The organism is Streptomyces sp. NBC_00647 (assembly GCF_045207245.1).
In the GTDB taxonomy this organism is placed as follows: Bacteria; Actinomycetota; Actinomycetes; order Streptomycetales; family Streptomycetaceae; genus Streptomyces.
This window is the reverse complement of record NZ_CP109040.1, coordinates 6360311-6590996: the sequence shown is the minus strand read 5'-3', so window position 1 is coordinate 6590996 and position 230686 is coordinate 6360311. Positions and strand designations below refer to the sequence as shown.

At 70.4% G+C, this 230686-nt stretch carries 207 protein-coding genes and 6 pseudogenes (2 of these 213 cut by a window edge); 101 read left to right on the top strand and 112 right to left on the bottom strand.

What is annotated here, in order from left to right; translation table 11 throughout:
* The 4 genes from OG788_RS29100 to OG788_RS29085 all read left to right on the top strand — a co-directional run.
* On the top strand, positions 1-1210 hold the 3' portion of the coding sequence (locus OG788_RS29100) for an ABC transporter substrate-binding protein (RefSeq protein ID WP_406374371.1). Its footprint begins 554 nt before the window's first position; only the last 1210 of its 1764 coding nucleotides appear in the window; its start codon lies beyond the left edge, outside the window; it ends in the stop codon at positions 1208-1210.
* A gap of 135 nt (positions 1211-1345) precedes the next feature.
* A complete protein-coding gene (locus OG788_RS29095; RefSeq protein WP_356750585.1) occupies positions 1346-2326 on the top strand; it encodes an ABC transporter permease in 981 nt (326 codons plus the stop codon).
* 72 nt (positions 2327-2398) lie between these two features.
* Complete coding sequence (locus OG788_RS29090) at positions 2399-3436, top strand: ABC transporter ATP-binding protein (RefSeq protein WP_406374370.1); 1038 nt, start codon at positions 2399-2401, stop codon at positions 3434-3436.
* Positions 3437-3462: 26 nt separating this feature from the next.
* Complete coding sequence (locus OG788_RS29085; protein WP_406374369.1) at positions 3463-4509, top strand: ABC transporter ATP-binding protein; 1047 nt, start codon at positions 3463-3465, stop codon at positions 4507-4509.
* Positions 4510-4680: 171 nt separating this feature from the next.
* Here the strand turns inward: OG788_RS29085 and OG788_RS29080 are convergent, their stop codons facing one another.
* Entirely contained in the window at positions 4681-5058 is a 378-nt protein-coding gene (locus OG788_RS29080; protein WP_406374368.1) for a VOC family protein, read from the bottom strand.
* 18 nt (positions 5059-5076) lie between these two features.
* Positions 5077-5589, bottom strand: a complete 513-nt coding sequence (locus tag OG788_RS29075; protein ID WP_406374367.1) for a DinB family protein — start codon at positions 5587-5589, stop codon at positions 5077-5079.
* 66 nt (positions 5590-5655) lie between these two features.
* Here OG788_RS29075 and OG788_RS29070 point away from each other — a divergent pair, with 66 nt between their 5' ends.
* On the top strand, positions 5656-5925 hold the full coding sequence (locus tag OG788_RS29070) for a hypothetical protein (RefSeq protein ID WP_406374366.1): 270 nt from the start codon (positions 5656-5658) through the stop codon (positions 5923-5925).
* Here OG788_RS29070 and OG788_RS29065 read toward each other — a convergent pair.
* Positions 5915-6307: a VOC family protein gene (locus OG788_RS29065; protein WP_406374365.1), complete on the bottom strand. Its 393-nt coding sequence runs from the start codon at positions 6305-6307 to the stop codon at positions 5915-5917. The two genes, OG788_RS29070 and OG788_RS29065, sit on opposite strands and share 11 nt — an antisense overlap.
* A 149-nt stretch (positions 6308-6456) precedes the next feature.
* Here OG788_RS29065 and OG788_RS29060 point away from each other — a divergent pair, with 149 nt between their 5' ends.
* Entirely contained in the window at positions 6457-7191 is a 735-nt protein-coding gene (locus tag OG788_RS29060) for a class I SAM-dependent methyltransferase (protein ID WP_406374364.1), read from the top strand.
* A 170-nt stretch (positions 7192-7361) separates the two neighbouring features.
* Here the strand turns inward: OG788_RS29060 and OG788_RS29055 are convergent, their stop codons facing one another.
* The 7 genes from OG788_RS29055 to OG788_RS29025 form a co-directional block, all read right to left on the bottom strand.
* The gene (locus OG788_RS29055; RefSeq protein WP_406376877.1) at positions 7362-8456 is read right to left on the bottom strand and encodes an ABC transporter ATP-binding protein; all 1095 of its coding nucleotides are present in this window, start codon (positions 8454-8456) and stop codon (positions 7362-7364) included.
* Between the two features lie 35 nt (positions 8457-8491).
* Positions 8492-9556, bottom strand: coding sequence for an ABC transporter ATP-binding protein (locus OG788_RS29050; protein ID WP_356750570.1), 1065 nt, complete (start codon positions 9554-9556; stop codon positions 8492-8494).
* A 28-nt stretch (positions 9557-9584) separates the two neighbouring features.
* Positions 9585-10562, bottom strand: a complete 978-nt coding sequence (locus OG788_RS29045) for an ABC transporter permease (RefSeq protein WP_351548832.1) — start codon at positions 10560-10562, stop codon at positions 9585-9587.
* A gap of 81 nt (positions 10563-10643) precedes the next feature.
* Positions 10644-12440, bottom strand: a complete 1797-nt coding sequence (locus tag OG788_RS29040; RefSeq protein WP_351548835.1) for an ABC transporter substrate-binding protein — start codon at positions 12438-12440, stop codon at positions 10644-10646.
* A gap of 111 nt (positions 12441-12551) precedes the next feature.
* Positions 12552-13580 (bottom strand): ABC transporter permease, encoded by a 1029-nt coding sequence (locus tag OG788_RS29035; protein ID WP_351548838.1) that lies wholly within the window; start codon positions 13578-13580, stop codon positions 12552-12554.
* A 572-nt stretch (positions 13581-14152) separates the two neighbouring features.
* Positions 14153-16060 carry a translational GTPase TypA gene (typA, locus tag OG788_RS29030; protein WP_351548841.1) on the bottom strand — a complete coding sequence of 636 codons (1908 nt, stop codon included), beginning with the start codon at positions 16058-16060 and terminating at the stop codon, positions 14153-14155.
* A 180-nt stretch (positions 16061-16240) separates the two neighbouring features.
* Entirely contained in the window at positions 16241-18586 is a 2346-nt protein-coding gene (locus OG788_RS29025) for an ABC transporter family substrate-binding protein (protein ID WP_406374363.1), read from the bottom strand.
* A 489-nt stretch (positions 18587-19075) separates the two neighbouring features.
* Here OG788_RS29025 and OG788_RS29020 point away from each other — a divergent pair, with 489 nt between their 5' ends.
* Genes OG788_RS29020 through OG788_RS29005 form a run of 4 tightly spaced genes read left to right on the top strand, consistent with a single transcriptional unit; the run spans position 19076 to position 23085 of the window.
* The gene (locus OG788_RS29020) at positions 19076-19399 is read left to right on the top strand and encodes a hypothetical protein (protein WP_406374362.1); all 324 of its coding nucleotides are present in this window, start codon (positions 19076-19078) and stop codon (positions 19397-19399) included.
* Positions 19400-19445: 46 nt separating this feature from the next.
* Positions 19446-20267: a hypothetical protein gene (locus tag OG788_RS29015; RefSeq protein ID WP_356750561.1), complete on the top strand. Its 822-nt coding sequence runs from the start codon at positions 19446-19448 to the stop codon at positions 20265-20267.
* 18 nt (positions 20268-20285) lie between these two features.
* Complete coding sequence (locus OG788_RS29010) at positions 20286-22262, top strand: fumarate reductase/succinate dehydrogenase flavoprotein subunit (RefSeq protein ID WP_406374361.1); 1977 nt, start codon at positions 20286-20288, stop codon at positions 22260-22262.
* A gap of 52 nt (positions 22263-22314) precedes the next feature.
* Positions 22315-23085 carry a succinate dehydrogenase/fumarate reductase iron-sulfur subunit gene (locus OG788_RS29005; RefSeq protein ID WP_406374360.1) on the top strand — a complete coding sequence of 257 codons (771 nt, stop codon included), beginning with the start codon at positions 22315-22317 and terminating at the stop codon, positions 23083-23085.
* A gap of 156 nt (positions 23086-23241) precedes the next feature.
* Here the strand turns inward: OG788_RS29005 and OG788_RS29000 are convergent, their stop codons facing one another.
* Both OG788_RS29000 and OG788_RS28995 read right to left on the bottom strand, forming a co-directional pair.
* Positions 23242-23562: a hypothetical protein gene (locus tag OG788_RS29000; protein WP_406374359.1), complete on the bottom strand. Its 321-nt coding sequence runs from the start codon at positions 23560-23562 to the stop codon at positions 23242-23244.
* 70 nt (positions 23563-23632) lie between these two features.
* A complete protein-coding gene (locus tag OG788_RS28995) occupies positions 23633-24955 on the bottom strand; it encodes a hypothetical protein (RefSeq protein WP_406374358.1) in 1323 nt (440 codons plus the stop codon).
* A 105-nt stretch (positions 24956-25060) separates the two neighbouring features.
* Here OG788_RS28995 and OG788_RS28990 point away from each other — a divergent pair, with 105 nt between their 5' ends.
* Positions 25061-26857, top strand: coding sequence for a hypothetical protein (locus OG788_RS28990; RefSeq protein WP_406374357.1), 1797 nt, complete (start codon positions 25061-25063; stop codon positions 26855-26857).
* Positions 26858-26911: 54 nt separating this feature from the next.
* Here OG788_RS28990 and OG788_RS28985 read toward each other — a convergent pair whose 3' ends face one another.
* The 6 genes from OG788_RS28985 to OG788_RS28960 all read right to left on the bottom strand — a co-directional run bounded on the left by OG788_RS28985 (position 26912) and on the right by OG788_RS28960 (position 33435).
* Positions 26912-29614 (bottom strand): SpoIIE family protein phosphatase, encoded by a 2703-nt coding sequence (locus tag OG788_RS28985; protein ID WP_406374356.1) that lies wholly within the window; start codon positions 29612-29614, stop codon positions 26912-26914.
* 248 nt (positions 29615-29862) lie between these two features.
* Positions 29863-30321 carry an ATP-binding protein gene (locus tag OG788_RS28980; protein WP_351548874.1) on the bottom strand — a complete coding sequence of 153 codons (459 nt, stop codon included), beginning with the start codon at positions 30319-30321 and terminating at the stop codon, positions 29863-29865.
* An 80-nt stretch (positions 30322-30401) separates the two neighbouring features.
* A complete protein-coding gene (locus OG788_RS28975) occupies positions 30402-30809 on the bottom strand; it encodes a (deoxy)nucleoside triphosphate pyrophosphohydrolase (protein ID WP_406374355.1) in 408 nt (135 codons plus the stop codon).
* 45 nt (positions 30810-30854) lie between these two features.
* A complete protein-coding gene (locus OG788_RS28970) occupies positions 30855-31037 on the bottom strand; it encodes an SPOR domain-containing protein (RefSeq protein ID WP_266454873.1) in 183 nt (60 codons plus the stop codon).
* A gap of 447 nt (positions 31038-31484) precedes the next feature.
* Entirely contained in the window at positions 31485-32237 is a 753-nt protein-coding gene (locus OG788_RS28965) for a GntR family transcriptional regulator (protein WP_351548880.1), read from the bottom strand.
* Between the two features lie 148 nt (positions 32238-32385).
* Positions 32386-33435, bottom strand: a complete 1050-nt coding sequence (locus OG788_RS28960) for a DUF4190 domain-containing protein (protein ID WP_406374354.1) — start codon at positions 33433-33435, stop codon at positions 32386-32388.
* Positions 33436-33992: 557 nt separating this feature from the next.
* Here OG788_RS28960 and OG788_RS28955 point away from each other — a divergent pair.
* The gene (locus OG788_RS28955) at positions 33993-35099 is read left to right on the top strand and encodes a threonine synthase (RefSeq protein ID WP_406374353.1); all 1107 of its coding nucleotides are present in this window, start codon (positions 33993-33995) and stop codon (positions 35097-35099) included.
* Between the two features lie 119 nt (positions 35100-35218).
* Here OG788_RS28955 and OG788_RS28950 read toward each other — a convergent pair whose 3' ends face one another.
* Positions 35219-35659: a MarR family winged helix-turn-helix transcriptional regulator gene (locus tag OG788_RS28950; protein ID WP_266762338.1), complete on the bottom strand. Its 441-nt coding sequence runs from the start codon at positions 35657-35659 to the stop codon at positions 35219-35221.
* 226 nt (positions 35660-35885) lie between these two features.
* On the opposite strand from OG788_RS28950, the gene OG788_RS28945 reads away from it, so the two are divergent.
* Positions 35886-36908 (top strand): SMP-30/gluconolactonase/LRE family protein, encoded by a 1023-nt coding sequence (locus OG788_RS28945; protein WP_406374352.1) that lies wholly within the window; start codon positions 35886-35888, stop codon positions 36906-36908.
* A 139-nt stretch (positions 36909-37047) separates the two neighbouring features.
* On the opposite strand, the gene OG788_RS28940 is transcribed toward OG788_RS28945, so the two are convergent.
* A complete protein-coding gene (locus OG788_RS28940) occupies positions 37048-38487 on the bottom strand; it encodes an ATP-binding protein (protein ID WP_406374351.1) in 1440 nt (479 codons plus the stop codon).
* 164 nt (positions 38488-38651) lie between these two features.
* Positions 38652-39740, bottom strand: a complete 1089-nt coding sequence (ychF, locus tag OG788_RS28935; RefSeq protein WP_351548895.1) for a redox-regulated ATPase YchF — start codon at positions 39738-39740, stop codon at positions 38652-38654.
* Positions 39741-40089: 349 nt separating this feature from the next.
* Between ychF and OG788_RS28930 the strand changes: the two genes are divergently transcribed.
* Positions 40090-40518 carry a DUF6542 domain-containing protein gene (locus OG788_RS28930; RefSeq protein WP_356750516.1) on the top strand — a complete coding sequence of 143 codons (429 nt, stop codon included), beginning with the start codon at positions 40090-40092 and terminating at the stop codon, positions 40516-40518.
* An 89-nt stretch (positions 40519-40607) separates the two neighbouring features.
* Here OG788_RS28930 and ppgK read toward each other — a convergent pair whose 3' ends face one another.
* Positions 40608-41357 carry a polyphosphate--glucose phosphotransferase gene (ppgK, locus tag OG788_RS28925; protein ID WP_406374350.1) on the bottom strand — a complete coding sequence of 250 codons (750 nt, stop codon included), beginning with the start codon at positions 41355-41357 and terminating at the stop codon, positions 40608-40610.
* A 29-nt stretch (positions 41358-41386) separates the two neighbouring features.
* Positions 41387-42391 (bottom strand): 4-hydroxy-3-methylbut-2-enyl diphosphate reductase, encoded by a 1005-nt coding sequence (locus OG788_RS28920; RefSeq protein ID WP_356750512.1) that lies wholly within the window; start codon positions 42389-42391, stop codon positions 41387-41389.
* Positions 42392-42493: 102 nt separating this feature from the next.
* Here OG788_RS28920 and OG788_RS28915 point away from each other — a divergent pair, with 102 nt between their 5' ends.
* The 4 genes from OG788_RS28915 to OG788_RS28900 all read left to right on the top strand — a co-directional run bounded on the left by OG788_RS28915 (position 42494) and on the right by OG788_RS28900 (position 46320).
* On the top strand, positions 42494-43867 hold the full coding sequence (locus OG788_RS28915; protein ID WP_406374349.1) for an APC family permease: 1374 nt from the start codon (positions 42494-42496) through the stop codon (positions 43865-43867).
* A gap of 184 nt (positions 43868-44051) precedes the next feature.
* Positions 44052-45260, top strand: coding sequence for an exodeoxyribonuclease VII large subunit (gene xseA, locus OG788_RS28910; protein WP_351541035.1), 1209 nt, complete (start codon positions 44052-44054; stop codon positions 45258-45260).
* A gap of 9 nt (positions 45261-45269) precedes the next feature.
* Positions 45270-45521 carry an exodeoxyribonuclease VII small subunit gene (locus OG788_RS28905; protein WP_351541038.1) on the top strand — a complete coding sequence of 84 codons (252 nt, stop codon included), beginning with the start codon at positions 45270-45272 and terminating at the stop codon, positions 45519-45521.
* A 208-nt stretch (positions 45522-45729) separates the two neighbouring features.
* A complete protein-coding gene (locus OG788_RS28900; protein ID WP_406374348.1) occupies positions 45730-46320 on the top strand; it encodes a malonic semialdehyde reductase in 591 nt (196 codons plus the stop codon).
* 114 nt (positions 46321-46434) lie between these two features.
* Here the strand turns inward: OG788_RS28900 and OG788_RS28895 are convergent, their stop codons facing one another.
* Positions 46435-46953: a DUF4245 domain-containing protein gene (locus OG788_RS28895; RefSeq protein WP_351541044.1), complete on the bottom strand. Its 519-nt coding sequence runs from the start codon at positions 46951-46953 to the stop codon at positions 46435-46437.
* Between the two features lie 127 nt (positions 46954-47080).
* Between OG788_RS28895 and glpX the strand changes: the two genes are divergently transcribed.
* Positions 47081-48112, top strand: a complete 1032-nt coding sequence (gene glpX / locus OG788_RS28890; protein ID WP_266762314.1) for a class II fructose-bisphosphatase — start codon at positions 47081-47083, stop codon at positions 48110-48112.
* A gap of 88 nt (positions 48113-48200) precedes the next feature.
* On the opposite strand, the gene OG788_RS28885 is transcribed toward glpX, so the two are convergent.
* Together OG788_RS28885 and OG788_RS28880 are read right to left on the bottom strand one after the other, a co-directional pair.
* Positions 48201-48569 carry a WhiB family transcriptional regulator gene (locus OG788_RS28885; protein WP_266762312.1) on the bottom strand — a complete coding sequence of 123 codons (369 nt, stop codon included), beginning with the start codon at positions 48567-48569 and terminating at the stop codon, positions 48201-48203.
* A gap of 198 nt (positions 48570-48767) precedes the next feature.
* A complete protein-coding gene (locus OG788_RS28880) occupies positions 48768-49496 on the bottom strand; it encodes a DUF1707 domain-containing protein (RefSeq protein WP_351541048.1) in 729 nt (242 codons plus the stop codon).
* A gap of 247 nt (positions 49497-49743) precedes the next feature.
* Between OG788_RS28880 and OG788_RS28875 the strand changes: the two genes are divergently transcribed.
* The 5 genes from OG788_RS28875 (at position 49744) to OG788_RS28855 (ending at position 58082) form a co-directional block, all read left to right on the top strand.
* Positions 49744-51411, top strand: coding sequence for a fumarate hydratase (locus tag OG788_RS28875; protein ID WP_351541051.1), 1668 nt, complete (start codon positions 49744-49746; stop codon positions 51409-51411).
* 241 nt (positions 51412-51652) lie between these two features.
* A complete protein-coding gene (locus tag OG788_RS28870; RefSeq protein WP_406374347.1) occupies positions 51653-53056 on the top strand; it encodes a class II fumarate hydratase in 1404 nt (467 codons plus the stop codon).
* A gap of 115 nt (positions 53057-53171) precedes the next feature.
* The gene (locus OG788_RS28865) at positions 53172-53864 is read left to right on the top strand and encodes a DUF402 domain-containing protein (protein WP_356750500.1); all 693 of its coding nucleotides are present in this window, start codon (positions 53172-53174) and stop codon (positions 53862-53864) included.
* 412 nt (positions 53865-54276) lie between these two features.
* Entirely contained in the window at positions 54277-56439 is a 2163-nt protein-coding gene (locus OG788_RS28860) for a SpoIIE family protein phosphatase (protein ID WP_406374346.1), read from the top strand.
* Positions 56440-56618: 179 nt separating this feature from the next.
* On the top strand, positions 56619-58082 hold the full coding sequence (locus OG788_RS28855; RefSeq protein ID WP_406374345.1) for a catalase: 1464 nt from the start codon (positions 56619-56621) through the stop codon (positions 58080-58082).
* Positions 58083-58197: 115 nt separating this feature from the next.
* Here the strand turns inward: OG788_RS28855 and OG788_RS28850 are convergent, their stop codons facing one another.
* The gene (locus OG788_RS28850) at positions 58198-60519 is read right to left on the bottom strand and encodes a transglycosylase domain-containing protein (protein WP_406374344.1); all 2322 of its coding nucleotides are present in this window, start codon (positions 60517-60519) and stop codon (positions 58198-58200) included.
* A 326-nt stretch (positions 60520-60845) separates the two neighbouring features.
* Between OG788_RS28850 and OG788_RS28845 the strand changes: the two genes are divergently transcribed.
* The 5 genes from OG788_RS28845 (at position 60846) to OG788_RS28825 (ending at position 65768) form a co-directional block, all read left to right on the top strand.
* Positions 60846-61742: an SPFH domain-containing protein gene (locus tag OG788_RS28845; protein WP_351541068.1), complete on the top strand. Its 897-nt coding sequence runs from the start codon at positions 60846-60848 to the stop codon at positions 61740-61742.
* Positions 61739-61996: a hypothetical protein gene (locus OG788_RS28840; RefSeq protein WP_351541071.1), complete on the top strand. Its 258-nt coding sequence runs from the start codon at positions 61739-61741 to the stop codon at positions 61994-61996. Before OG788_RS28845 ends, OG788_RS28840 begins: the two co-directional genes overlap by 4 nt.
* A gap of 219 nt (positions 61997-62215) precedes the next feature.
* Positions 62216-62743, top strand: a complete 528-nt coding sequence (locus tag OG788_RS28835; protein ID WP_351541074.1) for a PadR family transcriptional regulator — start codon at positions 62216-62218, stop codon at positions 62741-62743.
* A 5-nt stretch (positions 62744-62748) separates the two neighbouring features.
* Positions 62749-63438: an ABC transporter ATP-binding protein gene (locus OG788_RS28830; protein ID WP_351541076.1), complete on the top strand. Its 690-nt coding sequence runs from the start codon at positions 62749-62751 to the stop codon at positions 63436-63438.
* The gene (locus OG788_RS28825) at positions 63435-65768 is read left to right on the top strand and encodes an ABC transporter permease (protein WP_406374343.1); all 2334 of its coding nucleotides are present in this window, start codon (positions 63435-63437) and stop codon (positions 65766-65768) included. The genes OG788_RS28830 and OG788_RS28825 overlap by 4 nt, the downstream gene beginning before the upstream one ends.
* Positions 65769-65837: 69 nt before the next feature.
* On the opposite strand, the gene OG788_RS28820 is transcribed toward OG788_RS28825, so the two are convergent.
* The 4 genes from OG788_RS28820 to OG788_RS28805 all read right to left on the bottom strand — a co-directional run bounded on the left by OG788_RS28820 (position 65838) and on the right by OG788_RS28805 (position 68892).
* Positions 65838-66266 (bottom strand): hypothetical protein, encoded by a 429-nt coding sequence (locus tag OG788_RS28820; protein WP_356750486.1) that lies wholly within the window; start codon positions 66264-66266, stop codon positions 65838-65840.
* A 4-nt stretch (positions 66267-66270) separates the two neighbouring features.
* A complete protein-coding gene (locus OG788_RS28815; RefSeq protein ID WP_351541084.1) occupies positions 66271-66693 on the bottom strand; it encodes a roadblock/LC7 domain-containing protein in 423 nt (140 codons plus the stop codon).
* A 53-nt stretch (positions 66694-66746) separates the two neighbouring features.
* Positions 66747-67706 (bottom strand): MarR family transcriptional regulator, encoded by a 960-nt coding sequence (locus tag OG788_RS28810; RefSeq protein WP_406374342.1) that lies wholly within the window; start codon positions 67704-67706, stop codon positions 66747-66749.
* Positions 67707-67983: 277 nt separating this feature from the next.
* Positions 67984-68892: a LysR substrate-binding domain-containing protein gene (locus OG788_RS28805; protein WP_406376876.1), complete on the bottom strand. Its 909-nt coding sequence runs from the start codon at positions 68890-68892 to the stop codon at positions 67984-67986.
* Between the two features lie 312 nt (positions 68893-69204).
* On the opposite strand from OG788_RS28805, the gene OG788_RS28800 reads away from it, so the two are divergent.
* Both OG788_RS28800 and OG788_RS28795 read left to right on the top strand, forming a co-directional pair.
* The gene (locus OG788_RS28800; protein ID WP_351541090.1) at positions 69205-69759 is read left to right on the top strand and encodes a peroxiredoxin; all 555 of its coding nucleotides are present in this window, start codon (positions 69205-69207) and stop codon (positions 69757-69759) included.
* Between the two features lie 6 nt (positions 69760-69765).
* Complete coding sequence (locus OG788_RS28795; protein WP_406374341.1) at positions 69766-70299, top strand: alkyl hydroperoxide reductase; 534 nt, start codon at positions 69766-69768, stop codon at positions 70297-70299.
* Between the two features lie 168 nt (positions 70300-70467).
* Here OG788_RS28795 and OG788_RS28790 read toward each other — a convergent pair whose 3' ends face one another.
* The 4 genes from OG788_RS28790 to OG788_RS28775 form a co-directional block, all read right to left on the bottom strand.
* A complete protein-coding gene (locus tag OG788_RS28790; protein ID WP_406374340.1) occupies positions 70468-71880 on the bottom strand; it encodes an AI-2E family transporter in 1413 nt (470 codons plus the stop codon).
* A 136-nt stretch (positions 71881-72016) separates the two neighbouring features.
* Positions 72017-72739, bottom strand: coding sequence for a transglycosylase SLT domain-containing protein (locus OG788_RS28785; RefSeq protein WP_351541098.1), 723 nt, complete (start codon positions 72737-72739; stop codon positions 72017-72019).
* A gap of 409 nt (positions 72740-73148) precedes the next feature.
* Positions 73149-74474 (bottom strand): PhoH family protein, encoded by a 1326-nt coding sequence (locus OG788_RS28780; RefSeq protein WP_406374339.1) that lies wholly within the window; start codon positions 74472-74474, stop codon positions 73149-73151.
* A gap of 320 nt (positions 74475-74794) precedes the next feature.
* On the bottom strand, positions 74795-75568 hold the full coding sequence (locus OG788_RS28775) for an isoprenyl transferase (protein ID WP_351126029.1): 774 nt from the start codon (positions 75566-75568) through the stop codon (positions 74795-74797).
* Between the two features lie 144 nt (positions 75569-75712).
* Between OG788_RS28775 and mgrA the strand changes: the two genes are divergently transcribed.
* The 3 genes from mgrA to OG788_RS28760 all read left to right on the top strand — a co-directional run bounded on the left by mgrA (position 75713) and on the right by OG788_RS28760 (position 79014).
* Positions 75713-76750 (top strand): L-glyceraldehyde 3-phosphate reductase, encoded by a 1038-nt coding sequence (gene mgrA / locus OG788_RS28770; protein ID WP_406374338.1) that lies wholly within the window; start codon positions 75713-75715, stop codon positions 76748-76750.
* Between the two features lie 408 nt (positions 76751-77158).
* Positions 77159-77503 carry a DUF192 domain-containing protein gene (locus tag OG788_RS28765; protein ID WP_351541107.1) on the top strand — a complete coding sequence of 115 codons (345 nt, stop codon included), beginning with the start codon at positions 77159-77161 and terminating at the stop codon, positions 77501-77503.
* A 359-nt stretch (positions 77504-77862) separates the two neighbouring features.
* Positions 77863-79014, top strand: coding sequence for a winged helix DNA-binding domain-containing protein (locus tag OG788_RS28760; protein WP_406374337.1), 1152 nt, complete (start codon positions 77863-77865; stop codon positions 79012-79014).
* A 220-nt stretch (positions 79015-79234) separates the two neighbouring features.
* On the opposite strand, the gene OG788_RS28755 is transcribed toward OG788_RS28760, so the two are convergent.
* A complete protein-coding gene (locus OG788_RS28755; protein ID WP_406374336.1) occupies positions 79235-80023 on the bottom strand; it encodes a class I SAM-dependent methyltransferase in 789 nt (262 codons plus the stop codon).
* Between the two features lie 85 nt (positions 80024-80108).
* Here OG788_RS28755 and OG788_RS28750 point away from each other — a divergent pair, with 85 nt between their 5' ends.
* On the top strand, positions 80109-80621 hold the full coding sequence (locus OG788_RS28750) for a DinB family protein (RefSeq protein ID WP_406374335.1): 513 nt from the start codon (positions 80109-80111) through the stop codon (positions 80619-80621).
* 132 nt (positions 80622-80753) lie between these two features.
* On the opposite strand, the gene OG788_RS28745 is transcribed toward OG788_RS28750, so the two are convergent.
* The 15 genes from OG788_RS28745 to OG788_RS28675 all read right to left on the bottom strand — a co-directional run bounded on the left by OG788_RS28745 (position 80754) and on the right by OG788_RS28675 (position 94302).
* Positions 80754-81647: an LLM class flavin-dependent oxidoreductase gene (locus OG788_RS28745; RefSeq protein ID WP_406374334.1), complete on the bottom strand. Its 894-nt coding sequence runs from the start codon at positions 81645-81647 to the stop codon at positions 80754-80756.
* Between the two features lie 40 nt (positions 81648-81687).
* Positions 81688-82335, bottom strand: a complete 648-nt coding sequence (locus OG788_RS28740; RefSeq protein ID WP_406374333.1) for a dihydrofolate reductase family protein — start codon at positions 82333-82335, stop codon at positions 81688-81690.
* Between the two features lie 85 nt (positions 82336-82420).
* Entirely contained in the window at positions 82421-83062 is a 642-nt protein-coding gene (locus OG788_RS28735; RefSeq protein ID WP_356750463.1) for an OmpA family protein, read from the bottom strand.
* A 3-nt stretch (positions 83063-83065) separates the two neighbouring features.
* Positions 83066-83662: a hypothetical protein gene (locus OG788_RS28730; protein ID WP_406374332.1), complete on the bottom strand. Its 597-nt coding sequence runs from the start codon at positions 83660-83662 to the stop codon at positions 83066-83068.
* 15 nt (positions 83663-83677) lie between these two features.
* The gene (locus OG788_RS28725) at positions 83678-84286 is read right to left on the bottom strand and encodes a pilus assembly protein TadG-related protein (protein ID WP_406376875.1); all 609 of its coding nucleotides are present in this window, start codon (positions 84284-84286) and stop codon (positions 83678-83680) included.
* Positions 84283-84483 (bottom strand): hypothetical protein, encoded by a 201-nt coding sequence (locus tag OG788_RS28720; protein ID WP_266848279.1) that lies wholly within the window; start codon positions 84481-84483, stop codon positions 84283-84285. Before OG788_RS28720 ends, OG788_RS28725 begins: the two co-directional genes overlap by 4 nt.
* 102 nt (positions 84484-84585) lie before the next feature.
* The gene (locus OG788_RS28715; RefSeq protein WP_406374331.1) at positions 84586-85317 is read right to left on the bottom strand and encodes a response regulator; all 732 of its coding nucleotides are present in this window, start codon (positions 85315-85317) and stop codon (positions 84586-84588) included.
* On the bottom strand, positions 85310-86686 hold the full coding sequence (locus OG788_RS28710) for a sensor histidine kinase (protein WP_406374330.1): 1377 nt from the start codon (positions 86684-86686) through the stop codon (positions 85310-85312). The genes OG788_RS28715 and OG788_RS28710 overlap by 8 nt, the downstream gene beginning before the upstream one ends.
* A complete protein-coding gene (locus tag OG788_RS28705) occupies positions 86686-87576 on the bottom strand; it encodes a DUF5936 domain-containing protein (RefSeq protein ID WP_406374329.1) in 891 nt (296 codons plus the stop codon). The genes OG788_RS28710 and OG788_RS28705 overlap by 1 nt, the downstream gene beginning before the upstream one ends.
* 13 nt (positions 87577-87589) lie before the next feature.
* Positions 87590-88531: a type II secretion system F family protein gene (locus OG788_RS28700; protein ID WP_406374328.1), complete on the bottom strand. Its 942-nt coding sequence runs from the start codon at positions 88529-88531 to the stop codon at positions 87590-87592.
* A gap of 58 nt (positions 88532-88589) precedes the next feature.
* Positions 88590-89930: a CpaF family protein gene (locus OG788_RS28695; RefSeq protein WP_351541141.1), complete on the bottom strand. Its 1341-nt coding sequence runs from the start codon at positions 89928-89930 to the stop codon at positions 88590-88592.
* Positions 89931-89948: 18 nt separating this feature from the next.
* On the bottom strand, positions 89949-90347 hold the full coding sequence (locus OG788_RS28690; protein WP_406376874.1) for a TadE/TadG family type IV pilus assembly protein: 399 nt from the start codon (positions 90345-90347) through the stop codon (positions 89949-89951).
* A 191-nt stretch (positions 90348-90538) separates the two neighbouring features.
* On the bottom strand, positions 90539-92158 hold the full coding sequence (locus tag OG788_RS28685; protein ID WP_406374327.1) for a CpaE family protein: 1620 nt from the start codon (positions 92156-92158) through the stop codon (positions 90539-90541).
* Between the two features lie 378 nt (positions 92159-92536).
* Positions 92537-93250 (bottom strand): Flp pilus assembly protein CpaB, encoded by a 714-nt coding sequence (gene cpaB, locus OG788_RS28680; RefSeq protein ID WP_351541146.1) that lies wholly within the window; start codon positions 93248-93250, stop codon positions 92537-92539.
* Between the two features lie 170 nt (positions 93251-93420).
* Positions 93421-94302 (bottom strand): hypothetical protein, encoded by an 882-nt coding sequence (locus tag OG788_RS28675; RefSeq protein WP_406374326.1) that lies wholly within the window; start codon positions 94300-94302, stop codon positions 93421-93423.
* A gap of 377 nt (positions 94303-94679) precedes the next feature.
* Here OG788_RS28675 and OG788_RS28670 point away from each other — a divergent pair, with 377 nt between their 5' ends.
* Positions 94680-96368, top strand: a complete 1689-nt coding sequence (locus tag OG788_RS28670) for a glycosyl hydrolase family 18 protein (protein WP_351541153.1) — start codon at positions 94680-94682, stop codon at positions 96366-96368.
* 157 nt (positions 96369-96525) lie between these two features.
* On the opposite strand, the gene OG788_RS28665 is transcribed toward OG788_RS28670, so the two are convergent.
* Positions 96526-97842 carry an Nramp family divalent metal transporter gene (locus OG788_RS28665; RefSeq protein ID WP_351541156.1) on the bottom strand — a complete coding sequence of 439 codons (1317 nt, stop codon included), beginning with the start codon at positions 97840-97842 and terminating at the stop codon, positions 96526-96528.
* Positions 97843-98183: 341 nt separating this feature from the next.
* On the opposite strand from OG788_RS28665, the gene OG788_RS28660 reads away from it, so the two are divergent.
* Positions 98184-99560, top strand: a complete 1377-nt coding sequence (locus tag OG788_RS28660; protein ID WP_406374325.1) for a M14 family metallopeptidase — start codon at positions 98184-98186, stop codon at positions 99558-99560.
* Between the two features lie 69 nt (positions 99561-99629).
* On the opposite strand, the gene OG788_RS28655 is transcribed toward OG788_RS28660, so the two are convergent.
* The 5 genes from OG788_RS28655 to OG788_RS28635 all read right to left on the bottom strand — a co-directional run bounded on the left by OG788_RS28655 (position 99630) and on the right by OG788_RS28635 (position 104457).
* A complete protein-coding gene (locus tag OG788_RS28655; RefSeq protein WP_406374324.1) occupies positions 99630-100415 on the bottom strand; it encodes a hypothetical protein in 786 nt (261 codons plus the stop codon).
* A 64-nt stretch (positions 100416-100479) separates the two neighbouring features.
* Positions 100480-102003: a GntP family permease gene (locus OG788_RS28650; protein WP_406374323.1), complete on the bottom strand. Its 1524-nt coding sequence runs from the start codon at positions 102001-102003 to the stop codon at positions 100480-100482.
* Between the two features lie 180 nt (positions 102004-102183).
* Positions 102184-102594 carry a RidA family protein gene (locus OG788_RS28645; RefSeq protein ID WP_406374322.1) on the bottom strand — a complete coding sequence of 137 codons (411 nt, stop codon included), beginning with the start codon at positions 102592-102594 and terminating at the stop codon, positions 102184-102186.
* 7 nt (positions 102595-102601) lie between these two features.
* Positions 102602-103369 (bottom strand): IclR family transcriptional regulator, encoded by a 768-nt coding sequence (locus OG788_RS28640; RefSeq protein WP_356750433.1) that lies wholly within the window; start codon positions 103367-103369, stop codon positions 102602-102604.
* Positions 103366-104457, bottom strand: coding sequence for a sugar kinase (locus OG788_RS28635; RefSeq protein ID WP_406374321.1), 1092 nt, complete (start codon positions 104455-104457; stop codon positions 103366-103368). Before OG788_RS28635 ends, OG788_RS28640 begins: the two co-directional genes overlap by 4 nt.
* A gap of 147 nt (positions 104458-104604) precedes the next feature.
* Between OG788_RS28635 and OG788_RS28630 the strand changes: the two genes are divergently transcribed.
* Complete coding sequence (locus OG788_RS28630) at positions 104605-105882, top strand: amino acid deaminase (protein WP_406374320.1); 1278 nt, start codon at positions 104605-104607, stop codon at positions 105880-105882.
* 16 nt (positions 105883-105898) lie between these two features.
* The gene (locus OG788_RS28625; RefSeq protein ID WP_406374319.1) at positions 105899-107527 is read left to right on the top strand and encodes an amidohydrolase family protein; all 1629 of its coding nucleotides are present in this window, start codon (positions 105899-105901) and stop codon (positions 107525-107527) included.
* A 20-nt stretch (positions 107528-107547) separates the two neighbouring features.
* On the opposite strand, the gene OG788_RS28620 is transcribed toward OG788_RS28625, so the two are convergent.
* Both OG788_RS28620 and OG788_RS28615 read right to left on the bottom strand, forming a co-directional pair.
* Positions 107548-108432, bottom strand: a complete 885-nt coding sequence (locus tag OG788_RS28620; protein WP_406374318.1) for a serine protease — start codon at positions 108430-108432, stop codon at positions 107548-107550.
* Positions 108433-109041: 609 nt separating this feature from the next.
* Positions 109042-109698 carry a hypothetical protein gene (locus tag OG788_RS28615; RefSeq protein ID WP_406374317.1) on the bottom strand — a complete coding sequence of 219 codons (657 nt, stop codon included), beginning with the start codon at positions 109696-109698 and terminating at the stop codon, positions 109042-109044.
* 126 nt (positions 109699-109824) lie between these two features.
* On the opposite strand from OG788_RS28615, the gene OG788_RS28610 reads away from it, so the two are divergent.
* The 6 genes from OG788_RS28610 to OG788_RS28585 all read left to right on the top strand — a co-directional run bounded on the left by OG788_RS28610 (position 109825) and on the right by OG788_RS28585 (position 116200).
* The gene (locus OG788_RS28610; RefSeq protein WP_266762220.1) at positions 109825-111036 is read left to right on the top strand and encodes a pyridoxal phosphate-dependent aminotransferase; all 1212 of its coding nucleotides are present in this window, start codon (positions 109825-109827) and stop codon (positions 111034-111036) included.
* Between the two features lie 124 nt (positions 111037-111160).
* Entirely contained in the window at positions 111161-111583 is a 423-nt protein-coding gene (locus OG788_RS28605) for a hypothetical protein (protein ID WP_406374316.1), read from the top strand.
* A gap of 222 nt (positions 111584-111805) precedes the next feature.
* Positions 111806-112879, top strand: coding sequence for a hypothetical protein (locus tag OG788_RS28600; RefSeq protein ID WP_406374315.1), 1074 nt, complete (start codon positions 111806-111808; stop codon positions 112877-112879).
* 12 nt (positions 112880-112891) lie between these two features.
* Positions 112892-114064, top strand: coding sequence for a toxic anion resistance protein (locus tag OG788_RS28595; RefSeq protein WP_406374314.1), 1173 nt, complete (start codon positions 112892-112894; stop codon positions 114062-114064).
* On the top strand, positions 114061-115605 hold the full coding sequence (locus tag OG788_RS28590) for a substrate-binding and vWA domain-containing protein (RefSeq protein WP_406374313.1): 1545 nt from the start codon (positions 114061-114063) through the stop codon (positions 115603-115605). Before OG788_RS28595 ends, OG788_RS28590 begins: the two co-directional genes overlap by 4 nt.
* Positions 115592-116200, top strand: coding sequence for a hypothetical protein (locus OG788_RS28585; protein ID WP_406374312.1), 609 nt, complete (start codon positions 115592-115594; stop codon positions 116198-116200). Before OG788_RS28590 ends, OG788_RS28585 begins: the two co-directional genes overlap by 14 nt.
* Positions 116201-116279: 79 nt before the next feature.
* On the opposite strand, the gene OG788_RS28580 is transcribed toward OG788_RS28585, so the two are convergent.
* The 7 genes from OG788_RS28580 to OG788_RS28550 all read right to left on the bottom strand — a co-directional run bounded on the left by OG788_RS28580 (position 116280) and on the right by OG788_RS28550 (position 123770).
* Positions 116280-117440, bottom strand: coding sequence for a hypothetical protein (locus OG788_RS28580; RefSeq protein ID WP_406374311.1), 1161 nt, complete (start codon positions 117438-117440; stop codon positions 116280-116282).
* Positions 117437-118243 (bottom strand): PP2C family serine/threonine-protein phosphatase, encoded by an 807-nt coding sequence (locus tag OG788_RS28575; protein ID WP_356750409.1) that lies wholly within the window; start codon positions 118241-118243, stop codon positions 117437-117439. Before OG788_RS28575 ends, OG788_RS28580 begins: the two co-directional genes overlap by 4 nt.
* A gap of 27 nt (positions 118244-118270) precedes the next feature.
* On the bottom strand, positions 118271-119032 hold the full coding sequence (locus tag OG788_RS28570) for a hypothetical protein (RefSeq protein WP_351541205.1): 762 nt from the start codon (positions 119030-119032) through the stop codon (positions 118271-118273).
* A 17-nt stretch (positions 119033-119049) separates the two neighbouring features.
* Complete coding sequence (locus OG788_RS28565; RefSeq protein WP_406374310.1) at positions 119050-120144, bottom strand: hypothetical protein; 1095 nt, start codon at positions 120142-120144, stop codon at positions 119050-119052.
* A 139-nt stretch (positions 120145-120283) separates the two neighbouring features.
* Complete coding sequence (locus OG788_RS28560) at positions 120284-120748, bottom strand: hypothetical protein (protein ID WP_351541211.1); 465 nt, start codon at positions 120746-120748, stop codon at positions 120284-120286.
* The gene (locus tag OG788_RS28555; protein ID WP_351541214.1) at positions 120735-121697 is read right to left on the bottom strand and encodes a serine/threonine-protein kinase; all 963 of its coding nucleotides are present in this window, start codon (positions 121695-121697) and stop codon (positions 120735-120737) included. Before OG788_RS28555 ends, OG788_RS28560 begins: the two co-directional genes overlap by 14 nt.
* A 246-nt stretch (positions 121698-121943) precedes the next feature.
* On the bottom strand, positions 121944-123770 hold the full coding sequence (locus OG788_RS28550; RefSeq protein ID WP_406374309.1) for a phosphoenolpyruvate carboxykinase (GTP): 1827 nt from the start codon (positions 123768-123770) through the stop codon (positions 121944-121946).
* A gap of 323 nt (positions 123771-124093) precedes the next feature.
* Here OG788_RS28550 and OG788_RS28545 point away from each other — a divergent pair, with 323 nt between their 5' ends.
* The 4 genes from OG788_RS28545 (at position 124094) to OG788_RS28530 (ending at position 127953) form a co-directional block, all read left to right on the top strand.
* Complete coding sequence (locus OG788_RS28545) at positions 124094-124807, top strand: hemolysin III family protein (RefSeq protein ID WP_406374308.1); 714 nt, start codon at positions 124094-124096, stop codon at positions 124805-124807.
* Positions 124808-124953: 146 nt separating this feature from the next.
* Positions 124954-126555: an MFS transporter gene (locus tag OG788_RS28540; RefSeq protein WP_406374307.1), complete on the top strand. Its 1602-nt coding sequence runs from the start codon at positions 124954-124956 to the stop codon at positions 126553-126555.
* Entirely contained in the window at positions 126552-127223 is a 672-nt protein-coding gene (locus OG788_RS28535) for a TetR/AcrR family transcriptional regulator (RefSeq protein WP_406374306.1), read from the top strand. Before OG788_RS28540 ends, OG788_RS28535 begins: the two co-directional genes overlap by 4 nt.
* Positions 127224-127227: 4 nt before the next feature.
* Complete coding sequence (locus tag OG788_RS28530; protein ID WP_351541226.1) at positions 127228-127953, top strand: Mut7-C RNAse domain-containing protein; 726 nt, start codon at positions 127228-127230, stop codon at positions 127951-127953.
* A gap of 48 nt (positions 127954-128001) precedes the next feature.
* Here the strand turns inward: OG788_RS28530 and OG788_RS28525 are convergent, their stop codons facing one another.
* The 6 genes from OG788_RS28525 to OG788_RS28500 form a co-directional block, all read right to left on the bottom strand.
* Complete coding sequence (locus tag OG788_RS28525) at positions 128002-130266, bottom strand: galactose oxidase-like domain-containing protein (RefSeq protein WP_406376873.1); 2265 nt, start codon at positions 130264-130266, stop codon at positions 128002-128004.
* A gap of 143 nt (positions 130267-130409) precedes the next feature.
* On the bottom strand, positions 130410-131615 hold the full coding sequence (locus OG788_RS28520) for a glycosyltransferase (protein WP_406374305.1): 1206 nt from the start codon (positions 131613-131615) through the stop codon (positions 130410-130412).
* The gene (locus OG788_RS28515) at positions 131612-133288 is read right to left on the bottom strand and encodes a phospholipid carrier-dependent glycosyltransferase (protein WP_351541231.1); all 1677 of its coding nucleotides are present in this window, start codon (positions 133286-133288) and stop codon (positions 131612-131614) included. The genes OG788_RS28520 and OG788_RS28515 overlap by 4 nt, the downstream gene beginning before the upstream one ends.
* On the bottom strand, positions 133285-134547 hold the full coding sequence (locus OG788_RS28510; RefSeq protein ID WP_351541234.1) for a glycosyltransferase: 1263 nt from the start codon (positions 134545-134547) through the stop codon (positions 133285-133287). The genes OG788_RS28515 and OG788_RS28510 overlap by 4 nt, the downstream gene beginning before the upstream one ends.
* Positions 134548-134731: 184 nt before the next feature.
* Complete coding sequence (locus OG788_RS28505; protein WP_406374304.1) at positions 134732-136768, bottom strand: thioredoxin domain-containing protein; 2037 nt, start codon at positions 136766-136768, stop codon at positions 134732-134734.
* Complete coding sequence (locus OG788_RS28500) at positions 136749-137333, bottom strand: helix-turn-helix domain-containing protein (protein WP_356750389.1); 585 nt, start codon at positions 137331-137333, stop codon at positions 136749-136751. The genes OG788_RS28505 and OG788_RS28500 overlap by 20 nt, the downstream gene beginning before the upstream one ends.
* Positions 137334-137424: 91 nt before the next feature.
* On the opposite strand from OG788_RS28500, the gene OG788_RS28495 reads away from it, so the two are divergent.
* Positions 137425-137844: a hypothetical protein gene (locus OG788_RS28495; protein WP_406374303.1), complete on the top strand. Its 420-nt coding sequence runs from the start codon at positions 137425-137427 to the stop codon at positions 137842-137844.
* A 124-nt stretch (positions 137845-137968) separates the two neighbouring features.
* Positions 137969-141163 carry a tetratricopeptide repeat protein gene (locus OG788_RS28490; RefSeq protein ID WP_406374302.1) on the top strand — a complete coding sequence of 1065 codons (3195 nt, stop codon included), beginning with the start codon at positions 137969-137971 and terminating at the stop codon, positions 141161-141163.
* 195 nt (positions 141164-141358) lie between these two features.
* Here OG788_RS28490 and OG788_RS28485 read toward each other — a convergent pair whose 3' ends face one another.
* Positions 141359-141625 (bottom strand): hypothetical protein, encoded by a 267-nt coding sequence (locus OG788_RS28485; protein ID WP_351541248.1) that lies wholly within the window; start codon positions 141623-141625, stop codon positions 141359-141361.
* Positions 141618-142499 carry a mycothiol conjugate amidase Mca gene (gene mca, locus OG788_RS28480; RefSeq protein ID WP_356750381.1) on the bottom strand — a complete coding sequence of 294 codons (882 nt, stop codon included), beginning with the start codon at positions 142497-142499 and terminating at the stop codon, positions 141618-141620. The genes OG788_RS28485 and mca overlap by 8 nt, the downstream gene beginning before the upstream one ends.
* A gap of 152 nt (positions 142500-142651) precedes the next feature.
* Here mca and OG788_RS28475 point away from each other — a divergent pair, with 152 nt between their 5' ends.
* Positions 142652-143053 carry a DUF4307 domain-containing protein gene (locus OG788_RS28475; protein WP_406374301.1) on the top strand — a complete coding sequence of 134 codons (402 nt, stop codon included), beginning with the start codon at positions 142652-142654 and terminating at the stop codon, positions 143051-143053.
* A gap of 211 nt (positions 143054-143264) precedes the next feature.
* Positions 143265-143762 carry a transcription elongation factor GreA gene (greA, locus tag OG788_RS28470; RefSeq protein ID WP_351541254.1) on the top strand — a complete coding sequence of 166 codons (498 nt, stop codon included), beginning with the start codon at positions 143265-143267 and terminating at the stop codon, positions 143760-143762.
* A 125-nt stretch (positions 143763-143887) separates the two neighbouring features.
* Here greA and OG788_RS28465 read toward each other — a convergent pair whose 3' ends face one another.
* From OG788_RS28465 to ilvA, 3 genes are all read right to left on the bottom strand, one after another.
* Positions 143888-144745, bottom strand: coding sequence for an ABC transporter permease (locus tag OG788_RS28465; RefSeq protein WP_356750375.1), 858 nt, complete (start codon positions 144743-144745; stop codon positions 143888-143890).
* The gene (locus OG788_RS28460) at positions 144742-145752 is read right to left on the bottom strand and encodes an ATP-binding cassette domain-containing protein (RefSeq protein ID WP_351541260.1); all 1011 of its coding nucleotides are present in this window, start codon (positions 145750-145752) and stop codon (positions 144742-144744) included. The genes OG788_RS28465 and OG788_RS28460 overlap by 4 nt, the downstream gene beginning before the upstream one ends.
* 174 nt (positions 145753-145926) lie before the next feature.
* Positions 145927-147156, bottom strand: coding sequence for a threonine ammonia-lyase (gene ilvA / locus OG788_RS28455; RefSeq protein ID WP_266762166.1), 1230 nt, complete (start codon positions 147154-147156; stop codon positions 145927-145929).
* Positions 147157-147321: 165 nt separating this feature from the next.
* Between ilvA and OG788_RS28450 the strand changes: the two genes are divergently transcribed.
* From OG788_RS28450 to OG788_RS28440, 3 genes are all read left to right on the top strand, one after another.
* On the top strand, positions 147322-147828 hold the full coding sequence (locus OG788_RS28450) for a MarR family winged helix-turn-helix transcriptional regulator (protein ID WP_266848293.1): 507 nt from the start codon (positions 147322-147324) through the stop codon (positions 147826-147828).
* Between the two features lie 207 nt (positions 147829-148035).
* Positions 148036-148533 carry a sigma factor-like helix-turn-helix DNA-binding protein gene (locus OG788_RS28445; protein ID WP_406374300.1) on the top strand — a complete coding sequence of 166 codons (498 nt, stop codon included), beginning with the start codon at positions 148036-148038 and terminating at the stop codon, positions 148531-148533.
* Entirely contained in the window at positions 148530-148778 is a 249-nt protein-coding gene (locus tag OG788_RS28440) for a hypothetical protein (protein WP_351541270.1), read from the top strand. Before OG788_RS28445 ends, OG788_RS28440 begins: the two co-directional genes overlap by 4 nt.
* A gap of 25 nt (positions 148779-148803) precedes the next feature.
* On the opposite strand, the gene OG788_RS28435 is transcribed toward OG788_RS28440, so the two are convergent.
* Complete coding sequence (locus OG788_RS28435) at positions 148804-149958, bottom strand: cystathionine gamma-synthase (protein WP_351541273.1); 1155 nt, start codon at positions 149956-149958, stop codon at positions 148804-148806.
* 300 nt (positions 149959-150258) lie between these two features.
* Between OG788_RS28435 and OG788_RS28430 the strand changes: the two genes are divergently transcribed.
* Positions 150259-151377 (top strand): hypothetical protein, encoded by a 1119-nt coding sequence (locus tag OG788_RS28430; RefSeq protein ID WP_406374299.1) that lies wholly within the window; start codon positions 150259-150261, stop codon positions 151375-151377.
* Between the two features lie 228 nt (positions 151378-151605).
* Positions 151606-152280: a peptide-methionine (S)-S-oxide reductase MsrA gene (gene msrA / locus OG788_RS28425; protein WP_406374298.1), complete on the top strand. Its 675-nt coding sequence runs from the start codon at positions 151606-151608 to the stop codon at positions 152278-152280.
* Positions 152281-152635: 355 nt separating this feature from the next.
* On the opposite strand, the gene OG788_RS28420 is transcribed toward msrA, so the two are convergent.
* From OG788_RS28420 to OG788_RS28410, 3 genes are all read right to left on the bottom strand, one after another.
* On the bottom strand, positions 152636-153028 hold the full coding sequence (locus OG788_RS28420) for a hypothetical protein (protein ID WP_406374297.1): 393 nt from the start codon (positions 153026-153028) through the stop codon (positions 152636-152638).
* Between the two features lie 79 nt (positions 153029-153107).
* A protein-coding gene (locus tag OG788_RS28415) for an IS5 family transposase (RefSeq protein WP_406374296.1) occupies positions 153108-153901 on the bottom strand; the annotation gives its coding sequence in 2 pieces (ribosomal slippage) (positions 153108-153586 and positions 153586-153901; 795 coding nt in all).
* An 83-nt stretch (positions 153902-153984) separates the two neighbouring features.
* The gene (locus tag OG788_RS28410) at positions 153985-156477 is read right to left on the bottom strand and encodes a tetratricopeptide repeat protein (RefSeq protein ID WP_406374295.1); all 2493 of its coding nucleotides are present in this window, start codon (positions 156475-156477) and stop codon (positions 153985-153987) included.
* A gap of 381 nt (positions 156478-156858) precedes the next feature.
* Here OG788_RS28410 and OG788_RS28405 point away from each other — a divergent pair.
* The 3 genes and pseudogenes from OG788_RS28405 to OG788_RS28395 form a co-directional block, all read left to right on the top strand.
* Positions 156859-156968: pseudogene (locus tag OG788_RS28405) on the top strand (peptide-methionine (S)-S-oxide reductase); the annotation flags it as partial.
* Positions 156969-157109: 141 nt separating this feature from the next.
* Positions 157110-157256 (top strand): annotated as a pseudogene (locus OG788_RS28400) (DUF4291 family protein); the annotation flags it as partial.
* A gap of 244 nt (positions 157257-157500) precedes the next feature.
* Positions 157501-157785 carry a hypothetical protein gene (locus OG788_RS28395; RefSeq protein WP_406374294.1) on the top strand — a complete coding sequence of 95 codons (285 nt, stop codon included), beginning with the start codon at positions 157501-157503 and terminating at the stop codon, positions 157783-157785.
* 209 nt (positions 157786-157994) lie between these two features.
* Here OG788_RS28395 and OG788_RS28390 read toward each other — a convergent pair whose 3' ends face one another.
* Together OG788_RS28390 and OG788_RS28385 are read right to left on the bottom strand one after the other, a co-directional pair.
* A complete protein-coding gene (locus OG788_RS28390; protein WP_406374293.1) occupies positions 157995-158588 on the bottom strand; it encodes a DUF4291 domain-containing protein in 594 nt (197 codons plus the stop codon).
* A gap of 147 nt (positions 158589-158735) precedes the next feature.
* Positions 158736-159311 (bottom strand): Imm1 family immunity protein, encoded by a 576-nt coding sequence (locus tag OG788_RS28385; RefSeq protein ID WP_406374292.1) that lies wholly within the window; start codon positions 159309-159311, stop codon positions 158736-158738.
* A 188-nt stretch (positions 159312-159499) separates the two neighbouring features.
* Here OG788_RS28385 and OG788_RS28380 point away from each other — a divergent pair.
* The 11 genes and pseudogenes from OG788_RS28380 to OG788_RS28330 all read left to right on the top strand — a co-directional run.
* Positions 159500-159790 (top strand): annotated as a pseudogene (locus OG788_RS28380) (DUF4291 family protein); the annotation flags it as partial.
* 321 nt (positions 159791-160111) lie between these two features.
* A complete protein-coding gene (locus tag OG788_RS28375; RefSeq protein ID WP_406374291.1) occupies positions 160112-160525 on the top strand; it encodes a hypothetical protein in 414 nt (137 codons plus the stop codon).
* A gap of 208 nt (positions 160526-160733) precedes the next feature.
* Positions 160734-161441, top strand: a complete 708-nt coding sequence (locus OG788_RS28370) for a hypothetical protein (protein ID WP_406374290.1) — start codon at positions 160734-160736, stop codon at positions 161439-161441.
* 30 nt (positions 161442-161471) lie between these two features.
* A complete protein-coding gene (locus OG788_RS28365; RefSeq protein WP_406374289.1) occupies positions 161472-161771 on the top strand; it encodes a hypothetical protein in 300 nt (99 codons plus the stop codon).
* A gap of 309 nt (positions 161772-162080) precedes the next feature.
* Positions 162081-162569, top strand: coding sequence for a hypothetical protein (locus tag OG788_RS28360; protein ID WP_406374288.1), 489 nt, complete (start codon positions 162081-162083; stop codon positions 162567-162569).
* A 513-nt stretch (positions 162570-163082) separates the two neighbouring features.
* On the top strand, positions 163083-163982 hold the full coding sequence (locus OG788_RS28355) for a phosphotransferase family protein (protein ID WP_406374287.1): 900 nt from the start codon (positions 163083-163085) through the stop codon (positions 163980-163982).
* A 177-nt stretch (positions 163983-164159) separates the two neighbouring features.
* Complete coding sequence (locus OG788_RS28350) at positions 164160-164783, top strand: hypothetical protein (protein ID WP_406374286.1); 624 nt, start codon at positions 164160-164162, stop codon at positions 164781-164783.
* A gap of 302 nt (positions 164784-165085) precedes the next feature.
* Entirely contained in the window at positions 165086-167506 is a 2421-nt protein-coding gene (locus tag OG788_RS28345) for a SpoIIE family protein phosphatase (protein ID WP_406374285.1), read from the top strand.
* 392 nt (positions 167507-167898) lie between these two features.
* A complete protein-coding gene (locus tag OG788_RS28340) occupies positions 167899-168252 on the top strand; it encodes a DUF6247 family protein (RefSeq protein ID WP_406374284.1) in 354 nt (117 codons plus the stop codon).
* Entirely contained in the window at positions 168249-168521 is a 273-nt protein-coding gene (locus OG788_RS28335; RefSeq protein WP_406374283.1) for a hypothetical protein, read from the top strand. Before OG788_RS28340 ends, OG788_RS28335 begins: the two co-directional genes overlap by 4 nt.
* 284 nt (positions 168522-168805) lie before the next feature.
* The gene (locus OG788_RS28330) at positions 168806-170035 is read left to right on the top strand and encodes a serine hydrolase domain-containing protein (protein WP_406374282.1); all 1230 of its coding nucleotides are present in this window, start codon (positions 168806-168808) and stop codon (positions 170033-170035) included.
* Between the two features lie 154 nt (positions 170036-170189).
* Here OG788_RS28330 and OG788_RS28325 read toward each other — a convergent pair whose 3' ends face one another.
* The 3 genes from OG788_RS28325 to OG788_RS28315 form a co-directional block, all read right to left on the bottom strand.
* Complete coding sequence (locus tag OG788_RS28325; RefSeq protein WP_406374281.1) at positions 170190-170696, bottom strand: hypothetical protein; 507 nt, start codon at positions 170694-170696, stop codon at positions 170190-170192.
* A 206-nt stretch (positions 170697-170902) separates the two neighbouring features.
* Positions 170903-172978 (bottom strand): restriction endonuclease, encoded by a 2076-nt coding sequence (locus OG788_RS28320; protein WP_406374280.1) that lies wholly within the window; start codon positions 172976-172978, stop codon positions 170903-170905.
* Positions 172979-173351: 373 nt separating this feature from the next.
* Positions 173352-174392, bottom strand: coding sequence for an NAD(P)-dependent alcohol dehydrogenase (locus OG788_RS28315; RefSeq protein ID WP_266762139.1), 1041 nt, complete (start codon positions 174390-174392; stop codon positions 173352-173354).
* Between the two features lie 174 nt (positions 174393-174566).
* On the opposite strand from OG788_RS28315, the gene OG788_RS28310 reads away from it, so the two are divergent.
* Positions 174567-175481, top strand: coding sequence for a helix-turn-helix domain-containing protein (locus tag OG788_RS28310; RefSeq protein WP_406374279.1), 915 nt, complete (start codon positions 174567-174569; stop codon positions 175479-175481).
* Positions 175482-175734: 253 nt separating this feature from the next.
* On the opposite strand, the gene OG788_RS28305 is transcribed toward OG788_RS28310, so the two are convergent.
* From OG788_RS28305 to OG788_RS28285, 5 genes are all read right to left on the bottom strand, one after another.
* Entirely contained in the window at positions 175735-176505 is a 771-nt protein-coding gene (locus OG788_RS28305; RefSeq protein WP_351541313.1) for an antibiotic biosynthesis monooxygenase, read from the bottom strand.
* Between the two features lie 111 nt (positions 176506-176616).
* A complete protein-coding gene (locus OG788_RS28300) occupies positions 176617-177300 on the bottom strand; it encodes an ABC transporter ATP-binding protein (RefSeq protein WP_351541316.1) in 684 nt (227 codons plus the stop codon).
* A gap of 41 nt (positions 177301-177341) precedes the next feature.
* Positions 177342-178808, bottom strand: coding sequence for an ABC transporter permease (locus tag OG788_RS28295; protein WP_406374278.1), 1467 nt, complete (start codon positions 178806-178808; stop codon positions 177342-177344).
* A 234-nt stretch (positions 178809-179042) separates the two neighbouring features.
* A complete protein-coding gene (locus OG788_RS28290) occupies positions 179043-180311 on the bottom strand; it encodes an Ig-like domain-containing protein (protein WP_351541322.1) in 1269 nt (422 codons plus the stop codon).
* A gap of 208 nt (positions 180312-180519) precedes the next feature.
* Positions 180520-180885: a hypothetical protein gene (locus OG788_RS28285; protein WP_406374277.1), complete on the bottom strand. Its 366-nt coding sequence runs from the start codon at positions 180883-180885 to the stop codon at positions 180520-180522.
* Positions 180886-180974: 89 nt separating this feature from the next.
* Between OG788_RS28285 and OG788_RS28280 the strand changes: the two genes are divergently transcribed.
* Positions 180975-181307, top strand: coding sequence for a hypothetical protein (locus OG788_RS28280; protein WP_356750329.1), 333 nt, complete (start codon positions 180975-180977; stop codon positions 181305-181307).
* A 47-nt stretch (positions 181308-181354) separates the two neighbouring features.
* Complete coding sequence (locus tag OG788_RS28275; RefSeq protein WP_351541329.1) at positions 181355-182107, top strand: DUF2625 family protein; 753 nt, start codon at positions 181355-181357, stop codon at positions 182105-182107.
* 235 nt (positions 182108-182342) lie between these two features.
* Here OG788_RS28275 and OG788_RS28270 read toward each other — a convergent pair whose 3' ends face one another.
* The 5 genes from OG788_RS28270 to OG788_RS28250 all read right to left on the bottom strand — a co-directional run bounded on the left by OG788_RS28270 (position 182343) and on the right by OG788_RS28250 (position 188474).
* Positions 182343-184097 (bottom strand): DEAD/DEAH box helicase, encoded by a 1755-nt coding sequence (locus OG788_RS28270; protein WP_406374276.1) that lies wholly within the window; start codon positions 184095-184097, stop codon positions 182343-182345.
* Between the two features lie 135 nt (positions 184098-184232).
* Positions 184233-184436: a cold-shock protein gene (locus tag OG788_RS28265; protein WP_261702157.1), complete on the bottom strand. Its 204-nt coding sequence runs from the start codon at positions 184434-184436 to the stop codon at positions 184233-184235.
* 218 nt (positions 184437-184654) lie between these two features.
* Positions 184655-186193, bottom strand: coding sequence for a histidine ammonia-lyase (gene hutH / locus OG788_RS28260; RefSeq protein WP_266765831.1), 1539 nt, complete (start codon positions 186191-186193; stop codon positions 184655-184657).
* Positions 186194-186374: 181 nt separating this feature from the next.
* Positions 186375-187529: a diguanylate cyclase domain-containing protein gene (locus OG788_RS28255; protein WP_406374275.1), complete on the bottom strand. Its 1155-nt coding sequence runs from the start codon at positions 187527-187529 to the stop codon at positions 186375-186377.
* Positions 187530-187646: 117 nt separating this feature from the next.
* Complete coding sequence (locus tag OG788_RS28250; RefSeq protein ID WP_406374274.1) at positions 187647-188474, bottom strand: enoyl-CoA hydratase/isomerase family protein; 828 nt, start codon at positions 188472-188474, stop codon at positions 187647-187649.
* A 203-nt stretch (positions 188475-188677) separates the two neighbouring features.
* Here OG788_RS28250 and OG788_RS28245 point away from each other — a divergent pair, with 203 nt between their 5' ends.
* Entirely contained in the window at positions 188678-190618 is a 1941-nt protein-coding gene (locus OG788_RS28245; protein ID WP_406374273.1) for a hypothetical protein, read from the top strand.
* 93 nt (positions 190619-190711) lie between these two features.
* On the opposite strand, the gene OG788_RS28240 is transcribed toward OG788_RS28245, so the two are convergent.
* Together OG788_RS28240 and OG788_RS28235 are read right to left on the bottom strand one after the other, a co-directional pair.
* A complete protein-coding gene (locus OG788_RS28240) occupies positions 190712-192106 on the bottom strand; it encodes an adenylate/guanylate cyclase domain-containing protein (protein WP_406374272.1) in 1395 nt (464 codons plus the stop codon).
* A gap of 286 nt (positions 192107-192392) precedes the next feature.
* Positions 192393-193259 (bottom strand): biotin--[acetyl-CoA-carboxylase] ligase, encoded by an 867-nt coding sequence (locus tag OG788_RS28235; RefSeq protein ID WP_406374270.1) that lies wholly within the window; start codon positions 193257-193259, stop codon positions 192393-192395.
* Between the two features lie 136 nt (positions 193260-193395).
* Here OG788_RS28235 and OG788_RS28230 point away from each other — a divergent pair, with 136 nt between their 5' ends.
* On the top strand, positions 193396-194988 hold the full coding sequence (locus OG788_RS28230; protein ID WP_351541346.1) for an acyl-CoA carboxylase subunit beta: 1593 nt from the start codon (positions 193396-193398) through the stop codon (positions 194986-194988).
* Positions 194989-195018: 30 nt separating this feature from the next.
* Entirely contained in the window at positions 195019-195228 is a 210-nt protein-coding gene (locus tag OG788_RS28225) for an acyl-CoA carboxylase epsilon subunit (protein WP_406374267.1), read from the top strand.
* Here OG788_RS28225 and OG788_RS28220 read toward each other — a convergent pair.
* Entirely contained in the window at positions 195225-196391 is a 1167-nt protein-coding gene (locus OG788_RS28220) for an SGNH/GDSL hydrolase family protein (protein ID WP_406374266.1), read from the bottom strand. The two genes, OG788_RS28225 and OG788_RS28220, sit on opposite strands and share 4 nt — an antisense overlap.
* Positions 196392-196563: 172 nt before the next feature.
* On the opposite strand from OG788_RS28220, the gene mmpB reads away from it, so the two are divergent.
* A complete protein-coding gene (gene mmpB, locus OG788_RS28215; protein ID WP_351541354.1) occupies positions 196564-196692 on the top strand; it encodes a morphogenic membrane protein MmpB in 129 nt (42 codons plus the stop codon).
* Positions 196693-196850: 158 nt separating this feature from the next.
* Complete coding sequence (locus OG788_RS28210) at positions 196851-197471, top strand: Maf family protein (protein WP_406374265.1); 621 nt, start codon at positions 196851-196853, stop codon at positions 197469-197471.
* Between the two features lie 399 nt (positions 197472-197870).
* Here OG788_RS28210 and OG788_RS28205 read toward each other — a convergent pair.
* Positions 197871-198326: pseudogene (locus tag OG788_RS28205) on the bottom strand (hypothetical protein); the annotation flags it as partial.
* Between the two features lie 354 nt (positions 198327-198680).
* Between OG788_RS28205 and OG788_RS28200 the strand changes: the two are divergent.
* Together OG788_RS28200 and OG788_RS28195 are read left to right on the top strand one after the other, a co-directional pair.
* Positions 198681-200452, top strand: a pseudogene (locus OG788_RS28200) (acetyl/propionyl/methylcrotonyl-CoA carboxylase subunit alpha).
* Positions 200453-200808: 356 nt separating this feature from the next.
* The gene (locus tag OG788_RS28195; protein ID WP_406374263.1) at positions 200809-201354 is read left to right on the top strand and encodes a TetR/AcrR family transcriptional regulator; all 546 of its coding nucleotides are present in this window, start codon (positions 200809-200811) and stop codon (positions 201352-201354) included.
* Between the two features lie 56 nt (positions 201355-201410).
* Here OG788_RS28195 and OG788_RS28190 read toward each other — a convergent pair whose 3' ends face one another.
* Both OG788_RS28190 and OG788_RS28185 read right to left on the bottom strand, forming a co-directional pair.
* A complete protein-coding gene (locus OG788_RS28190) occupies positions 201411-202343 on the bottom strand; it encodes a DeoR/GlpR family DNA-binding transcription regulator (RefSeq protein ID WP_385703636.1) in 933 nt (310 codons plus the stop codon).
* A gap of 203 nt (positions 202344-202546) precedes the next feature.
* A complete protein-coding gene (locus OG788_RS28185) occupies positions 202547-203995 on the bottom strand; it encodes an NAD(P)H-quinone dehydrogenase (protein WP_351550980.1) in 1449 nt (482 codons plus the stop codon).
* Between the two features lie 106 nt (positions 203996-204101).
* Between OG788_RS28185 and OG788_RS28180 the strand changes: the two genes are divergently transcribed.
* The 4 genes from OG788_RS28180 to OG788_RS28165 all read left to right on the top strand — a co-directional run bounded on the left by OG788_RS28180 (position 204102) and on the right by OG788_RS28165 (position 209172).
* Positions 204102-204539 carry a gamma-glutamylcyclotransferase gene (locus OG788_RS28180; RefSeq protein WP_266762095.1) on the top strand — a complete coding sequence of 146 codons (438 nt, stop codon included), beginning with the start codon at positions 204102-204104 and terminating at the stop codon, positions 204537-204539.
* 297 nt (positions 204540-204836) lie between these two features.
* Positions 204837-205661: a purine-nucleoside phosphorylase gene (locus OG788_RS28175; RefSeq protein ID WP_351550977.1), complete on the top strand. Its 825-nt coding sequence runs from the start codon at positions 204837-204839 to the stop codon at positions 205659-205661.
* 84 nt (positions 205662-205745) lie between these two features.
* Entirely contained in the window at positions 205746-207377 is a 1632-nt protein-coding gene (locus OG788_RS28170) for a phospho-sugar mutase (RefSeq protein WP_406374260.1), read from the top strand.
* A 565-nt stretch (positions 207378-207942) separates the two neighbouring features.
* Entirely contained in the window at positions 207943-209172 is a 1230-nt protein-coding gene (locus OG788_RS28165; RefSeq protein ID WP_406374258.1) for a hypothetical protein, read from the top strand.
* 76 nt (positions 209173-209248) lie between these two features.
* Here the strand turns inward: OG788_RS28165 and OG788_RS28160 are convergent, their stop codons facing one another.
* Both OG788_RS28160 and OG788_RS28155 read right to left on the bottom strand, forming a co-directional pair.
* Entirely contained in the window at positions 209249-209926 is a 678-nt protein-coding gene (locus tag OG788_RS28160) for a PH domain-containing protein (protein ID WP_406374256.1), read from the bottom strand.
* A gap of 52 nt (positions 209927-209978) precedes the next feature.
* A complete protein-coding gene (locus tag OG788_RS28155; RefSeq protein ID WP_406374254.1) occupies positions 209979-210419 on the bottom strand; it encodes a helix-turn-helix domain-containing protein in 441 nt (146 codons plus the stop codon).
* Positions 210420-210492: 73 nt separating this feature from the next.
* Here OG788_RS28155 and OG788_RS28150 point away from each other — a divergent pair, with 73 nt between their 5' ends.
* From OG788_RS28150 to OG788_RS28135, 4 genes are all read left to right on the top strand, one after another.
* Positions 210493-211404, top strand: coding sequence for a class I SAM-dependent methyltransferase (locus OG788_RS28150; RefSeq protein ID WP_406374252.1), 912 nt, complete (start codon positions 210493-210495; stop codon positions 211402-211404).
* 329 nt (positions 211405-211733) lie between these two features.
* Positions 211734-212690 (top strand): deoxyribose-phosphate aldolase, encoded by a 957-nt coding sequence (gene deoC, locus OG788_RS28145; protein WP_406376871.1) that lies wholly within the window; start codon positions 211734-211736, stop codon positions 212688-212690.
* Between the two features lie 6 nt (positions 212691-212696).
* Positions 212697-214154 (top strand): aldehyde dehydrogenase family protein, encoded by a 1458-nt coding sequence (locus tag OG788_RS28140; RefSeq protein ID WP_351550963.1) that lies wholly within the window; start codon positions 212697-212699, stop codon positions 214152-214154.
* Positions 214155-215060, top strand: coding sequence for an aldehyde dehydrogenase family protein (locus OG788_RS28135; RefSeq protein ID WP_406374249.1), 906 nt, complete (start codon positions 214155-214157; stop codon positions 215058-215060).
* Between the two features lie 136 nt (positions 215061-215196).
* On the opposite strand, the gene OG788_RS28130 is transcribed toward OG788_RS28135, so the two are convergent.
* Both OG788_RS28130 and OG788_RS28125 read right to left on the bottom strand, forming a co-directional pair.
* Positions 215197-215604, bottom strand: coding sequence for a hypothetical protein (locus OG788_RS28130; RefSeq protein WP_406374247.1), 408 nt, complete (start codon positions 215602-215604; stop codon positions 215197-215199).
* A gap of 114 nt (positions 215605-215718) precedes the next feature.
* Positions 215719-215850: a hypothetical protein gene (locus OG788_RS28125; protein ID WP_406374245.1), complete on the bottom strand. Its 132-nt coding sequence runs from the start codon at positions 215848-215850 to the stop codon at positions 215719-215721.
* A 9-nt stretch (positions 215851-215859) separates the two neighbouring features.
* Between OG788_RS28125 and OG788_RS28120 the strand changes: the two genes are divergently transcribed.
* Together OG788_RS28120 and OG788_RS28115 are read left to right on the top strand one after the other, a co-directional pair.
* Positions 215860-216033, top strand: a complete 174-nt coding sequence (locus OG788_RS28120) for a hypothetical protein (RefSeq protein ID WP_406374243.1) — start codon at positions 215860-215862, stop codon at positions 216031-216033.
* 108 nt (positions 216034-216141) lie between these two features.
* The gene (locus OG788_RS28115; protein ID WP_351550913.1) at positions 216142-216780 is read left to right on the top strand and encodes a uridine kinase; all 639 of its coding nucleotides are present in this window, start codon (positions 216142-216144) and stop codon (positions 216778-216780) included.
* Between the two features lie 228 nt (positions 216781-217008).
* Here OG788_RS28115 and OG788_RS28110 read toward each other — a convergent pair whose 3' ends face one another.
* The gene (locus OG788_RS28110; protein ID WP_266762044.1) at positions 217009-217803 is read right to left on the bottom strand and encodes a SigE family RNA polymerase sigma factor; all 795 of its coding nucleotides are present in this window, start codon (positions 217801-217803) and stop codon (positions 217009-217011) included.
* 295 nt (positions 217804-218098) lie between these two features.
* On the opposite strand from OG788_RS28110, the gene afsQ1 reads away from it, so the two are divergent.
* The 5 genes from afsQ1 (at position 218099) to OG788_RS28085 (ending at position 222065) form a co-directional block, all read left to right on the top strand.
* Complete coding sequence (afsQ1, locus tag OG788_RS28105; protein WP_037625670.1) at positions 218099-218776, top strand: two-component system response regulator AfsQ1; 678 nt, start codon at positions 218099-218101, stop codon at positions 218774-218776.
* A complete protein-coding gene (locus OG788_RS28100) occupies positions 218773-220356 on the top strand; it encodes an ATP-binding protein (protein ID WP_406374240.1) in 1584 nt (527 codons plus the stop codon). Before afsQ1 ends, OG788_RS28100 begins: the two co-directional genes overlap by 4 nt.
* 179 nt (positions 220357-220535) lie before the next feature.
* Positions 220536-221132, top strand: a complete 597-nt coding sequence (locus tag OG788_RS28095) for a hypothetical protein (protein WP_406376870.1) — start codon at positions 220536-220538, stop codon at positions 221130-221132.
* Positions 221133-221195: 63 nt separating this feature from the next.
* Positions 221196-221747, top strand: a complete 552-nt coding sequence (locus tag OG788_RS28090) for a VanZ family protein (protein WP_351550904.1) — start codon at positions 221196-221198, stop codon at positions 221745-221747.
* Between the two features lie 114 nt (positions 221748-221861).
* Positions 221862-222065, top strand: a complete 204-nt coding sequence (locus OG788_RS28085) for a PspC domain-containing protein (protein WP_406374238.1) — start codon at positions 221862-221864, stop codon at positions 222063-222065.
* 155 nt (positions 222066-222220) lie between these two features.
* Here OG788_RS28085 and OG788_RS28080 read toward each other — a convergent pair whose 3' ends face one another.
* Positions 222221-222574 (bottom strand): ATP-binding protein, encoded by a 354-nt coding sequence (locus OG788_RS28080; RefSeq protein WP_351550894.1) that lies wholly within the window; start codon positions 222572-222574, stop codon positions 222221-222223.
* A gap of 142 nt (positions 222575-222716) precedes the next feature.
* Complete coding sequence (locus OG788_RS28075) at positions 222717-223871, bottom strand: adenosine deaminase (protein ID WP_406374236.1); 1155 nt, start codon at positions 223869-223871, stop codon at positions 222717-222719.
* 113 nt (positions 223872-223984) lie between these two features.
* On the opposite strand from OG788_RS28075, the gene OG788_RS28070 reads away from it, so the two are divergent.
* The gene (locus tag OG788_RS28070; RefSeq protein WP_406374234.1) at positions 223985-224746 is read left to right on the top strand and encodes an alpha/beta hydrolase; all 762 of its coding nucleotides are present in this window, start codon (positions 223985-223987) and stop codon (positions 224744-224746) included.
* 200 nt (positions 224747-224946) lie between these two features.
* On the opposite strand, the gene OG788_RS28065 is transcribed toward OG788_RS28070, so the two are convergent.
* Positions 224947-225909, bottom strand: a complete 963-nt coding sequence (locus tag OG788_RS28065) for a LysR family transcriptional regulator (RefSeq protein ID WP_406374232.1) — start codon at positions 225907-225909, stop codon at positions 224947-224949.
* Positions 225910-225971: 62 nt separating this feature from the next.
* On the opposite strand from OG788_RS28065, the gene OG788_RS28060 reads away from it, so the two are divergent.
* Together OG788_RS28060 and OG788_RS28055 are read left to right on the top strand one after the other, a co-directional pair.
* Positions 225972-227249, top strand: coding sequence for an MFS transporter (locus OG788_RS28060; RefSeq protein ID WP_406374230.1), 1278 nt, complete (start codon positions 225972-225974; stop codon positions 227247-227249).
* 139 nt (positions 227250-227388) lie between these two features.
* On the top strand, positions 227389-228477 hold the full coding sequence (locus tag OG788_RS28055; protein ID WP_406374228.1) for a sigma-70 family RNA polymerase sigma factor: 1089 nt from the start codon (positions 227389-227391) through the stop codon (positions 228475-228477).
* 39 nt (positions 228478-228516) lie between these two features.
* On the opposite strand, the pseudogene OG788_RS28050 reads toward OG788_RS28055, so the two are convergent.
* Positions 228517-228756, bottom strand: a pseudogene (locus tag OG788_RS28050) (hypothetical protein); the annotation flags it as partial.
* 122 nt (positions 228757-228878) lie between these two features.
* Here OG788_RS28050 and OG788_RS28045 point away from each other — a divergent pair.
* Complete coding sequence (locus tag OG788_RS28045; protein WP_406374226.1) at positions 228879-229799, top strand: AEC family transporter; 921 nt, start codon at positions 228879-228881, stop codon at positions 229797-229799.
* Between the two features lie 64 nt (positions 229800-229863).
* Here OG788_RS28045 and OG788_RS28040 read toward each other — a convergent pair whose 3' ends face one another.
* Positions 229864-230686: the 3' portion of a thymidine phosphorylase gene (locus OG788_RS28040; RefSeq protein ID WP_351550873.1), read on the bottom strand. The gene runs 461 nt beyond the window's last position; only the last 823 of its 1284 coding nucleotides appear in the window; the start codon falls outside the window, past its right edge — the gene reads right to left on this strand; the stop codon is at positions 229864-229866.

Below are 230686 nucleotides of genomic sequence, written 5' to 3'. Positions count from 1 at the left end.
GTACAAGGGCCCCTACGGCGGCAAGCACCTCGACTCCATCGAGGTCGACGGCAAGACCATCACGTTCAAGCTGAAGGAGGCCCACGCCGACTTCAACTTCATGCTGGCCATGCGCGGCTTCTCCATCGTGCCCAAGAAGCACGACACCAAGGAGAAGTACGACAAGCACCCGCTCTCCTGCGGCCCGTACAAGATCGCCAGCCGCAGCATCGGCAAGTCGGCGTCGCTGGTCCGCAACACGCACTGGGTGGCCGAGACGGACCCGCTGCGCAACGCGTACCCGGACAAGTTCGAGTTCCAGTTCGGCTTCCAGTCGCTGGCCTCCACGGACCGCTACATCGCCGACAAGGGCAACGACCAGTTCACGCTGTCGCTGCTCAACGAGGTCGCCCCCGAGCGCATCCAGAAGGTGCTGACGAACCCGACCTTCAAGAAGCGCGTCCTGACCCAGGTCGACACCACCTGCTACTACTTCGCGATCAACACCAAGCGCGTCACCGACGCCAAGGTGCGCCAGGCGCTCAACTTCGCGTGGCCGTCGAAGCAGCTCCAGCAGATCCGCGGTGGCTCGCTCTCCACGGCGACCGCGACCACGATCATCAGCCCCCTCACCCCGGGCCACAAGGACTTCGACCTCTACGAGAAGAAGACGAAGCCCATGGGTGACCCCGAGAAGGCCAAGTCCCTTCTCAAGGAGGCCGGCAAGTCGGGCCAGCGCATCGTCGTCGCGATGCAGCAGTCGGACAATGCCGTCAAGCAGGCCGTCGCGATCAAGACCGCGCTGACCAAGGCCGGCTTCACCCCGGTCGTGAAGCAGGTCGACAAGACCTCCTTCTACAGCCAGATCGGCCAGCTCGACAACGAGTACGACATGTTCGCCGCCGGCTGGGGCCCGGACTGGCCGGCCGGTTACGCGGTCATCCAGCCCTGCTTCGACAGCAGCCAGATCGCCGACGGTGGCGTCAACTGGCCGCAGCTGAAGGACACGAGCGTGGACAAGGCGATCGCCGCCGCCACGATCGAGCCCGACGCGAAGAAGGCCGCCACCATGTGGGGCGACATCGACGAGCAGATCATGCGCACCGCCGCGGTGGTTCCGGACTACAACCCGATCCGCAACTACTTCCACGGCTCCAAGGTCGGCGGCGTGATCTACGACTCCGGCAACACCTGCATCGCGCTGGGCAAGGTCTACGCCGCGAAGGCCTGATCCAGCATCGGGGCCGCGGCGACCACCGCGGCCCCGACGTGATCCCCCTCCGGGGCGGCGGCCACCGCCGCCCCGGCCCCCCTCATACGCTCCCCACACCCCGGCGACGGCGCCCCGTCCGGAAAGTCACGCCACATGTTCCGTTTTCTAGTCCGCCGTGTCATCGGCGCACTTGTGATTCTGCTGATCATCAGCGCCGTCACCTTCATGCTCTTCTACGCGATCCCGCGTGACCCAGCCCGTATGGCGTGCGGAAAGGTCTGCACCAAGGACCTCCTGGAGCAGGTCAGGGTGAACCTCGGGATCGCCGACCCGCTGCCGGTGCAGTACTGGCACTGGCTGGTGGGCATCTTCGCCGGCCGTGACTACGGTGGCCTGGGCAACTGCAACGCTCCCTGCCTCGGCTTCTCCTTCACCAACCGCGAGCCCGTCCTCGGCACGATCATGGACCGGATGCCGACGACGATCTCCCTCGCGCTCGGCGCCTCGGTCTTCTTCCTCATCCTCGGTGTGGGCTCCGGCATGATCGCCGCGGTCAAGCAGGGCAAGGCGGCCGACAAGATCGCCAGCTCGTTCTCGCTGATCGGCTCGTCGCTGCAGATCTACTTCGTCGGCTACATCGCGATGTACTTCCTGGTCCAGCAGCTCGGCATCCTCGAGCAGCCGTCGTACACGCCGTTCACCGACAACCCGGCCGCCTGGGCCAGTGGTCTGCTGCTGCCCTGGCTGACGCTGTCCATCATCTTCACCGCCAACTACACCCGTATGACGCGCTCCCAGCTGGTGGAGCAGCTCAGCGAGGACTACGTGCGGACGGCGCGCGCCAAGGGACTGTCCCGGCGCTCCGTGTTCTTCCGCTTCGCCTGGCGCGGAGCGATGGGCCCGATCGTCACGATCTTCGGCATCGACCTGGGCACCCTGATCGGCGGCGCCATCATCACCGAGTCGGTCTTCAGCCTCCAGGGCATCGGCAAGCTCGCCGTGAGCGCCGTCGAGGCGAACGACCTGCCGATGCTGCTGGCCGTGACCATGGTCGCGTCCGGGGCGATCGTCTTCTTCAACATCATCGTGGACGCCGTCTACGCCTTCATCGACCCGCGGATCCGGCTCGCCTGACCCCGGCGCCCCGCCGCCGTCCACCCGCCGACCCGCAAGCTACCCCTCGCATCACCCCCCAGGAGCGTCCCCGTGACGAGCACCGATCAGCAGCCCTTCCTGTCCGTCAGGGATCTGAAGGTCCACTTCTCCACCGAAGACGGCGTCGTCAAGGCCGTCGACGGTCTCACCTTCGACCTGGCCAAGGGCAAGACGCTCGGCATCGTGGGCGAGTCGGGCTCGGGCAAGTCCGTCACGAACCTGACGATCCTCGGCCTGCACGACCGCGACCGCACCGCCATCGACGGCGAGATCCTGCTCGACGGCAAGGAGCTGCTGACCGCCTCCGAGCGGGAGCTCGAGCGGCTGCGCGGCAACAAGATGGCGATGATCTTCCAGGACGCGCTGGCCTCGCTGTCGCCGTACCACACCATCGGCAAGCAGATCGGTGAGACGTACCGCAAGCACACCGGGGCCTCCAAGAAGGAGGCCCGGGCGCGGGCGATCGAGATGCTCAAGCGTGTCGGCATCCCGCAGCCGGACGTCCGCGTGGACGACTACCCGCACCAGTTCTCCGGCGGTATGCGCCAGCGCGCGATGATCGCGATGGCCCTGGTCTGCGACCCCGAGCTGCTGATCGCGGACGAGCCGACCACGGCGCTCGACGTGACCGTGCAGGCCCAGATCATGGACCTGCTCAAGGACCTCCAGCAGGAGTTCGGCACGGCGATCATCTTCATCACCCACGACCTCGGCGTCATCGCCGACATCGCGGACGACGTGCTGGTGATGTACGGCGGCCGGTGCGTGGAGCGGGGCACCAAGAAGGAGGTGCTGCGCGAGCCGCAGCACCCCTACACCTGGGGCCTGCTGGGCTCGATGCCGAGCCTGGACGGACCGGTCGACGTGCCTCTGTCGCCCATCCCCGGCTCGCCGCCCTCCCTCCTCAACCCGCCGACCGGCTGCCGCTTCCACCCGCGGTGCACCTTCACGGAGAAGATCGCGGGCGGTCTCTGCTCCACCGAGCAGCCGCCGCTCCAGGTCACGGACGGGCGCGGGGCCGCCTGCCACCTCACGGCGGACCAGCGCCGCGACTTCTTCGCCGACTACGCCGCGACCCGGTCGCACTGACGTAACTGAGACGGGACTTCACGATCATGAGCAACACGAACCCCCTCCTGGACGTCACCGGACTGACCAAGCACTTCCCGGTGATGGGCGGCTTCCCCTTCAAGCGGAAGATCGGCGCGGTCCAGGCCGTGGACGGTCTCGACTTCCAGGTCGCCGAGGGCGAGAGCCTCGGCCTGGTCGGCGAGTCCGGCTGTGGCAAGTCGACGACGGGCCGGCTGATCACGCGCCTGCTCGAGCCCACCGGCGGCAAGATCAACTATCGCGGCCAGGACATCACGCACGCCAACCGCAAGCAGCTGGCGCCGGTCCGCTCCGAGATCCAGATGATCTTCCAGGACCCGTACGCCTCGCTGAACCCGCGGCAGACGGTCGGCAAGATCATCGCGGGCCCGATGGAGATCAACGGGATCAACCCGCCCGGCGGCCAGGAGAAGCGCGTCCGCGAACTCCTGGAGACGGTCGGCCTCAACCCCGAGCACTTCAACCGCTTCCCGCACGAGTTCTCCGGCGGTCAGCGCCAGCGCATCGGCGTGGCCCGCGCGCTGGCCCTGGAGCCGAAGCTGATCGTGGCGGACGAGCCGGTCTCGGCCCTCGACGTCTCCATCCAGGCGCAGGTCGTGAACCTGCTCCAGGACCTCCAGCGGGACCTGGGCATCGCGTTCCTGTTCATCGCCCACGACCTCGCGATCGTGCGGCACTTCTCGCAGCGCGTCGCGGTGATGTACCTCGGCAAGATCGTCGAGATCGCCAACCGCGAGGACCTGTACGACAACCCGCGGCACCCGTACACGCGTGCGCTGATGTCCGCCGTTCCCGAGGCCACCGCGGACGACGTCCCGGCCCGCGAGCGCATCCTGCTCACCGGTGACGTGCCGTCCCCGCTCAACCCGCCGTCGGGCTGCCGTTTCCGCACCCGTTGCTGGAAGGCGACGGACAAGTGCGCGACCGAGGCTCCGCCGCTGGTGCAGATCTCGGGCAGCAGCGACGGCCACCTGACGGCGTGCCACTACCCGGAGACGCGGGAGACCATCCCGGCCCAGCGTCTCGCCAAGGACCCCGAGGCGGCGGTCTGACACACCCCTTTTCGTCAGCCGCCCCCTTCCGGAACCGACTTTCACCGGCCCATTGACCCGAGCCCATGAACGTCAGTTTCAGGGGAACGAAGGCCCGCACCCTCTCGGGTGCGGGCCTTCGCCGTTGCCGGTCCGGGAAAGGGGCGGCGGCGTCGGCCCCAGGATCTCCCGTTAACCCAATTCCCCGCGCTCCACACAGAATTCGTTGCCCTCGGGGTCCGTGAGGACGACCCAGCCGCCGCCGTCCGGGCGGGTGTGGTCCGCGAACCGGCGGGCGCCGAGGGCCACCGCCCGCTCGACCTCCGCGGCCCGGGTGCGGCCGTGCGGCTGCAGGTCGAGGTGGACGCGGTTCTTGGCCGTCTTGCCCTCCTCGACGCGCACGAACAGAAGGGTCGGACCACCCGACGGGTCCACGATCACCGCCTCCGGGTCACCGGGCTTGTCGTCGTCGGCGAGCGGGCGGCCCAGCAACTCGCTCCAGAACAGCCCGAGATCGTACGGGTCACCGGTGCAGTCGAAGGTGATGGTGCGGATGGTGAGGTTCGACACCCCTGCGTCTCCCATGGTCTAGTCGCCCGTCCGGCCGTCGGCCAGTTCGCGCAGGATGTCGAGGTGACCGTTGTGGCGGGACGTCTCCTCGACGAGGTGGAGGACGATCCAGCGGAGGTCGACCCGACGGCCGCCGCCGCCCGTGCGCTCGGCCTTGGTGTCGAGGTCGTTCCCGGCCACCAACTTGCGGTAACGGGCGCTCTGTTCCTCGTACTCCTCGAGGAGCTGGGGCAGCGGGACGTCGACGGCGATGCGCATCTCGCGGTCAGGGTCCTCGTCCGTCCAGGGCCCCTCGTCCTCCTCGCCCAGGAAGACCACCTGGAACCAGTAGTACTCGACCCAGCGCAGGTGGTTGATGAGCCCGCTGAGGGTCATCAGAGGGGACCCGGGCAGCGGGGCCTTGACGGCGTCCTCCGCCGAGACACCCTCGCACTTGGCGCGGGCGGTGGCGCGGGCGTAGTCGAGGAAGGTGGTCAGCTGGGTGCGCTCGTCCCACGCGGAAGGCGTGTCCGTTCGTGTCTGTGAAGTCATCGGGATGAAGCATCCCGGTCGGCCCGTCCGGTGTCGAGCGATTAACGGCGCCCCGGGCAGGGCCACTTGCCCGGGAACGCCGGCCACCGCCGGACTGTCGCGCCATGGCCTCCCACCTGCGCGGAACCGTGCTGCCCGACGGAGTCGTACGCGGCCTCCGGAACCGGGACCGCGGTCGGCGCGGCCAGTCGGACCGCCCGTGCCTTCCTCGGCCTGCCCGCGGTGGCCGAGGGCGCCCCGGCCGACATCACGGTCTACGACGCGGACCCCCGCGAGGAACCCGCCGTCCTCCGCCACCCCCGGCGCATCATGCTCCGCGGCCGGATCATCCGCTGACTCCCTTGACCACGATCTCGGCCTCGAAGCCGTCGGTGTTCTCCAGGTAGGCGGCGCAGTGCTCGGGGCCGCCCGCGTAGGGATGACGTTCCGGGAACAGGAGTGTCCAGCCGAAGCCGGGTGCCTCCTCGACCAGGGTGTCGAGCTCGGCTCGGCTCTCGATGCGGAAGGCGAGGTGGTTGAGCCCGGGGCGCAGCCGGTCGTGACGGTCCCCGGTCAGGGCCGGGGACTGCTCGAACACGAGGTAGGTGTCCCCCAGCCGCCAGCTCCGGCCGTCCGGCCAGTCCTGGTACGGCACGTACCCGAGCCGCTCCAGCAGCCAGCCCCAGGAGCGCACCGCCCGCCCCAGGTCAGGCACCCACAGCTCGATGTGATGCAGCATCTCGTCCCGATTCTCGCGAGCGGTGCCGGAGCCCTCGTCCCGGGCTCCTGTTCGGTTCGTTCAACCTGTCACCTTTTTCTCGCACTTGCTCGACCGATTCCTTACCGATCAGCGGTTCGAGCGGCGCCGCGGGCTGAGAGACTGCTGCGATGGCTGATCGTTCGTTCAGTGATGTCTCTCTCGCCGCCCTGTACGACACGCTGAATCCATGGGGTCCGAGCGACGACTTCTACCTGGACCTGGTGATGTCCGCGCGGTCCGTGCTCGACGTCGGGTGCGGGACGGGGCGGCTGCTGGCACGGGCCCGGGAGGCCGGTCACGAGGGGCGGTTGTGCGGGCTCGATCCCGCCGCGGCCATGCTGGTGCAGGCGCGCCGGCGGACCGCCGGCGAGTGGGTGCTCGGGGATCTCGGATCGGCGCGCTGGGAGCGGGAGTTCGACCTCGTCGTGATGACCGGACACGCGTTTCAGGTGCTCGTCCACGACGAGGAGGTGCGCTCCGCGCTGGCCGCCGTACGCCAGGCTCTCGCCGACGGCGGCCGGTTCGTCTTCGAGACGCGCAATCCCGCCGTCCGGCCGTGGGAGGCCTGGAGGCCCGAGCGGGCGAGGGTCGTGAGCGACGCGCACGGGGATGCCGTACGGGTCCGGCACGAGGTCGAGACGCCGGTGCTCGGGGACCGCGTGACGTTCAGCGAGACGTTCGAGCACCCGCGCTGGGAGCGGCCGCGAGTCAGTCGCAGCACTCTGAGGTTCCTGGCGGCGGAGGCCTTGGGCGGGTTCCTCGGCGAGGCCGGATTCGTCGTGCGCGAGCAGTACGGGGACTGGGGACGGGAGCCGCTCTCCCCCACCGCCCCCGAGATCATCACCGTCGCCGGCCCGGCTTGACGCGGAGTGCGGGCCCGCACCGCGGCAGCGGGCACGCACCCCGCGGCAGCGGGCCCGCCTGAACGGACAGGCCCGCGCACCGGCGGGGTGGCGGACCCGGGAGCGCGGGCCGACGCGACGGGCCCACCCGCACGGCAGACCGTGCGCGTGGGCCCGTACCGCGGGTCGTTCTAGTCGTCGCCCTTCTCCAGCGCCGCCAGCGCCGGGTCCAGCACGATGTCCTCCGCCCGCGCCTCGATGGTCGGGTCCTCCGGGAAGTGGCAGGCCGTCAAGTGGCCGTCGGCGTTGCCCGACAGCTGGACGAGCGGGGGCTCCTCCTGCGCGCACTTGTCCTGCGCCTTCCAGCAGCGGGTGCGGAAGCGGCAGCCCGACGGCGGCGAGATGGGGGACGGCACATCGCCCTGCAGGCGGATGCGTTCCTTCTTCTCGGCGTCGATGTCCGCGTCGGGGACGGCCGACATCAGGGCGTGGGTGTAGGGGTGCCGCGGCCCGGTGTACAGCGACGCGCGGTCGGCGATCTCGACGATCTTGCCGAGGTACATGACCGCGACGCGCTGCGAGAAGTGCCGCACGATCGCCAGGTCGTGGGCGATGAAGACGAACGCGATGCCCATCTCCCGCTGGACCTCCTGGAGCAGGTTCACGACCTGCGCCTGGATGGAGACGTCGAGGGCCGAGACCGGCTCGTCGGCCACGATCAGCTTCGGCGAGAGCGCCAACGCCCGCGCCACACCGATGCGCTGGCGCTGACCGCCGGAGAACTCGTGCGGGAAGCGGTTGTAGTGTTCCGGGTTGAGGCCGACCGTCTCCAGCAGCTCGCGCACCCGGGCCTCACGGCCGCCGGGCGGATTGACGCCGTTGATCTCCATCGGGGAGGAGATGATCGTGCCGACCGTCTGCCTCGGGTTCAGCGAGGCGTACGGGTCCTGGAAGATCATCTGGATCTCGGAGCGGATCGGTGCCAGCTGGCGCCGGGTGGAGCGGGTGATGTCCTTCCCGCGGTACGAGATCGTGCCCTCCGTCGGCTCCATGAGCCGGGTCAGCAGCCGTCCCGTGGTGGACTTCCCGCAGCCCGACTCGCCGACCAGGCCGAGACTCTCACCGGGGAAGACGTCGAAGGACACGCCGTCGACGGCCTGTACGGCGCCGACCGTGCGGCGGATCGGGAAGCCGCCCTTCACCGGGAAGTACTTCTTCAGGTCACGCACCCGCAGCAGCGGTTCGGCCGGGTGCCCGTCCCGCTGAGCGGGGATCGGGTCGGCCACGACCGTGGTTTTCTCGTCGCTCACAGTCAGTCCCCTCAGCCCAGCCTGGGTCGGATCGTCTCGGTGAAGATGCGGCTCTTTTGATCCAGGGTCAGATGGCAGGCCGCGCCGCGTCCCGTGGGCAGTTCGGGCCGGACGTCCACACACCGGTCGGAGCCCTCGACCTCGTTCCGGAAGGTGCACCGCGGATGGAACGGGCACCCCGAGGGCGGGTTGAGCAGCGAAGGAGGCGCGCCCGGGATGGGCGTGAGCGGCTCGTCGACGTCCGCCGTCAGGCGCGGCATGGACCCCAGGAGACCCCAGGTGTAGGGGTGTTGGGGCGCCTTGAGCACCTCGCGGACGGTGCCGCGTTCCACGGCCCGGCCGGCGTACATGACGAGCAGGTCGTCGGCCATGTTCGCGACCACACCGAGGTCATGGGTGATCATGATGATCGCGGAGCCGAACTCCTGCTGGAGGTCCTTGAGGAGGTCGAGGATCTGCGCCTGGACGGTCACGTCCAGGGCGGTGGTCGGCTCGTCGGCGATCAGCAGGTCCGGGTTGCAGACGAGGGACATCGCGATCATCGCGCGCTGCCGCATACCGCCCGAGAACTGGTGGGGGTAGTCGTCCACACGCTGTTTGGGGTGCGGGATGCCGACCTTCCCCAGCATCTCGATGGCCCGGTCCCTCGCCTCCCTCTTGGAGGCCCCGGTGTGCTTGCGGAACGGCTCGCCGATCTGCCGCCCCACGGTGTGGTACGGCGACAGGGCGGTCAGCGCGTCCTGGAAGATCATCGCCATCTTGTTGCCGCGCAGCCGTTCCAGCTCGGCCTCGGTGGCGGTGACGAGTTCCTTGCCGTCGAGGACGATCTCGCCCTCGATCTGCGTGTTCAGCGGGCTGTGCAGACCGAGGACGGTCAGGTTGGTGACGGACTTCCCGGACCCGGACTCGCCGACGATGCCGAGCGTCGTACCGCGTTCGAGGTCGAAGGAGAGGCCGTCGACCGCTTTGACGACGCCGTCCTCCGTGGAGAACCGCACATGCAGATCGCGGACCGACAGGAACGCGTCGGATCCGGTGGGAGCCGGGGCGTCCTCCGGCTTGGTGAGTGTGGTCACTGCGGTTTCTCCCAGGGCGCGACAGGCACTACGACAGACGTACGCGGGGGTCGATCACGGCGTACAGGGCGTCCACGATGACGTTGAGCAGAAGGATGAACGCGGCGCTGAAGAGCATCACGCCCATGAGCTTCGGCAGGTCCTTGCCGACGACGGATTCCACCGCCAGCCGGCCGATTCCGGCGAGTCCGAAGGTGAACTCGGTGACCACGGCACCGCCGAGGAGGGCGGAGAGGTCCATGCCGAGAATGGTGAGGATGGGAATGAGGGAGCCGCGCCAGGCGTACCGGAAGAAGACGTACCGGCCGGCCATGCCCTTCGCGCGGGCGGCGCGCACATGCTCCTCCTGGAGCTGCTCGATCATCGTCGAGCGCGCCATACGTGTGTAGTTGGCGGTGAAGATCACGGACATGACGATCCAGGGGATCAGCAGGCCCATGAACCACTGGCCCGGATTCTCCGAGATCGGCACGTACTTGGGCTTGTCGAGCCAGCCGGTGCTGTAGACGAAGATGCCGAGAACGATCGGGCCGAGGAAGTAGATCTGGAACGAGCTCAGCACGAGCGAGAGGGAGCTGAAGACCTTGTCGAGCCAGGTTCCCCGGTAGCGGGCGGCGATCATGCCGGTGCCGAGGCCGACGATGAGGAAGACGATCAGGCCACCGATCGTGAGGGACAGCGTCAGCGGGAAGCGGTCCATGATCGTGTCCCAGACCATCTGCTGGTCGCGGAAGGAGACGCCGAAACAGGGGGCCGGGCAATGGCCCACCGCGAAGTCGCGTCCGGCGAAGATGCCGACGAGGAACTTCCAGTACTGCACCGGGATCGGCTGGTCGAGCCCCAGGTTCTTGTGGATGATCGCCAGCGCGTCCGGGGTGCAGTTCTTGCCGCACGCGAGCGTGGCCGGGTCCTGGGGGATCGCGTAGTACATGAAGAACGTGAAGGCGCTGATCAGCAGAAGGATGAGCACCGCGCCGAACGTCCGGCGAAGGAGGAATCGAAGCATGGCGGAACGCTGCTCTCAGGACGGCGGCCAGGGACAGGAGCGCCCGGGGCGCACTGCGCGCAGTGCGCCCCGGGAGGGTCGTCAGCTCTTGAGGAAGACCCGGGTCGGGTCGGTGTAGCTGGTCACCGTGGAGTAGCGCAGGCCACCCACGTTGGTACCGGCGATCTGGAACGTCTTGGTGTAGTAGATCGGCGCGGCCGGGTTGATCTTCTCGCTGATGTACTGGTTGAGCGCGGTCCAGGCCTTGGTGGCCTCGGCGGTGTCGGTGATCTTCAGGATCCGCTGGATCTCGGAGTTCACGTGGTCGTCGTTGATGTGCGCGTAGTTCGACGCACCGTCCTGGATCTGCTTGCCGTCGTACAGCGGCGGGAAGACGGTGGCGGCGGAGGGCCAGTCCTGGCCCCAGCCGGTCATGTAGATGTCGAAGCCGTTCTGGACCTTGCCGACCTGCTCGTACCAGGTGGCGGCGTCGATCTCCTTCTTCTGGACGTCCAGGCCGATCTTGCCCAGGGCGTTCTCGACGAGGACGGCCTGCTGCTGGCGGACCGGGGTGTTGGCGTAGGCGTAGACGATCTTCTTGCCCTTGGCGCCGGCTTCCTCGATCAGCTTCTTGGCCTTCTCGATGTCACCGTTGGGCTTCTTGGACCGGTCGAAGGGGTCGTAGTCCTTCTGGTAGCCCGGAGTGGTGGGCGACATCAGGCTGTTGGCGACCTCGCCGCCGTACGCGCCGCCGTCCGTCTTGTACATCGCGGTGGACGGCATCGCGTAGGTGATCGCGTCGCGGAGCTTCTTGTCCTTGATGCGGTCCATGTTGAAGTTCATCTGCCACACGTACGGGGCGTAGCCCTGGATCGTGCGCTTCATGGCCGCGGGGTTGGAGACGACCTTCTGGACCTGGGTCGTGGCGACCTGGCCGGTCATCATGATGGAGTTCTTGGCGTCGCCGCGGTCGGCGAGGATCGTCTTGGTCTGGTCCTCGTCGTCGTGGTTGATCTCGATGTTGAACCCGTCGACGTACTGGTGACGCATGGCGTCCGACTTCGGGTCCCAGTTGGCGTTCTTGACCAGCTTGACGCTCTTGCCGGCCTTGAACTCCGAGATCTTGTACGGGCCGACGGCGACCGGCTTGGTGTCGTACTTCGCCTTGGTGTCCGTCTTCTCGGGGACGACGGAGTAACCGGCCATGGCCAGGGCCTGCGGCAGGTCGGGCTGCGCCTCCTTGAAGTGGAAGACGATCGTCTTGTCGTCCGGGGTCGCGAGGACGGTGTCCGGGAGGTGCTTGCCCTTGAACGGACCCGCGTAGGCCTTGCGGTAGGCGGTGCCCGTGCCGGACAGCCACTGCTGGATGAACGACGGGCCGTCCGTGATCAGCGGGTCGTAGAGCCGCTCGAAGGTGTGCCGGATGTCGGCCGAGTCGATCACATGACCGTTCTCGTCCTTGATGCCGTCCTTCAGCGTGTACGTCCAGGTCTTGCCGCCGTCCGAGAGCTTGCCCGGGTCGGTCGCGAGGTCGCCGACGACGGTGAGACCGCCCTTGTCGTCCTCCTTGTAGGTGGTCAGACCGCGGAAGATGAGCTTGGAGAGCAGGCCGGCGTCGCTGACGTAGATCTGGCCCGGGTCGAGGTGCGAGAAGTCGTCCTCCTCGTAGACCTGGATGGTGCCGCCGGGCTTGGCGCCCGTGACCTCCTCGGCGGGACCCGTCGAGTCCGCCGCGGTGCCCATCTTCACCGCCGCGGACTGGGCCGCGGCTTCCTTCTTGCCCTTGCTCTTGCCGTTGCCGTTGCCGCTGTCATTGCTGCTGCAGCCTGCCAGCGCCAGGGCGCCGGCCGCGACCGCGACGACGGCGGTCCGCCCTCTGCGGGAACTGAGGATGCTCATGGAGTCGAGTCCACCTGCCTGTGAGTTGTGATCAGTGATCCACTGGTGCTGCCTGACAGTGCACGGCCGGTCGTGCCGGCTCCCGGGTGGCAGCGGCCTACCGCGCTCGGGTCAGCGGCCCGTCTTGGGATCGAATGCGTCCCGGACCGAGTCACCGAGGAGGTTGAACGCCACGACGAAAACGACCATGGCGACACCCGGGAAGAACATGTAGACCGGGTCCAGTTCGTAGATGTCCGACCCGATGGCGAACATCCGGCCCCAGTCGGGGGTCGGTTCGGTGTAGCCGACGCCGACGAATGAGAGAAACGCGACCGACAGGATGGTGCTCGGCAGCATGTACGTGCCCTGCACCAGGATCGGTGTGACGAGGTTCGGCAGCAGTTCCTTGCGGATGATCCGCCAGGGAGAGGCGCCCGCGACCCTCGCGGCCTCGACGAACTCCCGCTCACGCAGCGAGAGGGCGACCGCCCGGATCAGCCGGGCGAGGCCCATCCAGCCGAGGAACCACAGCACTCCGATGATCGCGAGCGCGTGGATGTAGGTGGGCGTCTCCTCGTCGGGGGCGACGAACACCGCGGTGATCACGGGCATCGACGCGATCATGAACAGCTGCTGCGGGAACGCGAGCAGGAAGTCCGTGAGCCGGCCGAGCCAGTAGTCGACCTTGCCGCCGAAGTAGCCGCCGACCAGGCCGATCAGCACCCCCATGATCACCATCGCGACCGTGGCCGCGAGCGCCGTGAACAGCGAGGTGCGCATGCCGTACAGGAGCTGCATGAACACATCGCGCCCGAGGGTGGGTTCGATCCCGAACCAGTGCTCCGACGTGATGCCGCCGTTGGGGCCCGCCGGCATGTTGAAGTCGTTCAGGAGCGTGGGGTCGTCCTGCCCGTACAGGGTGTACGGGTCCTTGCCGTAGAGCTTCGAGATCAGCGGAGCGAGCGCGGCGATCAGGAAGAAGAAGATCACGATGTACGCGGAGACGACACCGCTGCGGTCGCGTTTGAACCGGCGCCACATCAGCTGGCCGGGCGATCGGCCCTCCAGCTTTCCCGACGCGTCGGAAGATTTCTTTGCGGCCGGTTCGTCGACCTGGGGGGAGGCTTCCGCGCCCTCGATCTCGATCGGACTCGTCATGATTCGTCCATTTCATGGGTGCGCCGAGTCCACGGCCGCCACAGGGTAGGGCAGCCGCGTTCGGACCATGCGGATCAGGAGAGACGTATGCCTAGCGGTCGCTGCGCGCCAGAGCGCTTATTGCGACAACTCGCAGATGAACACGCGTAGTTGGCATCTGGTGCCTCCTCATGACTCAACCGTTGCACGGACAGGAGGGGCTTCTGATTGACCTCCGACACCCCTGACGGAGGATCAAACACCCCACTGTGCTCGTGAGTCGGCACTGTCCCCACAGCGCATGACCCATTGACCCGAGCGTTACGCGGCTAACTATCTGACATGAGCCAGATAACCGACCACAGCCTTTAGGTCTCGGTTCCATCACAGCTGGCGCGTACATCTTCCAAAATCTGGACAAAATGATCTGCGGGAGAAGCCCGCGAAACGGACGTGTTACATGCCTATCGGTCGGGAGGCTCCGCATTTCGGACATGGAAGGGCGGAAAACGGGTTGCAAAAAGCCCGGGTTCCCCCATGCTTGGGGGCACCCGGGCTCGGTTGCCGGTGAATCAGCCGGCCAGGCCGGTGGATCAGCCGTGCTTGGCGCGGCTGGCGGAGCGACCGCGCTCCTTCTGGTCGAGAACGACCTTGCGGATGCGAACGGCCTCCGGGGTCACCTCGACGCACTCGTCGTCGCGGCAGAACTCGAGGGACTGCTCCAGGGAGAGCTTGCGCGGCGGGACGATCGCCTCGAACGAGTCGGCGGCGGCGGACCGCATGTTGGTGAGCTTCTTCTCCTTGGTGATGTTCACGTCCATGTCGTCGGCGCGCGAGTTCTCGCCGACGATCATGCCCTCGTACACCTCGGTGCCGGGGTCGGTGAACAGCACACCGCGCTCCTGGAGGTTCGTCATCGCAAACGCGGTGACGGCGCCCGCGCGGTCGGCGACCAGCGAACCGTTGTTACGGGTCGTCAGCGTGCCGAACCACGGCTCGTGGCCCTCGTGGATGGAGTGGGCGATGCCCGTACCGCGCGTACCGGTCAGGAACTCGGTCCGGAAGCCGATGAGGCCGCGGGACGGGACGACGAACTCCAGGCGGACCCAGCCGGAGCCGTGGTTCGACATGTTGTCCATGCGGCCCTTGCGGACGCCCATGAGCTGCGTGACCGCGCCCATGTGCTCCTCGGGGACGTCGATCGTCATGCGCTCGACCGGCTCGTGGACCTTGCCGTCGATGACCTGGGTGACGACCTGCGGCTTGCCGATGGTCAGCTCGAAGCCCTCGCGGCGCATCTGCTCGACCAGGATGGCGAGCGCGAGCTCACCACGGCCCTGGACCTCCCAGGCGTCCGGGCGCTCGGTGTCGAGCACACGGAGGGAGACGTTACCGACCAGTTCGCGGTCGAGGCGGTCCTTGACCTGGCGGGCGGTGACCTTGCGGTCCTTGACCGCGGACTTGGCCTCCGCGCCCTTGCCCGTGCCACCGCGGCCGACCAGCGGCGAGGTGTTCGTGCCGATGGTCATGGAGATCGCCGGCTCGTCGACCGTGATCAGCGGCAGCGCGATCGGGTTCTCGGGGTCGGCGAGGGTCTCGCCGATCATGATGTCCGGGATACCGGCGACGGCGCAGATGTCACCGGGGCCGGCCACCTCGGCGGGCTTACGGGTGAGCGCCTCGGTCATCAGCAGCTCGGTGATGCGCACGTTGGACATCGTGCCGTCGCGCTTGATCCACGTGACGGTCTGGCCCTTGCGCAGCTCGCCCTGCTCGACGCGGAGCAGCGCGATACGGCCGAGGAAGTTGTCGGCGTCCAGGTTGGTCACGTGGGCCTGGAGCGGCGCGGACTCGTCGAAGGACGGGGCCGGGACGGACTCCAGGATCGTGGTGAAGAACGGCTCCAGGCTGTCGCTGTCGGCCGGGACGGTGCCGTCCTCCGGCTTGGTCAGCGAGGCCACGCCGTCACGCGCACACGCGTAGACGATCGGGAACTCGATCTGCTCCTCGTCGGCGTCCAGGTCGAGGAAGAGGTCGTACGCCTCGTTCACGACCTCGTCGATGCGCGAGTCGGGGCGGTCCGTCTTGTTGATGCACAGGATGACGGGCAGGCGGGCCTGCAGCGCCTTGCGCAGCACGAAGCGCGTCTGGGGCAGCGGGCCCTCGGAGGCGTCGACGAGCAGGACGACCGCGTCCACCATCGACAGACCGCGCTCGACCTCACCACCGAAGTCGGCGTGGCCGGGGGTGTCGATGATGTTGATCGTGATGACGTCGCCGCCATCCTTCGGGTGGTACTTGACCGCCGTGTTCTTCGCCAGGATCGTGATGCCCTTCTCACGTTCCAGGTCGTTCGAATCCATCATGCGGTCGTCGAGCGACTCGGCGGCGTGCGCGGCGAAGGCACCGGCCTGCTTGAGCATGGCGTCGACCAGAGTGGTCTTGCCGTGGTCGACGTGGGCGACGATGGCGACGTTGCGGATGTCGTGGCGCGTGGCCATATTGAGGCGCTTCTCCCGGAGTGAGTGGACGGCCTCCGCAGCGCGGGGCCTGCCGGGCTGAACACGCCACGGCCTTACCCCATGGTACGTGGCCCGGACGGAGGCGGCCTCCGCAGGGCCACGCGGCCCCGAGTCGGCGGGGGCCCGCCACGAGGCGGGCCCCGGCCGTTCACCCGAGGGTCACCCGCTCTTCGACGGGCTCGCCGAGGGGTGCGCACCCTTCTTCAGGAAGCCCATGTCCTCGTACACCGGGGTCTGGAAACCGAAGGCTCCGGCGTTCACGACGTCCTTGCGCGCCGCCGTGAGCTGGGGTCGCTGGTACAGGGGGATGGAGCCGGCCGCGGCCCAGATGCGGGCGTCCGCCTTGCGGACGAGGGAGCGCTCCTCGTCCGCGTCCAGGGTGGACAGAGCCTGATCGAACAGTTGGTCGACCTGGTCGGTGCCGACGCGGGTGTAGTTCTGCTCGACACTCAGCGATCCGTCGGCCGCCGGAACGGGCTTGGCGTAGATCGGGCGGGCGTCGGTGGCCGGGAAGGCGGAGGCGGGCCACGAGTAGAGCGCCAGGTCGTACTGGCCCGAGGCGATGTGGTCCGTGAAATAGCTCTCGTCGGAGACCTTCGAGATGTCCGTACGGATACCGATGCCCCGGAGCGTCCGCGCGATCCGGTCGGCGACGGCGCGCAGCGACTCCGAGCCCGGCCCGGAGGGCAGGACGAAGCGGAGCGACAGCGGCTTGCCGTCCTTGGCGAGGGCATTGGCCGCCGCGCCCGCCGGAGCGGCCGTCCCCTTGGGCGCGTACGCCCCCGGAACCCCGCCCTGCTTGGCGTACTGCTTGCTGTCCAGCTGCCTGGCGGCCTGCTCGTCCGTGTGCGTGCCCGACCTCGCGCCGGCCTGCTGCTCCTGCTTCCCGGTGTGTTCCCTGGGGTCCTGTCGCAGCTCCCGGTCGGCCTCGGACGGCTTGTCGTCCTCACCGACGATGTACGTCCCGCCGTCGCCCGGGCTGTCGTCGGTGTCCCCCTTCCTGCCCTTGGACCCGGCCGCCTTCTCGGTCTTCTTCTGCTCCTTGACCGGCCCGCCCGGCACCCACCCGGCGTCCGCGAGCAGCGCCCGTGCCTCGGCGGTGTCCTGGTCGCCGAGGGCGCCGCTGTTGTCGGCGTACGCCTCCTGGCCGATGAGGGCGAGATGGCTGCCGACCGGCTCGGCGGGCAGGCCGAGCGGCTGGAGGACGATCCGGGCGAGTTCCTTGCGGTCCAGGGCGCGGGCCACCGCGCGACGGACGCGTTCGTCGGCGAGGGGGCCCTCGGAGCCGTTGAGGGCGAGCTGGGTGAAGGCGGGTTCGAGGGACTTGCGGACCACGAAGTCGCTCAGCGCCGACTGCCGGCGGGCCTCCTTGGCCTTTGCCTCGCTGCCCTTCGCGCCTGCCGTGTCCTTCTCGCTCTTCTCCCCCTCGTCCTCGCCCTCGCTCTCGTCCGCCCGGGCCTTCCCGTCCTCCTCCGCGGCCTTGCTCTTCTCGCTCTTCTCGCTCTTCTCGCTCTTCTCCGAGGACTTGTCCTTCGTCTCCGAGGACTTGTCCTTCTCGCCCTTGGCACCCGCCGTGTGCGTCCCCTCCGGCGCGGAGGCCCCCTGCAACGGGGCACCGTCCTTGTGCCGGGCGGCGAGGGTGATGCGCTCGGCCTCCGCGGGATCGATCTCGGCCAGATCGAGCTTGCCGTCGGCGAGCGCGGTGGCCCGCTTGTCACGGGCGACGGCCACCAGGTCGATCTCGGCGAGCTTGCCGGGGCGGCCCCACCAGCGCGGATTGCGCGTGAGGCTGACCTTGCCGGCCTTGCGGTCGACCTTCTTCACCGCGAAGGGCCCCGCGGTGACCTTGAGCTTGCGTCGCGCGCCGTCGTTGAAGGAGTCCGCGGTCCCCATGACGTCCTTCGGGTACAGCGGCGAGAACAGCGCCTTCCAGTCGGCATAGGGCCGGCGGAACGTGACGCGGACCTCCAGGTTGTTCTTGCCCCGCTCGATCTTCTCGATGCGGTCGTAGCCGGCGTTGCGGGCCGTCCAGTACGCGGAGTCCTTGCCGGACAGGGCACGCCACTGGGCGGCGAAGTCGGCGGCCCCGATCTCGCGTCCGTCGCTCCACACGGCCTGCTGGTTGAGCTTGTACAGCACGACCTGCTTGGGCTCGGTGTCGACGACCTTCGCCGATTCCAGGTAGTCGGGGTTGATCTGCGGCCGCCCGTTCGCGTCGAGCCGGTACATCGACGGCAGTACGGCGCCGGCGACACGGGAGGTCCCGGCGTCGGCGTCCGCCTGGAACGCGTTCAGCGTCTCCGGTACGGCGTCCACGGCCCAGCGCAGGGTGCCGCCGTCGGCGATCTGGTCACGGGACGCGGGCGCGAAGTCCTGCGCTGCCGCGGGCCTGTCCGCCTCGTCCTCCGCGCTGCACGCGGCCAGGGCGGGTACCGCGAGCACGCCCGCGGTGAGGAATGCGGCCGAGCGCATCACCGCGCGCAGTCCGACGCCGTCGTGGGACATCACTGCAACCTCCGGGGGACGCTCCGCTGCGTGGGGCAGGTCTGCTGCCGATCACGTTTGGCCGTATATGGAGCTGATCTGATGTATGGCCCCACTGAAGGGGAGCGCGGCCGGACGGAAGCGGCGACACGGCGACGGACATCCGGAACCCCACCCGTGCGGCGCAATCCGGGGCCTCTCACCCGGGGCCCGGCCCGCGCCGCGCCCTTGCCGGGCCTGTGATGCGGCCGCCGTGCCGCGCCCGTGGCCACGTGGGGCCCCGTCGCGCGCTTTCCCCGCGCCGCTCCGGGCGCACGGGGAGAACCGACGGCGCGCGGCGAGGACGGACGGCGCGCCGGGAAAACGGACGGCGCGCGAGGCGCGTTCTGGAGCGTGCGAGCCCTCAATCCGTGCACACGCCTTCACAGGGGTACGTGTGACGCGCAACACTCGCAGGCGCATGAACGTTGCCGCCTGGGGCCGCAGGGCCCGCGGAAGTGAGGGCAAGTCATGTCCGTGCACGACGACCTGACGTCAGTCCAGCGCTGCCTCGACGATCTGCAGCGGTCGGTGCGGCGCCTGGAACAGCAGATGGGCGCCGGTCTGGAGATGCGCCGCGTGCGCGCCGACGCCGACCACCTGCGCGAGAGCGTCGCGCTGCTGCGCGAGGCCACCGCGGGCTCCTCCCGGCTCCCGGCCGCGTCCGGACCGGCGGGACCCGCGTCCGGCCGGCGGCCGGATCTGGTGTCCATCTCCGACACCCCCTACGACAGCTCCCTGTGGACCGATTCCGACGACGAGGGTCTCGGCGCGCACCACGGTCCCTCCCACTGAGCGCCCTCGACACCGGCGCGCCCCCGAACCCGACCGGAGTGCGAAGTTGGCCACTGGTACGGAACCCCATCTGAACAGCGGCGGTGTACGAACCGGTACGCGCGCCGCGATCGCCGCCCCGCATCTGCGGACCGACCGCTGGTGGCTGGCGCCCGCCGCCACCGCGGCCGGGTTGCTGGCCTTCGTCGTGTACTCGACCTGGCGGGCCTTCTCGGACACGCACTACTACGCGGCGCCGTACGTCTCGCCGTTCTACTCGCCCTGTCTGGCGGAGCGGTGCGAAACCATGCGCGCCGGGCCGAACACGGATCTGTTCGGGAGCTGGTGGGGCATCTCCCCCGCGATCATCATCCTGATCTTCCCGCTCGGTTTCCGGCTGACCTGCTACTACTACCGCAAGGCCTACTACCGGGGCTTCTGGGCGAGCCCGCCGGCCTGCGCGGTGGCCGAGCCGCACAAGAAGTACACCGGCGAGACCCGCTTCCCGCTGATCCTGCAGAACATCCACCGGTACTTCTTCTACGCGGCCCTCGTCGTCGCGGGCATCCTCACGTACGACACCGTGCTCTCCTTCCGCGACGAGCACTACAACTGGGGCCACATGGGCCTCGGCACGCTGGTGTTCCTGGTCAACATCACGCTGATCTGGGCGTACACCCTCTCCTGCCACTCCTGCCGGCACATCGTGGGCGGGAAGCTCAAGCACTTCTCCAAACATCCCGTGCGCTACCGGATGTGGCAGTGGGTCGGGAAGCTGAACGCCCGTCACATGCTGCTGGCCTGGGCGTCGTTGGTGAGCGTGGCGCTCGCCGACTTCTACGTGTACCTGGTCGCGTCCGGCGCCTTCGACGATCCGCGCTTCTTCTAGATTGGGTGGAGCCCTCTGATGTCCGTGGTCGACCGACAGGAGTGGGACGTCGTCGTGGTCGGTGCCGGTGGCGCCGGACTGCGCGCCGCGATCGAGGCACGCGAGCGCGGCGCCCGTACGGCGGTGATCTGCAAGTCGCTGTTCGGCAAGGCCCACACGGTGATGGCCGAGGGCGGCATCGCGGCCGCCATGGGCAATGTGAACTCCGGCGACAACTGGCAGGTCCACTTCCGTGACACCATGCGCGGCGGCAAGTTCCTCAACCAGTGGCGGATGGCCGAACTGCACGCCCGGGAAGCCCCGGACCGGGTATGGGAGCTGGAGACCTGGGGCGCGCTCTTCGACCGCACGAAGGACGGGCGGATCTCTCAGCGCAACTTCGGCGGCCACGAGTACCCGCGCCTCGCCCACGTCGGCGACCGCACCGGACTCGAGCTGATCCGCACGCTCCAGCAGAAGATCGTGTCCCTCCAGCAGGAGGACATGAAGGAGACCGGTGACTACGAGTCACGCCTGAAGGTCTATCAGGAGTGCACCGTCACACGGGTGTTGAAGGACGGGCAGCGCGTCTCCGGGGCCTTCTGCTACGAACGTGAGTCCGGCCGCTTCTTCGTCCTCGAAGCGCCCTCCGTCGTGATCGCCACCGGCGGCATCGGCAAGTCCTTCAAGGTGACGTCCAACTCGTGGGAGTACACGGGCGACGGGCACGCGCTGGCGCTCCTCGCCGGGGCACCACTGCTCAACATGGAGTTCGTGCAGTTCCATCCGACGGGCATGGTCTGGCCGCCGTCGGTCAAGGGCATCCTCGTCACCGAGTCGGTGCGCGGCGACGGCGGAGTCCTCCGGAACTCCGACGGCAAGCGGTTCATGTTCGACTACATCCCCGACGTCTTCAAGGAGAAGTACGCGCAGTCGGAGGAGGAGGGCGACCGCTGGTACGAGGACCCGGACCACAACCGGCGTCCTCCGGAGCTGCTGCCGCGCGACGAGGTCGCGCGGGCGATCAACTCCGAGGTGAAAGAGGGCCGCGGATCGCCCCACGGCGGCGTCTTCCTCGACGTCTCGACCCGGATGCCCGCCGAGGTGATCAAGCGCCGACTGCCCTCCATGTACCACCAGTTCAAGGAGCTGGCCGACGTCGACATCACGGCGGAGGCCATGGAGGTCGGGCCCACCTGCCACTACGTCATGGGCGGCATCGCGGTCGAATCGGACACGGCGGCGGCTCGCGGTGTTCCCGGGCTGTTCGCGGCCGGCGAGGTCGCGGGCGGCATGCACGGCTCCAACCGGCTGGGCGGCAACTCCCTCTCCGACCTGCTGGTGTTCGGGCGCCGGGCCGGGTGGCACGCGGCGGAGTACTCGGTCGGACTCACCGGGGACGGCGCCCGCCCGCCCCTGGACGACACCCAGATCGACGCGGCCGCCGCAGAGGCGCTGCGGCCCTTCTCCGCCGAGGGACCGGAATCCGCCCCCGCCGCTTCGGCCGACGGCGCTCAGGCCACCGGTGCGCGCCCGCCGGAGAACCCGTACACCCTGCACCAGGAGCTCCAGCAGACCATGAACGACCTGGTCGGCATCATCCGCCGCGAGGCCGAGATGGAACAGGCCCTGGAGAAACTCGCCGAGCTGCGGGTGCGGGCGCGCCGGGCCGGTGTGGAGGGACATCGTCAGTTCAACCCGGGCTGGCACCTCTCCCTGGACCTGCGCAACATGCTCCTGGTCAGCGAGTGCGTGGCACGGGCGGCGCTGGAGCGCACGGAGTCGCGCGGCGGGCACACCCGCGAGGACCACCCGGCGATGGAGCGCTCCTGGCGGCGGATCAACCTCCTGTGCCGGCTGACCGACCCCACCGGCGGATTGGCGGCCACCGACCCGGTGGCCGGACAGATCGACCTGGTGAACGAGACCACCCAGCCCATCCGCCCCGACCTGCTCGCCCTCTTCGAGAAGGAGGAGCTGGTCAAGTACCTCGCCGAAGAGGAGCTGTACGAGTGAGCAGCCGCATGGAGTGGTACGAGCAGGAGCGGTACGAGGAGGCTCGGTACGCGTGAGCAGCTACGAGGCCCGCTTCAAGGTGTGGCGCGGGGATGTGAAGGGCGGCGGCCTGCTGGACTTCGACGTCGAGGTCAACGACGGCGAGGTGGTGCTGGACATCATCCACCGGCTCCAGGCGACCCAGACCCCCGATCTCGCGGTGCGCTGGAACTGCAAGGCGGGCAAGTGCGGTTCGTGCTCGGCCGAGATCAACGGCCGGCCGCGGCTGATGTGCATGACGCGGATGTCGGTGTTCACCCGCGAGGAGACGATCACCGTCACACCGCTGCGCGCGTTCCCGGTCGTACGGGATCTGGTGACCGACGTCGGCTTCAACTACGACAAGGCGCGGGAGGTTCCCGCCTTCGTGCCGCCCGCCGGTGTCGGGCCCGGTGAGTACCGGATGATGCAGGAGGACGTCGACCGGTCGCAGGAGTTCCGCAAGTGCATCGAGTGCTTCCTGTGCCAGGACACCTGCCATGTCGTCCGTGACCACGAGGAGAACAAGCCGGCGTTCGCCGGACCGCGCTTCCTGATGCGGGTGGCGGAACTGGACATGCACCCGCTGGACGCGGCGGAGGACTCCGGCCTCGACCGCAAACGCACGGCGCAGGACGAACACGGCCTCGGCTACTGCAACATCACCAAGTGCTGCACGGAGGTCTGCCCCGAGGGCATCAAGATCACGGACAACGCGCTGATCCCCTTGAAGGAACGGGCCGTCGACCGCAAGTACGACCCGGTCGTGTGGCTGGGATCGAAGATCGGCAGGCGGCGGACGTAGGCGAGGGCCGAGCGCCGTCTCCCTGTTGCCGCGCGTCCGGCCGGTGTCGCGCGTCCGGCCGGTGTCGCGCGTCCGGCCGACGTCGCGTGTCCGGCCACCGCAGCGCGTGCTGCCGTCACAGCGCGCGCTGCCGCCACGGCACGTCCTGTCCGCCTGTCAGCGCAGTCGGGTGTCCGGCGGGACGGCCTCGCGGCCCGGGCGCTGCCCCAGCGTCTGGAACACCAGGCTCGCGATGAACAGGGCGATCCCGCCCAGGGCGTAGACCGTCAGGTCGGCGTCGGGCCCGTGGAACGGTCCCAGGAACAGGAACAGGGACATGCCCACGGCCCCCGCCAGCGCTCCCCCTCCCCACAGCTTCGGCCGCAGGACCCGGAGGCGGAGCCACGGCGGCACCCATTCCAGCGTGATGGCCGCGATCCCGAGTCCGGCCTGCGCGGTGACGACCAGCACGGCGAACCCCACGAGATACCAGTGCATCGACCCCTCGTTCCCCCAGGCGCACCGGCGACAGCGCGCTTCCCGATCATGGCACGCGGGGCAGTCGCGGTCATCCCTCGCGCACCCATCCTTCGCGGTACGCCGTCCAGTCGGTCTCCGTGGCGGCGAAATCCACGTACAGGGCCACTCCGAAGCGCTCGCGGGCGCGGTCCGTCCGGGAGAGGCCGAGGCGGGTTCCGCGTACGGCCGCCTCGACCGTCTCGGCGTAGGCGTGGTGGCCGACGGTGTCATCGTGGAAGAACGGCAGGCCCATCAGCAGGTCGGTCGACTCGGGGGTGACCTCCAGGGCGAGGGAGGTCTGCTGGGCGACGTAGCCGCCGTACAGGCTCTGGAGCGGCATGCCGGTGTCGTACGACATGACGGCGATCTGGTCGACCCGGCGGGCCACCTGCCCGAAGTACGACTGGGACCACCACTTGGGGTGGCCGGTGAGGGTTCCGGCCGCCGAGTGGAGGGCCGGGAGCGGGTCGATCTGGTGGGAGGCGACGGAGAGCGGGACGTGCCGGGCACGGGTGAGCCCGTGCAGGTCGTCGAGGAGCGAGAGGTAGTGGGCGTCGCCCGAGTGGAGGGGCTCCAGGTCGAAGTGGACGCCGTCGAAGCCTGCGTCGAGGACCTGCCCGGCCGACCGCACGACGGCGTCGCGCGTCCCGGCCCGCTCCAGTCGCAGCCCGTCCGGCCCCTCGCTCGCCAGCTTGTCGCCCAGCCAGGCCTGGACCCGTACGCCGTCCAGGCGCCGGTGCACCGCCTGGACCAGCCAACCCGCGGACGGATACGCCGTCGCCGGCAGCGAGCCGTCGTGCTCCAGCGGCCCGGCGTGCACGTACAGGTCCCGGATGCCGCTCCCCCGCAGGCGCTCCGCCAGCGCGTCGATGTCCGCCTCGCCCTTCCGGCCGTCCACCCAGGCATGCCCGAGCCAGAGCGCGTCCCGGTTCCGGGTCTGCGTCCCGGGAGCCGGATCGCCCGCGTAGTTCACCCGGAGGGCGATTCCCGCGGCGAGGGCGGGAAGCAGCAGGACGAGCACCAGCCCGAGGGCGACACGCTTCGGCAGCCGCAGCCGTGGGTGCCGCCAGCCCCGCGCGAGCCGGCGCAGACCGGTACGAACAGCGGAGTCACCGACCTTCGCCGGCGCCTCCTCGGCGATGACCGCCGGCACCTCTTCGGTCGTGGCCGTCGACTGTTCTCCGGTCGTGGCCGTCGGCTGCTCTTCGGCAGTGGGCGTCGGCTGCTCTTCGGCGGTGGCCGTCGGCTGCTCTTCGGCAGTGGGCGTCGGCTGCTCTTCGGCGGTGGGCGGCTCGGGTGGTGTGTTCGCGTGCCGCGTGTCCGGTGCCGTCTCTGTCGGATTCCTCGACTCGTCCTGACGTCCCGTGTCCATCCCCCGCGCCCCTCCCGTATGCCCGCGTATCTCCCGTACCTTAGGCGCCCCCACCTCCCCGTATCCCGGTCGCGGGGGCGCCCGAGCGGCCATACGCTCCCAAATGTGACGTCGTCCCTGAGTCGAAGCCGGTCGCGCCGGGCCCCGTCGCACATAGCCGTGCGGGTCGCGCATGCCGTGCTCGGGGGGCTGGTCGCGGTGGGGTGGCTGGTGCTGCCCCTGGCATGGGCGGGAGCCGACGGTTCGGCCACCGTGGCGCGGAGTGCGGACGTGACCGCCCCTGACAACGCCGCCCCGGACGACGGAACGACGACCGGCGATCTCGTACCGCCCCTGGTCGCGGTCGGCGCCGCGGGCGCGCTGGCGGCGTACGCCTACACGCGCCGCAGACGGCGGGCCGCGACACGCACGACACCCGGCGGCGACGACCACGGGCTGATCCCCCTCCACGAACTCGACCGACAGGCACGGAAGTTGCTCGTCGACATCGACGACTGCGTCCGCACCGGCACCGAGGAACTCCGCCTCTCCGCGGCCCGCTCGGCAGCCGACGCGGTCGAACCGTACGTGGACGCGCTGACGTACGCGGAAGCCGAACTCGCCGCGGCCTTCCGGCTGCGCCAACACCTCGACGAGTCAGGCGTGGGCGACGGCGACGACAGGGGCGCTCTGGAGGAGATCGTCGCCCGGTGCCGGGACGCCGGGCGGCGGCTGGACGCGGCGGCGCCGGGCTTCGACCAGCTCCGGGCGCTGGAGCGGAACGCGGCGGCCGCCCTGGAGTCCGCCGGGACCCGCTTCCGGGAACTCGCCGCGCGCACCCCGGCCGCCGAGACCACGCTCGCCGGTCTCCACGAGCGGTACGCCCCCGCCGCGACGCTCCCGGTCGCCGGCGACGTCGAACAGGCCAAGGACCGGCTCGTGTTCACCACCCTCCATCTCAACCAGGCGCGGCAGTACGCGGACCGGGGCGACAGTGCGAGAGCGGCCGCCCATCTGCGAGCGGCGGAGGGAGCGGTGGAGCAGGCCGCCGTCCTGGTGAACGGCGTGGATCGCTTGGCGGGCGAACTGGCCTCCGCGGCAGCGAGGTTGCCCCTGGCTCTCGCGGCGGTGGAGGGCGTCCTGGAAGCGGCCCGGGGGCTCCCGCCGACCGGGAGAACCGGTGCCGCGCACGGACACCGACCGGACTCCCACCACATCCCTGACGGTGCCGCTCCCGATGCCGCTCCCGGTGCCCTTCCCAATGCCGGACCTGACTCCGGGGCTGGCCCTGGGGCCGACGCCGACGCCGACGCCGATTCCGGACCCGGAACCGGACCCGGGGCCCGCGTGGGATCACGCGAAGGCGCCGCATCCGGTGTCGGATCCGCTGCCGGTTCCGGCGCCGGTTCCGGGGACCTGGTCGGGCAGTTCGGGCGTACCGAGGCGCTGCTCTCCGGGGTGCGTCACACGATGGCGGCCGGGCCGTACGATCCGCTGGACGTGCTGCGCCGGGTGGTGGAGGCGGGTGCGGTCCTCTCCGGGGACGGGGGCGGCGACGTTCCCGACGGGCGCGCCCACGCGCTTCTCCCCGCCCGCAGCGCGCTCGCCGGAGCGGCGGACTTCATCGGCACGCACCGCGGGGCCGTCGGCAGCGAGGCCCGCACCCGGCTGGCCGAGGCGGAACGCCTGCTCGGGCCGGAGGCCACCGCTCTCTCCGAGGTGCGGCGGGCCGATGAGCTCGCACGGCAGGCGCGGCGGCTCGCCGAGCGGGACGTACGGGCGTACGGCAACCCCGCGGGCGGTCACGGGGGCGCGGGAGCGGGCGGCGCGGTGCTCGGCGGGATCCTCCTGGGCGACGGTGAGGGCCCGGTGAGCTACGGCGGCCCGCACACCCGGGGCCGCCGGGCGGCGTCGTTCACCTGACGCCGGCGACCGGCTTCCTCCTCGACCGGCCTCCCGCCCTGCGCACGGTCGCCCTCAGAACAGGCTCAGCAACGCCTCGGCCGGGTCGGCGAGCCCTGTCTCCCCGTCCGGCAGCGGGAGTTCGAACCACACGGTCTTCCCGCGCGGGGTCCGGCGGGAGCCCCACCCGGCGGAAAGGAGGCCGACGAGCTGCAGGCCCCGCCCGCCCTCGTCGGTGTCGCGGGCGCGGCGGCGGCGCGGCTGGACGAGGCCGGCGTCCCAGACCTCGCAGACGAGGGTGCGGTCGAGGAGCAGCCGCAGTCTGATCTCGCCCTCGCCGTACCGCAGGGCGTTGGTCACCAGCTCACTGACCAGCAGTTCCGTCGTGTCGACGAGCGGCTCCAGGTCCCAGGCGACGAGTTGGGTGCGCGCGTACTCGCGGGCCCGCCCCACGCTGCGCGGCTCGCGCGGCAGGGTCCAGTCACCGACGGAGTCGGCGGGCAGCCCCTGGACGCGTGCCATGAGCAGGGCGATGTCGTCCTCGCCGTGGTGGGTGTCGAGGGTGTTGAGGACGTGGTCGCAGACGTCCTCCAGCGGACTGGAGGGGTCGGTGAGGGCGCCCACGAAGGCTTGCAGTCCCTCGTCGAGGGGGTGGTCGCGCGATTCGACCAGTCCATCCGTGTAGAGCGCCAACAGCGCACCTTCGGGTAGTTCGACCTCCACCTCCTCGAAGGGCTCGCCGCCCACCCCGAGCGGCATCCCGGGCGGCACGTCGAGCATCAGCGCGGTCTCGCCGGGCTCGACCAGGACGGGGGGCAGATGGCCCGCGTTGGCGAAGGTGCAGCGGCGGGTCACGGAGTCGTAGACGGCGTACACGCAGGTCGCGAGGTACACCTCGGAGAGGTCGGCGTCGCGGGGCTGGCGGGCCGTACGGGTGGCCTGCTGGACACCTCCGGGGGTGCCGAGTCCGCGCGCGATCTCGTCCAGTGCCGAGAGGACTTCGGCGGGTTCGAGATCGAGCAGGGCCAAGGTGCGTACAGCGGTGCGGAGTTCACCCATCGCCACCGCGGCGCGCAGCCCGCGGCCCATCACGTCTCCCACCACGAGCGCCGTGCGGTGGCCGGGGAGCTCGATGACGTCGAACCAGTCGCCGCCGACCTCCGTCGCCGCGTTGCCCGGCAGATAGCGGCACGCGATGTCGAGGCCGGAGGCCTCCGGGTCGCCCGGAGGCAGCAGGGACCGTTGCAGTATCAGGGCGCGTTCGTGCTCGCGGCGGTACAGGCGCGCGTTGTCGATGCAGACGGCCGCGCGGGCGGCCAGCTCCACCGCCAGCGCGCGGTCGCGTTCCCCGAACGGCTCGCTGCCCTTCGTACGGGAGAACTGGGCGAGGCCCACCACCGTGTCGTGGGCGACCATCGGGACCGCGAGCGTGGACTGGATGAGGCCGCCCTCTTCGGCGGGGATGTGCTGCGGCCGGGCGGTGCGCAGGGCGTCCGCGCAGGGCGAGTTGAACGGGTAGTGGTGGACGGCGCCGACGGCGACGGGTGCCGGACCGCCGACGAACGGCGCGTCGGAGACGGCGCTGGCGAACGCGACCCGGCGGAGTTCGGCACTGCCGTCCGCGAGGCCCGGCGGGGTCTCGTCGCCGGCCAGCAGACCCTGGTACAGGTCGACCGTCGCGAGGTCGCAGAAGCCGGGGACCACGACGTCGAGGAGTTCGCGTGCGGTGGTCTCCAGGTCGAGGGAGTTGCCTATGCGGGCGCCCGCCTCGTTCAGAAGGGCGAGATTCCGTCGTGCGGCGGCCGCTTCACGGGCGGCGGCACGGCGGGCGGTGATGTCGGTTCCGAGCCAGGCGATACCGATGGGGCGGCCGCTTCCGCCGTGCACCCGGTAGAGGTTGACGGACCAGTGCCGGCGCTCCTCGGAACCCGGCGCATATCCGGTGACGTGCATGTCCGTGATCGAGTCGCCGGTCTCCAGGACCCGGCGCAGGATCGCCGTCACGCGCTCGGCCTCCGCGCGCGGGAGATAGTCGTGGACGCCCTTGCCGCGGTGGTCGTCGACGCTGCCGCCGAAGATCGAGGCGAACCGCTGGTTGGCGCGGCGAACCCGAAGGTCCGTGTCGATCAGCAGGAAACCGAACGGAGATTGACCGAAAATCGCCTGCGAGGCGGCGAGGTCCGTCTCCATGCTGCGCAGGGTGCGGACATCCACGACGATGCATACGGCGGCCCGCTCACCGTCCTCGGTCACGGTGGGCATCACATAGACCTCGGCGAGGCCATCGGCCACGTCGTCGACGCTCTCACCTGCCTCTTCGGAGGCGGGCGCCCGGAAGGGCACCAGACCGGTCCACTCGCGGCCGTCCAGGATCTCCGCCATCTTCCGCTGACCGAACTCCCGTCGGTCGGCGGTGACGAACGCCTCGATGGGGTCCATGCCGACGGCACGCTCAGCGGAGATGCCGAAGATCTGCTCGGCCCGCAGACTCCACTGGTCCACCAGCCCGTCGGCGCCGATGGAGAAGGAGGCGACCTTGATGTAGTCGTAGATCGAACCGGGCGGGCTGCTCTGCCACATCGCGTCACCCGGCACCTCGCCGGCCGCGTCACCCACCAGGTCGGCCGCGGTACCGCCCGTCCCCTCGCCCGACTCCTCGCCCGTGGCGTCGCCCGCGTCCTCGCCGGGAACCGTGCGCGCGACATCGCCCGCCGCATCAGCCCTCGCGCCGCCCGACGGGTCCTCGGACTCCGTGGCCTTCGCTGGTATCTCGCTCACGCGAACCGTCCCCTCCAGCTCACCGCGTCCGGCACCGGTCACCGGGGGCGGCTGCCCGCAGTATCCAGCACTACGGCGCCGCACGACACGGTGTTCACGATCACAGCACGGTCCCGATGGTTTTTGGACCGGCCGCGACATACTCCCAGTCTTCTAACCAGGTGGCGCCCCGTCGAATCAAAGAATCCGACACCCGTCGACGACCTGATCCGGCCAGGTGTCGCACGGGCATCCGAACCCTCCGCGTCTCAGCCCGGAACAGCCAGTTCGAACCAGACGGTCTTGCCGTTGTCTCCGGGCCGGGTGCCCCAGCGTCTGCACGAGCCGGCCACGAGCTGGAGTCCGCGGCCGCTCTCGTCCGAGGCGTCGGCGGCCCGTTCGCGGGGCGGGTCCGGCAGCGGGTCGGAGACCTCGACGCGGAGAGCGCCCGTCACGTCCTCAGGACGTACGAGACGGACGCCGATCGGGCCCGTCGCGTGACGCAGCGAGTTCGTCACCAGTTCACTGACCAGCAGTGCGGCGATGTCGCCGAGGGAGTCGAGTTCCCATGCGTGCAGCTGCCCCCGGACGACGGCACGGGCGGTGCGGACGGCACCCGGCTCCGCGGGAAAGGTCCACTCCGCGCAGTCGCCTTCGGTGTCGATCAAGCCGATCACTTCCCAGACCAGGAACCCACCGATGTCCGGTTTCGTGGGATTAATGGGCACATACCCGATATCCGTGATGCTTTACCGCACCGGGGGGCACACTGTGGCGCGAACGGCGTACGAACTCCCCACCCGGCTCATCACGCGCCCGCGTCGAGCCACGGCAGTGCGCCCTTGACCGCCCCCACGTCCTGGTCCAGCCAGTCCACGTCCCAGATCTCTTCGGGGGCCAGCCAGCGCAGTTCGTCGTGGTCCTCCAGGGGCCGGGGTTCGGCCGAGCCGGGGAGCAGCCGGGCTGCCCACACCACCAGGACGTATCCCCGCTTCAGGGGCCATTCGCCGGGGACGCGCTCCAGCACCTCCGCCTCGACACCGAGTTCTTCGCGCAGCTCGCGCACGAGGGCGCGCTCGGGGGTCTCGCCCTGCTCGACCTTGCCGCCCGGCAGTTCCCAGCGCCCCGCGAGGTCGGGGGGCGCGCTGCGGCGGGCGGCGAGCAGGCGCCCACCGCGCACCAGGGCAGCTCCGACCACGACGATCCGTTCCGTCATGCGCCGGAGCCTACGGGAGCGGGGCGGGGTCCCGGGCGGGGCGGATCACCGAGTTCCGTTCTGCCCGATCCGCTCGACCCAGTAGAGCTGTTTGTGCCCGCGGTCGTCGAGGCTGTCCGCGATCTTCTGAGCCTCGGCGCGGGTCGCGTACCTGCCCACGCGATAGCGATTGCCGTTGTCGTCCTGTCGTATGACGAGCCAGGGAAGAGTGATCGTGCCGTCGTTCATCCAGCCCCTCCACTTCCCGCCCCGGGCCCCCGCCGAACCCCGCACGCCAACGAAACCGCAATACGCATATGCCCGAGCCTACGCCTAACCTTCACGCAGCGAATACGGCTTTTCACAAAGAGGTACGCAACCGGCCAGTAGGCGACACCGACCCAGGGGGCGCACGCCGTCGAACACGCCGCCCATCGGTCTCCGCGCGCTCGCGAACAGGGCGAAGTCGTTTCTCGGCCCGCCACTTGAGAAAGGCCAGATTCCAACCGGGCACCCGGGCGGTCACGTTGAGGCGCGGACCCCCGTGCCGCGCCTCAACGCCCGGACCGTGCCCCAGGCCTGGACAGGCGAGCGGGACAGGCCGCCGGGACGGACGGCCGGTGGTCCGACCCGGGGCGGCCGGTCAGGGCGTCCGCCCGGAGCCCGGCCGCCGCGCCTCCCGAAGGTGACGTGCGGTCACTTCACCGGCAGGTGGTAGGCGATCCGGTACCGGTCGGCCGGGACCACCACGTCCGCCGTCTCCACAGGACGGCCCGAGGCGTAGAAGGTCCGCTGGATGACGACGACCACGTGCCCGGGCACGCCGCCCAGCGCGAGGAGTTCCTCGGCGAGGCCGGGGCGCGCGCCGACCTCCTCGGTGACGTTGTCCACGATCACGTCGATGGCCGCCATGCGCTCGACGACACCCATACCGCCGAGCGGGCCCTCCTCGGGGAGCATCACCGGCGTGCGCCCGGTGACGGCGAGCGGCTCCCAGGACGTGGAGAGCATCATCGCCTCGCCGCCGTCCCGGAAGACGTAGTTCGTGCACATCGCGCGGTCGCCCGGCTGGATGGCCAGCCGCTCGGCGATCGCGCCGCTCGCCTCGACCTGCCGGCTGTGGGACTCCCAGGTGCCGCGCACGGCGAGATCGGCCTGCTCCTGACGGAAGGGTGTGGCGCCGCTGTCCGGCCGGTATCCGGAGCGGGCCACGCGGCGCGGCACCGGCCTCTCCCGCACATAGGTGCCCGAACCGGAGCGGCCCTCGACCAGGCCCTCGGCCATCAGCACCTTGCGCGCCTCCAGGGCGACCGTGTCGGAGACGCCGTACTCCTCGCGGATTCTGGCCTGCGAGGGAAGGCGGGTGTGCGGTGGCAGCGAGCCGTCGACGATCTTCTTGCGGAGATCACCCGCGACACGCAAGTACGCCGGCTGCTCACCGAAAGTCACTTGGCCGCTCCCATCAGGTTGTACAGACAGCAACAGCGTGGCAACCGTGGGTTGTGCCATGCAAGCGAAGGCCAGAGAATCACTCGATGTGATGACGTGAGTGCCCCGAGGGCTTTACGCAGGCACTTTCTCCCCGCTATGGCCGCCGTCACACCTCGATTCCGGCGCCGTCTTCACCACCGCCACCACTGGCGTCACCCTCGTCGTACTTCGGCGGGGTGGTGGCGAGCCCCAGAGCTTTGCGGGTGGTGACCGTCTTCCTGGGGTCGATGAGTTTCACGGCCTTCTCGTAGTGCGTGTAGAAGGTGTCCGCGTCCGGCGCGTCCGCGGCCTTCGCCCACTCCTTCGCCGAGAGGGCCATGTCCTTGACCAGGGCGGCGACCGGTCCACGCGCGGCCGGCGCGAACGTGCGGACGGGCAGCCCGTCCGCCTGCCACGCCACAATCTCCGAGACACTGGCCGCCCATTTCTTGTAGCCGGGCAGATCGTCCTCGACGGACTCCGCCTCGGGCGCCCCGGCCAGCACGTTGTTGATGGCCCGCGCCGAGCTCAGATAGGAGTACTGGTCGGGGTCCAGCGTCAGCTGGTCGTTGCGCAGGGAGCCCGTCAGGCTGCCCCTCTCGTCGGTGTTCCCGAACAGACAGCTGACCTCGCGATCGCCACGGCGCCAGCTCTGCGACGTCGGCGTGAAGGAGTACACGTCGACGTTGTCCGGGACGGCCCAGGAGTCCATCGCGTAGCCGCTCTGTTCCCTGTAACACCGCCGGTCGGCCTCATCGGCGAGCGCACTGTCCCCCGGGTAGTCGCCGTCGCCCATCGCGAATTCCGCGAACACCTCGGCGTCATGCCCGCCCGAGCACGGCACCTTGTCGACATCGAACGCCAGGCCCCTCAGGGAGCCGTTGAGCGAGTCGAAGCACTCGCCCACCTCCAGCGAGAACGCGGCGCCTCCCGAGTCGTTCGCCGCGCCCCGGAAGCCGTCCCAGAAATCTCGCGCGCCCCCCGTGGCGACGACGAGCGCGAGCAGCCCGATCCCGATCGACGACATCACCATGCCGCCCACGGCCATGCCCTTGCCGCGCTCCCCGCGCTTCTTGATCTGGACGAGCGCCACGATCCCGAGCACCAGCCCGACGGCGGGCACGAAGCAGAGAATGCCGAGCACCAGCGCCGCGATCGCGAGTCCGTTGACGGGCACCGGCCGGTTGTACGGGGAGTAGCCCTGACCCCAGGTCCGGTACGGGGGCCCGTAAGGGGACTGCCGGTACGGGCCTTCCTGGTAGGGACCTCGGGGATCCGGAGCATGCGGATACGGAGGCGGGAAGGCGCCGGGCGTCCCCTGAGCGCCCGGTGGCGTCCCTGGCGGCGGGTACGGCCCCTCTGGCTGCTGCGGCCCGGGCGGCGGGGGTATGGCCACGAGTTCCCTTGCTCCTCATCCACGCGCGGTGGAACCTTCGTACGACTGCCGGATGGCTGCGCGCATCGTAAGCGCGGCACGACCCGGGGCGTGACGGAGGTCGCCTCCGGGGCTGTCGGGGCGACGGACGGGCCACCGGACGGCGGAGAGCATCGGAACAACAGGCACAGGCGGGCGGGGCGGACGCCGGTCGGGGCCGGTGCGTGCCGTGGCCGTGGAGAGTACCCGGGCGCGGCAGGCGCCTGAGGTGGCCGCGTCCAGGACGGCGGCGCCGTAACACGCCTGCCGTCGCGCGACAGTGACGCTCCGTCACCCGGCCTCGCGTCTAACCTGCGCCTATGACTCCACTGCCGGACTGCTTCTGCCCGACGGACGGCACCCGTGTCCCGGCCGGCTCGCTCGCCTGGTGCTGCCCGGTCTGCCGCGGCCCGCTCGATCTCGACTTCGCGCCGACTCCGGCTCCTCGCACCTCCCTCGCCGGGCGGGTGAACTCGCTGTGGCGGTACGCGGAGTGCCTGCCGCTGGCCGCACCCACGGTCAGCCTCGGCGAGGGCCGCACGCCTCTGGTCACCCTCCGCGAGGGCGTCTCCGCGAAGCTCGACTTCCTGATGCCGACGCTGTCGTTCAAGGACCGCGGAGCCGTACTGCTGGCCGAGCTGGCACTGCGGCTCCGGCCCCGGCAGGTACTCGCGGACAGCAGCGGCAACGCGGGCACGGCGATCGCGGCGTACTGCGCGCGGGCGGGACTGCCCTGCACGGTGTACGTCCCCGAGGGCACCTCCGCGAAGAAGCTGGAGCAGATCGAGGCGCACGGGGCGCGGCTTCGGGTGGTCGAGGGCGACCGCGAGGCGACGGCGGCCGCGGCCCGCGAAGCCGCCGACGAGGAAGGGGTCTTCTACGCCTCGCACGTCTTCAACCCGTACTTCCTGCACGGCACGAAGACGTACGTCCACGAACTCTGGGAGGACCTCGGCGGACGTCTGCCGGACGTCGTCGTGGTGCCGGTCGGCAACGGCACGCTGCTCCTCGGCGCCGCCCTCGCGGTGGCCGAACTGCACGCGGCCGGGCTGATCGACCGCCGGCCCGCCCTCTACGCCGTCCAGTCCGCCGCGGTCGCCCCGCTGGCCCGCGCCTGGTCCGAGGGCGCCGACGAACTCGTCGGCGTCACCCCCATGGCGCCCACGTTCGCGGAGGGCATCGCGATCCCGAACCCGCCCCGGGCCCGCCAGATCCTGCGCGCGGTACGCGCCTCCGGGGGCGCGTTCCTGACGGTGACGGAGGACCAGATCCGGCACGCGCAGACGGATCTGGCGGGACGGGGGCTGTATGTGGAGTCCACGGGGGTGGCCTGCTGGGCGGCGGTCCGTGAGGGCGCCCTCGGGCAACGGGAGGCCGTGGTGCCGCTGTGCGGGGCGGGCTTGAAGACGGGGATGGTCCACGACTGACCTCCGCGGGGATCCCTGTGCGGAAAGCCCTGTGCGGAAAGCCCCTGTGCGGGAAGCCTTGTGCCGGAAGCCTTGTGCGGGAATCCCAGGGTGCGAATCCCTGAGCGGGAACCTCCGGACTAGGGGCGTTCCCGCTCCAGCAGCGTGACGCACCGGCCGAGCAGGGCGGCGAGCGTCTCGCGCTCCTCGGCGGTGAACTCGGCGGCCAGGGCGCGCTCGACCCGTACGGCGCGGGCGTCGGCGTCGGCGAGCGCGGCCGTGCCCTCGTCGGTGAGCCGGGTCTCCAGGACGTTCTTGTGCCAGGCGTGCGGGGTGCGCTCGATCAGGCCGCGGTCCTGGAGGTTGTTCAGGACCGTGTTCATGGTCGGCGGCGTGACCAGGCAGAGCCGGGCCAGCGCGGCGGCCGAGATGCCGGGGTTCTCGCTGAGGTGGAGCAGCGCCGCGTACTGGGCGACGGTCACGCCCGCCGGTTTGAGCACCGCGGCCTTCGTCGCGCCGAGGGCCTGCTCGGCCCGCTTGAGATGGGAGCCGAGGCGCTCGGACACGGGCATGGACGTCATCTCCGCATCGTAGTCGCGGATCGTACGGGCGATACGACGATGAGCCCTCACTCTCTCATAAAGACATTGACGAGCATTAGAGCTCTAACTTAGATTCGCACTCATCGCCTTGTGCCGGGCTCAGCCCGGCACGGCTGAGCCCTGCACAGCTGAGCCCGGCATGGCTCGGCTCAGCTCCGCCCTTCCCGCTCGTCGACGCCCCAGCAGCAGACCGAGAGGTTCCGTCGTGTCCCGTTCGATCCAGCGCCGCACCTTCCTGAGCGCCACCGCCGCGACCGTCGCCGCCCTCGCGACGACCACCGCGGGCACACCGTCCGCGAGCGCCACACCTCGCGTCTCCCCTCCCCATGAGCCCACTCCTCGTATCTCCACCGCCTTCGAACTCCCCGACGACCGCGCCTATCCCGAGGGCCTCGCCGCCGACCCGCGCACGGGGACGCTGTACGTGGGCTCGTACACCACGGGCGCCGTCTACCGCGCGAGGCCCGGACACCGCGTGGCCGAGACCTTCCTGCCCGCGGGCGCGGACGGCCGGAACACCGCCAACGGGCTGAAGGTCGACGAGTCCGGCCGCCTCTGGGTGACCGACTCGACGGCCGGGGTCGCCGTCTACGACGTCCGCACCCGCGCCCTGCTGGCCCGCTTCGACGTACCCGGTGACGCGCCCCGCTTCGTCAACGACCTGGCGATCGCCTCGGACGGCAGCGCGTATCTGACGGACAGCGTGCGGGAGGTCGTCTACCGGGTGACACCGGCCCAGCGCGCCCGGGCCGCGGCCCACGGCGGCCGGGCCGTCCTCACCCCCGCCTACGACTTCGGCGGCGTCCTGGCCCCGCACCCGGCCGGCACCTACACCCTGAACGGCATCGTCGCCGGGGACCGCTGCCTGTTCACCGTCGACATGACCGGGGGCGCCCTCTACCGGGTGGACCTCAAAACCGGCGCGATCCGCCACGTCGCCCTGCACGGCGGCGACTTGGCGAACGGCGACGGCCTGGAGCTGGTCGGCGACACCTTGTGGGCCGCCCTCAACAAGACCGACACGATCACCCGCTGGCGCCTGTCGGCGGACGGCCTCGCCGCCCGCCTGGAGCGCAGCGTCACCGATCCCGCGCTCCAGATCCCGACCACGCTGGTGCGCCGCGGCGGCCGCACCCTCGTCGTCCGCTCCCAGTTCGACAAGGGCGGCCCGATGGGACCGGGCACACCGGAGACCCCGTTCACCGTGGCCTGGGTGCGCGGCATCTGAACATCCGAACAGCAGAAGGGCCGACCCCGTACCTTCGCCGCGTGTCCGAGCGGCGTCGCGCCGCGGCAGAACCCGAAGCCGGCGGGAATGCGGTCCGGACGGTACCGGCGGCCGCCGTTGTCACATCGCCGATCCTCGGCTAGCGGGGCTGCCACGCCCGCACGAGATCCTCCGGCCCCCAGTGCGCGGTGAGCGGCAAGTCATCGACCACTCCACAGCGGGAGACAGCGACCAGTGGAGTATCCGGGGAGGCGCCGGGGACAGCGAGCATGTCACGTACCAGGGTGTCGTACTCATGACGGCCGAATCGCTGGGTCTCCAGCCACTTGACCGACCCGACGAACTGCACCTTCCGGGCCGCCGGCTCGCGGTCCGCACCGACCAGGTCGATCTCGGGGTTGTTCCGACGGTTCCACCAACCGCCGATGGCCTCTGTCTCGGGCCACTCGTCATTGGGCATCAGCCGCAGCAAGGACTCACGGATCAAGGGCTCGACCGCTCGACCGCGCCAGGTGCTCCATGACCGCTCGATGCGTTCCCATGCCAAGTCGCCGCGGCCTCGCTCGATGAGGGGGATCGCTCGCGCCAGGAAGGCCAGCCAGAACCGCAGATAGGGGTCGGCGATCCGGTAGCGCTTGTTCTTGCTGTCCGGCTTGCCCGACAGGGGGAGGTCAGCGGCCAGGACCCGCTTGGTCTGCAGCAACGCGAGCAGCGGCGAGAGCGTGCCGGACGGGAGTGCGCCGGCGCCGCCGGCCTGGGCTGCGATCGCGCTGAACGTGCGCTCACCGCTCCCGACCGCTTCCAGTACCGCCCGTGAGTGCGAAGCCTCGGGGAATTCCCCCAGCAATGACAGCTCGCCGGCCACCAGCAGGGGCGAGAGTGGATTGGCGAACGCCGCTCGCAAGAAGTCCGCGCGCCCCATTCCCGGCCGCCACGACTGCACAATCTCGGGGAATCCGCCTGTGATCAATTGGGCGTCGACGGCCTCTGCGGCATCGAGCTCTGTCATGGCTTGCACATCGGCCAGGTTCAGGGGGTGAACGGTCATTTTGGCCGCGCGCCCGAAGAACGGGCGTCCGTACGACTGCAGTGCCTCCATCACCGATGTGTCACTGCCGACCAGCAGCAGAAGCATGGGTTTTGAAGACAGATAACGGTCCCAGACGGTTTGGAGTGCGCCCTCGAATTCCTGATCCTGCTCCACCAGCCAGGGCACTTCGTCGATCACCACGACGCTGGGTGTGTCATCGGGTACCGCGAGAGCCAACGAGCGCAGGGCCTGATTCCAGTCCTGGGCCTGAAGGCCGGCGACCAGCTCCGCCCCCGGCAGGAGCGACTGCGCGAGCGTCGCGGCAAATTCGGCACGCTCCGCCACGGGGTTACGCCCCCGGGTGGCCTGGAACACCGCGTACGGCGCTTCGGAGCGGTCACAGAACTCCTGAGCCAGTCGCGACTTCCCCACCCGGCGCCGGCCCGTCATGATCACAGCGCGCCCTCGGGTGGCCCCGGCGCCCTCTGCCACTGTCCGGTACTGCTCCGCCAGCAGTTCGAGATCTCCGGCCCGGCCTTGGAACTCCATGACACACCCCAGGGCAGCTAACGTAGATAGATTCTTACGTAGATTCAATCTTACTTCACTGAGCCTGCTGTTGAACGAAAAGGCACAGGGCCCGACTCCGAAGAGTCGGGCCCTGTCTGCACTGCAGGTCCGCCATGCCACCAACGTGACGCCATGGCATCCGCTCACACGTTGAAGCGGAACTCCACCACGTCGCCGTCCTGCATGACGTAGTCCTTGCCCTCCATGCGGGCCTTGCCCTTGGCGCGGGCCTCGGCGACCGAGCCCGTCTCGACCAGGTCCGCGAAGGAGATGACCTCGGCCTTGATGAAGCCCTTCTGGAAGTCGGTGTGGATGACACCGGCGGCCTCGGGGGCGGTGGCGCCCTTCTTGATCGTCCAGGCGCGGGATTCCTTGGGGCCTGCCGTCAGGTAGGTCTGCAGGCCGAGGGTGTTGAAGCCGACGCGGGCGAGGGTCGCCATGCCGGGCTCCTGGACGCCGACCGACTCCAGGAGTTCCTTCGCGTCCTCCTCCTCGAGCTCGGCGAGGTCCGCCTCGAGCTTGGCGTTGAGGAAGATCGCCTCGGCGGGGGCGACCAGGGCACGCTGCTCGGCCTTGAAGTCGTCGTCGACCAGCTCGTCCTCGTCGACGTTGAAGACGTACAGGAACGGCTTGGTGGTGAGCAGGTGCAGGTCGTGCAGCAGCTCCTCGTTGCCGGAGCCCTGGACGATGCCCGCGGAGAAGAGGGTGTCGCCCTTCTCCAGGATCGCCTGCGCCGCCTCGACCGCCGCGACCTTCGGGCCGATGTCCTTCTTGATGCGCGACTCCCGCTGGAGGCGCGGCAGGACCTTCTCGATCGTCTGGAGGTCGGCGAGGATCAGCTCGGTGTTGATCGTCTCGATGTCGTCCTTGGGCGAGACCTTGCCGTCGACGTGCACGACGTTCTCGTCCTTGAAGGCGCGGATGACCTGGCAGATCGCGTCCGACTCGCGGATGTTCGCGAGGAACTTGTTGCCCAGGCCCTCACCCTCCGAGGCACCCTTCACAATGCCCGCGATGTCGACGAAGTCGACGGTCGCCGGGAGGATCTTCTGCGAGGAGAAGATCTCGGCCAGCTTGGTGAGACGGGCGTCCGGGACGCCGACCACACCGACGTTCGGCTCGATCGTGGCGAACGGGTAGTTGGCCGCGAGCACGTCGTTCTTGGTCAGGGCGTTGAACATGGTCGACTTGCCGACATTGGGCAGACCGACGATTCCGATCGTGAGCGACACGTTGCGACTTCCCGTACGAGAGGATGGGCGAAAGGCCCTCCAGGAGAGCGGGCCGATCCACCAGTCTACGGCGTGGTCCGGCCCGTACCGGCGAGGTATCGAACGCATGGCCAAGCTCTTTCCATGGCCTGCCTTCCGCCGGCCTCCGGCGTGTCCGAAGAGCCATTCCACACATAAAACGACCTAAGTTGGTCCAGTGGAGCAACACAGGACGCGTCCCCCTCAGTACAGACCGCGACGCGGTGCACCCGTTCCGGCACAGGGCGGGCGGGCCGCGGGCGACGGTGCGAGAAGGGCCGCCCCGGTGTCGCGGCGGCCCGCGCCCGCGGGCGTGCGGGAGGCGCGGCGGATGCCGAATCCCCGGCTGACCGGGCTCGGCGGCGGATTGTTCTGCGGGGCGTCGATGTTCGCGCTGGCCTGCCTCGACCAGCTGCTGTTCGGGGGATCCCTGACGGTCTACGGGGTGCTGTTCCTGCCCGTGTGCGTACTGACCGCGCTGTGGGTGCGGCCCGGTGACCTGGTGACCGCCCCCGTGATCGTGCCGATCGCCTTCACCTTCGGGCTGCTGCCGATCGCCGACGACAGCGGCGGCGGCGTCAGCGGCAGCTTCATGGGGCTGGTCACCGCCCTCGCCCTCCAGGCGGGCTGGCTGTACGGCGGGACGCTGGCCGCGGGCCTCGTCGTGACCGCCCGCAAGGTCCGCCTGATGAGCCGCCGGGCCGCCCGACGGCGGGCCCAGGCGCGCGGCAGCCTGCCGGGCGGCAGGCAGCCCCGCTGACCCCTCGTTCCGCTGCGGATTCCCGTCCCGCTCGGGTTCGGGTTCCCGTCCCGCCTCGGGTTCCCGTCCCCTCGCGGGCGGTGTCGCGGCTACTGCGCGAGCTTCACCGCGCGCATCGCCGCGCCCACGATCCCCGCGTTGTTCTGGAGCTGGGCCGGGACGATCTCCGCCTTGATGTCCTCGATCAGCGGCAGGAACTTCTCGGCCTTACGGCTGACACCGCCGCCGATGATGAACAGTTCCGGGGAGAAGAGCATCTCGACGTGGGCGAGGTACTTCGTGACGCGGCGCGCCCAGTGCTCCCAGGTCAGCTCGTGGTCGTCCTTGGCCTTGGTGGAGGCCCGCTTCTCCGCGTCGTGGCCGTTCAGTTCCAGGTGGCCCAGCTCGGTGTTCGGGACCAGTTCGCCGTCGATGAAGAGGGCACTGCCGATGCCGGTGCCGAAGGTGAGCAGGATGACCGTGCCCTGACGGTCGCGGCCCGCGCCGAACTGCATCTCGGCGACGCCCGCCGCGTCCGCGTCGTTCAGCACGGTCACCGGGAGGCCGCCCAGCCGCTCGCTCAGCAACGCGCGCGCGTCGGTGTCGATCCAGTCCTTGTCGACATTGGCCGCCGTACGGATCGTGGACCCACCGGTCACCACGCCCGGGAACGTGATGCCCACGGGACCCGTCCAGCCGAAGTGGCCGATGACGTCCTTCACGCCGTCGGCCACCGCGTCGGGTGTCGCGGGTTGCGGGGTGAGCACCTTGAAGCGCTCCGCCGCCAGGTCCCCGCGGTCAAGGTCCACAGGGGCACCCTTGATCCCGGATCCGCCAATGTCCACACCGAAGATCTGCATGGCCCTACGTTACGTCGTACGACTGACGGTCACTTCCCGGGCGTGACGCCCGTGCGCCGCTCCACCAGGGCCGCCGCCTCCGCGCGCAGATCGCGGCGCAGTTCCTTGGGCAGCGAGAAGGTGATGGACTCCTCGGCGGCCTTGACGAGCTCGACGTCCTCGAAGCCGCGCCGGGACAGCCACTCCAGGACCTGCTCGACGAGGATCTCGGGCACGGAGGCGCCGGAGGTGACGCCGACCGTGCTCACGCCCTCCAGCCACGCCTCCTCGATCTCGTCGGCGAAGTCCACGAGGTAGGCCTCGCGGGAGCCGGCGAGCTTGGCGACCTCGACCAGCCGCACGGAGTTGGAGGAGTTGCGCGATCCGACCACGATCACCAGCTCGGCCTCCGCGCCCATCTGCTTCACGGCGAGCTGGCGGTTCTGCGTGGCGTAGCAGATGTCGTCGCTCGGCGGGGAGATGAGCTGCGGGAACTTCTCCTTCAGGGCGTCGACCGTCTCCATCGTCTCGTCGACCGAGAGGGTGGTCTGGGAGAGCCAGACGACCCTGGAGGGGTCGCGGACCTCGACCTTGGCGACGTCCTCGGGGCCGTCGACCAGCGTGATGTGGTCGGGGGCCTCGCCGGAGGTGCCGATGACCTCCTCGTGGCCCTCGTGGCCGATCAGGAGGATGTCGAAGTCGTCGTTCGCGAACCGGACGGCTTCCTTGTGGACCTTGGTGACCAGCGGGCACGTCGCGTCGATGGTCGCGAGCTTGCCCTTCGCGGCCTCGTCGTGGACGACGGGGGCGACGCCGTGCGCCGAGAACATGACGATGGACCCCTCGGGGACCTCCGCCGTCTGCTCGACGAAGATCGCGCCCTTCTTCTCCAGGGTCTGCACGACGTACTTGTTGTGGACGATCTCGTGGCGGACATAGATCGGGGCCCCGTACTGCTCGAGGGCCTTCTCGACGGCGATCACGGCACGGTCCACGCCCGCGCAGTAGCCCCGGGGGGCGGCGAGCAGGACACGGCGGCCAGGCGAAGCAGTCATGCCCCCATCGTAAGGCCGCGCCCGGCAGGTCAAAGATCGCCTCCTTGGAGAGACTGTGGGGAGCCGGAGGGGTGGGGCCGGGCGCGACCCTCGGGAGGCACGATGTCCGACACGCAGACCACCGCCGGCTCGGGCGCGGCGAAGCACGGACTCCGGCGCAGCCTCGGCTTCCGGGATCTGGTCGTCTACGGGCTGCTGTTCATCGCCCCGATGGCGCCGGTCGGGGTCTTCGGGACGCTGGACGCGAAGTCGCACGGGGCGGTCGCGCTGGTCTACGTCGTCGCGACGGTCGCCATGGCGTTCACCGCGTTCAGCTACGCGCAGATGGTCCGGGTGGTCCCGCAGGCGGGCTCGGTGTTCGCCTACGCGCGCGCGGGGCTCGGGAAGGAGGCCGGGTTCGTCGCCGGGTGGATGGTGATGCTGGACTATCTGCTCATTCCGGCGGTGGCCTACCTGTTCTCCGGGATCGCGATGAACTCCCTGGTCCCGGAGGTCTCCCGGTGGGTGTGGACCGCGCTCGCCGTCGTCGTCACGACGTTCCTCAACCTCTGGGGCGTCCGCACCGCGGCGCGGGTCGGCTTTCTGGTGCTCGCGATGGAGATCGTGGTCCTTCTTGTCTTCGTCGTGTCGGCGGTCGTGATGCTCGCGCGCGACGGCGCGCACCGCGACTGGCTGTCCCCGCTGTCGGGTGACGGCACACAGGGCGCGTTCGCGCTGTCGGCGGTCATCGGCGCCGTCTCGGTCGCCGTCCTCTCCTTTCTGGGCTTCGACGCCATCGCCTCCTTCGCCGAGGAGGTGACGGGCGGTTCGGAGAAGGTGGCCCGCGCGGTCCTGTTCTGTCTGGCGCTGGCGGGTGTGCTGTTCGTGGCGCAGACCTATCTGGCGTCGCTGCTGGAGCCGCTGTCGTCCGCGCAGCTCGCCGCCGACCCCGCGAAGCAGGGTCCGGCCTTCTACGACGCCGTGGACGTGTCCGTCGGCTCGTGGCTGCACAACCTGGTGGCGGTCAGCAAGGCGATCGGGGCGGCTTTCGCCGCGCTGGCCGGGCAGGCCGCGGCCGGGCGTCTCGTCTTCGCGATGGCCCGGGACCGGAGGCTGCCGCGGGCGCTGGCGCGGACCGACTCCGGGGTGCCGCGGGCGGCCCTGTCGTGTGCTGCGGTGATCACTCTGGTCGCCGCGGTCTGGGCGGCGCGCCGCGACGACGGCCTCGACAAGCTGGTCTCGGTGGTCGACATCGGCGCGCTGACCGCGTTCACCCTGCTGCACGCGTCCGTGGTGGGCTGGTTCGCCGTACGTCACCTGGGCGGGCCGGTGGTGTGGTGGCGGCACGTCCTCGTCCCCGTGCTGGGCGCGGCGATCACCGTCGCGGTGATGGTCGAGGCCTCGGGTACGGCCCAGGTGGTGGGCCTCGTCTGGCTGGCGGTGGGCCTGGTGGTGCTCCTCGCCCAACGGGGGCGAACCGGACCGGAGACCGGGTAACGCCTGCCGGGCGGACCGGACCCGAGACCGCGTAACGCCGGCCGGGCCGGCCGGGCCGGAGACCGGGTGGCGCCTGCCGGGCCCGGAGGCCGGGTAACGCCGGCCGGGGGTGCCGGAGACCGGGCCGCCCGGGCCCGGTCCGGGGGTGCAGGCGTTGTCGGTGGTGGCCACTACGCTCGGGCGCATGGCTCTCAACACGTCCGCGGACGCTCCGCTGCCCGTCGGCGAGGTGTCCCGGCTCATCGGGGGATGGATCGACCGGCTCGGCGCGGTGTGGGTCGAGGGGCAGATCACCCAGTTGTCGCGGCGCCCCGGCGCGGGGGTCGTCTTCCTGACGCTGCGCGACCCGTCGTACGACATCTCGGTGAGCGTGACCTGCTACCGGCAGGTCTTCGACGCCGTCGCCGACGTGGTGAGCGAGGGCGCCCGGGTGGTGGTCCACGCCAAGCCTGAGTGGTACGCGCCGCGTGGGCAGCTGTCCCTGCGGGCCGCCGAGATCAAGCCGGTGGGGGTGGGCGAGCTCCTCGCCCGGCTGGAGCAGCTGAAGAAGTCGCTGGCGGGCGAGGGACTGTTCGCGGCCGAGCGGAAGAAGCCGCTGCCGTTCCTGCCGCAGCTCATCGGGCTGGTGTGCGGGCGCGCGTCGGCGGCCGAGCGGGACGTGCTGGAGAACGCGCGGCACCGCTGGCCCGCCGTCCGCTTCGAGGTGCGCAATGTCGCCGTGCAGGGCGTCCACGCCGTCCCGCAGGTCGTGCAGGCGGTGAAGGACCTGGACGCGCTCGACGAGGTCGACGTGATCATCGTGGCGCGCGGCGGCGGCAGCGTGGAGGATCTGCTGCCGTTCTCCGACGAGCAGCTCGTCCGGGCGGTCGCGGCCTGCCGTACGCCCGTCGTGTCGGCCATCGGGCACGAGCCCGACAACCCGCTTCTGGACCATGTGGCCGACCTGCGGGCGTCCACACCGACCGACGCGGCCAAGAAGGTCGTGCCGGATGTCGGCGAGGAGTACGAGCGGGTGCGGTTCCTGCGGGACCGCGCGCGGCGCTGCGTCATGTCGTTCATCGACCGCGAGGAGCGGGGCCTCGCGCACGCGCTGGCCCGGCCCTCGATAGAGGATCCGCACCGGATGATCGACGAGCGGGCGGACCAGGTCGCCGCGCTGCTCGACCGGGGGCGGCGCACCCTCGGGCATCTCCTGGACCGCGCGGACTCGGAGCTGACGCACACGCACGCGCGCGTGGTGGCCCTCTCCCCCGCGGCGACCCTCCAGCGGGGGTACGCGGTGCTGCAGAAGGCCGACGGTCATGTGGTCCGGGACCCGGCCGAGGTCGTGGCGGACGAGACGCTGCGGGCGCGGGTCGCCGAGGGTGAATTCACGGTTCGAGTCGATGCATAGGGTGGGCGCATGACCAGCAAGGTGGACGAGGCGCTCGGGTACGAGCAGGCGCGGGACGAGCTGATCGAGGTCGTACGCCGCCTGGAGGCGGGGGGTACGACCCTCGAGGAGTCCCTGGCGCTCTGGGAGCGGGGCGAGGAGCTGGCCAAGGTGTGCCGGCGCTGGCTGGAGGGCGCGCGGGCGCGCCTGGACGCGGCCCTGGCCGAGGAGGAGTCGGAGTCGCGGCAGGAGGACACCGGCACCGGCTCGGATTCCGAGTAACGACCGACGACGACGGCGGCCGGCCCCGGTGGGGCCGGCCGCCGTCGTCCTGCGTGCCGGGAGAACCGAAGCCCTCTCCTCGCACCCTCTGACCTGTGAAGCGGATCACCATACCCCGCTTTTGGTTGAACTTTAAACCTTCCCGTCGTAGTGTCGTTCTCGCCAACAGATCCCCCGGGATCCACCGCACGCACCGAGAAGGTTCTTCATGTCTCTCGTCCTTGACCCCACCGCTCAGGACCTGCTGTTCCGCGAGGCCCGCACGGCGAACACGTTCACCGACGAGCCGGTGACCGACGAGCAGGTGCAGGCGATCTACGACCTGGTCAAGTTCGGCCCGACCGCCTTCAACCAGTCGCCGCTGCGCATCACCCTGGTCCGCTCCCCGGAAGCCCGTGAGCGCCTGGTGCAGCACCTCGCCGAGGGCAACCAGGCGAAGACCGCCGCCGCCCCGCTGGTCGCGATCCTCTCCGCGGACAACGAGTTCCACGAGGAGCTGCCGGCGCTCCTCCCCCACTTCCCGGCCGCCAAGGACCTCTTCTTCTCCGAGCGCCCGGCCCGTGAGGGTGCCGCCGCGCTGAACGCCGCGCTCCAGGCCGCGTACTTCATCATCGGCGTCCGCGCCGCCGGCCTCGCCGCGGGTCCGATGACCGGCGCCGACCTCGCCGGCGTCCAGAAGGAGTTCCTGGACGACGACCACACCCCGCTGATGATCGTCAACATCGGCAAGCCGGGCGAGGACGCCTGGTTCCCGCGCTCCCCGCGCCTGGACGCCGACCAGGTCATCACGACCGTCTGATCACCGGTTCGACCACCGGCACCGCCGGAACAACCGGTCGATTCCGCACCAGCACGAGAAGGGCCCCCGGCATCACCGCCGGGGGCCCTTCTCGTACATCCGTACGCGGGGTGCCTACGAGGTCTTCAGGGCCTGCGCCATCTTCGCGAGCGTGCCGAACGAGCCGGTGCCGGTCACCACGGTCGTCGAGCCCTTGCCCTTGAGGACGAGGGCGTCGTAGTGGTCCCCCTCGTAGCGCTGCCAGGTCTGGTCGCCGATGCGCTGGGTGGCCTTGGTCTGCCGCGCGCCCTGGCTCGCCGAGTCGATGAACACGGCCGGCCGCTGAGTGGACTGCTCGACCGCCACGTACTGACCGTCGGGGGCCTGGTAGCCCAGGTGCCACACGTCGAACTCGCTGCCGTCGTACCGCACCGAGGTCGGCTTCCACGCCGTCGGCAGACCCTCGGGCGCCGCCACGGGATAACTCGCCGCGCGGCGAGCCGTGAGCAGCTCGACCCTGTAGTCGACACGCTTGAGATCGGGCTCTGATGCGTCGTGCGGGATGAAGATGTAGATAACGCCCGCCATGAGCCCGATGAGGCCCAGGGAGAGAATCATGTCCCGGACCGACTGCTTGCCTTTCATACCTGCCACGGCCCTATCGTCGCAGGTGCCCTGGCCTGCTCATCCGTGGGGCCCCCTGCTCATTTTTCAAGTCTGGCGATAGAGTCGGGGTCATCACCCTCATCCGGCCGTCGTCGTATCAGAAAGGTGCGTGTCGATGACCGAGCATCATCTGCCGTCAGAACTCGAAGTACCGTCGGAAGCCCCCGACCGTAACCTCGCCCTCGAACTCGTCCGCGTCACCGAGGCCGCCGCGATGGCCGCGGGCCGCTGGGTCGGCCGCGGCGACAAGAACGGCGCCGACGGCGCCGCCGTCCGGGCCATGCGAACCCTTGTCTCCACCGTCTCGATGAACGGCGTCGTCGTCATCGGCGAAGGAGAGAAGGACGAGGCCCCGATGCTCTTCAACGGGGAGCGCGTGGGCGACGGGACCGGCCCCGAGTGCGACATCGCCGTCGACCCGATCGACGGGACGACGCTCACCGCCAAGGGCATGACGAACGCGATCGCCGTGCTCGCCGCCGCCGACCGCGGCACCATGTTCGACCCGTCCGCGGTCTTCTACATGGACAAGCTGGTCACCGGCCCGGAAGCCGCCGACTTCGTCGACATCAACGCGCCCGTGTCGGTGAACATCCGCCGGGTCGCCAAGGCGAAGCGGGTCACGCCCGAGGACGTCACCGTCGTCATCCTCGACCGGCCGCGCCACGACGGCATCATCAAGGAGATCCGGGAGACCGGCGCGCGCATCAAGCTGATCTCCGACGGCGATGTCGCGGGCTCGATCCTCGCGCTGCGCGAGGGCACCGGCATCGATCTGCTGCTCGGCATCGGCGGCACGCCCGAGGGCATCATCTCGGCCTGTGCGGTCAAGTGTCTCGGCGGCACCATCCAGGGCAAGCTGTGGCCGAAGGACGACGAGGAGCGGCAGCGGGCGGTCGACGCCGGGCACGACCTCGACCGCGTCCTGACCACGAACGACCTGGTCTCCGGCGAGAACGTCTTCTTCGTCGCGACCGGCATCACCGACGGCGAACTGCTGCGCGGGGTGCGCTACCGCTCCGAGACCGCGACGACCGAGTCGATCGTGATGCGGTCCAAGTCCGGAACGGTCCGCCAGATCACGTCGGAGCACCGGCTCAGCAAGCTGCGCGCGTACAGCGCGATCGACTTCGACCGCGCCAAGTAGGACCACCGGCCGAACGGGCCGGGCGCCTTCGAAGGCGCGGAAGGGGCGCCCCTTGTGCGGAGGGGCGCCCCTTTTCCGTACGCGGGTGTCAGCCGGCCGCGGCTATCGGCCCCCGCGCCTTCTTGAGTTCCAGGTCGCGGCGGCGGCGCCTGGCGAGCACGACACGGCGCTCGGCGGCGGTGAGGCCGCCCCAGACGCCGTACGGCTCGGGTTGCAGCAGCGCGTGTTCGCGGCACTCGACCATGACGGGACAGCGGGCGCAGACGCGCTTGGCGGCCTCCTCACGGGAGAGCCGGGAGGCGGTCGGCTCCTTGGAGGGGGCGAAGAACAGGCCGGCTTCGTCACGCCGGCACACCGCCTCGGTGTGCCATGGCGCTTCCTGATCCCTGTCCCGCACTGGCGCCCGCTGGGCCGGAACGGCAGCTACCTGCAGGGACTGATGCGGCGGTTGCAGCACGGTCTACTCCTGACGACGGCTTCGCGAGCGTGCCGGGCACCGCGGAAAGTTCCGCTGCGCCCTCCAAGAGACGATGCAGCAAGGCCTACCCGCTGTGCGCGCGCCTATGCACTGTGTTCCGAAGCCCGGGCCTTCTCCCGCGTGATCGATCGTCCGGACCCGGACCACCGCGCTCCGCCGCCGATCCGTTCCCGGGCGTCAACGATCCAGGTGCTTGCGCAGACTCCGGTCCACCCGGTCGGCCACGCGGTCGTTCACCCGGCTCGTGACCCGGTCGAGGATGTCCGCGATCAGCTTGCCGCGCTTGGGCCTCGCCTCGACGTTCCCGAGGACGGCGAAGCCGTCGACGTAGACCACGGGTGCGTCGGGGTCGCCCGAATCGAGCGTGTCCACCTCGAAGTTGCCCAGCACACCGCCGCCGTTGCCCCGCAGCGAGACATTCTCCGGGACACGGACCTCGACGTTTCCGAAGACGGAGACCGCCTTGATCACGACCTGCTGGTACTCGAAGATCGCCTCGCTCAGGTCGATCTCCACACTGCCGAAGACCGCGTACGCGTGGATGCGGCGGCCCGCCCGCCAGCGGCCCTTGCGGACGGCGGCGCTGAAGACCGCCACCACGTTGTCGTCGGCCTCGGCGGGGATCTCGCCCTGGGTGGGGCGGTTGGGCGCCGAACCGTACGCCGAGGTCGCGCGGCCGGTGTGGGCGGCGGGCAGGTCCCGGACGAACTGGTCGAGCTCGCCCACCGTCTTGGTGGCCAGCACTCCCTCCACCCGCTCGGCGTGCTCCTCCGGGGTCAGGCGCCCCTCGGCGAGGGCCTCGCGCAGGATGTCGGTGATCCGGTCGCGGTCGGCGTCGGAGGCACGCAGCTCGGCCGGCTTCGCCGCCGTGGCGGGGGTCGCGTCGGGGTGCTTTTGAAGGTCCACGACAGCAGCGTACCCAAACGCGATAGATCGCGACTACCCCCCGCGCGGCGCCTGTGGAAAACCCTCCGTCCGTCCGGGCCGTCGGTCCGGTGTCCGAACTGAGCCTTACCTCACAACCTCGGCGTCCCTGTCAGGTTCTACGCTGGTGGACGCTGCCAATGAAGGCCGGCCTCCGGCGAGTGAGCCGAAGGGGCGCGCCCGAGGCGAACGAGCCCCAAAGCTGTCTGTCGAGTGAGGAATGGGCGAGATGCCTGAGTTCGCGTACACCGATCTGCTCCCCCAGGGAGAGGACACCACCCCGTACCGGCTGGTGACCTCCGAGGGTGTCTCCACCTTCGAGGCCGACGGGCGCACGTTCCTCAAGGTGGAGCCGGAGGCGCTGCGCAAGCTCGCCACGGAGGCCATCCACGACATCCAGCACTACCTGCGGCCGGCGCACCTCGCCCAGCTGCGCCGCATCATCGACGACCCGGAGGCCTCGGCGAACGACAAGTTCGTCGCCCTGGACCTGCTGAAGAACGCGAACATCGCGGCGGCCGGCGTCCTCCCCATGTGCCAGGACACCGGCACGGCGATCGTCATGGGCAAGCGCGGCCAGAACGTGCTCACCGAGGGCGGCGACGAGGCCGCCCTCTCGCGCGGCATCTACGACGCGTACAAGAACCTGAACCTGCGCTATTCGCAGATGGCCCCGCTGACCATGTGGGACGAGAAGAACACGGGCTCGAACCTGCCGGCGCAGATCGAGCTGTACGCCACCGACGGCGGCGCCTACAAGTTCCTGTTCATGGCCAAGGGCGGCGGCTCCGCCAACAAGTCGTTCCTCTACCAGGAGACGAAGGCGGTCCTCAACGAGGGCTCCATGATGAAGTTCCTGGAGGAGAAGATCCGTTCCCTCGGAACGGCCGCCTGCCCGCCGTACCACCTGGCGATCGTCGTCGGCGGCACGAGCGCCGAGTACGCCCTGAAGACGGCGAAGTACGCCTCCGCGCACTACCTGGACGAGATCCCGTCCGAGGGCTCCGAGCTCGGGCACGGCTTCCGGGACAAGGAGCTGGAGGAGAAGGTCTTCGAGCTGACCCAGAAGATCGGCATCGGCGCGCAGTTCGGCGGCAAGTACTTCTGCCACGACGTGCGCGTGGTGCGCCTGCCCCGCCACGGCGCGTCCTGCCCGGTCGCGATCGCCGTCTCCTGCTCGGCCGACCGCCAGGCCGTCGCGAAGATCACCGCCGAGGGCGTCTTCCTGGAGCAGCTGGAGACCGACCCCGCGCGCTTCCTGCCGGAGACCACGGACGAGCATCTCGACGAGGCCGGCGACGTCGTGAAGATCGACCTCAACCAGCCGATGGACGACATCCTCGCCGCGCTGACGAAGTACCCGGTCAAGACCCGGCTCTCGCTCTCCGGCCCGCTCGTCGTGGCGCGCGACATCGCGCACGCCAAGATCAAGGAGCGGCTGGACGCGGGCGAGGAGATGCCGCAGTACCTGAAGGACCACCCGGTGTACTACGCGGGCCCGGCCAAGACGCCCGCGGGCTACGCTTCCGGCTCCTTCGGCCCGACGACCGCCGGCCGCATGGACTCCTACGTCGAGCAGTTCCAGGCGGCGGGCGGCTCCAAGGTGATGCTGGCCAAGGGCAACCGCAGCAAGCAGGTCACGGACGCCTGCGACACGCACGGCGGGTTCTACCTCGGCTCCATCGGCGGCCCGGCCGCCCGCCTCGCCCAGGACTGCATCAAGAAGGTCGAGGTCGTCGAGTACGAGGAGCTCGGCATGGAGGCCGTCTGGAAGATCGAGGTCGAGGACTTCCCGGCCTTCATCGTCGTCGACGACAAGGGCAACGACTTCTTCCAGGATCCCGCCCCCGCCCCGACCTTCACCTCGATCCCGGTGCGGGGCCCCGGACTGGCGTAGTGCGGGCCCGTACGACGTCCTGGGTGACGTCGTACGGGTGCCGCGTGCCGCGCCGTACGGGTGACGTCGTACGGGGTGCCCTGCGCGAAGCCCTCCGTGTCCTGCGAACGGCCGCCGGCAAGGCGGCCGTTCGTTCGTCGCGGCCCCGCCGGCACTGGGCCGCACGGACCAACGGCTTCGCGCGCGCCGGGCGGGAACAGCCGCGGGCTCCGGGATGCTGTCCCCCATGGAGGTGTCACCGATGACAGATGGCCAGGGCGAAGGCGCGTACCGGATCGAGCACGACTCCATGGGCGAGGTGCGGGTGCCCGCGGAGGCGAAATGGCGGGCGCAGACGCAGCGTGCCGTGGAGAACTTCCCGATCTCGGGGCAGCGCCTCGAGCGCGCGCACATCGAGGCCCTCGCCCGGATCAAGGCGGCCGCCGCGAAGGTGAACGGCGAGCTGGGCGTGATCGACAAGGATGTCGCGGAGGCGGTCCAGGAGGCGGCCGCGGAGGTCGCCGAGGGGCGCTGGGACGCGCAATTCCCGGTCGACGTCTTCCAGACGGGCTCCGGGACGTCCTCCAACATGAACACCAACGAGGTCATCGCCACGCTCGCGACCGAGCGGCTGGGCCGGGACGTCCACCCCAACGACCACGTGAACGCGTCGCAGTCGAGCAACGACGTGTTCCCGTCCTCGATCCACATCGCCGCGACCGCCGCCGTGACCCGGGACCTGGTGCCCGCGCTGGAGCACCTCGCGGCCGCCCTCGGCCGCAAGTCGGAAGAGTTCGCCGACGTGGTGAAGTCGGGGCGCACCCATCTCATGGACGCGACGCCGGTGACCCTCGGGCAGGAGTTCGGGGGGTACGCGGCCCAGGTGCGCTACGGGGTCGAGCGGCTCCGGGCCTCGCTGCCGCGCCTGGCCGAACTGCCGCTCGGCGGCACGGCCGTGGGGACGGGGATCAACACCCCGCCCGGGTTCTCCGCCGCGGTGATCGCGGAGGTGGCGCGGTCGACCGGGCTGCCGCTGACCGAGGCCCGCGACCATTTCGAGGCGCAGGGGGCGCGCGACGGGATCGTGGAGACGAGCGGTCAGCTCAGGACCATCGCGGTCGGGCTGACCAAGATCGCGAACGATCTGCGGTGGATGGCCTCCGGGCCGCGCACCGGACTGGCCGAGATCAGCCTCCCGGATCTCCAGCCGGGATCCTCGATCATGCCGGGCAAGGTGAACCCGGTGATCCCCGAGGCGGTGCTGATGGTCGCCGCGCAGGTCACCGGGAACGACGCGACCGTCGCCACGGCGGGCGCGGCGGGGAACTTCGAACTGAACGTCATGCTGCCGGTGATCGCCAAGAACGTCCTGGAGTCGGTCCGGCTGCTCGCCAACGTCTCGCGGCTGCTCGCCGACCGCACGGTGGACGGAATCGTCGCCCACCGGGAGCGGGCGCGCGAGTACGCGGAGTCGTCGCCGTCCGTGGTGACACCGCTGAACAAGTACATCGGGTACGAGGAGGCCGCCAAGGTCGCCAAGAAGGCGCTCGCGGAGCGGAAGACGATTCGCCAGGTGGTGCTGGAGTCCGGGTACGTGGAGCGCGGAGACCTGACCCTGGAACAGTTGGACGAAGCGCTGGATGTCCTGCGGATGACGCGCCCGTAACGGCCCGCATCCGTGGAAAAACGCCTGATGACGGCTCCGTAACAGCAGGTCCCCGATCGCGGGAACCGTGACGCGCGCCGCAGCGTCGCATGCCTGGGGCACCTAATATCTGGTCATGGCAGAGGGTGGAGCGGTGAGGCGGGCGGAAGAGGGCGGGTCGGCGGCGTACTGGGAGCCCGGGAGCCAGATCCTGTGGCGGTACCGGGAGAACGCCGGTGAGCGCGTCCACATCTGCCGTCCCGTGACGGTCGCACGCGACGACGCCGAACTGCTCGCGGTATGGATGGCGCCGGGCACGGAATGCGTGAAGCCTGTGCTCGCCGACGGTTCGCCGGTGCACGGGGAGCCGCTGGAGTCGCGCTACACCAAGCCGCGCACGGTCCGGCGCGACCGCTGGTTCGGGACCGGGGTGCTGAAGCTGGCGCGCCCGGGCGACGCCTGGTCGGTGTGGCTGTTCTGGGAGCCGGGCTGGCGTTTCAAGAACTGGTACGTGAATCTGGAGGCTCCGCTGACCCGTTGGGCGGGCGGGGTGGACTCCGAGGATCACTTCCTCGACATCTCGGTCCACCCGGACCGCAGTTGGCGCTGGCTCGACGAGGACGAGTTCGCGATGGCGCAACGGGCCGGTCTGATGGATGCTCAACTGGCGGCACGCGTACGGGAGGCGGGGTGGTCGGCGGTGGAGGTGATCCGCGCGTGGGGCGCGCCGTTCTCGGACGGATGGCAGCACTGGAGGCCCGATCCGGGCTGGCCGGTTCCCGTTCTGCCGGATGACTGGGACCGTACGCCCGCGCACGTGTCCTCATGAGACCCTTGATGCGCCCCCGTGGTACAACCGTAGGATCGTCTTCCGCAAGGGCGCACGGCAGCAACAACTCCCGCAGGATGAGCCGAGCTTGACCATATGTCACCGAGGGGCGGCAGGACGTGAGCGAGGGGTACGAGGCGTACGGCGGCGTGGCCGGCCAGGGACCGGTCGCACCGCGCGGGCTCGCCACCACGGCCGTGCGGGCGGGGGCTTCGGCCACCGGCCTCCTGTCGGCACGGGTCGTTTCCGGCCGTCCGCGGGCCGTACCGTGCCGGGCTACGGCGGCCCTTGCCGTCGGTCCCGGCCCTGACGACGCGCAGAATCCGTTCCTGGGGCACACATTCCGGGTATCGGGGCTGCGGGACGAACTGCACGCACGGCGCGCAGCCCCGGACGGATGGACTCGACACGCGTGACGGAGCACCCCACCTCGCACGAGCGCCGGCAGAGCGGCGCCGGCCGGCCGCCCGCCCCCGCGGACCCTCGCGGGGCGCTCCTGCGTACCCCGGAGCAGCCGTCCCAGCTGCCGGGGTCCGGAGCGTTACCGGTACAGGCACGCACGGGCGACGCCCCGAGGAGTTCGGGTACGGCCGCGCCGCGCGGCAAGCGCGGCAAGGCCGGCGGCAAGGCGTCCCCGGACGCCGGCGTGTCCGCGTCCTCCGGCACGGACGCGCCCACACCCCCGCCCGCCTCTCCCGGCCCCGGCCCGGAGCACTCCCAGCCGTCGGCGACCGAGCCCGATCCGCACCGCCCGCGCCCCGCGCCGGAGAGCATCCCGATCCAGCCGGACGCCGAGCAGGCCCGTTCCTCGCGGACCTCCGGCGGCAAGGAGCGCCGTACCGGGCAGAGCCTGCCGCAGGGCGGTCCGATGCCGATGCGGCGCGACGGGGACCGGCTGCGCTTCGTGGGCGCCGCGACCCGGCGGATCGCCCGGGGCATCGACCTCGACGAGATCGTGATGGGGCTCTGCCGGGCCACCGTGCCGACCTTCTCGGACGCGATCCTCGTCTATCTGCGCGACCCGCTGCCGGTGGGCGACGAGCGGCCGACGGGTCCTCTCGTGCTGCGGCTGCGGCGTACCGACCGGATTCCCGAGGAGCGGGACACCGAGAGCGGTTTCCTGTCCGTGCTGCGGCCGGAGCCCAGTGAGCTGTCGGCGATGACGGCCGAGCTGTGCGAGGTGCGTCCCGGCGGCGCCCTCGCCGAGGTGCTGCGCGGGGTGCGGCCGGTGTTCGCGGACGCGCCGGCCGCCCGGGCGGCGCTGCCCGAGCTGCTCGGCGACGATCTGCCGGTCCCGAGCGGGCAGCGGGCGATCCTCGCCCCGCTGCGCGGCCGGCGCCGGGTGATCGGCGCGGCGCTGTTCCTGCGCCGTCCGGAGCGTCTCGCCTTCGAGGCGGACGATCTGCTGGTCGCCGCCCAGCTCGCCACGCACAGCGCGCTCGGCATCGACAAGGCGGTGCTGTACGGCCGTGAGGCGTACATCGCCGACGAGCTCCAGCGGACGATGCTGCCCGAGACGCTGCCGCGGCCCACGGGGGTACGGCTCGCGTCCCGCTATCTGCCGGCCGCCGAGACGGCGCGGGTGGGCGGCGACTGGTACGACGCGATCCCGCTGCCGGGCAGCCGTGTCGCCCTGGTCGTCGGTGACGTGATGGGCCACTCCATGACGTCGGCGGCGATCATGGGCCAGCTGCGGACGACGGCGCAGACCCTCGCGGGGCTGGATCTGCCGCCGCAGGAGGTGCTGCACCATCTCGACGAGCAGGCGCAGCGGCTCGGCACCGACCGCATGGCGACCTGCCTGTACGCCGTCTACGACCCGGTGTCGCACCGGATCACCATCGCCAACGCGGGCCATCCGCCGCCGGTGCTGCTGCATCTGGGCGGGCGGGCCGAGGTACTGCGGGTGCCGCCGGGCGCTCCGATCGGTGTGGGCGGGGTCGACTTCGAGGCGGTGGAGCTGGACGCGCCGGCCGGGGCGACGCTGCTGCTGTACACCGACGGGCTGGTCGAGTCGCGGCTCAGGGACGTCTGGACCGGCATAGAGCAGCTGCGGGAGAAGCTCGCCGCGGTCGCGGCGCTGACCGGGCCCGATCATCCGCCGCCGCTGGAAGCGCTGTGCGACGAGGTGCTGGACATGCTCGGTCCGGGTGACCGGGACGACGACATCGCGCTGCTCGCGGCGCGGTTCGACGGGATCGCGCCGAGCGATGTCGCGTACTGGTTCCTGGAGCCGGAGGACGCGGCGCCGGGCCGGGCCCGGCGCCTGGCCCGGCGGGCGCTGGCCCGCTGGGGCATGGAGGACATGACCGACTCCGTGGAGCTGCTGGTCAGCGAGGTCGTGACGAACGCGGTGCGGTACGCGTCGCGGCCGGTGACGCTGCGGCTGCTGCGGACGGACGTCCTGCGTTGCGAGGTCGGTGACGACGTGCCTCAGCTGCCGCGGCTGCGGCAGGCGCGGGCCACGGACGAGGGCGGTCGCGGGCTGTTCCTGGTGAACCGGCTGGCGAGGCGGTGGGGGGCGACCCGGCTGAGCACGGGAAAGGTCGTCTGGTTCGAATTGAACCGGAGCTGACCGGGTACTCGTCCGGCCTCGCCCTCGCGGGCCGGCGTTGAACCGGTGCCGGGCCGGCCCGGCACCGAACCGTGCCGGTGCGGGACCCCGTCCCCATGTTGCCGACATGGTGTCGGCGGCGTTGACTGCTGGGGTGAGCGAAGCGACCTGACGACCTCATCTCCGACGGGAGGACGCTCGTGACGCAGGCATCCCGGAAGGCTCCGTACACCACGAACAACGTCGGGATTCCGGTGGAGAGCGACGAACACTCGCTCACCGTCGGACCCGACGGCCCGATCCTGCTCCAGGACCACTACCTCATCGAGAAGATGGCGCAGTTCAACCGGGAGCGGGTCCCCGAGCGGGTGGTGCACGCCAAGGGCAGTGGCGCGTACGGATTCTTCGAAGTCACCAACGACGTCAGCCAGTTCACCAGGGCGGACCTGTTCCAGCCGGGCAGGCGCACCGAGATGCTGGCCCGCTTCTCGACCGTGGCGGGCGAGCAGGGCTCACCCGACACCTGGCGCGACCCGCGCGGTTTCGCGCTGAAGTTCTACACCGAGCACGGCAATTACGACATGGTGGGCAACAACACCCCGGTCTTCTTCGTCCGTGACACGATCAAGTTCCAGGACTTCATCCGCTCGCAGAAGCGCCACCCGGCGACGGGTCTGCGCGACCACGACATGCAGTGGGACTTCTGGACCCTCTCACCCGAGTCGGCGCACCAGGTGACCTGGCTGATGGGCGACCGGGGCCTCCCGAAGACGTACCGCCACATGAACGGCTACAGCTCCCACACCTACATGTGGATCAACGGCGCCGGTGAGCGGTTCTGGGTGAAGTACCACTTCAAGACCGACCAGGGCGTCGAGTTCCTCACCCAGGCTGAGGCCGACGAGCTGGCGGGGACGGACCCGGACGTGCACCGCCAGGATCTGTACGGGTCGATCGATTCCGGGAACGCGCCGAGCTGGACGCTGAAGGTCCAGATCATGCCGTTCGAGGACGCGGCGGACTACCGGTTCAACCCCTTCGACCTGACCAAGGTCTGGCCGCACGGGGACTACCCGCTGATCGACGTGGGGCGCATGGTCCTTGACAAGAACCCCGAGGACTACTTCATCCACATCGAGCAGGCCGCCTTCGAGCCCTCGAACCTGGTGCCCGGCATCGGGCCCTCGCCGGACAAGATGCTGCTGGGCCGGCTGTTCTCGTACCCCGACACCCACCGGTACCGGATCGGCCCCAACTACACCCAGCTGCCGCCCAACCGGCCGCACTCCCCGGTGAACTCGTACGCCAAGGACGGCCCGATGCGCTACGAGGCGTCGAACGCGGCCCGTCCCTACGCGCCCAACTCCTACGGCGGCCCGGCGGCCGACTACGGGCGGTTCGGTGACCCCGCGAGCTGGCAGACCGCCGGTGAGCTGGTGCGCGAGGCGTACAAGCCGCACCGCGAGGACGACGACTGGGGCCAGGCGGGCACGATGGTGCGCCAGGTTCTCGACGACGCGGCTCGCGACCGTCTGGTGGGGAACGTGAGCGGCCATCTCCAGGCCGGCGTGACCCGCCCGGTCCTGGACCGCGCCATCCAGTACTGGCGCAACGTGGACAAGGAGATCGGCGACCGGATCGCGCACAGCGTCAACGGCGACTGACCCGGCCGGAAGGCCCGAAGACGCGAAGACGCGAAGACGCGCGGAGGGGGCACCCGGAGTTCCGGGTGCCCCCTCTTGCGTGCTCAAGCGCTGCCGACTCCTACGCGCTCATGCGCTACTGACGGTTGTTCTGGTCGAACGGATTGTCCGGAATGCCGTCGGTGGCCGTCTCCGCCGGCGTGGACGGGGTCGTCGTCGTCGGCTCGGTCGTCGTGGGCTCGTCCGTGGGGGTCGGCGGGCTGCTGGTGGTGGGCGGCTCCGACGACGGTTCCTCGGTGGTGGGCGTCGACGACGGCGTGCTGGACGGTGACTCGGTGGCGGTGGGGAGGTCGGTCGGCTCCACCGCCGCGCCCGACGTGGTGTTCAGGTCGAACTCGCTGACCTTGCCGCCCATCGCCCGGAAGGTGTACGCCGCCCAGATCTTCGCCGGGAAGCCACCGCCATTGACACGGCCGCCCTCCTCGACGAGGCCCGTGGCGCCCTTCATCGAGACCTGGTTCTGGGTCTTCGCGTCCTGGCCGAACAGCAGGACCGAGGTGACGAGGTTCGGCGTGTAGCCGGTGAACCAGGCCGACTTGTTGTTGTCGGACGTACCGGTCTTGCCGGCGACCTGCTGGCCGTTGCGGTTCGGGTTGTCCCGCACCGAGACCCGGGCCGTACCGTCGTCGACCACGCCGGTCAGCACCGAGGTGACCGTGTCGGCGGCCTCCTCGCTGATGACCCGCTCGCCGGTCGGGTCCGGCATCTGGACCGTACGGTCCTTGTGCACGGCCGAGGCGACGATCGCCGGGGTGACCTTCTTGCCGTGGTTGTCGAGCGTGGCGTAGACGCCTGCCATCTCCAGCGGGCTGGCGCCCATGGAGCCGAGGGTCTGCGCGGGCACCGGCTGGAGTCCCTTGGTGTTCATGCCGAGCTCGCCGGCGACCTTCAGCACCTCGTCCATGCCGACGTCGACGCCCATCTGCGCGAAGACGGAGTTGATGGACTTGTTCATCGCGGTCTGCACGGTGACGGGGCCGTAGTTGTGCTCGTCCTCGTTCGGCGGCGCGAAGGCGATGCTGCTGCCCACGACGGGGCGGCGGCTGGTGCCGTCGTAGATCGTGTTCGCGGCGATCGGCCTGCCGGAGCGCGTCGTGGCCTCCTCGGCGAGGGCGGCCGCGAGGATCAGCGGCTTGAACGTGGACGCGGCCTGGTAGTCCCGGCGTGTCGCGTTGTTGAAGTAGTGCTTCAAGTAGTCCGTGCCGCCGTACATCGCGAGGACCTTGCCGGTCTTGGGGTCGACCGACACGGCACCGGCCTGGATGTTGGCGTCGACCTTGCGCTTCTTCGGGTCCAGCTTGCTGGTGAGCTGCTGCTTGACCGTCTTCTCCAGCAGGGTCTGCTTCTTCTTGTCGATGTTGAGCGTGATGGTCCAGCCGCCCGCGTCGATGAGGGCGTGGGCGTCGTCCAGGTCGGCCGCGGTGCCCTGGGCGACGAGCTGCTTGGCCAGCTCGGCCTCGGCCTGGAACACCAGATAGCCGGTCTGACCCTCCATGCCGGGGGCGCCCTTCGGGTCCTTGGGAACCGGGAACTTCATGCCCGCGCGCTTGCCCGAGTCGAGCCAGCCCTGCTCGACCATGTTGTCGAGGGTGTAGTTCCAGCGGGCCTCGACCAGCCTCTTGCCGGTCTTCGAGGCGACCGCCCAGTCGTACTGGCTCGGAGCCTGGAGCAGCGAGGCGAGGTAGGCGCCCTGCTCGACCTTGAGCTTGCTGGCGTCGACCTGGTAGTAGGCCTGCGCCGCCGCCTGGATGCCGTACGCGTTGCGGCCGTAGTAGCTGGTGTTGATGTAGCCCGCGAGGATGTCGTCCTTGGACTTCTTGCGGTCCACCTTCAACGAGATGACCAGTTCCTTCAGCTTGCGCGTGACGGTCTGGTCCTGGCTGAGGTAGTAGTTCTTGACGTACTGCTGGGTGATCGTCGAACCACCCTGCTTGCCCTTGCCGGAGAGGGTGTTGATCAGACCTCGGGCGGTGCCCTTGAGGTCGACGCCCGAGTCCTTGTAGAACGACTTGTTCTCGGCGGCGACGAAGGTCTTCTGGACGCCCTGGGGCACCTTGGACAGGTCGACTATCTCTCGGTTGACCTTGCCGGTGCGCCCGAGGAGGTCGCCGTTGCTGTACTTGTAGATGTTGCTCTGCCGCTTCGCGGCCGCGTTGCCCTCGGGCACGGACACGACCATGTACAGCACGATGAACGCGCCCATGCCGAGCAGGCAGACGCCGAGGAAGGTCCCGAGGACCGACTTCCAGTTCACGAACCTGCGTATGCCGGTGCGCTTGGCCTTGCCGCCCGCCTGCGCGCCGGCCCCGGGGCCCGCAGCCTGATGCCCCGACGAGCTCTGGGGCGCCGCGCGGCGGCCCTGCGCCTGCCGCGCTCGTCTCTCTTCAGCTCGTCCCATGGGTCGATCCGCTCCGCTTCACTCTCGTGTGGCACACAAGTTCGTCGCTCAGGTCAGCTCAGAAAGCTAACACCGCGCGCTATGACAAAGGGCAGCCGATCCGGTCTTTTCCGGACGTGACAATCAGCACGCCTTACGCACGGGCCCCAAAGAAACCGACGAGCGGGAGGGGTAGAAGGTTGCGCGGCGGGTAAAGTGATATCACTTAGATAGACAGAAGCTATGCCGTACGAAACGGGGGACCGACCATGTCGTCACACCATTCCCACGACCCCTCACCCGTCCCGGGCGTATCCGCCCTCGGGACAGCGGGTGACGGGCCCGAGATGCCTGCGCCCCGCGTCCGGGAGTTCGCCGCGCACAGCATCGGCGGGGGGCTCGCACTTCTCCTCGGCCTTCTCGGACTGCTCCTCGGCGCCGCGCTGTGCGCCGTCGGCGGCGCGGTGGTCCACACCGGCGGCGCCCAGGCCGCACTGATCACCACCGGCGTGCTGGTCGGCATCGCCGCGTTCTTCGCGATGTGCGGGCTGAACACCGTCGCGCCCGGCGAGGCCCGGGTGGTCCAGCTCTTCGGGCGCTACCGGGGCACCATCCGGCAGGACGGGCTGCGCTGGGTCAACCCCCTGACGTCCCGGACCAAGATCTCGACGCGCGTGCGCAACCACGAGACCGCCGTCCTCAAGGTCAACGACGCCTACGGCAACCCGATCGAGCTCGCCGCGGTCGTGGTGTGGAACGTGCGGGACACCGCGCAGGCGTCCTTCGAGGTGGACAACTTCCTGGAGTTCGTCGCCACCCAGACCGAGGCGGCCGTGCGCCACATCGCCATCGAGTACCCGTACGACGCTCATGACGAGGACGGCCTGTCGCTGCGCGGCAACGCCGAGGAGATCACCGAGAAGCTCGCCGTCGAACTGCACGCGCGCGTGGAGACGGCCGGCGTGCGGATCATCGAGTCGCGCTTCACGCATCTCGCGTACGCTCCCGAGATCGCCTCGGCGATGCTCCAGCGCCAGCAGGCCGGAGCGGTCGTCGCGGCGCGGCGGCAGATCGTGGACGGCGCGGTCGGCATGGTCGAGGCGGCGATCGCCCGGATCACCGAGCGCGACATCGTGGAGCTGGACTCCGAGCGGAAGGCGGCGATGGTGTCGAATCTGATGGTCGTGCTGTGCGGGGACCGCGCGGCCCAGCCCGTTCTGAACACGGGGTCCCTCTACCAGTGACGGCTCCTTCGGAGGGGACACCGCCGCGTCGGCCGCAGCAGCAGCGCAAGCAGGTGCTGCTGCGGCTCGATCCGCTGGTGTACGAGGCTCTGGCTCGCTGGGCGGGCGACGAACTGCGGTCGGCCAACGCGCAGATCGAGTTCCTGCTGCGCCGCGCGCTCGCCGAGGCCGGCCGGCTGCCCGGCGGGACGGGCCCCATTCCCCGCCGCGGACGGCCGCCGGCCGCCGGGGAGCCGGAGGGCCCGGAGGCCTAGGGCACGTCCTTTCGCGCACCACCGCCCCGACCGGCCCTGGGCGTCCGGGGCTCGCGCCCCGCGCCCGTCCTCGGGCGGCGGGACGGCTGGTTCAGAACCGTGACAAACGGCCGTGACCAGCCGGGTCTCCCTCTCCGGCCCTCCTCTCCTCCCCCTCCGTCATGACCTATACGCGGCGCGTATACACACCATGTATACGCACTGTGTAGAGTGCTCCGCATGTCCATCGGTCACACCCTCCTAGGGCTCCTGGAGTCCGGGCCGCGCCACGGTTACGACCTGAAGCGGGCCTTCGACGAGAAGTTCGGTCACGACCGGCCGCTGCACTACGGCCAGGTCTACTCGACGATGTCGCGGCTGCTCAAGAACGGGCTCGTCGAGGTCGACGGGATCGAGGCGGGCGACGGGCCCGAGCGCAAGCGGTACGCGATCACCGAAGCCGGGATCACCGACGTGGAGCGCTGGCTCGCGACGCCCGAGAAGCCCGAGCCGTACCTCCAGTCGACCCTGTACACGAAGATCGTCCTCGCCCTGCTGACGCACCGCGACGCGAGCGAGCTCCTCGACACCCAGCGTTCGGAGCATCTGCGCATGATGCGCATGCTGACCGAACGCAAGCGCAAGGGCGACCTGGCCGACCAGCTGATCTGCGACCACGCCCTCTTCCACCTGGAGGCCGATCTGCGCTGGCTGGAACTGACCGCCGCGCGCCTCGACAAGCTCGCCGAGGCGGTGACGGTCCGATGACCTCGATGACCCCTCCGGAGGGCTCCCTGCTCACCGCCTCGGAGCTGCGCAAGGCGTACGGCCCGACCACCGCGCTGGACGGCGCCGAGTTCTCCATCCACCCCGGCGAGGTCGTCGCCGTGATGGGTCCCTCCGGCTCCGGCAAGTCCACCCTGCTGCACTGCCTCGCCGGGATCGTCACACCCGACTCCGGCTCGATCACGTACAACGGCCGCGAGATGGCGACGATGAACGACGCCCAGCGCAGTGCGCTGCGCCGCTCCGAGTTCGGGTTCGTCTTCCAGTTCGGCCAGCTCGTACCGGAGCTGACCTGCGTGGAGAACGTCGCGCTGCCGCTGCGGCTGAACGGCAAGGGCCGCAAGGACGCCGAGCGCGTCGCGCTGTCCTGGATGGAGAAGCTGGAGGTCGACGACCTCAAGGGCAAGCGGCCCGGCGAGGTCTCCGGCGGACAGGGACAGCGCGTGGCGGTCGCCCGCTCACTGGTCACCGACCCGCGGGTGCTGTTCGCCGACGAGCCGACCGGCGCGCTCGACTCCCTCAACGGGGAGCGCGTGATGCAGCTGCTGACCGACGCGGCCCGCTCGACGAACGCCGCCGTCGTGCTCGTCACGCACGAAGCACGGGTGGCCGCGTACTCGGACCGCGAGATCGTCGTACGGGACGGCCGGTCCAAGGACATGGAGCGGATCGTATGAGTGCCCGTCAGTGGTCCCGCGACCTCGGCATGGGCGCCAGGTTCGCGCTGACCGGGGGCCGTGAGGCCTGGGTGCGGGTCCTGCTGACGGCCGTCGGGGTCGGACTCGGGGTGGCGCTGCTGCTGCTCACCACGGCGCTCCCTAGCGCGCTGGCCTCCCGGCACGACCGGGAGCGCGTCCGCAGCGACATGACGTACAGCTCGACGGTCAAGAAGAAGTCCGACCGCACGCTGCTCGTCGCGACCTCGGACACCACCTTCCACGACGAGGACGTACGCGGCAGGGTGCTCCAACCCGAGGGACCCCGGGCGCCGTTGCCGCCCGGTGTGTCCGCCTTCCCGGCGGTCGGTGACATGGTCGTCTCACCGGCTCTGGACCGGCTCCTGAAGTCTCCCGAGGCCAAGCTCCTGCGTGAGCGGCTCGCCTATCACGTCAGCGGCACGATCGCCGACAGCGGGCTCATCGATCCGCACGAACTCGCCTACTACGCGGGCGCCGACGACCTGAACGCGACCGAAACGACCACCGGCCGCCTCGAGCGCATCGACGCCTTCGGCGCCACCGGGCAGTCCGAGGCGATGGACCCCGTCCTGCTGTTGCTGGTGCTGATCGTCTTCGTGGTGCTGCTGATGCCGGTCGGCGTCTTCATCGCCGCGGCCGTACGGTTCGGTGGCGAGCGGCGCGACCGCCGGCTGGCGGCGCTGAGGCTGGTCGGCGCGGACGGGCGGATGGCCCGGCGGATCGCGGCCGGCGAGGCGCTGGCCGGAGCCCTGGTCGGACTGGTCCTCGGTGCCGGGTTCTTCCTGATCGGACGTCAGCTCGCGGGCATGATCATGCTCTTCAGGATCAGTGTCTTCCCGAGCGACCTCAATCCCGCGCCCGCCCTGGTGGCGCTGGTGGCCCTCGCGGTCCCCGCCGCCGCGGTCGCGGTGACACTCTTCGCGCTGCGCGGCGTCGTCATCGAGCCGCTCGGAGTGGTGCGGACCGCTCGCCCCTCGCGGCGCCGGCTCTGGTGGCGGCTGCTGCTGCCGCTGGGCGGCCTCGCGATGCTCTACCCGATGATCGGGCAGGGGCGGACCAACGGGGACTTCAACCAGTACCTCGTCGTCGGCGGCGTCATGCTGCTGCTGGTCGGCATCACGGCGCTGCTGCCCTGGGTCGTCGAGGCGGTCGTCGCCCGGCTGAACTCCGGTGGCGTCGCCTGGCAACTGGCGGTCCGCAGGCTTCAGCTGAGCAGCGGCACGGCGGCCCGCATGGTCAACGGCATCGCGGTGGCGGTGGCCGGCGCGATAGCCCTGCAGATGCTGTTCGCCGGGGTCGACGGCGACTACACCAAGGTCAACAAGAACGACCTCACCCGGGCCCAGATGTCCATGGACGTGCCGGACAAGGTGCCGACGGACGAAGCCGTCCGGCAGTTGTCCGGGACCAGGGGGGTCACGCACACGACGGCCCTCGGGCGGAGCAGCCTGGGTGACGGGCGCGACGAGCCCGAGCGCCAGTCGACCGTGACGGTCGGCGACTGCGCGGCCCTGCGGGAGGCGGCCCGGCTGCCCTCCTGCAAGGACGGCGACGTCTTCGCGGTGCCGAACTCCAAGTGGGACACCGACACCGCGGCACTGGGCAAGGCCGGCACCAGGCTCTACCTCGACCCGTCCTACGGCTCCTCCTTCAAGGGTGAGGAGATCCCCTGGACGGTACCGAAGGACATCAAGCGGGCGGGCTCCCGCGAGGACCCGTCGGGCGACGAGCGCGGCGGCTTCCTCTTCACGACCGGCGCGCTGCCCGCAAAGGCCGCGTCCACCGTGCGCGCGACGGTCTATCTCCAGCTCGACGAGTCGGTGCCGGACGTCCGTGAACTCGTCCGCAACAGCGCGGCGCGCGTCGATCCGCTGGCCGACGCCAGCACGTGGACGGCGACGACCCAGTCCGGGAAGTTCACGTCCATCCGTACCGGGCTCTTCGTCGGTGCGACCTGTGTTCTCGTGCTGATCGGCGCGAGCCTGCTGGTCTCCCAGCTGGAGCAGCTGCGCGAGCGCAAGAAGCTGCTGTCGGCGCTGGTCGCCTTCGGTACCCGGCGCCGCACGCTGAGCACGTCGGTGCTGTGGCAGACCGCGATCCCGATCGCCCTGGGGCTCCTCCTCGCGTCGATCGTGGGGCTCACCCTCGGCACGGTCCTGCTGCGGATGACGGACACCGCGGTGAGCGTGGACTGGGCGAGCGTGCTGTCGATGACCGGCATCGGCGCGGGAGTCGTGATCCTGGTGACGCTGCTCAGCCTGCCGCCGCTGATCCGTCTGATGCGGCCGGACGGGCTGCGTACGGAGTAGGACGCCGTCCTCGTCGTGCTCGCCACCGCCGGTGGCCCTCCCCGCCCAGGGAGGGCCACCGGTTCGCGTTCACATGCTGTACTCCCGTACCACGCGCCGGACTTGGGCGAAGAGCATGCCCACGTTGACCGCCTTGCGGCAGACCACGACGGCGACCACGTCCTGCTGGTCGTTCATCCGCACGAACAGATGGGTGAGGTTGTCGCTGTTGACCAGGATCTCCTGGAAGAAATGCTGGTCCGACTCGATGCCGCGACGTTCTTTGAAGACGTCCTCGATCATCTGGACCGTGCGCCCCTGGAACAGGTCGAGGGTCGCGCCCGCGAGCAGGTCCAGGACCTCCGGCGGATGGTTGTCGACGGTCTCGTACGAGAGCAGCATTCCGGTCGACATGTCGACGGCTCCGGAGGCGACGCAGTCCGGCGCGTCGGTGCGCAGTGACTTGACCAGACCCATGATCTGGTCGGAGAACCCCGGCGTCATTCGCTTGCTGGCCATGTCGTCATACCCCTTCGGTCGCGGTTTCGGTCATGGCTCCGACGAGCGGGCCGGGGTCGGCACCCGTGAGGATCGACTCGATGCGGCCGAGGGCCGGCCGGGTCCGCTCGTGGAGCCGTTCGAGGTCGATGCCCTCGTCACCCAGGACGATCATCAGCGCCGTGTCCCCGACGGCGTAGAAGGCCGCGAGGCCCTGGCTGCCGTACGTCACGGTCTGGCGGAACGTGCCCCGGCCGGTCACGGCGGTCGCGCGGCGCGCGATGCCGAGGCCCGCGGCGGCGATCGCGGCGAGGCTCTCCGGGTCGATGGCGTCGGCGGTGTCCGCCGCGATCAGCATTCCGTCGGCGGCGGCCACCGCCGTATCGGTGATTCCGGGGACTTGTTCTCGGAGGCCTCTCATTTCCCTCGCCAGTGCCTCGTGATTCATGTAATCAACTCCCTGATAATGGGGTGCATTCGATCGATGGCAGGCATGCGGTTTCAGGCACCGGAATCCGGGGTCCAGATGCGGTGCCGGAGACGGAAGAACCCTTTCCAGCTCGCCCCGGCCCTTTCGGGGACGAGAGTTTCGGTGATTCCGCTCGCGCCGGGCTCACGGCGGGGCAGGGACGGCGCGTTCACGCCGGGCTCGCGGCGGGGCAGGGACGGTGCGGTCGCCTCGGGAAGCAGGCCGGGGAGCTGCCGGGGCTCCGGCGCCGGGCTCTCCCCGTCGGCCACAGCGGAGGCCAGGGCCGAGAACACCATGGGGTCCATGGCGGATGCGGCGGCCGGCGGTCGCTGCCGGAGCGCTCCCGTCGGTGGGATCCGCACGGTGACCGGGGCGGCGGAATCGGGCTCGTCCGGCAGCTCCAGCAGGCCCTCGCCGAGCATGCGGGCCATCCCCACCGTCACGGTGTAGGCGCCGAGGCCGGTCGCGAAGGCGATGTCGCGGGCGGTCCGCCGGCCGTCCGCGTGGGCCAATAACTCCTGCTGCTGAGCGGGGAGTTGCTCACGTATCTCGTCCGGAACGGCGGCGGGAACAGGGCGTTCGCGGTCCGGCCGTACGGGCTGCGGCAGGGCGGCGACGGCCGCCAGCTTCCTCGCCGCGTCCTGCAGCAACCGTCCCGGCGCCTCCCCCAGGGCGACCGGCGCGTACGGCTCGAAGGCGGCGTCCAGGGGGTCGCAGGCCTCCACGTCACCGGCCACGACGGCGAACGCCGCGTCCTGCATCGCCATCATGCAGACGACCCGGAGCTGAGCGGCCCCCGCGTAGCCGTGTGCGACGAGCCCGGCCTCCGGCCAGCGGGTGCCTCCGGACTCCCGGAGCAGTTCGGCCCACTGCTCGCCGCTGACGCGGCCGGAGCGCAGCAGCCGCGCCTCGGGTCCGGGTGCGCCCGGACTCTCGACGGCGACGACACAGCCGTCCCGGAGATGGAAGACTCCCCCGGGCCTTCCGGACACCCGTAGTTTCCCCGTCGCCCGAGTGCCCTGGCATTCGCTCAGCGCGCGCGACAGCAGGTCGTATCCGACCCTGCCAAGGGAATCCCGAATGCCCGACATCACTCCCCTTGGAACTTCCGGCGCTTCGCACTGACGCCTGACTTTTCACTCTGAGGGGGTATGTGTATCAGCCGGGGCGCATGTCTCAGCGAGAGTCGCACTACCTGACGGAAGTTGAAATTTCCCGCCTGCCGAGGTGCTTCATCAGTCGTTCGAATGACCGACTATGCGCGGCGGTTCAGGCTTCCGGACCCAACACCCGTACAGGCAGAGGGCGCAGGGCCTCCCGCAGCGCCTCCGCCAGTGCCTGGTACTCCGGGCCCCGCGCGGCGCCCGCCCTCATGGCGAGCGCGATCCGCCGAGTGGGCGCCGGATCCGCGAAGTATCCGGTGAGGAGCTGGTTGCTGCGGGTCGCCTCCACCTTGACGGCGGTGCGCGGCAGCAGTGTCACGCCGAGACCGCCGGCGACCAGCTGGACGAGGGTCGACAGGCCCGCGGCGGTGGTCGTGACGGGGGCGTCCGCGCGGCCGGCCTCACGGCAGATGTCCAGGGCCTGGTCGCGCAGGCAGTGGCCCTCGTCGAGCAGCAGGAGACGGAGTTCGCGCAGCGCCTCGCGCGGAATGCCCTCCCGGCCGCCGAGCCAGTGGTCGAGCGGGGTCACCAGCACGAAGTCCTCGTCGAACAGCGGGAGTTCGGTGACGCCGGGCATGCCGAGGGGTACCGCGAGCAGCAGCAGGTCGAGCCGCCCGACCGTGAGGCCCTCCAGCAGGCTGGCCGTCTGCTCCTCGTGCACCTGGAGGTCGAGGTCGGGATATCGGTCGTGGACGAGCCGCAGGACGGTGGGCAGGAGGTAGGGGGCGACCGTGGGGATGACTCCGAGGCGCAGGGCCCCGGTGAACGGCGCGCGCACGGCCTCCGCCTCTTCCATCAGCGCGCCGACCTCGTCCAGCACCGCCTTGGCGCGTACGGCGAGACGCTCACCGGCCGGCGAGAGGAGCACCTTGCGGGTCGTACGCTCCAGCAGGGTCACCCCGAGGATCTCCTCCAGAGCGGAGACCGCGCCGGACAGCGCGGGCTGGCTCATGCCGATCGCGGCGGCCGCGTCACGGAAGTGCAGATGCTCGGCCACGGCGGCGAAGGCGCGCAACTGCGCGAGGCTGGGCTGACGGCGCCCGTTCCCCTTCCCGCCCGCCCTGCCGCCGGCCCCCGCCCTGCCGGATCCCGCTCTGCCGAGGGGGGAGACCGACGCGCCCGCGCCGCCGGTGCCGCCGATGGGGCTCGCCATGGCTGCTCCTCTCACTTCGAGTCGATATCACCGAAGGTGACTGATAGTCCCACCCGATCAACACGACCGAGTGTAGCTATTTCCCGAATCAATGCAGCCTGTGCCAACATCAAGTTCGTCCAACCCAAGGGAAAAGCCCTCAAAAGGGGCGACCCCTCGCTGCAAGGAGAGCGCGTGCTCACTGTCGGTGACAAGTTCCCCGAGTTCGACCTGACCGCCTGCGTCTCGCTGGAGAAGGGCCAGGAGTTCGAGGAGATCAACCACAAGACCTACGAGGGCAAGTGGAAGATCGTCTTCGCGTGGCCCAAGGACTTCACCTTCGTGTGCCCCACCGAGATCGCCGCTTTCGGCAAGCTGAACGACGAGTTCGCCGACCGTGACGCCCAGGTCCTCGGCTTCTCCGGCGACTCCGAGTTCGTGCACCACGCCTGGCGCAAGGACCACGACGACCTGCGGGACCTGCCCTTCCCGATGATGGCCGACTCGAAGCACGAGCTCATGCGTGACCTCGGCATCGAGGGCGAGGACGGCTTCGCCAAGCGCGCCGTCTTCATCGTCGACCAGAACAACGAGATCCAGTTCTCCATGGTGACCGCCGGCTCCGTCGGCCGTAACCCCAAGGAGGTCCTGCGGGTCCTGGACGCTCTCCAGACGGACGAGCTCTGCCCGTGCAACTGGACCAAGGGCGAGACCACCCTCGACCCGGTCGCCCTGCTGGCCGGTGAGTGACCTTCCATGGCCCTCGACGAACTGAAGTCCGCCATACCGGACTACGCCAAGGACCTGCGCCTGAACCTCGGTTCGGTGATCGGCAACAGCGACCTCCCGCAGCAGCAGCTGTGGGGCACCGTGCTGGCCTGCGCGATCGCGTCGCGGTCGCCGCGCGTGCTGCGTGAGCTGGAGCCCGAGGCGAAGGACCGGCTCTCTCCCGAGGCGTACACGGCCGCCAAGTCGGCCGCCGCGATCATGGCGATGAACAACGTCTTCTACCGCACGCGGCACCTGCTCTCCGACCCGGAGTACGGGACGCTGCGCGCCGGTCTGCGGATGAACGTCATCGGCAACCCGGGCGTGGAGAAGGTCGACTTCGAGCTGTGGTCGCTCGCCGTCTCCGCCGTCAACGGCTGCGGGCAGTGCCTCGACTCCCACGAGCAGGTGCTCCGCAAGGCGGGCGTCGACCGGGAGACGATCCAGGAGGCGTTCAAGATCGCGGCCGTCCTCCAGGCGGTCGCCGCCACGCTGGACGCCGAGGCCGTTCTCGCCGACTAGTCCCTCGCGCCGGGCGTGCCCGAACGCGCCCGAACCTTCAGGGCCCCGTCCACCTGTGCGGTGGGCGGGGCCCTGGGCGTTCTCGTCCTCCGGGCCGGCCCGGGGCCGGTGCGGTCGGCCGCTCCCCTCGACCGGGCACGGCGACCGCGCGAACGGGGGGCGGACCCGCTACGGCGTCAGGCGCCGGTCGGCCGGCGACGCGTCCAGGGCGGTGGCGCCCCGCGGCTCCGGGGCGTGGCGCAGGCCCGCTTCATGGGCGTACGAACGCAAGTACGTGACCACCGTGTTGGTCACCGCGACCAGCGGCACCGCGACGACGGCTCCGCCGATGCCGGCGATCATGCCGCCCGCGGCGACCGAGAGGACCACCGCGAGAGGGTGGACCCGGACCGCGCGGCCCAGGATGAACGGCTGGAGGATGTGACCCTCGATCTGCTGGACGGCGAGGACCACCGCGAGGGTCATGAGGGCGGTGAAGACGCCCTGCGTCACCAGCGCGACCACCACCGCGAGCGCCCCGGAGATCACCGCGCCCACCAGCGGGATGAACGCGCCGAGGAAGATGAAGACGGCGAGCGGCACGGCCATGGGGACATCGAGGAAGTAGATGCCCAGGCCGATGAAGATCGCGTCGATCAGAGCGACGATCACCGTGCCGCGGACGTACGCCGTGAGCGTGCGCCACGCGCGCGGACCCGCGCCCGCGACCCCGGTCCGGGCGGCGGCAGGAACGAGCTTGAGCGACCACTCCCAGATCCGCTTGCCGTCGTAGAGCAGGAAGAGGGTCGAGAACATCGTGAGCAGGATGCCGGTGAGGGCCTCGACGATCACCGTCACACCCTGCAGGCCCGCCGAGGTGATCTGATCCGTGTTGGCGCCGATCGCCTCGCGGAGGTTCTTGGCGATCTCGTTGATCTGCTTGTCCGTCACATGGAACGGGCCCTTGAGGAGCCACTTGCGCAGCTCGTCGATGCCGTCCTGGATCTGGCCGGAGAGGTTGTCGATGTTCTCCTGGACCTGCCAGACCACGAACCAGCCGACCAGTCCCATGATGACGAAGCCGAGAATCGCGGTGAGCGCGGTGGCGAGCCCGCGCGGCACGCCGTAACGCGTCAGCCGGGCCACGGTCGGCTGGAGCAGCGCGGTGATGAGCAGCGCGCTCACGAAGGCCAGCACCACCAGCTGCACGGCGCTGATCACCCGCATCAGCACCCAGACGGTGCCCGCGAGGATGAGCAGCCGCCAGCCGGCCTCGGCGGCGACGCGCACCCCCCACGGCACGGCGAGCGCGGGGTCGGGGCGCTGGTGCGTCAGCACGTACGCGGCGGTCGTGGCCGTCTCCTCGGAGGGGCGCTGGACCGGGAGCGCGGACGGCTCCGCGTCCGTCACCAGGTCCTCCGGGGGCTCGGGAGCCTCCGGGGCGCCGGATGCGTCGAGGAGCGTACGCCCCTCGGGGACACCCTCGTCGTCGAGGGAGCCCTGTGACTCCAGCTCGACCTCGGCGCGGCGTTCGTCCAACCGCTCCCCCAGCTCGGTGAGTCCGGCGCCGAGCCGGCCGAGCCACCCTGGTACTCGCGACATGATGCGTCCTTTTCCCCCGTTGCTCCCCACCACTCCCCCCTGGAGTCGTCGGGTCCGACCGTACATGGCCGAAGCCCCTCCCCCTATGACGGGGAGGGGCTTCGGAAGGTTGAGCGGCCGGCGTACGGCGTGGAGCTCAGTACCAGTTGTTGGCCTGCCAGAACGACCAGGCGTCACAAGGACTGCCGTACCGGCTGTTCATGTAGTTGAGGCCCCACTTGATCTGCGTGGCCGGGTTCGTCTGCCAGTCGGAGCCGACGGACGACATCTTGGAGCCGGGCAGGGCCTGGAAGAGACCGTAGGCACCCGAGGAGGCGTTGACCGCCTTGTAGTTCCAGCTCGACTCGTGATTCACGATGTTGCTGAAGCACTGGAACTGACCGCTCGGGACCATCTGGCGCGCCATCGCCTGGATCTGGGCGACGGTGTACGAGGACTGGACGGAGAAGCTGGAGGCGTCACGCGTCGCCGAGCGGCTGGCCGCTTCCGCGGCAGCCTCCTTGCGCGCCTTGGCTTCCTTCTCGGCCTTCTCCTCGGCAGCCTTCTGCTTCGCGACGGCGTTGTCGGCCGCCTGCTTGCGGGCGGCTTCCTCCGCGTCCTTCTTGGCGCTGGCGTCCGCGGCGATGGCCTGGGCATCGGCCTGCTGCGTCAGGGACGCGGTCTGCACCTGGGCCTGCTGGCCCGCAGGTATGTCTGCGAGGAGGGTCGAGTCGCTTGCCGTCGCCTCGGCGTCGTTCGAGGGCTGGGCGGTGCTGCCCGAGGCAACTCCGACGACGCTTCCGACAGCGGTGACCGCGGTGGCCGAAGCCACTGCGAATCCCCGGACCGAAATCCGGCTCACACGGTTTCCTTCCAGCATCGCCCGCTTAGGTGACCCTCGCGGACGCAATCGTGCCCCTCGGCGCTGGCCTCCCAACTGCGGGGTCACGGGAGACACGGGCCCGGTGGGCAACTCCCGCTCGGGGAGCGCCGCGTGGTGCGCGGGCGGCATACGACGGCTCTATGGAGTTCTGAGGTTCCGGTGTTGCCGTACCGCTGGGGGTACAACTGTGTCGTATGCGGGGCCTGACAGGAGTGAGACTCTAGCCGTATCCCGACGCAGCAAGGCAATTCCGCGTCGCGTGTGAAAGCTCACACCTCGTTTGCCCCAGCCGTTTCCCGGAAACCTGGGCGCAGCAGGACGCCGCCCGGCTAGGCTCTTCGCCTTTGCCGGACGGCGCCAACCAGCGTGTATCCACCACCGTTTGACCAGGTGGGGACAGTCGGGATCAGATCTGCCCGTCCTCCAGCATTTCGGTCACGAGTGCCGCAATCTGGGACCTCTCGGAACGATTCAGCGTGACGTGCGCGAAGAGCGGATGGCCCTTCAACTTCTCCACGACGGCGACCACTCCGTCATAGCGCCCGACACGCAGATTGTCCCTTTGCGCCACATCGTGGGTCAGAACGACCCGCGAATTGGCGCCGATCCGGGACAGAACCGTCAGCAGGACATTCCGCTCCAGGGACTGGGCCTCGTCCACGATCACGAACGCGTCGTGGAGCGAGCGGCCACGGATGTGCGTGAGCGGCAGAACCTCCAGCATGCCGCGCGCGGTGACCTCCTCGATGACCTCGCGGCTGGTGACCGCGGAGAGCGTGTCGAAGACCGCCTGGGCCCAGGGGCTCATCTTCTCGGACTCGGAGCCGGGCAGATAGCCGAGTTCCTGCCCGCCCACCGCGTACAGCGGCCGGAAGACCATCACCTTCTGGTGCTGGCGGCGTTCGAGGACGGCCTCCAGGCCCGCGCAGAGCGCCAGTGCGGACTTGCCGGTGCCGGCCCGGCCGCCCATCGACACGATCCCGATGTCCGGGTCGAGCAGCAGATCGAGCGCGATGCGCTGCTCGGCGCTGCGGCCCTTGATGCCGAACGCCTCACGGTCGCCGCGTACGAGCCGGACGTTGCCCTCGGAGGTGACACGGCCGAGGGCCTTGCCGCGCTCCGACTGGATCGTCAGGCCCGTGTGCACGGGCAGACCGGCCGCTTCCGGGACGTACACGTGTCCCTCCTCGAAGAGGAGGTCCACCTGCTCGCCGGGCAGGGTCAGTTCGGACATTCCGGTCCATCCGGAGGAGCCCGTGATGGCGAGCTCCGCGCGGTACTCCTCGGCGAGGAGACCCACGGAGGACGCCTTGATCCTGAGCGGCAGGTCCTTCGAGACGACGGTGACGTCGTACCCCTCGGCCGCCAGGTTGCGGGCGACCGCGAGGATGCGGGAGTCGTTGTCCCCCAGGCGATACCCGCTGGGCAGGACGCTGGGGTCCGAGTGATTGAGCTCGACGCGTACCGTCCCGCCGAGGTCCCCGACGGGAATCGGGGAGTCGAGGCGGCCGTGCCGGACCCGGAACTCGTCGAGCAGGCGCAGTGCCTGCCGGGCGAAGTAGCCGAGTTCGGGATGGTGCCGCTTGGCCTCCAGCTCCGTGACCACGACGATCGGGAGCACCACTTCATGCTCGTCGAAGCGGCTCAGGGCATTGGGGTCGGCCAGCAGGACGCTGGTGTCGAGAACATAGGTGCGCCGGTCTGGCTTATGGCGCTTTGTGCTGGTCACCACGGAAGGACGTACCCCCTCGGATGAGGTCGGGGAGCGACGAAGGAGATCTGGACCGGTCTCGGGCACCGATGCGCGGGCCGAAAACCGGCCCTCCGCTTCGTCCGTACTGACCGCACGGTCGGGCTGGTGCAAAGGGCCTCCCGGGCGGACGGCCCCGTGCCGTCCGCTGAGATCCGACACCCGTGGTTCGGGTGTCGACCTGCAAGGCTTATGCCCTCGAACGAGCCAAGCCATGCCACGGCATATGACGGCGCGTTCGTTAACTCCCGATGACGTACGTCCCCACAGGGTGCCCCGGGTGACACGGGGCACCCCGGAATTCAGCCTCCGTAACGACGGTGTCGCGCCGCGTAGTCACGCAGGGCACGCAGGAAGTCGACCTTGCGGAAGGCGGGCCAGAAGACTTCGCAGAAGTAGTACTCGGAGTGAGCGGTCTGCCAGAGCATGAATCCGGACAGCCGCTGCTCGCCGCTGGTGCGGATCACCAGGTCCGGATCGGGCTGGGCGCCGGTGTAGAGGTGCTTGCCGATGAGGTCGACGTCGACGCGGTCCGCGAGGTCCTCCATCGAGGTGCCCTTGTCGGCGGCGTCGAGGATCATCGAGCGCACGGCGTCGGCGATCTCCTGGCGGCCGCCGTAGCCGATGGCGACGTTGACGACTATCCCCTCGACATGCGCGGTGGCCTCCTCGGCCTCCTTGAGGGCCGACTGCATCGCGGAGGGCAGGATGTCCCGGGTGCCGACGTGGTGCACCCGCCAGCGGCCGTCTGCGGCGAGGGTGCGGACGACGCCCTCGATGATGCCGAGCAGCGGGCCGAGTTCCTCCTGCGGGCGGTCGAAGTTGTCGGTGGACAGCAGCCACAGGGTGACGACCTCGACATCGGTCTCGGAGCACCAGCCGAGGAATTCCCCGATCTTGTCGGCGCCGGCCCGGTGGCCCTGGGCGGTGGTGGAGCCCGCCGCCTTCGCCCAACGGCGGTTGCCGTCCATGATGACGCCGATGTGCTTGGGCACCTGGTCGTGATCGAGGTGGCCTTCCACCCTGCGTGCATAGAACCTGACCAGCAGGCGGCGCAGGTTGTCGCGCAAGGTCACGTGTTGTCAGCCCCTCCGTGCGAATCGGACAGACGCGCCCGAGCACAGTCCCTGTCCATATGGCGGTCCCCCGGGGCGAAGCCTACCGCTGTGAGACGCGAGGGCTCCCGTGGGGCCTCTGCACCCTGACATAGGTTCGCTCCCATGAACGACCCCTCTCTGTACCGGGCCGCGACGGAGCGGTACGACACCATGGAATACCGGCGCTCGGGACGCAGCGGCCTCAAGCTGCCCGCGATCTCGCTCGGCCTGTGGCACAACTTCGGCGACGACCGCTCGCTGGACTCCCAGCGCGCGATCCTGCGCCGCGCCTTCGACCTCGGCGTGACGCACTTCGACCTCGCCAACAACTACGGGCCGCCGGCCGGCTCGTCGGAGCTCAACTTCGGCACGCTGCTGAAGCAGGACTTCGCCCCCTATCGGGACGAACTGGTCATCTCGACCAAGGCGGGCTACCTCATGCACCCCGGCCCCTACGGCGAGTGGGGCTCCCGCAAGTATCTGCTGTCCTCCCTGGACGCCTCGCTGCGGCGGATGGGCGTCGACCACGTCGACATCTTCTACTCGCACCGCTTCGACCCGGACACCCCGCTGGAGGAAACGATGGGCGCGCTCGCGTCCGCCGTCCAGCAGGGCAAGGCCCTGTACGTCGGCGTCTCCTCGTACACCAGTGAGCAGACGGCCGAGGCGGCCCGGATCCTCACCTCGATGGGGGTCCGTCCGCTCATCCACCAGCCCTCGTACTCGATGATCAACCGCTGGACCGAAGACGACAGCCTGCTCGACACGCTGGAGGCGGCCGGGATGGGCTGCATCTCCTTCGTGCCGCTCGCGCAGGGCCTGCTGACGGGCAAGTACCTCCAGGGCGTCCCGGAGGGCTCGCGCGCCACCCAGGGCAAGTCGCTGGACCCGGACCTGCTGAGCCACGACGTCGTACGCCGGCTGAACGGGCTGAACGACATCGCGGCCCGGCGCGGTCAGTCCCTTGCCCAGCTCGCCCTCACCTGGGTGCTGCGCGACGAGCGGATGACCTCCGCCCTGATCGGCGCGTCCAGCGTGAGGCAGCTGGAGGAGAACGTGGCGGCACTGGCGGCCCCGAAGCTCACGGACGAGGAGCTGAAGGAGATCGACACGTTCGCGGTGTCGACGCCGGGCACGAACATCTGGGCCGGACGCCGCTGAGTCACCGGAACACCCCGCCACGCGAGGCGGCCGGGTCCGGGGGCGCACGGGGGCGCCCGCCGGACCGGGCGTCGCGGGCACAAAAAACGGGCCGGTCCGTGGGGGGGAGACGGACCGGCCCGAGGGGGGGTTTCCACCATAACCCTTCGTAAGTGATGCTGCGTGCATCCGCGTGCCACAACTACTCTCCGGAGTCGCCCGACAACGCCGCGATGAGCACGGAACCATCGATTCCGGGTGTGATCATGGCCGAATCGCAGCTGATTCAAAGGGAATCGCGGAGGATCGATGGAGATCCAATGGGTCTGCGCCCCCTTGTGGGGCGTGGCGCCGACTTGTCCCGAGGTACTCCGGGAGAGTGACGCGCGTGGCGCGCTCCCGCTTGACGCCGCCGCTAACTTCGCACCCATGGCCACGTTCACGACGGACACGACGGAGGGGGCGGGCGAGCCGGTACCCCTGGAGCTCGCCGCGACGGCGCGCTCCAGGCGGCGCGGACTGCTCGGGCGGGACGGGATCGAGGGCGCGCTGCTGCTGAGACCGGCGAACTCGGTGCACACCCTGGGGATGCGGTTCGCGATCGACGTCGCCTATCTGGACCGGACGTCGCGGGTCCTGACGGTGCGCACGATGCGTCCGGGCCGGCTGGGGCTGCCGCGACCGCGGGCCCGGCAGGTCCTGGAGGCGGAGGCCGGTGCGATGGAGCGGTGGGGCGTGCGGCGCGGGGTGCGGATCGCGGTCCAGGACGGCTGACAGCACGTCACCGCATGAAGGCAGCACCGCGCAGCCCCCTCCTCTGCGCGGTGCCACACGCGCAGCTTTGCTGACGCGAATTACCTTGGTCTGAACTTACGTGAGCCGAACGAACTAGGCGACCCACTCTCGATAACGATGTGGAAAACCCGTGGAGATGTGCCGCGGACCCTCCGGGGCACACCCGGCTCCCGTCCGTCATCCGGACGGACATCTCACGCCGAGCACCCCTCATTGGGATGTTTTCGGTCAATCGTCTCGCGGGGGTACCGATCACCCCGCCCGCCCGCGCGGCACCCCTCCCCGAGAATCCGCACAGCGGACAGGAACTGACCTCATTCCCCTCTAGCGTCGGCCGTATGACCTTGAGGATCACATGGGACGAGGCGAGCGCCCGGCGCCTGGAACGGCAGTTCCTGTCCGTTCCCGCGCGGGCCGGGACACTGGTCGCCGAGGTGGTCGGCGCGATGCTCGGCGCCCACGCGCAGGTGCTGTCGGCGGCCGAGGTGTCGGTGGGCGTACGGGCCGAGGGCGTGACCCGGGCGGACGTCCGAGCGGCGCTGTGGGAGGAGTGCTCGCTGGTGAAGACGTACGGCCCGCGCGGCACCCTGCATCTGCTGCCGACCGCCGGACTCTCCTTCTGGACCGCCGCCCTGACGGCGATTCCGACCGGTCCGAGCCCGTTCGCGAAGGATGCCCGGATGACCGCGGCACAGGCCGACGAGGTCGTCGCCGCGATCGCCGACGCCCTGGCCGGCACCTCGCTGACCATCGACGAACTCAGCGAGGCGGTCTTGGCGCGCAGCGGACCGTGGGCCGGGGACCTGGTGATGCCCGCGTTCCAGGGGATGTGGCCGCGCTGGCGGCAGGTGATGCACCGGGCGGGCCAGCGGGGCGCCCTGTGCCTCGGCCCCAACCGGGGCCGCAAGGTGACGTACACCCGGCCTCCGCACTTCCGGCCGATGGCCGCCGACGAGGCGCTCTCCCTGCTCGTACGCCGGTATCTGCGCGCCTACGGTCCGGCGACGGCGGCGCACTTCGCCCAGTGGGCGGCGGCACCCCGGGGCTGGGCCCGCGACCTGTGCGCGACGCTGGCCGACGCCGGGGAGATCGAGGAGGTCGACTTCGCGGGCCAACCGGCGTGGGTGGCGGCGGGCGACACGGAATTCCCGGGCGAACCGGCGCGCGGGGTCCGGCTGTTGCCGTACTTCGACGCGTACGGCATCGGCTGCCACCCGCGTGAACTGCTGTTCCCCGGGGCCGCCTACGAGCGGGCGCTGGCCGGCGGGCAGGCGGGGAACCATCCCGTGGTGCTCATCGACGGCGTGGTGTCGGGGGTCTGGCACCAGCGACGCAGCGGGCGCCGTACGACGGTCACCGTGGAGCCGTTGGTACGGCTGACGGCGGCACAGGAGAAAGAGCTGGCACGGCAGGTGGACCGGGTGGGCGAAATCCTGGAGGCGAAACCGGAGTTGGTGGTGGGGAAGGTGACGTCGGGACCGCATGCGTGACGGCGGATGTGCATGCGTGTGGGGGGCGGATGTGCATGCGTGTGGGGGGGCGGATGTGCATGCGTGTGGGGGGCGGATGTACATGCGTGTGGGGGGGGCGGATGTGCATGCGCGACGGGCGGACGCGCTCGGGTGACGGCGGGGGCGGGTCTCCGGTCCTCCCCGGCGTGCTCGGCTGCCGGGCCTGCGGGTCCGCGGACCTCCGGGACCTGCGTGGTGGTTAGACCTCCGCGTCTCGGGTCCCCCGGGGCTTGCGTGCCTCGATCAGGAAACGGGTGCTGTGGGCGACGAACGGGCCCTCCGTCTCGATCTGTTCGTGCAGGGCCCTGAGCCTTTGCCGGTACGCGTCGACGGTGAAGCCCGGGACCATCCAGATCACCTTGCGCAGGAAGTGGACGACTGCGCCGATGTCGTGGAACTCCATGCGCAGCCGCTCCGAGCGCAGATCGACGACGTCGAGCCCGGCGGCCTCGGCGGCGGCGCGGGCGCGGCCCGGGTCGCGGCCGTTCTTGACCTCGTCCGGCTGCGGGCCGAGGAAGTACTCGACGAGTTCGAAGACGCTCGCGGGGCCGATCTGCTGGGAGAAGTAGGTGCCGCCGGGGCACAGCACGCGAGCGATCTCGTCCCAGTACGTCGCCACCGGGTGCCGGCTGGTGACCAGGTCGAAGGCGCCGGCCGCGAAGGGCAGCGGCGCGTCCTCCAGGGAGGCGACCACCACGGCGCCCCGGGGGTGGAGCAGGGCGGTGGCCTTCGCGATGTTCGGCGGCCAGCCCTCGGTGGCGACGGTGAGCGCGGGCAGCTTCGGGGCGGAGTTCAGGACTTCACCGCCGCCCGTCTGGATGTCGAGGGCGCCGCTCGCGCGGCCAAGCCGCTCCCCCATCGCCCGCGCGTACCCCCACGAGGGCCGCTCCTCGGTGGCCCGGCCCTCGAACCAGGAGAAGTCCCAGCCGTCGACGGACGCCGTCTCGGCTTCGGTGACGAGGTCTTCGAAGGTGCGCGCGGTGGTCATGGGGTGATTCTCGCAACGGACGTGGTCGCGGGCGACGCAATTTTCCCGGGCGGGTGATGTCAGTGGCCGCTGCTACTTTCCGGGCATGACGACGAATCCGGGAGCCGCGCCGACGCCGTACACCGACGGCGAGAAGGAGACCCTGCACGCCAGTCTCGACCGGCATCGGGACGCCGTGCTGTGGAAGCTCCAGGGCCTGGACGACGAGCAGGTCAGACGGGTGATGACCCCGTCCGGCACCAACCTGCTCGGGCTGGTGAAGCACCTCGCGTCCGTCGAGTACGGCTGGTTCTGCTCGGCCTTCGGCCGCGAGGTCGAGCCGCTGTGGTTCGACCCCTTCTCCGACGAGGACATGAGCGCGGGTCAGGACGAGACGACGGAGGAGATCGTCGCGTTCTACGGCCGCGCCCGCACCGCCGCCGACCGGACCGTCACCGAGCGGTCGCTCGAGGACGTGGGCACGACGGGGAACGGCCGGACGGTCTCGTTGCGCTGGGTGCTGGTCCACATGATCGAGGAGACGGCACGGCACGCGGGCCACATGGACATCGTGCGGGAGCTGATCGACGGGGGAACGGGGGATCACCGGCCGGGCTGATCGACTGGGCTGACCGGCCGGACTGAACAACCGGGCTGAACAACCGGGCTGACGGCCAGGCTGACCAACCGGTCCGACCAGCCGGGACGACCGGTTGGCCGTCCGGTCGGTCTCCTCCGTCGTGCCGGACCGTCACCGACCGGACGCGTCCCGGCGGAGCAGTGGGCGCACCTGTCCGGCTGCGAACCGTACGAACCCCTCGGGGTCCGGCTCGTCCGCGGTGGGCTGGAGGACCACCGTGTCGGCGCCGGCCTCCGCGAGACGCCGGACGGCCTCGGCCACGGACTCCGCGTCGCCCGCGACACCGTGTTCCGGCACGGGGTTCTCGCCATTGGCCTCGAGCTCGGCGCGCAGTCGGGCGGCCGCGTCGGCACCGGTGGCGGTGTGCAGATAGACGACCACCCGGTGGTGTCCGGACGTCCGTCCCGCCGCCTGCCGTCCCTCGTCGATGAGCCGGCGGGCCCGCCGTACCCCGTCGAGGGTGGTCGAGGCGGTGAGGACGGTGCCGTCGGCGGCCTCGCCGGCGAGCCGGAGCGTGCGGGGCCCGGTGGCGCCGGTGAGGACTTCGGGCGCCTCGGCGGGCGGCCAGTCGAGGGCGACGCCGTCGAGCTTCACGTACCGCCCGTCGGTGGTCACGCGTTCGCCGCGCAACAGGGCGCGCAGCGCGTCGAGATGCTCACGCAGCAGGGTCACGGGCGACTCGGCCCGCGCTCCGACCTGCTCCATCCACTCCTGTACGCCGTGGCCGACCGCGAGGACGGCCCGCCCGGGGAACAGCCGGTGCAGGGTGGCGGCCTCCATCGCGGTGACGGCGACGTTCCGCAGCGGGACGGGCAGCAGGCCCACGCCCACTTTGAGCCGCTCGGTCCAGGCGAGTGCGGCCGCGGCGGCCGAGACGCCTCCTTCGAGGAAGCAGTCCTCCCACAGCCACAGCTCCTCGAGACCCGCCTCCTCCGCCTCGCGCGCCACGGCGCGCAGTCGCTCGGGAGGCAGTTGCGGCCGGAAGACAACACCGAGTGACGTCATGCCGCCTTCCTATCGACGCCGCCGTGCACGGACAACCGTTTTACGCGTCATGGGTGCCCGCGGTGTCTGCGCTGCCGGTGGCCTCGGTCGTGTCGGCCTTGCCGGTGGCGTCGGAGGTGTCGGCGGTTCTGTCGCGCTCGTAGCGCAGGAGCACCACGCCGTTCCCGAAACGCCGGGTCTCGATGAGGCGGAGATCGGTCGGGGCATCGGACTCGGCGAAGAGCGGCTTGCCGCGCCCGATGAGTACGGGGTGCACGTACACCCTGATCTCGTCCACGAGGTCGTGCCGCAGGAACTCCGCGGCGAGATCGGCACCACTGAGTGCGAGGTCACCGCCCGACTGTCCTTTGAGCGCCCTGATCTCCTCGGGCACGACCTCCCTCACGACGGTGGTGTGCCACTCGGCGTGCTGGAGCGTCCGCGAGAACACCACCTTGGGCATGTTCCGCCAGATCCTGGCGAACTCGACCTCCTCCGGGCTGCTCTGCGGGTCCTTGTCGGCCGTCGGCCAGTACGCGGCCATCAGCTCGTGCGTCACCCGTCCGGAGAGCAGGGCGCCGAAACCCCTGACCTCGTCATTGAAGTGCTGGTGCAGCTCCCCGTCGACCCGGTGCCAGTCGATCTCCTTGTTCGGGCCTTCGATGAATCCGTCGAGGGACACCGACGACATCAACACGATCTTCCTCATGACGGACTCCACCGACCTCGTGCGCGACCAATTCGTCGGGGGCATGCTGCCAGGCGGCCCGGCACCGGAGAAGGTGACGCGCGCGTCAGGCCTTGTCTCCTGCGGCCGAGCCCCTCGGGAAGGTCACCTCGACGCGGCGGTTCTTGCGACGGCCCTGTTCGGAGGTGTTGTCGGCGATCGGGTAGTCCTCGCTGTACCCCCGCACCTCGAAGGTGATGTCCGTGGAGCCGAGCGCGGCGGCCAGCCGGTCGTGCACCTGCTCCGCGCGCTTCTTGGAGAGGGTCAGGCCGTGCGCGTACGAGCCGAGGTTGTCGGTGAAGCCGAAGACGCGGACGGTCGTCGCGTTCTGGGCCTTGATCTCGTCCGCGATCGCCTGGATACGGGACTGGGCGTCCGGGTTCAGTTTCGAGCTGTCCTTCGGGAAGAGAACCTCCGCCTGGAGCGCGAACGTCACGTCCGAGTTGGTGTCCTCCCGGCGCTCCTCGCCCCCCAGGTCCTCCACGACCGACTTGATGTCCAGCACCTTGGCGGGCGCCAGCGTCGCGCCGTCGGCGAGCTTGAGCCCGGGGCTGTTGGCGTCGACATCGGGAGGCGGGGAGGTGGTGACGCTGCCGGGCGGGGCGCTGGGGTCGTCGTCGTCCGCGTACGCGGGACCCGGAAGTCCGAGGGTGATCAGCACGGCGAGGGCCGTGAACGTCGTCGCGGCGCCGCGGGTCGGGAGGGCCATGGCTCAGCCCTCGGAGATCTCGATGGAGGCGGGTGGCATCGAGCCGACCTGGAAGTCGACGGCGGTGGTGTCGGCGGGGGGTGCGGGGAATTGGGCGAACCACTGGGCGGTCGCGCCCTGACGGACGCCACCGGTGAACTGTGTGCACAGGCAGCGGCCCGAGGTGTCCCGGAGGATGAAGTACTTCTTCTTGCCCTTTTGGTCGATCAGGTTGGCGCCGGCGATGGACGCCCCGTTCTTGGACAACTCACGCTCGTCGCCACGCCAGTTCGCCGCGATCCACGTGTTGTCCGTGTTGTTCGTGACCGTCCCTTCGACGGTCACGAAGCCCCCCTGGTCACGCTTGGCGGACGTGACCGTGAGCGTGAGTCCGTTCTCGCCCTTGACCTCCGCGAGCACCGCGTCGGTCTCCGGCGTCTGCGTCTCCGCCTTGCCGCCACCACGGCTGCTGCTCTTGGTGGGAGCCGATGGGGACGAAGCCCCCTTGTCGGATTCCCCGTCACCTCCCCCGCCGCAACCGGCCACCGTGAGGAGCAGCCCAGCCGTGATCGCCACCGCGCTCAGAGCCGTACGGCCCTTCCTGGTGTGCCGAAAGTCCATCGGTACGGCTTCCTCTCACTCGGCCAGGTGCACGGAGAAGAGCACCGACGCGTCCGGTAGGTCGTCCGGGTTGAAGTCTCCGGGGTCGATGTTCACGATCTCCCCGTCGCAGTCGAGTTCGACGGGCTTCTCGGGATCCGCGTCCGGATCGAAATCGCAGCGCGGCTGAATCACCGCGACGGCATGGGCCTTGGCATGCATGCCCTCGGTGCCAGGGATGATCGAGTCGCCGACGGTGTAGTTGGTCTGGATGTCGGCCTGGTACCCGGGATAGCCGTTCTTCCTGACGAACTGCACGCCCTGGAGGCTGGAGTCGTTGGCGGCGGCCAACTGCTGAGCCGCGGCGTCCGCCCCGGCCCCGTCGGCCTCCTGATCGCCGTCCAGCCAGTCCAGCCAGTCGTCTTCCTCGCCGACGGCACCCGCCAGGCGGTCGATCACTTCGTCCCGGAAATCCTGTGCAGCCGCCAACGCGGCAGCGTCCGCCGCGGATTGAGCTCCATTGCGGGCGGACGCTGCTTGGGCGAAGGCGAAGAAGGCGAGCGCGGCGAACAGCAGAATCACCGTCAGCCAGATGTAGATGGGGAGGGTCTGCCCCCGGTCGCTCCGCGCTCGTACGAGGGTCAGCCGCCGATGACGTCCGTCACGGCGTTGAGGATGGCTGTCGAGATCAGCCCGTCCAGTCCGAGGCTGTCGATCAACGTGAAGATCCCCGCAATGATGATCATCAGGCCCGCGTACTCCACGAACCCCGCTCCCGCGTCCCGGTTCGTGCCCCGCATGCGGGAGACCACGGTTCGTGTCCACACGGTGAACCTGCTCATCAGCACTGCCCTCCCACCCGACGCCACTAACGACCCGAGCACCGTACGTGAGAAGTCGCCTACTCCGGGTGGGCCCAGGGGCCCAACTTCCGGGCCGTGGAGTCATCGGCTCCACCCCCCATGGGCCGTGCCCAGCCAGTGGGCGATCGCTTCGCTGCGCGAAGAACTGTGCAGCTTCGCGAAGATACGGTTGATGTGGTTCTTGACGGTCTTCTCGGTGATGAAGCAGGTGGCGGCGATCTGGCGGTTGTTCATGCCGGCGGCGATGAGGTCCATCACCTCCACCTCCCTTGAACTCAGGCCGAAATCGGGCTGATGGAGAGCGCGGCGGTGAAGTCCCGCCGCGGGTACGGGCCGAGCCTCCGACGACTGTGACACAGTTGATTGCAGATGCGAAGAGGGAGAGGGCGGTTGGTACGAAACTCCGAGTGAATCCGGGACAGTCGGGCGTCCCTGGCGGACGTCCCGCACCGCGGCGATCAGTTCGGCCGCCGTGAACTCGCCATGCACGAGATAGCCGGAGGCGCCTTTGCGCAGGGCTTCCGCCACGACCTCGGGTTCGCGGCTGTATGTCAGCATCATCACCGGGGCGATCCTGGACAGTTCGGGCAGCGCGGTGAGTCCGTCCGTGCCGGGCATGCGGACGTCGAGGAGGACCACGTCCGGGGTGAGGCGGGCGGCGCAGGTCAGCGCCTCCCCGCCGTCCCGCGCCGCCGCGACGACCGTGATGTCGGGGTGCGCGTCCAGCAGCGCGCCCAGGCCGGCCCGTACGACCGGGTTGTCGTCGGCCACGAGGACACGCAGGGGCGGGCCGGAAAGTGCCTGGTCAGGCATGTGCGGCCTCCTCTTGGGGAGTGAGGGAAGAGGGAAGGGCGGCCGACGGGAGCGGGAGAGTCAGACGGACCTCGGTGCCCCCTTGCGGGGATCGGTCCAGTGCGATCAGGCCGCCGACGCATGCGGCCCGTTCCGTCATGCCGAGCAGGCCGAAATGGCCGGATCTCGTCCAGGCGGCCAGCGCGACGGGAGTCGCCGTCGTCGGCAGTCCGACTCCGTCGTCCCGCACCCACAGCGCGAACTCGTGTGCCGACAGGTGGAGTTCGACCGTCACCGCGCTCGCACCCGCGTGGCGGTGGGCGTTCTCCAGGGCCTCGGAGACGATCGCCAGGACGTGGTGGGCCGTGGTGCAGGGAAGGACGAGGTCCGCTCCATGGTGCCGTACGGCCGCGGGGAGACCGGTGCGGGTCTCGAAGCCGGCCGTCATGCGGCGGAGTTCGGGGAGAAGGTCGGTGTCGGGGGCGGTCAGGTCCGTATGGCGCCGCAGGTCCGTCAGGAGGGTGCGGGACTCCGTGGCGGCGAGGCGCGCCGCGTCGGCCACGACCGTCGCCTGGCGTTTGAGTGCCGCCGGGTCCGCGCCGTCCGCCGTGACGGCCAGGGCTTCCGCGGCCAGCGCGAGGCCGTGCAGCGTCTTGGCCACCGAGTCGTGCATCTCCCGTGCCAGGCGGGCCCGTTCGGACTCCACGGCCTCCGCGACGGCGAGCCTGCTGGTCGCCTCGGACAGCGCCTGGCTGGCCGTGCCGAAGCGGAACATCAGATTGCGCAGGGTGACGCCGATGATGCCGGCGCCGATGCAGAAGCCCGCGACGAGAAGGGTGTTGGCGCCCGCGCCCGGCCGGTGTTCCCAGGCCCTGAAGACCGTGAGCAGGACGATGAGCTGGAGTCCGGTGAAGACGCCCGCGCCGCGCCAGCCGTACAGCAGGCCCGACAGGAGCGGGGTACAGACGGTGGCGTAGGCGAGGGGGGAGGCCGGGGACGCGGTGAGGAGCAGGACCGCGCCGAAGGTGAGGTCGAGGGCCATCAGGGTCGGGTGGGCGAGGAGGCGGGGGCCGAACCGGTCCCAGTCCCTGAGCATGGCGTAGGAGCCCATGACGCCGAGGACGGCCGCGGCGAGGACGGCGTAGCGGGCCAGGCCGTCCGTCGCGTTCGTCATCGCGAAGGGGGCACCGATCGCGATGGCCGCGAGGCGGACGGCGAAGGCCTGACGGCACAGCGCCTGGAGGGCGTTGAGCTGGAGGCGGATGCCGCCGGGGGCGGGGGCGTCGTCCGCGAGGTAGCCGGTGGGCCGTTCGCGGTTCCGCCCGAGCAGCGAGCACCACCGTCGGACCGTGTGGCCGGCGCGCCCGGAGCGGCGCGGGTCGGCGTCCATCAGCGCCCCAGGATCGAGCCGAAGTTCGTCCCCGAGCCCAGGAACATGCCGGTCGCGATCAGGATCATCGTCGCCGGGAGCATGAAGACGAGGGTGACCATCGTGGCCTTGGGGATGGTCTTGGCGGCACGGCGGCGGGCGTTCTGGGCGTCGGTGCGGCGCATGTCCGTCGCCAGCTGGATGAGGGTCTCGGCGATCGGGGAGCCGAGTTCCTCGCCCTGTTGGAGAGCCGACACGAACTGGGCAACCTGCTCGGAGGAGTTGCGCCTGCGGAGTTCGTCGAAGGCCTGGCGGCGGCTGACGCCCATGTCCATCTGGCGCAGGGTGATGCGCAGCTCGTCGGCCCAGGGCCCCTCGTACTTCTCCGCGACGCGGTCCAGGGCCTGGCGGAAGCCGAGGCCCGCCGAGACGACGACCGCGAGGACGTCGAGGAAGTCGGGCAGGGTGCGGTCGATGACCTCCTTGCGCTCGCGGACCGCCTGCCAGATCAGGGCGTCCGCGGCGACCAGGCCGAAGGCGAGGGTGAGCACGGCGAACAGGAGCCGGCCGTTCGAGAGGAAGACCAGACCGAGGACGACGCCGAAGATGCCGTACACCGCGCGGCGGGCCGCGTAGCGGTTCAGGGTCAGGCCGCCGGGGTTGCCCGCCATGTCGATGCGGCGGCGTTTGGCGTCCACCCGCCGGGGGCCCATCAGGCGCAGGACGGTCGGCGCGAAGCGCATGCCGAGACGGTCGACGGCGGAGTCCGCCGTGGAGACCCGGGTGCCGCCGACCTCCAGGGCGAGCTGGACGTCGCTGGGGAGTTTGACGTCGGCGCGGATCATCCGGACGCCCAGGAGGACGCCCGCGACGGCCGCGCCCATCAGGACGGCGAGCAGCAGCGGCAGCAACGTGATCCCTCCCTCACACTTCGATCTTGCCGAGCCGGCGGATGACGAAAAAGCCCACGGTGTAGAGGCCGAGAGCGAGCAGGACCAGCCCCTGGCCGAGCGGGGAGCCGGTGACGCGGGCGAGGGCTCCCTCGTTCGAGGAGTTGATCAGGACCAGGGAGCCGATGCCGAGGAAGGGGACCGTGAAGGCGGTCGCGTTGACCTCGGAGAGCATGGTGCGGACCTCACGGCGGGTCTCCTTGCGGTCCTCCAGGGTCTGGGTGAGGTTGCGCAGGGAGCTGACCACGGAACCGCCCGCCTTGTTGGCGAGTACGAGGGTGGTGACGAGGACGATCAGCTCGCGGGAGGGGAGTCGCTCGGAGAGCTCGCCGAGGGCGTCGTCGATGGTGCGGCCCAGCATCAACTGGTCCGCCACATGGGCGAGCTCCTCGCCCGCCGGAGCCTCCAGCTCCTCCGCCGCCATGGCGAGTGCCGTACGCAGGGCCAGGCCCGCCGCCGTCGCGTTGGCCAGCAGGCGGGCCACGTCGGGGAGTTGGTTGATGAAGGCCTCGATGCGCTTCTGCCGCTGCCAGTTGAGGAAGACGGCCGCGCTCCACACCCCGAGAACGGCGGCGATCGGACCGAAGAACGGGGCGAGCGTCGCGGCGGCGATCAGCCACAGGGCGACGACCACGGCCGTGACGTAGGTGAAGAACTCCCCCGCCGTCAGGTCGAGTCCGGTGGCCGACAGGCGCAGCTGGATCGTGCGGCCGAGGCGGGTGCGGCGCAGTCGGCGGTCGATGCCCGCGAAGCGGCGTACCCGGCCGGACGCCGTGCGCAGCGGGCCGCCGCCGGCGAGGCGGTCGACGAGCGCCTGCCGCTGGGCGCGGCCCGAGGCGTAGGAGTGCACGCCCGCGACGGCGAGTGTGCCGCCGAGGACGGTCCCGCCGAGGGCGAGGAGGGCGGGGTCGTTCACGGCTGCCTCCCTTCGGAGGTGGGCGGCTCGGAGGTGGGCGGCTCGAAGCTGGGCGGCGTCATCCGATGGCCTGCCGCGTGTTGAGTACGTCGATGGCCTCGGCGACACCGAAGGCGGGCGGCGGCGGCTCGTTGGCGACGTACAGCTTCTCCGCTACCGAGCGCGGCAGCGGGAGGTGCTCGAAGTGGCCCCGGACGACGCGGTCGGGGCCGACCGGGCGGGGCACGAACCGGGTGACGGGGGTGACCCGGAACTGTTCGCGGCCGTGCGAGACGAGCAGCGCGACCTCGGTGACCTTGCGGGAGCCGTCGGCGTGCCGGGACAACTGGACGACGACGTCGACGGCGGAGTTGATCTGGTCCTTGAGCGCCTCGAAGGGGATCTGGACCTCGGACATCGAGCCGAGGGTCTGCAGACGCATGAGGGCGTCCTCGGCGGAGTTCGCGTGGACGGTGGCGAGCGAGCCGTCGTGGCCGGTCGACATGGCCTGGAGCATGTCGAGGGTCTCGCCGCCGCGGACCTCGCCGACGATGATGCGGTCGGGGCGCATGCGCAGGGAGTTGCGGACCAGGTCGCGGATGGTGATCTGGCCCTTGCCCTCCACGTTCGGGGGGCGGGACTCCAGGCGGATGACGTGCTCCTGCTGGAGCTGGAGCTCGGCGGAGTCCTCGATCGTGATGATGCGCTCGTGCGACGGGATCAGCCCGGAGAGCGCGTTCAGCAGGGTGGTCTTGCCGCTGCCGGTGCCGCCGCTGACGATGACGTTGAAGCGGGCCCGGACGAAGGCCGCGAGCAGCATGAGCATCTGCTCGTCGAGCGAACCGAGGCCGATCAGTTCCGGGAGCGTGTAGGCGCGCGGGAAGCGGCGGATGGTGAGGGTGGGGCCGGTCAGGGCGAGCGGCGGGATGATGACGTTGACGCGCTCGCCGGTGGGCAGGCGGGCGTCGACCATCGGATTGGACTCGTCGACGCGGCGGTTGACCGTCGAGACGATGCGTTCGATGGTCTGCATGAGCTGCTCGCTGGACGCGAAGCGGAGCGGCAGCTGTTCGACGCGGCCGGCCCGTTCCACGAAGATCGAGTCCGGGCCGTTGACCATGATCTCGGTGATCGAGGCGTCGGCGAGGAGCGGTTCGAGGACGCCGAGCCCGAGGGCCTCGTCGACCACCCGGCGGATCAGCTGGGAGCGCTCCGCGGTGGAGAGGACCGGGCCCTCGCGGCTGATGATGTGGCCGAGGACGCGTTCGAGACGGACCCGGCGTTCGGCCGCGGCCAGGCTGGACATCTCGGCGAGATCGATCTCTTCGAGGAGTTTCGCGCGGTAGACGGCGACGAGGTGTCCGTCCTCACGGGCGGGTCCCCCCTCGTCGGGGGCGGCGATACGGGAACGCAGGCTCATGGTCTCGGCTCCTCCCGGTCAGTCGTCGGTGGGCATGGTGGCGTGGCGGGTCACGGTGTAGGGGCCGAGCAGGGGGATGACCCCGGGGACGGTGACCTGGACGGTGGCGGTGGTCAGGTCGGGCCCTCCCCCGGGCGTCACGCTCGGGTTGAGCCATCCGCTCACGGCGGCCTGCCCCGCCGCCGCGCCGTCGCCTCCCTGTGACTGGACCCGCGCGGCGGCGCGCGCCCCGGAACCGGCCTGGCTGACGCCGTACCCGATGAGGCCGAGCTGGATCGCCGCCATCCCGATGAGCAGCAGGATGGGCAGGAACCCGGTGAACTCCAGGATGGAGACACCCCGGTCGCCCCGGGGCCGACGCGCGGCACGGAACCCGCCCGAGGGGCGGAGCCCGGTCGTGGCGCGGTGCCGGGCCACGACCCGGCGACCGGTCACGGCATGGAGGAATCTCGTGGCGCCGGACCCGTGCGCGGCGCGGCATCCGCTCGTCGAACCGGGTCGGGGCGCGGGACTGGATCCGTTCGTGGCACCGGACCGTCGCCCGGCACGAAGCCCGCTCGTGGCACCGGACCCGTGCCTGGCACGGGACGGGCGCCGGAGGTGCGTCCTCATCCGTCGTCCCCCTCCAGTGCCGCGCCCGCGGTGCCCTGTACGTGGAAGCCGGCGTCGAAGCCAGGGAAGAACAGCGGGACGTCGACCTCGACGGTGGCCCTCATGACGGAGCCGGCCGGACCGCAGTCGATGTCGGCGCCGCTCCAGGCCCCCGGCAGATGCTCGTTCCCCGCCGCGGCGCACGCGCCCGTGACGTCGCCGTTCACCGCGTACGCCGCGGTGGCGGCCCGTGCCGCCTCGTCCGCCGCGTTCCCGGCCAGCGAGTACGAGTAGCCGTACAGCACGGCCTGCCACAGGATCGTCATGACGACGAGCAACAGCGGGAACATCCCGGCGAATTCGAGGGTGACCGCTCCCCGGTCGCCGCCCCGTCGCCGCAGTGCGAGCGCGCCCCGGTCCGACGCGGACGCCTTACGGCGCCTGCCGCCGGCCCCGCCTTCCTGGGGGACCACGAGACCCAGCTCGCCGGCCAGCGCCCACAGGGCCTGTTTGACGGTCGAGCGGGCGTCCAGGTCCTGGAGCCGCCCCGCGTCGACGACCGACTGGAGTTCCTTGAAGGCGGCGGGGACCGCGGAGCGGGCGACCTTGGTGCCGGTGACGCGTTCGACGAGGGACGGCTGGATCTCCGTACCGCGGGCGAAGCGGTTCACGACCGTCGTGGTCTCCTCCGCCTTGCGGATCTGGAGGCGGTCCCACATGCGGACCATGCGCTTGGCGGCGCGGACGGCGATCACGTCGGGGGTGACGAGGAGCAGGGCCTGGTCGGCCATCTCCACGGCCGCCGCGGTGGCCGAGTTCATCTGGGAGCCGCAGTCGACGACCACCACGTCGTGACGGGAGCGCAGCGCGCCGAGGACCTGCCGGGCCACGCGGTCGGTGACCTCCTCGCCCCGTTCGCCCTCGCCGGGGGCGAGCAGCAGGGCGACACCGCTGTCGTGGGTGTAGACGGCGTCCTGGAGGACGCGCGGGTTGATGTCGCTGATGGCCGCCAGGTCGGCCACCGAGCGGCGGAACTGCACGTCGAGGTACGACGCCACGTCCCCGGACTGGAGGTCCAGGTCGACCAGGGCCACATCGTGGCCGGACGCCCGTGCGGCGAGGGCGAGTTGGACCGCCGTGACGGTCGCTCCGACGCCGCCCTTCGCGCCGGTCACCGTGACGACGGTACCGCCGGGGCCCGCGTACAGCTCGGGCGCGCCGCTGTGCAGATGGCGGCGCATCCCGGCGGACCAGGCGGCGGCTGCCTGGACGCGTTCGGCGAGGGCGTCGTAGCCGAGGGGCAGGCCGATGATGCCGCGGGCGCCGGAGTCCATGGCGGCGGTGAGGACGCCGGTGCTGGTGTCGGCGGTGATGAGGACCACCCCGACGGCGGGGAAGCGCATCACGAGGTCGCGGATCAGGTCCAACGCCGGTACGGGACCTATGCGTTCATGGACCAGGACCACTTCGGGGAGCTCGTCGAGGGACTCGGCGGCGAGGCGCGCGAGGGTGTCGAGCAGGGCCGTCGAGTCGGGTACGGGCGGCGCGGGTTCGGTGTCGGCGAGCTGGCTCAGCAGGGTGGTGAGCGCGCGGGCCGAGTCGATGTCGCCGACGGCGGGAAGAATGCGGACGGTCATCGGCCCAGCCCCTCACCCATGTGCCGCGCACCGGTTCCTGGGCCCGGCGCCCCACGAACGCGCCGCCCCGCTCCGGCCCACCGGCCCGGCGGCCCGCCCGCCTGCCGTATGCCAGGGCCTCGGTCCAGTGCTCCGCGGGTCCGCCGTACTCCGGGCCACCGGCCCGGCGCCCCACCGACCCGCCGCTCCGCTCCGGCCCACGGGCCCGGGAGCCCGCCGGCCGGCCGGGCGACGGGCGCTCGGCCCCGGCCGTCGTACGTCCGGTGCGTCGGCGTCGCCGGCCGGCGGTCCGGACCCGTACACGTCGGCCTCGTACGCCTCGGCCTCGTGAGGGACCCTCGGCACCGCCCCGTGGGCATGGACCTCATGCGCGGCCTCCTACTTGTCCTCGTCGAGGGTGTACGTACGGTCGCCGGGCGCGACGGCCGCGTCGGAGCCGCCCGCGACCAGGGCGAGCCGGACATGTTCGGCGAACGACTCGGCGTACGCGACACGTTGGGCGTCGGCGGTGCCGAGAGCGAAGGTGATCGGGACGGCCTGGTTGGCGTTGTTGCGCCGGTCGGAGCTGGACTGGCCGGGGTCGAGGGCGGTGAGCTTGCCGACGTCGATGACGCGCGCGTTCTCGACGATCACCTTGGACTGGTCGGTGCCCTTGTCGTTCTCGGCCTTGAACGTGGCGTAGATGTTGACCCGCGAGCCGGGGTTGATCTTGCCCGCGACACCCGTCGCCGCGTCGATCATGATGGCGATCTCCTGCTGCCCGGCGGCCAGTCGGGGCCGCTCGACGATCATGTCGGCCTGGAGCAGCGAGCCCTTCTCCAGCTGGGTGACGGCGATCTTGCCGCGGATCTGGGAGAGGCTGGTGACGGCGGTGGACGACAGCCACCGCTCGGGCATCGAGATCTTCTCGAACTGGTCGGCCGACAGCTCCTTGTAGGGCGCGATGTCGTTCTTCAGGCGGTACGCCGTGACCTCCGGGCCGACCTTGGAGTTCACGTCGCGGATCACCGAGAGGACTCCGGCGAAGGCGCCGAGGGCGCACAGGACCGAGAGGACCAGCAGGATGACGCCGCGGCGCTGGCGCGAGTTCACTGAATCTCACCTCGTGGGGCGGTACCGGGGACTGGACCGAGCTGTCTTTCCTGCCGGGGAGCCGGGGGGTGTCCCCCGGGGTGATGCAGCATGTTCCGGACAACCTCGATCTACGGCGGACGGCGGGGTCGAGCGGTCGTGCCTGGTGCTGTTCAGATGTGCCCGAGGGCCTATGTGGCGCCTCGGGGCAGAGCGCGTACCGAAGAGGCTGCCCGGACGACGGTGGCCGGAAGCTCCTGTGCGGAGGGCGGTGGCAGGGGCGCGGCACAGAACCCGCAGCGGTCACCGATGAGTTCGAGGCCGCACCAGTGACACTCCTCCCGCCGGACGGACGAGACGAGCTGGTAGAGGACGGAGACGTCGTACAGGCCGGCGGCGAATTCGACGAGCCGCGACGTCCCCCACCAGCGGGCCGATTCCTCGGGCAGCGGGACGGTCGCGACACCCTGGACACGCCAGCCGGGGGCGAGGGTCTCGGTGACCCAGTCGGAGGGCGGCTGGCCCGCGGCCCAGAGCAGCCGGGTGCCGAACTCCGGTCCGGGCAGCTCCTCCTGACCGACTCTGATCAGTTCGGGCCGCGGATTGGCGAGTACGGCGAACTGGGCGCCCGGGACCCATGACTTGGCGTGCGACTTCAGCGAGACCGGGACCCGGTCGAGCTTGGCGACGGAGCCGAGCAGGGCGCCCGCGTAGATGTAGTGGGCGAGCAGCCGGGCGGCGGAGGCGAGCACGCCGGGGCTGAAGTCGCAGACGGAGAGCTGACGCAACTGCTGGGCCAGCAGGGCGATTCCGAGCGGTGGCAGGTCGATGCCGAGCAGCGCGATGCGGTCGCTCTCCAGGACGGAGCGGACGGTGTGGAGCCGCCGGGTGACGGCGCCCTCGACGGAGGACGGGTACAGGGCGATGACATACCCGTGCTGCTCGATGAGCGCGTGCATCCCGGTGAGGGAGTTCTCCAGGGTGTCGAGCGGCTGGACGACCGCCGGCGGGGTCTGCCGGTCGTGCGGTGGGAGCACCAGATCGGGACTGGTGACGGCTATCGCGGTCGGCACGCTGCACACACCCCGTTCGCTGTGGCGGGGTGGTCAACCACCGCCTCAGATCGCCCCTTTTATCGCCATGGAGCGTCACGGACGACCACAAACGGCCGCAGATCGTCACTGTGACGTCCTCTTGCATCAGCACCATATCCACGGCATGGCCCGCTCAACACCGAATCCCCGAGATCATCTCACCGAAGGTGCGGGCGTGATCAACGGAGAGTGAACCGGGGTGATGGCAACTCAACTCCCCGGTAAGGGTGTTGAGAACTCCAGAGGTCTTGACAACCGGATTGGTCTGGACCAACTTGTATCCACCGGCGGTGGCCACCGTTCCGTTCCCCCTCCCCCACCTCTTCCCGGAGGACCCAGTGGACCGCGTCACCCGTATGCCCAGGCGGAGATGGGCGGGAGCCCTCGCCGCCGCCGTCACCGCATCCGTCCTCTCCCTCACCGGCCTGGCCGGCCAGGCCCAGGCCGCCGACGTCAACAACGCCAGGAACGGCGGCTACGAGTCCGGCCTGAGCAACTGGACGTGTTCGGCGAGCAGCGGTGCGACCGTCTCCTCGCCGGTGCACGGCGGCGCGGCCGCGCTGAAGGGCGCGCCCGCGGGGCAGGACAACGCCAAATGCACCCAGTCCGTCGCCGTCAAGCCCAACTCGACGTACACGCTGAGTGCTTGGGTGCAGGGCGGCTACGCCTATCTCGGGGCCACCGGCACGGGGACGACGGACGTGTCGACGTGGACGCCCGACTCCTCCTCCTGGAAGCAGCTGACGACCACCTTCACCACCGGTGCCTCGACGACGTCGGTGACGGTCTACACGCACGGCTGGTACGGACAGGCCGCCTACTTCGCCGACGATCTCTCGGTGTTCGGCCCCGACGGCGGCGGTGGCGGCGACCCGGCCCCGACGGTCCCGGCGACCCCGGCCGGACTCTCCGTGCCCTCCACGACCTCGTCGTCCGTCTCCCTGGCCTGGAACACGGTGTCGGGCGCGACCGGCTACAACGTCTACCAGGGCGGCTCCAAGGTCCAGTCGGTGACCGGGACCTCCGCGACCGTCTCGGGGCTCGCCGCCTCCACCTCGTACTCCTTCCAGGTCACGGCGACCAACTCGGCCGGTGAGTCGGCGAAGTCGTCGGCCGTCACCGGGACGACGACCGCGTCCTCGGGCGGCGGGGGCGGCGGAAGCGTGCCCGCGCACGCCGTGACGGGCTACTGGCAGAACTTCAACAACGGCGCGACCGTCCAGAAGATCTCCGCCGTCCAGTCGCAGTACGACATCATCGCCGTCGCCTTCGCCGACGCCACGAGCACGCCGGGCGCGGTGAGCTTCACCCTCGACTCGGCCGGGCTCGGCGGGTACACAGTCGACCAGTTCAAGGCCGACATCAAGGCCAAGCAGGCCGCGGGCAAGAAGGTCATCATCTCGATCGGCGGCCAGAACGGCACCGTCTCCGTGAGCGACTCGGCGTCGGCCACGAACTTCGCCAACTCCGTCTACTCCCTGATGCAGACCTACGGCTTCGACGGCGTCGACATCGACCTGGAGAACGGCCTCAACGCGACCTACATGTCACAGGCGCTGCGGTCCCTGTCCGCGAAGGCCGGCTCGTCCCTCGTCATCACGATGGCCCCGCAGACGATCGACATGCAGTCCACGTCGAACGCCTACTTCCAGACCGCGCTGAACATCAAGGACATCCTCACCGTCGTCAACATGCAGTACTACAACAGCGGTTCGATGCTCGGCTGCGACGGCAAGGTCTACTCGCAGGGCTCGGTCGACTTCCTGACGGCGCTCGCCTGCATCCAGCTGGAGGGCGGCCTCGCCCCGTCCCAGGTCGGCCTCGGCCTCCCCGCCTCCACCAGCGGCGCGGGCAGCGGCTATGTCTCCCCGACGATCGTGAACAACGCCCTCGACTGCCTGACCAAGCTCACCAACTGCGGTTCCTTCAAGCCCTCCAAGTCCTACCCCGCCCTGCGCGGCGCGATGACCTGGTCGACGAACTGGGACGCCTCGGCAGGCAACGCCTGGTCGAACGCGGTGGGCCCCCACGTGCACGCGCTGTAGTTCCGTCCCCGCTCCCCGCCTGTTCCACTCCGCCTCCGTTCGCCGCAGCCGCGACGAGCGGGGGCGGCGGTCTTCCAGGACCGCACGGCGGAAGGGTCCGGTGACGCGGCCGACGCCGCGCTCCCGCAGCCGCACCCGCACCCGCACCCGCACCCGCTCAGAAGAACTCCGACCACGGCTGGTCCCATACCTGTTTGGCACACAGGACCAGGAACAGGACGCCCGCGATCACGAGCATGGCGTTGCTCAGGAGCCCGTTGCGCCATTCCCGGGGTGTGCGGGAGGAGTTGAGGAGCCGGAGGAGGGTCAGGGCGAGGAAGGGGAGGAAGGCCGCGCCCAGGACTCCGTAGAGGATCACCAGGCGGAACGGCTGCCCCTGGAAGAGGAGCACGATCGGCGGGAAGGTCAGCCAGAGAAGGTACGCGCGGAAGGCCCAGGACTTGTCACGCCGCCCCGAGGCGACTTCCTCGCCCCTCGCCGGCCCGCCGCGGTAGTGCGCCACGAAGTCGGCGAACATCAGGCTCACGCCGTGCCAGACGCCGATCAGCGAGGTGAAGGACGTGGCGAAGAAGCCGATCAGGAAGAACTTCGCGGTGGCCGTGCCGTATTCGGCCGCGAGGATGTCACTGAGCTGGAGCAGACCCTTGTCGCCGCTCGCGATGGCCACCTGGGAGGAGTGGAGCAGTTCCGCACCGACGAAGAGCATCGCGACCACGAAGATGCCCGTGGTGACGTAGGCGACGCGGTTGTCGAGCCGCATGACCTTCATCCAGCCGGTGTCGGTCCAGCCTTTGGCGTTGACCCAGTAGCCGTAGGCGGCGAGCGTGATGGTGCCGCCGACGCCGCCGATCAGGCCGAGTGTGTTGAGGACGGAGTCCTTCTCGTCGGGCAGGACGGGGAGCAGGCCCGCGAACGCGTCCGGCAGGTTCGGGGTGACCCGGATCGCCAGGTACACCGTCACCACGAACATGACGCCGACCAGGACCGTCATGACCTTCTCGAAGACCTCGTACTTGTTGAACCACACGAAGACCAGGCCGACCAGTCCGCAGGCGATGCCCCACCACTCGAGGTCCATGACGCCGGGGAACAGCGCCTGGAGCGGCAGCGCGCTCGACGACATCGCGGCGGCGCCGTAGACGAAGCCCCAGAGGACCACGTACACGACGAAGAAGTACGTGGTCCACCGGCCCAGGCTCGCCCAGCCGTCGAAGAGCGTGCGCCCGGTGGACAGATGCCAGCGGCCGGCCGCCTCGGCCAGCGAGATCTTGACCAGGCAGCCGATCACGGCGGCCCAGAGGAGGGTGTAGCCGAAGCTGCTGCCCGCGATGAGGGTCGCGACGAGGTCACCGGCTCCGACACCGGTCGCGGCGACCACGATGCCGGGCCCGATGTACTTCCAACTGGACTTGCGGGGGCGGAAGACGGTCGCTGCGGTCTCCCCTGACGCTGACTTCCCACTGGTCTCCGTCATGCGATTCAAGAAAGCGCAAAGGGCGAGTGCGGCACAAGGGCGCGTACGCCGATCGCCACGCGATCCACGCAGGGCGGTCGCAGGAGGTACCGCGGCCCGGGCCTCGGCGGCGCCCTGGCCAGGCCCGCCCCCGCCACGCCCGCACACCCCGACCCGCACCCCGCTCACAGCCGGATCACGGCCGATTCACGCCACCGGCCCTTTGACACGCCTTGACCTGCTCATGCCATGGGCCCACCATGAGCGCCACACCCGCACCAGGCACGTCGCCATGGACCACCCCCCGCTCCACTCCCCACATTCCGGAGATCCCGGAATTCCTGGAGAAACAAGGAGACTTCATGCGACTTCGCATACGCGGCAGCGCCCGCGGCAGCACCGACGGCAGGAGCAGAGGCGGCCGGCGCGGCGCCGCTCTGGCCGTCCTCGCGGCCCTCGCCCTCGCCGCTCCCCTCACCGCCACCGCCACCGACGCCACGGCGAGCGGAGCGAAGGCTCCCACACCCTCGGCCGACGACATCAGGCAGTACGAGATCCACCAGAGCTCGACTCCCGTGTCGCGTACGGCGATCCAGCAGTCCGGGGTCACCGTGGACGAGGCCGACGAGGAGACCGTCGTCGTCTCGGGCCGCGCGGACCAGATCAGCAAGCTGCGCCGGCAGGGCTACGACGTCTCCCTGCTGGGCTCGGCGCCCGACCGCGCCGCGGGCGCCTCCGACGTGCGCCTCTTCGACTTCCCGACGGCGGACGCGAAGTACCACAACTACGCGGAGGCGAACGCGGAGATCGACCAGCGTCTCGCGGCCTACCCGAGCATCATGAGCAAGAGGGTGATCGGCAAGTCGTACCAGGGCCGGGACATCGTCGCGATCAAGGTCAGCGACAACGTCGCGACCGACGAGAACGAACCCGAGGTCCTCCTCACCTTCCACCAGCACGCCCGCGAGCACCTCACGGTGGAGATGGCGCTGTATCTGCTGCGTGAACTCGGGGCCGGCTACGGCAGCGACTCCCGCGTCACCAGCATGGTGAACAACCGCGAGATCTGGCTCGTCCCGGACCTCAACCCGGACGGCGGCGAGTACGACATCGCGAGCGGCTCCTACCGCTCGTGGCGCAAGAACCGCCAGCCCAACTCCGGCTCCTCGTACGTCGGTACGGACCTGAACCGCAACTGGAACTACAAGTGGGGCTGCTGCGGCGGCTCTTCGGGCTCGACGTCCTCGGAGACCTACCGCGGAACGTCGGCCGAGTCGGCTCCCGAGGTGAAGGTGGTCGCCGACTTCGTGCGTGGCCGGGTCGTCGGCGGCAAGCAGCAGATCAAGGCCGGCATCGACTTCCACACCTACAGCGAGCTGGTGCTGTGGCCGTTCGGGTACACCTACTCCGACACCGCCACGGGGATGACGGCGGACGACTACAACGCCTTCAAGACCGTCGGCCAGAAGATGGCCGCCAGCAACGGCTACACGGCCGAACAGGCCAGTGACCTGTACATCACGGACGGATCGATCGACGACTACCTCTGGGGCTCCCAGAAGATCTTCGACTACACCTTCGAGATGTATCCGTCGTCCAGCTCCGGCGGCGGCTTCTACCCGCCCGACGAGGTCATCGAGCGGGAGACGTCCAGGAACCGGGACGCGGTGCTCCAACTCCTGGAGAACGCCGACTGCATGTACCGGTCCATCGGCAAGGCGGCCCAGTACTGCTCCTAGGAGGCAGGCCGGTCGGTGACCGGGGAACCGCGCGCCCCGCGTGACCGGGCGCGCGGTTCCCCGTACCGGCTACGGCTTCTCGCCCTTGTCCTTCGTCCCGGACGCGTCGGAAGCGGACGCTTCCGAAGCGGGTGCCTCGGAATCGGACGCCTCCGAAGCATCGGAAGCATCCGTCGCCCCGGATGCTTCCGACGTCTCGGCCGCGCCGGACACCTCGAGTTCCTCGGACACCTCGGATGCCTCGGACACCTCGGCAGACGTGGCGTCCTCAGCTTCCGCCGCGTCGTCGCCGTCCTCGAAGTAGGCGTCCAGGACGGCGTCGAGCTGTTCCTCCCACTCCTTGAAGCGTGACCGGGCGCTCGCCTCGATCTCGAGGGGATACCAGCGACGGTCCGGCGTGTGCACCGTGACGGTGAACCGCTTGCCGAAGCGCGGCGACTCCGTCTCGACGGCGCCGATCTCGTCCCAGCGGAACTCCGCCTCCTGGTCGTCCAGGCGCAGGCGTACGCCGCTGTGGTCGGCCGTGACCGAGGCGCGCCGGTCGGAGGCCTCGAAGACTGGATCGTCGGGGTCGGCACCGGATTCCGGTTCCGTCCGGGACTCCTGTTCCGTCCCGGAGTCGGATTCCTCTTCGGACGCGGGCTCCTTCGGGGTCTCGGCGGCGGGCGCCTCGTCGGACGCCGCGTCGCCGGGGGCCGACTCGTCGGAGACGGTCCCCTCGGCGGCGCCCTCCTCGGTCTCCTCGACCGCGTCCTTCGGCTCCGCCGGCACGGGTGACGTAAGCCCGGGGATGTACGCCGGGTTCACCGCGGCGGCGTCCAGGGGCTGGCTCTTCGAACCTATGCGCTGCTCCACAGCGGGAAGTATGGTCGAAGATCCTGTGTCGGACACAGCCAGCCCCTACTTAGCTATGCCTCTGTTACACGAAGAGGCTCACCGCGGCGGCCACGACGAACCCCGCGACGGACAGCACGGACTCCAGAACGGTCCAGGTCCTGAGGGTGTCGCGCTCGCTGATGCCGAAGTACTTGGCCACCATCCAGAAGCCGCCGTCGTTGACGTGCGAGGCGAAGATGGAGCCCGCCGAGATCGCCATGATGACCAGGGCGACGAAGGCCTGGGAGTGGTCTCCCTCGACGAGCAACGGGGCGACGATGCCGGCCGTGGTGACGATCGCGACCGTCGCCGAGCCCTGGGCGACCCGCAGGACCAGGGAGATCAGGTAGGCCAGGAAGATCACCGGGAGGCCGACGTCGTTGAAGGTGTCCGAGAGGGCCTGGGCGACTCCGCTCGCCTTCAGCACGGCGCCGAAGATGCCGCCCGCGCCGACCACCAGCAGGATGTTGCCGACCGGCTTCAGGGACGAAGTCGACACGGTCTCCAGGGACTTGCGGGACCAGCCGCGCCGGATGCCGAGCAGGTAGTAGGCGAGGATCAGGGCGATCGTGAGGGCCACGAAGGGGCTGCCGAAGAACTCGATGACCGAGCGCGGGGTGGACGGATCGAGGGCGATCGAGGAGAAGGTGGCCGCGAGGATCAGCACCAGGGGCGTACCGATGATGCCGAGGACCGTGCCGAGCGGCACCGGCTTCTCCTGCGGCTCGGCGCCTTCCTCCGCGCTCCCGGCTCCGCCCGGCCGGAGGGTGCCCGCGGCGCGCTGTTCCTCGATGACGGCCAGCTTGGCCTCGGCGGCCGCCTCGACCATGTCCTGCGGTACGGGGACGAAGATCCGCTTGCCGATCCAGGCGGAGTAGACCCAGGCGGCCAGCACGGCGGGGATGCCGCAGACGATGCCCATGAGGATGACCCAGCCGAGCTGGACGTGCAGCAGGCCCGCGGCGGCGACCGGGCCGGGGTGCGGCGGCAGGAAGGCGTGGGTCATCGACAGGCCGGCGAGCAGCGGCAGGCAGTAGAGCAGGATCGACTTGCCGGAGCGTTTGGCGGCGGCGTAGACGAGCGGCGCGAGGACGAAGATGCCGACGTCGAAGAAGACCGGGATGCCGAAGATCAGGCCGGTCAGGCCCATGGCGAGCGGGGCCCTCTTCTCGCCGAAGAGGTTGAGCAGCCGGGACGCCAGCACCTCGGCGCCGCCGCTGACTTCGAGGATCGCCCCGAGCATGGTGCCCAGGCCGATGATGATCGCGACATGGCCGAGGATGCCGCCCATGCCCGTCTCGATGACCGACACCGCGGTGGACTTCTGGACCGTGCCGAACAGTTCCGTGACCGAGAGCCCGGCGGCGAGGCCGACGGCTATGGAGACGGCGAGCAGGGCGACGAACGGCTGGAGCCTGGCCTTGATGATCAGGAAGAGGAGGAGCGCGATTCCGAGGGCGGCGACCGTGAGCAGTCCGGCCGTGCCGTCGAGAAGGAGCAGGAGACCACCGGTGTGGGGTGGTGTCTCCGGGGCCGGGGCTGTCGCTGCGAGCGGATACGACGACATGTCGGGGGGCCTCGTTTTCGTAAGTCCATCGGGCTTTCGGGCAGGGCGAATCGCGGTGCGGCACCCCGGATTCGGCGGGTGCCGCACCGTGACGACGTACGAGGTGCGGGAGGTGATCGGGCGTCGGCCCGGGGAGAGGACGTCAGCCCGGCGGGAGGACGTCCTCCCGGAGAGCGGACGTCAGCCGAGAACGGCGAGTACGTCGATCTCGACGAGGAGTCCGGCCGGCAGGCCGACGTAGACCGTCGTGCGGGCGGCGGGGGGCGCGGTGAGGCCCTGGTCCTCGAAGTACTGGTTGTAGATCTCGTTCATCTCGGCGAAGTGGCCGACGTCCGTGAGGTAGACGCGGATCATCATGGCGTCGTCCCAGCCGGAGCCGCCCTCCTCGAGGATCGCCTTGACGTTGGCGAGGGTCTGCAGCGTCTGCTCGCGCAGGGTCGGTCCGGCGGGCGTCGGGGGCTTGCCCTCCTCGGCGGGCAGGAAGCCGACCTGGCCGGCCACCTGGAGGATGTTCCCCTTCTTCACGCCGTGCGAGAACCTGGCGGGCGGGGTGGTGTGGGTCTTCGGGGTGAGGGCGATCTTGTCGGTCATGCGGTGATCATTCCTTCGGTGCTTCCTTCGTGGGGGCTTTGCCGGAGTAGTCGCGGCTGATGGCGTCAGCCGTACGGCGCACCAGCGGGAGCAGGGTGAGCAGTTCGTCGGCGGTGACGACGACGTTGGGCGCGGAGACCGACATGGCGGCACAGACGCGTCCGTCGGCGCCGCGGATGGGGGCCGCGACGCAGTTGATGGATTCCTCGTGGCCACCGAGGTCGGTGGCCCAGCCCTGGTCGCGTACCGTCGCCAGCTCCTTCAGGAAGGCGGGGGCGCTGGGGGTCGAACGGGCTGTGTACATGGGGTAGTCGAGCTTGTCGGCGAGGGCGCGGCGCTCGGCCTCGGGCAGGTCGGCGAGGAGCAGTTTGGCCACGGCCGCGACGGTGATGGCGACGGGCTTCCCGATCCGCGAGTACATGCGCACCGGGTAGCGGCTCTCCACCTTGTCGATGTAGAGGACCTCGTTCTCCTCGTGGACGGCGAGGTGGACGGTGTGTCCGCACTGTTCGTTGAGGCGGACGAGGTGGGGGTGCGCGATCTCGCGGACGTCGAGGTTCTCGACGGCCTCCTGGGCGAGGGCGAAGAGGCGGGCTCCGAGGCGGTAGCGCTGGTCGGACTGGCGGTAGACCAGGCCGTGCTCGTGCAGGGTGCGCAGCAGGCGGAGCGCGGTGGACTTGTGGACGCCGAGGCGGTCGGCGACCTGTCCGAGGTCGGCGGGGCCCTCGGCGAGCAGGGGCAGGATGCTCAGCGCTCGGTCGACGGTCTGGCTCATGGCGTGCGTACCTCCTCGGCGGCCCGTGCGTCGGCTTCGGTCCAGCCGGGGCCGAGTCGAAGTGTCTCCCACGCGCGGTCGTCGAGAGCGGCCAGCCGGTCGGCGTGCCCGCGGGCGGGTGGCTCGGCGAGGTCGCCGGGCACGGTGAGGGCGGCAGCGGCCATCAGGTGGCCGTGGCGCAGCCGGTCGCGGACGGGGAGGCCGCGGAGGGTGGCGGAGAGGAACCCGGCGGCGAAGGCGTCGCCGGCTCCGACGGCCGCGACGACGTCGACGCGCAGGGCACGGACAAAGGTGGCGGTGCCGGTGGCGTCCTCGGTCCCCTCGGGGACGTCCTTGTCGAACACGACGGCGCCGCCCTTGCCGTACTTGACGACCAGGACGTCCGGTTCGGGCAGGGCCTCGCGGATCGCGCGGGCCCCGTGCAGCCCCCAGGCCGCGCGGGCCTCGTCGTCCCCGACGAAGACGATGTCGGCGCCGCGCGCGAGGTCGAGCAGGACGCGCGGTCCCTCGGGGTCGCGCCACAGTCCCGGGCGGTGGTTGACGTCGAAGGAGACGAGGGGGCGGCCGGGCCGTGGGGCCGTCAGTTCGCGCATCAGGGCGAGGCAGTCGTCGGAGAGCGCGGCGGTGATGCCGGACAGGTGCAGCACGCGGCCGGAGCGGGCGGCGGCCAGGTCCACGTTCCGTGCGGTCATGGCGGAGGCGGCGGATCCGGCCCGGTAGTAGGCGACTTCGTGGGCGGCGGTCGCCCGGTCGCCCGCGGTGCGGAAGTAGACGCCGGTCGGGCGCTCGGGGTCGCGGCGTACGGCGGAGGTGTCGACGCCGTACGCGGCGATCGCCTCCACCAGGTGGTCGCCGAACCCGTCGGCGCCGACCCTGCCGACCCAGCGCGCGGAGTGGCCGGCACGGGCGAGCACGCACGCCACGTTGGACTCGGCGCCGCCGATGCCGCGCTCGAACGACGGCACGTCGGCGAGGCGTCCGGCCCGGGTGGGCAGGAAGGTGACCATGGACTCGCCGAGCGCCACCACCTCGACGGTGTCGATGTCGGCGTCGGAGGACGCGGCACCTGCGGGTCCGTTGCTGGTCACGATGGTCGGGGCTCCTCGCTCTGGCGGCCGACGGCGGCGAACGGCACCGTTGACCCTGCGTTGGCTGGGATGTTAGACAGCAGTAAGCGACATACGCAATGAGCGTTGCACAGTGCGCAACGCGTCCGGGCAGACCAAGGAGGCCCCATGAGCGCCGACACCGCCGCCGCACCGCTGGCCGCTCTCGCGGCGGACCGCGTCGACCACCGTTTCAAGGGCCTGCCCCCGGACGCGGACGGCCTGAGCGTCGGCGAGTTGGCCGCCCAGCGCCGCAACCTCTTCACGGACGGCTTCACCACCCCCGTCCTCGCCCTCTCCGCCGAGCGCCTGACCCACAACCTCGAACTCATGGAGACGTACGCCACCCGGCACGGCCTCGCGTTCGCCCCGCACGGCAAGACGTCCATGGCGCCTCAGCTGTTCTGGCGGCAGATCGAGCGCGGCGCCTGGGGCATCACCCTCGCGGTCCCCCACCAGGTGCGCGTGGCACGGGAGTTCGGCATCGACCGGATCTTCCTGGCGAACGAACTCGTCGACGCGGCGGCCCTGCGGTGGATCGCCGCCGAGCTGGCCGGGGACCCCGGCTTCCGGTTCATCTGTTACGTCGACTCGGTGCGCGGTGTGGAGCTGATGGACGCGGCGCTGCGCGGCAGCGCCCGCCCGGTGGACGTGGTCGTCGAGCTCGCCGCCGGCGAGGGCGCCCGCACCGGCGTGCGTACGGAGGCGCAGTGCGCGGCGGTCGCGGACGCGGTGGCGGCGACGGCGACGCTCCGGCTGGTCGGCGTCGCGGGATACGAGGGCGAGGTCCCGGACGCGGATCCCGGGCGGGTGCACGCCTGGCTGCGGCGGCTGACCGCGCTCGCGGCGGAGTTCGACGGCGCCGGACGCTTCAAGGGCCTCGACGAGGTCGTCGTCAGCGCGGGCGGCAGCGCCTGGTTCGACGCGGTCGCCGATGTCTTCGCGGAGATCCCGGAACTCTCGCTGCCCGTCCTGAAGTTGCTCCGGTCGGGCGCGTACGTCTCGCACGACGACGGCCACTACCGCAAGCTGACCCCGTTCGCCCGCGTCCCGGAGGAGGGCGCCCTGCACCCGGCGTTCCGCCTCTGGTCGCAGGTCGTCTCCCGGCCCTCCGCCGAGCAGGCCTTCAGCAACGCGGGCAAGCGGGACGCGGCCCACGACCTCGACCTCCCCTTCGCCCAGGTCGTGCGCCGGGACGGGGTCGAGCGCCCCGCGGCCGGCATCGAGGTCAGCGGGCTCTCCGACCAGCACGCCTGGCTGCGCACGGCACCGGAGGCGGACCTGGAGGTCGGTGACTGGCTCGGCATGGGCCTGTCCCACCCGTGCACGTCCTTCGACAAGTGGCAGCTGATCCCGCTGGTCGAGGCGGACGGCACGGTCGTCGACTACGTCCGCACGTTCTTCTAGAAGCCGGAGACGCCCCATGGATCACGCCGACCTGGTCATCCAGGACGTGGACGTCGCCGACGGCAGCGGCGCCGCCACCTACCGCGCCGACGTGGCCGTCAAGGGCGGCCGGATCGTCGCGATCGTCAAGGAGGCCGCGGCGGCCGGCTGCCAGCGGCCGCGCGGCACCCGCGAGCTGGACGCCGAGGGTCTCGTCCTCTCCCCCGGCTTCATCGACATGCACGCGCACAGCGACCTCGCGCTGCTGCGGGACCCGGACCACAGCGCGAAGGCCGCCCAGGGCGTGACCCTCGAAGTCATCGGCCAGGACGGCCTGTCGTACGCCCCGGTCGACGACCGTACGCTCGCCGAGGTCCGGCGGACGATCACCGGCTGGAACGGCCACGGCGACGACATCGATTTCACCTGGCGCTCCGTGGGCGAGTACCTGGACCGTCTCGACCACGGGTTCGACGGCGAGGGCATCGCGGTGAACGCCGCCTACCTCGTCCCGCAGGGCACCGTCCGCATGCTCGCCGTCGGCTGGGAGGACCGCGCGGCGACCCCCCGGGAGCTGGACCGGATGCGGGGGTTGGTCGCGGACGGGCTGCGGGAGGGCGCGGTCGGCATGTCCTCCGGACTGACCTACACGCCCGGGATGTACGCCAAGGACGCCGAACTCACCGCCCTGTGCGAGGTGGTGGCGGAGCACGGTGGCTACTACTGCCCGCATCACCGCTCCTACGGGGCGGGCGCCCTGGAGGCGTACGAGGAGATGGTGGCCCTCACCCGAGAGGCCGGCTGCCCGCTCCATCTCGCCCACGCCACCATGAACTTCGGCGTGAACGAGGGGAAGGCCCCGGATCTCCTCGCCCTGCTGGACAAGGCGCTGGCGGAGGGTGCGGACATCACCCTGGACACCTATCCGTACACCCCGGGGTGCACCACCCTCGTGGCGATGCTGCCGAGCTGGGCGGGCGAGGGCGGACCGGAGGCGGTTCTCGCCCGGCTGCGGGACGACGCGACCGCCGAACGCGTCCGGCACCACATGGAGGTCGTGGGCGCCGACGGCTGCCACGGTGTCCCCATCGAGTGGGACACGATCGAGATCTCCGGGGTGTCCGACCCGGACCTCGGGTCGTACGTCGGCCGCACCGTCCGGGAATCCGCCGACCTGCGCGGCGAGGCCCCCTGGACCACCGCCCGCCGTCTGCTGATCGAGGACCGTCTCGGCCCGACGATCCTGCAGCACGTCGGCCACGAGGAGAACGTCCGGGCGATCATGCGGCACCCCGTGCACACCGGCGGCTCCGACGGCATCCTGCGCGGCGACAAACCGCACCCGCGCGCGTACGGCACCTTCCCGCACTATCTCGGCCGGTACGTGAGGGAGTTGGGCGTCCTCTCGCTGGAGGAGTGCGTCGCCCATCTCACCGGCCGCCCGGCGGCCCGGCTGCGGCTGCCCGACCGCGGACTCGTCCGTGAGGGGTACCGCGCCGATCTGGTCCTCTTCGACCCGGCGACGGTCGCGGCGGGGTCGACCTTCGCGGCGCCGCGCACCCTGCCCACCGGCATTCCGCACGTCCTGATCGACGGCCGATTCGTCGTGGAGGACGGGCGCAGAACGGACGTACTGGCGGGACGGGCGGTCCGCCGCACGGCGTGACCGCCCGCCCTCCCGCGGCACTACGGCTTGGGCAGGACACACCCGCTCGCGGTCAGGTCGAGCTTGTTGCCGGTCGTGAAGCAGGCCGGTATCTGGTAGGTCTCCTCGGCGTAGTTGATGCCCTCGCGGACGGTGACGTTGCCGCTCGCGTCGACCTCGCACGGGTTGTTCACCGTGCAGCGCTCGCCGTCCTCGTTGCCGGTGTTGTTGACGGCGACGACCTTGCCGGTGGACTGGTCGACGACCGGCGAGCCCGAGGTGCCGCCGATGGTGTTGCAGGCGGAGGTGTAGCGGACCGAGTCCTTCCAGGTCCAGTCGCCCTCCTTGAGGCGGTACACGAAGCCGTCGATGCTGCAGTTGTAGAGCCGCTTCCAGTAGCCGGAGGCCACGGTGATGGCGGTGCCGGCGGTCGGGTGCGTGTTCTGCACGGTCAGCGCGCTGATGCCGTACGAGTTCTTGATGGTCGCGTAGGTGCTGGTGAGCTGGTAGATCGTGATGTCCGTGTCGGTCATCGTCGAGTACGCGACCTTACTGGCGCGCAGGGTCGCGACCTTGGTGCCCGCCGAGTTGAGCAGACTGAAGGTCCGGCTGGACGCCTGGCCGACGATCACCTCACCGGGGTCCGGGAAGCCGGTCTCCAGGCAGTGGCCGTTGGAGAGCACGAGCGCCGGGTCGGTGTCCGCCGAGTTGGGGAAGCGGACGACCGAGCCGGAGCAGTTGCTGAGCGCGACGGTCCCGGCCAGGCTGACGGCCTGGAGCGTGGGCGCCGTCTCGGTGCGGGCCGGGGCGGCCTTGGCCGACACGTGCGTGGGGGTGGACTCGGGCGCGGATGCGGCGACCGCGGGTGCCGCGCCCGCCCCGGTCATCACCAGGGCGAAGAGAGCGGCGACGAGAGGCTTTCTCATGTGGGGGTCCCCTCTTGCGACTTGGGGCGACCGAAGGTCATCCGGTCGCCTTCCGTTGACCGGAGGTCTTCCGGCCATTGTTTGTCATGTGCATTGTGAGGGGGGAGGGAAAGACGGACAAGGAGCGGTTTCCGGCCTGGAGGGCGGCCTGTTCGTACGCCTCCGGGCGCAGCGGAAGGGCAGCGCGCCGCTCGTGGCGGCCCACGCGTCGAGCGCCCCGGCGCGGGCCTCGCGGTTCGGGGTGGCGCTGCCGGTGAGGCCGAAGCCGTCGACGAGCCCGTTGATCCGGCGCGGGTTGCGGGCGGAGCGCAGGGCGGTCAGCTCGGCGAGGTGATCCCCGAGCAGGTCCTCGACGCCGGAGCGCCGGGGCGCTCTCGTCGACGTACGCGCGGACCTCGGCGAGCGCCGGGACCGGCACCCGTCAGCCGGTCCGGCAGATCTTCTCCATGAACGCCGACCCGGTCGGCGGCAGATCCCGCGGCAGCCCGGTCGGCCCCGGCGCCGACCGGTCGCACCCGACGACGGAGGCGAGCCCCGGCACCCCCCGGTACGCCGTTGGCGGGCGGCCCGGCCGGCGCCCACGCGGACCGGCTGCCGGTCGGGGTGCCTTCAGCCCCCGTGCCCGCGCCCGTGCCCCTGCCCGCGGCCGCCATTGGTGCCACCCGTGGCCGAGGCGGTGGGGGACGTGGAGGCCGGGGGCGCGGAGGACGCGGGGGGCGCGGAGGTCGCGGGGGCCGTGGAGGTGCCCCCGGCGGTCGTGGTCGCGCCCGGGGACGCGCTCCCCGAGACGCCGGTCGAGGCAGCGTCGGACGCGGTCGCCGACCGGCCGGCCGACGGCTGCGCGGACGTGGCGTCGGCGGACTCCTCGGGCGACTGCACGGGCCCCGTCGCGAGGCGCACGGGCCCGGACGTCCCCACGGGCGTGCCGCCCGTCCCGTCGGGCGCCCCGGAGTCGAGCGCCCCCACGACGACGACGCCGAGGACGACGGCGCACGCCGCGCCCCCGGCCACGACCAGCCGGCGGGTCATCCGGGCACGCCGACGGCGCTGCAGCCGCTCCTGCCGCCCGGCCGCCCCGCCGGGGACGGCGCCGTCCCCGGGCACGGCGTCGAGAACGGCGGTGTCGCCGCCGTCCGCGTACGCCTTCCGCCAGCCGTGCGCCTCGGCCGGATCGGTGTACGCCTCATAGGCCGGAGGAGTCTCCCCGTCGCTCTGCGGGAGGTACACCTTCGGCCGGGCTTCGGAATCGCCGGACTGCCAGGACATGATCGCGCATTCTAGGGACCACCAGGGCTTTCGGAGTAGCGAGCAGACAAAGAGGTCCGAACCGTCACGTCTCACGTGGTGAAAAACACGCCCCGGTGTGCGTTACACGGCCGTAAGCTCACGGACATGCAGGTGATCCAGTCCACGAAGCTCGCCAACGTCTGCTACGAGATCCGGGGTCCGGTTCTTGAGGAGGCGATGCGGCTCGAAGCGGCCGGCCACCGCATCCTCAAGCTCAACACGGGCAACCCGGCAGCCTTCGGGTTCGAGTGTCCGCCCGAGATCCTCGAGGACATCCTCCGCAACGTCTCCTCGGCGCACGGCTACGGCGACGCCAAGGGCCTGCTCGCCGCCCGCCGCGCGGTCGTGATGCACAACCAGACCCTCGGCATCGAGACCGACGTCGAGCACGTCTTCATCGGCAACGGCGTCTCCGAGCTCATCGTGATGGCGATGCAGGGCCTGCTGGACGACGGCGACGAGGTGCTCGTACCGGCCCCGGACTACCCCTTGTGGACCGCGGCGGTCTCCCTGTCCGGCGGCACGGCCGTGCACTACCGCTGCGACGAGCAGTCCGACTGGATGCCGGACCTCGCGGACGTGGAGCGGAAGGTCACCGACCGCACCAAGGCGATCGTCATCATCAACCCGAACAACCCGACCGGCGCGGTGTACGACGAAGCCATGCTCCGGGGGCTCACGGACATCGCCCGGCGGCACAACCTGCTGGTCTGCTCCGACGAGATCTACGACAAGATCCTCTACGACGACGCCACGCACACCGCGACCGCCAAGATCGCCCCGGATCTGCTCACCCTCACGTTCAACGGCATGTCGAAGGCGTACCGCGTGGCGGGCTACCGCGTCGGCTGGATGTCGATCTCGGGGCCACGCGCGCACGCGGAGTCCTACATCGAGGGACTGACGATCCTCGCGAACATGCGCCTGTGCGCGAACATGCCGGGGCAGCACGGAGTGGTGGCGGCACTCAGCGGGCGGCAGACGATCAGCGACCTGGTCCTGCCGGGCGGGCGCCTGAAGGAGCAGCGGGACGTCGCGCACGAGCTGCTGACGCAGATCCCCGGTGTGACCTGCGTGAAGCCGAAGGGGGCGCTGTACCTCTTCCCGCGTCTCGACCCGAAGGTCTTCAAGATCAAGGACGACCGGCAGATGGTGCTCGACCTGCTGCGCCGCGAGAAGATCATGGTCGTCCAGGGGACGGGCTTCAACTGGCCCGAGGCGGACCACTTCCGGGTGGTCACCCTGCCGACGGTCGGGGATCTGACGGACGCGGTGACCCGGATCGGCACGTTCTTGGACGGCTACAGCCAGCCGTGACGCCCGCGGGCGGCGCGGGACGCGCTCACCGTGTGTACGCGTCGCGACCCATTCCGCGAACCGGCTCAACTTTAGACGAAATCCAAGCTAGGATGGCTTCCTGTCAGGCACAGGAGGCCATCCCATGTACGAACCGATCCGCACGAAGTCGGTCCACACGATGGCCGGCGCCCCTTCCTCCGACTTCCCCCACCGGTCGCGCGAGGAGGAGCTGGACATCCAGCTCGCCGGTCACCTCGCGGCACTGCTCGCCGTGACGGACGAGATCCGCGCGCTCGCACCGTCCGCGGACCTGGACGCCGGCGCCGACCGGCTCACCGAGCAGGTGACACGGCTGCGCGGCGGCTCCGCACCGGTCCGCGCCCCGGCTGCCTCGGCGCCCCACGCGTCCCGCCTCGTGACCCTTCACCGTCGCGCCCACGCCCTCGCGGGCCGTGCCCTCGTCGTCGCGGCCTCCCGCGCCGACACGGCCGCCGCGATCCTGTCCGCCCAGCGCATGGACGCGCACGCCCTGGCCGTCGAACCCCGCGAGCTGGCCACCCGCTGAGCCCCGGCCCCCGAGCCCGAGGCCCCTCGTACGGCCCCGGTCCGCGCGCTCCCGCAGCGACGTGCGGACCGGGTGCCACACACACCGCGTACGCCCTCCACGCCGCGCCACGCACCCGCGTAGCGGCGGTCCTCCCTCCGGTTGCGTACCGGGACCCGGTGGTCACCCCGTGTTCACCCCCCGAGACCGGGAACGTTGGATTCCGAGGTGCACGCTCCAGGCGTGAGACGCATCGCAGGAATCGTCCTGGCGGTCCTGTTGATCGGCGGAGTGGCAGCAGCCGTCGTCGCAGGCCGCACTGGTCAGGACAAGAGCACGGCAACGAAGACCGTGCAAGGAGTGATCGGTTCGGAGAAGGCGGAGTTCTTCGCCGACCCCGACGTGGTGAAGGCCCTCGCTGCCGAGGGATACACCGTGAAGACGGAGACCTCCGGGTCGTGGGCCATGGAGGGCCTCGACCTCAAGGGGTACGACTTCGCCTTCCCCTCCAGCCAGGCACCGGCGGACGAGCTCGCGGACAAGTACCACGCGCGCCGACCGCTGCCCCGGCCCTTCTACTCGCCCCTCGTGGTGGTGGCCCACCGCAGCGCGGCCGAGGTCCTCGCCGCGAACGGACTGGCCACCCTCGACAAGAACACCGGCACGCTGAGGATGGCCGCCTATCTGGACGCGGCCCGGCACGACCGGACCTGGCAGCAGCTCAAGGGCGCCGAGGCGCACGGTGAACTGACCGGCACGCTGTACATCGCCAGCACCGACCCGGAGACCTCCAACTCCGGCGCCCTCTACCTCGCCGCCGCCTCCTACGTCGCCGACGGCGGGCGCGTCGCCGCCGACCACGCCGCCGTCGACCGCACCGCGCCCCTGATGCACCGGCTCATCAGCGTCCAGGGCGCCCAGCAGTCCAGTACCGACGCGGAGTTCCGGGACTTCGTCAGCGGCGCCGGCAATCCGCTCGTCCTCGTCTACGAGTCGCAGGTCGCCGCCCTCCTCGCCGAGGGCCAGGACACCGGCGACCTCACGGTCCTCTACCCGGACACCACGGCGAACAGCGACCACACGGTCGTACCGCTCACGCCCGAGGGCCGAGCTCTGGGTGAACTCCTCAGCAACGACCCGGAGTTGCGCAAGCTCGCCGTCCGGCACGGGTTCCGGCCGCAGGGCGCCACCGGCGAGTTCACGGCGGCCACCGCGGCCCACGCCACGTATCTCAATCAGAAGCTGACCGGCGTCCGGCAGGCGCCCGTGCCCGCCTCCAAGGTGCTGCACGAGATGGCGCGCCGGGCCGGGAACTAGGGGGAAGCGCACATGACCACCGAAGAGACATTCACCCTCACGCCTCCCGAGGCCGTCGCCCCCGTGCCCCGCGAGAAGGCCGGCGGACTCGTCCCCGTCGACCCGGGTACGCAGGACGAGATGGCGCGGCGCGCCGCGGAGTACGTCGGCGGACTCGCCCACCTGGACGCCCGCTCGCCCGAATTCGCGGGCAAGGTCGGGGAGATCGCCGGGCTGGGGTCGAACGAGATGCGCGGCGCCGCCGCCCAGTCGAACCGCATGCTGGAGCGGACGATCCGCAGTCTTCCCTCCAAGGGCGAGGACGCCCAGTCGCACGTCGCGGGCTCGCTCGTCGAACTCCGGCGCGTGGTCGAGGACCTGGATCCGCGGGAGCTGTCCGCGAGCAAGGGGCGGAAGTTCCTGTCCAAGCTGCCGGGCGGCAACAGACTGCGCGACCACGTCGCCAAGTACGCCTCCGCACAAGGCACGTTGAACAAGATCATCGGCTCGCTGCGCGGCGGCCAGGACGAACTGCGCCGGGACAACGCGGCACTGCAGACCGAACGCGTCCGGCTCTGGGAGACGATGGGCAAGCTCCAGGAGTACGTCGTCCTGACCCAGGCACTGGACACCGCGGTCGAGGACCACATCGCGGGCGTCGACGCCGCGGACCCCACGCAGGCCGACACGCTCCGCTCCGACGTGCTCTTCCCGGTCCGGCAGAAGCACCAGGACCTGCTCACCCAGCTCGCGGTGTGCGCCCAGGGCTATCTGGCGATGGACGTGGTCCGGCGCAACAACGAGGAACTCATCAAGGGCGTCGACCGCGCGGCCACCACCACGGTCTCCGCGCTGCGCATCTCGGTGATGCTCGCCTCCGCGCTCGACAACCAGCGCAAGGTCGTCGACCAGGTCAACGCCCTGCGCGGCACGACCGAGGACCTCATTCGCGGCAACGCCGAGATGCTCGCCACCCAGAGCGGCGAAATCCAGCGCATCGCCGCCGACCCGGCCGTCGGCGCTGAGACCCTCCGCAACGCCTTCCAGCAGATCTACCGCACCCTGGACGCCATCGACACCTACAAGGTGCAGGCGACCGAGACGATGGCCGCGACCGTGGAGTCCCTGACCGCCGAACTCCGGCACGCCGGTGCCTACCTGGAGCGCAGCCGTTCGCAGGGCGCCCTGGAAGGCGGGCTCGGATGAGAGCGGTCCGACGGACGGCCTGCGCCGTCGTGGCCCTGCTCGCGGTCACCGCGTGCACGGCCGGCCAGGAGGAGCGGAAGCCCGACGCCGCCGCCCCCGAGCCCGGCACCCTCCGCGTCCTCGCCTCCAGCGAACTCTCCGACATGAAGCCGGTGCTGGAGACGATCAGGCGGGACACCGGCATCACGGTCGAGCCCACCTACATGGGCACGCTCGCCGCCGTGGACCTGATCGCGCGGGGCTCGGCGGACAACAGGTTCGACGCCCTGTGGCTCTCCTCCAACACCTTTCTGCACCTGCGCCCCGACGCCGCGAGGAAGGTCGTCTCGGAGACGCCGGTCATGTCGAGCCCGGTGGCCATCGGCGTCAAGCCGGCGACGGTGAGCGGCCTCGGCTGGAAGCCGGACGACGTCACCTGGTCGCAGGTGGAGAAGGCCGTGACGGACGGAAAGCTGACGTACGGCATGACCGATCCGGCGCGCTCCAACTCCGGTTTCTCCACACTGATCTCGGTGGCCTCCGGACTGTCCGGCGCCCAGTCGGCGCTCACGGACGCCGACGTGGACAAGGCGACGCCGCACCTGCGGGAGTTCTTCAAGGGGCAGAAGCTGACGTCGGGTTCGTCGGGCTGGCTGGCCACCGCCTACGAGCGCCGCGGCACCGTGGACGCCCTGCTCAACTACGAGTCCGTCCTCACGACGGTGAAGGGCCTGACGGTCATCCGCCCGCGTGACGGCGTGGTGACCGCCGACTATCCGCTCTCCTCCCTGGCAGCTTCCTCCAAGGACACCCGCGAGACCGTCCGGCGCCTTGCCGAGGCCCTGCGCGCGCCCGCCACCCAGAAGCGGATCACCGAGCAGACACACCGCCGCCCGGTCGTCGCCTCCGTCGCCCCGGCGGCCGGCCTCGACACCGGACGACGGCGTGAACTCCCCTTCCCGGGAAGCCGGTCCGTCGCCGACCGGCTCCTCGACTCCTACGAGAACAAACTGCGCCGGCCGTCCAGGACGGTCTACGTCCTCGACACCTCGGGCTCGATGGACGGCGACCGCCTCGACCGGCTGAAGAAGGCGCTCGGCGATCTGACCGGCGACTTCCGCGACCGCGAGGAAGTGACCTTCATGCCGTTCGGCTCGGAGGTCAAGAGCGTCCGCACGCACGTCGTCCGCCCCGAGAACCCGAAGGCCGGGCTCGACGCGATCCGCGAGGACACCCGCACGCTGAGCGCCGACGGCGACACCGCGATCTACACCTCGCTGGAGAAGGCGTACGAGCATCTGGGCGCCGACGAGGACACGTTCACCTCGATCGTGCTGATGACGGACGGCGAGAACACCAGGGGCGCGGGCCCGTCCGACTTCGACGCCTTCTACGGCCGGCTGCCGGGCGGCCAGCGCCGGATCCCCGTGTTCCCCATCCTGTTCGGCGACTCCGACCGCCGCGAGCTCCAGCACATCGCCGACCTGACCGGCGGCCGTCTCTTCGATGCCCGGAAGGGCTCGCTCGACGGCGCCTTCGAGGAGATCCGTGGCTACCAGTAGGCTCCTCGGCTTCCTCGAGTCCCGCAAGAACCTGACCGGCAGCGCCTGCGGGATCGCCGGACTCGCGCTGACCTTCGCCGGGGTGGCCGGTCCGTACTGGCCGGTCGTCGTCGCGGGTCTGTACGGCGCGGGCGCGCTGATCGCCCCGCCGGAACGCCCCGCCCTTCCCGACTTCCCGGACCCCTCGGCCCAACTCGAGCAACTCCGGGCTGACTTCGGCAAGCTGCGGGAGTACCTGGACGGCGTCGAACTGCCTCCTGCGGCCGCGGGCCGGCTCACCGAGCTGACCGAGGTCCTCGCCGCCCTGCTCGATCCCGGCTGGGTCGCCGAGGTCCTCGCCCAGGACCCGGAAGGCGTGCACGCCCTGTCGCGCGCCGTACGGCAGGACATCCCCGAGGCGGTCGACACCTTCGTCCGCACCCGGTGGTGGACCCGCCTGACCCCCGGTGCCGAACCCCCGGAGCGCCACCTGGAACGTCAGCTCGGCCTGCTGCACGAGGAGTCGGAGCGGCTCGCGGCGGCCCTGCGGGAAACGGAGGCACGCCGCCAGGAGTCGCACACCCGGTACCTGGAGGACCGCGGCCGCTCGCAGTGAACGCGGCGTTCCCCGGTGCCGGCGGCCCCGGCGGTGACCGCGGCCGCTCGCCATGACCGCCGCTCGTCATGACCGCCGATCACGCGCTCGCCGCGATCACCACCAGGATCACGACCACCAGGACGAGCAGCGCCACCTTCAGCGCCGCGGGCCAGGGCTCACCCTGCGCCGGTGTCTGCGGCGGCGCGCCCTGCGCCGGCACCGCGGCGGGCCCGTTGAACACGTCGTGCCCGGTGAGCGCCGCCCGGGTGCACCAGGGGCACGCGGTCAGATGCGAGCCGAACGCGTGCAGCGGGCGGCCCGGACAGACCCGCACCAGCGCGCGCTCCTTGTCCAGGGCGCGCAGCCACGCCTCGGCCGGGGGCCGGGTGGCGGGGTCGTGCACGCCGGGGCCGAAGGCGGAGCGGGCCAGGGCGAGGAGTTCGGGCGGGAGCACGGAGGGGTCGATGGTGCCGCGCGGGATGACGACCCGCTCGGGGCGCACGACGTACGAGCAGCTGGCGGCGATGTTGTCCTTGACCGTCGACTCGGAGGCGCTGTCGTGCGGGACACCGCCGAAGGGGTGGTTGCCCGCGGTCAGCAGCTGGTAGACGAGGACCGCGAGGGCGAAGTCGTCGGTGGCGCGGGTGGCGGGGCCGCCGGCCTGCCGCTCGGGGGACGAGTAGTCGGTGGTGTGCATCAGGCAGGGGAAGAGCTCCCCGGTCACCGGGTCGTCGAAGGCGATGGAGTCGCAGTCGAGGAAGGTGACGAAGCCGTTGGCGTCGACGACGACGTTGCTGCTGGAGAAGTCGCCGATGACGAGGTTGTCGTAGTGCATGCGGGCGGTCATGAAGGCGAGGTTCCAGGCGACGCCGAGCAGAAAGCGCCAGTCCGCCCGGTCGGCGAAGAGCTTGAGGCGCTGGGCCCGGGTGAACAGGCCGATCAGCTGGACGTGCTGGGGTTCGCCGAAGCGGCGCATGGCGTAGCCGAGGAACTCGCCCTGGGAGCCGCGGGCGAGGGCGGTCGGCCAGGCCAGTTCGGGCGGCTGGGAGGCGTCGGTGGGGCGGGCCGCGAGCGGGGACATGGTCAGCATCCGCGTCAGCCGGCGCTCCTGCTCGGGGCCCGGGGGTTCGCGGTACAGCTTGACGACGATGCCGTCGTCGCCGACGACGGGGAAGACGGCCGCCTGGCCGCCGCCCTTGAGGGGCAGTTCGGCGAGGGTGACCGGCTTGCCGTCCAGGAACACGGTGAGGCCGCTCATGGGCGCGCCTTGAGCACGGCCCGCAGCAGGGTCTTGTCGTCGGCGTTGAGGGCGGTGAGCCGGTCCGACCGGAGCAGGGTCGCGAGGCCCTCGTGGGCGGCCTCGCTCACCGGACCGGGAACGTCGAGGGAGCGGAAGACGGCCTCCGCGAACGACGCGTTCGGGGACAGCGCGCCGCCTCCGGAACGGTTGAGCGCGGCCTGCGCCAGCCCGTCGGTGGACAGCAGCACCCCGTCGATCCCCTCGTCGGACACACAGTCGGTGTGCACCCAGCGGGCCGCGTCCGGCGACGTCAGGAAGACCGTCTCGTTGCTGTACTCGCTGGCCGCCGCCGGCTGCGGCAGCAGATGGAACTGCCGCTCGCCGTCCTCCGTACCGGCCCGCAGGACGACGAAGCCGTCGCCCACGGTCAGATGGCCGAGCCAGCCCCGTGCGAGCACGACCACGGTGAGCGTCGTCGCGAAATCCGCCGCGTCGGCACCCGTCCGGTCCAGGAACACCTTGCAGACGTCGTGGAAGGCGTCCTCCAGCAGCTCGTGCACGGCCTCACCGGGACGGCGGTCCGCCGCGGTGGCGGCCCGGCGCGCGAAGTGCTCGGCGGCCAGCTCGACCGCGAGGCGCGAGCCCTCCTCGGAGCGCGGTCTGCTGCCCGCGCCGTCCGCGACCGCGAGGACCGCCACGGACGCCGTCACCGCGTACGCGCAGGCGTCCTGGCAGGGCAGCCCCTGGCGGCGGTGCCGGTAGCCCTCGACACTCATGCCGTGGATCCGCCACGGCGTCTCCCGCTCGTCGACTCCGGTCATCAGTCAGGAATCCCATCCGGTCGTCGGTCACGATTCCCAGGCCGGGCGCTGCGTCTTGAACTGGCTGAAGATCTTCTCGAAGACCTCGTCGCCCGCGCCCTTCTGCTCGGCGTTGGCACTCGCGGACATCATCTGGAGCAGCTCCCGGAACGGGAATCCCTGCAGCCGGGCGTTGAACTTCGGCGCGAACGCCCGGAGCACCTGCTCGCCCCTGTCCGTGATCCCGCCGACGCCGATCGCGTACAGCCGGAAGCGGCGGGCCCGCTGCTCGTCCGCGAGCACCGGGATCAACCGGTGCCAGGTGTCGGTGAGATGGCCGGTGGCGTCGGTCGGCAGTCCGTCGGTGACCAGACAGATCTGCGGCCGGTAGTACTGGAGTCCGGAGGCGCGCAGCTCGGCCTTGCGGGCGGCGACGATGTGCATGGACAGTTCGAGGGCCTCGGTCATCAGGGTGACCCCGGCGGCGGCGAGCCGCGGCGGCTGGAACATGTGCGCGGGCACGAAGGGGCTCACCGGGGCGCGCGGGGCGAGGAGCTGGGGCCCGCGCCAGGCCGCTACGCCGTTGCCGCCGAAGGTGACCACGGCGACCTCGACGCTGTAGCTGAGGCTGACGTCGTCGTGCAGTTCCCGGGTCCACTCGGCGAGCGCGTTGTTGAGCGTCTGGATGGGCTGACCCGCCATGGAGCTCGAGATGTCGAGACAGAGCACGAGCGGCAGCCGCTGGGCGTTGTTCTCGAACTCGATGTCGGCGTACTCCGCCGGCAGGGTGGGCGGGTATTCGCTGTGCATGGGGATCTCTCCTGGTCTCAGGGCCGGCCGGCTTTGGCGTGCCGTCCGGTGGTCGGCGGAAACGCGTAGAGGACGTCGGAGTCCCGTTCCCGTGCGTCGGTGACGTCGACGAGTCCGCCGGGTGCGGGCGGCGGGCGTCCCGGCTCGGCCCACACGGCCCGGTACAGCACGTGGTCGACCTCGACATAGCCCTGCGGGTGCAGTTCGGTGCGGACGACGGCGGCCCTGACGGGTCCCGGTACGTTGCCGACCCGCCGTCCGTGACGCGGTGTCGGCGTGACCCTGAGACGGGTGGTGGCCTCGTCGGGCGCCCGGGTGCGCGGCGCCGCGACGGTCGGCACGGCGCCGACGCCCGGCGCGGCGAGCGCGCGCCGGGACAGGGTGCCGACGGCGTGGGAGGAACGGCGGATCAGGAAGAGGAGCAGCCCGAGGAGGAGGACGAGTACGGCGCAGAGGACGGCGAGCACCTGGGTGGCGGTGTCCCAGCCGGATTCGGCGACCGGGTCGGGGCCTGGTCCCGGGGCCGGGGTGACGGCCTTCTCGGTCTTCCCTTTCTGGTCGTCCTTGCCGGAGGAGGTGGTCCCGGTGGGACTCGGCGTGACGGATGGCGGGTCCTGGGAGCCGGAGACGGTGTACGTGTGCTGGTCGAGGTCGACGGCCAGGCTCGCGGTGATGAGGTCGCGGCCCTTCGGGGAACGGCCCTCGCGGAGCGGGGCGCAGGTGTCCTTGCCCTCCTTGGACACGCACGCTCCGATGCCGTCCAGCTCGGTCAGGGTTTCCGGCGCCAGCGGGTCGATGACGGCGCCCTTCGCGACGACCCTCGTCTTCGGGTCCGCCAGCATGAGGAGTGCAGTTCCGCCCTCTCCGGTCCGGACACCGGGCGGCACCTCGACCACGAGTGCCGAGCGCTGTGCCATCACGGTCCGCTCGGCGTCCTTGCGTTTCCCCGCATCACCGTCGAGCGGCAGTTCCCGGTCGAGGGTGACGTGAACCGTCCCCTTGCCGATCGACCGGGACCAGCACGTGAGCAGCTGGTCGAAGTGCACGCCGCACGTTTCGTCGGCCGCCGAGGCCGCCGCCGGAGCCAGTGCGACCAGCACTCCGGAAAACACGATCGAAGAAAGCCAACGCCGCATCGACAACCCCCCGTGGCCCAAAGCAGCACCCCCGCGGCCCTGAAAAGCACTTGCCCATAGTGGCGGAACCCGGCGCGCCTTTGTAAGGCTTTGAGTCACGCAACAGGCATATCTTCTACAACTCGAACACCTGATGGCAGCGGGTGAACATCTGTCTCGCCCGTTCCACCCAATCGCTGGCCAAAGCATCGAAATCCGTTTGCGTCATGCGACAGGTCAGGGGAAGGTCGCACACCCCTGCGAGACAAGGGCGCGGGCCCCGTACGTCCCACACGGACAGCATCGGGTTCAGTTGTTCGGTATTCCACGCGTTCGACGCGGCCGCGGCGACGGCGAGTTGGTCCCGGCGCAGATAATGCCCGTCGGTCGCGAAGGCGACCAGCAGTCTCTTGGTCGTCATGAAGCGCACGGTGACCATCCGCCCCGTTTCCTCCAGGTCGAATTGCATGGAGACGGAAACGGTGTCGGTCGCGGTGTGGTAATTCCGTCTGGTCACCCAGTTCTGCACCAACTGCCGCCAGTGCGTGCCGATTTCCAGAATCTCGTGGCCCCGGCCGGAAAGGGACTCAGACGTCGCCACGGCCCACCGCCTCGGCGACCATCGCGTCGGTCAGACCGGCGTCGAGCAGCGCCTGGGCGTGCGACAGCAGACAAGAGGGGACGGACACGCTGCTGCTCTCCTTGCGGCGCTTCATCAGGTCCCGGGTGCGCGCCTTGATGCTGTGGGCCACCGTGGGCGGCGGCCAGGCCGCCTGCCGGGGCTCCTGCTCCAGCAACCCGGCCAGGAGATCGTCCAGTTGAGGCCGCTCCTCGGGCCGCTTGGCCAGGCAGCGCGCGATCAGTTCCCGCATCGGCCCGGATATGCCGTCTAGTTCGGGTTCGGCGAGGACGACCCGGTAGCGCACGGCCTCTCCGCTGCCGTGCGGAGGGCGCCCGGTGAGGGCGTACACAAGGACCCCGCCGAGGGAGAAGACGTCGCTGGGCGGGCCCACCGCGGCTCCCTTGATCTGCTCGGGCGACATGAAGGGCGGGGTACCGACGACGACGCCGACCTGGGTGAGGCCGGGGGCGCCGTCGACGCGGGAGATCCCGAAGTCGATGACACGCGGCCCGTCGGAGGCGAGGAGCACGTTCGCCGGTTTGAGATCGCGGTGCACCACGCGGGCGGCGTGGATGGCCTGGAGCGCCTCGACCAGGCCGGCACCGAGCCGCCGTACCTGCGGCTCGGGCAGGGGCCCGTCGGTGTGGACCGCCTCGGCGAGCGAGGGGCCGGGCACGTACAGGGTGGCCAGCCAGGGCAGTTCGGCCTCGGTGTCGGCGTCGACGACGGCCGCGGTGTACGCGCCGCTGACCACCCGTGCAGCCGCGACCTCGCGCGCGAAGCGCTCCCGGAACTCGCCCTCCGCCGCGAGTTCGGGCCGCACCACCTTCACCGCGACCTCGCGCCCGGAGGGCGACCGGCCGAGATACACCCATCCCATGCCGCCGGAGCCGAGCCGCCCCACGATGCGGTAGGGACCGATCTTCATGGGGTCACTGACAGGCGTACGCACCCCGCCCACCTCATTTCGGGGTCCACTGCAGGATGTCAGGAGTGTCCCGCGAAATCCCCGCTTTTTCAGCCGTTCCGGCACGGGCAGGGGCGGAGGGGACGAAAAAGCCGGGGTCCCGCACAGATGTGCGCGGGACCCCGGCGGGGTGCTGTCACCGCGGCCGACCTCCGCAACGGTCGCAGGTCAGGGCAACACAGATCGGCCGCGGAGCCACAGGGGGCGTCAGCCCAGGCGCTGCACCAGCGCGCGGTACTCGTCCCACAGTTCCTTGGGCGTGTGCTCACCGAAGGTGTTGAGGTGCTCGGGGACCAGGGCGGCCTCCTCGCGCCAGACCTCCTTGTCGACCGTGAGCAGGAAGTCGAGGTCTGACTCGGCCAGTTCGAGACCGTCGGTGTCGAGGGACTCTCGGGTCGGCAGGACGCCGATCGGGGTCTCGACGCCCTCGGCCTTGCCGTCGAGGCGCTCGACGATCCACTTCAGGACGCGGCTGTTCTCGCCGAAGCCGGGCCACACGAACTTGCCCGCGTCGTTCTTGCGGAACCAGTTCACGTAGTAGATCTTCGGGAGCTTCGCCTGGTCCTTGTCCTTGGCGACGTCGACCCAGTGGCCCATGTAGTCGCCCATGTTGTAGCCGCAGAACGGCAGCATGGCGAAGGGGTCGCGACGCAGCTCGCCGACCTTGCCCTCGGCGGCGGCGGTCTTCTCGGAGGCCACGTTCGCGCCGAGGAAGACACCGTGGTTCCAGTCGAAGGACTCCGTCACCAGCGGCACGGCCGTGGCGCGGCGGCCACCGAAGAGGATCGCCGAGATCGGCACGCCCCTGGGGTCCTCCCACTCGGGCGCGATGATCGGGCACTGCGAGGCGGGCGTGGTGAAGCGGGCGTTGGGGTGCGCGGCGGGCGTGGCGGACTCCGGGGTCCAGTCGTTGCCCTTCCAGTCGGTCAGGTGTGCCGGAGTCTCCTCCGTCATGCCCTCCCACCAGATGTCGTTGTCGTCGGTGAGCGCGACGTTGGTGAAGACGGAGTTGCCCCACAGCGTCTTCATCGCGTTGGCGTTGGTGTGCTCACCGGTGCCGGGCGCGACGCCGAAGAAGCCGGCCTCGGGGTTGATCGCGTACAGCTGGCCGTCCTCGCCGAACCGCATCCAGGCGATGTCGTCACCGATCGTCTCGACCGTCCAGCCGGAGATCGTGGGCTCCAGCATCGCGAGGTTCGTCTTGCCGCAGGCGCTCGGGAAGGCGGCGGCGACGTACTTCGACTCGCCCTGCGGCGGCGTCAGTTTGAGGATCAGCATGTGCTCGGCGAGCCAGCCCTCGTCGCGCGCCATCACGGAGGCGATGCGCAGGGCGTAGCACTTCTTGCCGAGGAGCGCGTTGCCGCCGTAGCCGGAGCCGTACGACCAGATCTCGCGGGTCTCCGGGAAGTGCGAGATGTACTTCGTGGAGTTGCACGGCCACGGCACGTCCGCCTCGCCCTCGGCCAGCGGCGCTCCGAGCGTGTGCACTGCACGCACGAAGAAGCCGTCGTTGCCGAGCTCGTCCAGGACGGGCTGTCCCATGCGGGTCATGGTGCGCATCGACACGGCGACGTAGGCGGAGTCGGTGATCTCGACGCCGATCGCGGAGAGGTCCGAGCCGAGCGGGCCCATGCAGAACGGGACGACGTACATCGTCCGGCCCTTCATCGAGCCGCGGAACACGCCGCCCTCGCCGCCCTGGCCCTGGAAGATCTCCCGCATCTCGGCGGGGGCCTTCCAGTGGTTGGTCGGGCCCGCGTCCTCTTCCTTCTCGGAGCAGATGAACGTCCGGTCCTCGACCCGCGCGACATCGGTCGGGTCGGAAGCGGCGTAGTACGAGTTGGGGCGCTTGATCGGGTCGAGCTTCTTGAAGGTGCCCTTGCGGACGAGCTCCTCGCTCAGGCGCTCGTACTCGGCCTCGGATCCGTCACACCAGACCACGCTGTCCGGCTGGGTCAGTTCGGCGATCTCGTTGACCCACGAGATCAGTTCCTTGTGGTTGGTCGGGACGGGAGCCGCGATGTCGCGCGCCACGATTGCTCCTAAATGAGGGTTTTTGTTTTGGTGCCCCGTGGGGGCTGCGACCCGGATGCTTCACGGTGATGGAACCCCTGGCGCTCATCCGGTGCCGACCGCACTCATTTGATGATCCGACTGAGCCGCGCATATGTCCAGAGGGCCTCACACCTGAGCGGAGTGAGCATCGCCACTTGCCGGGAGGTTTCCCCCCGCTCGCTCCGGGTTCACCGCCGGTACCCCGCGACGTCCGGCCACCCGCGTGAGACCATGGCCACTATTGCGGCGTGCTTACGCGGGACTGACACGTAACTTACGGTTCCGTAGGTACGATGCGGCCCATGACTGCGTCCGTCCCCGACGCGCCCACGGACACGCCGGCCGCCGGCCACGCGTCTGTCGCGCACTCCTTGTCGGAAGAGATCAAGCCCAAGCTCCGCGGCTGGCTGCACCTCGGCATGTTCCCGGCCGTCCTCGTCTCCGGACTGATCCTCACCGCGCTGGCGACCTCGACCCGCGGTCGCATCGCCTGCGGAATCTTCGCCCTGACGGCCTGCCTCCTGTTCGGAGTGAGCGCCCTCTACCACCGCGGCAACTGGAGCCCGCGGATGGACGGCGTCCTGCGCAGACTCGACCACGCGAACATCTTCCTGATCATCGCGGGCACCTACACGCCGCTGACCATGCTGCTGCTGCCCGAGGCCAAGGGGCAGTGGCTCCTGTGGAGCATCTGGGCCGCCGCGGCGGCGGGCATCATCTTCCGGGTGTTCTGGGTCGGTGCCCCGCGCTGGCTCTACACGCCCTGCTACATCGCGATGGGCTGGGCGGCCGTCTTCTTCCTCCCCGACTTCATGCGGACGGGGGGCATCGCCGTCCTCGTCCTGGTGATCGTCGGCGGCCTGCTCTACAGCGCGGGTGGAGTGATCTACGGAATCAAGCGCCCCAACCCGTCACCGCGCTGGTTCGGATTCCACGAGGTCTTCCACTCCCTCACTCTCGCGGCGTTCATCGTGCACTACGTCGGCATCTCGCTGGTGGCCTACCAGCACGGCTGACCCTCCCCTCCCCTTCCTTCTTCCAGTGGCCGCGGCTCCCAAGCCGCGGCCACTGTGCGTTTCCGGCACGGCGACGAACCGTCCGCCACGAACTGAAAGTCCCACTGGATTGACAGCATCCATCTTTTGAGAGTTACTCTCAATTCATGGAGACTTCCGCGCACGACGACGCCGTTCGGCACGACCCTCCCCCACTCCCGACTTCGTTCGAGCGGGGGCACCCCCAGCGCTGGTGGGCCCTCGGGGCGCTGGTCGCGAGCATGCTCGTCCTCGGCTTCGACATGACGATCCTCAACGTGGCGCTGCCGACGATGGCCCGGGACCTGGGCGCGTCCACCGGGGAGCAGCAGTGGATGGCGGACGCGTACGTCGTCGTCTTCGCCGCCCTGATGCTCCCGGCGGGCCTGCTCGGCGACCGCTTCGGCCGGCGCCGCATGCTCATCACCGGCCTCGGGGTCTTCCTCGCCGGCTCCCTGGTCGGCGCCCTCGTCGACGACGTCACCTGGGTGATCGCCGCCCGCGCTCTGATGGGTGTCGGCGGCGCGCTGGTGATGCCGCTCGCGCTGGCCGTCCTGCCCTCGCTGTTCGGACCCGACGAGCGCACCAAGGCGGTCGGAGCCGTCTCCGCCGCCTCGGCGCTCGGTCTGCCGCTCGGCCCGATCATCGGCGGCTGGCTGCTGGACCACTTCTGGTGGGGCTCGGTCTTCCTGGTCAACGTGCCGATGGCCGCCATCGGCGTCATCGCCTGCGCCTTCCTGCTCCCCGAGACCCGCGACCCCGCCTCGCCCAAGGTCGACGCCGTCTCCACCGCGCTCACCGCGGTCGGCCTCAGCGTCCTGATCTACGCCATCATCGAGGCCCCGACCCGCGGCTGGGGCGACCCGCTCGTCCTCGGCTGCTTCGCCGCCTCCGTCGCCCTGATCGCGCTGCTCGTCCTCCGCGAACGCCGCAGCCCCCGCCCGATGCTGGATCTCTCCCTGCTCGCCCAGCGCGGCTTCCTGCTCAACACCCTCGCCGCGACGCTCGTCATGTTCGTCCTGTCCGGCCTGATGTTCGTGCTGCCGCAGTACCTCCAGGCGGTCCTCGGACACGACGCGCTCGCGACCGGCGTGCGGATGCTGCCGATGATGGGCGGACTGCTGATCGCCTCCAGGGGCGCTCAGCCGCTGCTCGCCCGGTTCGGGGCGCGCGCGGTGATCAGCGCCGGTCTCGTCGTCCTCTCCTTCGCCGCGTTCCTCGGCAGCCGCACGACCGTCGACGACGGGTACGGCGTCACCGCCCTGTGGCTGTCCGTCGCCGGGCTCGGCTTCGGCTTCGCCGTGGTGCCCGCGATGTCCGCCGCCCTCGGCGCGCTCCCCCGCGACCGGGCCGGCAGCGGCTCCGGACTGCTGATGACGGTCCGCCAGGTGGGCAGCGCGATCGGCATCGCCCTGCTCGGCTCCCTGCTGGCGGGCACCTACGCCGACCGCCTCGACACCTCCGCGCTGCCCCGCGCCGCCGCGGACGTCGCCGCCGACTCGGTGGTCGGCGCCCAGGTGGTCGCCGACCGGCTCGGCGACCCCACCCTCGCCGCCTCCGCGAACGCCGCCTACATCCACGGCATGGACCTGGTCCTGCTGGTCAGCGGGATCGCGGCCCTGGTCACCGCCCTGCTGGCGGCGGCCCTGCTGCCCAACCCCCGGCAGTCCGCCCCCGGACCGGAGGTGGACACCGACATGGCCCCGGCCCCGGCGGATGCCGGACAATGAGGACCATGGCCGCCACCGCACAGAGTTCCACTCCCGCCACGGAGCCCCAGCCCGGGCTCCGCGAGCGGAAGAAGATCAAGACCCGCATCGCGATCCGCGAGGCGACGTACCGGCTGATCGGGGAGCAGGGGTACGACGCGACGACGATCGAGCAGATCGCGGAGGCGGCCGAGGTCTCCCCGTCCACGGTGTTCCGCTACTTCCCGACCAAGGAGGACATCGTCCTCACGGACGAGTACGACCCGCTCCTGGAACAGGAACTGCGGGAGCGCCCCGCGGACGAGCCGTGGTTCGACTCCCTGCGCCATGTGCTCAGCAAGGCCATCGGCCTCAACGACTCCGAGGACCCGGAGGTCAGCCGGCTCCGGACACGGCTGATGGTCGAGGTCCCCGCGGTGCGTTCCCGGATGATGGAGAGCGCGTCCGTCACCGGGCGGCTGCTGAGCCGGGCCATCGGGGAGCGCGTCGGCCGGGACCCGGACAGCCTGGAGGTCCGCGTGTTCGCGATGTCCCTGATCGGGGGGCTGATGGAGACCTCCCTGTACTGGGCCGACCACGGCCACCAGGACGACTTCGCCGACCTCGTCGAGCGCGCCGTGAACGTCCTGGAGCACGGCCTCCCGCCGGGAAACCCGGAGGCCCGGGGCGCATCCCGCATGACATCCTGACCACGTGAACGGACCGGAGATCCACATCGAATTCGCCCCCGAACTGGGGCTGTTCGTCCCGCACGCCCGCCGCGCGGGAGTCACCCCCGTCGGCACCGACGGCTCCTCCACCCTCGGTCATGTCGTCGAGTCGCTCGGCGTTCCGCTGACCGAGGTCGGCACGCTGGTCGTGGACGGACGCGACGTGCCCTTCTCGCACATCCCGGCCGCGGGCGAGTCCGTGCGGGTCCGCCCGGTCGAACGCCCGCAGCGGGTCCCCGGCGCACCCCTGCGCTTCCTCCTCGACGTCCATCTCGGCACCCTCGCCCGCCGTATGCGCCTCCTCGGCGTCGACACGGCGTACGAGTCCACCGACATCGGAGACCCGGCCCTCGCCGCCCGCTCGGCGGCCGAGCGGCGCGTGCTGCTCAGCCGCGACCGCGGACTGCTGCGACGCCGTGAACTGTGGGCGGGCGGCTTCGTCTACAGCACCCGCCCCGACGACCAACTCCGGGACGTACTGGGCCGGTTCGCACCCGAACTGAAGCCCTGGACGCGCTGCACCGCGTGCAACGGCCTGCTCGAGAAGGCCACCAAGCAGCAGGTCGCGGACCAACTGGAGAGCGGCACCGAGCGGTCGTACGACGTCTTCGCCCAGTGCGCGGAGTGCGGGCGCGCCTACTGGAAGGGCGCGCACCACGACCGGCTGGAAACAGTCGTGGAGCGCGCCCTCGCGGAGTTCGGGACCTGACGGACCGTCGGCCGGAGTCATCCCCGGCCCACAGCCCGGACTCCGGACCTACCGCTTGATCAGATCCTTCTTTCCGCAGGCCAGTCCGTCCTTGCTGGGATCGAGTCCGAGCGGATCGTCCTTTCCGTTGATCCGCAGCCGCCCGTAGTCGTTCTTCTTCAGCCACGCGCAGCGTGAGACCGTCGTCTTCTTCACTCCGTCCGGGAAGACCGTCGGCACACAGACGTTGATCGTGCCGTAGTGGCGGTCGCAGCCCGAGATGGTCGTGGACACCTTCTGGGAGGTCCGCTTCCTTCCCGGCTCCGTGACGGTGCCCTCCAGGGAGTCGGCGAACGAGTGGACATGCGCCGAGGCGGTGTCCCCGGCGAGCGCGGACGGCCCCTGGAGATGCACCCACTTGGCCACCGAGGGAACGCCGTTGGCGTCGACCGCGAAGAGCATGTACCAGCCGGGCGGCGCCATGTTGGGGTTGCTCGTCACATTGAGGTCGACGTTGTTGCCGTCCACGCTCAGCGGCAGGTCCACGAACCGCTGATTGGGGTCGGACGAGTGCGTCACCGCGGCGGGCCGGATCAACTCCGCCTTCACGATGGGCCGGTCGACGGTGATGCGCTGCGTGTCCCCGTACACCCACTCGTTGTCGATCACCGAAGTGATCGTCGGGCGGGTGCCCTTGAGGAGGTACGGCGGGGTGTAGATGGACACGTTGTGGTTCCAGGTTCCGTTGCCCGGATTGTCACCGGTGGCCATCACCCGGCCGTCGGGCAGCAGGAACGCGGAGGAGTGGTAGCCACGCGCCTGCGGGTCGGCGGTCACCGGGTCGAACGTCGAGGTCGCGGGGTCGAAGATCGACGCCTCGTAGACGGGATCGGCGCGGTTGTGCAGTCCGCCACCCGTCTCCAGGACCTTGCCGTCGGGCAGCAGGACGGCGGAGACGTACATCTTCCCCTGGGCGCCGGTCTGCGCCACCTTGCCGTTGCCGAGGTCCACCGTGCCCTGCGGGATCTGCGGGCCCACCGTGTACGCCGGGCTGGCGGCCTTGAGGTCGATGATGTCGGTGAGCCGGTTCGCGGCCGGGTTCGAGTCGATGTTGCCGCCGCCGAGGGTCAGGACCTTCTGGTCCTGCGCGGGAGGCAGCAGCACGCTCGCCGACTGGTCGCGTTCGTCCTTGTTCTGCAGACCGGGGACCGCGGTCGTGGTGTTGGCGTCGTAGTCGTAGATCGCCGAGCCGGTGCCCGGGGTGCCGTCGCCGAAGACATGGCTGCCCGAGTAGAAGAGCCGGCCGTCCTGCATCAGGATCATCGACGGGTACAGGCCCCAGAACGACCACGTCTGGTTGACCTGCCACAGCGGCAGCCACTGCTGCTGGGCGTTCGACCACCGCTCGGCGGTCACCGAACCCGAGGAGTCCTCGCGCAGACCGCCGAACGAGATGATGTCACCGTTGCCCAGCTCGGTGGCCGACGGATACCAGTGGCCGTCGTTCAGGTCGTTCGTCCTGCTGTACGTCTCGGTGACCGGGTCGAAGATGTACGAGTCCTTGTACCCCTCGTACCCGTGCCCGCCCGCCACCGGGAAGGCCTTGTTGCCGCTCATCACCAGCACCCGCCCGTCGGCGAGCTGGACGTGCCCGGCACAGAACATGTCCTTGGGCGTGGGGATCACCTTGTACGAGCCGGTCGCCGGGTTGTAGACCGCCGACGTGAACGTGCCCGCGTCGAAGTTCTCCTCGCTGTTCCCGGAACCCGCGATCAGCAGCACCTTGCCGTTGTTGAGGACGACGGAGTGCATGGAGCGCACCGGGTTCTGCGTGGGCAGGACCGTCCACTTCCCGTTCGCGCACTCCTCGGCCGTTCCCGTACAGGTGGCCGGCGGCACGGGGTCGGAGACCTGCTCCATCGTGTAGTCGTCGGTCGTCGCGGAGCCCGTGCCGTACACGGACACACCCCAGGTGATGCGGTCGGTGCCCGCCGGGACGGCCGGAGTGCGCACCGTCGCCTGCGTCCAGGCCGCCGCCATGTCCAGGGTCTTGAGGTCGGTCCAGTACTGCCAGCCCGCCGTGGTGTCGTGCCGGAAGAGCGTGATCGCCGCGTCGGGCGTCGTCGTCTTGTAGTAGAGCCCGAGGTCGTACTGCTTGCCCACGGTGACCACCGGCGCGCACGCGGCGGACTCGGTGATCAGCGCCTTGCGGTCGCCGTCGACCCGGCGGGTCAGCGTCACCTTCATGGCCTTGGAGCCGGAATGGGCGTCGGTCACGGTCGCGAAGCTGAAGTCGTTGTCGCCCCAGCCGGACTTCTCCCAGCAGGACGGCATGCCGTCCGTGCCGGCGGTCTCGAAGCCCGGGTTCGTGATCAGGTTGACGGCGGACGCGGGCTGCGGTGACACGAGCAGCAGCCCGGCGGCCAGGCCCGTCACGGCCAGCAGGGCGGTTCTCCGACGTGGTCTCACCCGGAATTTCACGCGGTTCTCCTCGCTGTGCGGCTCTCGCGCCCGCTCTGGCTGGTGCGGCGCGGCAGATAGACCAGCGCTTCGGTCCCGACGAAGCGCAGAACGAAGGTCGTCACCAGGGCCAGCGCCGTGGCGGACAGGGCACCCATGCCGAGGCGGTGGACGAAGAGCGCGATCAGCGGGATGCGCAGCACCAGATCGGCGTTGGCGAGCAGCGCGAACCGGCCCACGCGGTCCCACCGGCTGCGGTGCTTGCGACGCTCACGGAACAGCAGATGCTCGATGAGCAGGAAGTTCCAGGCCACGCCCAGCTGGTTGGCGAGGATCTCCGCCGGGACGTAGTGCACTCCGGCGGCGGTGAGCGCGTACAGGCCGAGCAGGTTCGGCACGAAGCCGGTGGCGCCGATCAGCCCGAAGACCACCATGCGGGCGACCGGCGAGGCGGTGCGCAGCCCGACGAGGTGGCGCAGGAACCGGAAGCCCTCCTGCGCGGTCGACTTGGACTCGCCCGCGAAACGGTCCTGGAAGACGAAGGGCACCTCGGTGACCTGACGGGGACGGCTCCGCACGGCCAGTTCGAGCAGGATCTTGTAGCCGAGCGGCTGCAGGACCTCGGCGGTGACCGCGCTGCGGCGGATCGCGAAGAACCCGCTCATCGGGTCGCTGATGCCGCGCAGCTTGCGCGGGAACAGCGTCTTGGTCAGCCAGGTCGCCCCCCGCGACACGGCGATGCGATAGCCGCCCGCGAGTCCTTCGCGGCTGCCGCCCTTGATGTACCGGCTGGCGACCACGAGGCCCGCGTGCGCCCGCTCGCCGGAGGCGACCAACTCCGGTACCAGGGACGGCGGATGCTGGCAGTCCCCGTCCATCACGACGATCCAGTCGGAACTCGCCGCCTTCAGCCCCTCCACGACCGCGCCGCCGAGCCCGCCCTCGGGCACCTCGCGGTGCAGCACGGTCACCGGGAACGGGCAGTCCTGCGCGGCCTCGCGGATCACCTCGGGGGTGTCGTCCGTGGAGTCGTCCACGAAGACCACCTCACAGGGCAGCCGCGCCGGCACCGACTCGGTGATCTGGTGCAGCAACTCCCGTATGTTCGCCGCCTCGTTGAACGTCGGTACGACGATGGTGACGGCACCGGGCTCCGGGACCTCGACGGCGCGTACCGCCGGGTCGCCCAGTTCGTCCGGGACAGTGCTCTCGAAGCTGCTCATCGACTGCCTCCGGAACGGGCCGTGGTGGTGGTATCGGTGCTGACGGTGGTGTCGTCGATCCGCCGGATCTCGATGCGGTCCTCGCCCCTGCCGAAGGTGGCGACCGCCGTGGAGTGCTCGATCGCGGCCTTCACGTTGGGCAGGTCCACCGCGTCGCGCCGTACCGTCGGGGAGGCGACCACGTAGTCGAGGTCCTTCCAGCCGCGCGGCATCGTCTTGGTGACCGCGGGGTCGAGGTCGGCCTTGTAGAACCAGATGGCGCCGAGGCCCGGCCGGTAGCCGTCGTGCACGAGGTCGAGCCAGAGCGCGTCGTCGACCAGGACCCGCGTGTCCTCCGGGTTCTTCACCTCGGTCTTCAGCCATGAAGAGGCCGCCCGGTAGGGGGCGTTGGCGTCGGCTGTCACGGCCGTGCGATCACCGTCGTACCAGTGGGGCACGACATAGGCGCCGGCCGCCACCACGAGCACCGCCGCCAGCCCGCGGCGCCCCCACGTCACATACGTCTTCTCCTCGTCGGTCCGCCGTCTGCGCAGCACCGCGTGGGCGACGCTCGCGGTGCCTCCGGCGAGGACGAGGGCGAGGAAGGGAAGGGCCTGGATGACGTACATCGCGGGCAGGTAGCCGTTCGGGCGCAGGGCCACCAGGGCGAGGACCGCCACGGTGAGCGCCGGTCCGGCCAGGGCGCGCGCGGTCACCGACCAGCGGAAGGTGACCAGCAGGAGCAGGGCGCCCGCGAGTCCGCCGAGCGGCAGGACCCGGTCGTAGTACAGCCAGGACTGCAGGACGCCGTACGAGCCGGTGCCTCTCTCCAGGATGAACCCGGAGCCGGGACGGCTCATCTGGTAGGTGATGCCCTCCCAGAGCGAGACGTGTCCGCCGCCCGGGAACAACTCGCCCTTCAGCAGGGCGAAGAGCGGGTACGCGGTGCCGATCAGGACGCACGCGGTGACGGCGCCGGTGATCGCGAACTTGCGCGTGTCCCGATGGCTGTGCCGCCACATCGTGATGAACAGCGCGGGAAGGATGACCAGCATCGTCTCCTTGGTCAGCACCGCGGTGGCGGCCGCGAGGCCCGCGCCGAAGTGGTGCCAGAGATGACGGCTCGGCGAGGCGGCCAGGCAGAACGCGAGCAGCGTCCACATCACCGCGATGTTGTCGAGGAAGATCTCCCGCTGGAGCACGACCGAGAGCGGGGAGAGCCCGAAGAGGACCATCGCCAGGCCGGCCGCCCAGCGCGGCAGCGACAGCCGGCGCGCGAGGACGTACAGCAGGACCGCGCTCACCGCGCTGACCACGAGCATCGCGAAGCGCATCGAGCCGACGGTCATCAGCGAGGGGCTGATGTGCGCGGGTATCCAGGTCAGCAGGGCTATCTGGATCCAGCCGAGCGGCGGATGGTCGTACCAGTACGTGTAGTGGGCCAGGCCCTTGCCCTGCTGGACGGCCCAGGCCTGGGCGAGGTAGGTGCCCTCGTCGTCGCTGAGGGTCGGGTAGGCCGCGATGTTCCAGCCCTGCACGACGAGGATCGCCGCGAGCAGCACCGCGCACAGGATCAGATCGGAACGCGAGCTGCGAAAACGCGAGGCCGGAGAGGACGTCGGGACGATTTTGGGCGCAGGAGGCCGCTGCGCGGGGACCGTGGGTGTGGTCGCCGCGGGAAGGGTGGAGGTCACGCAGGAACGTCCTCTCGGATCACTTCGGTGAGATGCGCGCCGACATGACTGGTCAACTCCCAGTCGTTGCGCCCCCGTTGTTCACGCCAGACGGCGCGTACGGCGGCACCCGCGAGCAGCACCTGATAGAAGGGGCCGCCGACGACGAGCTTCAGGTAGTGCACGAAGCGGACCCGAAGCCCGTACTGCTTACCGAAGTCGTGCAGTCCGACAAGCTCGAAGACGAAGGTGACCAGAGCGGTCACGGCGGGCAGGAACGTGATGAAGGCGATCCCGACGGGCACGTCGAGGAAGAGCGCGACCGCCACGTTGAGCGGGATGATCACACCGGAGACCGCCTGGAGATACGGCGTCATCAGCGTGTAGCGGGCGAGCAACCGCTGCCCGAAGCCCGGCAGTTGCTTCCAGTCGCGCTTGCGGTAGACCTGAAGGAAGCCCTGGTTCCATCGGGTGCGCTGCTTGAGCAGCGACATCAAGGAGCCGGGCGTCTCCTCCTTGGTCACCATGTCGGAGTCGTACGCGACGACGACCTTCTTGCCGACACTGGACAGCCGGACGCCCAGATCGCAGTCCTCCGCGAGGCAGTCGGGGTCCCAGCCGTCGGCTTCCCGCAACACCGTCGTCCGTACGAAGACGGTGTTGCCGCCGAGAGGGATGAACCCTTTCTGCGCATGCAGATGAAGGCGCGAGCGGAACCAGAAGAAGTACTCCAGGCAGTTGCGCAGGCTGTACCAGCTGGAGTGGAAGTTGATGAGCTGCACCCCGCCCTGGACGACATCCGCCTCCGTCGTGCGGAACGCGTGGTCGACGTGGGCGAGCAGCTCCGGATGCACCTGGTCCTCGGCGTCGAAGACCCCGACCACATCGCCGCGGCAGTGCGGCAGGGCCGTGTTCATGGCCTTCGGCTTGTTCTTCTTCTCGTGATGGTCGACGACGACCCGCACGCGTGGATCGCGTGCCTCGGCACTCCGGGCCACCGCGGCGGTGTCCGGGTCGTCGTGCCCCACGATCACGATGATCTCGAAGTCGGTGTGGCTGGATTCCAGCAGTCGCTGGATGGTGTGATCGAGCACCGCCTGCTCGTGCCGTGCGGGCAGCAGCAGCGAGAAGGACAGGCTCTCACCCCCGTCCGGACTGCTGAAGCGGGTGGAAGCGAGCACTTCGGGCGTACGCCACGCGTGCATCTGCCACCACAAGGTGAAGGCCGCCATCCAGAAGAGCGCCAGAGAAACGGCAGCGATGAAGACAGACGTGAGCAACAGATCCCCCCAGATCCCCAAAAACCCCCAGTCGCGACAGTGCGTTACACCTGTCGCGACCCCGTGCAGAGACTATGGGTGATCTGTGAAGCACAAAGAATCTTCTGGTGAAGAGCGTGTTTCATCACACTCGGTCGACTTGCTGAACAATCAGGGCTCTAGGGGCGTTTGAACCGGTTGGTAGTCACGCGTTTCGGCCGTTCAGAGCCGTGCGAAGTCGGTCGGGATCGGTCGTCGGGGCGTCGCACGCGAAGTTACGGCAGACGTACGCGGCCGGCTTGCCGTCCACCAGAGGTCGGCCGGAAAGCAGCGGCAGCTCGTCACTCTCCGGCGCCCCCACCGCCACGACGGCACCCGGCGCGGTCCCCAGAAGGGCCGCGCGCCGCAAGGCCGTTGTGGCCGGATCACTCCCCTCCCCCACCACCGCGACCTCCCGCGGACCGTCGAGCAGCGCCTCGGCCACCGCGAGCCCCCACCCGATGAAGCGGGGAGCCCGCGGCCCCAGCGCCTTCACGACACCCAACGCCCTTTCCGCGGCGGTGCGATGAGGCTCCGCACCGGTCTGCGCGCCGTACGACAGCAGCGCTCCGGCCGCCGCGCTCCACCCCGAGGGCGTGGCGTTGTCGGTGGGGTCCTGCGGACGGCGGATCAACCGCTCGGCGTCGGCCGCCGTGTCGTACAGCGCACCCGACTCCGCGTCCGTGAACTGTGCCAGGACGTGGTCGAGCAGGAACCCGGCGAATTCCAGCCAGACCCCTTCCCCGGTGACGGAGGCCAGCGCGAGGAAGCCCTCGGCGACGTCCGCGTAGTCCTCCAGCACCCCGGCGTGGGCACCGGCCCGGCCGTCCTTGCTGGTACGGGCCAGCCGCGCCCGGTCGTCCATGTGCAGCCGTACGAGGAGGTCGGCGGCGCCGATCGCGGCCTCCACCAGATCGGGGCGGTCGAAATAGGCGCCCGTCTCCGCGAGGGCGGCCACCGCGAGCCCGTTCCAGGCGGCGACCACCTTGTCGTCGCGTCCGGGCGCGGGCCGCCCGGCCCGTGCCGCGAGCAGCCGCTCCCGTACGGAGGCGACCTTCTCCGCGTCGACGAACCCGTCCTGCTGCGGCAGTTGGAGCACGGAGGCACCTTCCTCGAAGGTGCCCTCCTCGGTGACCCCGAAGTACCGGGCGGCGAGCTCGGCGTCCGCGTCCCCGAGCACCTCACGCAACTGCGCGGGCGTCCACACGTAGTACGCGCCCTCGACATGCCGGCCGGTGCCGTCGTCACTGTCCGCGTCGAGAGCGGAGGCGAACCCGCCCTCGTTGGTGCGGAGTTCGCGCACCATGAAGTCGGCGGTCTCCAGAGCGACCCGCCGGGCGAGTTCGGATCCGGTGGAACGCCAGAGATGGGCGTAGACGCGGCAGAGCAGGGCGTTGTCATAGAGCATTTTTTCGAAATGCGGGACTACCCACTCGCGGTCGACGGAGTACCGGGCGAAGCCGCCGCCGAGCTGGTCGTAGAGGCCACCGCGCGCCATCCGCTCACAGGTGTCGACCGCCATCTGCAGCGCGCCCTCGGAGCCGGTCCGCGCGTGGTGGCGCAGCAGGAACTCGATCACCATGGACGGCGGGAACTTGGGCGCTCCGCCGAAACCGCCGCGCGCGGCGTCGTACTCCCGGGTGAGCCCGAGCAGCGCTCCGGCCAGTTCCTCCTCGCCCGGCACCTGACTGTCCCCGAAGGACATCTCCCGCTCGGCCAGATCCCGCGTGATCTTCCCCGCGACCTCGGCGACCTCGTCCCGCCGGTCGGTCCAGGCGCCGGACACGCCCTCCAGCACCTGCCGGAAGGACGGCATGCCGTGACGGGGCTCGGGCGGGAAATAGGTCCCGAAGTAGAAGGGCTCGGCATCCGGGGTGAGGAACACGGTCATCGGCCAGCCACCCTGACCGGTCGCCGCCTGCACCGCCTCCATGTAGACGGCGTCGACGTCGGGGCGCTCCTCCCGGTCGACCTTGATGCTGACGAAGTGCTCGTTCAGATACGCGGCTGTCGCGTCGTCCTCGAAGGATTCGTGCGCCATGACGTGGCACCAGTGGCAACTGCTGTACCCGACGCTCAGCAGAACGGGTCTGTTGCTCGCCCGGGCCTCGTCGAAGGCCTCGGTCGACCAGGGCCACCACTGGACGGGGTTGTCGGCGTGCTGGAGCAGATACGGGGACGTCTCATGGGCCAGTCGGTTCACCCTTCCACTCTCCCACGGCGTCCGGGACGGCGAAGAAGCGCAGATGCACCGGGCGTGCCCCTTCGGGGGCATCTTCACGAGGGTGGCCGTACCGGTCGAGGAGCGCCCGGTATTCCTGTACGAAGTCCAGGAGTTCGTCCTTGGTCATCCAGTTGCCGGCTCGCTGGACCTGGGCCCACCCCTCGGGACCCGCGTACTCCTTGTGGGCCCGGAGGTACAGCCCGGTGTCCATCTCGATCTTCAGGCGCGCCACGCCCTCGACGGCGGCGAACTCCTCGGGGGTCATCGTGGCCGGATCGGGCGTGGTGTGACGGAACGGCAGCGCCCGCCACCAGCGTTCACGGCCGCCCGACTTCTCCGCGATCTCCTCGATGAGGCGCTGGTCCGCCAGCTTGCGCAGGTGATAGCTGGTCGTGCCGGAGCTCTCGCCGAGTTCCCTGGCGAGCACGGTCGAGTTCGCCTCGCCGTGCCGGCCGAGGTAGTCGAGGATGCGGCGGCGCAGCGGGTTGCCGAGGGACTTGTACAGGGCGGTGCGTTCGAGGCTGGTCAGCTCGGGGTCGGGCATACGACCACGGTATCCCCGGCCCGCCAACCTGCAGAACAAATTCTGCAGAATTTTCTTTGCAGAATTTCCTCTGTGATCCTATCGTGGAGGCATGCGGACGAATCGTGCTGTCATGCAAGGCAACTGGGCTCTCGTGCTGCTCGGCGTCACCGCCGTGGCGCTCGTGCCATGGATGGTGCTCCTCGTGCGTACGCTCCCGGCGAGCACCGAGGTGCGGAACTGGCAGGTGGCCTGGGTGGGACTCGACGTGCTGATGGCGGCGGGCTGCGCGGCCACCGCCGTGCTGGGGCTGCGCGGCGATCCGCACGCCCGGCTGACCGCTTCGGCGACGGCCGCAGTCGCGGTGCTCGACGCCTGGTTCGACATAACCACCGCGCAGCCGGGCGCCCCTCTCGTCCAGGCCCTGGCCTGCGCGGTGGCGGAGGCCGCGCTCGCCTGCGCCTGTGTCTTCCTCGCCCTCTCCAAGGGGCGCGCCCCGCGCGAAGTACAGGACGGGCCCCCGTGCCTCTGAAAGCGCGGGCTCCGGGCCGGCCGGCGGACGTGACCGACGGCAATGATCGTCGGCCCTCTCGCGTTCGCGTCCTCCCCGAAGGACACTCATAGGCCAAGGAGTTGCTGCCGGAGGGGGACGTGACATGCGGGACAGCCATCGGGCGGAGGCCGAGCGGCTGTTGGCCCGGGCCGTCGAGGAGGAGGTGCGTCGCTCCGGAGGGCGGGTGGACGGCGGTGTGATGCTGTCGCGGGCGCGGGCCGCGCTCGACGCGATGGCGGAGACGGCCGCCGAGGAATACACGGCGTACACCCGGGCCCTGGACGCGTCGGAGGAGGGCCGGCAGACCTTCGGGCAGCGCTATGCGCGCGAGGGCGCCGGAACTCCCTTGCTGGTGGCGGCCGTCGGCGCCCTCGCGGCCGTCGTCGCCGACCTGGCCCTCGGTACCGGCGCGGGCACGGCCGTCGGCACCGGCGCGACGGTGGCCGTGGCGGGCGCCGCGGCCACCGTTCTGAAGGTGACGGCCTCGCACGTGCCCGCCGCGAGCCGCCGGGCCGGCGCCCTGGGGCAGCCCGGCGGCCACGAGCAACTGCGTCTGCAGTGGCTGACGGCCCTGGAAGTGCGGGGCATCCGTCCGTTCCTCGACCAGCAGCGCGTCCTCAACGCCTCCACCGGCGCCAAGCAGGGTGCGCCCCAGCTGCGGCGCACCGACAAGAGCGCGGCGGCCCGCCGGCGCAGTGTCCTCGAGCAGTCCTTCGGTCAACTGCCCGAGCCGGACGGCCCGTTCACCGGGCGGAGAGCCGAGCTGGCGCGGGTGGCGCAGTGGGTGCACGCGGCTCGGGCGAGCACGGAGACGAAGCCGACGGTCGTGGTGCTGCACGGCGCGCCCGGCTCAGGCCGCAGTACGCTCGCGATCCGGGCGGCGCACGCGCTCAAGGACCAGTTCCGCGGCGCGTGCGTGGTGGACCTCCGCGGCGACAGCCCTGACGACCCGCCGCTCACCACCCGTGACGCGCTGCTCCATCTGCTGAACCGGCTCGGCGCCCCCCGCGAGCAGCTCCTCTTCCGTGAGCGCTCCTCGCAGGATCAGCAGGTCAGACGGTTGAGCGAGCTGTACCACCAGCATCTGACGGGCCTGCCGGTGACGATCGTGCTGGAGGACGCGAGCGACGTCGAGCAGGTGCGCACCCTGGTCCCCGAGCGCTCGGAGAGCCTGGTCCTGGTCACCGCGCGGAAGCCCCTCGAACTGCCCGCCGACCTCCCCGCCTGGGTGCACCAGCTCCCCGTCGAGGCGCTGGACCCGGCGGGTTCCGAGGAGCTGCTCACCGCGGCGGCACAGGACACGTCCGGCCCGTACGACGCCGAATCCGCCGACCAGGTACGGGAGTTGTGCGGCGGCCTGCCGCTGGCCCTGCGCGTCGCGGGCTCCTCGCTCGGCCCCCGCACCCCCCGTCAGCTGGCCACCGACCTCGCGGCGTACGGCCCGGTGGAACCCGTGGAGCGGGTGCTGTGGCTGCGCTACACGGACCAGTCGGACACGGCACGCCGGCTGCTGCGCCGGCTGGCGCTGGCCGGCCGTGCCTCGCTCGGCGCGGCCGCGGCGGCGTCCCTGCTCGCGACGGACGAGCCCGAGGCCGTCCGTCATCTGACCGCGCTCTCCCGGGCGGGCCTGATCGACCACGTGCGCGGCAGCCGCTACCGCCTGCACGATCTCGTGCGGGCCTTCGCCGCGGCCCGCCTCCTCGACGAGGAGGAGCCCTCGGAGCGCACAGCCGCGCAGGAACGCCTGATCGTGAACTACGCGGAGCTCGCCGACTCGGTGATCCGTCTGGTGGACGGCAAGACGTCGACACGCGCCGACCAGTTCGGACCGCACGGCTTCACCTCCCTGGACGCGGCGCTCCGCTGGCTGGACGACGAGTCGAGCTTCATCACGGCGGCCCTGCGGCACGCGGAGGGGGTGAACCAGGCGGCGGTGCTGCACCTCCTGGGCGCTCTGTGCGACTACTGCCTGCTGCGCGGCGACCTCTACCGCCTGGGCGAGATCAGCGAGTTGACGCAGGCCGTCGACCAGGGCCTCCTCGTCCGCTCGGTGCAGTGGCGTACCGGCATCGCGGCCCGACAGCTGGGCGAGCTGGACAAAGCGCGGACGACCCTGGCCTCGGTGGTGGACCTCTACTTCGAGGCCCACCACGACGCGGGGGCGGCCAGGGCGCTCTGCTCCCTCGGCATCACGCTGCACCATCAGGGCAACCTCGTCGAGGCCGCGGCGAAGCTCCAGGAGGCGATGGACCTCCAGGCGTCTCCCGAGCTGGCGGCCGACCGCGCCTGGACGATGCACGCGCTGGCGGCGGTCGAGCGCGACAGGTCCCGGCTCGCCCATGCCCTCGACCTCCTCACCCGGTCGCTGGTCCTGCACCGCGAGAGCGGCTCGGTGCACGGCGAGGCCTGGGCCCACTTCCAGCTCGGTCAGCTGGGTCTGCGGATGGGCGACGTGCCGCGTGCCGAGCGTGAGCTGCGCGAGGCACTCGACCTGTACGGCCGTACGCGCGACGCCCGAGGCGAGGCGTGGGCGCTCACCCAGCTGGCCCGCGCCCGGCTCGTCGAGGGCGACCCGTCCTCGGCGGTCGACGGGCTGCGCCAGGCGTCCTCCCGGCACCGTGAGAACGAGGACGCGCGCGGCGAGGCCTGGACGGTCTACTACCTGGGGCAGGCGCTGGAGGAGACCGGCAATCTGAACCAGGCGGTGCGCGAGCTGGAGCGCTCCCGGACGATGTTCTCCCGCATGCGGGACGTCTACGGCCTGGCCTGTGCCCGCCATCACTCGGCCCGCGTGACCCGCGACCAGCGCGCCGCGCAGACGGGCTCGCTGAGGAATTCGGGCTTCGCCCGTCAGCTCCTCGTGGACGCCCGCGCGGACTTCCAGCGCATCGGGGTGGCCCACGGCGAGGCGTGGACGTGTCTGGAGCTCGCCGTGGTCGACGCGGGAAACGCCCGTACGCAGCAGGCTCTGTCCCTGTGCGACGAGGCCGCCGGGCTGTTCGCCTCGTACGGCGACCGGCGTGGGGAGGACTGGGCGCGTTTCCTGCGTTGCACCCTGCTCCCGTACGCGGCCCCGGGTGGTTACGAGGTGGGCGCCGCGGTGGCCCAGGAGGAACTGTCGCAGCTCTCGCGCACCGGTCATTCGACCCGCGACGGCAGGCTCGACGACTTCATCGAGGCGTATCAGCTGCTGCTGGAGCGGGGAGTGGACCTGGACGCCGGGTGGCAGGCCTGGCGCCTGGGCATGGTGCCGGGACGCCACGCCCGCGATGTGATGGGCGTGCCGGTGGTGGCGTGAGGCCGGTGGGGGCAGCGGGGCCGCTCACGCCGCAGCGCCGGCCACGGCCGGAATCACCGGAGGGGCCGACCACGGGTGAGGGTCCCGCAGGGCGGGCCACTGCCGTATCTCTCACGGAGGCCGGCCACGGCCGGAGGTCTCGCAGGGGCCACGGCCGAAGCTCCCGCGGGGGCCGATGCCCCCGCGGGCGCGCGCTCAGCCCTTCGCGGGTGCGGCCTTCCCACCGGAGCCGGAGCCGGTCCGCTCAGCTCCGGCGGAACCCGCCGCCTTGTCCTCGGGGTCCTGCTCGAAGGTGACCTTGCCCATGTGGCGGTTCATGGACTTCATCAGGCCCCAGACGGCCAGGGCCATCACCGCGAAGACGATGAAGCCGAGGACGCCGGGGGTGACCTTGTTCTCGTCGACCTCCTTGGCCAGGGGGACGAGGTGCGTCAGTGCCAGGCTTGCGCTCATGTCAGGCATTGTCGCGGATGCCCGCAAAGAGGTCGTCCTCGGGGAGGGAGGTATCGACGAGGGACTTGGCGAGCTCGTACTCCTCGGTCGGCCAGACCTCCCGCTGGATGTCCATGGGGACCTTGAACCAGCCGCCGTCGGGGTCGATCTGCGTGGCGTGCGCGATCAGCGCCTTGTCACGGATCTGGAAGAAGTCCGCGCACGGAACATGCGTGGTCAGCGTGCGCTCGGTGCGCTCGAACTCGCTCCAGCGCTTCAGCCAGTCCCCGTACGGAGACTCCAGGCCGCGGTCCAGGAGGGCGTTGTGCAGCGCCTCGGTGCGCGGGCGGTTGAAGCCCTGGTTGTAGTAGAGCTTCTGCGGCTCGAACGCGGGACCGAATTCCGACTCCGGGTACTTCTCGGTGTCCGTCGCGCCCTCGAACGCCACCATCGAGATCTTGTGGGTCATGATGTGGTCGGGGTGCGGGTAACCACCGTTCTCGTCGTACGTGGTGATCACCTGCGGGCGGAACGAGCGGATCTGCTTGACCAGCTCACCGGCCGCCTTGTCGACGTCCTCCAGGGCGAAACAGCCCTCGGGGAGCGGCGGCAGCGGGTCGCCCTCGGGCAGGCCCGAGTCGACGAAGCCGAGCCACTCCTGCTTGACGCCGAGGATCTCGCGGGCCTCGTCCATCTCCTTCTTGCGTACCTCGTGGATGTGCTCCTCGATGTACTTGTCGCCCTGAAGCTTGGGATTGAGGATGGAGCCGCGCTCCCCGCCCGTGCAGGTCACGACCAGCACGTCCACCCCCTCGGACACGTACTTCGCCATGGTGGCCGCGCCCTTGCTCGACTCGTCGTCGGGGTGGGCGTGCACGGCCATCAGTCGCAGCTGGTCAGTCAAGACTCAATCCTCGGTCAGTCGGCTGTCGCCTGAGTAAGTCGGCTGTCGGCGCCCGGCGTGAATCCGCGCTGTGGGCGGCTTCTATAGTGACGGAATCGGGGGGCGAATAATTCCGGGGTCCTCCCTCACGGACCTCAGCCGAGAGGACGATCATGAGCACGGCGAGCACGCAGCTGCCCGAGGGCCGGTACGGCCGCTCCGCGGACGAGCGCGCCGACCGGAAGCTCAAGATCATCGGTGGTGTCCTGGGCGTCGCGCTCATCGCCGTGGTCGGCTGGTTCGGCTACGACTACATCGGCGGGACCGAGATCAGCGCCCAGGTGATCAGCTTCAAGCCGGTCTCGGACAGCGCGGTCGAGGCGCACCTGGAAGTGCGCAAGGACGCGGGGACGAGCGGCTACTGCACGCTGCGTTCGCAGAGCGCCGACGGCGTCGAGGTGGGCCGCGCCGACTTCCGCTTCGACCAGGACTCCTCACGCGTCGACCAGGTGGTTACCCTGCGTACGACGGCCCGGGGCTCCACGGCGGAACTCCTCGGCTGTCACTCGGGCTGAGCGACAGCGCCCACCCGCGTCCGACGGCATCGACACCGGTCGGGATCACTCTCGGCAACCCGTGACTGACCTGCATTGATGTAATTCTGATGTCTTATGTCCTCCCCTCCGAGCCGCTGAATTGTTAGGCTCGTGGTTTCGCCCACCCGTGAGAGAACATGCTTCTGGGTAGGGCGATGCTTTGTATTCCCAGTACCTACGAGGAGCACCTGTGACCCAGACCAGCGAGAACGTCACCTGGCTGACCCAGGAGGCGTACAACCAGCTCAGGGCCGAGCTGGAGTACCTGTCTGGTCCTGCGCGCACGGAGATCGCCGCCAAGATCGCGGCCGCGCGCGAGGAGGGCGACCTGCGCGAGAACGGCGGGTACCACGCGGCCAAGGAAGAGCAGGGCAAGCAGGAGCTCCGTGTGCGCCAGCTGACCCAGCTCCTGGAGAACGCCAAGGTCGGCGAGGCTCCCGCGGCGGACGGCGTGGTCGCACCGGGCATGGTCGTCACCATCGCCTTCGACGGCGACGAGGACGACACCCTGGACTTCCTGCTCGGCTCGCGGGAGTACGCGAACTCCGACATCGAGACGTACTCTCCGCAGTCCCCGCTGGGCTCCGGCGTGAACGGCAAGAAGGTCGGCGAGGACGCCCGGTACGAGCTGCCGAACGGCAAGCTCGCCTCCGTGAAGATCCTCAAGGCCGTGCCGTACCAGGGCTGAGCCCAGGACCAGCGACGACGACGATGCCCCCGGCCACAGGCCGGGGGCATCGTCATGTGTCCGCGTCTACATCTGCGTCCGTCTCCGCGGCCGTGTCCGCAGCCGTGTCCGCAGCCGTGTCCGCGTCACGCCGTCGCCGAGCGGTACTTGCGGACCGCGAGCGTCCGGAAGATCAGCACGATCAGGACGGAGTAGATCACCGAGGCCCAGATCGAGTGCCGCATGGGCCAGGCCTCGGAGTCCGACACCCCGGGGTTGGCGAACAGCACACGGCAGGCCTGCACGGTGGCGCTGAACGGGTTCCAGTCCGCGACGTGCCGCAGCCAGGGCGTCATGTTGGCGGTGTCCACGAACGCGTTCGAGATGAACGTGACCGGGAAGAGCCAGATCAGCCCGCCGGAGGTGGCCGCCTCGGGCGTCCGCACGGACAGGCCGATGAGCGCGCCGATCCAGGTGAACGCGTATCCCAGCAGGAGCAGCAGCCCGAAGGCTCCGAGGACGCGGAACGCGTCGGTGCTGCCGGTCGTGCCGACCCGCCAGCCGACCATCAGGGCGACGATCGCGAGGACGAGCAGGGTCAGCGCGGTCTGCACGAGGTCGGCCAGGGTGCGGCCGGTGAGCACCGCTCCGCGCGCCATGGGCAGCGACCGGAAGCGGTCGATGAGGCCCTTGTGCATGTCGTCGGCGATGCCCGCGCCGGCGCCCGCGGTGGCGAAGGTGACGGTCTGGGCGAAGATGCCCGCCATGAGGAAGTTGGTGTACGCCTCAGCGCTGGTGCTGCCGCCGATCTTCATGGATCCGCCGAAGACGTACGTGAACAGCACCACGAACATGATCGGCTGGATCAGCCCGAAGATCACCATCTCGGGGATGCGGGACATCCTGATCAGGTTCCGCTTGGCGATGACCAGGGAATCCCGGATCGACTGGCTGATCGGGTTCGAGGGCGCCGTGACCGGCACGGCGTCGCTGACGGCGCTCACTTGACGGCCTCCTTCTTGCTCTTGCCGGTCCGGGCGTCCGCCGGCCTGCCGTCCTCCTCGGCCTTCTCCTCGGCCACGTGGCCGGTGAGGGAGAGGAAGACGTCGTCGAGGGTGGGGCGGCGCAGGCCGATGTCGTCGATCTCGATGCCCCGGGTGTCCAGCTCGCGGATGACCTCCGCGAGGAGCTTCGCGCCGCCGGTGACGGGCACGGTGAGCTTGCGGGTGTGCTCCTCGACCGTGGTCTCGCCCTTTCCGAAACCGCGCAGCACCTCGGAGGCGGTCTCGATGTGCTCGCGCTCGTGCACGACGACCTCGACGCGCTCGCCGCCGGTCTGCGCCTTGAGCTCGTCGGCGGTGCCGCGGGCGATGACCCGGCCGTGGTCGACCACGCAGATGTCGTGCGCGAGGTGGTCGGCCTCTTCGAGGTACTGGGTGGTCAGCAGCAGCGTCGTACCGCCGGAGACCAGCTGCTTGATGACGTCCCACAGCTGCTGGCGGTTGCGCGGGTCGAGGCCGGTCGTCGGCTCGTCCATGAACATCACCGGGGGTGACACGACCAGGGCCGCCGCCAGGTCGAGGCGCCGGCGCATACCGCCCGAGTACGTCTTCGCGGTGCGGTCGGCGGCGTCGGAGAGGTTGAACTGCTCCAGGAGCTCGCCCGCGCGGACCTTCGCGGCCTTCGCCTTCATCTGGTAGAGCTGACCGACCATCTGAAGGTTCTCGCGGCCGGTCAGGTATTCGTCGACCGCCGCGAACTGCCCGGAGAGGCCGACCCTGCGCCGTACCGCGTCGGGGTCCTTGAGCACGTCGATGCCCGCGACGACGGCCTTGCCGCTGTCGGGGCGGAGCAGGGTGGTGAGACAGCGGACCGCGGTCGTCTTGCCCGCGCCGTTCGGCCCGAGCAGACCGAGCACGGTGCCTTCCGGAACATCGAGGTCGACGCCGTCCAGAGCCCTTACGTCACCGAAGGTCTTCACCAGGCCTTCGGCGTAGATGGCGCCCGGCATGTGAGTTCTCCACGTCGTTGGGGATTTTCGGTTTTTTACGCAATGAGCATTTTTTTCCGGTTCGACCCCACTCGGGCGCCGACCGGGACGCGCACACCCTAACGCGATGCATCGCGTCGCTCAATGGAAATTTCCCTGCCCGGGACGACCGGGACTGTGACGACGGCCCCGACCTCAGCCGATGACCGTGTACCCCGCCTCGCGCAGCGCCAGATTCACCTCGGCGCAGTGCTCGGGCCCCTTCGTCTCCAGGTGCAGCTCGACCTCCACCTCCGTGAGCCCGAGCCGTGGATCGGTCCGTACGTGGCTCACATCGAGGACGTTAGCGTCCGCCACTGACAACACCCCGAGGAGTGTGGCCAGGGCGCCGGGCCGGTCGGTGAGCCGCAGGGTGACCGCCAGGTAGCGGCCGCCCGCCGCCATGCCGTGCCGCAGGATGCGCTGCATCAGCAGCGGATCCACGTTGCCGCCCGACAGCAGCGCCACCACCGGGCCCTCGAAGGTCCCGGGAGCGCGCAGCAGCGCCGCGACGGAGCTCGCTCCGGCCGGCTCGACAACCAGCTTGGCGCGCTCCAGGCACAGCAGCAGCGCGCTGGAGAGGTTGTTCTCGGAGACCGTACGGACCTCGTCGACCAGTTCCTCGACGAGGCGGAACGGCACGTCGCCGGGGCGGCCGACCTTGATGCCGTCGGCCATCGTGGCCGGGTTCTCGATCGCCACCGGCCGTCCGGCCGCCAGCGAGGGCGGGTACGCCGCCGCGCCCTCCGCCTGCACCCCGATGATCCGTACGTCCGGACGCAGCGCCTTCACCGCGAGGGCGACGCCCGCCGCCAGCCCGCCGCCGCCGACCCCCAGCACGATCGTGCGCACCTCGGGGCACTGCTCCAGGATCTCCAGACCGACCGTGCCCTGGCCCGCGATGATGTCGGGGTGGTCGAAGGGGTGGATGAACACCGCGCCCGTCCTCGCCGCGTACTCCTGCGCGGCGGCCAGGGTCTCGTCGACCACCTGCCCGTGCAGCCTCACCTCGGCGCCGTAGTCACGGGTGGCCGCGACCTTCGGCAGCGGGGCTCCGGTCGGCATGAACACGGTCGACCGCACACCGAGCAGCGAGGAAGCGAGCGCGACACCCTGCGCGTGGTTGCCGGCGCTCGCGGCGACGACACCCGCGGCGCGCTCCTCCGGAAGCAGGCCCGCGATCCGCACGTACGCCCCGCGCAGCTTGAACGATCCGGTCCGCTGCAGGTTCTCGCACTTGAACTGCACCGGCGCGCCCACCAGCTGGGACAGGTACCTGCTGCCCTCCATCGCGGTCACCCGCGACACACCCGTGAGCATCTTCTGCGCGCCGCGTACGTCGTCGAGTGTCACGCTGGGAAAGGAGTCAGCCGTGCTGTAGCTCATGACCACCAGTCTCGCAGTTCACGCGGGCGCACTCCCGTGGTGACCACGCTCCGAGACCAGGTTTGCGCAGCGCCGGTACGGCCCGCGCCCCGGCCGCGTAACCTGTCCCCCAACCCAGCTCCCCACGCATGAATTGAGCCCCCGGCCATGCCCACAACACCAGAAATGTCGATGGACATGACGACCGTCGGTGACACCGGTCTTCTCGAAGCCCTTCAGCACGAGGTCGCGGTCTTCGCGCGCCGTGCGGAACAGACCCGGCTCGGCGGGGTGGGGCAGGTGCGCAACTCCATGGACCGTGCCGCGTACCTGCTGCTCAACCGCCTGGACAAGGAAGGCCCGATGGGCGTCAAGGCGCTCGCGGCGAGCATGGGGATCGACTCCTCGACCGTCACCCGGCAGGTCGCCCCGCTGGTCGACACCGGGCTCGTCAAGCGCACCTCGCACCCCGAGGACGGGCGCGCCGTGGTGCTCCAGCTGTCCCCGCGCGGCCAGTCCCGCCTGGACGAAGTGCGTACCTCCCGGCGTCAGTTGATGGCCGAGCTGACACACGAATGGGCGCCGGAGGAGCGCGAGGCGTTCTGCGCGCTCCTGACGCGCTTCAACAGCGCTCTCTCCGCCCGCCAGGCGGCCCAGGGCATGCCGGCGCCGGAGTCCGAACCCGCCTCCTGAACCACGCGGGAACTCCGCGCCGGACCCGGTGTCCTCGGGCCTCCGCGCCCCCCACGTCCTTCCCCGCGCGCGTGCATGTGCGCGGGGCTCTTGACCGGAAGGCGGCACCTGGCCTCATATGAGACCGGGTCCTCGTCGTACACGGTGCGACGGGCCGCACGCGGCCGCGGGCCCGTTCCTCAGGGTCACCCTCAGGGGGGAGGCGTGGTGCGAGAACGGCGTGCGGCCCAAAGCGTCCGCCGGGCCCGGGAGTTCGAGGCATTCGTCGCGGGCGCGGCCGGGCGGCTGCTGCATGCCGCCACGCTGCTCACGGCGGAACCCCGGGACGCCAACCCGCGCGCGCGGAAGCTGCTGACGCTGGCCCTGGCCCATACGTACGCCTCCTGGGACCGGCTGCACGGCGAGGACCCCTACGACAGCGCCCGCCGGCAGCTGGCGGTGCGCTTCCAGCGCACCGCCTGGCACCAGTACGGCGGCTTCGGGCGGCTGCGCCCCTCCCCGGACAGCGTCCTGGCCCGCCTCACCCCCCAGGAACGCCTGGTCCTCGTCCTCAGGCTCTACGAGGGAGTCGCCGAGGAGCAGACGGCGGCCCTGCTCGGCCTCCCCACGGAACGTGTCCGGGTGATCTGCGCCCGGGCCATGGCGACGCTGCTGCACCCGCCGAACGGCCCGGCGCCCACCAGGGTGGGGGTGGCATCGTCATGAACCTGCCGGACCGCGAGGCGGCGGTACGACGGATGCTGGAGCAGGCCCCGCCCCCGGTGCCGCCCGACCTGTACGGCGAGGCCGTACGCCGCGGAGGGCGCATGCTGCGCCGCCGGACGGCGGCCCGGCGGCTGCTGTGGCTGCTGCTGCTCGCCGCGGCCGTCGCCTTCGTCGTCTGGGCGACGATGGCCCGCCCCTGGGTGGAGCCGCCGTCCGAGACGACTCCACCGCTGACGGGCTGGTGACCGGCCGGACGGACGGCCGTTCTCGCTAGCCCAGGGCCTGCTGAAGGTCCTCGAGCAGGTCGTCGATGTTCTCGATGCCCACGGAGATACGGACGAGGTCGGCGGGAACCTCCAGCGCCGAACCGGCCACCGAGGCGTGCGTCATGCGTCCCGGGTGCTCGATCAGCGACTCCACACCGCCCAGCGACTCACCGAGGGTGAACACCTTGGCGCGGTTGCAGACCTCGACAGCCGCCTCCTCGCCGCCCGCGACCTGGAACGAGACCATGCCGCCGAACGCCCGCATCTGCTTCGCGGCGATCTCGTGACCGGGGTGCTCCGGGAGGCCGGGGTACAGAACCCGCGTCACGCGCGCGTGCCGGGTGAGCATCTCGGCGACCCGGCCCGCGTTCTCGCTGTGCCGGTCCATGCGCACGGAGAGCGTCTTGGTCCCGCGCAGCACCAGCCAGGAGTCGAAGGGCCCGGCGACCGCGCCCATCGCGTTCTGGTGGTACGCCAGCTCCTCGCCGAGTTCCTGGTCACCGGTGATCAGGGCGCCGCCCACGACGTCCGAGTGGCCGCCCATGTACTTGGTCAGGGAGTGCACGACGACGTCCGCGCCGAGCGCCAGCGGCTGCTGGAGGTAGGGCGTCGCGAAGGTGTTGTCGACGACGAGCCGGGCGCCCGCCTCGCGCGCGATCTGCGCGACCGCGGCGATGTCCGTGATGCCGAGGAGCGGGTTGGACGGTGTCTCGACCCAGATGACCTTCGTCTTCGGGGTGAGGGCGGCCCGCACCGACTCGAGGTCGCTGGTGTCGGCGACCGACCACTCCACGCCCCACCGGGAGACGACCTTCGCGAAGAGCCGGAAAGTACCGCCGTACGCGTCATTCGGGATGACCACGTGATCGCCGGGGCTCAGCAGCGTACGCAACAGGCAGTCCTCGGCCGCCAGTCCGGACGCGAACGCGAGGCCCCGGCGACCGCCCTCCAGGGCGGCGAGGTTCTCTTCCAGGGCGGTCCTGGTGGGATTGGCGCTGCGGCTGTACTCGTAACCGCCGCGCAGCCCGCCGACGCCGTCCTGCTTGTAGGTCGAGACCTGGTAGATCGGCGGGACCACCGCGCCGGTGAGGGGATCGGCGGTGTTGCCCGCGTGGATCGCGAGTGTCTCGAAATGCTGACTGATGTGCCTGTCGCTCATGAGTCCCGAGCGTAGTGCTCCCCCGGGGTTCATGACGGCGCACACCCGCTCCCGGCGACGCCCCGCCCCGCCGGGAGCGGGCCGCGGGCCCCGTCGGACGCCCGGTGCCGAGGCCGCGACGGAAGTACGGGAGCGGTGACAGGGCCGTCGCCGAGGCCGTGGTGGGAGCGGTGGCCGCCCGATGCCGAGGCCGTGGTGGGAACGAGGGTGAGACCGGTGTGGGACCGGTTGTGGGACCGGCGTGGGACCGGTTGTGGGACCGGTTGGCCAATTGTCGGACCCGTCTGGTTCGCTTGAGGCATGGAGATTCTCTGGGTCCTGATGGCGCTGGCCATGTTCAGCCTGGTCCTGCTGCCGGTGTTCCGGCGCAGGCGCACCGGTGTACAGCTGGTCTCGCCCGGGGACCCTGACGCCGCGGACCCGGCGAACTACGGGTTCCTGCGGCAGGAGGAGCTGGACATCCGCATGCCGGGCCCGGACGCGGATCTGCTGAACGTCCTGGACGTGGTGCAGCAGACCCAGGACTACCGCGCGGCCTCGCAGCTGCTGGCCGGCACGGAGATCGAGGGAGAAACCCGCTGGCAGCGGGTCCAGGCTTTCGCGGGAGCGGCGTCGCTGGAGCTTCAGCAGCGCCCCGGCGGGGTCAGCGAGACACCCGGCGGCCAGTGGCTGCGGGTGTGGCGCGCCGAGGCCCCCAAGGACGCGGGCGGCGCGGCGGTCCACGCCGAGTTCCTGGTGCAGCAGGCCTGGCGGACGTCGACGCCGGGGACCGACGACTTCCGGATCATCATGGAGGAGGCACGGGCCGCGTGCGGCGAGGCGGCGCTGCTGTCCCCCGGTGACCCGATCCCGTACATCGTCGAGCTGTCGGTGGCCCGTGGACTGACCTACTCCCAGCCGGAGTTCGAGAAGCTCTGGCTGAAGATCCTGGACCGCGCGCCCTCCCACATGGGCGCGCATCTGGCGGCCCTGCACTACTGGTGCGAGAAGTGGCACGGCTCGCGGGAGACGGCGTACGCGTTCGCGGAGGCCGCGGCGGCACGCGCACCGCAGGGCTCCCTCCTCGCGGCGATGCCGCTCTTCGCGGTCTTCGAGCACCTCCCCGAGGTCAACCTGGTCCGCAGCTTCTACCAGAGCGAGGTCGTGACCAAGGCCGTCCACGGCGCCCTGTACGCGGTCCACGCGGCCCGCCCCGACGACCCGATGCTCGCCCACGTCCGCCACCTGCTGGTCTTCTTCCTCGTCCGCGGCGAGCGCTGGTCCGAGGCGATGAACCAGCTGGTGCACGTCGACGGCCACGTCGGCGCCCTGCCCTGGACCCTGACCCACGATCCCGCCGCGGACTACGCGATATACCGCGCCCTGGCGGTGGCGGGCTACGAGGCGAACGGCGGAAGCCCGGCGACGCTGTCGCACTGAGCGGGCGACGAACGCACGCGTAGGGCGCCCCTCTCCGGCGGACCGTGAGAGGGGCGCCCTTGGGAATGCCGGTCCACACAACCGCGTTGGGACGGTGACGCCAAACCCACCCCTCGCACCCGGCCCAGGCCGTGGTCTCCCGGAGGTGCCGGTGTGCTGGTGTGCTGGTGTCCCCGAGCCGCTGGCCCCGAGGCCCGTGCCTATGTCCTCGCACCCCGTGGAGAGCGCATGTTCCTGTACAGCCGTACGCCTCAGCTCCCGACCGCCGAGCAGGCGCTGCGCGGCCGCCCCGAACCGATCTTCACGCTCCCCGACCGGCACACCGTCCTCGGTACGCCGCTGCGCGGCCCCTACCCCGACGGCCTGGAGATCGCCGATTTCGCCATGGGCTGTTTCTGGGGCGCCGAGCGCGTGTTCTGGCAGCTCCCGGCGGGTGTGTACACGACGCTGGTCGGCTACCAGGGCGGCTTCACCGAGCACCCGGCGTACGAAGAGGTCTGCTCCGGCCTGACCGGCCACACCGAGGTGGTCCGTGTGGTCCACGACCCCGGGCTGATCACGTACGAGCGGCTCCTCCAGGTCTTCTGGGAGTCCCACAACCCGACCCAGGGCTTCCGCCAGGGCAACGACGTGGGCACCCAGTACCGCTCCGCCGTCCACACCCACACCCCGGCCCAGGCCGAAGCGGCGACCACCTCCCGCGAGGCCTACCAGAAGGTCCTCACCTGGTCCGGCCACGGCACGATCACCACAGAGATCCTCCCCGCCGAAGCCCGCCCCTTCTACCCGGCGGAGGGCTACCACCAGCAGTACCTCTCGGGCAGCAAAAACCCGGACGGGTACTGCGGGCTGGGCGGGACCGGGGTGTCCTGCCCAATCGGCGTGGTCAAGGCAGATGACTGAGCCGGTCTCGCAGGAGGCGACGACGACCCCCAGGTGGCCATCGGTAGTGGTCGCCTCCACAGGATGAGCGCCTGTCCAGGACAAAGAGGCCGACAGACAACGATCGTGGGATGGCGTACATCAAACGCGCCCCCATGGACCATTCCGGGCTGCCCGGCTTGAGCCGCGCGGTCATGCGTTCGGTCCTGCTACCGCGTTCAGCTGTCCTTGAAGGGCCTGCATCCGCGACGAGTTGAGGGTCAGAGCTCCTTGAGAGCTCGTAACACGATCTTGCTGGCGTGAAGCGGCTGGTCGGGAGCACTGCTGAGTGGGCTGCCGCTGCCGGTGCCAAGGTCGTTCACAAGCCATGCCTGAGTCATGCCGGGATGAAGCTCGGCCACCAGGGTGGGACGTTGCCCGGGCACAACGGGGCGGGGTAGGAGTCCGGCATCCCGAGCCATGTGACAAGGAACCAGGTGAACCACAAGGTGAAGATGAGCCCTGCCATCAGGACTGTCCTGCGATGACGTCTTCCGAGGGTGCTGTGCAGGATCACCCACGGAACCGCAGCGGCGATCCATATAAGAGGCGCAAGAAACAGCAAAGTCATGCCGTTGGCTCCTGCGCTGCTGCCGATGTCACAAGCAGCCCATGCCCTCCCGACCGCAGCAATGGTCACCACTGCGGTCAGCCCGCCGAAGAGGACACCAAAGCCAATTCCGCTGAACCAGCGGCTCGGAGGACTCGACGGCTCTGCTCCCACGATCATCTCCCTCACCTCGCCCTGGATGCGGAGAGTACCAACGCTCTGAAGCAGCCCGCTGGGGCCTGGCCTGCCCTGACACCGGTCAGTCATTCTTGGGCTTCCGAAGCCGTCGCCAGCAGATGAGACTGCAGGCCAATGAGACGAAGGCGCCGTGGAGTTCGGTTCGGCGTTCCCAGCGGACGGCGAGGCGTTTGAACTGGTGGAGCAGGGCGAAGGTCTGCTCCACGACGTAGCGGAGTTTGCCCAGGCCCTTGATGTTCGGTGCGCCCTTGCGGGAGATGACCGGCAGGATCCGGCGCTTGCGCAGCTCCTCGCGGTGGGGGTTGGAGTCGTAGCCCTTGTCGCCGAGCAGCGAATCGGGGCGCCGGCGTGGCCGGCCGGGGCGCCCGGCCACAGGCGGGATGCCGTCAACCAGGGCGAGGGTCTGGGTGACGTCGTTGACGTTGGCAGCGGTGATGATGACCTTGAGCGGGGTGCCACGGCCGTCACAGATCAGGTGGTGCTTGCTGCCCGTCTTCCGCCGGTCGACCGGTGACGGACCGGTGTCGGCTCCCCCTTTTTCGCCCGGATGTGGGAGCCGTCCACACACGCCCTGGACCAGTCGAGTTCGCCGGCCGCATTCAGCTCGCCGAGCAGAATGCGGTGCAGCCGGTCGAAGACCCCGGCCTGCTGCCACCGCTCCAGACGCCGCCAGCAGGTCTGTCCGGAGCCGAACCCCAGCTCCAGCGGCAGAAGTTGCCAGGCAATGTCGTTATGGAGGACGTACAGGATGCCCTGCAGACACAGCCGGTCCGCCACCGGCCGCGGCCCCGGTGATCGCTCAGGCCAGGGCGGCAGCAGCGGCTCGATCAGCAACCACAAGTCGTCATCCACCATCCATGGCCGAGTACTCACACTCTCCCGAACGGCCGAATCGTCACATCGGTCACGCCCGACCAGGGCACCTCAACAAGATCGTGTTACGACCTCTGAAGGTCATTTAGGTCGTTGAGCGCTTCAATGATGCGTGATGTGCTCGGAGTGCACGCCAGGAAACGCTCGAGCTCTTCATCTGCCTTGTCCCATGCCTGAGCGGCGCAGTGGACGACCACAAGGTTTCCGCGTGCATGCACCATCCCTGCTCCCGAGACGGATGCCTTCCGGGAGAAAATATCTACAGCCCGTTGCAAATGGTGGTGTGCTTCAGCTCGATCCAGCAACTGGAGCACGATGGCGTATCTCAAATGAAACCAGCCATTCTCCGTTTTCTGCTCAATGGCGCGGGAAAGATCGGTGAGCGCATCGCCATAGTGGCCCATGGCTCGAAAGGTGTCTCCACGTCTGCATAAAATCCAAGCGTCTTGGGGGTTCAGTTCGAGAGCGCGGGTAAAGTCCGCGAGTGCGTCACTGAACCGGCCCATGGCTCGGTAAATGTCTCCGCGACGGAAGTACAGAAAACCATCGTCCGATCTGTTCCCGATGGCGCGATCAAGGTCGGCGAGGGCGACGTCGTAACGCCCCAGACGCCAATAGACCTCACCGCGACTTGCCCTGGGCCAAGCGTAGTTGGGGCTGAGTTCGAGGGCGTGGGTGAGATCGATGAGTGCTTCGCTATAGCGCCCCATGACACGGTAGGTCTCCCCGCGGCTGGCGATTGGCCAGGAACGATCGGGGCCAATCTCAATGGCACGGTTGTAGTCAGCGAGGGCTTCTTCATTCCGCCCCATAAGGAGATAGGTAAATCCACGAAGGGTAATGCTATCGATGTCATCCGGGATGATATCAAGGGCGCGGGTGAACGAAGCAAGGGCCTGCTCATAGCGCCCTGCCAACCGTTGGGTCTCACCGATGCCAGTAAAGGCACGACACAGGCCAGGGACCAAAGCCAAAGCTGTGGCATAGTCATCAAGTGCTTCGTCGTAATGTCGTGCGGCGCGGCGCTCGTTGGCCCGGAGAGTGTAGGCAAGTGCGCGACCCTCGGTGGGAAGTTCTGATGCGCTCATCAGCTCGGTAAGAACGGCGATAATGCTGGAGGCCTCATCAGGTTCTGCGGAAGCTGTGCTGATGCGTTGTCCCCAGCCCGTGAGCGCTGGACCGTCTGCGTCATGTCCGGCTTGTAACAGCAGTTGTGCCCAGCGCCGCACTACGGCAACCCCATGCTCGCTGGCAAGGACCACCTCGTGAAGCGAGTCAGGTAGAGCCCCAGCGGGGTTGGAACACAGGCGGTGGTACGTCTCATGCAGCTTATTTTCCCGCCACCCAGCGTCATCCCAGTAAGCGTTGAAGGGCAGGGCACTTTCACATGTTCGGCAGCGCTGGCGATAGACGTCAGCAAGGTCGTTCTGCTGCTGCCGCCACCGCGCGGGGGACTGTGTGCGATGCAGACGGATCATGGAGGCACGAACCACATCGTGGTAGCGGGAACGGCCGGGCGGGCCGGAAACAAAGGGCAGGTTCCTCAGCCAGGAGTACTGATCAGCTTGTGCCTCAAGCGCCATCGTGCGATAGATGTCTTCGTCCAGGTGCAGAGGTAGGGAGCATGAGCGGGCTATGTCCCGCTGCTGCACGTCGCTTATCCATTTCAGGAACCGCTCGACAGCAGTGTCGGACGGATCATCGATCTCGTTGACACTCTGGGGACGATTTTGGGCGAGCGTGTCGACCAGTACGGGCAACCGACCCGTCAACTGCAGGACGACTTGGACGACCTCCTCGCTGACGACACCTCGTGCGGCCAGCAACCGCCGGGCCTCCTCTTCGGTGAAGACGTCAAGGGGAACCTCGGCCATGAGGTCTAAGTGGTCTCTCCAGCAACGGGCTTCGAGAGCGCCCTGTCCAGACAAGACGGCCAAGACGTTGTTGGGTAGTTCCCCGTACTCATCAGCTATCAGAACGTCACGCAGCCACTCGTTCAGCAAAGGGCCGGTCTGCTCGATGACATCGAAAAACAGCACCATCCAGCGGCGCCGCTCGGCTGCGTCAGCCAGATCTGCCAGGAAGACCGGTGTCAGTGTGCGCAATGGTGACAGAACCAGCTGGGCATCACTGTGGGTGCGGAACCGATCGCTGATTGAGATCCGTAACCGGTCTGTACCACGCGCGACTTGTTGCGGATCGATGGCACCCGCTACAGCACCCACCCCCGGCAACAATCCCAGTCCAGCCAATGAGACCTGTGCTGCCACGGTGCTGGAGACAGTCGGCGCATCGAGAGCCCTACCCCCCGCATCACCTAACCTCGCGCCGGCGACCGCTTCTTCCTCATAGCATTGCTGGTAATAGAGCGCTAGTTTTTTATCAAACCTCTTGAGTGCTACTCCTTGCCGAGCGAACTGGACACTGATCGATTCCATCGCCTCAATGACACTGTGCGCGTCATCGTCAAGATAAGCAGTCACTGCTCCCTGTTCGCGTGCAAAGATCTCCCATTGCCTTACCAGCGACGACTTCCCCACACCAGCCTGGCCATGCACGTGAAAAAGGTACTGGAACGCGTCATGTTCAGGATCTCGGGCCAAGTTGTCCCGGAAAGCCGCTAGCTCAATGCTGCGGCCGACAAAGCTGCTCCGTCGACGCCGACGGATGAGTTCCTGACGCGACGGTCGCATCGCTGGCACCCCCACCACACCACCACTTGGGCCTTCAGCATGACGCGTCTTCGCACGGTTACGGAAGAGGCTCCACCGGTGGTGGAGGCCGCAAGGTAGGCGTCGAGGCCGTTTTGCAGCGATGTTGCGCTGGGTACCAAGCCGGGCCGAACGTTCGAACCGATGCCCCTGTAGCACCTAACCCATGACGCCAACGACATGAGTTTGGCCGGGAAGGCTTGCCACCAGCAGTGACTTTCGGGCAGCAAAAACCCGGACGGGTACTGCGGGCTGGGCGGGACGGGGGTCAAGCTGAGTGACCCGTTCGGGACGGACTGGGGGCGTCTTGCCCGACGGGTATCGCTCAGGCGCCGGAGGCCACGGGCAATAGGCCGTACGTACTTGAAGAGCCGAGGCACCGGCAATCCGCACGGTGCTGCGGCCGGCGCTCTCCCCCGCGGCAAAGGGCATTCGAAAATCAGTGGCCGTGCGAACCGGCCGACTCCCCGCTGTACGCCATGGAAGAACCGCAACGCAGGATCCGTGCGGCCTACTCGGAGGCCACGGTCACCGTCTACCAGGCGTACTCCCCGGAGATCGGCCTGTCCGCCGTCCGCGACGGCCGGTTCCCCGCCGCGTGGAAGCGGGACAGGATGACATGGATCGTCATGCCGCGTTACAGCCTCTTCAGTGCTGCGGGCAGTCACCGCCCGAGGCTGCTCTACTCCACGTCGATGCCGTCTCGTGGCAGACATGCGCAGGGCCGCGTCTCCGGGCCGGCGTCCGCCGTTCGGATCACCCAACGCGGCCCTTCAGGTGACTGCCGGACGCCTCAGGAGCCAGGCAGCCGTCGCAGGGGTACGACGTCTCAGCAGAGAACGAACCCAGAACGCCGTGAGGAGCTTGGCGATGTACGCAGCAGTCCGGCGGTACGAAGGGGTGACCGATTCGGCCGAGGCGGCACGTCTCGTGAACGAGGGGTTCCTGGCGCTCATGCGCCAGGTCTCCGGCTTCGTGGCCTACTACTGGATCGATGCCGGGGACGGAGTGATGGTCTCGACCAGCGTATTCCAGGACCAGGCCGGTGCCGAGGAATCGATCTCGAGGGCTGCGGACTTCGTGCGGGACAACCTTGCGTCACTGCTCCCCAACCCTCCCCAGGTCATGGCCGGCGAGGTGGTGGCTTCGGCATGACAGCCTTCGGACCGGCCACATGAAGCCTCCAGGGCTGTACCGGCCTGCAGTGCCCACGTGGTCGCCCTTCACAGCGTTGATCCCGCGAGGTGCGTCGGTCGCAAAGAGGACCGTGAACACGGCTTGACATGAATCATCAAGCAGCGTTCACAGACCTGTGCCGCCATGTGACCCGTGGGTGATGCCGGCGGTTGTGCCCGGATTGCCGGTCAGGGACACAGGTGGGCCAGGAATTCTGCACTGGCGGGGTACCCCTGCTCCTGGGGGAGCAGTCGGGTAGCTGAGTCCAGTTCGCCGTCCTTGACGAGTGCGTGGATCTCGTGGGCGAGCGGGGTCACGTCGCTGATGGACACGATCCACTCGTTCGCGTAAAGCGACGACGCCTCACCCGAGAGCCCCAGTTGCAGCGAGCGGTACGGCAGGGGACGCAGGTTCAGGTCGCGTTCGGGATCCCACTGGACACGGGCCGGTGCGCGCTTGAGGTCACGCTGCCAAGTGTCGCGATCGGGATGCAGTCCGCGAACGTAATGCGACAGGCAGGCATGACGCAGCGCCCAGTCGAAGCCGTCGCGAGTGATCTCGACCGCGAGGACGGTCTCCTGCCCCTCCTTCGTGCCCCAGCCGGAGCGGTACATCATCCACATGAAACTGGGTTTAATCCACGTCATGCGGCCAGGCTTCCACGCGGCGGGGAAACGACCCTTGCGGGCGGCGGGTCCGCCGATCTCCGGGCGGTACGCCTGGTAGACGGTGATCGTGGACGCCGTGTGGAGCGCGCGGATCCTGCGGAGCGGTTCTTCCATGGCGTACAGCGTGGGCTCGGCCGACTCTGTTGACCACCGATTTTCGACCCGTTGCTCGATCCGACGGAGCACGTCGGCCGCAGGCGGCAGGCAGTTGGCAAGGCTTGAGTGGATCATCAAGCCGCGTTCACAGCCCTCATCCAGGTGCTAGTTGTGGGTGGGATGCTTGGGCTCTGGGATCTCGCACCATGGATCGTCGCAGTAGTTGCTGAAGTCGCGCTCGATGGGCGTATCGAGACGGCGGCCGGCAAGGTCGCCGGGAGTCCAGTCGATGCATGTGGGCCGGTGACCGGTCCCTGTTCGGCAGTACTCCTCCACGGCGGCACGGACACGGTTGATCGGCAGAGTGCTGCGCGGGTGATGCCTGAGAGGAAATCCCGGGTCGGCGATGACGTCAGGGTCGAGGTCCGGCGGGGCGGGATTGTCCGAAAGCCAGACATGACCCGCGATGGCAGCGTCCATGACGATCGCCGAGTCCTGGGTGAGACACCACTTGAGAGCGCCGTAGCCGGTTCTTGCGTTCAAGGCGGCGTGCAGGTAACTGTCAAAATGCGGCACCGTGGCAGCCGCTTTCTGCCGACGGTGGGCGAAGGTGAACTCCGCGGTCGTATTGCTGTAAGGCCAGTTGGGCTTTGGCTCAACGAGCGTGGTGATGACCCGCTCTGTCGCCTGCCACGAAGTGAGTTCAAGCCGTCGATGGTCCATGTAGGCGTTGAGGATCAAAGTCCGCTCCCTCTGAGGCATGCGCCGGCGTCAGCACGCCCGAGCGTTTCTGATCCACGGGACGGACTCCAGCGGCATCCGAACCCGTTCCAACCATCTCTGCGCAGGTCAAGCGGCTGAAGTGTAGGCAAAGTTGCCCTGGGTGGCATTGCCGAGACGATCGGCTTCCGCAGCGTCGCTTCCATGGGGTGGACCCGTCTCGAAAGGTCTGTGAGCACGGCTTGACACGGATCAAGCCGTCGTTCCTGTGGATGATGTACCGCTGCGGCTGGGGCGCCAAGGAAGGGCGGGAGAACGTCCTCGCTGTCGAGATCACCCGCGACGGCTTCGAATGGGCCCTGCGCAACGCATGTCTGTCCAGCTACGTCCGCGGGGTGCACCCCGACCGAGTCACCTGGCAGCGTCAGTTGAAGCGTGCGCCCGCTCGCGTGCAGTGGGACCCCGAGCGGGACCTGCACCTCCAGCCCTTGCCGTACCGGTGACCGCACAGCAGGCGGGTCACATGGCAGCACAGGCTCGCCGGGACGGGGGTCAAGCTAAGTGACCCCTTCGGGACGAACCGGGGGCGTCTTGCCCCACTGAAATCACCCTTGCTCAGGAGGCCGCAGAGCAGTAGTTCTACTGGCTCGCGCCGACTGATCCGGCTGTGCTGCTGACGGCCAGGCACTACGGCAACGGCACTGCCAGACCGCGTGGTGATGGGTGTTCTCGCCGAGCGGCGCCAGTCGCCCTGGAACCCCTTTCGGCCATACCGTCCGCGCGTTGCATGATTCACCACGCCCACAGCCACGATTACAGGCATGGCGACTTCGGGGGCAAGAAGCAGTCGGCTCGGCGGCTTGGGACAATGGTGGGGCATCTTGGCCGGCGCCCTCCTCATCGCCGCGTGGATCAATGAAGCAGCAGGCCCGGCAGTGATCATCACGCTGTCCGCCTTGGTTCTCCTCTGGTCCGTCTTCCAGGCTCCGGTGACCTGTGGGGCACCCGTCAGAGGACGAGCCGACGGCTGCCGCAACAACGTCAGCGGCATCCTCATGGGCTGCCACATCCATCAGCACCGCTGGCAGAAGCTCAAGATGCTGATCTTCCGGCGGCGAGTACGCGAGTTCTGCTCCGGACTGTTCTCAGATGGCAAGGCCACCCTCGTCACACTCGCAGCGCTGGGCAGTTTCCTCTCCGGGCTGGTGGCGCTCGCACCGGGCGTTGCCGCCTGACTCAACGGGTCGCATGACAGCACAGCCACGTCGGGACGAAGGCCAAGGCAGGTGCCCCGTTCGCCATGAACTGGGGCGCCCCGTGCCGACGGGTGTCGCGCCGGCCCCCGACGCCGACCTTCCGTAGCTCGCACGCGCTGGGCAACCGTCGCAAGCGGCCCGGGCAGAGTCCGAGACGGGACACCCGGCAGCCTGCCAAAGTGGTGCGATGCTGTTCGGGAGCTTGGGGGGCGAGGCGCTCGCATTGTTGGTGGGCGCCATCGCGTCGATTCTGTCGCCGCTCTTCACGTACTGGCGTGAGCGACGGCTAAAGGACGAAACACAGGAAGAAGCAGATCGCCTAGAGTCAGCGATCTTCCTCATCACCGATGAGGGCGAGTCGGACAATGACGCCCCTTCACCTGGGGATCCGTCGCAGCAGCGATTCGCCAAGCTATTGGTTCAGTACTACGCACATGGCCTCGTACAGGCGCGCCGCAGTTTCAGCGTGAGTCTGACGTACTCGGCCCTCGGTGGCCTCGTGCTGATCACAGGTGTCGGACTGGCCATCTTCAGGGCCGAGACGACCGGCGACCTGTACGCCTCGGTCACGGCCAGTGTCGCGGGTCTGCTCACCAGCTGTATCAGCATCCTCTTCCATCGCAGAGCCGACGCGGCACTGAAGCACCTGGAGAAGCAGGGTGAAAAGCTACAGCAGGACATGAAGGCAGAGCGCGATGCCAGCCAAGCGGTACGTCTCTTGGAAGACGTTGAGAACCGCGCGCTGAAGGCTCATCTCCAAGCCGCCCTCATCCTGAAGTTCTCCGCCGCGCAGTTGCCCGAGCTTGACGGTGTGCACAAGTGGTCCAGCTCTTTGCCACCACCCAATGGATCGGTTCCGCAGCAAGCACCGGAGGGCCGGGCGCCATCACACTGAGTACGACATGTCGCGGTCTCTACTTGGAAGGTGTTCATGAACTACAGGGATCACACGCTCCGATACGCCGCCGAACGCGAGTGGGAACACGTGACGGCCTCGATGACCCTGGGGATAACCAAAGTAACCGTCGACGAGTTCCGCAAAGGCAAGAAGGTCATCGTCGCCACCTTCATGGACGTCGAGCCACTCAAGGAAAACTGGTCGGACTACTGGACCTTGGGCCACTACGACTTCGGCGACGGCCGTCGTGACCGCATCGAGGCAGTGCAGTCGAGACCGGGGCAGTCGAGACTGAGCCTGGAGCAAGCCCTCGACGAGCCGTCGTGATACCACGCCGCGCCTTGTTCTCCGTCCAGCATCTCTCGTGCGCTCGACGTCGGATGCCCCAAGACGCGTCGGTCGCTCGGTGCTGGAGAGTATGACGCCGAAGAGGTCCATGTACCTCCAAGGCGCCCAACGGGTCACACGGCAGCACAGACTCGCCGGGGCCGGCGTCTCCTGCCCGATCAGCGTGGCCCCGGCCGCCGGATGAGTCCCGGCGTAGCGCCTGACCGTCTGGCTTCCCAGTGGAGGAACCGGCATCCGTCGGGCCCTCCCCTCGCCCACACGTTCCGCACCCTGTACGCGGACCGCTGGGTGCGCTTCCACAGCCTGCCCGGTTCGAAGCGCTACCCGCAGTCCCAGGACGAGTACGCGATCGTGCTGAACAGGTACAACACGATCCTCGACGAACTGTTCGCGGGCACGGACGTGTTCGTGGTGACCATGGACTGGTCGACCACACCGAACGGGCCGGCCGGCTACCCGACACCACGACCGGCACTCCACCCCGACGGCATCCGTTGGTGGATCGAGTCGGATGAGCACGACCCCGACCGGGAGTCCCACACCCACACACGTCTCTACGCCGACGGGCGCCCGTGGGAACACGGCTGCGTCGATGACCTGTTGCGCGCCGTCGCGGACGAAGCACTCGTCGAAGTGTTCTTCACCGACACGGAACTACGACGCATCCACCATCCCTACGACGGCGGCGCAGACGTCATCCTCACCACACCGGAGGAGCGGCAGAGACTCCGCGCGCTGCACCCCGAATGGCTCTCCAGCCACCCGACCGGCCTCTGACAGAGGAGCCGATACCGCCACAGCTACCGAGCGAAATTCGGCGCTCCGTTTTACGGCAACGGCATTGACGCGTGATCAAGCGCACCTTGATATAGCCCTGTTGATGATTTCGCGCCGGCATTGTTCCATCTGACATGGGTGCATGTGTTCAGCCGTGCACCGGTCGAAAGAGCGAGGGCGCAAATCATTCGACACATTTAGGAGGACCGCCGCCCGTCGGGAGCGCAGCCCGAGACGAACGGGGTGCCGCGACTCACCGAGTAGGCGTTCTTGTTGTCCACTCAGGCTTCGGGGATCAGTCCTCCACGTCGACGGGGAGGAGTTCGGCTGGAGCCGCAAGGGTCTCTGAACACGGCTTGACCTGGACCACCAAGCAGACCACCAAGCCGCGTTCACAGCCCCTTCTCCGTCCCTGAAGTAGGGCCGATCGCGCCTTTGTGGGCCTGGCCGGCGCCTGTGCTGCCATCCGATGAACACCGCCGACCTCATGCGACCGATTGATAAAGTCGGTAAATGACCAGTCGCAGCCGCGACCGCGTCGCAGACGTTCGCAGCGTCGTGGTCGCGCACATGATCGACTATCGGATCGAGTCCGTTGTGCCGCTCGGCGAGGGCCTGGACAACCTGGCGTACGAGGTCAACGGTGAGCTGATCGTGCGCTTCAGCAAGGAGCCCGACCTGGCACGGCGGACCGCTCTGGTGGGCCACGAGGCCCGCGTGCTTGCTGCCGTCGCCGATATCTCGCCGCTGCCCGTGCCCGAACCGACGTTCACGGTCGCGGAGCAGGGATGTCTGGCTTACCACAAACTCCCCGGTGCGCCGCTGTTGGATATGCCGCGGTACCAGCGATCGGCCCACGGCACGTCGATCGCCGCAACGCTCGGCGAGTTGCTCACTGCGCTGCATGCTGTTCCGATCGATCGGCTGGCCGATCTGGTGGACGCTGACCACCAGCCGCCGGCCGAGTGGCGCCATGAGGCCGCGGAGACATATGTGACGGTGGCCGGGCAGGTACCGGAGGCGCACCGCCGGCCCGTCGAGGCGTTCTTGGATGCCGCACCACCGCACGATGGATGCACCCCGGCGTTCTCCCACAACGATCTGGGGATCGAGCACGTTCTCATCGACCCGGTCACCTGGACGGTGACCGGCGTCATCGACTGGAGCGATGCAGCCGTCGTCGACCCGGCCTACGACTTCGGGCTGCTCTACCGCGATCTCGGACCCGCCGCTACCCGTGCCGCCCTCCGCAACTATCGAACCGACGCCAACGACCTCGCGGCTCTCAGCGAGCGCGCCGTGTTCTATGCCAGGTGCAGCGTCTTCGAGGACCTCGCACACGGCATCGAGACGGAACAAGGCAAGTACGTCGACAAGAGCCTTGCCGCGATGGAATGGCTGTTTCCGCCGTAGCCGCCTCATCCCGACCGAGCGGCTATGGACATCGCTATGGACATCAACCCCCGTGCGGGTACCGGCGCCCATCGTGCCGCAGGTAGATCGACCCCTTTCCACGGCCGAAGCCGGCGGGACCCCCGGACAGAGGCCCGCTCGCAGCGCATCCTTTTGCCCCGTGTGAGGGTGGGGCACATGGGCAACTCGCGGGCGTATCCCGTCTTCCGTACCACCGACGCCGTCGAGGCGTGGACTCAGGCACTGCGTCTGAAGGCTCTGCTGGAGGAGCGCGACGACGAGGTGATCCTGATGGCCGACCTGCTGACCGTCGAGGAGGCGCGGCGGATGGCGGCGGTGCTGCCCGAGGCCGAGTTCGACTACGCCGATCCCCGGGTGGACCCGGTGACACGTGACTTTCTGGAGTTCGGCATGGACATCTCCGCCGCAGAGGACTCCGTACTGGAGCCGGAACTACCTCTGGCCGTCCTGCATTACGTTCAACCGGGCACCGTGGAGGACCGGTTCGTGCGAGCCGTGGGGAAGGGAATGGCCTCGATCGGCCGGCACGGCAGGTGGCCGGACGACACAGAGACGGATTCGTACGGCGTTGCCAAGTACGACGGCGTGGAGGTTCTCTTCAACTGCGACGACGTCAGCTGGTCGCAGCGGGCCGACCACCACCGTCTTCGTTCACGTCGGCAAGTGGGGCGATCTTCCACGCGCAGAGAAACTCGCCGCACACCTCGGCAGCATCGTGCTGGGAGGCGCCCAGCTCGGCTGGTGAGGGGCGCCGCTCTGCCAGTCCGGTCGACTTCTTGAACAGTCCCTGGAAAGGGCTGTGAGCGCTTTGACCTGGATCACCAAGCCGCGTTCACAGACTTCAACGGGACCCGTGCTTGCGGCCCGGTGTCCCCGACGACCGGCTGCGGCCCATGGGGCACCCGGCAGCACGGGCCGGCCCGGCCTCCGTCGTCGTTGGGTGGTGCCGCGGCCGAGTCGTCCTGGCCGGTTCGGGCGAGCGGAAGGGCTGCCTGTGAGGAAACGGGAGAGTCGCGGACGGGGACCGGGAGGAGGAACATCGGAGTCACGGAGACAAAGTGGTGGTTATGGGGACGCCGTCGATGGATTTCAGTGAGAGTCCGGAGGATCCGTTCGCCCTGGGGCATGCCGCTTCGGCCGTGCTCGACGATCACGGCACAGTGGTCGGCTGGAGCGCACGTGCGCAGGAGCTGCTGGGCTACCGCGCCAAGGAAGTGATCGGACGGGTGTGGCGGGACCTCCTGGTCGACACCCGTGACCTGCCTGTCGCGCGGTCCGTCGTCGTGAACGCCATGAGGGCAGGGGGCTGGTTCGGAGTCCTGCCCGTCCGGCACCACGACGGACGGCGTGTGGAGATGGGATTCCGGGCCCGCGCGATCACCCGCGACGGAGATCGCCAGGAGTGGTTCCTGGTCGGTGCCCCTGCCGCGGAAGTGGTCGCCTGGCAGCGGGACCGTGCGCTGCTGGACGGCCTGTACCACCGGTCCCCGATCGGCCTGGCCATCCACGGCACGGACAGGAAGGTGATTCGGGTCAACCGTGCGATCGCAAAGGCGAGCGGCATCACAGCCGAGGCGCCGGTGGGCCGTCGTTCCGGTGAGTTCCTGGTCGACGAGGACGCGGGTCCGGCCGAGGAGCGGGTGCGCCACGTCCTGGAGACCGGCGAGCCGTTGATCTTCACAGAGCAGTCGGCCCGGACACGCCATGCTCCTGGTCGGGAACGGATGGTGTCCGTCTCCGCGTTCCGGATGGAAGACTCTTCGGGCCGGGTTCTCGGCGTGGCGGAGACGATCGAGGACGTGACCCAGCGCTATCAGGCCCGACGCAGGCTCACTCTGCTGAACGAGGCGAGCGCCCGGATCGGAACCTCACTGGACGTGACGCAGACGGCCCGGGAACTGGCCGAGGTGGCCGTCTCAGGCTTGGCCGACTACTGCTCGGTGGACCTCCTGAAGCCGGTGGCACTGGGTGACGAACTGCCCTTGGACATGGCAGGTGCGCTCCTGCGAGTGGCCCTTTCGCCCCCAGAACCACGGGTCCCGTTCCAGGAGGGCGACGTGGTCCCGCTCCTTCCGGAGTCTCCGCAGGCGCGGTGCCTGGCCGAGCGTCGCCCGATTCTCGAACGGCTGCTGTCCCTCCGCCCCGAGTGGTACGCCATGGACCGACGGCGGATCGAGGTCGCCCTGGGTCTCGGCGTTCATTCCCTGATCGCGGTGCCCCTGATGGCACGCGGCCTGGTACTGGGCGTAGTGAGCCTGTGGCGAGTACGCCATTCGGAGCCTTTCGAGGACGACGATGCCGCGGTGGCCCACGAGTTTTCCTCGCGTGCGGCCGTCTGTATCGACAACGCGCGCCGCTTCACCCAGCAGCAGAGCGCCGCTCTGACTCTGCAGCGCAGTCTGCTGCCGGGCACGGTGTCCGACCTGCCGGCCGTCGAGGTGGCCTGCCGGTACCTGCCGGCGAGCGGTGAACCGGGCATCGGTGGTGACTGGTTCGACGTGATCCCGTTGTCAGGGGCCCGAGTCGCCCTCGTCGTGGGAGACGTGGTCGGCCACGGAATCCACGCCGCGGCCTCGATGGGGCGCCTGCGCGCCGCCGTACGCACCCTGGCCAGCCTCGACCTGGAACCGGACGAGGTGGTGGCCCGGCTGGACGATCTGGTCAGTCTGCTGGCCGCCGAGGGGGAGACGAACGCCGAGGACAACCAGTCGGCGATCGAACAGGTGCTCGGGGCCACGTGCGTCTACGCGGTCTACGATCCGGTCTCCCGGCAATGCTCCCTGGCACGCGCCGGCCACCCGGCACCCTTGGTGTCCACGCCTGACGGCCAGGTGACCGTGCTCGACCTGCCCGCGGGACCGCCGCTCGGCCTGGGCGGACTGCCGTTCGAGATGTACCACCTGGAGCTCCCTGAGGGCAGCCTGCTCACGCTCTACACCGACGGCCTCCTGGAGGCGCGCGACGGCGACATCGATGCCGCGCTGGAGAACCTGGAGGAATGTCTCGCCCACAGTGCCGACGCCCTGCAGCGCACGTGCGACGGGGTGGTCGAAGCGCTGCTGCCCACGGACCGCCGCCCCACCGACGACATCGCGCTGCTCATGGCCCGTACCCGGGTGCTGCCGCCGGAGAACTTCGCCACCTGGCACCTGCCTCTGGAAGCGACCGCTGCCGGCCGCGCCAGGGAACTGACCACGGCGAAACTGGCCGAATGGGGGCTGTCGGAAATGGCCTTCACCACCGAGCTGGTCGCCAGCGAGCTCGTCACCAACGCCTACCGGTACGCGGACGGCCCCGTCACCCTGCGCCTCATCCGTACACACTCCCTGATCTGTGAGGTGTCCGACGCCAGCCACACGTCCCCTCACCTCCGAAGGGCCCTCAGCACGGACGAGGGCGGACGCGGGCTCTTCCTGGTCGCGCAGCTCACGGAGCGGTGGGGCACCCGCTACACCCACGACGGCAAGACGGTCTGGACGGAGCAGCCTCTGCCGCCCTCCTGACCACCCGCGGCCTCCACGACTTCCGCGTCTTCCACGTCTTCCACGACCACGGCCCACCGCGACAGCCGACTGGTCGGCGGACGGGACCGCGGCGACGGCCCCGCCGTAACTGGCGGGCACGGTCGACCGAAGCCGATGGCGAGCGACGGACGTTGAACGCCTCAACTCGCCCCCGAGATTGAGAGCGAGCGGAGTCGCAGTCCGGAGCGCCCCGGCCAGGACGAGCTGGTCGCTCACCTGCGGTAATGAGGAATGGGCCCACTCGGCCTCCCGCCCTCGGGCCGGTCCGGGCGACAGCGGAATCGCTTCTCCCTCACTCGTTCGAGCGGAGCGAAAGTGCTCCTGCCCGCTAGGCTCAAGCGTGGGACAGAATCGCGCCCATGGGAGCAGCCATGACCACCCCAGCCGCTGAGGAACCACTCATCCCTCAGCCGCCTGCAACGGTTTCCACGCTACGGCGGGCCATCAGTCAGATCGCGCCTGCCTCGCTCCCCGCCTTCACGCGTGAGCTGGACCAAGCGGCCGACCAGTCCCGGGAGGGCTCCGATCTTGCCCCTCTCCGGCGATTCATCACCCAGTGGGCCGTCTATGTCCACATCCAACGCCAGCCCAGCCTGGCTGCAGACTTCCGCCGCTGGGAGGACACCGCTGAAGCGGGCGACGCCGCGCAGGCACGACAAGCCGCCGCCGAGATCGGACGGCTTCTCGATGAAGCCCACGCGGCCGTCGGTCTCTCGACCCGGTGAGTCCGGACTGGCACTGGGAATACGACCCTGATCACGACCACGTGGCAGGCGGCCTCCCCGCCCACGTCGTGGCGGAAGTCGAACGCCTGGCCGGCCAACTCGTCGAACTCGCCAGTACGGGAATCGACGTCAGTGACCTCGGCAACGGCCCAAGACCGGGCGGCCTACGTCGTATGGACGCGGCCGGCGGATGGTTCTACTTCCTGGTGGCCCCCCGCGCGCCACTCATCATCATCGTCCGCATCGTGCCCCCGTTCGACGCCTTGTAGCGACTGCACCGGCCCTCTCTCCCTCGCCCGAGGGTGTCGTGAACCCGTGGACCCACCACACCCCCGGTCGGCCCGGCTCGGCCCGTCCCGCCGCGGCGGCGTTCGGCAAGATCGGGACCAGCTGACCGGTCGGAACCGTGGCGGCCGGGTCAGGGCCGGATCGCCGAACCCGGCAACTCCGATCGGGTGGACTCGCCGGAACGCAGATCGGACAGGGGTCGTCGCCGCGGGGCCGGGTGGTGGTGTTGCCGTCTGCTCCCTTGACCCGGAAGAGGCGCCCCGACATGCGACGCACCACCTACCGCCGTCCGTTCGCCGCAGCACTGCTCGTGGCGTCCGTGCTGGCCCCGATGACAGCGACCCCCGCCGCGGCCGTCCACGCACCGGGGGGCCACACAGCGGCCCTCGGCCCGGCGGGCGCCGACCGGTACGGCGAGGACGACTGTCCCCGGCACGGTCTCGGCCCCGAGCTGACCGCCCGGCTCGACAAGGCGATCGAGGACGTCCGCCAGGAGGCGAACATCCCCGGTGTGGTCGTCGGACTGTGGATGCCGGGCAAGGGGAACTACGTCCGCGCGACCGGTGTCGCGAACACCGCCACCCGCGAGCCGATGGCGGTCGACTCCTACATCCGGATCGGCAGCGAGACGAAGACCTTCACCGTCACCGCGCTGCTCGAGCTCGTCGACGACCACCGGATCGGGCTGGACGACCCGATCTCCGACTACATCCGCGGCGTGCCGAACGGACGCCACATCACACTGCGTCAGCTCGCCGAGATGCGCAGCGGCCTGTTCCCTTACACCTCCGACGCGGACTTCGAACACGACCTGCTGAGCAACCCGCAGCGCAGCTTCACCCCGCGGGAACTGCTCGCGTACGGCTACCGGCATCCGAACACCTTCGCGCCCGGCGCGGAGTTCCAGTACTCCAACACCAATCTCATCCTGCTCGGCCTGGTGATCGAGAAGGTCAGCGGCCACAAGATCGCCGACTTCCTCGACAAGCGGGTCTTCCGCCCGGCCCACCTGCGCCACACCCTGTTCCCGAAGGGGAACGAGTTCCCCGAGCCGCACCCGCAGGGCTACACCGACCAGACGCTCAACGGCGGCATCGCGAACGCCACGGACTGGAACCCCAGTTGGGGCTGGACGGCCGGAGCGATGAGCTCCAACCTGCACGACCTGCGCCGCTGGGCCAAGGTCGTCGCCACCGGCACCCTCCTCAGCCCCGAGACGCAGGCACAGCGCCTCAAGACGCTGCCGACCGGCTTCCCGGGAACGAGCTACGGCCTCGGCATCTTCAACGCGAGCGGATGGATCGGGCACAACGGCTCCCTGCCGGGATACGAGACCGTGACCGTCTACCTGCCGTCGAAGAAGGCCACCCTCGTCGTCATGCTCAACACCGACGCCTCGCACGACGGCCAGGAGCCGTCCACGCTGCTCGCCAGGGCCATCACGGAGATCGTCACCCCGAACAACGTCTACGCCGGGAACATCAACCCGAACTAGGCACCCCGTCCGAAGAGGCCGGAGCACGGCAGGAGAGCCGACGGCCGGAGCACGGCGAGAGAGCCGGCGGCCGGAGCACGGCCGGAGACGCAGGGGCACGGCAGGGGCGGTCACCCGCTCCCGGTCGTGCCCCTGTCGCGTCGGCCACCGGCCTTCAGAATCCCCCGGCCATCCCCGCCACTCCCCCGACGAGCGCGCTGAGCAGCATCGCGCCGCTCAGCGCGCCGAACAGCGCCGACAGTGCACGGGGTGTCCGCCGCGCACCCGCCCTGTTGCGGGCGCACAGAAATCCCAGGAACAGCACCATCAGGCCGAGCAGGGAAACCGCCAGCCACCCGAACGAGGCGGCGACACCCGGCTGCTCGTATCCGGCGGAAGCCGTCCGCTGCAACGCCACCGAGCTGCCGACCGGCAGACTCGCGCCGATCGTGGCATCGGGGTCCACCACGGTCCCGTCGGAGGAGCGGAAGATCCCGCTGCAGTGCTGATAGCGGTGGCCGTTTCCGGAACGGTCCCAGGCGCAGGTCTCGACCCGGAGATGACCCGGCGTGCCCGCCAGACCCGTGGCATAGCCGACATGGATCGCCGCGAGCCAGGTCACGACGGTGCCCGCGGCGAACAGGCCGACGATCAGGAGCAGCGGTGGACGCCCTGCCGACACTCCCGCCCGGAGCCGACCCCGACGATTCACGCGTCCCCCCGACACTCCCGACAGTCCCTGTCGATCCCAGTCGATCCCAGACCGACCCCTCACCGGGACACCCGCCCGGCTCCCCACCGGGACGCCGAACGGCCCCGCTCACGACGCTAACTCCGCTCCCGCTCGGCGTCGTTCATGTCCCGGCAAAGATCGCGTGCAGAGGGCACCTAATCCACCACGATGCCGAAGTCCCGCACGAGTTCCTCCAGGCCGCCCGTGTAGCCCCTGCCGCCGAGGACGAACTTCCAGTCGCCGTCGGCCCGTCGACGGAAGGAGCCGAGTACCAGGGCGGTCTCGCCCGGCCGGCCGTCGGAGACGTCGAGCCGGTCCAGTTCGGCCAGGCCCGGATCGAGCAGCCGGATGCCGGCGTCCGTGAAGCCGGAGAGGTCGGCGTCCGGGTTGGCCTCGGGGTCGACGGCGGCCACGAGGACGAAGCGGTCGGCCTCCGCCGGCAGCCCGTCGAAGGAGACGCGGATCGCGGCCTTGTCGGGCGCCGTCGCGGCCAGTGCGCGCACCGAACCGTCCGGCGTCCGGGGGTTGTTGAAGAAGACGAAGTGATCGTCGCTGAGGACACGGCCGCCCCGGCAGACGAGCGCGCAGACGTCCAGGGCGACGCTTCCGGTCCACGACATGCCCAGGATGTTGTGGTCGTCGGGCGGCCCGGGCTCCGGATCCGACGCCCGCGGAGCCGACGGTGCCGGCCGCGCCGCGGCCGGACGGCCGCCCTCGCCCAGCCGTCCGCGCAGGCCGTGCCGGTGGAGCAGGTCGACGAGTTCGGGGCCCGGGACGAGCTCCAGGGGCTTGCCGTCGGCGAAGGCGTGCGAGCCGGGACCGAACCCCGAGGTCGTCACGAGCACGCCCTTGTTGGCGCCCGCGTCCTGCACCGTCCCGTACAGGTCGCGTACGGCGGTGGGCGGCACGGTGTGGCGGTAGCGCTTCACCTGCACGACGATCTTGCCGCCCCGGATCGGTGCCGGGTCGAGCGCGTCGACGTCCACGCCGCCGTCGTTCGAGCGCTGGGTCGTCACGGCCTGCATCCCCATGGCCCGGAAGAGATCGGCGACCAGTTCCTCGAACGCGATCGGATCCATGGCGTACAGGTCCGGTTCCTCGTCGCCGCCATGGGCGACGACGCGGTTGCCGACATCTCGCGGGCGCCGGCTCGGTCGTACGGGAGTGAGCTGGTCCGGCCGGGCCGAGAGCTGCCCGCGCAGCCCGTCGGCCAGGCAGCTGCCCGCGTCCACCTGCGCCAGGTGCAGTTCGAGGAACGCGGAGCGGGAGGCCATGACCGTCGTGAGGAAGATGTGGCCCGGCCGGCCGGTCGTGGGGTCGTGCCCGTCCACGAAGCCGTTCAGGACCACCGACTCGAGTGCGCCCTGTTCGTCCGCCCCGAAGAGTTCGTGCAGCACGAGCAGGGCGCACTGTGCGAGGACCTCCCGGTACAGGCTCCGGCGCTGGGTGACCGGACGCGGGGTCTCCTTGTCCTGATCGGTCCCGGAGAGGTACCGGACGGACTTCATCTCGGGGACGACTCCGTAGGCGGGCAGTTCCCAGTCGAGCACCAACTGCCGGGCCGCGGCGTCGTAGGCGGCGGCGATCTGCCGGGGAAAGCCCTCCGGCCACGCGGACGAGGAGTACAGGGCGGCGGAGAAGTACTCGATCACGGAGTCGGGTTCCTTGCGGCGAACCCCTTCGCAGACGTCGACGACACCGGCGTTGTGCCGACGTACGTCCGCCAGCTGGGCATCGGCCCACTGCTGGTACTCCCGCTGGTAGGACGCCAGTTGCCGCAGCCGGTGCGCCTCCGCGGCCTGGGCCGCGTGCCGGTCCCGCTCGAAGCGGGCCTGTGATTCGGCCTGCGCCTGTGCCCGGCGATTCGCGGTCCAGCCGCTCTCCGTCCGGTACCGGCCGATGTCCGGCATGGGCACCGGCCGCGCCAACGGCCCCGGGGCGAAGGGCTGGATCTGCTCGGGGCGCATGAGCGAGGCGGCCCGGAAGGCGGGAGCCCGGCATCCCGAGGCGAGAAGGCCCTGCAGCGAGGCGACCTGCGCGTCCAGTTCCTCGGTACGGCGTCGCGCCTCCGCCTGCCGGTACTCCCGGTACTCCTGGGCGGCTCGCCGCTGGTGGGCCCGCGCCTGCTGGGCTTCCTGTCTCCGCCGTCTGGCCTCGAGCTCCTGCTGACGCTGCTGTTGCCGTTGCACCTCGGCCCAGACGCCGACAAAACCGGCAGAGCGACGACTCATGTGCTGCAGGCCCTCCCCAGGGTGTCGGCAGCCGAAAGGCCCCTTGGTTGTCCCCACAACCATGCGTAAGGAGGCGACTCTATCCAGTAATCGACGTCCCGGACATCCACTCCGCGAGGTCCGCCCACGCGGGGCATCGACGCAGGTCACATGACCCGGACGGCGTGCGCCCGAGCCCCAGGGGCCACCTTCGCGGAGGGTCCGCCCCGCCGCCGGGGCTCCGCGGCCGGACCCGGCAGCCGTACGACCGGCCGGCGGCGGCAGCACGAAGGCGCCGTTCCGGTCGTACGACGGGAACGGCGCCCGGAGGCCATGCGCATCGGGCCGGCCAGGACTGCCGGGCCGATCAGGACCGCGGCATCGGCCAGGACCGCTAGATCGTGGCGGTGTCGATCACGAAGCGGTAGCGGACGTCGCTCGCCAGCACCCGCTCGTAGGCCTCGTTGATCTCGGAGGCGCTGATCAGCTCGATCTCGGCGCCGAAGCCGTGCTCGGCGCAGAAGTCCAGCATCTCCTGGGTCTCCTGGATACCGCCGATGCCGGAGCCCGCGAGGGTCTTGCGGCCGCCTATCACCGAGAAGAGGTTGAGGCGGACCGGCTCCTCGGGCGCGCCCACGTTCACGAAGGCGCCGTCCGTGCGCAGCAGGGCGAGGTAGGCGTCCAGGTCCAGCGGGGCGGAGACGGTGGAGAGGATCAGGTCGAACGTGCCGCGCAGTTCCTTGAAGGTCTCGGGGTCGCTGGTGGCGTAGTAGTGGTCGGCTCCGAGCTTCAGACCGTCGTCCTTCTTGCGCAGCGACTGGGAGAGGACCGTCACCTCGGCGCCGAGCGCGTGCGCGATCTTGACGCCCATGTGGCCGAGACCGCCCATGCCGAGGACGGCGACCTTCTTGCCGGGGCCCGCGTTCCAGTGCTTGAGCGGGGAGTACGTGGTGATGCCGGCGCAGAGCAGCGGCGCGGCCACGTCGAGGGAGATGCCGTCGGGGATGTGGAGGGTGTAGTTCTCGTCGACGACGATCTTCTCGGAGTAGCCGCCGTAGGTGGGCTCGCCGTCCTTGCCGACGGCGTTGTACGTGCCCACGCCGCCGCCGGTGCAGTACTGCTCCAGGCCGGCCTTGCAGTTGTCGCACTCGCGGCAGGAGTCGACCAGACAGCCGACGCCCACGCGGTCGCCGACCTTGAACTTGGTGACGCCGGAGCCGACCTCGGAGACGATGCCGGCGATCTCGTGGCCCGGCACCATCGGGAAGATGGCCTCTCCCCAGCCCTCGCGGGCCTGGTGGATGTCGGAGTGGCAGATGCCGGCGAACTTGATGTCGATGAGGACGTCGTGCTCTCGGACCTCGCGGCGCTCGATGGTGGTGCGCTCCAGCGGGGCCTTGGCGGCGGGAGCGGCGTACGCGGCGACAGTGGTCATGCCGGGGTTCTCCTCGGGAGGGGGGTGGACCGTGCCCGGCTGTCTTCCGTCGGGCACGGCATCCAGCCTGCCCGCTCCCTCAGGATTCACCCAGGTCACGGCTCTGCGTATGTCCGCTGGTCCTACTACTGGCGGGGTCAGGCTCGCCTGCGTACGACGGTGAATACTGGACGGATGGATGAACAGCCCCCTGCGGGGCCCGCCGGAGGGGCGGCTCACCCGCTGGACCGGCGCGCCGAGCTCAGCGAGTTCCTGCGCAGCCGCCGCGCCCGGCTGAAGCCGGAGGACGTCGGCATGCCGGACTTCGGGCGGCACCGCCGGGTGCCCGGGCTGCGCCGCGAGGAGCTGGCCCAGCTGGCCGGGGTGTCCGTCGCCTACTACACGCGCCTCGAGCAGGGCAACGGACGCAATGTGTCGGCGGAGGTGCTGGACGCGATCGCGCGGGCGCTGCGCCTGACGGACGCCGAGCACAACCACCTCACGCACCTCGCGAAGCCCAAGCAGCACAAGAAGAAGCAGGCGGCCCGGCCGCAGCAGGTGCGCGGTGCCCTGCGTCAGCTGCTCGACACGTTCGACGGCGTTCCCGCGTACATCACCGGGCGGCGCTCCGACGTGCTCGTCTGGAACCGGATGGCCGCGGCCGTCTTCGGGGACTGGTCGGAGCTGCCGCCGCAGGAGCGGAACTGGGCGCGGATGGTCTTCCTCAAGCCGGAGTACAGGGACCTGTTCGTGGAGTGGGAGCAGAAGGCGATCGACATCGTCTGTCTGCTGCGCATGGACGCGGGCTGCCATCCGGACGATCCGCGGCTGGCCGCGCTGGTCGGTGAGCTGTCCGTGAAGAGCGAGGACTTCCGGCGGCTGTGGGCGACGCACGACGTGAAGGAGAAGAGCCACGGGGTGAAGCTGCTGCGGCATCCGCTGGTGGGCGACCTCGCGTTGCAGTTCGAGTCGTTCCGGCTGGTCGGCGATGCCGAGCTGGCGCTGGTCACCTATCACGCGGAGCCGGGGTCGAGCTCGGCGGAGGCGCTGCGGCTGCTGGCCTCGTGGGGAACCGACGCGACCCGCGCGGGCACTTCCTCACCCCAGTAGACGTCGCTCCGGCACGCGTCACCGCGGTACGCGTCACCGCCGGTGGACCTCACCCCGGTACCCGTCACCGCCGGTGGACGTCACCCCGGTACACGTCACCGCCGGTGGACGTCACCCCCGGTACGCGTGGCCCCGCGGCCGTGCCCCGGGAGCTGTCGTCCCGCCACCGCACCGGGGGGTAGGGGCGTCGCCCGGTGAGCGCCCCGCCGCACCGGTGGGGGCGACGGGGCGGCCGGCAGGGCCCGGCCGGGCATCACGGCTGGTACGGCGGTGCGGCCCCCCAGGTCCACTTCGGTACGGGCTGCTCCGCCGGCGGCTTCGCGTCCGGGCCGGAGAAGTAGACGGCCAGGCGCGTGCCCCACTCGGTGTACGCGAGGAAGGCGGAGCGGAACTCGGCGTCGGTGGGGAGTCCCGCGTCGTCGGCCGCGTCCTGGAGCAGATTGACCCAGCGGCGGCGCTGCGCCTCCGTGATGCCCTTGCCCAGGTGCTTGGCGACCATGTGGCCGTGGCCTCCCTGGGTCTCGGAGTACGCCGGCGGTCCGCCGAAGACCTCACCGAGCCAGAGGGCGACATGAGCGGCGTGCTCGGGGGCGAGGTCCGCGAACACCGGCGCGAGGAGGTCGTCCTTGAGGACCTTGTCGTAGAAGGCCTCGGTGAGGCGGGTGAAGGCCTCGGCGCCGCCCGCCCAGGCGTAGAGCGTGGGCACGGAGGCGCCCTGGCCACGCACCGACGTCGGCTTGTAGTGGCGCATCTCCTCGATGTTGCCGATGAAGGGGCGGATCTCGGCGAGGAAGTCGGGGAAGAGCTCGGAGTTGCGGAAGCCCTCGACGTGGTCCTCCGTCGAGGTCCAGGTGATCCTCAGGACGAAGTGCTCGAAGTCCTCCTCGCAGCGCGCGAGTTCGTAGTCGACGCACTGCGGAGCCGCGGCGAGCTGGACTGCGGCCCGGGTGTAGGCGGCGAGGAACTCCGCCGACTGCTGCTCGGAAATCCGGTAACGGATGTATTCGACTGTCGAAGCGGTCATGCCCCCACACAAACACGAACGGGCCACCGGAAGCCCTCTTTCCGGTGGCCCGTTCGCTCCTGGCACATATCCCCGCCCGCGTCGCGGACGGAGGGGGGCGGCCCGTCCCGGCTACGCTCCCGCGTTCTCCTTGACGGTGATCTTCCCCTTGCGGATGGTCGCGACGCGCGGGGCCTTCTTCGCGATCGAGGAGTCGTGCGTGACCATGATGAAGGTGAGCCCGTGCTCCTTCCACATGGCTTCGAGCACGTCCATGATCTCGTCGCGCATGGACTCGTCGAGGTTGCCGGTGGGCTCGTCGGCGAGCAGCACCTTGGGCTGCTTGACCAGGGCGCGGGCGATCGCCACACGCTGCTGCTGACCGCCCGACAGTTCGGCGGGCAGATGTCCGAGCCGCTCGGCGAGCCCCACGGACTCCAGGGCCGCGGCGGCCCGTTCACGCCGTTCCTTCGTCTTCACACCGAGCGGTACGAGCGCGGTCTCGACGTTCTCCTGGGCGGTGAGCGTGGGGATCAGGTTGAAGCTCTGGAAGACGAAGCCGATGTTCTCGCTGCGCACCCTGGTGAGTTTCGCCTCGGACAGCTTCGCCATGTCGGTGCCGTCGAGTTCGACACTGCCCGCCGTGGGACGGTCGAGCCCGCCGAGCATCTGGAGGAGGGTGGACTTGCCGCCACCGGTGGGGCCCTGGATGACGAGCCGGTCGCCGTCGCCGATCGTCAGGTCGATTCCGGCGAGCGCGTCGATCGTCTCCTTGCCCCGCGTATAGCGCTTGGTGACGCCTCTGAGTTCGTACATGGTGCAACTCCTGGGATACGTAAGTACGTGAGGGGCGGGGCCTATTCGACGCGGCGCAGGGCGTCCGCGGGGCGCAGCCGGGAGGCCCGCCAGCCGCCGAAGGCGCCGGCGATCAGGCCGCCGGCGACGGCCAGGGCGACCGCGACGACGATGGTGTTGACGCTGACGGGTGCGGTGAGCGCGACGTCGAGGGCCTTGGACGCGGTCTGCCGCGCCGGGCCGCCGAAGCCGCCTCCGCCGGGACCGCCGCCCGGGCCGCCGCCGCCCGTGTTCCCCAGCTGTGCCTGGAGGTTGGGGCTGATCTCGGTGACGACGTAGGCGCCCACGAGGCCGAGGGCGATACCGAGGGCGCCGCCGACGAGGCCGTTGACGATGGCCTCGCCGACCACCTGACGGGTCACCCGGCTCGACGTCCAGCCGAGCGCCTTGAGGGTGCCGAACTCGCGCACCCGGCGGGAGACGGCGGAGGAGGTGAGCAGGCCGGCGACCAGGAACGCGGCCACGAGCACCGCGATCGACAGCCACTTGCCGACGTTCGAGGCGAGGTCGGAGGCGGTGGACAGGGAACCGGAGACGGTGTCCGCGAGGTCGGCGGAGGTGGTGACCGTCGTGTCCGAGATGTTCTTCTGGATGGTGCTCTTGACGCTGGAGATCTGCTGCGAGTCCGACGCCTTGACGTAGATCGTGGTGACCTTGCTCTTGGAGTCGCTGAGCGTCTGTGCCTGCTTGAGCGGGATGTAGAGGTTGGCCGCCGCGTCGCCGCTGTCGGGCGTCGCGATGCCGATGATCTTGTACTTGACGCTCTTGACGGTGACGGTGCCACCGAGCTTGAGCTTCTTCTCCTTGGCGTACGACTTGTCCGCGACGACGACCTTGGCGTTCGTCTCGGAGGTCTTGAACGTACGACCGCTGGTGATCTTCGACGAAGTCAGCGGGCCCAGGGCGGGCTTGGTGACGTCGGTGCCGTAGACCGAGTAGTTGTTGACGTCGAAGTCGGCGCCGCCGCCCTTGACGGTTCCCTGCGGCGAGGGCTGGGCGCCACCGCCGCCCCGACCACCCTGCTGGTTACCGCTGTTGGGGTCCTGCTGGAACTGACCGCGGGTGAACTGGCCGTTGACCCGGATGACTTGGAGGCTCAGTCCGCCGACGGCGTCCGCGACGCCGTTCTGGGAGTCGACCTTGGCGACGGTCGAGGAGGCCAGGGTCTGGAAGCCCTGGACCATGACGCGGTCGCTGCTCTGCTCCTTGTCGGAACCGCTCTCCCTCGCGTCGAAGTTGAAGCGCGGGCGGTCGCTGGAACTGGCGGCCGGCGCGGCGGCCTTGGTGACCGTCATGTCGGTCCCCAGCCCGTACAGCGACTGGAGGACCTTGCCCTGGGCGTTTTCCATGCCCGAGGACACGGAACTGACCACGATGACCAGGGCTATGCCCAGGGCGAGCCCGGAGGCGACGACGAGGGCCGCCTTTCTGCGGCGGCGCAGTTCGCGCCTCAGGTAGGTGAAGAACATGGCCGCAAGCTAGGTACGGCGTGTGATGAAGGCATAAGGCCGAAATAAGAGAACGATGAGAAGGCTGTGGCCGGGCCCAGAAACCTTTGAGAAACGCCGATGCGGCGGCGGCCCGTGGGGGCCGCCGCCGCATCGGCGTCGGGTCGTGCCTCGGTCTCGGACCCTCGGGCGGTGCCTCGGTCCCGGACCGTCAGATCATGCCTCGGTCCCGGATCGTCGGGTCGCGCCCAGAGATCAGACGGCCGAACCGGCCTTCCAGGCCGCCCAGTCCAGGTTCCAGCCGTTGAGGCCGTTGTCCGGGGCGATGGTCTTGTCGCCGGTGTTCTTGACCACCACGACGTCACCGAGAAGCGTGTTGTTGTAGAACCACGCGGCGGGCGTGTTGGCGTCGTTGGCGCCCTTGGTGTCGGACAGGCCGACACAGCCGTGGCTGGTGTTGACGGAGCCGAAGATGGACTTCGCACCCCAGTAGTTGCCGTGGATGAAGGTGCCGGAGTTCGACAGCCGCATGGCGTGCGGCACGTCCTTGATGTCGTACTCGCCCTTGCCGTCGTCCTTCTTGAAGCCGACCGTCGAGCCGTCCATCCGGGTCTCCTTGAACTTCTCGGAGATGACCATCTGGCCCTGGTAGGTCTTGTTCTCGGGCGAACCGGCGGAGATCGGGATGGTCTTGATCGTCTTGCCGTCCTGCGTGACCTTCATCGTCTTGGTCTGGGCGTCGACGATGGAGACCTGGTTGCGGCCGACCTTGAACGTGACCGTCTTCTGCTGCACGCCGTAGACACCGCTCGCGCCCTCGACGCCGTCGAGGTTCAGCTTGAGGGTGACGGTGGAGCCGCCGGTCCAGTAGTTCTCGGGGCGGAAGTCCAGGCGGTTGGCGTTGAACCAGTGCCCGACGACCTCCTGGCCGCTGCTGGAGGAGACGGAGATCCCCTTCTGCACGTCGGCCTTGTTGGTGATCGCCTTGTCGAAGTTGATCGAGACCGGCATGCCGACGCCGACGGTGGAACCGTCCTCCGGCGTGAAGTTGCCGATGAAGCTGTTGGACGGGGAGACCGTCGTGAACGACGCGTTCTCGTGGGCGGTGCGGCCCTCGGAGTCGGCGGCCTCGGCGGCGATCTTGTACGTGGTGGCGCGTTCCAGCCGGTTGAGGGGCTTCCAGCTCTTCTTGTCCGCCGATATCTGACCGGCGACGGCGGTGCCGGTCGCGGTCTTCATCGTGACGGACGTGAGCGAGCCCTTGCTGACCGTGACCGCCGTGCCGTTGTTGATCGAGGCGTTGTCGGAGCCGTCCTTGGGCGTGATCTTGATCTGGGCCTCGGAGGTCTTCTTGGCCGCAGCCTCGTCGACCTTGGCCGCCGACGTGCTGTCGCCGCCGTCCGATGAGCTGGCCTTGTCGTTGCCTCCGCTGCACGCAGAGAGCACCAGCACCCCGCCGAGCAGTGCGGACGCGGTCATCAGACGCTTGCGCCGCTTACTGTTCGTCATCACACGCTTCTCCATCGTTGCCGAATCCCGAAAAGACAAGAGAGCCCCGTAAGAATCTCCAACGCCAGGACCGGTTCGTCCCGTTCCACTTCTTACCAAAGTGTGTTCCACGCCACGTCCGGGCCAACGGGACGGGAGTGACGCGAGGCGGTCCATGCGTCTCCGGAGACGAGAAAACCCCGGCGGCGGTTGCCGACCGGGGTCACGAATTTCCCAGGCCGCGTCAGCCGCGTACGTCTTCCTCGTCGTCCTCGTCAGCATCATCCTCGTCAAGGTCCCAATCCGGCGAATCGGGGTCGTAGTCGATGGGCTCGCTGCTCCAGGAAGCCTGGGCGAGCTCGATCCCCGGCACCTCACTGACCAGGTCGAACGGGTCGACGAGATAGGCGAGGGCCTCGGCCGTGTCTTCCGTCACTGCGCTCTCGGCGTGCGACCGCTCGTCGGCCGGCATGGCCGCGTCCTCGCCGATCCGACGCAGTGCGGCCTTGGTGACGGCGTCGGCGTCGTCGATCTCCAGCACCAGTTCGACCCGAAGTCGGACAAACCGTGATGTCTCAGGGGTACTCATGAGAGGGAGCGTACGGCCCATGCGATGCGCGACTTTCCCACGACCCGCGCCTTTCATTAGCATCGCCCCACACGGCCAATTCGCCAGCGCCACAAGGGGATCGATATTTCGTGTCCGCCGCACGTCGATCGTTGCTGACCGCCACCGCAGCGGGGACCCTCCTGGGTGCCCTGTGGTTCGTCCCGTCCGCCAACGCGACCCAGGACGTACCCACACCGAGCGGGTCGGCGCCTGCGTCCGCGCCGGCAGGCACCACCGCGACACGGATCTCCGCGGAGTCGGCCACCGCGCCGGACACGGAGTCCGACGGTGATCAGACCCTGCTCGCCGACACCGGCAGCATGGATACGACGCCGTATCTCGTCGGCGGCACGCTCTGCCTCGGCCTCGGCGCCGGATTCGTGACGTATTCCGTGCGCCGCGAGCGCACGATGGCCTACTGAGCGCACCGACCGGACTCCGGACAGTCAACCCACAGCACAGGGAAGCCATGCGAGAGCTGAGCGAGCTGACCGACGTCGAGGAACCTGCCTGGCCCCTGCTGTCCAAGGCGATCGCCGCCAGCGGGGTGTCCATGGAAGTCCTTCCGGTGGACCCCGATCTGGGCCGCGCCAGCCTGCTGCAGCTGCAGATCACGGCGCGGTCCTGGCTGGGCGGGATGGTGCTCAACTGCGGTGGGGTGGTGCTGGACAGCGGGTGGCTGCGGATCTACGGCAGCCCGGCCGAGGACCTGACCGCGGGCCTGCCCGGTGGCTCGACGGACCTGCCCTCGCTGGCCGAGGTCAACGAGTTCCCCGAGCGGTTCGATCCGGCCTGGCGTCCCCGGGACGGCGGGCTCGTCGTCGGCCACGACGTGCTGGGCGGGGTGTTCGTCCTCAACGGCGCCGACCCGGAGGCGGTGGGCCGTCCCGGGCATCCCGGCGAGGTCGTGTACTTCGCGCCGGACTCACTGAAGTGGGAGGCGCTCGAAGTGGGCCACGGGGCCTGGCTCCAGTGGCTCCTCGGCGAGGGCACGGACCATTTCTACGACACGCTGCGATGGCCGGGCTGGCGGGCGGAGTCCGGTGCCCTGACAGGCACGCAAGGGCTGTCCGTGGTGCCCTTCCTGTGGTCGGCGGAGGCACGGCGCGACCTCATGTCGACGAGCCGCCGAGCGGTACCGCTGGCCGAACTCCTTGCCCTGCACCGGGATTTCGGCCTGAAACTGGACAAGGTGGACCCGGGCTTCCTCGGCGACGTCTGAAGCATCGGGCGGTGACCCGGCGTCCACGCCCGGCGACTGACGGGTCACGTGCCGCGACCGGGACCCCGAAGCGCTCGGGCGTGTCTGAGTGCCGTCTCGCCCCGCCCGGTGTCCCGGGACGTCCGCTGTGTGTCACCCCGCGGATGCGACGGGCGTCGGGTGGACGCCGGACCGCACATGCCGCGGCCCCGCGCCCCGAAAGGGGTGCGGGGCCGCGGCGAGGCCGATCGGTCCGTCATGCGGCCCTGCGGCCGCCACCGGTCTGGCCGCCGTTCTGGCCACCACGCTGCGGAGCGCGCCCGCGCCCGCCGGAACGGCCGGTGCCCGCGGCACCGCCTTCCGTACGACGCCCCGCGCCACCGCCGCCTTCGGTACGACGGCTCGCGCCGCCGCCTTCCGTACGTCGGCCGGCGGCCGCTCCGCCGGCGCCCGTGCGGCGGCCGGTGGCCGCGCCACCCGCCGCGCCGCCCGCGACCGGACGTCCGCCGCGCTGCTGGCGCCCCTGGCCGTCCGACCCGCCGCCCGTGCGCGTGGCCGTACCGGCGACCGACGGCCGCCTGGCCCCGCCCCCGGTGGCACGCCGCGCCTTGGGCCGCGCCTTCGGCTGCTCGGCCTGCTGCGGGACCTCGATGACGACCGGCACGCCGGAAGGCTCGCGGGCGCCGGTGAGACGGGCGAGTTCCTCGTCGCTGGACTTGACCCGGGCGGTGCGCGGCGTGATGCCGGCGTCCGCCATCAGGCGGGTCATCTCACGCTTCTGCTCGGGGAGCACCAGGGTGACGACGCTGCCCGACTCTCCGGCGCGGGCGGTACGGCCGCCGCGGTGGAGGTAGTCCTTGTGGTCGGTCGGCGGGTCGACGTTGACCACGAGGTCGAGGTCGTCGATGTGGATGCCGCGGGCCGCCACGTTGGTGGCGACGAGGGCGGTGACCTGACCGTTCTTGAACTGGTCGAGGGTGCGGTTGCGCTGCGGCTGGCTGCGCCCGCCGTGCAGGGCGGAGGCCCGGACACCGCTGGCGAGCAGCCGCTTGGTGAAGCGGTCGGCGCCGCGCTTGGTGTCGACGAAGAGGATCACCCGGCCGTCACGGGCGGCGATCCGCGTGGCGACCGCCTTCTTGTCGGTCTCGTCGGCGACGTGCAGCACGTGGTGCTCCATGGTCGTCACCGCGCCCGCGGACGGGTCGACGGAGTGCACCACGGGGTCGGTGAGGAACATCTTGACGAGCCGGTCGATGTTCTTGTCGAGCGTGGCCGAGAACAGCAGCCGCTGACCGCCGGGCTCGACCTGGTTGAGCAGAGCGACGACCTGCGGCATGAAGCCCATGTCGGCCATCTGGTCGGCCTCGTCGAGCACCGTGATCGAGACCTGGCCGAGGGCGCAGTCGCCCCGCTCGATGAGGTCCTTGAGCCGCCCGGGGGTGGCCACGAGCACCTCGACACCGCGGCGCAGCGAACCGGCCTGCCGGCCGATCGACATCCCGCCGACGGCCGTGGCGACGCGGAGGTTGACCGCGGTGGCGTACGGCGTCAGCGCGTCGTCGACCTGCTGGGCGAGCTCGCGCGTGGGGACGAGGACGAGGGCGAGCGGGTTCCTCGGCTCGGCCCGGCGACCGGCCGTGCGGGCCAGCAGGGCGAGCCCGAAGGCCAGCGTCTTGCCGGAGCCTGTGCGTCCCCGGCCGAGCACGTCGCGCCCGGCGAGGGAGTTGGGCAGGGTGGCGCCCTGGATCGGGAAGGGCTCGGTGACGCCCTGGGCCGCGAGGGTCTTCGTCAGGGCGGCCGGCATGTCCAGCGCGTCGAACGACTCGACGGCGGGCAGCGCGGGTGTAATGGTCTCGGGCAGGGAGAACTCCTGCGGCGGGGCGACCTTGCGGGCGCCACCGCGGCCCGCGCCCCGGCCGGTGTTGCGGCCGGTGCTCTTCGCGGAGCCGCCGGTCTGTGCGGCGCGTGCGTTTTCCGGCCGCTTACGGACGGGACGTTCGGATCGAGTCATGCTGGATCTGGATTTCCTTCCTGGGCCCCACGGACTGCACACACAGCGCTCACCGACTGCATGAGCTGTCACAGCGCTGAGCCGGGACCCGCACCCGAAGGGGCGGGACCCGGCTCTGGAAAAGCGCGCCTCGAACTAGGCGGGGAGGATGTTCTCCGCCTGCAGGCCCTTCTGGCCCTGCGTGACCTCGAAGGAGACCTTCTGGCCCTCGACGAGCTCACGGAAGCCGGAGCTGGCGATGTTCGAGTAGTGGGCGAAGACGTCGGGGCCGCCGCCGTCCTGCTCGATGAAGCCGAAGCCCTTTTCCGAGTTGAACCACTTCACGGTGCCAGTAGCCATGTTGTTCTCCTGAACAGGTAATGGGCCCCCATCCGGAGATGCACCGGGTAATGCCGGAGATGCCGGTAAAACAAAACGCGCCTGCGGAGGATTCCGATCAGGCGCACAAAGTAAATGGGTACCAAAAACGTATCAATGAGACAGTAGCACACGCTGAGGCGAGGGTGCGAGGCGAGGTACGTGGGCCGGAACACACCCGGCCCACGTACGACGGGCTGCTAGGCGAGCGGACCGGTCACCGGCTCCACCGTGGCCACCACACGGCCGGCGCGCACGAACGCGTCCGCCGCTTCCAGGTCGGGCGCCAGGAAGCGGTCCGGGCCGGGGCCCTGGACGCCGGCCGCGCGCACGGCGTCGATGACCGCCCGCGACGCCGGGGCCGGGGTCAGCCCCTCGCGCAGTTCGATCGCGCGCGTGGCGGCGTACAGCTCGATCGCCACGATGCGGGTCAGGTTGTCCACGGCGGTACGCAGCTTGCGCGCGGCCGACCAGCCCATGGAGACGTGGTCCTCCTGCATGGCGGAGGAGGGGATGGAGTCGGCGGACGCCGGTACGGCGAGCCGCTTCATCTCGCTGACCAGCGCGGCCTGCGTGTACTGGGCGATCATCAGGCCCGAGTCGACGCCGGCGTCGTCCGCGAGGAACGGCGGCAGGCCGTGCGAACGGTTCTTGTCGAGCAGCCGGTCGGTGCGGCGCTCGGCGATCGAGCCGAGGTCGGCGGCGGCGATGGCGAGGAAGTCGAGGACGTATGCGACCGGGGCGCCGTGGAAGTTGCCGTTCGACTCGACGCGGCCGTCGGGCAGCACGACCGGATTGTCGACGGCGGAGGCCAGCTCACGCTCGGCGACCGTGCGGGCGTGCGCGAGGGTGTCCCGGCCGGCGCCCGCGACCTGCGGGGCGCAGCGCACGGAGTAGGCGTCCTGGACGCGCGGGGCGTCGTCCTGGTGGTGGCCGGTGAGCTCCGAACCCTTCAGCACGGCCAGCATGTTGGCGGCGCTGGCACCCTGGCCCGGGTGCGGACGGATGGCGTGCAGCTCGGGGGCGAGGACCTTGTCCGTGCCGAGCAGTGCCTCGAGGGACAGCGCGGCGGTGACGTCGGCCGACTTGTAGAGCGTCTCCAGGTCGGCGAGGGCCATGACCAGCATGCCGAGCATGCCGTCGGTGCCGTTGAGGAGGGCGAGGCCCTCCTTCTCGCGCAGCTCGACGGGGGTGATCCCGGCCTCGGCGAGCAGTTCGCCGGCGGGCCGCACGACACCGTCGGGACCCTCGGCGTCCCCCTCGCCCATCAGGGTCAGGGCGCAGTGGGAAAGGGGCGCCAGGTCACCGGAGCAGCCGAGCGAGCCGTACTCGTGGACGACGGGGGTGATGCCGGCGTTCAGGATGTCCGCCATGGTCTGCGCGACCTCGGGCCGCACACCGGTGTGGCCGGAGCAGACGGTCTTGAGCCGGAGGAACATCAGCGCGCGGACGACCTCGCGCTCCACCCGCGGGCCCATGCCGGCGGCGTGCGAGCGGACGATGTTGCGCTGCAGCTGGGCGCGCAGCTCCGGGCTGATGTGCCGGCTCGCCAGGGCGCCGAAGCCGGTGGAGACGCCGTAGACGGGCTCCGGCTTCGCGGCCAGCGCCTCCACGATCTCGCGGGCCGCGGCGAGGGCCGCCACCGCCTGGTCGGAGAGCTCGATCCGGGCGCCGTCGCGCGCCACGGCGAGAACGTCGGACGCGGTCACTCCGGACGTCCCCACCACCACAGTGTGCATATCCATATTCAGGAGCGTACGCAGTGAATTCGATGATGTCACTAGTGGGTGGCCGGTTGACCCCTTACCTCGGCGTACGTCACAGCGGACGTCTGGGCCACGCCGAAGGACAGCGCGGCCCGGGCCGCCTGACGGACAGGGCGGCCCGCGTCGCCTCCCGAGCCGGGCCGCCCGCGTCGCCTCACGGACCGGCCCCCCCGTGCCGTCCCCGGAACCTGCGGCGTTCGCCCGCCGTGGGAGACGGCGCGTCCGCGAGGCGTACGACGGGATCGTCGGGGCCCTCGCGCCCGGCGACCACGGGTTTCGCGGCGCGGACGGCCTTCGCCCGGTACTGGGCCGCGTCCGCCAGCCGGAACAGCCGGCGCGCCGACCGCACGGGGCCGATCGGGTCCTCGGTCGAGGCGACCCCGCACGCCACACCTTCCCCCAGCTCCAACTCGGCCGCGCGGCGGCAGAGTTCGTCGGCGATGCGGACCACCTCGTCGGCCGGCGGGCCCACCGCCACCAGACAGAACTCGTCGCCGCCCAGCCGCGCGGCGAGGGTGCCGGGAAGCATGGCCCCGCACAGCGAGAGCACCGACCCGAACCGTTCCAGGAGCCGGTCGCCGACGGCGTGCCCGCGGGTGTCGTTGACCCGCTTGAGCCCGTTGAGGTCGCAGACGACGAGGCTGACCACGGATCCGTCGCCCTTGTGCCGTTCGACGGCCTCGTCGAGGCGTACGTCCACGGCCCGGCGGTTGGCGAGTCCGGTCAGGGCGTCGGTGTAGGCGAGGCGCCGGGCCTCCTCCAGGCGCTCGGTCTGGGCGATCCCGGCGGCGACTACGGAGGCGAGGACGGTCGCGAAGTCGGCGTCGGCCGGGCCGAAGACGGGGGCTCCGGCCGAACGTGCCACGTAGAGCTCGCCCCACGCCCGCCCGTGCAGCACGATCGGCGCGACGACGCAGCAGCCGCGCCCTCGCCTGCGCAGGGCGGCCACGCGCTGGTGGCAGTACCCGGCGAGACCGGTCGCCGGGCCGTCGGCGGTCTCGACCCAGGCGTTGGGCTCGCCGCCGCCCGCCCACCGCTCGTGCAGGAACTCGGTGATCTCCGGGAACTGGTGCACCGGATAGGCCTCCCCGTCGGGGAACTCGTCCTCGTCGGGGGCGCGGTCGCCCACGTTGGCGAGGACCCGCAGCCGGCCGAGTTCACGCTCCCACACGGAGAGCGCGGCGAAGCTCCCGGTCAGCGCGTGACACGCGCCGAGCGCCGCGGCCCGCCACGACTCCCGCGGAGTGTGCGCCGCCGCCATCCCCTGAGCCAGCGCCACCACGGCCCTCAGCCGACTGTCCTCACCCATCACCCCAGGCTAGGGATATTTGCGCACATTTGGGACATTGGTATGGCGAACAGGGGTCCGGGTCGGGAGGGGCGGGCGCGGCCGGGCCGGGCCGGGCCGGGGCGACGTCCGCGAGGGCTACTCCCCCGGCCACTCCGGCTTGCGCTTCTCGTTGAAGGCGGCGACGCCCTCGGCCCGGTCCCCGGAGAAGGCGACGGACCGCCAGGCCGAGTCCTCGACCTCCAGGCCGGCCCGCAGGTCGAGTCCATGACCGAGACGCAGGGCGCGCTTGGCCGCGCGCAGCCCCACCGGGGAGTTCGCGGCGATCCGCGCGGCCAGGGCGAGGGCCTCGGCCCGGTCCTGCCCCGCCTCCACCAGCTCGTCGACCAGCCCCAACTCCCGTGCCTCGTCCGCCTCCAGACGCCGCGCCGAGAAGATCAGCTCGGCCGCGCGGGCGGCACCGACCCTGCGCGGCAGCAGCTGCGTACCGCCGCCGCCGGGGATCACGCCGACGGACACCTCTGGCAGCCCGACGACCGCCGTGCGGTCGGCCACGATCAGATCGCAGGACAGGGCCAGCTCGAACCCGCCGCCCAGCGCGAAGCCGTGAACAGCGGCGACGGTCGGCATCGGCAGCTCCAGGACACCGGTGTACGCGCCCCGCGCGACCGGGCGCTGCCGCACCAGCTCGGCATCCGTGAAGGAGTTCCGCTCCTTCAGGTCGGCGCCGACACAGAAGGCGCGCTCGTGGGTGGACGTCAGCACGACCACCCGTACGTCCCGGTCGGCGGCGAGGGCGTCACAGGCACCGGCGATGGAACGTGCCATGTCCGTGGACACGGCGTTCATCGCCTTGGGCCGGTCGAGGACGAGCTCGGCGACGTACGCGTGCCGCCGTACGGCGACGAACTCCCCGAACCTCCGCTCGCCCGGCTCCGTCCCCTGCTCCGCCCCTTGCTGCGCCATGACACCCTCCCGGTTAACGCGGGTTAACAATCGACGCCCCGATCATCGCAGCCGAGGCCGTTCGACGAAACCCGCCCCCTCGCCCCGTACCTCCTCGTTCGAGTGACATCCCGCCCAACTCCGGTTCGCGGCCCTCAAACCGCGCATAACCTGCGCACCGCCACAGCGCATTCGGGACGCCGGCACACCGGGGAGGGACGACCATGACGAACCGCGAGACACCGCAGGCCGGCAGCACCCGGCCGGACCCACGACCCACCGCCACCGCCACGTGGCCGACGGCCCCGAGGCAGACCGGGGCGACTCCGCCCGGCACCTCGCCCGGCTGCCCGCCACCGGCGGGCTCGGCACCGTCCCTCTCCACGAAGGTGGGCCCCCCGCGGTCCGGCTCCAGGACGACCGGGAGCACGGCGACCACGGCGACCGGGGCCACCGCCGCGGCCGCCGCACCGGCCGGTTCCCGGTGGGTCCGCGTCAAGCCGCTCAGCAAGGCGATGCCCGCCCCGACGCCGTTCAGCGCCACCGCCTACGGCGCGCTGAACGCGGGCTCGGTGCGGACCGCCACCGTGCGGACCGCCACCGCGGGGACGGGAGCCGCGAGGACGGGAACCGCCGAGGCGGCCGCCCCGAAGACCGGCGTGACGCCGACGGGATCCGCCGCGACGACCGACTCCGCGACGGCGGGCGGCGTCGGTGCCGGGGCCACGACGGCCTCCCCCGCAGGGACCGGGCACGTGAACCCCGGAGCCGAGGCGGCAGGGACCACCCCGCCGGCGGCCACGAAGACCGCGCCCACGCCGACCCGGCCGGCACCGGCCGCCGACACCGGCGACGCCACGTCCGCGACCGTCGGCCCCGCGAAGAACGGGGGCGTGAACGCGGAGGCTGCCCCGGCCGGAGCCACGGCGACCGCCGGTGCCGGGAAGGCCGGACCGACGGCCGCCGCCGCGAGGCCGGGTGACCCGGGCACAGGGACCACGAGGACCCTGCCGAGGCCGACCACCGGTACCGGGAAGTCCGGGCCCACGGCCGCCGGCGCCGCTGAGGCGGGCGAACTCCACGCCCACGCCGCAAGCACCCTGCCCACAGCAACCACCGATGCCGCGAAGTCCGGGACCAGGACCGCCGGCGCCGCCGAAGCGGGCGAACTCCACGCCCACGCCGCAAGCACCCTGCCCACAGCGACCACCGATGCCGCGAAGTCCGGGACCAGGACCGCCGGCGCCGCGAAGTCCGGTGCTCCGCACACCCTCGCCGCGGCGACCGGAGTCGCGGGGGCCGGGGCCGCGAACGCCGGGTCCATGCCGGACCGGGCCGCGAAGGTCTGGGGGTCCGTACCCGGGGTGGTGACGCCCGAGGGCACTGCGGGCACCCGGACGCGGGGAACCGGGGCCACGGCGGGCGCCCGGACGACCGGGACCAAGGCTCCGGCGGGCGCCCCGGCGGCCGACAGTGGGAGGAATCCCGCTGCTCCGGCGCGAGGGATCGTTCCGGCTCCGCGATCGGCCGGCGTCCACGGGCCCGCGGACGTATCCGGCGACAACGACCCCGCTCCCGTCCGGCTCCGTACCGTCCGGGGGCGGCACCGCCGGCCCCGGCCTCGACGCGTGCTCTTCGCCGTCGGGGGATTCGCGCTCGCGGCGGGAGTGCTGAGCTTCGCCCGGATGACGCCGGAGTCGATGACCGGGGGCGGCGGAACCCCGGAGACGGAGCCGGCCGCGACGGCGACGGACACGGACACGGCGGGCGACGCCGTCACCACCGTCGAGGCCGTGCCCCCGTCCGCGCACCCCGGGACCGCCGCGGGGAACGCCACGGGGAGCGCCGTGATGGGCGGGGAGAGCCTGGCTCCCACCCCGGGGGCGAGCGCGAACCCGACATCGCTCCCGACGGCCCCCGCCGTGATCCCGGCGGCCCGCGGCGACGCCCCCGTCACCACGGCGCCGGACACCACCGGCATCCCCACGGCCGCCATCACGACCCCGCCGCCCCCGGCGCCGACGTCCGCTCCCACCACCACGGCCCCGCGGCACACCCCGTCCCCGACGGCCCCCGCGCCGGCCCCGTCGCATCAGCCGCCGAACGTGTGCGTCCCGATCGTCGGCATCTGCGTGAACGGGCTGCTGTCACCCGGCCACCAGTGACGACCCCGGCAGGGCGGCACCGGGCAGGCCCGCGCCCGCCGCGCGTGCACCGCTCGAGTCGACCGGGCCCGCGTCGGCGGGTCGGGGGCCGTGCTAGGTCTGGTTGTCCCGGCGGGCCAGCAGCCACGGTTCGATGACGCCGAGTCCGCGGACGGGCCGCTGCCACATCGGCTGGAGCGCGAAGCGGTACGAGGGCGGTTCCTCGCCCTCCTTCTCCGCGGTGGCCGCGGCCTCGGCCGCCTCCGCCTCGGAGGCCGGAGCGTCCCCGGTGCGGGTCAGCTCCTCCGCGAAGGCGCCGTCGACGAGGACGGCGTCGCGCGGAGCTATCGACGTGAGGCGGCTCGCCAGATTCACGGTCGTACCGAACACGTCGCCCATACGCGTGGTCACCGTGCCGAAGGCGATGCCGACGCGCAGCTCCGGCATCGTCTCGTCGTTCGCCATCGTCTCGATGAGCCGCAGCGCGATCTCGGCGGCTACACCGGCGTCGTCCGCGGAGTAGAGCACCTCGTCGCCCAGGGTCTTGATGAGCCGGCCCCCGTGGGCCGCCACCAGGTCAGCCGCCGTGGTCTCGAAGGCCTCGACGAGCTCCCCGAGCTCCTCCTCCTCCATGCGGCGCGTCAGCCGGGTGAAGCCGACCAGGTCCGCGAAGCCGACGGCGAGCCGGCGGTCGACCATCTCCTCGTCGTCCGCCGCCTGCACGACCCGGCCGGTGGCGGCGGCGAGCTGGCGGCGCCAGACGTAGACGAGGAACTCCTCCAGCTCGGGCAGGAGCAGTTCGATCAGGGGGTACGTGACCTCGGTGCGGGTCATCCCCGGTTCGGGGGGCTCGGTCAGACCCTCCAGGAAGGAATCGATCTGCCATTCGGCCAGACGGGCGGTGGTCTGCCCGGTGGACCGGGCGACCTGGACGGCCATGGCCTCGCTCAGCAGGCCCGCCTCGACGAGACCGGCGAGACGGCGCAGGGCGAGCACGTCCGCCTCGGTCAGCGCCTTGGCCTGGCCGATGTCGGCGAAACCCATCGCCCGCCAGAAGCGGGAGGCCAGCTCCATGGAGACGCCCGCGCTGCGGGCCGCCTGGAACGGGGTGTAGCGACGCTCGGCGCCGAGGATGAGCCCCTCCAGACGCAGCGCCAGCGGGTCCTCCCCGGAGTCCGGCTCGGCCTGCGGGTCCACCCGGCCGTTCGCCTCGTGCCGGGCGTCGGGCCGGACGTCCGGTCGTGCGTCGGTCCGGTCGTCCCTGCGGATGTCGCTCCCCACGTCGGAATGGTCGTCCCTGCGGATGCCGGTTCCCGCGTCCGAGCGGTCTTCCGGGCGGTGGTCCTGGCTGCTCTCCGGGCCGGTGCCGGGACGGTCGTCCTGCCGGGTGTCGCCGTCCGCGGCGGCCCGTGCGGGTGTCGCGTCCGTGACCGGCCCGGCGGTACGGCCCGGCTCGCCGTCGGGGGCGGGGTGGGCACCCGTGCCGGAGCCGGTGTCGTCGACGGTCACGCCTGCTGCCCTTCCGATCTGCCGTGGTCAGGTATCGACCGCGCTCAACTCTACGGCAGGTGTGCGCTGGCTCACTCCCGATGCCGGGACCGAGGTCGGGGACGGTGCCGAGGTCGAGTGCACCACGTCGTTCCGCCCTCCGGCACACCATGTCGCACCGCCGGCGGACGCACCACGTCACACCACCCTCGGCCCCATCGCGTCACACCGCCCGCCGGCCGTCGCCGCGCACCCACGTCGGCCCGTCACGTCGGACCCGACCGCGGCCCCACCGCCTCACACCGCCTCACACCGCCCGCAGGTGCACCACGTCTCCGGCCCCCACCGGCTCCTGCACGCCTTCGTCCGTGGCGATGACGAGCCGCCCGTCCCCGTCCACGGCCACCGCCTCCCCGACGATCGACCGGCCTCCGGGCAGCTCGGCCCGCACCTCGCGCCCGAGGGTCGCGCACCCGGCCGCGTACGTCTCCTGGAGGCCGGAGGCGGCGGGGTCGCCGCCCGCTGCGCGCCAGCGCTCGTACCACTGCTCCAGGGAGCGCAGCACGGCCCGCAGCACGGTGTCACGGTCCGTGGTCGTCGCGCCCGCCAGCGCCAGCGATCCGGCGCCCGGCACCGGCAGTTCGTCCTCGCGCAGCGAGACGTTGATGCCGATGCCGACGACGACCGCGTCGGTGCCCGCGCGCTCGGCGAGGATGCCGCCGGCCTTGCGCTCCTCACCGTCCACGGTGACAAGTAGGTCGTTGGGCCATTTGAGTGCCATGTCGACCCCTGCGGAGCGCGAGAGCGCCGTCGCCACGGCGACGCCGGTGAGCAGCGGCAGCCAGCCCCAGCGTTCGACGGGAACACCGGTGGGCTTCAGCACCACGGAGAAGAAGAGGCCGGAGCGGGCCGGTGCCGTCCACTGGCGGTCCAGCCGGCCCCGCCCGGCGTTCTGCTCCTCGGCGACGAGGACCGCGCCCTCGTCGGCGTTCTCCTTGGTGACGAGGCCGACCAGATCGGAGTTGGTGGACCCGGTGCGCTCCACCACCTCCACGTCGCACCACAAGCCGTCGTCACGGACGAGCGCCCGGCGCAGGGCGGTCCCGTTGAGCGGCGGACGGTCCAGGTCGGACCACCGATTGTCGTTCGCGTCTGCTGCATCTCGCGGCGTCATGCAACCCACCCTAGGTGTGGTAAACGCCGCACTGCCGATCGGTAGGCACGCCACTACGCTACGGATGAGTAGCAAGCCCCCCTTCTGAGCACCTCACTCTTACGTCCCCTTAGAGCAGGCAGGGAGCCGCACCCCGATGTCCGAGCCGGAAGAGCTGCAACACCCCGACATCCACACCACCGCGGGCAAGCTCGCGGATCTGCAGCGCCGCATCCAAGAGGCGACGCACGCCGGCTCGGAGCGCGCCGTCGAGAAGCAGCACGCCAAGGGCAAGTTGACGGCTCGTGAGCGCATCGAACTGCTGATGGACGAAGGTTCCTTCGTCGAGTTCGACGAGTTCGCGCGGCACCGCTCGACCGACTTCGGGCTGGAGAACAACCGCCCCTACGGCGACGGCGTGGTCACCGGCTACGGCACGGTCGACGGCCGCCCGATCGCCGTGTTCTCCCAGGACTTCACCGTTTTCGGCGGGGCCCTCGGCGAGGTCTTCGGCCAGAAGATCATGAAGGCGATGGACTTCGCGCTGAAGACCGGCTGCCCGGTCATCGGCATCAACGACTCGGGCGGCGCGCGGATCCAGGAGGGCGTCAGCGCGCTCGGCATGTACGGCGAGATCTTCCGCCGCAACGTGCACGCGTCGGGTGTCGTCCCGCAGATCAGCCTGGTCGTCGGCCCGTGTGCGGGCGGTGCGGTGTACTCCCCCGCCATCACCGACTTCACGGTCATGGTCGACCAGACCTCGCACATGTTCATCACGGGTCCTGACGTCATCAAGACGGTGACGGGCGAGGACGTCGGCTTCGAGGAGCTGGGCGGCGCCCGCACGCACAACGCCGTCTCCGGCGTGGCCCATCACATGGCGGGCGACGAGAAGGACGCCATCGAGTACGTCAAGCAGCTGCTGTCGTACCTGCCGTCCAACAACCTCAGCGAGCCCCCGGTGTTCCCGGAGGAGGCGGACCTCACCCTCACCGACGAGGACCGCGAGCTGGACACGATCGTGCCGGACAGCGCGAACCAGCCGTACGACATGCACTCGGTGATCGAACACGTCCTGGACGACGCCGAGTTCTTCGAGACGCAGCCGCTCTTCGCGCCGAACATCCTCACCGGCTTCGGCCGGGTCGAGGGTCACCCGGTGGGCATCGTCGCCAACCAGCCGATGCAGTTCGCCGGCTGTCTGGACATCGACGCGAGCGAGAAGGCCGCGCGCTTCGTGCGGACCTGCGACGCGTTCAACGTGCCCGTCCTCACCTTCGTGGACGTGCCCGGCTTCCTCCCCGGCGTCGACCAGGAGCACACCGGCATCATCCGGCGCGGCGCCAAGCTGATCTACGCCTACGCCGAGGCGACCGTGCCGCTGATCACGATCATCACCCGCAAGGCCTTCGGCGGCGCGTACGACGTCATGGGCTCCAAGCACCTGGGCGCCGACCTCAACCTCGCCTGGCCCACCGCGCAGATCGCCGTGATGGGCGCGCAGGGCGCGGTCAACATCCTGCACCGCCGCACCATCGCGGCCGCCGAGGACCAGGACGCCACCCGCGCCCGCCTCATCCAGGAGTACGAGGACACGCTGCTGAACCCGTACACGGCGGCCGAGCGCGGTTACATCGACGGCGTGATCATGCCGTCGCAGACCCGCTCCCACGTCGTGCGCGGCCTGCGTCAGCTGCGCACGAAGCGGGCGTCCCTCCCGCCGAAGAAGCACGGCAACATCCCGCTCTAGTCCCCACAGACCCGGATCCTGGGAGCAGACATGACGATCAAGGTCGTACGGGGCAATCCGACCCCGGAGGAGCTGGCCGCCGCACTGGCGGTGGTCCGTGTACGCGCCGCGGCGGTGGCATCAGCCCCGTCCGGCGCGTCCGGGTCGCGCGACTCCTGGTCCGACCCCGCCCGCATCGCCGCGCACCGGCTTCCGCAGCCGGGCCCGACGACCTGGGGCCGCAGCTACTGGCCCGGCTAGGAGCGGCTCGGGGCGGTCACGCCCTGGAGCACCGTCGCGACGGCTTCGGCCATCACCGTGTATCCCGCGTCGTCGGGGTGCAGGTGGTCGCCGAAGTCGTACGCCGGGTGCAGCCGGTCCGGGTCCGCCGGATCGGCCAGGGCGCGGTTCAGGTCCACGACCGCGTCCCACTCTCCCCGCGCCGGGTCGCGGATCCACGCGTTCACCTCGTGGCTCACCTTCGCCGCGTGCTCGCCCCAGTGGTCGGAGCCGCCGAAGGGAAGCAGGGTCGCGCCGATCACCCGGAGTCCGCGGGCGCGGGCCGCGTGTATCAACGTCCGGTATCCGGCGATGAGTTCGTCGGCCTCGATCACCGGAGCCGGCCGATAGGTGGGCTGTTCGTCGGTCTCGCTGAACCCGATGTCGTTGACACCCTGGAGTACGACCAGTGTGTTCACGCCCAGGTGGTCGAGGACGTCGCGGGTGAGCCGGCCGATGCCCTTCTCGCCGTACCAGGCGGAGTCGTTGAGCAGCAGGTTCCCGCCGATGCCCGCGTTGAGGACGGGCCTCCCGGTGCGTTCGGCGAGCGCGTCGGACCAGCGCCGGTTCGCGCCCGGGGTGGAGCCGAAGCCGTCGGCGACGGAGTCGCCGAAGAGCGCGATCCCGTCCTCGCGTCCGCCCGTGTCGACCTCGACGGCGGACAGGAAGTACCAGGATTCGGTGTCCTGCGTGAAGCCGTTTCCTGCGAGTTCGCGGAGGCGGTCCCCGGCGCCCCGGTAACTGGTCGCGAAGGCCTGCGCGTGAAACGTCGCGGGCCCCGTGACGGCGTCGAAATACAGGGTGACGGTCACCGACTCCAGTGATTCCAGGGTGAGTTCGGCGGGATCACTGACGAGGTGGCCGCGCGCCGGGATCTCGGCGGAGGCGGCCCCTCGGAAGGTGAGCCGCCGCACCGAGCCCGCCTCGACCACCGCCCCGCGGGCCGTACGGGCGACGGTGGCACCCGCGATGCGCAGCGGCGAGGTGCCGTACGCGTTGGAGAACCGGACGCGGAGCCGTTCACCGCCCGCGGTGAGGCGGACGACCTGGCGGAGCGACTGGCGCCAGAAGCCCTCGCGCGACCAGTTGGGGGTGAAGCCTTCACTGGGGAGCTGGGGCGATGCGGTCCAGGCGGTGGTGAACATGACGATTCCCTCTCCTGTCACACAAACGGGTCTGGCGTTCCTTTAGCGATGCCCACGACGGTAGCAGGCTCGGACTCACTAAAGAAACCCCAGACCCGTTTACACAGAATGCCCTCAAGTTGAGTACGCGTACTCAGGCGCCCGGCCGTCCCGCCGTCGCACGATCGACGACATGCTGTGGTCCGATCCGGAGAACGAACCTCCCGAGGAACTCCGCGACATGCAGGACATGTTGCGACGCCTGGGCGTTCTCATGGCGCTGGCCATGGTGGTCGCGATGATCCTGCTGGGCATCCGCTGACCCGGCCCGGCGTCCGACGGCGCACCCCGCTCCCGGCGGCCGCACGGCCGGGCTTCCCGCCGGTCCGGTCCAGGCCCGGCACCGGACGGCCCCGGCCCGCCCGCTTCGAGTGAACGGCGGCCGAGGCAAGGGCCGATCGGCGCCGATACCCTGATCGCATGACCGATCAGCCGCGCCGCCGCCTCGTGCTCGCCTCACAGTCCCCCGCCCGGCTCAATCTGCTGCGGCAGGCCGGACTCGAACCCGAGGTGATCGTGAGCGGGGTCGACGAGGACGCCATCACCGCGCCCTCCCCCGCCGAACTCGCCCTCGCCCTCGCCGAGGCGAAGGCCTCCGTCGTGGCGGCGCGTCCCGAGGTCCAGGGCGCGCTCGTGATCGGCTGCGACTCGGTGCTGGACCTGGACGGCGAGGCGCTCGGCAAGCCCGCGGACGCCGAGGAGGCCACCGCGCGCTGGAAGGCGATGCGGGGCAGGGCGGGCACACTCCAGACGGGACACTGCGTCTGGGACACGACACAGAAGCGGTGGGAGTCCGCCACCGCCTCGACCGTGGTCCGCTTCGGCGAGCCGACCGACGCGGAGATCGCCGCGTACGTCGCGTCGGGCGAACCCCTCCACGTGGCGGGCGCGTTCACCCTCGACGGCCGCTCGGCGCCCTTCATCGAGGGCATCGACGGCGACCACGGCAATGTCATCGGCATCTCGCTGCCGCTGGTGCGCAGGCTCCTGGCCGAACTGGGCGTCGGCATCACGGAGTTGTGGACACCCCGGGAGAAGTGAGAACAGCGGGGCGACCCGGCGGCCGGGCAACGGGCGCTCGGCCGAGAGGACCCGCCGGCCGTACGGCCGGAACGGGAACGACCCGAACGGGAAGCCGCCGGACAGCCGGGAACCCGGGGCCGCCCGTAATGCCGGTCGGTCGGACGAGGCGGCTCGGCCCATCGACCCGGAAGGCTCAGGCGGCCGGGAGGACGCCGAGCCGAGCGGAAGAGCCCGGGCGCGGTCGGCCCGTCCGGTGAGCCCGGCTCGCCGGAAGGGCCGTCAGGTGGTCGAGGGGGCGGGCGCCGGCGTGACCGCGGCTTCCGCTTCACCGGTCCTCTTCGCGTCGGCACCCTTCCCCAGGTCGACGCTCGTCCCTTCGTCGACGTGATCGCCCGCGTCGACGGGCTTGCCCTCGTCGACGTGCTCCCCCTCACCGCCGCCGTTCCCGACGCCCTGGGGCGCGGCGTCGACGGGGCCCGTCTCCCGGCGGTCGTACGCCAGGAGGGTGAACACGATCAGGCCGAGCACGACCATCATGAAGGCGAAGGCGCCCCAGCCCACCAGGCCCACCGTGAAGGCGCCGAGCAGGCCGTGCACCACGGCGGCGCTGACCAGCAGGACACGCCCGAGGAGACCCGGCGCGCGGTCGCGGAGCGCGACCAGCAGGGCGGACACGGCACAGGCCGCGAAGTAGAGCCCGAAGACCAGTCCGCCGACCTTCGAGGACACCGACATCATGTCGGAGTCGAGCCCCGCCAGGGACATGTCCTGGCGGTCGACGACCACTCCCAGGAACCAGTTGAGGAGTGCGATACCTATCGCCTCCACGAAGAGCACGATCGCCGCCACCCATGCCACCGGTCTGCGCACCACCGGCCCCACCCACTTCCGCGTGCTGTTACCCCAAGTACGTTCGAGACATCCCGAACGCTACTAACGGGTAAACCCCGGGACAAGGGTTCTGCCGAGGGCAAAGAATCGTTGGGCCATTCGTAGGGACTCGACAAAGAATCGTTGTGGGCCGCAGCACGGAGTCACAGAGACCTTGGCCACACCGGAGGGCTAGGGTTCAGGGAGGGATTCCCACGTGCCTTGGCACGACAAGGGATTTCGCGGGTAGGGCGAGCCTCGTATCACGCTCCGTGTGGGCAAGCTCACCACTAGGGACGGGTCGAAACGTCGTGTTGGCTGTCCCTAAACTCGGCTTGTTTCAAGGAGGGAGCCATCGTGCGCAAGGTGCTCATCGCCAACCGTGGCGAAATCGCTGTCCGCGTGGCCCGGGCGTGCCGGGATGCCGGGATCGCGAGCGTTGCCGTGTATGCGGAACCGGACCGGGACGCTCTGCATGTCCGTGCGGCGGACGAAGCGTTCGCATTGGGCGGTGACACCCCGGCCACCAGTTACCTGGACATCGCCAAGGTGCTGCAGGCCGCCAAGGACTCGGACGCGGACGCCATTCATCCGGGCTACGGCTTTCTTTCGGAGAACGCGGACTTCGCGCAGGCCGTTCTCGACGCGGGACTGATCTGGATCGGCCCGCCGCCGCAGGCGATCCGGGACCTCGGTGACAAGGTCGCCGCCCGGCACATCGCCCAGCGCGCGGGTGCGCCGCTGGTGGCCGGTACCCCGGACCCGGTTGCGGGTGCCGAGGAGGTCGTGGCGTTCGCCGAGGAGCACGGTCTGCCGATCGCGATCAAGGCCGCCTTCGGTGGCGGCGGGCGTGGTCTGAAGGTTGCCCGGACCCTCGAAGAGGTGCCCGAGCTGTACGAGTCGGCGGTGCGTGAGGCGGTCGCGGCGTTCGGGCGGGGCGAGTGCTTCGTGGAGCGCTACCTCGACAAGCCGAGGCACGTGGAGACGCAGTGCCTGGCCGACACCCACGGCAACGTGGTCGTGGTCTCCACCCGTGACTGCTCGCTCCAGCGCCGTCACCAGAAGCTGGTCGAGGAGGCTCCCGCCCCCTTCCTGTCGCAGGCGCAGGTGGACGAGCTGTACGCCTCCTCCAAGGCGATCCTGAAGGAAGCCGGCTACGTCGGCGCGGGCACCGTGGAGTTCCTGGTCGGCACCGACGGCACGATCTCCTTCCTGGAGGTCAACACCCGTCTGCAGGTCGAGCACCCGGTCACCGAAGAGGTCGCCGGCATCGACCTGGTCCGCGAGATGTTCCGCATCGCCGACGGCGAGGAACTCGGCTACGGCGACCCCGAACTGCGCGGCCACTCCATCGAGTTCCGCATCAACGGCGAGGACCCGGGCCGCAACTTCCTGCCCGCCCCCGGCACCGTCACCGCCTTCGCGCCCCCTCGGGCCCGGGTGTGCGCCTGGACGCCGGCGTGGAATCGGGCAGCGTCATCGGCCCCGCCTGGGACTCCCTGCTCGCCAAGCTGATCGTCACCGGAGCCACCCGCGCACAGGCCCTGCAGCGCGCCTCCCGCGCACTGGCGGAGTTCCAGGTCGAGGGCATGGCCACCGCCATCCCCTTCCACCGCGCGGTCGTCACCGACCCGGCCTTCGCCCCCGAGCTCACCGGCTCCGACGCCCCGTTCACGGTCCACACCCGCTGGATCGAGACCGAGTTCGTCAACGAGATCAAGGCGTTCGCCGCCCCGGCCGACACCGACACCGACGACGAACCCGGCCGCGAGACCGTGGTCGTCGAGGTCGGCGGCAAGCGCCTGGAGGTCTCCCTGCCCTCCTCGCTGGGCATGTCGCTGGCCCGCACCGGCCTGGCCGCGGGTGCCAAGCCCAAGCGCCGCGCCGCCAAGAAGTCCGGGCCGGTCGCCTCGGGCGACACCCTGGCCTCGCCGATGCAGGGCACCATCGTCAAGGTGGCCGTCGAGGAGGGCCAGGAGGTCAAGGAGGGCGACCTGATCGTCGTCCTCGAGGCCATGAAGATGGAACAGCCCCTCAACGCCCACCGCTCCGGCACCATCAAGGGCCTGAGCGCGGAGGTCGGCGCGTCCGTCACTTCGGGCGCCCCCATCTGCGAGATCAAGGACTGAGCACCACGGACGGGTGACGCACCCGTCCGTCCGGAGCGCCCGGTGGACCCGCAGCTGCGGGTCCACCGGGCGCTTCGCTGTATGCGGACGACGGCCTACGATCCCGCCCGTCCGACCACGGCGTACGGTCCCGTCCCTGCCGGCGGCGGCGCTCGAACCCGCCGTCCGCGCAACCGGCGATGATGCTTCGAGCCGTCCACCGCGCAGCCGCGGGGAGGCCGCCCGGTAGCCACCGGTGGCATCCTGGAGCGCAACCGGGCGGCGGGAGAGGGCAGGTGGACGTCATGGTGAGCGCGACCGCGTGGGAGCCGGCCGGGACCTCCGGGCCCGCTCCGGGTGCAGGAGCGCCGCGCGTCATGCGTGCGGACGCCCGTCGCAACTACGAGCGGCTGCTCGCCGAGGCACGTTCCGCGTTCGCCGAGCACGGCACCGACGCGTCGCTGGAGGACGTGGCCCGGCGCGCGGGCGTCGGGATCGGCACGCTGTACCGCCACTTCCCGAATCGGCGCGCCCTGATGAGCGCGGTCTTCGAGGAAGCCGTGAGCGACCTGCTGACCCGCTCGCGTGAGTTGCTGGAGGCCCCGCAGCCGTGCACCGCTCTGGTGGACTGGCTGCGCGAGATCATCACGCACGCGAGTGAGTACCGAGGGCTCGCACGCGCCCTCATGTCGGCCTCACGGGACGACGGTTCACACCTCGCCCGGTGCAGCGGCCCGATGCGCGAGGCGGGCAGCGCCCTGCTGCTCCGCGCCCAGGAGGCGGGGGCCGTACGCCCCGACGTCTCCATCGGTGATCTGCTCCAGCTGACCAACGCGATCGCGCTGGCGGCGGAGGAGACCCCGGACGACCCCGCGCTGGCCGACCGTCTGCTGAGCCTGACCCTGCGCGGCCTGAAACCGTGAGCCGACCGGGCCGGGCGCGGAAACCCGCCGCCGGCCCCGAGGTCCGCCGACGCCGCTCAGCGACGTCGAAGGTCGGCCACCCGTGCCCTTTCGGCCTGGGGCTGGTCCCCCATCACCGTCGCGCTCCGTAGCTGAGGCCCCGAGCCCGGGACCACCTGACCGCGGCGCGGGCCCGGGAGTGGTACGTCCCGGCGCGGCTGGCGCCCCGCCGGGAGGGGATCTCCTCCGGCGCCGCCCGAAGCGGATGACCCCGCCACCGCGATCTGTACGCCCTGATCGGCCAGGGCCTGCAGTTCGGTGGCCGCACGGTCGTCGTGAGCGGGCGGCTCGTCCGTGACCAGGCGGGTGATGAGGTCGGTCGGCACGGTCTGGAACATGGTGTCCGTACCGAGCTTGGTGTGGTCGGCGAGGACCACCACCTCCGCGGCCGCCTGGACGAGAGCGCGGTCCACGGACGCCGAGAGCATGTTGGACGTGGAGAGTCCGCGTTCGGCGGTCAGCCCGCTCCCGGAGATGAACGCCCGGGAGACGCGCAGCCCTTGGAGGGACTGCTCCGCACCCGAGCCGACCAGCGCATAGTTGGAACCGCGCAGGGTGCCGCCGGTCATCACGACCTCCACACGGTTGGCATGGGCCAGCGCCTGGGCCACCAGCAGGGAGTTGGTGACGACGGTCAGGCCGGGAACCCGCGCGAGCCGGCGAGCCAGCTCCTGCGTGGTGGTACCCGCCCCCACCACGATGGCCTCGCCTTCTTCGACGAGACCCGCGGCGAGATCGGCGATGGCCGTCTTCTCGGCGGTCGCGAGATGCGATTTCTGCGGAAAGCCGGACTCCCGCGTGAACCCGCCCGGCAATACCGCACCGCCGTGCCGGCGGTCGAGGAGTCCTTCTGCCTCCAGTGCGCGCACGTCCCGCCGTACGGTCACTTCGGAGGTCTGGACGACGCGGGCGAGCTCACGGAGCGACACGGCCCCATTCGCTCGCACCATTTCGAGGATCAATTGGCGACGTTCTGCAGCGAACACGAAACTGACAGTAACCCCAACGACCGTCTGCTTTCAGCAGTTTGCGCCGAATAACAGAAGTTGTTCGCATGGCAGGGCGCGAAGTGGTATACGTGCCCACTCGTCCCGCCTATGCCGTGCGCATGGGCGCCGACTCCCCGTGACCAGGGAAGAGTCGGCCGGAGGCGTCAGCCCTCGCTCGTGGTCTTCCTGGTGTGCAACTGCCGTGCCACCTCGGCGATCGAGCCGGACAGGGACGGATACACGGTGAACGCGTTCGCGATCTGTTCGACCGTCAGATTGTTGTCGACCGCGATCGAGATCGGGTGGATCAGCTCCGAGGCGTGCGGGGAGACGACCACACCGCCGACCACGATGCCGGTGCCGGGACGGCAGAAGATCTTGACGAAGCCGTCGCGGATGCCCTGCATCTTGGCGCGCGGGTTGCGCAGCAGCGGCAGCTTCACGACCCGGGCGTCGATCTTGCCCGCGTCGACGTCCGCCTGGGTGTAGCCGACGGTGGCGATCTCCGGGTCGGTGAAGACGTTCGAGGAGACCGTCTTCAGGTTCAGCGGGGCCACCGCGTCGCCGAGGAAGTGGTACATGGCGATACGGCCCTGCATGGCGGCGACGGACGCGAGGGCGAAGACGCCGGTCACGTCGCCGGCCGCGTACACGCCCGGGGCGGTCGTGCGGGAGACCCTGTCCGTCCAGATGTGCCCGGAGTCGCGGACCCTGACGCCGGCCTCCTCCAGTCCCATCCCCGTGCTGTTCGGGATGGCGCCGACGGCCATCAGGCAGTGCGTGCCGCTGATGACCCGGCCGTCGGAGAGCGTGACCTCGACCCGGTCGCCGACCCGCTTGGCGGACTCGGCGCGGGAGCGGGCCATGACGTTCATGCCGCGGCGGCGGAAGACGTCCTCCAGGACGGCGGCGGCGTCGGGGTCCTCGCCCGGCAGCACGCGGTCGCGACTGGAGACGAGGGTGACGCGGGAGCCGAGTGCCTGGTAGGCGCCGGCGAACTCGGCGCCGGTGACACCGGAACCGACCACGATGAGCTCCTCGGGCAGCTCGTCGAGGTCGTAGACCTGGGTCCAGTTCAGGATGCGCTCGCCGTCGGGCTGCGCGTCGGGCAGCTCGCGCGGATGCCCGCCGGTGGCAAGGAGCACGGCGTCGGCGGTGAGGGTCTCCTCCGTGCCGTCCGCGGCGCTCACGACGACCTTGCGGGAGCCGTCCAGGGACTGCATGCCCTCCAGCCGTCCCCGTCCGCGCAGGACACGGGCGCCGGCGCGGGTCACCGAGGCCGTGATGTCGTGCGACTGGGCGAGCGCCAGGCGCTTCACCCGGCGGTTGACCTTGCCGAGGTCGACGCCGACCACCTTGGCCGCCTGCTCCATCGGCGGGGTGTCGTCGGCGACGATGATCCCCAGCTCCTCGTAGGAGGAGTCGAAGGTCGTCATCACCTCGGCCGTGGCGATAAGAGTCTTCGACGGCACGCAGTCGGTGAGTACCGACGCCCCGCCCAGACCGTCGCAGTCGACGACGGTCACCTCCGCGCCGAGCTGCGCGGCTACCAGCGCCGCTTCATATCCGCCGGGTCCGCCACCGATGATCACGATCCGAGTCACGTACTCCATTGTCCCGCACGCTTCAAGGTGCTTCCGCCCAGGGGGCCCGAGTAGGGGCATCCGAGCCACTTTGTTACGCGAGAGGCGTACGTTTCGCTGCCGTACCCTCGACCCCATGTCGCTCTACGCCGCGTACGCCGGCAATCTCGACCCGCGGCTCATGACGCGCCGCGCCCCGCATTCGCCGCTGCGCGCCACGGGCTGGCTGAACGGCTGGCGGCTGACCTTCGGCGGCGAGCACATGGGCTGGGAGGGCGCGCTCGCGACGATCGTCGAGGCACCGCGGTCCCAGGTCTTCGTGGCGCTGTACGACATCGCACCGCTGGACGAGGACTCCATGGACCGCTGGGAGGGCGTCGGCCTCGACGTCTACCGCCGGATGCGTGTACGTGTGCACACACTGGAGGGTGAGGAACCCGCGTGGGTCTACGTACTGAACGGGTACGAGGGGGGACTGCCCTCCGCACGGTACCTCGGCGAGCTCGCGGACGCCGCCGAGTCGGCGGGGGCGCCGCACGACTACGTCATGGAGCTCCGCAAGCGGCCCTGCTGAGGTCCGCCGGAGCGCGCGGTCTCAGCCGCCCCGCACCCCTTCCCGCCCAGCTCGGCGACGCTTTCCCGCCCGGCGGCCCGACCCGGCCCGTTCCCGCCGGGCACCTCGCCGCACGCCTCGCCGCACGCTTTCGCCGCGTGCCGCTCCGCCCCGTTCTTCCGGGCCTCCCGCCCGGCTCGGCCCCCGTCCGGGCACCGTCTCCCGACGCCTTCTTGTCGGAAACGACAAGACAACGATCGCAAGACCGTGAGCTCCGTCATCTACGCGCGTAGGCCTGGACCAGCTACCCTCTTGCGCGTGAACGCATCTCTTCTTCCGGACGACATCCAGGGCGACCCCCACGCCGCCGCTGACGCCGCCGCCACGCGCCTGCGCGAGCTCACGGGCGCCGAGACCCATGACGTCGCTCTCGTGATGGGCTCCGGCTGGGCCCCGGCCGTGGACGCCCTCGGCTCCCCCGAGGCCGAGTTCCCGGTCACCGAGCTGCCGGGCTTCCCGGCACCGGCGGTCGAGGGACACGGCGGCAAGATCCGCTCGTACCGGATCGGTGACAAGCGCGCCCTGGTCTTCCTCGGCCGCACCCATTACTACGAGGGCCGCGGCGTCGCCGCCGTCGCACACGGCGTACGCACCGCCGTCGCCGCCGGCTGCAAGACCATCGTGCTCACCAACGGCTGCGGCGGCCTGCGCGAGGGCATGCGCCCCGGCCAGCCCGTCCTGATCAGCGACCACATCAACCTGACGGCCACCTCGCCGATCATCGGCGCGAACTTCGTCGACCTCACCGACCTGTACTCGCCGCGGCTGCGCGCGCTGTGCAAGGAGGTCGACCCCTCCCTGGAGGAGGGCGTCTACGCGCAGTTCCCCGGCCCGCACTACGAGACGCCGGCCGAGATCCGGATGGCCCGCGTCATCGGAGCGGACCTGGTGGGCATGTCGACGACCCTCGAGGCGATCGCCGCGCGCGAGGCGGGCGCCGAGGTGCTCGGCATCTCCCTCGTCACCAACCTCGCCGCCGGCATGACGGGCGAGCCCCTGAACCACGAGGAAGTCCTCCAGGCGGGCCGCGACTCGGCCGCGCGCATGGGGGCACTCCTGACCCAGGTGCTGGATCGTCTGTAGTCGACGGGGGTGTTCGCCCCCGGCGCCGGGGGCGGAACGACCCGGCTGCACGGAACCGTACGACCGAAGAGAGGTGCACCCGAGGTGCAGGACGAACTCATCGCGCGGGCCAAGGCATGGCTGGCCGAGGACCCCGACGCGGAGACCCGTGACGAACTCGCCAAGCTCGTCGAGGCCGGGGACGTCACCGAGCTGGCCGCCCGCTTCAGCGGCACCCTCCAGTTCGGCACCGCGGGCCTGCGCGGTGAACTCGGCGCGGGCCCGATGCGGATGAACCGCTCCGTGGTCATCCGGGCCGCGGCCGGACTCGCCGCGTACCTGTCGGCCAAGGGCGAGACCGGCGGACTCGTCGTGATCGGCTACGACGCCCGCCACAAGTCCGCGGACTTCGCCCGGGACACCGCTGCCGTGATGATCGGCGCGGGCCTGCGCGCCGCCGTCCTGCCCCGGCCGCTGCCCACCCCCGTCCTCGCCTACGCCATACGGCACCTCGGCGCGGTCGCGGGCGTGGAGGTCACCGCCAGCCACAACCCGCCCCGCGACAACGGCTACAAGGTCTACCTCGGCGACGGTTCGCAGATCGTCCCGCCGGCGGACGCGGAGATCGCCGCCGAGATCGACGCGGTCCGCGCGCTCGCCGACGTGCCCCGCCCCGACTCCGGCTGGGAGACCCTCGGCGAGGAGGTCCTGGACGCCTATCTGGCCCGTACGGACGCCGTCCTGGCCGAGGGCTCGCCGCGCACCGCCCGCACCGTCTACACGGCCATGCACGGCGTCGGCAAGGACGTGCTGCTCGCGGCCTTCGCCCGGGCCGGCTTCCCGGAGCCGGTGCTCGTCGCCGAACAGGCCGAGCCGGACCCGGACTTCCCGACCGTGGCCTTCCCCAACCCGGAGGAGCCCGGCGCGATGGACCTCGCCTTCGCGGTGGCCCGCGCGGCGGAACCCGACTTGATCGTCGCCAACGACCCGGACGCCGACCGCTGCGCCGTGGCCGTGAAGGACGGCGCCGACTGGCGGATGCTGCGCGGCGACGAGGTCGGCGCGCTGCTCGCCGAGCACCTGGTGCGGCGGGGCGCGCGCGGCGTCTTCGCCGAGTCGATCGTCTCCTCCTCGCTGCTCGGCCGGATCGCCGAGGGCGCGGGTCTGCCGTACGAGGAGACGCTCACCGGTTTCAAGTGGATCGCCCGCGTCGAGGGTCTGCGGTACGGGTACGAGGAGGCGCTCGGCTACTGCGTCGACCCCGACGGCGTACGCGACAAGGACGGCATCACCGCCGCCCTCCTCATCACCGAGCTGGCCTCCGAACTCAAGGAGCGGGGGCGGACCCTGCTCGACCTCCTCGACGACATCGCCGTCGCGTACGGACTGCACGCCACCGACCAGCTCTCGGTCCGGGTGGAGGACCTGTCGGTCATCGCGAACGCCATGCGCCGGCTGCGTGAGCAGCCGCCGACGGAGCTCGCGGGCCTGGCCATCACCAAGGCCGAGGACCTGACCAAGGGCACGGACACGCTGCCGCCCACGGACGGTCTGCGCTACACCCTGGACGGCGCCCGGGTCATCGTGCGCCCGAGCGGCACCGAGCCCAAGCTGAAGTGCTACCTGGAGGTCGTGGTGCCCGTCGGCGACCACGCCGGCCTCCCGGCGGCCCACGCGAAGGCCGCCGAGCTGCTGACGGCGATCAAGCGGGACCTGTCGGCCGCGGCCGGCATCTGAGACCCGCCCGGGGGAGCCGGCCCGCCCGCCGCCTCCCCCGGCACCGACGCCCCCTCCGCCCGGCCTTCCAGCCGGGCGGACGGCGTTCCGGGTCCCTCATGGGGGATGCAACGACATCCGGAGCCACTGTGCGGGCGGCGGCGTGCGGCGACCCCTCGCTCGGACGACGGCACCAGCCCTCACTCGGACAGCGGCACCGGGCCCCACACAGAGTGACGGCACGCGGCACAGAGTGACAGCGCCGCCTGCGGGACAACGGCTCCCGGCGGCCCCTGCCGGGCGGCAGCCCCCGGCGGCCCCCTGCTGGACGGCAGCTCCGGCAGCCCCGTGCTGGGCGGCAGCCCCCTGAGGGCGCCGTCCGGCCGCCCCGCGGGGCGCCGACTCATGCCCCTCTGCGAGGCGGCGGCGTCCGCGGCCCCGTCAGCCCGTCGCCACGACGGGGAACCGTCACACCAACCCCTTATGGGTGATTTCCGCGCGGCAGTTGACGCAGCACTCCCGTGCGCCGCCGGGTGGCCGAGGAACGGTTACCCGTAGCGCACCATCGAGTCCCAGGAGCTGCCGCGTGCCCTCGACCGCTTCCCGGCCGACGTCCGCCCCGCCCCGAAGCGCCCCGGGCGGGACCGTCCCCGGCGTCCCGGGCGTCCCAGCCGTCCGGCGCGCGCCGGGCGTGACGGGCCTCCTCGCCGCGGTCCGCGCCCAGCTGCGGTTCGCGGCGCCCGCACTCCTCGCCTACGCGGCCGTCCGCCTCACCGGCCTGGTCGCGCTCGCGTTCTGGGCGCACCGCCGGCACCACGGCGTCTGGCCCATCCTGGCGACGCGGTGGGACGCCGACTGGTACCTCGGTATCGCCGACCACGGCTACGCCCGTCAACTGGGCACCGCGTTCGACGCGAACAACCTGGCCTTCTTCCCGCTCTACCCGGTCCTGGTCAAGGCGGTCGCGGCCCTGACCCCCGGGTCGCGCGCGACGACCGGGCTGGTGATCGCGGTGGTGTGCTCGTTCCTCGCCGCCTGGGGCGTCCACGCGGTGGGCAGCCATCTGCACGGCCGCCGCGTGGGTGTCCTGCTGACCGTGCTGTGGGCGGCCCTGCCGGTGGGTCTCGTCCAGTGGATGGGCTACACGGAGTCGCTGTTCACGGCGTTCGCCGCGTGGGCGCTGTACGCGGTGCTCACCGGCCGTCTGCTGTGGGCCGCCTCGCTGGCGTCGCTGGCGGGGCTGACCCGGCCCACCGGTGTCGCGGTGGGCGCGGCCGTCGCCCTGACCGCGCTGCTGTCGCTGCGCCGGGGCTTCTCCGCCCGGGCGCTCGCGGCGGCGGCCCTGGCCCCGGCCGGCTGGCTCGCGTACGTCGGCTGGGTGGGCCTGCGTGTGGGCCGCTGGGACGGCTACTTCGCCGTACAGAGGCTGTGGCACAACGAGTGGGACGGCGGTGCGGAGACCGTGCGCCGGATGCGGGAGGTGCTGGCGCAGAACTCCTCGCCCGAGCTGTTCCTGGTGCTGGTGACCGTGACCCTGATGGCGGCGGTGGTGCTGTACGCGCTCTCCGCGGGCGACCGGCAACCGCTCCCCCTGCTGGTCTTCACCGGGGTCCTGCTGCTGATCGTCCTCGGCAGCGGCGGCGTCTACTTCCCGCGCGCCCGCTTCCTGCTCCCCGGCTTCCCCCTGCTGCTGCCCCCGGCCCTGCATCTGGCCCGCGCCTCACGCCGCTTCCGGACCCTGGTCCTCACGGCCGCGGTGCTCGGTTCGGCGTACTGCGGCGCGTACATGGCCCTGGTCTGGCCGAGCGCGCCCTAAGGGCGCGGCCCCGGCCTGCCCCGGTGGAGCGCGGTGGGGCCGGTGAGGGGCGCGCCCCCGTGAAGGAGGTCGGTCGTCAGCCCGTGGCCAGGAGGATCGCCAGGACGAGGGCACCCGCGAGCGCGGGGCCGATGACCTCGTACGCCCAGCGCACCGAGACCTCGCCCTGTGCGCTCTCCTCCGTGGCCCTGGCCTCGGCCAGCGTGCGGAGATCATCCATGACCTGGTCGGTCTGAGGGCGGGTCGGCGCGTCGGTGGCGGCGCCCCGGCCGAAGGGGGACGGACGGCCCGGCGACGACGTACGGCCGTCGCCGCCGCGACCCGCCGTGCCCCGCGCCTGCTGCTTGGCCGCCTTCTTGCGGGCGCGCAGCGACACGGGCACCGCCCACAGCTGGAACTTCTTGCCCGAGGTGTCGACGACCTCGTTCGAGTAGTGCGAGCGCAGGGAGGCGACCTTGCCCCAGGGCAGGACGATCACGCGGAGCGGGTTGCGGATGCGCAGCCGGTCCTCGTTGGCGTAGACGGCGGGGCGCAGGGTGAACGCGGTCACCAGCGGGACGACGAGGATCAGCGCGGCGAGCGCCAGCCAGGGGGTGCGGCCGGTTCCGGAGATCAGTCCGTCGATGCCGAGCCAGCCCGCGATGATCAGCAACAGGATGCCGCCCGCGATACCGGCGGGCGACCGGTAGATCCGGTCCCTGGCCTCGGGTCGCGAGGCGTCCGAATGGGGTGACTGGTGGTCCGGGGTGGTCATGGCCCCGATTGTGCACGACGCGTGCGATGCGATTGAGCTCGGTGGGGTCTCACTATGGTCGCGAAGGCGGTCGCCCGGCCCGACGGCCCGGCGCCGTGACCGCGCCGGACGCGGCGGCCCCCAGGATCCGGCGGAAGGTGGGGCATTCCAGGTGGCTCGGCGCGGGACAGGCGGCGGCGTGCCGCAGGGAGTCGCGCAGGACCCCGAGCTCGCGGATCGTGCGGTCCAGTTCATCGGCCTTGTCGGCGAGCACCTGACGGTCGATGCGCGGGCGCCCGTCCGGCGCGAACATGCGGGCGATCTCGTCCAGCGAGAAGCCGGCGGAGCGGCCGAGCGCGATCAGCGCCAGCCGTTCCAGCACACCGGGGTCGAACTGCCGGCGCAGGCCGCGTCTGCCGGACGGGGCGATCAGCCCCTTCTCCTCGTAGAACCGCAGGGTCGAGGCGGGCACTCCGGCGCGCCGCGCCACTTCGGCGATGTCCAGGTCAGGCATCCTCTTGACCTCAAGTCGACTTGAAGTAGGACGGTGTCATCTCCGCGTCATCAGGGCAAGCACGGGAGGCGTCATGACATCCATGCGGAGGGCGGACGACACAGTGGACGGCACAGCGGACCCCACGGCGGACGGCACGGCGGACGACGAGCAGGCGGCGCGGTGGAACGGCCCGGCCGGGAACGCCTGGGTCGACGCCCAGGACGTGGTGGACGCGTTGTTCGCGCCGCTGGAGGACCTGCTCGTCGAAGCGGTTCCGGCCGGGCGTGGGGGCCGTGTGCTCGACGTCGGCTGCGGCACCGGCGGAACGACGGTGGCCGTGGCGCGACGGCTGGGCGCGGAGGGCCACTGTGTCGGCGTGGACATCTCCGGGCCGATGGTGGAAGCCGCCCGGGCCCGCGCGCTGCGGGAGGGTGCGGCGGCCTCCTTCGTCCGCGCCGACGCGCAGGATCACGTCTTCGAGCCCGCGGTCTTCGACGCGGTCGTCTCGCGCTTCGGTGTCATGTTCTTCGAGGACCCGGTACGGGCCTTCGCCAACCTGCGGCGGGCCGCGAAGGGGGACGCGGCACTGCGGTTCATCGCCTGGCGCGACATCGCGGAGAACCCGTTCATGACGACGGCCGAACGCGCCGCGGCACCGCTGCTGCCGCATCTTCCGGAGCGCCGGCCGGACGCGCCCGGGCAGTTCGCCCTCGCGGACGCCGGCAGGGTGCGCCGCCTGCTGGAGGAGAGCGGCTGGACCGGGATCGACATCCGGCCCGTCGACGCGACCTGCGTCCTGCCGGAGGCGGAGCTGGTGCCCTACTTCAGCCGGTTCGGCCCGGTCGGCATCGCCCTGCGCGAGACGGACGAACCGACCCGCGCTCGGGTGGTCGAGACGGTCCGCGCCGCGTTCGACCCGTTCGTCCACGGCACGGAGGTCCGCTTCACGGCGGCCTGCTGGCGGATCGACGCCCGCGCCCCCCTGCCCACCTCCGCCGGGTAGAGCGTCCTCCGCCGCCGGGTGGCACGCCCGCCGTCGCCCGGTCGCACGTCAGTCGCCGGGTCGCACGCCCGCAGCCGGGTCGCACGCCCGTCGCCGGGCGTCCCCCGGGGAGCGCCCTCCGAGGGATGCCCGGCGACGGCCCACCCGGCGCAGCTCCCTTATGGCCGCCTCGGACGGGACCGTCCCGTCACGCACGGCCGCGCCGCCGTTTCGCCACGTGAGCGCACGGGCCCCCGCCGTCCGCGAGGCGGCCCGGCGGGCAAAAAAACCCTCGGTCATCTCCTGGGCTGTACAGCCGCTACGCGCGTAGATATGCTCGTCTGGTGACCATGCCCACCTCTGCACCTGCTGCAAACGCACTCGGCGACGTAACCGCGTCCGACAGCACGCTGCGCCGCTTCCTCCACGGGCTGCCCGGCGTCGACGCGGTCGGCCTGGAGGCGCGCGCCGCCTCGCTCGGCACCCGTTCCATCAAGACCACCGCGAAGGCGTACGCCATCGACCTCGCCATCTCGATGGTCGACCTGACGACGCTGGAAGGCGCGGACACCCCGGGCAAGGTCCGGGCGCTCGGCGCCAAGGCGGCACTCCCGGACCCGACCGACCGCACGGCGCCCACCACGGCGGCGGTCTGCGTCTATCCCGACATGGTGGCCGTCGCGAAGGAGGCCGTCGCCGGTTCCGGCGTGAAGGTCGCCTCCGTCGCCACCGCCTTCCCGGCGGGCCGTGCCGCGCTCGCCGTGAAGCTGGCCGACGTGCGCGACGCGGTCGCCGCGGGCGCCGACGAGATCGACATGGTCATCGACCGCGGGGCGTTCCTCGCGGGCAACTACATGAAGGTGTACGACGAGATCGTCGCCGTGAAGGAGACCTCGGGCGCCGCCCGCCTGAAGGTCATCTTCGAGACCGGCGAGCTGTCGACGTACGACAACATCCGGCGGGCGAGCTGGCTCGGCATGCTGGCCGGGGCCGACTTCATCAAGACCTCCACCGGCAAGGTGGCCGTGAACGCGACGCCCGCGAACACGCTCCTGATGCTGGAGGCCGTCCGCGACTTCCGTGCCCAGACCGGGGTGCAGATCGGCGTGAAGCCGGCCGGCGGCATCCGCACCACCAAGGACGCCATCAAGTTCCTGGTCCTGGTGAACGAGACGGCGGGTGAGGACTGGCTGGACAACCACTGGTTCCGCTTCGGCGCGTCCTCGCTCCTGAACGACCTGCTGATGCAGCGTCAGAAGCTGGCCACCGGCCGCTACTCCGGCCCCGACTACGTGACGGTGGACTGATCCATCATGGCTTCCGCATTCGAATACGCACCGGCGCCCGAGTCCCGCTCCGTCGTCGACATCGCCCCCTCCTACGGCCTGTTCATCGACGGTGAGTTCACCGAGGCCGCCGAGGGCAAGGTCTTCAAGACCGTCTCCCCCTCCACCGAAGAGGTCCTCTCCGAGATCGCCCAGGCGGGCGAGGCGGACGTCGACCGCGCGGTGAGGGCCGCCCGCAAGGCCTTCGAGAAGTGGTCGGCACTGCCGGGCTCCGAGCGCGCCAAGTACCTGTTCCGCATCGCGCGGATCATCCAGGAGCGCAGCCGCGAACTGGCCGTCCTGGAGACGCTGGACAACGGCAAGCCGATCAAGGAGACCCGCGACGCGGACCTCCCCCTGGTCGCCGCGCACTTCTTCTACTACGCGGGCTGGGCCGACAAGCTCGACCACGCGGGCTTCGGCGCGAACCCGCGCCCGCTGGGCGTCGCGGGCCAGGTCATCCCCTGGAACTTCCCGCTGCTGATGCTGGCGTGGAAGATCGCCCCGGCCCTCGCGACCGGCAACACGGTCGTCCTGAAGCCCGCCGAGACAACCCCCCTGTCGGCGCTGTTCTTCGCGGACATCTGCCGCCAGGCCGGCCTGCCCAAGGGCGTCGTCAACATCCTTACCGGGTACGGCGACGCGGGCGCGGCCCTGGTCGCGCACCCGGACGTGGACAAGGTGGCCTTCACCGGCTCCACCGCCGTCGGCAAGGCGATCGCCCGCCAGATCGCGGGCTCGCACAAGAAGGTCACGCTCGAACTGGGCGGCAAGGGCGCCAACATCGTCTTCGACGACGCCCCGATCGACCAGGCCGTCGAGGGCATCGTCAGCGGCATCTTCTTCAACCAGGGCCAGGTCTGCTGCGCGGGTTCCCGTCTGCTGGTCCAGGAGTCGATCCACGACGAGCTGCTCGACTCGCTCAAGCGCCGCCTGTCGACGCTGCGCCTCGGCGACCCGCTGGACAAGAACACGGACATCGGCGCGATCAACTCCGCCGAGCAGCTCTCCCGCATCACCACGCTCGTCGACCAGGGCGAGGCCGAGGGTGCCGAGCGCTGGTCCCCGGCGTGCGAACTGCCCTCCTCCGGCTACTGGTTCGCCCCGACGCTCTTCACGAACGTCACGCAGGCGCACACCATCGCCCGCGACGAGATCTTCGGCCCGGTGCTGTCCGTCCTCACGTTCCGCACCCCGGACGAGGCGGTCGCCAAGGCCAACAACTCGCCGTACGGCCTCTCCGCGGGCATCTGGACCGAGAAGGGCTCCCGCATCCTCGCCGTCGCGAGCAAGCTCCGCGCGGGTGTCATCTGGTCCAACACGTTCAACAAGTTCGACCCGACCTCGCCGTTCGGCGGGTACAAGGAGTCGGGCTTCGGCCGCGAGGGCGGTCGTCACGGCCTGGAGGCGTACCTCGCCCCGTCGAGCCCGGAGGGCGAGCGATAAATGAGTGCAGCCGAGAAGTCCGAGCAGCAGCGTCTGAGCGTCTTCAAGACCTACAAGCTGTACGTGGGCGGCAAGTTCCCGCGTTCCGAGAGCGGCCGGGTGTACGAGGTGAGCGACTCCAAGGGCAAGTGGCTGGCGAACGCCCCGCAGTCGAGCCGCAAGGACGCCCGTGACGCGGTCGTCGCCGCGCGCAAGGCGTTCGGCGGCTGGTCCGGCGCCACGGCGTACAACCGTGGCCAGGTCCTCTACCGCGTCGCCGAGATGCTGGAGGGCCGCAAGGAGCAGTTCGTCCGCGAAGTGGCCGACGCGGAGGGCCTGTCGAAGTCGAAGGCGGCCGCCGTCGTCGACGCGGCGATCGACCGCTGGGTCTGGTACGCGGGGTGGACCGACAAGATCGCCCAGATCGTGGGCGGCGGCAACCCGGTGGCGGGACCGTACTTCAACCTGTCCTCCCCGGAGCCGACCGGTGTCGTCACCGTGCTCGCCCCTCAGGAGTCGTCGTTCCTCGGCCTGGTCTCGGTGATCGCCCCGGTGATCGCCACCGGCAACACGGTGATCGTCATCGCCAGTGAGAAGTCCCCGCTCCCGGCCCTGTCGCTGGGCGAGGTGCTGGCCACCTCCGACCTTCCGGGCGGGGTCGTCAACGTCCTCTCCGGCAGGACCGCGGAGATCGCCGCTCCCCTCGCCGCGCACCAGGACGTCAACGCGATCGACCTCACGGGCGCGGACGAGGCACTGGCCAAGGAACTGGAGATCGCGGCCGCGGACAACCTGAAGCGCGTTCTTCGTCCACAGCCTGTGGATTACGCGCGCACTCCCGGCATCGAGCGCCTCACGGCGTTCCTGGAGACGAAGACGGTCTGGCACCCGACCGGCTCCCTGGGCGCCTCGGGCTCGTCCTACTGAGCCGTCCCCGCCCGCCCCGCCGCGCGATGACGCGCTGAGATGTCGGGGCCCCGATCCGTGTCCCCGGGGCCCCGCGCACACGAGAGCCGCGCTTCCCCTCCGTCCAGGGGGAGCGCGGCTCTCTCGTGTCCTGAGCTCAGTGCAGGAGTCCGGTCGCCCGGCCCAGTACCGGAATGCTGCCCACCGACGGGGCCTGCGCCAGCGGTCCCGTCAGGGCCTGCGAGGTGAGCGGCTTGAAGTCGGCGAGCTGGGTGCCCACGCCGTTGTCGAGCGGGTCCACGCCGGTGCCGGCCAGCGGGTTGGGCTTGAGGCCCTCGACGGGGCCGGTGACATACCCCACCGTGCCGGTCAGGGCCTGCAGGCCCGCCTGCGGGTCGATGTCGCCGAGCGAGGTGGGCCGGGTGCGCACGGCGTCCAGGGCGGAAGCCGTGTCCGCGACGGCCGGGGAGGCCGCGGCCGCACCGGCAGCGACCACGCCGACCGCCGCGGCGATCCGCGCGGTCGTACGGGCCAGGGTGTTCTGCTGGGCTGCGTGTCGCGCCATCAGGTTTTCCTCTTCGGGAGCGGAGAGCAACTGTTGTGACACGCAGAGTAGTTGATCCGGCCACTCCCGTGGGCGCCCGGGCGAGGGATTCGCCTGTGCGGCCGAACTGACATATCAGTGCCAGTCCACCGTGTGCGACAGCGTCACCCCGTGGGTGGCGAAGTCGATCTCGATCCGGTCCTGGTCGGCGATGGTGAATCCGCCGCGGAAGCCGCTGCGGTCGGCGCCGAGGTAGACGTAGTGCACCCGGCCGGGGTGACGGAGACCCTCGCAGGAGAACAGCTCGGACAGGATGTCGCGCAGTCCGTAGGCAACCGCGTGGCGCTCATCGCGGTCGGCGCGGGCACCGCCGAGGAGGCGCAGGCACTGGCCCGGAAGCTGGACGCGTCGGTCCGGTTCGCGACGGAGCCCGCGGCCGCCGGATCGTGACGGAGGCCTCGTCGCACTGACCGGAGCGGGGGTCCCGGGGCAGGGATAATGTCCCGGACGTCGCCGACAGGCGGCGAGGCCAGGTCGAGTCACAGAAGGTACAGAGAATTGGGTTCCCATCCCCCGATACCCACCCGCGTGGTGCTGCTCTGCGGCCCTTCCGGCTCCGGGAAGTCTCTTCTCGCGGCAGACTCCGGCCTCCCCGTGCTCCGCCTCGACGACTTCTACAAGGAGGGCACCGATCCCACGCTGCCCCAGGTGGAGGACAGCGCGGACATCGACTGGGATCACCCGCAGTCCTGGGACGAGAGCGCCGCGGTCACCGCGATCGAGGAGCTGTGCCGCACGGGTCGTACGACCGTCCCCGTCTACGACATCTCGCTGAGCGCCCGTACCGGCAGGGAGGCGCTGCACATCGAGCGGACCCCGCTGTTCATCGCGGAGGGCATCTTCGCCGCCGAGATCGTCGGGCGCTGCCGGGAGCTGGGTGTGCTGGCCGACGCGCTGTGCCTGTCACGCGGCCCGGTGACGACGTTCCGCCGGCGCTTTCTCCGGGATCTCAGGGAAGGCCGCAAGTCGGTCCTCCTCCTGCTGCGTCGCGGCTGGCGTCTGATGCGCGCCGAGCGTTCCATCGTGGCCCGCCAGGCGGCGCTCGGCGCCCACCCCTGCGACAGGGACGAGGCGCTCGGCCGGCTGAAGGACGCGGGCGCCGGACGCCACGCGTCCCCCCGCACGGCTGCCGCGTAGGCGCGGACCCGGGAGCGGGCAACGAAAAGAGGTCCAGGCGAACCCCCGTCCGCCTGGACCTTCTTCCGTTCTCCCCCGTGGTCCCCCGTGGCACGGTGTGTTCCCCGTGACCGCGTTTCCCCGTGACCCCGTTTCCCGTCGGCTCCCCCCGGAACCGACAGTCCCCCGTGGTCGGCTCCCCCCGGAACCGACTCCCCCGTGTTACCTGTTACCGCTCCCCCCAGACCTTCAGGCGACAAGCTCCCCGAAGGACTCCTCCTCGTCACGGCCGAAGCTGAGGACCTCGTCCTCGCGCATCCGGCGGAGCGACCGCCAGATGCTGGACTTCACCGTGCCGACACTGATGTCGAGGATCTCCGCGATCTCCGGGTCGGTGCGGCCCTCGTAGTAACGGAGGACCAGCATCGTCCGCTGGAGTTCGGGCAGCCGGGCCAGCGCCTGCCACAGGACCGCGCGCAGCTCGGTGCCGCGCATGGCGTCCGTGTCACCGGGCGTCTCCGGCAGTTCCTCGGTCGGGTACTCGTTCAGCTTGCGGCGGCGCCACGCGCTGATGTGCAGGTTGGTCATGGTGCGGCGGAGGTAACCGCCGACCGCGGCCTTGTCACTGATCCGGTCCCACGCCCGGTACGTCGAGAACAGCGCGCTCTGCAGCAGGTCCTCGGCCTCGAAGCGGTCACCGGTCAGGTGGTAGGCGGTTGCGTACAGGGAGGCGCGGCGCTCCTGGACGTAGGCGGTGAACGCCGCTTCGGCATCCCCTGCCCCCGCCTCGGAGTGACGCTCCCCCGTGACCTCCCCGTACGCGGCTCCCCCGTGAGCCTTCCCCCCGGCCGTACCCACGGCGGCCGGCGCCGTGGTGCTTTCCCCCGTGAAAGCGTCAACCACCGTCATGTACACGGTGTGCTGACGCCCGGCGCCGCGAGCGCACCCCCGCCCGCTCACGGCTCCGGACTTCTCCGTCGCCCGGGTGACGTCGTGGAGCCGCGTGACTACTGCGCTAGTGCTGGTGCTGTGCAGCGTGTTCATCTCGCGCCCCCCGTCGTGGAGTCCCGGTCGTTCGGTTCGTTCGTCGTGCGTCCTGCCTTGTGTCGAAAAGCTTGCCCGGGCCACTTCATGGCCGTGTCCGCCGACTGTCACAGACCTGTCACAGGGCCCGTCCCCAGGCGCGCCACAGCGCGATCACAGAGAAGAGCGGTACGACTACGCAGATGACCATTCGGGCCCTCCCGGCCGCCCGCGAGGACCATCGTTGCGCGCGGGAGACGAGTGGGAGCGCTCCAACGGTCGATACGCGGCCATGACATGGGCCAGAATGACGACCGTGCCTTCCCTGTTGCTGATCGAGGACGACGACGCCATCCGCACGGCCCTGGAGCTCTCTTTGACGCGCCAGGGACACCGTGTGGCCACCGCTGCCACCGGCGAGGACGGTCTGAAGCTGCTGCGCGAGCAGCGGCCGGACCTGATCGTGCTGGATGTGATGCTGCCCGGCATCGACGGATTCGAGGTGTGCCGACGCATCCGGCGCACCGACCAGCTGCCGATCATTCTGCTGACCGCGCGCAGCGACGACATCGACGTCGTGGTCGGACTGGAGTCCGGCGCCGACGACTATGTCGTCAAGCCGGTGCAGGGCCGGGTGCTCGACGCCCGGATCCGTGCCGTGCTGCGCCGCGGCGAGCGGGAGGCGAACGACTCCGCGTCGTTCGGCTCGCTGGTCATCGACCGTGCCGCGATGACGGTCACCAAGAACGGCGAGGATCTGCAACTGACACCCACCGAGCTGCGGTTGCTCCTGGAGCTGAGCCGCAGGCCCGGACAGGCCCTGTCCCGCCAGCAGTTGCTGCGTCTGGTGTGGGAGCACGACTACCTGGGCGACTCGCGTCTGGTCGACGCCTGTGTGCAGCGGCTGCGCGCCAAGGTGGAGGACGTGCCGTCCTCTCCCACCCTGATCCGTACCGTGCGCGGCGTCGGCTATCGGCTGGACAATCCTCAGTGACCAAACCGCAGGACAAGCTCCGCGGCTGGGCCGCGGCGCGCAAGGCACTGCTGTCCGGGCTGCGCTTCACCAGTCTCCGGCTGCGCCTGGTCGTGGTGTTCGGGCTCGTCGCCCTGACCGCCGCCGTCTCGGCGTCGGGCATCGCGTACTGGCTCAACCGCGAGGCCGTGCTGACGCGTACGCAGGACGCGGTGCTGCGTGACTTCCAGCAGGAGATGCGCAACCACGCGAGCATGCTGCCGGTCCACCCGGCGCAGGACGAACTCCGGCGCACGGCGCGGCAGATGGCGGACAGCAGCCAGCGTTTCAGTGTGCTGCTGGTCGCCGAGGACGTGAACGGCAAGACGATCGCCGGCAACTCCGAGCTGGACACCTTCACGCTGGAGGACGTGCCCAAGTCCCTCCAGAAGGCGGTGAACAAGCAGCAGCCGCTCTCCTCGAACAACCAGTCCGCGTACCACTTGTACTGGCAGCGGATCACCGACCACGACAAGCCGTACCTCGTGGGCGGCGCGCGGGTGATCGACGGCACGACGACCGGTTACATGCTCAAGTCCCTGGAGCCGGAGGCCAAGGACCTCAACTCGCTGGCCTGGTCGCTGGGGATCGCGACCGGGCTCGCGCTGATCGGCTCGGCGCTGCTGGCCCAGGCCGCCGCGACCACGGTCCTCAAGCCGGTCCACCGGCTGGGCATCGCGGCCCGCCGGCTCGGCGAGGGCAAGCTGGACACCCGGCTGCGGGTCTCCGGCACGGACGAACTCGCCGATCTGTCACGGACGTTCAACCGGACGGCGGAGTCTCTGGAGAAACGGGTCGCGGACATGAGCGCACGGGACGAGGCGTCGCGCCGCTTCGTCGCCGACATGTCCCACGAACTCCGTACGCCGCTGACCGCGATCACCGCCGTCACCGAGATCCTCGAAGAGGAACTGGACGCGGAGACCGGCAGCGTCGACCCGATGATCGAACCGGCCGTACGGCTGGTCGTCAGCGAGACCCGGCGCCTGGGCGATCTCGTCGAGAACCTGATGGAGGTGACCCGCTTCGACGCGGGCACCGCCCGTCTCATCCTCGACGACGTGGACATCGCCGACCAGATCACCGCGTGCATCGACGCGCGCGCCTGGCTGGACGCCGTCGACCTGGACGCCGAGCGCGGCATGACGGCCCGGCTCGACCCGCGCCGCCTCGACGTGATCCTCGCGAACCTGATCGGCAACGCGCTCAAGCACGGCGGTTCGCCGGTCCGGGTGTCGGTACGCCTCGAGGGCGAGGAACTGGTCATCGAGGTGCAGGACCACGGCCCCGGCATCCCCGAGGACGTCCTGCCCCACGTCTTCGACCGTTTCTACAAGGCCAGCGCGTCCCGCCCGCGTTCCGAGGGCAGCGGCCTCGGCCTCTCCATCGCCCTGGAGAACGCGCACATCCACGGCGGCGAGATCACCGCGGCGAACGCGCCCAAGGGCGGGGCGGTCTTCACCCTGCGCCTGCCCCAGGACGCGTCGGAACTGCTCGCCGACGACCCGCAGGGCCGTAACGGTTCCGCGCACGGGCACGGCACGGAAGGCACCGCCGGATGACGACCGCACACTTCACCGACCGTCGTACCACCGGCACCCCGGACACCACCCGCCCACGGACCACCCGGACCCAGGAGACCGGCCGGCCCCGGACCACCGGCACCCCGGAGGCCACCCGGCCGCAGGCGGGCGGGGCCCCGCGATCCCGTCGCGCGTCCTGGCGTCCGCGGTCGGCGGGGGTGGGCCCCTGGCTGGCCGTCCCGTTGCTCGCGGTGCTGCTCGCGGGGTGCGGAATCCGCTCCACGCAGGTGCCGACCGACTTCGGTCCGGCGCCCTCCCGGGTGCCCTGCGCCCTCTCCGGCCCCGACATCTCCACCCAGACCTCGCACGGCGTGCCCGTCCAGGTGTTCCTGCTCTGCTCGGCGCAGCTGGTGACCGTAGACCGGTCGGTGCGCATCCCGGACGGTACGGCCGAGGCCGCGCGGCGGGTCCTGGTGGCCCAGGCGCTGCTCGACGAACTCGCGGAGACACCGTCGACGCCCGAGCAGCAGGCCGGATACACGACGGACGTACGCGGCGGCATGACCGTCGGCGGGCCCCGCGGCCAGGACCCCGAGGACACCCTCCGGCTGAGCACCACGCCGGAGGACCTCACCCCGGCGGCCCTCGGCCAGATCGTCTGCACCTTCTCCGACTCGGCCGCCGCGCGCGACGACGGCACCGTCGTCCTGGGCGGTCCGGCCCCCGCCCCGCTGCGCAGCTACGAGTGCACCCCCGAGGTGCGTGCCTCCCCCGGCACCGAGGCGCCGGCGTCGACGGCGGTCGAGGGTTCGTGACGCGGCGGGGTCGAAAAACCCCGCCACGGAACCGATCGTGCCGGACCCCGCGTCTTGGGGGGCGTGCAGCGTCATGGTTCAGACGGCGGCAGCGCCGTCACCCGCGTCCGTGTGGCAGGAGGTGTCCTCCTTGTCGCATACCTGGCGCTCGTCGCCTGGATCACGCTGCGACCGCTGGACGTTCCCTGGGTGAGCGCCGCCAACCTGAGGCCGTTCGCGGGCATCAGAGCCGACCTCGCGCTGGGCCCCGAGACGGCGATCCGCCGCCTCGCCGAGGGCCTCGGCCTGCTCGCCCCGCTGGGCGTCCTGCTCCCGATGGCGGGTGGCAGGCTCACCGTCTCCCCCCTCGGCTCCCTCCTGCGGACGATGACCGCGGGCGCGCTGCTCTCGCTGGGCATAGAGCTCCTGCAGACCGGTGTACCGGGCCAGGTCGTGGACATCGACTCGATCACCCTGAACACCTTCGGCGTGGCCCTCGCGCATCTCGCGATCGTGCCCGCGGCCAGGGTCGGCCTCCGTCGCAGGGCCGAGACGCGGCACCGCGCCGCCGTGCTCCGGGAGGACCCCGCTCAGGGTCGGACCCCGACGATTCCCAGGGTCGGGATCGCTCCGTAGAGCGACGCTTCGTCCGCTTCGTCCTCGTAGCGTTGAAGACATCGGTGAAGGCACCGATGAGAACGACGAAGCCGGCCCGGCCGGCACTCGACGACGGTTCGCGAAGGAGCCACCATGACCGCCCTTGCCCGCCCCACGAACGGCCGCATGATCGGCGGAGTCTGTGCTGCGCTGGCACGGCGCTTCGGCACCTCCGCGACCACGATGCGCGTCATCTTCCTCTTGTCCTGCCTGCTCCCCGGCCCGCAGTTCGTGCTCTACCTAGCGCTGTGGATCCTCTTCCCCTCCGAGGGCAAGGCCTCCCGCACCGCCTGGTGACCCGCGCGGACACGGCGGACGGACGACGGACGGCGAACGCCGGTGGGGCGCACCCGACGAGGGTGCGCCCCACCGGCGTTTCGTTCCAGCCGGCGCTCGTAAGGCCCGGAAGCCCCGTACTCGGACAGGCAGGGGCCTCGGTCCTACGGAGAGCCTCAGCCCAGCGGGATGCCGTTCAGCGGCAGGCCGTGCGTGGGCAGACCCTGCACCGGCAGCCCTCCGAGCAGTCCGGCGACGGGGGCGGCCGGCCCGTCGGCGAGCAGACGCGCGGCGGCGGGCTGGGCGGCGGCGACCCCCGTGCCGAGCGCGCCCTGGCCCTGGGCGAGCGCCTCACCGGCACCGGGGAGTGCCTTGGCGACGTTCTCGGCGGGCAGCGTCCTGGTGACGGTGTCCAGCGCCGAGGAGGCGTCCGGCACGGCCGGGGCGGCGTTCGCGGCGCCCGCGCCGGCAGCGGCGAAAGCGGCGCCGAGAGCGGCGACGCCGAGGGTCTTGGCAGCAGACTGCTTCATTATGAATGCGTCCTTGGGTGGGTGATATGGGGATGTGAGCGGTCCAAAACCGTAAACACGCAAACCCGCCCTCCGCAAACATCGAAAAGCGGCCGAGTCATGGAGATGAAGTGAAGACCCGGCCGCTTTCCACCCGCTCCGATCAGGCCTGATCTCCTACAGAACCGCTGGTCGAGACAGTCTGCTGGAACAGCCATTCGGACTTCAGTTCTGCATATCCGGGCTTGATCACGTCATTGATCATGGCCAGTCGTTCATCGAAAGGAATGAATGCTGACTTCATAGCATTGACCGAGAACCACTGCAGGTCGTCGAGCGAATAACCGAACGCCTCGACAAGGTGCTCGAATTCCTGACTCATGCTCGTTCCCGACATCAGCCGATTGTCCGTGTTCACGGTCGCGCGGAAGTGCAGGCGCCGCAGCAGCCCGATGGGGTGCGCGGCGTACGAGTCGGCGGCGCCGGTCTGGAGATTGGAACTGGGGCACAGCTCCAGCGGGATGCGCTTGTCACGGACGTACGACGCGAGCCGCCCGAGCTGCACCGAGCCGTCCTCCCGCACCTCGATGTCGTCGATGATGCGCACGCCGTGCCCGAGCCGGTCGGCGCCGCACCACTGGAGGGCCTGCCAGATGGACGGCAGGCCGAACGCCTCGCCGGCGTGGATCGTGAAGTGGTTGTTCTCGCGCTTGAGGTACTCGAAGGCGTCGAGGTGCCGGGTGGGCGGGAACCCGGCCTCGGCGCCCGCGATGTCGAAGCCGACGACGCCCAGATCGCGGTAGCGGTTGGCGAGTTCGGCGATCTCCAGGGCGCGGGCCGCGTGCCGCATCGCGGTGAGCAGGGCGCCGACCCGGATGCGGTGGCCGTTCTCCCGGGCCAGCCGTTCCCCGTCCCGGAAGCCCTCGTTGACCGCCTCGACGACCTCTTCGAGGCTGAGCCCGCCCTCCAGGTGCTGCTCGGGCGCGTACCGCACCTCGGCGTACACGACGCCGTCCTCGGCGAGGTCCTCGGCGCACTCGCGGGCGACCCGCACCAGCGCCTCGCGGGTCTGCATGACGGCGCAGGTGTGGGCGAAGGTCTCCAGGTACCGCTCCAGCGAACCGGAGTCGGCGGCCTCGCGGAACCAGAGCCCGAGCTTGCCGGGATCGGTCTCGGGGAGGTTGGAGTAGCCCGTTTCCCGGGCGAGTTCGACGATCGTGCCGGGGCGCAGTCCCCCGTCGAGATGGTCGTGCAGCAGGACCTTGGGCGCCCGGCGGATCTGTTCCGAGCTCGGGGTGTTCCGGATCTGGCTCGTCATTTTCGCACTCTAGCCCCTACGCGCGTAGATCTCCTGTTGTACGAATCCGTCGATACGTAACGGTGACCGTGCGGACGGGTGGCGTACACCCTTGCTTCTGACACTGTTCTGTCATGGCACAGCAAGCGACGCCGGTTCGCAGGGCCCGGCTGGGGAGGGCGCTCGGCCCTGAGCCGTCGGCGGTCAGTGGAGTTGTTCTGCTGCTGCCGGGCGGCGAGGAGACCTCGTCCCGCAGACCCTCCCCCATGATGGCGACCGCCTCCGTACGCGCGTTGGGACGCCGTCTGACCCGCGCGGGAAGCGCCGAAGGCCTGGTCGTCCACGTGGTGCACTACCGGGTCCGCGGCTGGAACGGCAGCGAGGCGCGTCTCGCGGCCGACGCGGCCTGGGCCGCGGACGAGATCGTCCGCCGCTACGGCGACGTCCCCGTGTGCCTGACCGGCATCGACATGGGCGGCCGGGCGGCGCTGCGCGCGGGCGGACACACGGCCGTCAACTCCGTGCTCGCGCTGGCACCCTGGCTGCCCGAGGAGGACGTCGCCGCGCCACCCGAACCGGTGAAACAGCTGGCCGGCCGGCGCGTGCTGATCGTGCACGGCACCAACGACCAGCGCACCGACCCGGAGTTGTCGTTCCGGTTCGCGGCGCGCGCCAAGAAGGCCAACCGCGGCATCTGCCGCTTCGAGGTCCACTCGGACGGGCACGCGCTGCACCAGCACCGGCACGAAGTCCTGGCCCTCGCACAGGACTTCGTGCTGGGCACGCTGTTCGGGCACGCCTTCTCCCGGCCGCTCGAGGACGCGTTCGCCGCGCCACCGCCACTGGGCCTGCGGATGCCTCTGGCAGCGGGCTTCGGACAGTCGCTGCGGCGGTAGCGGGCGCGGGGTCGGCCGAACGGCGGGCCACGGCGAGCGGCTCCGGTGGCGGGCTCTCCCCCGGCGGGCGGGGTCGACGGCGGTCGGGCAGCGGGTCGGTCAGGCGGCTGGCCTGCCTAGGCGGTCGGTCGGGCAGCGGGGCGGTCGGGCAGCGGGCCTGCCTACGACGGGCGGTCGGGCAGCGGGCCTGCCTACGGCGGTCAGTCGGGCAGGAGGTGGCCGCGTCGGGACAGCAGGAACTTCTTGAAGGCGGCCACCGGCGGGGTGTCCGGGTGGCCGTCCAGCCAGGCGACACCGATCTCGCGGACGGCGCGTGGGGCGGTGACCGTGAGCTCGACAACTCCCGGGCGGGCGACGGCCGGTGGCGGCAGCAGGGCGACCCCGAGCCCGGCGGCGACGAGACCCCGCAGCGTCTCCGCCTCCTCCCCCTCGAACGCGATGCGCGGTCGGAACCCCGCTTCCTGGCACAGGTCGTCGGTGATCCGGCGCATCCCGTAGCCCGGTTCCAGGGTCACGAAGGTCTCGTCCGCCGCCTCGGCGAGGCGGATGCGTTTGCGGGCGGCGAGCGGATGGTCGGCCGGCACGACCAGGCGGAGCTTCTGCTCGTCGAGGCGGCGGCCCACCAGATCGGGCGCGTCCGGCACCGGCGAGGTGAGGCACAGGTCCAACTCGCCCGAACGCAGCCGCTCCAGCATCGCCTCCCCGTAGTTCTGCACCAGGCTGAAGCGGACCCGCGGATGGTCGGCGCGGAAGGCGCGGATCAGCCCGGGCACCGTCTCCGAGCCCATGGTGTGCAGAAAGCCGAAGGCGACCTTGCCGGTGGCCGGGTCGGCGTCCGCGCGCACCGCGTCGGCGGCCCGCTCGATCTCGGCGAGGGCCCCCTCCACGGAAGAGAGGAAGGTGCGGCCCGCGGGGGTCAGCGACACCGTCCGGCCGCGGCGTGTGAACAGGTCCACGCCCAGGTCCTGTTCGAGCCGGACCATGGCCCTGGACAGCGTCGACTGCGGGACCTGCATCTGCTGCGCGGCCCGGGTGACGTGCTCGGTGCGGGCCACGCCGGCGAAGTACGCGAGGCGCGGGGCGAGCAACCTCGACATGTTCGCGCTGTCTTCTGTGTCACTGAACGGTGACAGGTGAGCTTCTGACCTCTGCTGATGCGCCATGGGAACGATTATGGCGATTCCATGCATTGGACGGATGAACGACGGGTCCTTAGGTTCGAGGCATGCCTTCCGCCAGTACCGAGGCGTCCACCACCGTGGGCGCCGCATCCTCCGTCCCTGTCACCGACTTCCGCATGGCCCCCGGCGGGCCCGGCTACCGCCGGATGAGCTTCGCCCTCTTCCTCGCGGGCGTCGCGACCTTCGCGCTCCTCTACTCCACCCAGGCCCTGCTCCCGCTGGTCTCCGCGGACTTCGGGGTGAGCGCGAGCGAGGCGAGCTGGACGGTGTCGGCCGCGACGGGCGGGCTGGCGCTCTTCGTCCTCCCGATGAGCGCCCTGTCGGAGCGTTTCGGACGGCGTACGTTGATGACGGCGTCCCTGGCCGTGGCGGTCACCGTCGGTCTCCTGGTCCCCTTCGCGCCGTCGATCGGCGCGCTGGTCGCGCTGCGGGCGGTGCAGGGCGCGGCGCTGGCGGGGCTTCCGGCGTCGGCCACGGCGTATCTGGCGGAGGAGGTCCGCCCCAAGGCCTTGATCACCGCGATCGGTCTGTTCGTCGCGGGCAACAGCGTCGGCGGGATGAGCGGGCGGGTCATCACCGGCTGGGTCGCGCAGGAGTGGGGCTGGCGGGTGGCCGTCGGCACCATCGGGCTGATCGCCGTGGGCTGCGCGGTGGCCTTCCGGCTGCTGCTCCCGCCGCCGCGGCACTTCGCACAGGGCTCGCTGCGGCCGCGGGTGCTGGCCCGCACGGTGCGCGGCCATCTCGCGAACCCGCTGCTGTGCCGGCTGTACGCGATCGGCGCGCTGTTCATGACGGTGTTCGGCGGGGTCTACACGGTCATCGGCTACCGCCTCGGCGAGGCGCCCTTCTCCCTCCCCCAGGGCATCGTGGGCTCGATCTTCCTGGTCTACCTGGTCGGTACGGTGTCGGCGTCGACGGCGGGCCGGCTGGTCGGCCGGGTCGGCCGCCGCGGCTCCCTCTATCTGGCGGGCGGCACCACGACCGCCGGTCTGCTCCTCTCCCTCGGGGACTCCTTGGCGCTGGTCCTGCTCGGCCTGGTCCTGATCACGGCCGGCTTCTTCGCGGGCCACGCGGTGGCGTCGTCGTCGGTGAGCCACACCGCGCGCGAGGGGCGGGCGCAGGCGTCGGCCCTCTACCAGTCCGCGTACTACGTCGGCTCCAGCGCCGGCAGCACGCTCGGCGCGGTCGCCTTCCACGCGGGGGGCTGGGCGGGCACGGTGACCATGGGGCTGCTCGCGGTTCTGGGCGTCGTCTCGATCACGCTGTTCGGCTCGCACGCGGCCCGCGCCGCCTCCCGCCGCGCGCCCGTCCTGGCGCACTGAGCCCGGAGCCCTCTCCGACACACCCCCTGTGACCTGCACCTTTCCCCGCTCCGCACGCCATTGTCAGTGGGCTGCGGTAGCTTCCGAAGTGCTGGCGCAACGACGCGCGGAACGGATCAGCCACAGGGGTGGGTTGGCTATGAGCGACGGTACGGCGACGACGGCAGACCTGGATGTCCGGCTGGAGAAGCACCGGGTCGAGCTGACCGGGTACTGCTACCGCATGCTCGGCTCGTCCTTCGAGGCCGAGGACGCGGTGCAGGACACGATGGTCCGCGCCTGGCGCAGCTACGACAAGTTCGAGGGCCGCTCCTCGATGCGGTCCTGGCTGTACCGGATCGCGACGAACGTATGCCTGGACATGCTCAACGCGGGCAACCGAAGGGCTCGTCCGATGGATCTCACGGCCCCCTCGCCGCTCGCCCAGGCGGCGCTCACCCCCCGCCCGGACAACACCTGGCTGGAGCCGATGCCCGACGCGCGTGTGCTGCCGCCCGCGGCCGGTGACCCGGCGGAGGCGGCGGTCGCCAAGGAGTCGGTGCGGCTCGCCTTCATGGCGGCCCTCCAGCAGCTGCCGCCCAAGCAGCGGGCGGTGCTCATCCTGCGCGAGGTGCTCGCGTGGCGGGCGAGCGAGGTCGCCGAGCTGCTCGGCACCACGGTCGCGTCGGTCAACAGCGCGCTCCAGCGGGCCCGCGCCACCCTCGCCGAGAGGGAGGGAGCGGGCGCGGAGGCCGCCACCTCGGACCCGCTCGACGAGGATCAGCAGAAGCTCCTGGAGCGGTATGTGGCGGCGTTCGAGGGGTACGACATGACGGCCCTGACGGCGCTCCTGCACGAGGACGCGATCATGACGATGCCGCCGTTCGACCTGTGGCTGCGCGGCACGGACGACATCACCGGCTTCATGACGACGCTGGGCGCCGCCTGCGCCGGATCGCGCCTGATCCCGGTCGAGGTCAACGGCCTGCCGGGCTTCGCCCAGTACAAGCCGGACGAGGTAGCGGGCGGCTACACGCCCTGGGCGGTGCAGGCGCTGGAGATCTCAAAGGGCCGTATCACCGGGTTCCACTGTTTCCTGGACACGGCCCGCTGGTTCCCGCTCTTCGGGCTCCCCCTCCACCTCGACGGACCCGAAGGAGCCGAAGGCACCGGAGCGGCCGGCGCTCACGGAGTCGCGGGAGCCGGAGCTGTCGGAGGTCTCGAAGCGGAGGCCGACCAGGTCGAGTAGGGCGCGCAGGGCCGGGTCCGGGTCGCGCAGGCGTATCCGGCCTCCGGCCCGGCGGGCCGCCAGCTCCAGTCTCGCCAGGGCGTCGACGGCGGTGAGGCCGGGCGGTCCGAGGCCTCCGACATCGCAGACCACGACCCCGGCCCCGGTCACCTCGAGGAGTGCGCGGACGTCGTCGCAGAGCCGGGGCACCTCGTCGCGGGTGACGAGTCCTGGCAGCACGAGTACGGCGGGTGTCGCGGAATCCACAGTCAGTAGACCGTCCGCGGGCACGGAACTCATCGCGGGCGGCGCAGAGGATCACATTGACCTGCGCCCGCTCCGCCCCGTTGGGTTGGATGCATGCCCCATGAATCAGTTCCGCCCGCGATACCCGACGGCCTCCTCTCCGCCGAGGAGGCGCCGTGCAAGGGGTGCTGACGGGCTTCGCGGTCATCGCCGTCGTCATCGGCGTCGGGTACGTCATCGGACGGCGCGGCCACCTCGGGGACAACGGGCGGGAGGTGCTGACGAAGCTCGCCTTCCACGTGGCGTCGCCCGCACTGCTGTTCACGACGCTCGCGCAGGCCGACCTGTCGGTCATCTTCTCCAGCCGGCTGCTGGTCACGGCGATGAGTACCGCCGCGGCGGCCGGCGTGTTCGTCGCGGTGGGGGCCGTACGCCGCTGGGGCCTCGGCCGGACGACGATCGGCGCGCTCTGCTCCAGTTACGTCAACTCCGGCAACCTCGGTATCCCGATCGCCGTGTACGTGCTGGGCGACGCCTCGCTGGTGGCACCCGTGCTGCTGTTCCAGCAGATCATGGTCACGCCGATCGCCCTGACCGTCCTCGACCTGTCCGGGGCGGGCGAGAAGGGTCCGCTGTGGCGGCGGCTGATCACACCGCTGCGCAATCCCATCGCGGTCGGCTCGCTGAGCGGCGTCGCGGTGTCGGCGGCCGGCCTGACCGTGCCCGGTCCGATCCTCGATCCGCTTCAGCTGATCGGCGGCATGTCGGTGCCCGCGGTGCTGCTGGCGTTCGGGATCTCGCTGTGCGGCAGCAGCCTGCCGGGCCGCGGCTCGGACCGGGGTCCGGTGCTGCTGTCCGTCGTGCTGAAGTCGGTGGGCCAGCCGCTGGCCGCCTGGGCGCTGGCCGTCGGCGTGTTCGGTCTGCGCGGCGCGCCGCTGCTCGACGTGGTGGTCACCTCGGCCCTGCCCGCCGCGCAGAACCTGTTCACGTACGCCTCGCGCTACCGGGTCGGTGAGGCCCTGGCCCGCGAGTCGATCCTGCTCTCCACGATCCTGGCCGTGCCGGTGCTCGTGGTCGTCGCGGCCGTGCTCGGGTGAGACGCGAGGGGGGACCGGCGCGAGTGCGGCGGTCCCCCCTCGCGGAGCGGAGCGGGCGTGACGATCAGGCGATCCGGTCCAGCACGATCGGCGTGGCCTTGAAGTCCGTACCCGCCGCGGCGATGTCGTACGAACCCTCGACCCCCTGGAGCGCGTACGCGAAGCGCTCCGGGGTGTCCGTGTGGAGGGTCATGAGGGGCTGGCCCGCCGTCACCGTGTCGCCCGGCTTGGCGTGCAGCTCGACACCGGCGCCGGCCTGCACCGGGTCCTCCTTGCGGGCGCGTCCGGCGCCCAGGCGCCAGGCGGCGATGCCGATGTCGTACGCGTCCAGGCGGGTCAGCACACCGGAGGCCGGGGCGCTGACGACATGCGTCTCGCGCGCGGTGGGCAGCTCGGCGTCCGGGTCGCCGCCCTGAGCGGCGATCATGCGGCGCCACACGTCCATCGCGGAGCCGTCGGCGAGCGCCTTCGCCGGGTCGGCGTCCTTGATTCCGGCCGCGTCGAGCATCTCGCGCGCCAGGGCGATGGTGAGCTCGACGACGTCGGCGGGGCCGCCGCCGGCGAGGACCTCCACGGACTCGCGGACCTCGAGCGCGTTGCCCGCGGTCAGGCCGAGCGGCGTCGACATGTCGGTGAGGAGCGCGACGGTCTTCACCCCGTGGTCGGTGCCGAGGCCCACCATCGTGGAGGCCAGCTCGCGGGCGTCCTCGATGGTCTTCATGAAGGCGCCGGAGCCGACCTTCACGTCCAGGACCAGCGAGCCCGTGCCCTCGGCGATCTTCTTGGACATGATCGAGGAGGCGATGAGCGGGATCGCCTCGACCGTGCCGGTGACGTCGCGGAGCGCGTAGAGCTTCTTGTCGGCCGGGGCGAGGCCGTCACCGGCC

Bases quoted from the DNA above. Each gene is read 5' to 3' on its own strand.
- mmpB (WP_351541354.1), top strand. From the start codon at position 196,564: ATGCTGTGGTCCGATCCGGAGAACGAACCTCCCGAGGAACTCCGCGAC.
- OG788_RS28685 (WP_406374327.1), bottom strand. From the start codon at position 92,158: ATGACCGTCCGCATTCTTCCCGCCGTCGGCGACATCGACTCGGCCCGC.
- ppgK (WP_406374350.1), bottom strand. From the start codon at position 41,357: ATGCAGATCTTCGGTGTGGACATTGGCGGATCCGGGATCAAGGGTGCC.
- OG788_RS28235 (WP_406374270.1), bottom strand. From the start codon at position 193,259: ATGACGCCGCGAGATGCAGCAGACGCGAACGACAATCGGTGGTCCGAC.
- OG788_RS28760 (WP_406374337.1), top strand. From the start codon at position 77,863: ATGACCTTGAGGATCACATGGGACGAGGCGAGCGCCCGGCGCCTGGAA.
- OG788_RS28625 (WP_406374319.1), top strand. From the start codon at position 105,899: ATGGATCACGCCGACCTGGTCATCCAGGACGTGGACGTCGCCGACGGC.
- OG788_RS28230 (WP_351541346.1), top strand. From the start codon at position 193,396: ATGTCCGAGCCGGAAGAGCTGCAACACCCCGACATCCACACCACCGCG.
- OG788_RS28190 (WP_385703636.1), bottom strand. From the start codon at position 202,343: ATGGTGCGAGCGAATGGGGCCGTGTCGCTCCGTGAGCTCGCCCGCGTC.
- OG788_RS28495 (WP_406374303.1), top strand. From the start codon at position 137,425: ATGCGGACGAATCGTGCTGTCATGCAAGGCAACTGGGCTCTCGTGCTG.
- hutH (WP_266765831.1), bottom strand. From the start codon at position 186,193: ATGCACACTGTGGTGGTGGGGACGTCCGGAGTGACCGCGTCCGACGTT.
- OG788_RS28135 (WP_406374249.1), top strand. From the start codon at position 214,155: ATGAGTGCAGCCGAGAAGTCCGAGCAGCAGCGTCTGAGCGTCTTCAAG.
- OG788_RS28915 (WP_406374349.1), top strand. From the start codon at position 42,494: ATGTCCGACACGCAGACCACCGCCGGCTCGGGCGCGGCGAAGCACGGA.
- OG788_RS28315 (WP_266762139.1), bottom strand. From the start codon at position 174,392: ATGACCACTGTCGCCGCGTACGCCGCTCCCGCCGCCAAGGCCCCGCTG.
- xseA (WP_351541035.1), top strand. From the start codon at position 44,052: ATGGCTCTCAACACGTCCGCGGACGCTCCGCTGCCCGTCGGCGAGGTG.
- OG788_RS28620 (WP_406374318.1), bottom strand. From the start codon at position 108,432: ATGAGAAAGCCTCTCGTCGCCGCTCTCTTCGCCCTGGTGATGACCGGG.
- OG788_RS29045 (WP_351548832.1), bottom strand. From the start codon at position 10,562: ATGCTTCGATTCCTCCTTCGCCGGACGTTCGGCGCGGTGCTCATCCTT.
- OG788_RS28595 (WP_406374314.1), top strand. From the start codon at position 112,892: ATGACCACCGAAGAGACATTCACCCTCACGCCTCCCGAGGCCGTCGCC.
- OG788_RS28340 (WP_406374284.1), top strand. From the start codon at position 167,899: ATGACCACCCCAGCCGCTGAGGAACCACTCATCCCTCAGCCGCCTGCA.
- OG788_RS28785 (WP_351541098.1), bottom strand. From the start codon at position 72,739: ATGCTGGAAGGAAACCGTGTGAGCCGGATTTCGGTCCGGGGATTCGCA.
- OG788_RS28610 (WP_266762220.1), top strand. From the start codon at position 109,825: ATGCAGGTGATCCAGTCCACGAAGCTCGCCAACGTCTGCTACGAGATC.
- OG788_RS28080 (WP_351550894.1), bottom strand. From the start codon at position 222,574: ATGAAGCAGTCTGCTGCCAAGACCCTCGGCGTCGCCGCTCTCGGCGCC.
- msrA (WP_406374298.1), top strand. From the start codon at position 151,606: ATGTTCCTGTACAGCCGTACGCCTCAGCTCCCGACCGCCGAGCAGGCG.
- OG788_RS28605 (WP_406374316.1), top strand. From the start codon at position 111,161: ATGTACGAACCGATCCGCACGAAGTCGGTCCACACGATGGCCGGCGCC.
- OG788_RS29095 (WP_356750585.1), top strand. From the start codon at position 1,346: ATGTTCCGTTTTCTAGTCCGCCGTGTCATCGGCGCACTTGTGATTCTG.
- OG788_RS28270 (WP_406374276.1), bottom strand. From the start codon at position 184,097: ATGACTCGATCCGAACGTCCCGTCCGTAAGCGGCCGGAAAACGCACGC.
- OG788_RS28155 (WP_406374254.1), bottom strand. From the start codon at position 210,419: ATGCCTGACCTGGACATCGCCGAAGTGGCGCGGCGCGCCGGAGTGCCC.
- OG788_RS28300 (WP_351541316.1), bottom strand. From the start codon at position 177,300: ATGTACGAACTCAGAGGCGTCACCAAGCGCTATACGCGGGGCAAGGAG.
- OG788_RS28730 (WP_406374332.1), bottom strand. From the start codon at position 83,662: ATGGACTTTCGGCACACCAGGAAGGGCCGTACGGCTCTGAGCGCGGTG.
- OG788_RS28555 (WP_351541214.1), bottom strand. From the start codon at position 121,697: ATGAAGATCGGTCCCTACCGCATCGTGGGGCGGCTCGGCTCCGGCGGC.
- OG788_RS29025 (WP_406374363.1), bottom strand. From the start codon at position 18,586: ATGTCCCACGACGGCGTCGGACTGCGCGCGGTGATGCGCTCGGCCGCA.
- OG788_RS28420 (WP_406374297.1), bottom strand. From the start codon at position 153,028: ATGATCGTGGGAGCAGAGCCGTCGAGTCCTCCGAGCCGCTGGTTCAGC.
- OG788_RS28590 (WP_406374313.1), top strand. From the start codon at position 114,061: ATGAGAGCGGTCCGACGGACGGCCTGCGCCGTCGTGGCCCTGCTCGCG.
- OG788_RS28650 (WP_406374323.1), bottom strand. From the start codon at position 102,003: ATGTCGTCGTATCCGCTCGCAGCGACAGCCCCGGCCCCGGAGACACCA.
- OG788_RS29065 (WP_406374365.1), bottom strand. From the start codon at position 6,307: ATGCTGCATCACATCGAGCTGTGGGTGCCTGACCTGGGGCGGGCGGTG.
- OG788_RS28975 (WP_406374355.1), bottom strand. From the start codon at position 30,809: ATGACGGAACGGATCGTCGTGGTCGGAGCTGCCCTGGTGCGCGGTGGG.
- OG788_RS28475 (WP_406374301.1), top strand. From the start codon at position 142,652: ATGAGCACGGCGAGCACGCAGCTGCCCGAGGGCCGGTACGGCCGCTCC.
- OG788_RS28570 (WP_351541205.1), bottom strand. From the start codon at position 119,032: ATGCACAGCGAATACCCGCCCACCCTGCCGGCGGAGTACGCCGACATC.
- OG788_RS28950 (WP_266762338.1), bottom strand. From the start codon at position 35,659: ATGACGTCCATGCCCGTGTCCGAGCGCCTCGGCTCCCATCTCAAGCGG.
- OG788_RS28305 (WP_351541313.1), bottom strand. From the start codon at position 176,505: ATGACCGCTTCGACAGTCGAATACATCCGTTACCGGATTTCCGAGCAG.
- OG788_RS28665 (WP_351541156.1), bottom strand. From the start codon at position 97,842: ATGACGGAGACCAGTGGGAAGTCAGCGTCAGGGGAGACCGCAGCGACC.
- OG788_RS28920 (WP_356750512.1), bottom strand. From the start codon at position 42,391: ATGACTGCTTCGCCTGGCCGCCGTGTCCTGCTCGCCGCCCCCCGGGGC.
- OG788_RS28830 (WP_351541076.1), top strand. From the start codon at position 62,749: ATGACCCCTCCGGAGGGCTCCCTGCTCACCGCCTCGGAGCTGCGCAAG.
- typA (WP_351548841.1), bottom strand. From the start codon at position 16,060: ATGGCCACGCGCCACGACATCCGCAACGTCGCCATCGTCGCCCACGTC.
- OG788_RS28500 (WP_356750389.1), bottom strand. From the start codon at position 137,333: ATGCCCGACCCCGAGCTGACCAGCCTCGAACGCACCGCCCTGTACAAG.
- OG788_RS28055 (WP_406374228.1), top strand. From the start codon at position 227,389: ATGAGCGACGGTACGGCGACGACGGCAGACCTGGATGTCCGGCTGGAG.
- OG788_RS28940 (WP_406374351.1), bottom strand. From the start codon at position 38,487: ATGGAGTTCCAAGGCCGGGCCGGAGATCTCGAACTGCTGGCGGAGCAG.
- OG788_RS28720 (WP_266848279.1), bottom strand. From the start codon at position 84,483: ATGAGCAGGTTCACCGTGTGGACACGAACCGTGGTCTCCCGCATGCGG.
- OG788_RS28485 (WP_351541248.1), bottom strand. From the start codon at position 141,625: ATGCCTGACATGAGCGCAAGCCTGGCACTGACGCACCTCGTCCCCCTG.
- OG788_RS28615 (WP_406374317.1), bottom strand. From the start codon at position 109,698: ATGTCCTGGCAGTCCGGCGATTCCGAAGCCCGGCCGAAGGTGTACCTC.
- OG788_RS28660 (WP_406374325.1), top strand. From the start codon at position 98,184: ATGCGACTTCGCATACGCGGCAGCGCCCGCGGCAGCACCGACGGCAGG.
- OG788_RS28160 (WP_406374256.1), bottom strand. From the start codon at position 209,926: ATGACCACCCCGGACCACCAGTCACCCCATTCGGACGCCTCGCGACCC.
- OG788_RS28220 (WP_406374266.1), bottom strand. From the start codon at position 196,391: ATGTTCACCACCGCCTGGACCGCATCGCCCCAGCTCCCCAGTGAAGGC.
- OG788_RS28815 (WP_351541084.1), bottom strand. From the start codon at position 66,693: ATGAATCACGAGGCACTGGCGAGGGAAATGAGAGGCCTCCGAGAACAA.
- OG788_RS28870 (WP_406374347.1), top strand. From the start codon at position 51,653: ATGACAGATGGCCAGGGCGAAGGCGCGTACCGGATCGAGCACGACTCC.
- OG788_RS28330 (WP_406374282.1), top strand. From the start codon at position 168,806: ATGCGACGCACCACCTACCGCCGTCCGTTCGCCGCAGCACTGCTCGTG.
- OG788_RS28140 (WP_351550963.1), top strand. From the start codon at position 212,697: ATGGCTTCCGCATTCGAATACGCACCGGCGCCCGAGTCCCGCTCCGTC.
- OG788_RS28850 (WP_406374344.1), bottom strand. From the start codon at position 60,519: ATGGGACGAGCTGAAGAGAGACGAGCGCGGCAGGCGCAGGGCCGCCGC.
- deoC (WP_406376871.1), top strand. From the start codon at position 211,734: ATGCCCACCTCTGCACCTGCTGCAAACGCACTCGGCGACGTAACCGCG.
- OG788_RS28995 (WP_406374358.1), bottom strand. From the start codon at position 24,955: ATGGACACGGGACGTCAGGACGAGTCGAGGAATCCGACAGAGACGGCA.
- OG788_RS28820 (WP_356750486.1), bottom strand. From the start codon at position 66,266: ATGGCCAGCAAGCGAATGACGCCGGGGTTCTCCGACCAGATCATGGGT.
- OG788_RS28450 (WP_266848293.1), top strand. From the start codon at position 147,322: ATGTCGATGGACATGACGACCGTCGGTGACACCGGTCTTCTCGAAGCC.
- OG788_RS28715 (WP_406374331.1), bottom strand. From the start codon at position 85,317: ATGCCTGACCAGGCACTTTCCGGCCCGCCCCTGCGTGTCCTCGTGGCC.
- OG788_RS28750 (WP_406374335.1), top strand. From the start codon at position 80,109: ATGACGACGAATCCGGGAGCCGCGCCGACGCCGTACACCGACGGCGAG.
- OG788_RS28150 (WP_406374252.1), top strand. From the start codon at position 210,493: ATGACATCCATGCGGAGGGCGGACGACACAGTGGACGGCACAGCGGAC.
- OG788_RS28130 (WP_406374247.1), bottom strand. From the start codon at position 215,604: ATGGCGCGACACGCAGCCCAGCAGAACACCCTGGCCCGTACGACCGCG.
- OG788_RS29040 (WP_351548835.1), bottom strand. From the start codon at position 12,440: ATGAGCATCCTCAGTTCCCGCAGAGGGCGGACCGCCGTCGTCGCGGTC.
- OG788_RS28835 (WP_351541074.1), top strand. From the start codon at position 62,216: ATGTCCATCGGTCACACCCTCCTAGGGCTCCTGGAGTCCGGGCCGCGC.
- OG788_RS28525 (WP_406376873.1), bottom strand. From the start codon at position 130,266: ATGCCGTCCTGCTGGGAGAAGTCCGGCTGGGGCGACAACGACTTCAGC.
- mgrA (WP_406374338.1), top strand. From the start codon at position 75,713: ATGAACGACCCCTCTCTGTACCGGGCCGCGACGGAGCGGTACGACACC.
- OG788_RS28545 (WP_406374308.1), top strand. From the start codon at position 124,094: ATGACTGCGTCCGTCCCCGACGCGCCCACGGACACGCCGGCCGCCGGC.
- OG788_RS28250 (WP_406374274.1), bottom strand. From the start codon at position 188,474: ATGGCGCAGCAAGGGGCGGAGCAGGGGACGGAGCCGGGCGAGCGGAGG.
- OG788_RS28900 (WP_406374348.1), top strand. From the start codon at position 45,730: ATGTCTCTCGTCCTTGACCCCACCGCTCAGGACCTGCTGTTCCGCGAG.
- OG788_RS28630 (WP_406374320.1), top strand. From the start codon at position 104,605: ATGAGCGCCGACACCGCCGCCGCACCGCTGGCCGCTCTCGCGGCGGAC.
- OG788_RS28535 (WP_406374306.1), top strand. From the start codon at position 126,552: ATGAGGACCATGGCCGCCACCGCACAGAGTTCCACTCCCGCCACGGAG.
- OG788_RS28575 (WP_356750409.1), bottom strand. From the start codon at position 118,243: ATGACCGGAGTCGACGAGCGGGAGACGCCGTGGCGGATCCACGGCATG.
- OG788_RS28255 (WP_406374275.1), bottom strand. From the start codon at position 187,529: ATGGGTGAGGACAGTCGGCTGAGGGCCGTGGTGGCGCTGGCTCAGGGG.
- OG788_RS28195 (WP_406374263.1), top strand. From the start codon at position 200,809: ATGCGTGCGGACGCCCGTCGCAACTACGAGCGGCTGCTCGCCGAGGCA.
- OG788_RS28070 (WP_406374234.1), top strand. From the start codon at position 223,985: ATGGCACAGCAAGCGACGCCGGTTCGCAGGGCCCGGCTGGGGAGGGCG.
- OG788_RS28085 (WP_406374238.1), top strand. From the start codon at position 221,862: ATGACCGCCCTTGCCCGCCCCACGAACGGCCGCATGATCGGCGGAGTC.
- OG788_RS28060 (WP_406374230.1), top strand. From the start codon at position 225,972: ATGCCTTCCGCCAGTACCGAGGCGTCCACCACCGTGGGCGCCGCATCC.
- OG788_RS28390 (WP_406374293.1), bottom strand. From the start codon at position 158,588: ATGGAAGAACCGCTCCGCAGGATCCGCGCGCTCCACACGGCGTCCACG.
- OG788_RS28345 (WP_406374285.1), top strand. From the start codon at position 165,086: ATGGATTTCAGTGAGAGTCCGGAGGATCCGTTCGCCCTGGGGCATGCC.
- OG788_RS28640 (WP_356750433.1), bottom strand. From the start codon at position 103,369: ATGAGCCAGACCGTCGACCGAGCGCTGAGCATCCTGCCCCTGCTCGCC.
- OG788_RS28310 (WP_406374279.1), top strand. From the start codon at position 174,567: ATGGATGAACAGCCCCCTGCGGGGCCCGCCGGAGGGGCGGCTCACCCG.
- OG788_RS28180 (WP_266762095.1), top strand. From the start codon at position 204,102: ATGTCGCTCTACGCCGCGTACGCCGGCAATCTCGACCCGCGGCTCATG.
- OG788_RS28065 (WP_406374232.1), bottom strand. From the start codon at position 225,909: ATGGCGCATCAGCAGAGGTCAGAAGCTCACCTGTCACCGTTCAGTGAC.
- OG788_RS29000 (WP_406374359.1), bottom strand. From the start codon at position 23,562: ATGCACTGGTATCTCGTGGGGTTCGCCGTGCTGGTCGTCACCGCGCAG.
- OG788_RS28695 (WP_351541141.1), bottom strand. From the start codon at position 89,930: ATGAGCCTGCGTTCCCGTATCGCCGCCCCCGACGAGGGGGGACCCGCC.
- OG788_RS28670 (WP_351541153.1), top strand. From the start codon at position 94,680: ATGCCCAGGCGGAGATGGGCGGGAGCCCTCGCCGCCGCCGTCACCGCA.
- OG788_RS28290 (WP_351541322.1), bottom strand. From the start codon at position 180,311: ATGGAGAAGCGTGTGATGACGAACAGTAAGCGGCGCAAGCGTCTGATG.
- OG788_RS28645 (WP_406374322.1), bottom strand. From the start codon at position 102,594: ATGACCGACAAGATCGCCCTCACCCCGAAGACCCACACCACCCCGCCC.
- OG788_RS28930 (WP_356750516.1), top strand. From the start codon at position 40,090: ATGCCGAATCCCCGGCTGACCGGGCTCGGCGGCGGATTGTTCTGCGGG.
- OG788_RS29085 (WP_406374369.1), top strand. From the start codon at position 3,463: ATGAGCAACACGAACCCCCTCCTGGACGTCACCGGACTGACCAAGCAC.
- OG788_RS28825 (WP_406374343.1), top strand. From the start codon at position 63,435: ATGAGTGCCCGTCAGTGGTCCCGCGACCTCGGCATGGGCGCCAGGTTC.
- OG788_RS29060 (WP_406374364.1), top strand. From the start codon at position 6,457: ATGGCTGATCGTTCGTTCAGTGATGTCTCTCTCGCCGCCCTGTACGAC.
- OG788_RS28865 (WP_356750500.1), top strand. From the start codon at position 53,172: ATGGCAGAGGGTGGAGCGGTGAGGCGGGCGGAAGAGGGCGGGTCGGCG.
- OG788_RS28350 (WP_406374286.1), top strand. From the start codon at position 164,160: ATGGGCAACTCGCGGGCGTATCCCGTCTTCCGTACCACCGACGCCGTC.
- OG788_RS28110 (WP_266762044.1), bottom strand. From the start codon at position 217,803: ATGAACACGCTGCACAGCACCAGCACTAGCGCAGTAGTCACGCGGCTC.
- OG788_RS28295 (WP_406374278.1), bottom strand. From the start codon at position 178,808: ATGTTCTTCACCTACCTGAGGCGCGAACTGCGCCGCCGCAGAAAGGCG.
- OG788_RS29010 (WP_406374361.1), top strand. From the start codon at position 20,286: ATGTCCGTGGTCGACCGACAGGAGTGGGACGTCGTCGTGGTCGGTGCC.
- OG788_RS28795 (WP_406374341.1), top strand. From the start codon at position 69,766: ATGGCCCTCGACGAACTGAAGTCCGCCATACCGGACTACGCCAAGGAC.
- OG788_RS28355 (WP_406374287.1), top strand. From the start codon at position 163,083: ATGACCAGTCGCAGCCGCGACCGCGTCGCAGACGTTCGCAGCGTCGTG.
- OG788_RS28275 (WP_351541329.1), top strand. From the start codon at position 181,355: ATGCGAGAGCTGAGCGAGCTGACCGACGTCGAGGAACCTGCCTGGCCC.
- OG788_RS28430 (WP_406374299.1), top strand. From the start codon at position 150,259: ATGGAGATTCTCTGGGTCCTGATGGCGCTGGCCATGTTCAGCCTGGTC.
- OG788_RS28210 (WP_406374265.1), top strand. From the start codon at position 196,851: ATGACCGATCAGCCGCGCCGCCGCCTCGTGCTCGCCTCACAGTCCCCC.
- OG788_RS28320 (WP_406374280.1), bottom strand. From the start codon at position 172,978: ATGAGTCGTCGCTCTGCCGGTTTTGTCGGCGTCTGGGCCGAGGTGCAA.
- glpX (WP_266762314.1), top strand. From the start codon at position 47,081: ATGACCGAGCATCATCTGCCGTCAGAACTCGAAGTACCGTCGGAAGCC.
- OG788_RS28875 (WP_351541051.1), top strand. From the start codon at position 49,744: ATGCCTGAGTTCGCGTACACCGATCTGCTCCCCCAGGGAGAGGACACC.
- OG788_RS28075 (WP_406374236.1), bottom strand. From the start codon at position 223,871: ATGACGAGCCAGATCCGGAACACCCCGAGCTCGGAACAGATCCGCCGG.
- OG788_RS29035 (WP_351548838.1), bottom strand. From the start codon at position 13,580: ATGACGAGTCCGATCGAGATCGAGGGCGCGGAAGCCTCCCCCCAGGTC.
- OG788_RS28520 (WP_406374305.1), bottom strand. From the start codon at position 131,615: ATGAGCAGCTTCGAGAGCACTGTCCCGGACGAACTGGGCGACCCGGCG.
- OG788_RS28435 (WP_351541273.1), bottom strand. From the start codon at position 149,958: ATGAGCGACAGGCACATCAGTCAGCATTTCGAGACACTCGCGATCCAC.
- OG788_RS28955 (WP_406374353.1), top strand. From the start codon at position 33,993: ATGACTCCACTGCCGGACTGCTTCTGCCCGACGGACGGCACCCGTGTC.
- OG788_RS28710 (WP_406374330.1), bottom strand. From the start codon at position 86,686: ATGGACGCCGACCCGCGCCGCTCCGGGCGCGCCGGCCACACGGTCCGA.
- OG788_RS28460 (WP_351541260.1), bottom strand. From the start codon at position 145,752: ATGCCGGGCGCCATCTACGCCGAAGGCCTGGTGAAGACCTTCGGTGAC.
- OG788_RS28185 (WP_351550980.1), bottom strand. From the start codon at position 203,995: ATGGAGTACGTGACTCGGATCGTGATCATCGGTGGCGGACCCGGCGGA.
- ilvA (WP_266762166.1), bottom strand. From the start codon at position 147,156: ATGAGCTACAGCACGGCTGACTCCTTTCCCAGCGTGACACTCGACGAC.
- OG788_RS28740 (WP_406374333.1), bottom strand. From the start codon at position 82,335: ATGAGGAAGATCGTGTTGATGTCGTCGGTGTCCCTCGACGGATTCATC.
- OG788_RS28440 (WP_351541270.1), top strand. From the start codon at position 148,530: ATGAACCTGCCGGACCGCGAGGCGGCGGTACGACGGATGCTGGAGCAG.
- OG788_RS29075 (WP_406374367.1), bottom strand. From the start codon at position 5,589: ATGACTTCACAGACACGAACGGACACGCCTTCCGCGTGGGACGAGCGC.
- OG788_RS28905 (WP_351541038.1), top strand. From the start codon at position 45,270: ATGACCAGCAAGGTGGACGAGGCGCTCGGGTACGAGCAGGCGCGGGAC.
- OG788_RS28765 (WP_351541107.1), top strand. From the start codon at position 77,159: ATGGCCACGTTCACGACGGACACGACGGAGGGGGCGGGCGAGCCGGTA.
- OG788_RS28490 (WP_406374302.1), top strand. From the start codon at position 137,969: ATGCGGGACAGCCATCGGGCGGAGGCCGAGCGGCTGTTGGCCCGGGCC.
- OG788_RS29020 (WP_406374362.1), top strand. From the start codon at position 19,076: ATGTCCGTGCACGACGACCTGACGTCAGTCCAGCGCTGCCTCGACGAT.
- OG788_RS28735 (WP_356750463.1), bottom strand. From the start codon at position 83,062: ATGGCCCTCCCGACCCGCGGCGCCGCGACGACGTTCACGGCCCTCGCC.
- OG788_RS28540 (WP_406374307.1), top strand. From the start codon at position 124,954: ATGGAGACTTCCGCGCACGACGACGCCGTTCGGCACGACCCTCCCCCA.
- OG788_RS28755 (WP_406374336.1), bottom strand. From the start codon at position 80,023: ATGACCACCGCGCGCACCTTCGAAGACCTCGTCACCGAAGCCGAGACG.
- OG788_RS28265 (WP_261702157.1), bottom strand. From the start codon at position 184,436: ATGGCTACTGGCACCGTGAAGTGGTTCAACTCGGAAAAGGGCTTCGGC.
- OG788_RS28580 (WP_406374311.1), bottom strand. From the start codon at position 117,440: ATGAGCGGCCTCACCGTGTTCCTGGACGGCAAGCCGGTCACCCTCGCC.
- OG788_RS28375 (WP_406374291.1), top strand. From the start codon at position 160,112: ATGGCGACTTCGGGGGCAAGAAGCAGTCGGCTCGGCGGCTTGGGACAA.
- OG788_RS28370 (WP_406374290.1), top strand. From the start codon at position 160,734: ATGCTGTTCGGGAGCTTGGGGGGCGAGGCGCTCGCATTGTTGGTGGGC.
- OG788_RS28245 (WP_406374273.1), top strand. From the start codon at position 188,678: ATGACGAACCGCGAGACACCGCAGGCCGGCAGCACCCGGCCGGACCCA.
- OG788_RS28845 (WP_351541068.1), top strand. From the start codon at position 60,846: ATGCCTGCGCCCCGCGTCCGGGAGTTCGCCGCGCACAGCATCGGCGGG.
- OG788_RS28285 (WP_406374277.1), bottom strand. From the start codon at position 180,885: ATGGGCCGTACGCTCCCTCTCATGAGTACCCCTGAGACATCACGGTTT.
- OG788_RS28225 (WP_406374267.1), top strand. From the start codon at position 195,019: ATGACGATCAAGGTCGTACGGGGCAATCCGACCCCGGAGGAGCTGGCC.
- OG788_RS28970 (WP_266454873.1), bottom strand. From the start codon at position 31,037: ATGAACGACGGCACGATCACTCTTCCCTGGCTCGTCATACGACAGGAC.
- OG788_RS28790 (WP_406374340.1), bottom strand. From the start codon at position 71,880: ATGTCGCGAGTACCAGGGTGGCTCGGCCGGCTCGGCGCCGGACTCACC.
- OG788_RS28745 (WP_406374334.1), bottom strand. From the start codon at position 81,647: ATGACGTCACTCGGTGTTGTCTTCCGGCCGCAACTGCCTCCCGAGCGA.
- OG788_RS28395 (WP_406374294.1), top strand. From the start codon at position 157,501: ATGTACGCAGCAGTCCGGCGGTACGAAGGGGTGACCGATTCGGCCGAG.